This window comes from Butyrivibrio sp. DSM 10294, from assembly GCF_028539135.1.
Classification (GTDB): Bacteria; Bacillota; Clostridia; order Lachnospirales; family Lachnospiraceae; genus Butyrivibrio.
The window spans coordinates 173014-403699 of sequence record NZ_JANSWL010000087.1 but is presented as its reverse complement, the minus strand read 5'-3'; the positions used below and the strand labels follow the sequence as shown (position 1 = coordinate 403699).

General features: G+C 44.6%; 176 protein-coding genes, 8 tRNA genes and 1 riboswitch (2 of these 185 running past the window's edge). Of the genes, 147 read left to right on the top strand and 37 right to left on the bottom strand.

Annotation, left to right across the window (positions count from 1 at the left end; genetic code table 11):
- The 14 genes from NXH67_RS15630 to NXH67_RS15565 all read left to right on the top strand — a co-directional run.
- Positions 1 to 351: the final stretch of an enoyl-CoA hydratase-related protein gene (locus NXH67_RS15630; protein ID WP_022777655.1), read on the top strand. It extends 444 nt beyond the left edge of the window; only the last 351 of its 795 coding nucleotides appear in the window; the start codon falls outside the window, past its left edge; its stop codon occupies positions 349 to 351.
- Between the two features lie 83 nt (positions 352 to 434).
- Positions 435 to 1307, top strand: a complete 873-nt coding sequence (locus NXH67_RS15625; protein ID WP_022777654.1) for a 3-hydroxyacyl-CoA dehydrogenase family protein — start codon at positions 435 to 437, stop codon at positions 1305 to 1307.
- Positions 1308 to 1393: 86 nt separating this feature from the next.
- Entirely contained in the window at positions 1394 to 2554 is a 1161-nt protein-coding gene (locus NXH67_RS15620) for an acyl-CoA dehydrogenase (protein WP_022777653.1), read from the top strand.
- A gap of 51 nt (positions 2555 to 2605) precedes the next feature.
- Positions 2606 to 3397, top strand: coding sequence for an electron transfer flavoprotein subunit beta/FixA family protein (locus tag NXH67_RS15615; protein ID WP_022777652.1), 792 nt, complete (start codon positions 2606 to 2608; stop codon positions 3395 to 3397).
- 188 nt (positions 3398 to 3585) lie between these two features.
- Positions 3586 to 4635 carry an electron transfer flavoprotein subunit alpha/FixB family protein gene (locus NXH67_RS15610; protein WP_022777651.1) on the top strand — a complete coding sequence of 350 codons (1050 nt, stop codon included), beginning with the start codon at positions 3586 to 3588 and terminating at the stop codon, positions 4633 to 4635.
- Between the two features lie 609 nt (positions 4636 to 5244).
- Positions 5245 to 5442: a hypothetical protein gene (locus NXH67_RS15605; protein WP_022777649.1), complete on the top strand. Its 198-nt coding sequence runs from the start codon at positions 5245 to 5247 to the stop codon at positions 5440 to 5442.
- Positions 5443 to 5455: 13 nt separating this feature from the next.
- A complete protein-coding gene (locus NXH67_RS15600) occupies positions 5456 to 5704 on the top strand; it encodes a hypothetical protein (protein ID WP_272797977.1) in 249 nt (82 codons plus the stop codon).
- Between the two features lie 53 nt (positions 5705 to 5757).
- Entirely contained in the window at positions 5758 to 5940 is a 183-nt protein-coding gene (locus NXH67_RS15595) for an alpha-L-rhamnosidase C-terminal domain-containing protein (RefSeq protein WP_022777647.1), read from the top strand.
- Positions 5941 to 5983: 43 nt separating this feature from the next.
- Positions 5984 to 7078: an S-methyl-5-thioribose-1-phosphate isomerase gene (mtnA, locus tag NXH67_RS15590; RefSeq protein ID WP_272797976.1), complete on the top strand. Its 1095-nt coding sequence runs from the start codon at positions 5984 to 5986 to the stop codon at positions 7076 to 7078.
- 262 nt (positions 7079 to 7340) lie between these two features.
- Positions 7341 to 8360, top strand: a complete 1020-nt coding sequence (locus tag NXH67_RS15585; RefSeq protein ID WP_272797975.1) for an energy-coupling factor ABC transporter permease — start codon at positions 7341 to 7343, stop codon at positions 8358 to 8360.
- A gap of 25 nt (positions 8361 to 8385) precedes the next feature.
- Positions 8386 to 9183 carry a cobalt ECF transporter T component CbiQ gene (gene cbiQ, locus NXH67_RS15580; RefSeq protein WP_272797974.1) on the top strand — a complete coding sequence of 266 codons (798 nt, stop codon included), beginning with the start codon at positions 8386 to 8388 and terminating at the stop codon, positions 9181 to 9183.
- An 11-nt stretch (positions 9184 to 9194) separates the two neighbouring features.
- On the top strand, positions 9195 to 9971 hold the full coding sequence (locus NXH67_RS15575; protein ID WP_022777643.1) for an energy-coupling factor ABC transporter ATP-binding protein: 777 nt from the start codon (positions 9195 to 9197) through the stop codon (positions 9969 to 9971).
- Between the two features lie 127 nt (positions 9972 to 10098).
- The gene (locus tag NXH67_RS15570) at positions 10099 to 11280 is read left to right on the top strand and encodes an acetyl-CoA C-acetyltransferase (RefSeq protein WP_022777642.1); all 1182 of its coding nucleotides are present in this window, start codon (positions 10099 to 10101) and stop codon (positions 11278 to 11280) included.
- 20 nt (positions 11281 to 11300) lie between these two features.
- Positions 11301 to 12425 carry an HD domain-containing phosphohydrolase gene (locus NXH67_RS15565; protein ID WP_022777641.1) on the top strand — a complete coding sequence of 375 codons (1125 nt, stop codon included), beginning with the start codon at positions 11301 to 11303 and terminating at the stop codon, positions 12423 to 12425.
- A gap of 88 nt (positions 12426 to 12513) precedes the next feature.
- Here the strand turns inward: NXH67_RS15565 and NXH67_RS15560 are convergent, their stop codons facing one another.
- The 8 genes from NXH67_RS15560 to NXH67_RS15525 form a co-directional block, all read right to left on the bottom strand.
- Positions 12514 to 13533 carry a TRAP transporter substrate-binding protein gene (locus NXH67_RS15560; protein ID WP_272797973.1) on the bottom strand — a complete coding sequence of 340 codons (1020 nt, stop codon included), beginning with the start codon at positions 13531 to 13533 and terminating at the stop codon, positions 12514 to 12516.
- A complete protein-coding gene (locus tag NXH67_RS15555; RefSeq protein WP_022777639.1) occupies positions 13530 to 14336 on the bottom strand; it encodes a response regulator transcription factor in 807 nt (268 codons plus the stop codon). Before NXH67_RS15555 ends, NXH67_RS15560 begins: the two co-directional genes overlap by 4 nt.
- 1 nt (position 14337) lies before the next feature.
- A complete protein-coding gene (locus tag NXH67_RS15550; protein WP_022777638.1) occupies positions 14338 to 15846 on the bottom strand; it encodes a sensor histidine kinase in 1509 nt (502 codons plus the stop codon).
- A gap of 77 nt (positions 15847 to 15923) precedes the next feature.
- The gene (locus NXH67_RS15545) at positions 15924 to 16394 is read right to left on the bottom strand and encodes a YcxB family protein (protein ID WP_026668582.1); all 471 of its coding nucleotides are present in this window, start codon (positions 16392 to 16394) and stop codon (positions 15924 to 15926) included.
- A gap of 23 nt (positions 16395 to 16417) precedes the next feature.
- A complete protein-coding gene (locus tag NXH67_RS15540; RefSeq protein WP_022777636.1) occupies positions 16418 to 17713 on the bottom strand; it encodes a TRAP transporter large permease in 1296 nt (431 codons plus the stop codon).
- Complete coding sequence (locus NXH67_RS15535; protein WP_022777635.1) at positions 17710 to 18237, bottom strand: TRAP transporter small permease; 528 nt, start codon at positions 18235 to 18237, stop codon at positions 17710 to 17712. The genes NXH67_RS15540 and NXH67_RS15535 overlap by 4 nt, the downstream gene beginning before the upstream one ends.
- A gap of 42 nt (positions 18238 to 18279) precedes the next feature.
- Positions 18280 to 19401, bottom strand: a complete 1122-nt coding sequence (locus NXH67_RS15530) for a TRAP transporter substrate-binding protein (RefSeq protein ID WP_272797972.1) — start codon at positions 19399 to 19401, stop codon at positions 18280 to 18282.
- A 193-nt stretch (positions 19402 to 19594) separates the two neighbouring features.
- Positions 19595 to 19668, bottom strand: a tRNA-Arg gene (locus tag NXH67_RS15525).
- 388 nt (positions 19669 to 20056) lie between these two features.
- Here NXH67_RS15525 and NXH67_RS15520 point away from each other — a divergent pair.
- From NXH67_RS15520 to NXH67_RS15440, 17 genes are all read left to right on the top strand, one after another.
- On the top strand, positions 20057 to 29053 hold the full coding sequence (locus NXH67_RS15520) for a pectinesterase family protein (RefSeq protein WP_272797971.1): 8997 nt from the start codon (positions 20057 to 20059) through the stop codon (positions 29051 to 29053).
- Between the two features lie 113 nt (positions 29054 to 29166).
- Positions 29167 to 30333 carry a THUMP domain-containing class I SAM-dependent RNA methyltransferase gene (locus tag NXH67_RS15515; RefSeq protein WP_272797970.1) on the top strand — a complete coding sequence of 389 codons (1167 nt, stop codon included), beginning with the start codon at positions 29167 to 29169 and terminating at the stop codon, positions 30331 to 30333.
- Positions 30333 to 31382, top strand: coding sequence for an N-acetylmuramoyl-L-alanine amidase family protein (locus NXH67_RS15510; RefSeq protein ID WP_272797969.1), 1050 nt, complete (start codon positions 30333 to 30335; stop codon positions 31380 to 31382). The genes NXH67_RS15515 and NXH67_RS15510 overlap by 1 nt, the downstream gene beginning before the upstream one ends.
- The gene (gene rdgB, locus NXH67_RS15505) at positions 31379 to 31999 is read left to right on the top strand and encodes an RdgB/HAM1 family non-canonical purine NTP pyrophosphatase (protein WP_022777630.1); all 621 of its coding nucleotides are present in this window, start codon (positions 31379 to 31381) and stop codon (positions 31997 to 31999) included. Before NXH67_RS15510 ends, rdgB begins: the two co-directional genes overlap by 4 nt.
- Before the next feature lie 6 nt (positions 32000 to 32005).
- A complete protein-coding gene (locus NXH67_RS15500) occupies positions 32006 to 32512 on the top strand; it encodes a metallophosphoesterase (RefSeq protein ID WP_272797968.1) in 507 nt (168 codons plus the stop codon).
- A 96-nt stretch (positions 32513 to 32608) separates the two neighbouring features.
- Positions 32609 to 32683: transfer RNA gene (locus NXH67_RS15495), tRNA-Pro, on the top strand.
- Between the two features lie 27 nt (positions 32684 to 32710).
- Positions 32711 to 32781, top strand: a tRNA-Gly gene (locus tag NXH67_RS15490).
- A gap of 38 nt (positions 32782 to 32819) precedes the next feature.
- A tRNA-Arg gene (locus tag NXH67_RS15485) sits at positions 32820 to 32893 on the top strand.
- Positions 32894 to 32973: 80 nt separating this feature from the next.
- A tRNA-His gene (locus NXH67_RS15480) sits at positions 32974 to 33047 on the top strand.
- A 40-nt stretch (positions 33048 to 33087) separates the two neighbouring features.
- Positions 33088 to 33159, top strand: a tRNA-Gln gene (locus NXH67_RS15475).
- Positions 33160 to 33211: 52 nt separating this feature from the next.
- Positions 33212 to 33284, top strand: a tRNA-Lys gene (locus tag NXH67_RS15470).
- A gap of 428 nt (positions 33285 to 33712) precedes the next feature.
- Complete coding sequence (locus NXH67_RS15465) at positions 33713 to 34213, top strand: hypothetical protein (protein ID WP_155830744.1); 501 nt, start codon at positions 33713 to 33715, stop codon at positions 34211 to 34213.
- A 92-nt stretch (positions 34214 to 34305) separates the two neighbouring features.
- Positions 34306 to 34385 (top strand) — tRNA-Leu (locus NXH67_RS15460).
- 160 nt (positions 34386 to 34545) lie between these two features.
- Positions 34546 to 35223: a TIGR00266 family protein gene (locus NXH67_RS15455; protein WP_272797967.1), complete on the top strand. Its 678-nt coding sequence runs from the start codon at positions 34546 to 34548 to the stop codon at positions 35221 to 35223.
- A gap of 109 nt (positions 35224 to 35332) precedes the next feature.
- Positions 35333 to 36211: a mechanosensitive ion channel family protein gene (locus NXH67_RS15450; protein WP_272797966.1), complete on the top strand. Its 879-nt coding sequence runs from the start codon at positions 35333 to 35335 to the stop codon at positions 36209 to 36211.
- Positions 36212 to 36331: 120 nt separating this feature from the next.
- A complete protein-coding gene (locus NXH67_RS15445; RefSeq protein WP_272797965.1) occupies positions 36332 to 36733 on the top strand; it encodes a hypothetical protein in 402 nt (133 codons plus the stop codon).
- A gap of 27 nt (positions 36734 to 36760) precedes the next feature.
- Positions 36761 to 38137, top strand: coding sequence for an MATE family efflux transporter (locus NXH67_RS15440; RefSeq protein ID WP_272797964.1), 1377 nt, complete (start codon positions 36761 to 36763; stop codon positions 38135 to 38137).
- A gap of 174 nt (positions 38138 to 38311) precedes the next feature.
- On the opposite strand, the gene NXH67_RS15435 is transcribed toward NXH67_RS15440, so the two are convergent.
- Positions 38312 to 41083, bottom strand: coding sequence for a transglycosylase domain-containing protein (locus NXH67_RS15435; protein WP_272797963.1), 2772 nt, complete (start codon positions 41081 to 41083; stop codon positions 38312 to 38314).
- 315 nt (positions 41084 to 41398) lie between these two features.
- Here NXH67_RS15435 and NXH67_RS15430 point away from each other — a divergent pair, with 315 nt between their 5' ends.
- Positions 41399 to 42031: a YigZ family protein gene (locus tag NXH67_RS15430; protein ID WP_272797962.1), complete on the top strand. Its 633-nt coding sequence runs from the start codon at positions 41399 to 41401 to the stop codon at positions 42029 to 42031.
- Positions 42032 to 42460: 429 nt separating this feature from the next.
- On the opposite strand, the gene typA is transcribed toward NXH67_RS15430, so the two are convergent.
- Positions 42461 to 44299 (bottom strand): translational GTPase TypA, encoded by a 1839-nt coding sequence (typA, locus tag NXH67_RS15425; RefSeq protein ID WP_022777620.1) that lies wholly within the window; start codon positions 44297 to 44299, stop codon positions 42461 to 42463.
- Between the two features lie 174 nt (positions 44300 to 44473).
- Between typA and NXH67_RS15420 the strand changes: the two genes are divergently transcribed.
- The 9 genes from NXH67_RS15420 (at position 44474) to NXH67_RS15380 (ending at position 57870) form a co-directional block, all read left to right on the top strand.
- Complete coding sequence (locus NXH67_RS15420) at positions 44474 to 47497, top strand: TIR domain-containing protein (RefSeq protein WP_272797961.1); 3024 nt, start codon at positions 44474 to 44476, stop codon at positions 47495 to 47497.
- Between the two features lie 29 nt (positions 47498 to 47526).
- Positions 47527 to 50544, top strand: a complete 3018-nt coding sequence (locus tag NXH67_RS15415; protein ID WP_272797960.1) for a toll/interleukin-1 receptor domain-containing protein — start codon at positions 47527 to 47529, stop codon at positions 50542 to 50544.
- An 83-nt stretch (positions 50545 to 50627) separates the two neighbouring features.
- A complete protein-coding gene (locus NXH67_RS15410; protein WP_272797959.1) occupies positions 50628 to 52196 on the top strand; it encodes a hypothetical protein in 1569 nt (522 codons plus the stop codon).
- Between the two features lie 88 nt (positions 52197 to 52284).
- A riboswitch (Lysine riboswitch) is annotated at positions 52285 to 52460 on the top strand.
- Positions 52461 to 52565: 105 nt separating this feature from the next.
- A complete protein-coding gene (gene dapA, locus NXH67_RS15405; protein WP_272797958.1) occupies positions 52566 to 53450 on the top strand; it encodes a 4-hydroxy-tetrahydrodipicolinate synthase in 885 nt (294 codons plus the stop codon).
- Between the two features lie 49 nt (positions 53451 to 53499).
- Positions 53500 to 54255 (top strand): 4-hydroxy-tetrahydrodipicolinate reductase, encoded by a 756-nt coding sequence (gene dapB, locus NXH67_RS15400; RefSeq protein ID WP_272797957.1) that lies wholly within the window; start codon positions 53500 to 53502, stop codon positions 54253 to 54255.
- A gap of 156 nt (positions 54256 to 54411) precedes the next feature.
- On the top strand, positions 54412 to 55185 hold the full coding sequence (gene hisA, locus NXH67_RS15395; RefSeq protein ID WP_272797956.1) for a phosphoribosylformimino-5-aminoimidazole carboxamide ribotide isomerase: 774 nt from the start codon (positions 54412 to 54414) through the stop codon (positions 55183 to 55185).
- Between the two features lie 216 nt (positions 55186 to 55401).
- The gene (locus NXH67_RS15390; protein ID WP_272797955.1) at positions 55402 to 56184 is read left to right on the top strand and encodes a murein hydrolase activator EnvC family protein; all 783 of its coding nucleotides are present in this window, start codon (positions 55402 to 55404) and stop codon (positions 56182 to 56184) included.
- Between the two features lie 18 nt (positions 56185 to 56202).
- Entirely contained in the window at positions 56203 to 56709 is a 507-nt protein-coding gene (locus tag NXH67_RS15385; RefSeq protein WP_022777612.1) for a bactofilin family protein, read from the top strand.
- A 129-nt stretch (positions 56710 to 56838) separates the two neighbouring features.
- Positions 56839 to 57870, top strand: coding sequence for a CPBP family intramembrane glutamic endopeptidase (locus tag NXH67_RS15380; protein ID WP_272797954.1), 1032 nt, complete (start codon positions 56839 to 56841; stop codon positions 57868 to 57870).
- A 77-nt stretch (positions 57871 to 57947) separates the two neighbouring features.
- Here NXH67_RS15380 and NXH67_RS15375 read toward each other — a convergent pair whose 3' ends face one another.
- Positions 57948 to 58235 (bottom strand): YerC/YecD family TrpR-related protein, encoded by a 288-nt coding sequence (locus tag NXH67_RS15375; RefSeq protein WP_022777610.1) that lies wholly within the window; start codon positions 58233 to 58235, stop codon positions 57948 to 57950.
- Positions 58236 to 58506: 271 nt separating this feature from the next.
- On the opposite strand from NXH67_RS15375, the gene NXH67_RS15370 reads away from it, so the two are divergent.
- Together NXH67_RS15370 and NXH67_RS15365 are read left to right on the top strand one after the other, a co-directional pair.
- On the top strand, positions 58507 to 58707 hold the full coding sequence (locus NXH67_RS15370) for a cold-shock protein (RefSeq protein ID WP_013281837.1): 201 nt from the start codon (positions 58507 to 58509) through the stop codon (positions 58705 to 58707).
- A 259-nt stretch (positions 58708 to 58966) separates the two neighbouring features.
- Positions 58967 to 60061 (top strand): ribose-phosphate pyrophosphokinase, encoded by a 1095-nt coding sequence (locus tag NXH67_RS15365; protein WP_272797953.1) that lies wholly within the window; start codon positions 58967 to 58969, stop codon positions 60059 to 60061.
- A 200-nt stretch (positions 60062 to 60261) separates the two neighbouring features.
- On the opposite strand, the gene NXH67_RS15360 is transcribed toward NXH67_RS15365, so the two are convergent.
- A complete protein-coding gene (locus tag NXH67_RS15360; protein WP_272797952.1) occupies positions 60262 to 62706 on the bottom strand; it encodes a GH36-type glycosyl hydrolase domain-containing protein in 2445 nt (814 codons plus the stop codon).
- A gap of 412 nt (positions 62707 to 63118) precedes the next feature.
- On the opposite strand from NXH67_RS15360, the gene NXH67_RS15355 reads away from it, so the two are divergent.
- The 5 genes from NXH67_RS15355 to NXH67_RS15335 all read left to right on the top strand — a co-directional run bounded on the left by NXH67_RS15355 (position 63119) and on the right by NXH67_RS15335 (position 69165).
- Positions 63119 to 64132, top strand: coding sequence for a LacI family DNA-binding transcriptional regulator (locus NXH67_RS15355; RefSeq protein WP_272798052.1), 1014 nt, complete (start codon positions 63119 to 63121; stop codon positions 64130 to 64132).
- A gap of 117 nt (positions 64133 to 64249) precedes the next feature.
- Complete coding sequence (locus NXH67_RS15350) at positions 64250 to 65698, top strand: ABC transporter substrate-binding protein (RefSeq protein ID WP_022779152.1); 1449 nt, start codon at positions 64250 to 64252, stop codon at positions 65696 to 65698.
- A 138-nt stretch (positions 65699 to 65836) separates the two neighbouring features.
- The gene (locus NXH67_RS15345) at positions 65837 to 66754 is read left to right on the top strand and encodes a carbohydrate ABC transporter permease (protein WP_022779153.1); all 918 of its coding nucleotides are present in this window, start codon (positions 65837 to 65839) and stop codon (positions 66752 to 66754) included.
- A gap of 13 nt (positions 66755 to 66767) precedes the next feature.
- Positions 66768 to 67631: a carbohydrate ABC transporter permease gene (locus NXH67_RS15340; RefSeq protein WP_022779154.1), complete on the top strand. Its 864-nt coding sequence runs from the start codon at positions 66768 to 66770 to the stop codon at positions 67629 to 67631.
- 202 nt (positions 67632 to 67833) lie between these two features.
- Complete coding sequence (locus NXH67_RS15335; protein WP_272797951.1) at positions 67834 to 69165, top strand: LppM family (lipo)protein; 1332 nt, start codon at positions 67834 to 67836, stop codon at positions 69163 to 69165.
- Positions 69166 to 69247: 82 nt separating this feature from the next.
- Here the strand turns inward: NXH67_RS15335 and NXH67_RS15330 are convergent, their stop codons facing one another.
- Positions 69248 to 69757 carry a helix-turn-helix domain-containing protein gene (locus tag NXH67_RS15330; protein ID WP_022779156.1) on the bottom strand — a complete coding sequence of 170 codons (510 nt, stop codon included), beginning with the start codon at positions 69755 to 69757 and terminating at the stop codon, positions 69248 to 69250.
- A gap of 422 nt (positions 69758 to 70179) precedes the next feature.
- On the opposite strand from NXH67_RS15330, the gene NXH67_RS15325 reads away from it, so the two are divergent.
- From NXH67_RS15325 to NXH67_RS15315, 3 genes are all read left to right on the top strand, one after another.
- Positions 70180 to 70635, top strand: a complete 456-nt coding sequence (locus tag NXH67_RS15325; protein WP_022779157.1) for an ACT domain-containing protein — start codon at positions 70180 to 70182, stop codon at positions 70633 to 70635.
- 57 nt (positions 70636 to 70692) lie between these two features.
- On the top strand, positions 70693 to 71901 hold the full coding sequence (locus NXH67_RS15320; RefSeq protein WP_026668772.1) for a homoserine dehydrogenase: 1209 nt from the start codon (positions 70693 to 70695) through the stop codon (positions 71899 to 71901).
- A gap of 99 nt (positions 71902 to 72000) precedes the next feature.
- Positions 72001 to 73320 carry an aspartate kinase gene (locus NXH67_RS15315; RefSeq protein ID WP_272797950.1) on the top strand — a complete coding sequence of 440 codons (1320 nt, stop codon included), beginning with the start codon at positions 72001 to 72003 and terminating at the stop codon, positions 73318 to 73320.
- A 101-nt stretch (positions 73321 to 73421) separates the two neighbouring features.
- Here NXH67_RS15315 and NXH67_RS15310 read toward each other — a convergent pair whose 3' ends face one another.
- A complete protein-coding gene (locus NXH67_RS15310; RefSeq protein WP_272797949.1) occupies positions 73422 to 74231 on the bottom strand; it encodes a hypothetical protein in 810 nt (269 codons plus the stop codon).
- A gap of 354 nt (positions 74232 to 74585) precedes the next feature.
- Between NXH67_RS15310 and NXH67_RS15305 the strand changes: the two genes are divergently transcribed.
- From NXH67_RS15305 to NXH67_RS15285, 5 genes are all read left to right on the top strand, one after another.
- Positions 74586 to 75098, top strand: a complete 513-nt coding sequence (locus NXH67_RS15305; protein ID WP_022779161.1) for a DUF6106 family protein — start codon at positions 74586 to 74588, stop codon at positions 75096 to 75098.
- An 80-nt stretch (positions 75099 to 75178) separates the two neighbouring features.
- Positions 75179 to 76630, top strand: a complete 1452-nt coding sequence (guaB, locus tag NXH67_RS15300; RefSeq protein ID WP_022779162.1) for an IMP dehydrogenase — start codon at positions 75179 to 75181, stop codon at positions 76628 to 76630.
- 51 nt (positions 76631 to 76681) lie between these two features.
- Positions 76682 to 79411 carry a putative bifunctional diguanylate cyclase/phosphodiesterase gene (locus NXH67_RS15295; RefSeq protein ID WP_272797948.1) on the top strand — a complete coding sequence of 910 codons (2730 nt, stop codon included), beginning with the start codon at positions 76682 to 76684 and terminating at the stop codon, positions 79409 to 79411.
- 131 nt (positions 79412 to 79542) lie between these two features.
- Positions 79543 to 81249, top strand: coding sequence for a glutamine--tRNA ligase/YqeY domain fusion protein (locus NXH67_RS15290; protein ID WP_022779164.1), 1707 nt, complete (start codon positions 79543 to 79545; stop codon positions 81247 to 81249).
- A gap of 26 nt (positions 81250 to 81275) precedes the next feature.
- Positions 81276 to 82130 carry a DUF2225 domain-containing protein gene (locus NXH67_RS15285; protein WP_022779165.1) on the top strand — a complete coding sequence of 285 codons (855 nt, stop codon included), beginning with the start codon at positions 81276 to 81278 and terminating at the stop codon, positions 82128 to 82130.
- 80 nt (positions 82131 to 82210) lie between these two features.
- Here the strand turns inward: NXH67_RS15285 and NXH67_RS15280 are convergent, their stop codons facing one another.
- The 3 genes from NXH67_RS15280 to NXH67_RS15270 all read right to left on the bottom strand — a co-directional run bounded on the left by NXH67_RS15280 (position 82211) and on the right by NXH67_RS15270 (position 84238).
- Positions 82211 to 82546 carry a hypothetical protein gene (locus tag NXH67_RS15280; protein ID WP_022779166.1) on the bottom strand — a complete coding sequence of 112 codons (336 nt, stop codon included), beginning with the start codon at positions 82544 to 82546 and terminating at the stop codon, positions 82211 to 82213.
- A gap of 77 nt (positions 82547 to 82623) precedes the next feature.
- Entirely contained in the window at positions 82624 to 83559 is a 936-nt protein-coding gene (locus tag NXH67_RS15275) for a carbohydrate kinase family protein (protein WP_022779167.1), read from the bottom strand.
- Positions 83560 to 83590: 31 nt separating this feature from the next.
- The gene (locus NXH67_RS15270) at positions 83591 to 84238 is read right to left on the bottom strand and encodes a TetR/AcrR family transcriptional regulator (protein ID WP_022779168.1); all 648 of its coding nucleotides are present in this window, start codon (positions 84236 to 84238) and stop codon (positions 83591 to 83593) included.
- A gap of 187 nt (positions 84239 to 84425) precedes the next feature.
- On the opposite strand from NXH67_RS15270, the gene malQ reads away from it, so the two are divergent.
- From malQ to NXH67_RS15255, 3 genes are all read left to right on the top strand, one after another.
- Positions 84426 to 85940, top strand: a complete 1515-nt coding sequence (gene malQ, locus NXH67_RS15265; protein ID WP_272797947.1) for a 4-alpha-glucanotransferase — start codon at positions 84426 to 84428, stop codon at positions 85938 to 85940.
- A 39-nt stretch (positions 85941 to 85979) separates the two neighbouring features.
- Positions 85980 to 87008, top strand: a complete 1029-nt coding sequence (locus tag NXH67_RS15260; RefSeq protein WP_272797946.1) for a LacI family DNA-binding transcriptional regulator — start codon at positions 85980 to 85982, stop codon at positions 87006 to 87008.
- 208 nt (positions 87009 to 87216) lie between these two features.
- Positions 87217 to 89004: a sensor domain-containing diguanylate cyclase gene (locus NXH67_RS15255; RefSeq protein ID WP_272797945.1), complete on the top strand. Its 1788-nt coding sequence runs from the start codon at positions 87217 to 87219 to the stop codon at positions 89002 to 89004.
- Between the two features lie 20 nt (positions 89005 to 89024).
- Here the strand turns inward: NXH67_RS15255 and NXH67_RS15250 are convergent, their stop codons facing one another.
- On the bottom strand, positions 89025 to 95408 hold the full coding sequence (locus NXH67_RS15250) for a leucine-rich repeat protein (protein WP_272797944.1): 6384 nt from the start codon (positions 95406 to 95408) through the stop codon (positions 89025 to 89027).
- Between the two features lie 219 nt (positions 95409 to 95627).
- Between NXH67_RS15250 and NXH67_RS15245 the strand changes: the two genes are divergently transcribed.
- Genes NXH67_RS15245 through coaBC form a run of 3 tightly spaced genes read left to right on the top strand, consistent with a single transcriptional unit; the run spans position 95628 to position 98322 of the window.
- The gene (locus tag NXH67_RS15245; protein WP_272797943.1) at positions 95628 to 96335 is read left to right on the top strand and encodes an ECF transporter S component; all 708 of its coding nucleotides are present in this window, start codon (positions 95628 to 95630) and stop codon (positions 96333 to 96335) included.
- Positions 96336 to 96346: 11 nt separating this feature from the next.
- Positions 96347 to 97132, top strand: coding sequence for a type III pantothenate kinase (locus tag NXH67_RS15240; protein WP_272797942.1), 786 nt, complete (start codon positions 96347 to 96349; stop codon positions 97130 to 97132).
- Positions 97126 to 98322, top strand: a complete 1197-nt coding sequence (gene coaBC / locus NXH67_RS15235) for a bifunctional phosphopantothenoylcysteine decarboxylase/phosphopantothenate--cysteine ligase CoaBC (RefSeq protein ID WP_272797941.1) — start codon at positions 97126 to 97128, stop codon at positions 98320 to 98322. The genes NXH67_RS15240 and coaBC overlap by 7 nt, the downstream gene beginning before the upstream one ends.
- A gap of 98 nt (positions 98323 to 98420) precedes the next feature.
- Here coaBC and NXH67_RS15230 read toward each other — a convergent pair whose 3' ends face one another.
- A complete protein-coding gene (locus NXH67_RS15230; RefSeq protein ID WP_272797940.1) occupies positions 98421 to 98972 on the bottom strand; it encodes a DJ-1 family glyoxalase III in 552 nt (183 codons plus the stop codon).
- Between the two features lie 87 nt (positions 98973 to 99059).
- Here NXH67_RS15230 and NXH67_RS15225 point away from each other — a divergent pair, with 87 nt between their 5' ends.
- Positions 99060 to 99599: a CYTH domain-containing protein gene (locus NXH67_RS15225; RefSeq protein ID WP_022779178.1), complete on the top strand. Its 540-nt coding sequence runs from the start codon at positions 99060 to 99062 to the stop codon at positions 99597 to 99599.
- 86 nt (positions 99600 to 99685) lie between these two features.
- On the opposite strand, the gene NXH67_RS15220 is transcribed toward NXH67_RS15225, so the two are convergent.
- The gene (locus tag NXH67_RS15220) at positions 99686 to 101683 is read right to left on the bottom strand and encodes a methyl-accepting chemotaxis protein (RefSeq protein ID WP_272797939.1); all 1998 of its coding nucleotides are present in this window, start codon (positions 101681 to 101683) and stop codon (positions 99686 to 99688) included.
- A 364-nt stretch (positions 101684 to 102047) separates the two neighbouring features.
- Here NXH67_RS15220 and tig point away from each other — a divergent pair, with 364 nt between their 5' ends.
- Positions 102048 to 103514, top strand: coding sequence for a trigger factor (tig, locus tag NXH67_RS15215; protein WP_272797938.1), 1467 nt, complete (start codon positions 102048 to 102050; stop codon positions 103512 to 103514).
- Between the two features lie 86 nt (positions 103515 to 103600).
- Here tig and NXH67_RS15210 read toward each other — a convergent pair whose 3' ends face one another.
- On the bottom strand, positions 103601 to 104962 hold the full coding sequence (locus NXH67_RS15210; protein ID WP_272797937.1) for an anti-sigma factor domain-containing protein: 1362 nt from the start codon (positions 104960 to 104962) through the stop codon (positions 103601 to 103603).
- Between the two features lie 10 nt (positions 104963 to 104972).
- A complete protein-coding gene (locus tag NXH67_RS15205; protein WP_272797936.1) occupies positions 104973 to 105713 on the bottom strand; it encodes a sigma factor in 741 nt (246 codons plus the stop codon).
- A gap of 828 nt (positions 105714 to 106541) precedes the next feature.
- On the opposite strand from NXH67_RS15205, the gene clpP reads away from it, so the two are divergent.
- From clpP to clpB, 7 genes are all read left to right on the top strand, one after another.
- Entirely contained in the window at positions 106542 to 107144 is a 603-nt protein-coding gene (gene clpP / locus NXH67_RS15200) for an ATP-dependent Clp endopeptidase proteolytic subunit ClpP (protein ID WP_022779183.1), read from the top strand.
- Between the two features lie 19 nt (positions 107145 to 107163).
- A complete protein-coding gene (gene clpX / locus NXH67_RS15195) occupies positions 107164 to 108432 on the top strand; it encodes an ATP-dependent Clp protease ATP-binding subunit ClpX (RefSeq protein WP_022779184.1) in 1269 nt (422 codons plus the stop codon).
- Between the two features lie 87 nt (positions 108433 to 108519).
- Entirely contained in the window at positions 108520 to 109125 is a 606-nt protein-coding gene (gene yihA / locus NXH67_RS15190) for a ribosome biogenesis GTP-binding protein YihA/YsxC (protein WP_022779185.1), read from the top strand.
- A 26-nt stretch (positions 109126 to 109151) separates the two neighbouring features.
- A complete protein-coding gene (locus NXH67_RS15185; protein WP_022779186.1) occupies positions 109152 to 109799 on the top strand; it encodes an HdeD family acid-resistance protein in 648 nt (215 codons plus the stop codon).
- A gap of 14 nt (positions 109800 to 109813) precedes the next feature.
- Positions 109814 to 110983 (top strand): cob(I)yrinic acid a,c-diamide adenosyltransferase, encoded by a 1170-nt coding sequence (locus NXH67_RS15180; RefSeq protein ID WP_272797935.1) that lies wholly within the window; start codon positions 109814 to 109816, stop codon positions 110981 to 110983.
- A 91-nt stretch (positions 110984 to 111074) separates the two neighbouring features.
- Positions 111075 to 114869, top strand: a complete 3795-nt coding sequence (locus NXH67_RS15175; RefSeq protein ID WP_272797934.1) for a leucine-rich repeat domain-containing protein — start codon at positions 111075 to 111077, stop codon at positions 114867 to 114869.
- A 214-nt stretch (positions 114870 to 115083) separates the two neighbouring features.
- Entirely contained in the window at positions 115084 to 117675 is a 2592-nt protein-coding gene (gene clpB / locus NXH67_RS15170) for an ATP-dependent chaperone ClpB (RefSeq protein ID WP_022779190.1), read from the top strand.
- A gap of 374 nt (positions 117676 to 118049) precedes the next feature.
- Here clpB and NXH67_RS15165 read toward each other — a convergent pair whose 3' ends face one another.
- Both NXH67_RS15165 and NXH67_RS15160 read right to left on the bottom strand, forming a co-directional pair.
- Positions 118050 to 118232 (bottom strand): DUF4250 domain-containing protein, encoded by a 183-nt coding sequence (locus tag NXH67_RS15165; protein ID WP_022779667.1) that lies wholly within the window; start codon positions 118230 to 118232, stop codon positions 118050 to 118052.
- A 24-nt stretch (positions 118233 to 118256) separates the two neighbouring features.
- Positions 118257 to 118505, bottom strand: a complete 249-nt coding sequence (locus tag NXH67_RS15160; RefSeq protein ID WP_022779666.1) for a GlsB/YeaQ/YmgE family stress response membrane protein — start codon at positions 118503 to 118505, stop codon at positions 118257 to 118259.
- Between the two features lie 739 nt (positions 118506 to 119244).
- Here NXH67_RS15160 and NXH67_RS15155 point away from each other — a divergent pair.
- The 4 genes from NXH67_RS15155 (at position 119245) to NXH67_RS15140 (ending at position 123618) form a co-directional block, all read left to right on the top strand.
- Positions 119245 to 120573 carry a phage tail tip lysozyme gene (locus tag NXH67_RS15155; RefSeq protein WP_272797933.1) on the top strand — a complete coding sequence of 443 codons (1329 nt, stop codon included), beginning with the start codon at positions 119245 to 119247 and terminating at the stop codon, positions 120571 to 120573.
- Positions 120574 to 120588: 15 nt separating this feature from the next.
- The gene (locus tag NXH67_RS15150; RefSeq protein ID WP_272797932.1) at positions 120589 to 121179 is read left to right on the top strand and encodes a hypothetical protein; all 591 of its coding nucleotides are present in this window, start codon (positions 120589 to 120591) and stop codon (positions 121177 to 121179) included.
- Positions 121180 to 121561: 382 nt separating this feature from the next.
- Positions 121562 to 122944, top strand: coding sequence for a TrkH family potassium uptake protein (locus NXH67_RS15145; protein WP_272797931.1), 1383 nt, complete (start codon positions 121562 to 121564; stop codon positions 122942 to 122944).
- A 26-nt stretch (positions 122945 to 122970) separates the two neighbouring features.
- Complete coding sequence (locus tag NXH67_RS15140) at positions 122971 to 123618, top strand: potassium channel family protein (RefSeq protein WP_272797930.1); 648 nt, start codon at positions 122971 to 122973, stop codon at positions 123616 to 123618.
- Between the two features lie 36 nt (positions 123619 to 123654).
- Here NXH67_RS15140 and NXH67_RS15135 read toward each other — a convergent pair whose 3' ends face one another.
- A complete protein-coding gene (locus NXH67_RS15135) occupies positions 123655 to 124401 on the bottom strand; it encodes a hypothetical protein (RefSeq protein ID WP_272797929.1) in 747 nt (248 codons plus the stop codon).
- Positions 124398 to 125132 carry a queuosine precursor transporter gene (locus NXH67_RS15130; protein ID WP_272797928.1) on the bottom strand — a complete coding sequence of 245 codons (735 nt, stop codon included), beginning with the start codon at positions 125130 to 125132 and terminating at the stop codon, positions 124398 to 124400. Before NXH67_RS15130 ends, NXH67_RS15135 begins: the two co-directional genes overlap by 4 nt.
- Before the next feature lie 358 nt (positions 125133 to 125490).
- Between NXH67_RS15130 and NXH67_RS15125 the strand changes: the two genes are divergently transcribed.
- The 11 genes from NXH67_RS15125 (at position 125491) to NXH67_RS15075 (ending at position 134342) form a co-directional block, all read left to right on the top strand.
- On the top strand, positions 125491 to 125760 hold the full coding sequence (locus tag NXH67_RS15125) for a hypothetical protein (protein ID WP_272797927.1): 270 nt from the start codon (positions 125491 to 125493) through the stop codon (positions 125758 to 125760).
- A 205-nt stretch (positions 125761 to 125965) separates the two neighbouring features.
- Positions 125966 to 126691 carry a CpsB/CapC family capsule biosynthesis tyrosine phosphatase gene (locus NXH67_RS15120; RefSeq protein WP_272797926.1) on the top strand — a complete coding sequence of 242 codons (726 nt, stop codon included), beginning with the start codon at positions 125966 to 125968 and terminating at the stop codon, positions 126689 to 126691.
- 42 nt (positions 126692 to 126733) lie between these two features.
- Positions 126734 to 127459 (top strand): YveK family protein, encoded by a 726-nt coding sequence (locus NXH67_RS15115; protein WP_022779657.1) that lies wholly within the window; start codon positions 126734 to 126736, stop codon positions 127457 to 127459.
- Positions 127460 to 127470: 11 nt separating this feature from the next.
- On the top strand, positions 127471 to 128304 hold the full coding sequence (locus tag NXH67_RS15110) for a polysaccharide biosynthesis tyrosine autokinase (RefSeq protein WP_022779656.1): 834 nt from the start codon (positions 127471 to 127473) through the stop codon (positions 128302 to 128304).
- 14 nt (positions 128305 to 128318) lie between these two features.
- Positions 128319 to 128780 (top strand): hypothetical protein, encoded by a 462-nt coding sequence (locus tag NXH67_RS15105; RefSeq protein ID WP_022779655.1) that lies wholly within the window; start codon positions 128319 to 128321, stop codon positions 128778 to 128780.
- An 18-nt stretch (positions 128781 to 128798) separates the two neighbouring features.
- Positions 128799 to 129857: an LCP family protein gene (locus NXH67_RS15100; RefSeq protein ID WP_272797925.1), complete on the top strand. Its 1059-nt coding sequence runs from the start codon at positions 128799 to 128801 to the stop codon at positions 129855 to 129857.
- A 4-nt stretch (positions 129858 to 129861) separates the two neighbouring features.
- Complete coding sequence (locus NXH67_RS15095; RefSeq protein ID WP_272797924.1) at positions 129862 to 130656, top strand: class B sortase; 795 nt, start codon at positions 129862 to 129864, stop codon at positions 130654 to 130656.
- 94 nt (positions 130657 to 130750) lie between these two features.
- On the top strand, positions 130751 to 131410 hold the full coding sequence (locus NXH67_RS15090) for a hypothetical protein (protein WP_022779652.1): 660 nt from the start codon (positions 130751 to 130753) through the stop codon (positions 131408 to 131410).
- 540 nt (positions 131411 to 131950) lie between these two features.
- Positions 131951 to 133003, top strand: a complete 1053-nt coding sequence (hisC, locus tag NXH67_RS15085; RefSeq protein WP_272797923.1) for a histidinol-phosphate transaminase — start codon at positions 131951 to 131953, stop codon at positions 133001 to 133003.
- The gene (locus tag NXH67_RS15080) at positions 133003 to 133479 is read left to right on the top strand and encodes a COG2426 family protein (RefSeq protein ID WP_272797922.1); all 477 of its coding nucleotides are present in this window, start codon (positions 133003 to 133005) and stop codon (positions 133477 to 133479) included. The genes hisC and NXH67_RS15080 overlap by 1 nt, the downstream gene beginning before the upstream one ends.
- Before the next feature lie 20 nt (positions 133480 to 133499).
- Entirely contained in the window at positions 133500 to 134342 is an 843-nt protein-coding gene (locus NXH67_RS15075; RefSeq protein ID WP_272797921.1) for a class I SAM-dependent DNA methyltransferase, read from the top strand.
- Between the two features lie 164 nt (positions 134343 to 134506).
- On the opposite strand, the gene dapF is transcribed toward NXH67_RS15075, so the two are convergent.
- On the bottom strand, positions 134507 to 135400 hold the full coding sequence (dapF, locus tag NXH67_RS15070; RefSeq protein WP_272798051.1) for a diaminopimelate epimerase: 894 nt from the start codon (positions 135398 to 135400) through the stop codon (positions 134507 to 134509).
- Between the two features lie 334 nt (positions 135401 to 135734).
- Between dapF and NXH67_RS15065 the strand changes: the two genes are divergently transcribed.
- The 19 genes from NXH67_RS15065 (at position 135735) to NXH67_RS14975 (ending at position 158576) form a co-directional block, all read left to right on the top strand.
- Positions 135735 to 136961, top strand: a complete 1227-nt coding sequence (locus tag NXH67_RS15065) for an LL-diaminopimelate aminotransferase (protein ID WP_272797920.1) — start codon at positions 135735 to 135737, stop codon at positions 136959 to 136961.
- Between the two features lie 236 nt (positions 136962 to 137197).
- Entirely contained in the window at positions 137198 to 137668 is a 471-nt protein-coding gene (pssD, locus tag NXH67_RS15060) for a PssD/Cps14F family polysaccharide biosynthesis glycosyltransferase (protein WP_272797919.1), read from the top strand.
- Between the two features lie 53 nt (positions 137669 to 137721).
- Positions 137722 to 138198, top strand: coding sequence for a PssE/Cps14G family polysaccharide biosynthesis glycosyltransferase (pssE, locus tag NXH67_RS15055; RefSeq protein ID WP_272797918.1), 477 nt, complete (start codon positions 137722 to 137724; stop codon positions 138196 to 138198).
- 31 nt (positions 138199 to 138229) lie between these two features.
- A complete protein-coding gene (locus tag NXH67_RS15050) occupies positions 138230 to 139633 on the top strand; it encodes a sugar transferase (RefSeq protein ID WP_272797917.1) in 1404 nt (467 codons plus the stop codon).
- 8 nt (positions 139634 to 139641) lie between these two features.
- Complete coding sequence (locus NXH67_RS15045; protein WP_272797916.1) at positions 139642 to 139920, top strand: PqqD family peptide modification chaperone; 279 nt, start codon at positions 139642 to 139644, stop codon at positions 139918 to 139920.
- Positions 139921 to 139941: 21 nt separating this feature from the next.
- Positions 139942 to 141357 carry a polysaccharide biosynthesis tyrosine autokinase gene (locus NXH67_RS15040; RefSeq protein WP_272797915.1) on the top strand — a complete coding sequence of 472 codons (1416 nt, stop codon included), beginning with the start codon at positions 139942 to 139944 and terminating at the stop codon, positions 141355 to 141357.
- A complete protein-coding gene (locus NXH67_RS15035) occupies positions 141329 to 142327 on the top strand; it encodes a glycosyltransferase (RefSeq protein ID WP_272797914.1) in 999 nt (332 codons plus the stop codon). Before NXH67_RS15040 ends, NXH67_RS15035 begins: the two co-directional genes overlap by 29 nt.
- A complete protein-coding gene (locus NXH67_RS15030; protein WP_272797913.1) occupies positions 142324 to 143256 on the top strand; it encodes a glycosyltransferase in 933 nt (310 codons plus the stop codon). The genes NXH67_RS15035 and NXH67_RS15030 overlap by 4 nt, the downstream gene beginning before the upstream one ends.
- A 19-nt stretch (positions 143257 to 143275) precedes the next feature.
- Entirely contained in the window at positions 143276 to 144664 is a 1389-nt protein-coding gene (locus NXH67_RS15025) for a hypothetical protein (protein WP_272797912.1), read from the top strand.
- Positions 144648 to 145589, top strand: a complete 942-nt coding sequence (locus NXH67_RS15020; RefSeq protein WP_272797911.1) for a capsular polysaccharide synthesis protein — start codon at positions 144648 to 144650, stop codon at positions 145587 to 145589. The genes NXH67_RS15025 and NXH67_RS15020 overlap by 17 nt, the downstream gene beginning before the upstream one ends.
- On the top strand, positions 145564 to 146466 hold the full coding sequence (locus NXH67_RS15015; RefSeq protein ID WP_272797910.1) for a glycosyltransferase family 32 protein: 903 nt from the start codon (positions 145564 to 145566) through the stop codon (positions 146464 to 146466). Before NXH67_RS15020 ends, NXH67_RS15015 begins: the two co-directional genes overlap by 26 nt.
- A 2-nt stretch (positions 146467 to 146468) precedes the next feature.
- Entirely contained in the window at positions 146469 to 147059 is a 591-nt protein-coding gene (locus NXH67_RS15010) for a VanZ family protein (RefSeq protein WP_272797909.1), read from the top strand.
- Positions 147056 to 149827, top strand: coding sequence for a CotH kinase family protein (locus tag NXH67_RS15005; RefSeq protein WP_272797908.1), 2772 nt, complete (start codon positions 147056 to 147058; stop codon positions 149825 to 149827). The genes NXH67_RS15010 and NXH67_RS15005 overlap by 4 nt, the downstream gene beginning before the upstream one ends.
- Positions 149828 to 149891: 64 nt before the next feature.
- Positions 149892 to 150983: a nucleotidyltransferase domain-containing protein gene (locus tag NXH67_RS15000; protein ID WP_272797907.1), complete on the top strand. Its 1092-nt coding sequence runs from the start codon at positions 149892 to 149894 to the stop codon at positions 150981 to 150983.
- An 18-nt stretch (positions 150984 to 151001) separates the two neighbouring features.
- Complete coding sequence (locus tag NXH67_RS14995) at positions 151002 to 152525, top strand: hypothetical protein (protein ID WP_272797906.1); 1524 nt, start codon at positions 151002 to 151004, stop codon at positions 152523 to 152525.
- Positions 152525 to 154543, top strand: coding sequence for a glycosyltransferase (locus NXH67_RS14990; RefSeq protein WP_272797905.1), 2019 nt, complete (start codon positions 152525 to 152527; stop codon positions 154541 to 154543). Before NXH67_RS14995 ends, NXH67_RS14990 begins: the two co-directional genes overlap by 1 nt.
- 23 nt (positions 154544 to 154566) lie before the next feature.
- Positions 154567 to 155673: a CDP-glycerol glycerophosphotransferase family protein gene (locus NXH67_RS14985; protein WP_272797904.1), complete on the top strand. Its 1107-nt coding sequence runs from the start codon at positions 154567 to 154569 to the stop codon at positions 155671 to 155673.
- 8 nt (positions 155674 to 155681) lie between these two features.
- Positions 155682 to 156614: an HPr kinase/phosphorylase gene (locus tag NXH67_RS14980; protein WP_022779292.1), complete on the top strand. Its 933-nt coding sequence runs from the start codon at positions 155682 to 155684 to the stop codon at positions 156612 to 156614.
- A 3-nt stretch (positions 156615 to 156617) separates the two neighbouring features.
- Positions 156618 to 158576, top strand: a complete 1959-nt coding sequence (locus NXH67_RS14975) for an asparagine synthase-related protein (protein ID WP_022779293.1) — start codon at positions 156618 to 156620, stop codon at positions 158574 to 158576.
- Positions 158577 to 158606: 30 nt separating this feature from the next.
- Here NXH67_RS14975 and NXH67_RS14970 read toward each other — a convergent pair whose 3' ends face one another.
- Positions 158607 to 158789: a hypothetical protein gene (locus tag NXH67_RS14970; RefSeq protein WP_272797903.1), complete on the bottom strand. Its 183-nt coding sequence runs from the start codon at positions 158787 to 158789 to the stop codon at positions 158607 to 158609.
- Between the two features lie 161 nt (positions 158790 to 158950).
- Here NXH67_RS14970 and NXH67_RS14965 point away from each other — a divergent pair, with 161 nt between their 5' ends.
- From NXH67_RS14965 to NXH67_RS14880, 18 genes are all read left to right on the top strand, one after another.
- Positions 158951 to 159409: a lasso peptide biosynthesis B2 protein gene (locus NXH67_RS14965; protein ID WP_272797902.1), complete on the top strand. Its 459-nt coding sequence runs from the start codon at positions 158951 to 158953 to the stop codon at positions 159407 to 159409.
- A 1-nt stretch (position 159410) separates the two neighbouring features.
- Complete coding sequence (locus NXH67_RS14960) at positions 159411 to 161108, top strand: ABC transporter ATP-binding protein (protein ID WP_272797901.1); 1698 nt, start codon at positions 159411 to 159413, stop codon at positions 161106 to 161108.
- Positions 161109 to 161122: 14 nt separating this feature from the next.
- A complete protein-coding gene (locus NXH67_RS14955) occupies positions 161123 to 161818 on the top strand; it encodes a response regulator transcription factor (RefSeq protein ID WP_272797900.1) in 696 nt (231 codons plus the stop codon).
- 31 nt (positions 161819 to 161849) lie between these two features.
- Positions 161850 to 162668 (top strand): sensor histidine kinase, encoded by an 819-nt coding sequence (locus tag NXH67_RS14950; protein WP_272797899.1) that lies wholly within the window; start codon positions 161850 to 161852, stop codon positions 162666 to 162668.
- 12 nt (positions 162669 to 162680) lie between these two features.
- Positions 162681 to 163682 carry a glycosyltransferase gene (locus NXH67_RS14945; RefSeq protein ID WP_272797898.1) on the top strand — a complete coding sequence of 334 codons (1002 nt, stop codon included), beginning with the start codon at positions 162681 to 162683 and terminating at the stop codon, positions 163680 to 163682.
- An 8-nt stretch (positions 163683 to 163690) separates the two neighbouring features.
- Positions 163691 to 164386 (top strand): polyphosphate polymerase domain-containing protein, encoded by a 696-nt coding sequence (locus NXH67_RS14940; RefSeq protein WP_272797897.1) that lies wholly within the window; start codon positions 163691 to 163693, stop codon positions 164384 to 164386.
- 21 nt (positions 164387 to 164407) lie between these two features.
- On the top strand, positions 164408 to 165079 hold the full coding sequence (locus tag NXH67_RS14935; RefSeq protein WP_272797896.1) for a DUF4956 domain-containing protein: 672 nt from the start codon (positions 164408 to 164410) through the stop codon (positions 165077 to 165079).
- 4 nt (positions 165080 to 165083) lie between these two features.
- A complete protein-coding gene (locus tag NXH67_RS14930; protein ID WP_272797895.1) occupies positions 165084 to 167345 on the top strand; it encodes a CotH kinase family protein in 2262 nt (753 codons plus the stop codon).
- Between the two features lie 3 nt (positions 167346 to 167348).
- Positions 167349 to 167768, top strand: a complete 420-nt coding sequence (locus NXH67_RS14925; RefSeq protein ID WP_272797894.1) for a hypothetical protein — start codon at positions 167349 to 167351, stop codon at positions 167766 to 167768.
- A gap of 505 nt (positions 167769 to 168273) precedes the next feature.
- Entirely contained in the window at positions 168274 to 169095 is an 822-nt protein-coding gene (locus NXH67_RS14920; protein ID WP_272797893.1) for a CotH kinase family protein, read from the top strand.
- 19 nt (positions 169096 to 169114) lie between these two features.
- Positions 169115 to 170077, top strand: coding sequence for a glycosyltransferase family 2 protein (locus NXH67_RS14915; RefSeq protein ID WP_272797892.1), 963 nt, complete (start codon positions 169115 to 169117; stop codon positions 170075 to 170077).
- 18 nt (positions 170078 to 170095) lie between these two features.
- Positions 170096 to 171058: a glycosyltransferase family 2 protein gene (locus NXH67_RS14910; RefSeq protein ID WP_272797891.1), complete on the top strand. Its 963-nt coding sequence runs from the start codon at positions 170096 to 170098 to the stop codon at positions 171056 to 171058.
- Between the two features lie 17 nt (positions 171059 to 171075).
- Entirely contained in the window at positions 171076 to 172149 is a 1074-nt protein-coding gene (locus NXH67_RS14905) for a polysaccharide pyruvyl transferase family protein (protein ID WP_272797890.1), read from the top strand.
- An 18-nt stretch (positions 172150 to 172167) separates the two neighbouring features.
- The gene (locus NXH67_RS14900) at positions 172168 to 173316 is read left to right on the top strand and encodes a Coenzyme F420 hydrogenase/dehydrogenase, beta subunit C-terminal domain (protein ID WP_272797889.1); all 1149 of its coding nucleotides are present in this window, start codon (positions 172168 to 172170) and stop codon (positions 173314 to 173316) included.
- Between the two features lie 109 nt (positions 173317 to 173425).
- Positions 173426 to 173932: an SEC-C metal-binding domain-containing protein gene (locus NXH67_RS14895; RefSeq protein ID WP_022779308.1), complete on the top strand. Its 507-nt coding sequence runs from the start codon at positions 173426 to 173428 to the stop codon at positions 173930 to 173932.
- Positions 173933 to 174019: 87 nt separating this feature from the next.
- The gene (locus tag NXH67_RS14890) at positions 174020 to 175903 is read left to right on the top strand and encodes a threonine--tRNA ligase (protein WP_022779309.1); all 1884 of its coding nucleotides are present in this window, start codon (positions 174020 to 174022) and stop codon (positions 175901 to 175903) included.
- Positions 175904 to 175990: 87 nt separating this feature from the next.
- Positions 175991 to 176611 carry a hypothetical protein gene (locus NXH67_RS14885; protein WP_272797888.1) on the top strand — a complete coding sequence of 207 codons (621 nt, stop codon included), beginning with the start codon at positions 175991 to 175993 and terminating at the stop codon, positions 176609 to 176611.
- 49 nt (positions 176612 to 176660) lie between these two features.
- Positions 176661 to 177701: a Stealth CR1 domain-containing protein gene (locus tag NXH67_RS14880; RefSeq protein ID WP_272797887.1), complete on the top strand. Its 1041-nt coding sequence runs from the start codon at positions 176661 to 176663 to the stop codon at positions 177699 to 177701.
- A gap of 60 nt (positions 177702 to 177761) precedes the next feature.
- On the opposite strand, the gene NXH67_RS14875 is transcribed toward NXH67_RS14880, so the two are convergent.
- Positions 177762 to 178736, bottom strand: a complete 975-nt coding sequence (locus NXH67_RS14875; protein ID WP_272797886.1) for a glycosyltransferase family 2 protein — start codon at positions 178734 to 178736, stop codon at positions 177762 to 177764.
- Between the two features lie 291 nt (positions 178737 to 179027).
- Here NXH67_RS14875 and NXH67_RS14870 point away from each other — a divergent pair, with 291 nt between their 5' ends.
- The gene (locus NXH67_RS14870; RefSeq protein ID WP_272797885.1) at positions 179028 to 181814 is read left to right on the top strand and encodes a pectate lyase family protein; all 2787 of its coding nucleotides are present in this window, start codon (positions 179028 to 179030) and stop codon (positions 181812 to 181814) included.
- Positions 181815 to 181868: 54 nt separating this feature from the next.
- Here NXH67_RS14870 and bilS read toward each other — a convergent pair whose 3' ends face one another.
- A complete protein-coding gene (bilS, locus tag NXH67_RS14865; RefSeq protein ID WP_272797884.1) occupies positions 181869 to 182411 on the bottom strand; it encodes a flavodoxin family protein BilS in 543 nt (180 codons plus the stop codon).
- A gap of 506 nt (positions 182412 to 182917) precedes the next feature.
- Between bilS and trkA the strand changes: the two genes are divergently transcribed.
- The 3 genes from trkA (at position 182918) to NXH67_RS14850 (ending at position 186488) form a co-directional block, all read left to right on the top strand.
- A complete protein-coding gene (gene trkA / locus NXH67_RS14860; protein WP_272797883.1) occupies positions 182918 to 184282 on the top strand; it encodes a Trk system potassium transporter TrkA in 1365 nt (454 codons plus the stop codon).
- Positions 184283 to 185728 carry a TrkH family potassium uptake protein gene (locus NXH67_RS14855; protein ID WP_272797882.1) on the top strand — a complete coding sequence of 482 codons (1446 nt, stop codon included), beginning with the start codon at positions 184283 to 184285 and terminating at the stop codon, positions 185726 to 185728.
- Positions 185729 to 185900: 172 nt separating this feature from the next.
- Positions 185901 to 186488 carry a hypothetical protein gene (locus tag NXH67_RS14850; protein WP_022779319.1) on the top strand — a complete coding sequence of 196 codons (588 nt, stop codon included), beginning with the start codon at positions 185901 to 185903 and terminating at the stop codon, positions 186486 to 186488.
- Here the strand turns inward: NXH67_RS14850 and NXH67_RS14845 are convergent.
- Positions 186485 to 187342, bottom strand: coding sequence for a TraX family protein (locus NXH67_RS14845; protein ID WP_272797881.1), 858 nt, complete (start codon positions 187340 to 187342; stop codon positions 186485 to 186487). The two genes, NXH67_RS14850 and NXH67_RS14845, sit on opposite strands and share 4 nt — an antisense overlap.
- 111 nt (positions 187343 to 187453) lie before the next feature.
- Positions 187454 to 188617: a DUF3048 domain-containing protein gene (locus tag NXH67_RS14840; RefSeq protein WP_272797880.1), complete on the bottom strand. Its 1164-nt coding sequence runs from the start codon at positions 188615 to 188617 to the stop codon at positions 187454 to 187456.
- Between the two features lie 255 nt (positions 188618 to 188872).
- Here NXH67_RS14840 and NXH67_RS14835 point away from each other — a divergent pair, with 255 nt between their 5' ends.
- From NXH67_RS14835 to NXH67_RS14785, 11 genes are all read left to right on the top strand, one after another.
- Positions 188873 to 190273 (top strand): hypothetical protein, encoded by a 1401-nt coding sequence (locus NXH67_RS14835; RefSeq protein ID WP_272797879.1) that lies wholly within the window; start codon positions 188873 to 188875, stop codon positions 190271 to 190273.
- A 106-nt stretch (positions 190274 to 190379) separates the two neighbouring features.
- The gene (locus tag NXH67_RS14830; protein WP_272797878.1) at positions 190380 to 191984 is read left to right on the top strand and encodes an MBL fold metallo-hydrolase RNA specificity domain-containing protein; all 1605 of its coding nucleotides are present in this window, start codon (positions 190380 to 190382) and stop codon (positions 191982 to 191984) included.
- A 57-nt stretch (positions 191985 to 192041) separates the two neighbouring features.
- Positions 192042 to 192893 carry a thymidylate synthase gene (thyA, locus tag NXH67_RS14825; protein ID WP_022779324.1) on the top strand — a complete coding sequence of 284 codons (852 nt, stop codon included), beginning with the start codon at positions 192042 to 192044 and terminating at the stop codon, positions 192891 to 192893.
- A gap of 72 nt (positions 192894 to 192965) precedes the next feature.
- The gene (locus NXH67_RS14820; protein WP_272797877.1) at positions 192966 to 193454 is read left to right on the top strand and encodes a dihydrofolate reductase; all 489 of its coding nucleotides are present in this window, start codon (positions 192966 to 192968) and stop codon (positions 193452 to 193454) included.
- 11 nt (positions 193455 to 193465) lie between these two features.
- Complete coding sequence (locus tag NXH67_RS14815; RefSeq protein ID WP_272797876.1) at positions 193466 to 194380, top strand: diacylglycerol/lipid kinase family protein; 915 nt, start codon at positions 193466 to 193468, stop codon at positions 194378 to 194380.
- A 3-nt stretch (positions 194381 to 194383) separates the two neighbouring features.
- Positions 194384 to 195598 (top strand): DUF362 domain-containing protein, encoded by a 1215-nt coding sequence (locus NXH67_RS14810; RefSeq protein ID WP_022779327.1) that lies wholly within the window; start codon positions 194384 to 194386, stop codon positions 195596 to 195598.
- A 388-nt stretch (positions 195599 to 195986) separates the two neighbouring features.
- Positions 195987 to 196892: a leucine-rich repeat protein gene (locus NXH67_RS14805; protein WP_022780109.1), complete on the top strand. Its 906-nt coding sequence runs from the start codon at positions 195987 to 195989 to the stop codon at positions 196890 to 196892.
- Between the two features lie 109 nt (positions 196893 to 197001).
- Complete coding sequence (locus tag NXH67_RS14800; RefSeq protein ID WP_022780110.1) at positions 197002 to 198360, top strand: sodium-dependent transporter; 1359 nt, start codon at positions 197002 to 197004, stop codon at positions 198358 to 198360.
- A gap of 6 nt (positions 198361 to 198366) precedes the next feature.
- On the top strand, positions 198367 to 199776 hold the full coding sequence (locus NXH67_RS14795) for a vWA domain-containing protein (protein ID WP_272797875.1): 1410 nt from the start codon (positions 198367 to 198369) through the stop codon (positions 199774 to 199776).
- A 41-nt stretch (positions 199777 to 199817) separates the two neighbouring features.
- A complete protein-coding gene (locus NXH67_RS14790; RefSeq protein ID WP_272797874.1) occupies positions 199818 to 201359 on the top strand; it encodes an AAA family ATPase in 1542 nt (513 codons plus the stop codon).
- 271 nt (positions 201360 to 201630) lie between these two features.
- A complete protein-coding gene (locus NXH67_RS14785) occupies positions 201631 to 203649 on the top strand; it encodes a methyl-accepting chemotaxis protein (RefSeq protein ID WP_272797873.1) in 2019 nt (672 codons plus the stop codon).
- 137 nt (positions 203650 to 203786) lie between these two features.
- Here the strand turns inward: NXH67_RS14785 and NXH67_RS14780 are convergent, their stop codons facing one another.
- The gene (locus NXH67_RS14780; RefSeq protein WP_272797872.1) at positions 203787 to 205424 is read right to left on the bottom strand and encodes a glycoside hydrolase family 43 protein; all 1638 of its coding nucleotides are present in this window, start codon (positions 205422 to 205424) and stop codon (positions 203787 to 203789) included.
- Between the two features lie 228 nt (positions 205425 to 205652).
- On the opposite strand from NXH67_RS14780, the gene NXH67_RS14775 reads away from it, so the two are divergent.
- Together NXH67_RS14775 and NXH67_RS14770 are read left to right on the top strand one after the other, a co-directional pair.
- Entirely contained in the window at positions 205653 to 207647 is a 1995-nt protein-coding gene (locus NXH67_RS14775; RefSeq protein WP_272797871.1) for a 2-isopropylmalate synthase, read from the top strand.
- Between the two features lie 591 nt (positions 207648 to 208238).
- Positions 208239 to 208883: a L,D-transpeptidase gene (locus NXH67_RS14770; protein ID WP_022777913.1), complete on the top strand. Its 645-nt coding sequence runs from the start codon at positions 208239 to 208241 to the stop codon at positions 208881 to 208883.
- Between the two features lie 132 nt (positions 208884 to 209015).
- Here the strand turns inward: NXH67_RS14770 and NXH67_RS14765 are convergent, their stop codons facing one another.
- Genes NXH67_RS14765 through NXH67_RS14755 form a run of 3 tightly spaced genes read right to left on the bottom strand, consistent with a single transcriptional unit; the run spans position 209016 to position 210773 of the window.
- The gene (locus NXH67_RS14765; protein ID WP_272797870.1) at positions 209016 to 209873 is read right to left on the bottom strand and encodes a DUF4097 family beta strand repeat-containing protein; all 858 of its coding nucleotides are present in this window, start codon (positions 209871 to 209873) and stop codon (positions 209016 to 209018) included.
- Between the two features lie 2 nt (positions 209874 to 209875).
- Complete coding sequence (locus tag NXH67_RS14760; RefSeq protein WP_272797869.1) at positions 209876 to 210463, bottom strand: DUF1700 domain-containing protein; 588 nt, start codon at positions 210461 to 210463, stop codon at positions 209876 to 209878.
- Positions 210456 to 210773, bottom strand: a complete 318-nt coding sequence (locus NXH67_RS14755; protein ID WP_272797868.1) for a PadR family transcriptional regulator — start codon at positions 210771 to 210773, stop codon at positions 210456 to 210458. The genes NXH67_RS14760 and NXH67_RS14755 overlap by 8 nt, the downstream gene beginning before the upstream one ends.
- Before the next feature lie 280 nt (positions 210774 to 211053).
- Between NXH67_RS14755 and NXH67_RS14750 the strand changes: the two genes are divergently transcribed.
- Together NXH67_RS14750 and NXH67_RS14745 are read left to right on the top strand one after the other, a co-directional pair.
- A complete protein-coding gene (locus tag NXH67_RS14750; protein WP_272797867.1) occupies positions 211054 to 212457 on the top strand; it encodes an NAD(P)/FAD-dependent oxidoreductase in 1404 nt (467 codons plus the stop codon).
- Positions 212454 to 213542: a peptidylprolyl isomerase gene (locus tag NXH67_RS14745; RefSeq protein WP_022777911.1), complete on the top strand. Its 1089-nt coding sequence runs from the start codon at positions 212454 to 212456 to the stop codon at positions 213540 to 213542. The genes NXH67_RS14750 and NXH67_RS14745 overlap by 4 nt, the downstream gene beginning before the upstream one ends.
- Here the strand turns inward: NXH67_RS14745 and NXH67_RS14740 are convergent.
- On the bottom strand, positions 213532 to 214407 hold the full coding sequence (locus NXH67_RS14740; RefSeq protein ID WP_022777910.1) for a helix-turn-helix domain-containing protein: 876 nt from the start codon (positions 214405 to 214407) through the stop codon (positions 213532 to 213534). The two genes, NXH67_RS14745 and NXH67_RS14740, sit on opposite strands and share 11 nt — an antisense overlap.
- A 376-nt stretch (positions 214408 to 214783) precedes the next feature.
- Here NXH67_RS14740 and NXH67_RS14735 point away from each other — a divergent pair, with 376 nt between their 5' ends.
- The 5 genes from NXH67_RS14735 to NXH67_RS14710 form a co-directional block, all read left to right on the top strand.
- A complete protein-coding gene (locus NXH67_RS14735; protein ID WP_272797866.1) occupies positions 214784 to 218101 on the top strand; it encodes a S8 family peptidase in 3318 nt (1105 codons plus the stop codon).
- Between the two features lie 180 nt (positions 218102 to 218281).
- On the top strand, positions 218282 to 221596 hold the full coding sequence (locus NXH67_RS14730; RefSeq protein WP_272797865.1) for a S8 family peptidase: 3315 nt from the start codon (positions 218282 to 218284) through the stop codon (positions 221594 to 221596).
- A 407-nt stretch (positions 221597 to 222003) separates the two neighbouring features.
- Positions 222004 to 225291, top strand: coding sequence for an InlB B-repeat-containing protein (locus NXH67_RS14725; RefSeq protein ID WP_272797864.1), 3288 nt, complete (start codon positions 222004 to 222006; stop codon positions 225289 to 225291).
- 258 nt (positions 225292 to 225549) lie between these two features.
- Positions 225550 to 228981 (top strand): InlB B-repeat-containing protein, encoded by a 3432-nt coding sequence (locus NXH67_RS14720; RefSeq protein ID WP_272797863.1) that lies wholly within the window; start codon positions 225550 to 225552, stop codon positions 228979 to 228981.
- Positions 228982 to 229279: 298 nt separating this feature from the next.
- A protein-coding gene (locus NXH67_RS14710) for a glycoside hydrolase family 11 protein (RefSeq protein WP_330676726.1) crosses the window boundary here: on the top strand, positions 229280 to 230686 show its 5' portion. It continues 948 nt past the right edge of the window; the window shows 1407 of its 2355 coding nt (coding positions 1–1407); it begins with the start codon at positions 229280 to 229282; its stop codon lies beyond the right edge, outside the window.

Sequence of the window (230686 nt, the reverse complement as noted above, 5' to 3'; positions counted from 1 at the left end):
CTTATCGGTGCAGGAATGGCTAAGCAGCTTATTTATACTGCTAAGAACATCAAGGCTGACGAGGCTTACAGAATCGGTCTTGTTAATGCAGTATATCCTCAGGAGGAGCTTCTTGCAGCTGCTGAGAAGATGGCTAATCAGATTGCAGCTAACGCACCTATCGCAGTTCGTGCTTGCAAGAAGGCTATTAACGATGGACTTCAGGTTAACATCGACGATGCTCTCGTGATCGAGGAGAAGCTCTTTGGTTCATGCTTCGAGTCCTATGATCAGAGAGAAGGAATGGCTAACTTCCTTAGAAAGAAAGACGATCCGGCTAAGGTTAAGGTTGTAGATTTTAAAAATGCGTGATCAAGGGATTCAAAGTCGTGAAATGACTTGCTTGCAATAATCAGTTCACAATAAAAAATATTTTACATAGGAGGATTTTTATAATGAAGGTTGCTGTTATTGGCGCTGGTACAATGGGATCAGGAATTGCTCAGACATTTGCTCAGGCTGAGACTGTAGAGAAAGTATATCTTTGCGATATCAAGACTGAGTTTGCTGAGGGCGGCTTTGCCAAGATCAAGAAGGGTCTTGATAAGCAGGTTGCTAAGGGAAAGAAGACTCAGGAAGAGGCTGATAAGATCACAGCTAAGATTCAGACAGGTCTTAATGACATCTGTGCTGATGCTGATCTAGTAGTTGAGGCTGCTCTTGAGGTTATGGACATCAAGAAGAACCTTTTCAAGGAACTTCAGGACAACATCGTTAAGAATCCTGATTGCATCTTCGCATCTAATACATCATCTCTTTCAATCACAGAGATCGGTTCAGGACTTGCTAAGCCCATCATCGGTATGCACTTCTTCAATCCCGCTCCTGTTATGAAGCTGGTTGAGGTTATCCAGGGTGCTAACACTCCTGATGAGTATGTTGACAAGATCAAGAAGATCTCCGAGGATCTCGGCAAGACTCCTGTACAGGTTAACGAGGCAGCTGGTTTCGTAGTAAACAGAATCCTTGTTCCTATGATCAACGAAGGTATCTTCGTATATTCAGAAGGCGTTTCAGATATCGCCGGCATCGACACAGCTATGAAGCTTGGATGCAACCATCCTATGGGACCCCTTGAGCTGGGCGATTACATTGGACTTGATATCGTTCTTGCTATCATGGATGTTCTTTATTCAGAGACAGGCGATTCCAAGTATCGCGCTTGCCCTCTTCTTAGAAAGATGGTTCGCGGTAAGAAGCTCGGCGTTAAGACCGGAATCGGTTTCTACAACTACGCTGACGGAAACAAGGTTCCAACAGATAAGTAATCGCTTAGTTCGGGCGAGTGCTTTATACGAGAACCGAACTTCCTTATGAAAAAAATAGAAAATAGATTAAATTGGAGGAAATAATAATGGATTTTCAGCTTGATCAGCAACATGAAATGGCTAGATCTCTTTTCAGAGAATTTGCAGAAAAAGAAGTTAAGCCAAATGCAATAGAAGTTGATGAGACAGAGGTTTTCCCTATGGAAACCGTTAAGAAGATGCAGAAATACGGTTTCATGGGTATTCCGATTCCCAAGGAGTATGGCGGACAGGGCTGTGACCCTCTCACATACATCATGTGCGTAGAGGAGCTTGCTAAGGTATGTGGTACAACAGCAGTTATCGTATCAGCTCACACATCACTTTGCTGCGATCCTATCATGACTTACGGTACAGAGGAGCAGAAGCAGAAATACCTCGTACCTCTTGCAAAGGGCGAGAAGCTCGGTGCATTCGGTCTTACTGAGCCCATGGCAGGAACAGATGCTCAGGGTGTTCAGACCAAGGCTGTTCTTACAGAAGATGGCAAGGAGTGGGTTCTTAACGGATCCAAGTGCTTCATCACAAACGGTGAAGTTGCTGATGTATACATCATCATTGCTTACACAGATATCGTAGAAGACAAGAAGGGCAGAAAGCAGAAGAAGTTCTCAGCATTTATCGTTGAGAAGGGAACACCCGGATTCACCTTTGGAACAAAGGAGAACAAGATGGGTATCCGTGGATCATCTACTTACGAGCTTATTTTCCAGGATTGCCATATTCCTGCAGAGAACCTTCTTGGTGCAAGAGGAAAGGGCTTCCCTATCGCAATGCACACTCTGGATGGCGGACGTATCGGTATCGCTGCTCAGGCTCTTGGTATTGCAGAGGGCGCTCTTGACAGAACAGTTGAGTATGTTAAGGAGAGAAAGCAGTTCGGCAGAGCTATCGGCGCATTCCAGAACACACAGTTCCAGCTTGCTAACATGGCTACACAGTGCGAAGCTGCAAGACTCCTTGTATATCAGGCTGCTGATGCAAAGAAGAATAAGGACGTTTACTCAGTAGAAGCTGCTAAGGCTAAGCTTTTCGCAGCAGAGGTAGCAATGGATGTAACCACCAAGGCTGTACAGCTTCACGGTGGATACGGCTACATCAGAGAGTACGAAGTAGAGAGAATGATGCGTGATGCTAAGATCACAGAGATCTACGAGGGTACATCTGAGGTTCAGAGAATGGTTATTTCAGGTGCGCTTCTTAAGTAATCACCTGAGAACTTCCTTATTAACACGAAAATAATAAAAGGAGAAAATACGATGAAAGTAGTAGTTTGCGTTAAGCAGGTCCCTGATACAAAGGGCGGCGTTAAATTCAAACCAGACGGAACACTTGATAGAGGCGCAATGCTTGCTATCATGAATCCTGATGATAAAGCTGGCCTTGAGGCAGCACTTAGATTAAAAGATCAGTACGGAGCAGAAGTTACAGTAGTAACTATGGGTCTTCCCAAGGCTGAGGCAGTTCTTCGTGAGGCTATGGCTATGGGTGCTGACAAGGCAGTTCTTGTTACTGACAGAGTACTTGGCGGAGCTGATACATGGGCAACATCATCAACAATCGCCGGCGCACTCAGAAACCTTGAGTATGATCTCGTAATCACAGGCCGTCAGGCTATCGATGGAGATACAGCTCAGGTTGGTCCTCAGATCTCTGAGCACCTCGGACTTCCTGTAATCTCTTACGCAGAAGAGATCAAGGTTGACGAGAAGGCTAAGAAGGTTGTTGTTAAGCGTCAGTTCGAGGATCGTTACCACATGGTAGAGGCTAATATGCCTTGCCTTATCACAGCTCTTGCAGAGCTTGGCGAGCCCAGATACATGACTCCCGGCGGAATCTTTGATGCTTTTGAGAAGGAAGTTACAGTTTGGGGAAGAGCAGATCTTAAGGATGTTGACGATTCTAACCTTGGACTTAAGGGTTCACCTACACAGATTGCTAAGGCTTCTGACAAAGTTAAGAAGGGTCAGGGCGAGAAGGTTACTCCTGATTCAGCAGAAGAAGCAGTTGAGTATCTTGTAGGAAAGCTTACTGAAAAGCACGTAATCTGAGTGATATAGGGAATGAGTAAACACGGTGTAGTGCTTGCACTGTGCATCGTGTTTATGAAATGACCGAACAGACATGAGGAAGTAGCACTGTGGTGCGGATTCCGAATGTATGTAGGATTGCGAGAACGAAGTGAAGCAATCCGTATATCACGTAGTAAATTAAATTCAAAGTATAAAGGAGAAGAGTCATGTCTTTAGAAGAATATAAAGGTGTATTTATATTTGCTCAGCAGGTAGACAATGAGCTTTCAGGCATCGCATTGGAGCTTCTGGGCAAAGCAAAAGATCTTGCAAATGATCTTGATGAGAAAAAAGTTACAGCAGTTCTGCTGGGTGAGAAGGTTGGAAACCTTGTAGATACACTTGCTGAGTACGGTGCTGACAGAGTAATCGTAGTTGACGATCCTGCTCTTAAGGATTACAGAACTGAGCCTTACACACACGCTCTTTCATCTGTGATCAAGGAGTTCAAGCCTGAGATCCTTCTTGTTGGTGCAACAGCCATCGGTCGTGATCTTGGTCCTCGTGTATCATCCAGAGTACATACAGGTCTTACAGCTGACTGTACACAGCTTGATATCGGTGATTTCCCTCTTAACGCAGTTGAGGGACAGGAGCAGAAGCACAAACAGCTCCTTATGACACGTCCTGCATTCGGTGGTAACACAATCGCTACTATCGCTTGCCCTGACTTCCGTCCTCAGATGGCTACAGTACGTCCCGGCGTTATGCAGAAGATCACTCCTGTAAAGGGCGCTAAGGCTGAGGTAGTAGAATTCAATCCAGGATTTGAAGAGAATAGCTGCTACACAAAGATCCTTGAGATTGTTAAGGCAGTTTCAGAGGTTGAGGATATCCAGGAAGCTAAGATCCTTGTATCAGGCGGACGTGGTGTTGGATCACCTGAGAACTTCAAGATCCTTGAGGATCTTGCAAAGGTTCTTCACGGAACAGTATCCTGCTCACGTGCAGTTGTAGATTCAGGCTGGAAGCCTAAGGATCTCCAGGTAGGTCAGACAGGTAAGACTGTTCGTCCTAAGGTTTACTTCGCAATCGGTATCAGCGGAGCTATCCAGCACGTTGCAGGTATGGAAGAGTCAGATCTCATCATCGCTATCAACAAGGATGAGAATGCTCCTATCTTCGATGTAGCGGATTACGGTGTAGTAGGCGACCTTAACAAGATCGTTCCTGCACTTACAAAGAAGATTGAAGAAGCACTTGCAGCTAAGGGCTGATTTGAGACATACTAGATAATACGCGGCTCAGACCATTTTGGTCTGGGCCGTTTTTATGTTGTGGCGAAATGTAAAAATACCTGTTAAGGCCGAGGGCGTGTTGGCCTCCCGGAAGACCGCCGACTACCACCACTTCGTATTTTTACATTTCATCCACAGATAAACCGGTCCGGACTCAAAATGGTTCCTGAGCCGCTCACTTCCCTAGCTTCCCCTCAAATTCCCCATGTAATAAGTGCACAGATTTTCCTGCTTTTGTTATCTTCCCCCAAGCTCCAATTCCGTCAAGGAACCGTGGAATAACCGCAGCGCCACAACTTGACGTGAGGCCGGTATATGAAAAGCTGCGCGAGGATTTATGCCGCGAAAGTCCTTGACGGAACTGGAGCGGCACACACCCTTGTCTATCGGGATGGCACCTCTAGTGCCATCCCTAGACTAACAATGGGGAACTTCGCTTGCCACAGCGTATGCGGGGTGACGAAAAACAAGGATTTGTCTCTCGTTCTAGAAACACAATTAATCTAGCTCATTCCCGCCATATCATGTTATGATAGTTGCGCTGAAACTATGAATTACAAGCCAATAAAGAACGGAGTAAATATATAAATGGACAAGAAACAGAAATTATTAGACTTAATAGATAAAGCCGGCAAAGGCAGCATCGAGGCCGCCGAGGAGATCGCTGTAGGTTACTTCAAGGGTGACTTCGGTGAGAAGAACTTCGCCAAGGCCAGGAAATGGGCTTCCTATGCCGCAAAGCACGGCAGCGAAAGAGCAGCAGAAATACTGAAGGAAATGGAATAATTTGCCGTGAAAAATGGGGGATGCAAGAGGTGAGTACGGAAGGATATTATTATGTGAACTTAATGACGGAGCCGACAGTGCATCTTTTTCTGTAAAGGAAATGATAGGCGGTGAAATGGGAGAAGCTCTCACTGAGCCTGTGGAGGTTCCTCATAACGAAGACAATTTCTATCAGGTGGAGCTGCTTTCCATGCCTCTCATGGAGAAAAGCAACGAGCCCATAAGGGAGATCGAGACCCTTACAGCCATGTTCTTGGCATAAAGCCTGACGAAAATGCTCCGGGATATGAGCATTTTTATGTAAAACCCGTTATAATGGAAGGGCTGGACAGTGCTTCGGGAAGTATTGAGACAAAATTCGGAACTATCAGCGTTTCTTATGATAAAAACAGCGGAACCATGAAGGTAGCGGTTCCCAAAGGTACCACCTGTACACTGACACTCCCATCAGGGGAAGAGAGGGAGCTTGAGAGCGGAGAGCAGGAATTTAAGTTCTGAAAACAAGAGGGGTAAAAAGGGGAAATACGACAGGAGAATCGATATGAAAAGTATTTTAGATTATGAGACAGTTGCACTTATTGATGAAGATGATGCCATTGAGATCATCGACCAGACTTTGCTTCCCGGAACAACGAAGATCATAAGACTTCACACGGGGCAGGAGATATGGGATGCCATTTACCTTCTGCAGGTGAGAGGAGCGCCGGCTATTGGCGTATCCGCAGGCTTTGGCTTGTATCTTCTTATGAAGCACAGCAAGGCTGGTTCTTATGAGGAGTTCTGCGCAGAACTCAAGGAAAAAAGTGATTTTCTCAATTCTTCACGTCCTACTGCAGTTAACCTGTCATGGGCTTTGAAGCGCATGGAAAAGCACGCCGCTGACTTTTATGAGACAGAATTAAAGGCAGCAGGTTCTTTTGAAAAAGTACGAGAAAAGCTCATCGCCGAGATGAGAGCTGAGTGCGAGCGTATCAAGGCTGAGGATATTGAAGTCTGCAGGAAGATTGGAGAGTACGGCGTAACACTTGTAAAGGACGGCGACGGACTTCTTACCCACTGTAATGCCGGACAGCTCTGTGCCTGCAAGTACGGAACCGCCACAGCTCCCATGTATCTTGCCCATGAAAAGGGCATGAACATCAAGGTGTACTGTGATGAGACAAGACCTCTTTTGCAGGGAGCAAGACTCACCGCCTATGAGCTCCACTCTGCAGGTATCGACACCACCCTGCTTTGTGACAACATGTCCGCATCCCTTATGAGAACCGGCGCCATCAACGCCATCTTCGTGGGCTGTGACCGTGTTGCCGCCAACGGAGATGCCGCCAACAAGATCGGAACCAGCATGGTAGCCCTGGCCGCCAAACGCTACAACGTTCCTTTCTACGTTTGCGCCCCCACCTCCACCATTGACATCAACACCCCCACCGGCGCCGACATCAAAATCGAGCAGCGAAAACCCGAGGAAGTCACCGAAATGTGGTACAAAGAGCGCATGGCTCCTGAGGGCATAGGAGTCTACAACCCCGCCTTTGATGTTACAGATAACGAGCTGATTACCGGCATCGTAACAGAATATGGCATCCTAAGAGCTCCCTATGATGTTGCAATTAAAGAGCTCTTTAACAAAGAATAAGGAAACATATTTCGCTTGGCACCATGAGTGACGTTGTACATCCTGAAAATCGATCCTCCCATTGCGGACTTCCGGGAAACTATAACCCCCCAGGGGGCTTGTACACAGCATTTTCTCTGTCATATACTTTAGGTGTTGCCAAAGGTGTACAGGCGCAGTTCCCTGTGGTCCGACAGGTACTGTCTTGTACGCCCCTTTTTTTTAAGTAATCACCTGGCGAGGTGTACTATATAACAATTCATAAGAAAGTGGGGACAATCACATGCATATGGCAGACGCCCTTGTGGCACCGGCAGTGGCCGGAACAATGTACGTTTTATCTACGGGAGCAGCAACCGTTTCCGTCAAAAAAGTCAGGGAGGAGAACAATCCCAAGAAGATCCCTGTAATGGGTGTTATGGGTGCCTTTGTTTTCGCAACTCAGATGCTCAACTTCACCATTCCCGGAACAGGCTCATCGGGACATCTGTGTGGAGGCATGATGCTTTCAGCAATGCTGGGCCCTTATGCCGGCTTCCTTACAATGATAGGAGTGTTGCTGGTTCAGTGTCTTCTTTTCGCAGACGGAGGACTGTTGGCCCTGGGCTGTAATATATGGAATATGGCCTTTTACGGGTGCTTTATAGGAGCCCTACTAATATGGCGTCCCATGATGAAGAAGGGCGCCAGCAGAGTTAAGATAATCGCCGCATCAATAATCGGATGTGTGCTGACACTTCAGATGGGTGCCTTCTCCGTTACTCTTGAGACACTTATCTCCGGAATCACAGAGCTTCCTTTCTCTGTATTCGTAGCAACAATGCAGCCCATCCATCTTGCGATCGGCTTCGTTGAAGGACTTATCACAGCAGCTGTCCTTGTCTTCGTATACGAGGCAAGACCTGAGCTTCTCTGGGGCATCGGCGAGTCTGAGACAGTAGCCGGGAAGGAAGCCAAGCTTTCTCTTAAGAACACAATCGTAGTTATTGCAGTACTTGCAGCTCTTGCAGGCGGTATTGTATCATTATTTGCATCAGCATTCCCTGACGGACTTGAGTGGTCCATGGAGCAGGTAGCAGGAACAGCAGAGCTTGAGGCTGAAGGCGGCGCCTATGCAGCTGCCGAGGGTATCCAGGAAGCAACATCACTTCTTCCGGACTACGCCTTCAAGAACAGCGAATCTGCCATCGGAACCAGCTTTTCCGGAATCGTGGGAGCGCTGGTTGTAGTAGCAATCCTGGTTGGCGCCTGCTATGCCTTCAGATTCTTCAAGAGCAAGAAATCCGGAGTGACTGCAGCTTAAATATCCGCCCGGCTAATGGTAATATATGTCCAAGATAGAAAAAAACATTCGCGAACTGAATAAACTTCAGAACCTGCAGCAGCGATCCCACTGGATGAATGACCTTCATCCTCTGGGAAAGCTGCTTCTTAGCGTTATTTACATCTTTATCACAGTATCCTTCGGAAAATATTCCCTTGCGCCCCTTATCATCATGGCGATATATCCTATCTTTGGCTTCATAATAGGTGAGCTCTCCATCAAAGAGGGCCTGTACCGAATGCGGCTTATCCTGCCCCTGGTGGTATTTGTGGGCATCTTTAATCCATTTTTTGACAGACAGGTAATGTTTTATATCGGCGGCAGTGGCGGACAGACAGGAATCCCTGTGACAGGAGGCATCATCTCCATGGTGACACTGATGCTCAAGGGCTTCTATTCCGTCCTTAGTGCCTATATCCTTATCGCCACCACCTCCATCGACGATATCTGCTACGCGCTTCGCATCCTTCACGTGCCTAAGCAGATAGTCATAGTGATAATGCTGATCTACAGGTACTTTGGCGTCATGGCAGCGGAGGCAGATCGAATAACCACAGCTTACAAGCTGCGAGCTCCCAAGCAGAACGGCATCCATTACAAGGCATGGGGGACTCTTGTGGGCCAGTGGCTACTTCGCAGCATGGACAGGGCGGAGGACGTCTACGAGAGCATGCTCCTTAGAGGCTTTAAGGGCGATTTTATCATGAAAAAACAAAAGACCCGCCCAATAGACATCATCTATCCCCTTATCTGGACCATTGCATTCATTGTCATCAGACACGTTCTTATCAGGTTTTTATGAGGTAAAAGACTATGCATACCGGAGTTAACGGAGAAGTACTGAAAATAGAGAATCTTTCTTTTTCCTATGAGAAAAAAGATCAGGTCCTTAAGGACATCAATCTGACAGCCTATAGCGGTGAGAGCATCGGTGTTATCGGTGCCAACGGAATCGGAAAGACCACGCTGATGAAGCTCCTTGTGGGACTAAACACCGATTTCGAGGGTGTTCTTGAGGTGGCGGGGCATCCCATGAATCAGAAGAACATCGCCCATATCAGAGAGCATATCGGCTACGTGTTCCAGGACTCTGACAGCCAGCTCTTTTTGTCCACCATTGAGGACGATGTGGCTTTCGGTCCCCGTAACTACGGTCTGTCTGAAGAAGAGGTGGAGAAAAGAGTTGAGGAAGCTCTGGCCAAGGTCCATATCACCGAGCTTCGTCACAAGCAGACCTACAAGCTCTCCGGCGGAGAAAAGAAGCTGGCCTCCATCGCCACAATTCTTTCCATGAAGCCCGATATCATAATCATGGACGAGCCCTCTATTGCCCTGGATCCCAGGAACAGGAGGAACCTCATAGGGATTCTCAATGAGATTGATTCCCTTAAGATCATAACTTCCCACGATCTGGATTTTATCCTGGATACCTGTGAGCGCTGCGTTCTTTTGGACGAGGGTCGTATCATAGCCGATGGCAGGAGTGAGAAGATACTCATGGACAAGGAACTTCTTGAGGCCCATGGACTGGAACTTCCCTTGAGCGCAGGCTGTCGTTATAAACAAAATATCGATAATGTACAAGGATAATCCCAGTATCAAAGCGAACTTTTTTCAAGTGTAAAAATTATCTTAAATTCGTTGAGCGGTGCAGTTTTGTGTTAAAATAAATATGTACAACTACCTATAAATAATTGTTTTGTTGGAGGAAAAAAGAATGGCTAGAAAAGTAGTACTTGCAGGCGCTTGCAGAACAGCTATCGGAACCATGGGCGGAACACTGTCCACAACCCCGGCACCGGCTCTTGGAGCAATTGTTATCAAGGAAGCTCTCAAAAGAGCAGGCGTTAAGCCCGAACAGGTTGATGAAGTGTACATGGGCTGCGTAATCCAGGCAGGCCTTGGGCAGAATCCCGCAAGACAGTCTGCTATCAACGCAGGAATCCCCGTTGAGGTTCCCGCAACCACCATTAACGTACTGTGCGGCTCAGGTCTTCACTGTGTTAACCTGGCAGCCAAGCTCATCGGCATGGGCGATGCTGACATCATCGTAGCCGGCGGTATGGAGAACATGTCAATGGCTCCTTACCTTATGCAGCAGGGCAGATACGGATATCGTATGGGCTCAGGAGAACTGCAGGATGCCATGATCAAGGATGCTCTTACCGACGCTTTTGGCGGATATCACATGGGTATCACCGCAGAGAACATCGCAGAGCAGTGGCATCTCACAAGGCAGCAGCTGGACGAGTTTGCAGCCTGGAGCCAGAACAAGGCTGAGAAGGCCATCGCAGAAGGCAAATTCAAGGAAGAGATCGTTCCTGTTGAGATAAAGAAAAAGAAAGAGACCATCATTTTTGACACCGACGAAGGTCCTCGTAAGGGTGTTACCGTAGAGGGAATCTCAGGACTTAAGCCCGCCTTCAAGAAGGATGGCGGCGTTGTTACCGCAGCCAATTCTTCAGGAATCAACGATGCAGCTTCCGCAATCATCGTTATGAGCGAGGAGAAGGCTAAGGAACTGGGTGTGAAACCTCTCGGAACCTGGATTGCCGGTGAGCTTGCAGGCGTTGAGCCCAGCATCATGGGAATCGGACCTGTAGCAGCAACTCAGAAGGTTATGAAGAAGGCCGGATATTCAATCAGCGATTTTGATCTTATAGAAGCAAACGAAGCATTCGCAGCCCAGTCAGTGGCAGTTCAGCACGACCTTGGTTTCTCCAATGATGTACTGAATGTTAACGGCGGCGCCATCGCTCTGGGACATCCTGTAGGATGCTCAGGAAACAGAATCCTGGTATCACTCCTGTATGAGATGCAGAGAAGAGATGTTCACAAGGGACTTGCAACCCTCTGCGTAGGCGGCGGAATGGGATGCGCAGCTATAGTTGAGAGGTAAACAGATTATTGGAGGGATAAATGCCTGACCGTTCTATCCTGATCGTTGATGACAACGAGATCAACAGAGGCATTCTTGGAGAGATCTTCAAGGACAAATTTATGATCCTGGAAGCCGGCAACGGAATTGAGGCTATGCAGATCATTGAGAAGCAGAGCGACAAACTGTCCGCTATCCTGCTTGACATTGTCATGCCCGAAATGGATGGATACCAGGTTCTGGAAGCCATGGTCAAAAAAGGCAATCTCAACGAGACCATTCCCGTTCTTATGATAACTGCAGATACCTCCACAGAGGCTGAGCGAACCAGCTATCAGAAGGGCGCAGCGGACGTTATCCACAAGCCCTTTGACCCTGTTATTGTAGATAAACGTGTTGAGAGAACCGTTGAGCTATACAATCATAAGAAGCATCTGGAGACTCAGGTAGACGACCAGACCAGAGTCCTTAAGAAGCAGTTCCTGTATCTGAAAAAACAGGAGGAGCGCCTTAGGAACAGTAACGAGAAGGTCATAGATACCATAGCCTCCATCGTTGAGTTCAGAAATCTGGAGTCCAGCTACCACCTAAAGAGGATCAAAGGCTTTGTTCGCATCCTTGGTCTTACAGCTTTGAACAATTTTCCGGAGCTTGGCCTTACACCCCATATGCTGGACGTTATCACCCAGGCTTCGGCGATGCATGATATCGGCAAGATATCAGTTCCCGATTCCATACTTCTTAAGCCCGGGCGCCTTAACAACGAGGAATTTGAGCTTATGAAATCCCACACCACAAGAGGTTGTGAGATCATCGAGATGCTAAGGGACGTTCAGGACAAGGAATTCTATGAGATGTGCCTTGATATCTGCAGGCACCACCATGAGAGGTATGACGGCGGCGGATATCCCGACGGACTTAAGGGCGAAGAGAACTCCATCGGAGCTCAGCTCACAGCCATCGCCGATGTATACGATGCTCTTGTCAGCGACAGAGTATACAAATCCGCATATCCGTTAGATAAAGCTTTCGACATGATAAAAGACGGCGAGTGCGGCGTGTTCTCTAATAAGATTCTGGCCTGCCTCGAATTTGCAAGGCCCGATATGGAGAAGCTGGTGAATGATACCAAGGCCATGGAAGAGGCGGATAAACGCAAAGCCTAACTCAAAAAACAAGTAACTCCAAATAAAAACTCCAAATATCTCAGGATTGGTTGAGATATTTGGAGTTTTTGAAAAAACGGGGTGACGCTCAGTACTCCATGATCTGATTCAAAATATCCATATCCTCCCCGCAGTATTTGCTGTAGACACTGCTCATGGCCTCCCGGAAGCGCTGTTTCTCGGAAAGGGAGAGGTTGATGGTGGTAACTCCGGCGGCCTGGGCAATCTTGCGGGAGCTTTTTTCACGCTCTGACCAGAGCTGTCTTTCGTAGAGGGAGGATTCTTTGGCGCAGTCCATCAGAATCTGCCTGTCAGCTTCGGAGAGGGTATCCCAGATTACCTTGGAGGCCAGCTGCAGCTCAGGGACTCTGGTGTGCTCGTCCAGGGTGTAGTACTTGGCAACCTTGTAGTGGCCCATGGATTCGTAGGAGGGCCAGTTGTTTTCTGCGGCTTCGACTATACCCTGCTCTAATGCAGAGTACACTTCTGAATATACGATCTTGGCAGGATTGGCTCCCAGAGCGGAGATCATGTCTGCCATCACCTCTGATTCCTGGACACGGATATTCATTCCCTCCAGGTCTTCAAGTTTCTCAATGGGTTTGGTGCTGTAGAAGTTTCTTGCGCCGGCATCATACCAGGACATGCCCACAAGGCCGTAGCTCTCAGGCTTATTTCTGAAATCATCTCCGATCTCCCCATCAAGGACACGCCACATATGCTCCGAGCTGTCATAGAGATAGGGCATCTGCAGAACGTTCATCTCAGGCACATACTCCGCCAACTGTGATATGGATACTCTGGCAAAAGCGATACCGCCGTAGGACATCTGCTGCAGAACCTCGCTTTCGCTGCCAAGCTCCGCAGAGTGCTTCACCAGGATCTTGATGCGGCCCTGGGTTCTTTCATACGCAAGGTCGGCAAAATACTGCGCACCGAGAGTTGTGGGATAATCAGCAGCCTGGTTTTCCGCATAGAAAAAGATATACTCCGGGGCAGGAGCTTTAGATCTTACCTGCAGATATCTGCAGGCTGCGAAGGTTACTGCCAAAGTAGCAGTTAATGCCGTCAATATGCAAATGATAAGTATCCTTGTTTCCTTACTCATATTCCGCAGACTTTGCTCCTGTACTCGCTGGGGGTTGCGCCCTCCATTCTCTTAAATATCCTGGTAAAATAGTTGGCATCGCGAAAGCCTGCTTTTACGCTGACATCCTTAATGTTGATAATAGGATTGGCCAGCAGATTCTTAGCCTTCTCTATGCGATAGTTATTTAAATAAGATATGAAATTCATGCCAAAGCTCTGCTTAAACAGCTTGCAGAAATACACATCGGAGTAGCCGAAGATATCTGCAATGTCCTGCAATGCGATATCATCTCTGTAGTGCCCCTCAATATACTCTTTTACCTGCTGTACAAATGCTGCATCGGTCCTGCCGGTGCCCGGCTCCGCGTATTTCAAGGTGCCTGGCACTTCACCGATCATAGCATTCGTCACGGTGCTGTCCAGGTACGGCAGCTTCTCTGCCATATCCGTCAATCTGAAGGCCTCCTCCAAGACATTCACCAGATCCTCATCATTCCCGGGCTTTAGCAGATAATCCAGGGCCCTTACTTCGATTGCCTTCTTGGCATAGCTGAATTCGTCGAAGGCCGTCAGGAAGATGATGCAGGCGTTCCTATAATTTTTCCTTATGGAGGCAGCAGCTTCAAGGCCGTTCATTCCGGGCATTTCTATATCAAGAAGAGCAATGCGGCAGTCCTTTTGCGAATACTGCTCCACAGCCTGAAGGCCGTTTTCAGCCGTGACTATTTCCACGTCCTCCGGGAAAAAGCCCATTATCTTTTTCTGTATTACCTGTCTTTCGATAGGTTCGTCATCAGCTACAAGTATTCTGTATTTGTTCATTTTACTGCGCTCCCTGTAATGGAATGAGGATGCGGATGGTGGTGCCCACATCCTTCTTGCTGTCAATCTGCAGAGCTGCGTTGTCGTACATGGCTCTTAACCTTCTGTTGATGTTTCCAAGACCTATGCCCACCAGGTCCTTGTCGGTCTCGGGCGTTTCGCCGCAGCCAAGCTGCTGTCTTATCTTGCAAAGAGTGTCGTTATCCATGCCAACGCCGGTGTCGGACACTTCGATGGAAAGCCTGTTATCATCCGATTCGTCCCTTCCAACGGCTACGGAGACTTTTCCTCCCTCAACTTTTGGAGAGATGCCGTGAATTATGGCATTTTCCAACAGAGGCTGGAAGGTGAAGGTGGGAACGATAACGCTTCCTTCATCTACCTCGCACTTTACTTCATACTCAACCCTGGAGCCAAAGCGCATCTTCTGAAGATACATATAATCTCCGGAGATCTTCAGCTCCTGGGACAATAGTGACTCCTTTGTCTGGGTCTTGAGGTTGTATCTAAAGAGGGAGCTAAGGGCCTCTGTCATCCGCTCTGTGGTGGCGGCCCCCTCGAGATTGGCGGTTCCTGCAATTACATTCAGGGTGTTAAAAAGAAAATGTGGATTGATCTGACTCTTAAGAAGCTCCAAATTCATGGTCTCAAGCTGTTTCTCAATCTCAAGATTCTCCAGCTCCTGGGCATGGAGCTTGTCCAGGGCTTCACGGCGCTCTTCCATGGCTTTGATATATTCTCCCGTGGCGAATTTCATCTTGTTGAAGGCAGATACCATTTCGCCAAGTTCGTCCTTGTTATCGACTACCACATCATCGATGAAATAGTCATTGGCGGCGATTTTCCTGGAGGCATTGGCGAGCTTAAGAACCGGTGCAGTGACGCTTCTGTTTAGAAGCCTTGATATCTGGAGAATTACATAAAAAAGAATGACGCTGAGCCCGGCAGCAATAAAGGGAACCCGGAAAACCACAGGAAGGAGCTGTCTGTAACGGGCATTTCCCTCCTCCATGGTCATGTCCACCAGGCGCTGAGCGTAGAGCGAAAGGTATTTCTGCATTGTATAGACGTCATAGAGCTTTTTTACATAGACCTGTTCCGAATGATATTCAGAGATAACCTGATTGCGGTAGCTGCAGTATTTATCATAGGCAAAACGAAGGGCCTGGAGCTGGGCGTATCTGCCATCTCCGAGACTATTGTAGGTAAGGGGAATTCCATAGATCGCATCGTGGGTCTGCCTGGTGCAGCGGGTCCAGTCCTCGTCGCTGACAGAACCTGTACTTCTGACATATTCATCAAAGGCATCGGTCTCCCGATTAAGGGCAGCTACGATCTCGCCGCATTTGGAGTTGGCCTCCATAATGTCATTAAAATCCATGACAAATAGCCGCACTATCCATACATCAAACAAAAGTGCAGCGACAATGGCCACGAAAACGCTGGTGGTGAACATCCTTATTTTATTACTGATGGTGAGTTTTTCCCAAATTCTTCTGACTTTTTTCATGTCCCCAACATAAGAACTGCGCTATAACTATCCCTCAAGATAATTATAGCGCGGTTTAACGTTAATTGCTATGTTACTCAGGCTCTGATCTTGCTGCAAAGATAGTCAAAGAACGCATCTTTGTCCTGCCCCAGCTCTCTGTTTGTGATCATGTAGCCGTGGGTCTCATCGGAGAGGATCACTATCATGTTCTTCCTACGTATGGCGTTCTTAACCTTTTTCCAGGACAGGTCCTCAGTACTTTCGCCGGCCCGTACGTGAATCCCTCTGTCAGAAAAGGTGAGCTCCATATCTCTGGGCATGTCCTCCAACTGCTTTACACACATTCCGTAGGTGGCAAGGGGCTGGATCACAGGGAAAAGAGTGAGCCCAAAGAGGAGCAGGCCTTTTATGATAGCAGGGGATGAAGCCATGAATCTGAAGGACAGGGCTATCATAGCCAGGGTAAAAAGGATATTGACTACACCCACAGGGGATTTATAAGTTCTGAGCATTGCCATTTTCCAGAGGTCTGATGGTTTGACGTCGCATGAATATCTGTATTCCATAGTTTAGAGCCTTTCGCGTATTTTTACTTCATCAGTAGATTAGGCAGGAACATACTGATCTCCGGGATGAAGGTGAGAAGGAGGAGTACTACTATCATGCACAGGTAGAAGGGCAGTGTAGCCTTGACGACTCTCTCCATTTTCACCTTGCCCACTGCAGAGCCGATGAAAAGAACGGCGCCTACAGGCGGAGTCAGAAGTCCGATACCGCAGTTCAGTACTATCATTATTCCAAACTGGATCGGGTTGATCCCGATGGAGGTGGCGATGGGCAGAAGGATCGGCGTTGCGATTAGAATAATTGGCGCCATATCCATGATGCAGCCAAGAACCAGCAGGATCAGGTTAAGTAGCAGTGCGATAAGTACCGGATTTCTTGTAAGCCCGATGATGGCGCGGGCTGCCAGATCCGGAACGTGCAGGGTGGTCAGGCAGTATCCGAAGATACTGGAGGTGGCGATCAGGATCAGCACGATGGAAAGAGTGTCAACGCACTGTTCCAGTGTTTTCCATACGCCCTTAAGGTCCAGTCCCTTGTAGATAAATACGCTGACGATAAGGCTGTAGATAACAGCGATGGCCGCTGATTCCGTGGCGGTGAACATACCTCCGACTACACCTACAACCACTATGATAACCGCTGCCAGAGCCCAGAAGGAGGTACCCAGCTGCTTCAGGAATTTCTTGAAGCTGAATCTCTCACCTTTGGGGTAGTGGCGCTTCTTGGAAATGATATATGAGCCTGCCATCAGGGATACAGCCAGCAGCGCGCCGGGTATGTATCCCGCCAGGAAAAGGCTTCCCACCGACACTCCTCCGGCGCTCATAGCGTAGATGACCATGTTGTGACTGGGAGGAACAAGCAGGCCTTCACAGGAGGAGGTTATGGTAACTGCGGTGGAAAAATCATCGTCATATCCCTGTTCCACCATCATGGGAATAAGGATACTTCCGAGGGAGGCGGTATCAGCTGCGGCAGAACCTGAGATTCCGCCAAAAAAGTAGGAGGCTACGATGTTGACCATGGCCATTCCGCCGGTCATCCATCCCACACAGGCATCGGCCAGTGCGATCAGTTTTTCCGAAATGCCTCCCGAACCCATTATGCAGCCCATGGTTATGAAGAAGGGTACAGCCATAAGGCTGAAGGAGGATATTCCTTTTACCATCTGCTGACATACGGTGGTAAGCGGCAGTCCCTGATAGAGAAGACAGAAGATAGAGGACAGGGCAACCGCATAAGCAATCTGAAATCTTAGAAAGATCATTACGAGAAAGCTGATGAGCAATATCGCAATGGCAGTTGTGTTTGCAGTCATGTTTCAGCCTCCTCCTTTATGAAAAATTTTTTGATATGGTTGTAGATGGCTTCCAGTTCAAAGATGATCATGGCAAGCCCGGCAACCGGAATGGGAAAATACATCCAGAATCTTGAGAGCTTGGGAAGTGATACGTACACGCCCTTGCTGCCGATGGTCGATGCATATTTCCAGCCCACGATCAGCATTACAAAGGCAAGGATCATGATGAAGACATCAGCGACAAGATCGAGGATGTTTATTAGTGCTTTGGGCAGATATCTGTCAAAAGCGGTCATACGGATGTGAGCGCCGCGTCTTATGGCGAGAGCCGCAGACAATACGGCCATGTAGGACATGAGAGTAAGGACGACCTCCTCACTCCAGGAAGGATCCGGAACAAAGGAGACATATCTTCCGAGCACGCTCATGCTGGTGATCAGAATATCCGCCACCAGCAGGAGCTTGCATACAAACAGTATTATTTTGTAGGTCACATCGTATAAGGGCTTTATCTTATCTACCGCGTTAAAGAATGATCTCATATAGAATACGCTCCTTTTTGGCGGTGACAGAGTGATCTGTTATCACTTCATGTCTACGATCTTCTGATAGTAGTCCTCAAGACCCTTGATGTTCTCTTCGATAACAGGCTTAACTGCTTCCTGCCAAGGTGTGATGTCATCAACTTCGATGATGGTAACGCCGCTGTCCTTGAGCTCCTTTAGAACTTCCTGTTCCTTCTCTTCAGAGATTGAACGATTGTATTCGGAAGCAACCTTTCCTGCCTCAACGAGGATATCCTGCTGCTCAGGTGAGAGCTTATTCCAGGCTTCGTCTGTGATGATGACCTGAATAGCGCCGAGGGTGTGTCCGTCGAGGATCATGTAAGGAGCAACCTCAGGGAATGCGTTGGACTTGTAGTTGGCGATGGGCTGCTCTGCGCCGTCAACAACGCCGGTCTGAAGAGCTGAATAGAGTTCGCCGAAGGCTACAACTGTAGGAGATGCGCCAAGACCTTCAACAAGACCGTTCATGATAGGGTCGTTGGACACACGGATCTTTTTGCCCTTGAAGGAGTTAATGTCTTCGATTTCATAGGATGTGAAGAAATGACGGAAACCTTCTTCGCCGTAGAAGAGACCTCTTACGCCGCTGCCGTTTTCAGAGGGCTCCTGAAGGAATTCCTGTGCAAGATCTGAAGTTGCGAAATTCCAGAAGTGTTCACGGCTGGTGAAGATATATGGAAGAGACAGGAGCATTGACTTCTGTCCGCCGTAGCTGGTAAGAGCAAAAGCAGAGATACGAGAGATGTCGATGGTTCCGCCGCCGCCCAGCATTGTGTCAAGAACGTCGTTCTCTGAACCAAGTACACCGCTGGCCTGAAGGTCGATGATGATGGAACCGCCGGATCTTGCTTCAACTTCCTCTTTGAACTTCTGATCGGTCATGCCGACGATTGTATCAAGAGGGTTAACTTCTGCCATGACAAGTGTGATGGCGTCTGCTGCAGGTGTAGCTGCTTCCTCTGCTGCAGGAGCTTCAGTAGCAGGAGTCTCAGTAGCCGGAGCTTCAGCTGCAGGTGTTTCAGCTGCAGGTGTTTCAGCTGCAGGGGCTGCTTCAGGAACTTCAGGAGCTGAAACGCCGCAGGCTGTCATTGACAGAACTGTAACTGCTGTGAGAATTACCGATAATAACCTTTTCTTCATTGTAAAACCTCCCTTTTCTTAAGAAATCTAATGGTTACAGAAATGTACTGTCAGTTTATTACTGACAATTAAATTATAAATAAGGGAGGCTTTGACGATAAATCGGACATTTTTAGCATTGGGTAGGATTATTTTAACATTGTGAAACAAAAAAAGGACTGTGGAATGATTCCGCAGTCCTCTTACATATTAGTGTGCGTGACAGGATTCGAACCCACGACCTTCTGGTCCGTAGCCAGACGCTCTATCCAGCTGAGCTACACGCACATGTGCCGTATCGACAACAAATCTATTATATGCACGAGTTACATTAATGTCAATAATAAATTTCTAAATTTTTAAATTTATTTTTTCAGCATTTAGTGGTGTTTATGAAACCGCATACATGATTTTGTTTTATATAATCTGTCAATTCTGACAAATGTAAATATTATCAGTTTTTGTACAAAGTGCATAAATTTAGCACATGAAACTTTGTTGACTTTTAAGCGATATATATGAAAGAAACTTCCATTTTTCTCTTGTTTTCGTCGATGACGATATGCTAAGATAGAGGCACGTTTTACAAATGGATGTAAGCGGTTACATTATTAAATAAGTATAAACTTGCATCCGGAGTGAAAATTGTTTTGTTTTAATGGGAGGAACAACACACATGGTAAGGAAGAGGAATTGGAGGAACACTGTCGGCGCCAAGACTATGGCTACAGTGTTATCTGCAGCAATGGCGTTTTCCGGTATTTCCGCAGGCATGCCAGGTTCCACAGCTTTCGCTGAGGAAGACCCGGAACTGTTGGAACTTGACGAGGAAGTCATCGATCTTACCTCAGAAGATGATTCTGAGACAGATCTTGAGTTCCTGGATGAGGACGCAGTAACTGATGCTTCTACGGAAGAAACAACTGAGGATACAACACCGGATGATACTTCTGATGAGAAGAATGAAGCTGCTTCCCGCTCTTTTGACGAGTCCAAGACAGATGTCTGGGATCTCGGGGCAGAGAACCTGGGAGAGGCTTACAACAACAGACTTGATGTTGATACCATCAACGGCTTCTACGCTGTTGAGCCCGGAACCAAGGGCGTTAATCTGGCATCATTCTCAGTTGATGACGGAGATTTCGTATTTGAGGACGGCGGATACTCCACAACACACAGACTCAGAACAACTAATCTGAATCTTACTCACTATGATGAGAAGTCACTTAAGGATTCAGAGGGTAACGTTTACAGTGGTTACATCTATTCAAACAAGAGCTCAACAGATGCAGTTTATGTAGCTCTTGAGTGTCAGGCTGATGATATCATCACAGCTTATGTTTCCAGTAATGGAACTGATTCTCAGATCCATTTCAAGAACATGACTGATGCTACCGATGATTCTGTATTTGGTTATGTAGGTGGAAGCGGCGCTTCTAAGGCTGTTTTCTATCCTTCACAGACTGCCAAGTACAAGATCTACTCAGCTACCGAGAAGCTTTGCGTAGCAAGAGTATATCGTGAGCATGCTAAATACGCTACACTTACAGGTACAGTAGAAGGCTTCAAGGGCGTAGGCTCTTTTGACCTTGTATTTACCAATACAAAGAATGGCAACGTAGTTAAGGCAACTGTAGCTGATGGCAAGTTCACTGCCAAGCTTGCAGAGGGCTTTGATTATGAAGTGAGCCTTGCCGGTGCAGATGAGTATGTTATCAAGTCTGACAAGACTGTTAACCTCAGCGCAGATGCAGAGATGAATGTTGTAGTTGAAGGCATCACTCTTGTAACTGCTTCAGGTAAGGTTACAGGCATTGAGGACAAGGACGCAGCTGACTTCATGGCAGCTGCGGAATTCAAGTTCGTTCCTCAGGACGAAACTTCAGTATATGTACCTCAGATCCAGCTTGCAACAGGCACTGATGGCATCACCTATGAAGTTAAGCTTCAGAAGGATGTTAAGTACGATGTTCTTGTTGCTGATAAGGAAGACACAGTAACAGAGAGCTATGCTGCAGTTGAGGACTATGACCTTATTACAAAAGAGGTTTCAGTTTCCAAGGACTCAGAGGATCTCGCGATCGAGTTCCAGCATAAGCCTTTATATAATGTAACAATCCTTCCTAAGGGAGCTACAGCAGAGGATCTTGCCGAGGCTGTTTTCACATTCACAAGACTTGATGTGGAAAATGACTTCGTTGCAGACGGCTATGTTTATAAGTTCACAGGAACTAAGGACATCGCCCTCAGAGATGGTCAGTATGTAGTTGAGGTTTCAAACGCAGGTGCTTATGTTCAGAAGCTTACAAGTGACCTTGTAGTAAAGGGCGCTGATGTAACTAAGGAAATCGCATTCTCTTCTGATATTACAGAGTGGGATTTCAGTGATGCAGCATTTGCAGCTAAGTGTGCTGTTCAGGGCGAAGGTGCATACAACGGCCTTACATGGACCAATGCTAAATCACACCAGAATACATACCTCTTTAGCGGCGCGGGTAAGATTTCCGTTCCTGTTAAGGGCGATTGCCAGATTCAGGTAACAGCTAATTATCAGTATTCATACTATTTTGAAAATGAGAGTGAACCTTCTGTAAATGTTAAGACTGGTTCTACATCTCAGAACGATACTTTCACATACGATTACAAGGGCGACGCAGGAACTGTTGATATCACTGTACTTGGACAGTCCTATATCACCAGGATCGCAACTGTTTATCAGACAGAGTACAGGGCAGAGCTCCTTGTAGGTTCATCTGAGAAGGCAGAGTTCGCAACAATTAACGAAGCTCTTGCAGCTGTTCGCCTTATGAACAGAAAAGACGGCGAGAGAGTAACCATCAAGGTTGAGCCCGGCAACTACGAGGAGATGCTCGTTGTTGATGTTCCCAATGTAACACTTGAGAATGCCAGCGCTACACCTACAAACACACTTAAGAATAAGGGCGTTGACATTGATGAGAATGCAGTTCGTGTAACCTGGTACTATGGACATGGCTACACCTACTACAGCATGAACAACTCTTACAAGTATGATGAGGAAGTTCTTGCAACAAACAAGGCTAACGGTTATACAACCGTTATCAATCCCGGTTCAGGCACAGCTACTTACTGGAATGCTTCAGTAGTTATTGATGCTGCCGGTTTCGAAGCAAAGAACATTATCTTCGAGAACTCTTTTAACCAGTATATGTCACAGAAGGCTACAGAGGATGTTATCGTTCCTCAGAGCAGTGTTAAGGAAGGCACTGTTGCCAGAAACACTATGGCAGCCGGTGATACTAAGGTTCAGGATAAGAAATATGTAGAGAGAGCAGCAGCTCTTGCTCTTACAGGTTCTGCGACAGAGGCTTATTTTGAGGGGTGCCGTATAATCGGACGTCAGGACACTCTTTATGGCCATGAGAAAACCACAGCAGCTTTCTACAACTGTGCGGTTTACGGCGGAACAGACTATATCTTCGGTGCTATGACAGCAGTATTTGCTAAGTGCGATCTCGTACTTAACACAAGCGAAGATAAGAACGATGTAGCTTATATCACAGCTCCTCAGCAGAAGAGCAATTCTACTCGTGGATACCTTATGTACAACTGTACAGTTAAGTCCACAACTCCGGGAGTAGACACAGCATCTGCTTATACATCAAAGCCCGGTCAGTTCGGAAGACCTTGGCAGGCTAACACTTCTGAGGTTGTATTCTTCGACACCGTAGTCGAGGCAACAAGCTGGAAGGATGGCGCTTATGACGAGACAGCCAAGACATCACTTATTCAGCCTGTAGGCTGGAACACAACCCTTGGCGGAGAGTCAGCAAGAAACGTTGAGTACGGTACTTTCGAAGTATCAGGCGAGAACAACAGCGCAGCCCGTGCTGCATGGGTTCAGCAGCCTAAGGAAGCAGTTCTTGCAGATGGCAAGGCAATCACAGTTGCTGCATTCCTTGGCGATTGGGATCCTTTCACAGCAAACAATGCTGATATGAAGATCGTATTCCCTGATGGAAGCAGCCAGGAAGAGCCTGTAGTTGAAGAGCCCGAAGAGCCTACACCTGCAGAGCCTTCAGAGACAACAGAGTTCGTACTTGAGTCTTCAGCTCTTACAGCTTTTGCAGCAGGAGCTAAGGCTGACGGCGAGACAGAGAAGGCTGGAACAAACGACTACTTCACACTTATTTATTCAGCTAATTCCAAGATTGACGCAAGCGCAAAGACTTGGGAAGATGATTACGCATCACCTCAGAGAATCAACTTTGGCGGTGTTGCTTCACCTGAGAAAAATGCAATTAAGTTCACCACTTCAAACTCAGCAACAGTTAAGATCTGGTGGGTACAGGGCGGTGAGGATAGCCGTCAGATGGCGATCCTTGATGCCTCCGGAGCAATCCTTGCTCAGACAGAAGGAACATGGGTAAAGAATTCTCCTTACATTTCAACACTTAAGGTTGACGCAGCAGGTACATATTACCTTGGCGGAGCAACCAACAATAACAATATTTATAAGGTGGTTGTAACAGAGGATAAGGCTGCAGAACCTGTAGTATACACACTTGAGACTGCAGAGATGGAAACCTTCGCAGCAGGAGCTAAGGCTAACGGAGAAGCAGAGAAGGCCGGAACAGATGGCTTCTACACAATTCTCTACTCCGCTAAGTCCAAGGTAGATACAAGCTCCAAGACCTGGGAGGATGGATATGCTTCAGGCGTAAGACTTAACCTTGGCGGCAAGGCTTCTACAGAAATGAATGCCATCAAGTTCACCACCGCAGCAGACAATGCAACCGTTAAGGTATGGTGGGCACAGGGCGGTGATGACAGCCGTCAGGTAGCTATTCTTGACAGCACAGGTGCTGTTGCAGCTGTAACAGAAGGAACATGGGCAAAGAACACAGCTTATATCTCAACTCTTACACTTGAAAAAGCAGGAACTTATTTCCTTGGCGGCTATGAGAACAACAACTACTTCTTCAAGGTAGAAGTAACAGATGGCGCTGCTTCTGAAGAGATCAAGAGAGCAGATTGGGAGAGCGTTGCAGCTCCTGTTATCGCAGGCGTAGCTCTTGATGAGACCAACGCTAACAACGTAGTTGTTACAGTAACATCAGAGATCGGTGTAGACGGCGGCGACAAGCTTGATGTAACAATGTTTGACAGCGAGGGCAAGGAAGTTAAGACTCTTGGCTCAACAGCTACTAAGACAGAGTTCACATTTACATTCTCTCCTGCTAAGTCAGGAAAATACACATTCTCAGCTACTCTTTCAAGAGAAGATGAGGAGACAGTTAAGACAAGCGCAGTATCAGATGCATTTGAATTTGTACTTCCTCTTGTAACTCCCGAGTTTAAGAATGTAGTAAACCAGGGCAAGGGAAATGTTAAGGTTAACTTCTATTCAGTACCTGAAGCAACAGGATATGTTCTTACAGCTACTGACAAGACAGACTCCAAGAAGAAGCCTGTTGAGAAGAAATTCACACTTACGAATGCTGACGCAAATGATTCAACAGAATATACACACGTATTCAAGGGCCTTACAGCAGGACATACCTACGAAATCTCTCTTGTGGCAGTAAGAGGAGAAGAGACCACCAAGGCCAACACATTTGAAGTTAATGTAACAAAAGAATCTGAGACAGAGTGGGTATTCTCAGCATTCGGTACCGGCGTTACCAAGGGATCAAATGCAGGCTTTACAGCCAATGAGAACGGTTCCGTAACAGTTTGGAACACCGGCAACAAGGGTAAGCTTGTTCCTGCATCAACAGACGGACTTGCTTTCTACTACACAGCTGTTCCTGCCAACAAGAACTTCACTCTCACAGCGAAGGCAACCATTGATACCTGGACCTTCACTAACGGCCAGGAAGGCTTTGGTCTTATGGCAGCCGACAGAGTTGGCGTCAACGGTAATGCCGCTACATTCTGGAACAACTCTTACATGGCAACAGCTACCAAGGTTGAGTACTACTATGACAGAGCAAATCATGCTGTAACAAACGTTGATACAGCAGATAAGATTTCCATGAAGCTTGGTCTTGGATCTCAGGAAAAGATCGGTGTTACACCTTCTAACCTTGAGAGACTTGAGGCTAATGACTCTGCAGCAGTTAAGGAATTCTTCTCAAGCAAGATGACTCCTCTTGAGACAAGCTGCGGTGATATGGGCCCCGGAACCTACAACCTCTTTACTAAGGAAGCTTCAGGATCAGTTAAGGGAACAGTTGAGAATCCTCTCACAGAGGTAACTCTTCGTATCCAGAAGAACAACACAGGTTACTTCGTAAGCTATCTTGATAACGAAGGCAATGTTCTTAAGACTGTGAAGTACTACGATACCAAGGCTCTTAACAAGCTTGATTCCAAGTATGTATATGTTGGATTCTTTGCTGCAAGAACCTTCAAGGTAACCTTCAGCGATATCGAGCTCAAGGTTATCGATCCTTCCAAGGATGCTAAGGCTGAGCCCAAGGAGCCCACATATGTAGAGCCTAGCTACAAGGTTATTTCACCTGAGTATTCAAATACTGCAAAGTATGAGCTTAGCTACTCAGGAAATGCAGACGGCGTACTTACAATCACAGATGAGACAGGTTATGCTGTCGTTGACAGGCAGAAGGTTAAAGCCGGCGCTGTAAAGAAGGTAAATGTAAGACTTGAGAAGGGTGACAATAAGTTCACAGTAACCTTCACACCTAACAAGAACTTCAATCCCGGCGGCGATAAGTATCAGAAGCTTTCTAATTATGATACATTTACATTCGAACACAATGTTAAGTATCAGACAGTAAATGATTCAGACAAGATCTTTGTTGATCCCAATGGAGATGCAAAGGCAGAGGGAACTGCAGAAGCTCCTGTAGATATCTACACAGCATTAAAATTTGTACAGCCCGGTCAGACCATCGTACTGACACCCGGTACCTACAACCTTAAGTCAGGACTTGTTATTGAAAAAGGAATTGACGGAACCGCTGCAGAGCCTATAACAATGGTTGCTGAAGGCGGCAGAGCAGTACTTGATTTTGGCGGCCGCAATACCGACAAGGGTGGCGCCGGATTTGTTATCGCAGGTAACTACTGGAATATCAAGGGCATTGATGTTACTAAGACAGGAAATAGCGATAAGGGTATTCTTTTAGCCGGAAGCCATAATACACTTGAAGACATCCGCACCTATGAGAACGGCAACACCGGTATTCAGGTAAGCAGATATCTCAAATATGAGTGGCCTTCCTATGACCTGATCCTCAACTGTACATCCTTTAGCAATGCTGATGCAGGCTATGAGGATGCAGACGGATTTGCTGCTAAGCTTACCTGCGGCGACGGCATCGTATTTGACGGATGTATCTCTTATAACAATGCTGATGACGGATGGGATCTCTTCGCCAAGGTTGAGAACGGTTCAATCGGTCAGGTAACAATTCAGAACTGTGTTGCTTTCGCAAACGGCTACGGTGTAGACGGCAAGAGCGAAGGTAACGGTAACGGATTTAAGATGGGCGGCGAGAGCATGCCCGGTGCACACAAGCTCATCAATTCAGTAGCTTGGGGCAACAAGGCAAAGGGTATTGATTCCAACTCAGGCCCTGATATCCAGGTTTACAACTGCATGTCATTCAATAACGGCGCTAACAACGTAGCTCTTTATACAAATGACGCAGCTAACACAAATTATTTAGTAAATGGTGTTATCTCTTATCGTACAACCGGTAAGGAGACAAATGAGAACTTCAAGCTCAGAGGAACTCAGGATGAGTCCAGAGTATACGGCAAGAACAACTTCTTCTGGATGGACGGCGCTAGTAAGAACGCTGACGGCGTTACAATTACAGATGACTGGTTCGTATTTGACAAGAATAATAAGATTGATGCACTTGCAGCTCCTAAGGCTGATGTAAATGATCCTTATGCAGTGGCAGCAGCTATGAGAACTGAAGACGGACGTATCAATCTTGGCAACTTCCTCAAGCTTTCAGAGACAGGTATTAAGGCTCTTGAAGCAGCAGGAGTTGACACAGCTGTAGCAGCACTTGACGGCGCTTACACAGCAGTAGCTGATGAGAGACAGATCGAAGGTTCAGCTAACGATGCAGCTCAGAGCGTACCCGGATTTGAGCTTGAGAACTTCAGCACCAAGCTTAGCTACACAGGTAAGAAGCTTACTCAGGACTTCAGTGTATATTATGACGGCAAGCTCCTTGCAGAGGGTGTTGATTACTCAGTAGCATACAAGAACAATGTAAATGTAGGAACAGCAGTTGTAACCATTTCCGGCAAGGGAATCTACAAGGGCAAGACTGTTGAGACCTTCAGAATCGTACCTGCAGATATCGCTGAGGCAGCAGTTGCTGTCAAGGCTGTTAACGAGACAGGTAAGGAAGCAAACAAGAAGTATCCTAAGGTAACAGCAACAGTAGTTTACATGGGCAAGACTCTTAAGGCAGGCAAGGACTACCAGGTAGTTGTTAACTGGGATGAAGAGCCTAAGACCACAACAGTGAAGGATGCAAAGGGCAATGACATTACAGTTAAGCATTATCCTGTAAGCATCACAGGTCTTGGCAACTTCGACGGTGAGTACAAGAATGCAGACGTTCTTGTATTCGGCAAGGGCCAGAAGATCGTTAAGACAGCACTTGATCTGTTTAACATCAAGTCAGGATCTCTTGAGCTTGCAACAACAGCTTATGTATATGACGGAACAGCTAAGACTCCTGAAGTTACTGTTTACACAGGAAAGGGTGCTAAGAAGGGCGAGAAGCTCGATGCATCAAGATATACAGTTAAGTATTCAGGAAACGTTAATAAGGGTACAGCAACAGTTACCGTAACTGGTATCGAGTCTCAGAAGACAACAGGTACTCTTACTGCAAGCTTCACTATCGCAGCTGCTGATATTTCAGCCGCTACAGTAGCTCCTATCGAGCCTGTAGAGTATGTAAAGGGCGGCGTTAAGCCTGCACCTGTTGTTAAGCTCGGTGAGAATACACTTCGCGAGGGTGTTGATTACAAGCTTACCTATGCAGGAACAAACAAGATCGGACTTACAGGTAAGAAGGCTCCTAAGGTAACAATCACAGGTCTTAAGAACTTCAAGGGATCTGTAGTAAAGACCTTCGAGATCACAACTAAGGGCATTGATAAGGCAACTGTTATTACAACAGACAAGGCAATCAAGAAGAATGCCAAGGGCAAATACCTTGTTTCCAAGCCTGTAGTATATGATGAGAACGGCAAGGCTCTTAAGGAGAAGACAGATTATACACTTAAGTTCTTCTACGGCGAGAGTGAGATCACAAGCAAGACTGTTCTTACTGAGGGCAACAACGAAGTTAAGGTTGTTGTTACAGGAAAAGGCGCATACACAGGTGAGACTTCTGCTACATACCAGATCAGAACACTTAACAAGCTCTCACAGGTTAAGAGCGCTAAGATTTCTGCTCAGAAGTACACAGGAAGCGCTGTAAGACCAGATGACAAGATCAGGCTCTACACTGAGACCAGAACAGGTAAGACAGTAGCAACCAAGAATCTTGTAAGAGGCACAGATTATGAGATTGCTCTTTGCTACAACAATGTTAAGCAGGGAACAGCTACCTACGTTCTTAGAGGAATGGGCGAGTACACAGGATACAAGACCGTTACCTTCAAGATCACCAAGGCAGCAACCAAATAATCAAGTCAATAAATAAGTAGTTTTAAAGGCGGCTTGCTATCAACAAATTGATGGCGAGCCGTCTTTTTCTTTTGTCTGTAATTAAACAGTAGGTTATGCTATAATCGATAAATATGAGAAAGATGGAACTTATAGCTCCCTGCCATTTTGGTTTGGAAGCAGTATTAAAAAAAGAAATAATTGACCTCGGCTACGACATTACAGAGGCTGCAGACGGCCGCATTACCTTCGCTGGTGATGAGGACGCTGTTTGTCGTGCCAACATAGCCTTAAGAACAGCAGAGCGTATTCTTATCAAGGTGGGAAGTTTTCATGCCGAGACCTTCGAGGATCTTTTCCAGGGAACCAAAGCGCTCCCCTGGGAGGAATTCATCCCCGAGAACGGCAGATTCTGGGTGAAAAAAGCCTCCAGCGTTAAGAGCAAACTCTTTAGCCCCTCCGATATTCAGTCTATTATGAAAAAAGCCATGGTAGAGAGGATGAAACAGAGCTACCACACGGACTGGTTCAAGGAGGACGGACAGGACTTCCCTGTGAGGGTGTTCCTTATGAAGGATGAGGTTACCGTGGCCCTTGATACCACAGGAGACTCCCTTCACAAAAGAGGATATCGTAAGCTGGAGTCCAAGGCTCCCATAGCCGAGAACTTGGCGGCAGCTCTTTTGATGCTGACACCCTGGCATGCAGACAGAATCCTTGTGGACCCCTTCTGCGGCAGTGGTACCTTCCCTATAGAGGCAGCCATGATCGCAGCCAATATCGCGCCGGGCATGAACAGGCATTTTACAGCCGAGAGCTGGACACACATCATTACGCCCAAGAACTGGCAGGATGTGAGAGATGAGGCAAGAGACGAGATCAATACCGATATCGAGACAGATATCCAGGGCTATGACATTGACCCTGAGATGATCGAAATCGCCAGAATTAATGCCAGGAAGGCCGGAGTTGAGAACATGATCCACTTCCAGGCCAGGGACATTGCAGACTTAAGCCATAGGAAGAAATACGGCTTTATCATATCCAACCCGCCCTACGGTGAGAGAATCGGAGACTCCAAGGAGCTTCCCGCACTGTACAGGACCATAGGAGAGCGCTACAAGGCCCTTGACTCCTGGTCCATGTATCTTATCACCGGCTACGAGCAGGCTGAGAAATATATAGGCAGGAAGGCAGACAAGAACAGGAAGATCTACAACGGAATGCTCAAGACCTATTTTTACCAGTTTATGGGTCCCAAGCCTCCGAGACGAAACAGAGATGATGGGAAAACAGTCTGATGGATAACGCTTTGATGAAAAAAATGGTCATCAGGGCCTCTGTTTTTACTGTATTGTCCCTTGCTGTGTGCCTTCACCGTTCCGCGACCAAGCACATCATGATCACCGATGCCGCAGGTAACAGAGTGGACAGTGTGGATACTGCGAGGTCCTACGACCTATTGGTGGATAAGAATTTGGAGCCGGGCAAGGAAGGGGTTCTTACGATACCTCTTTCCAAGAATGTGGGCTCCGATGACATAGTGCTGGAAGACAGATATATAGACCATGAGCTTCGGATATACATTAAGGGCTGTAAGGGCGATTTTTACATGGATAAGCCCGTTGTTTCCGCCCTTGATTCTATCGAGGGCGCAACCTGTATCTGTGAGGATGATTCTAACGATGTGTGCCTTGATTTTAAGCTGGACGGGCTCTATGGTAACGAGAGCCTTCTGACGGATCAGGGAACCATTGAAGTTACCTTTTTTAATCCCAAGGAGCGCTATGACAGGGTTGTTGTGGTTGACCCTGTAGGAGGCGGATCTGAAGCCGGATATACCGCCTCGGATGTCAAGGAGAAGGATATCGCATTACTTGTTGCCAAGGAACTCAAGACCATTTCCGATAAGGATGTGGGAGTTCGGACCAAGATGTATTTTACCCGAATGGATGACAGCGATATAGAAGATAGTAGAAGAACGGATTTTTTGGAAGAGACAGATGCCGATATCTATATCAGGATAGGAGCCTGTACTTCTGAGGATCCCGGCATATGCGGCGTATGTACCGAATATAACGACACCTTTTTCTTAAGAGGTCTTAATAACGGGGAACTTGCGGATATTTTGGAAAAAAACTGTGTAGCACAGATGAACTGCAATGCGGCGGGATGTCATGTGACTTCCGACAATATCCTGGCCGGAGTCAGGATACCCTCAGCCAAGGTTAATCTTGGGTATGTGACCAATTCAGGGGACGCTGTCAACATGCAGCAGAGCGCCTATGCCAAAAAAGCCGCAGAAGGCATTTATATAGGAATTTTGGAAGCTTTTAAGGAGATGGAATGAAAATAGTATTTGCCACGGGAAATAAGAACAAAATGAAGGAAATAAGGGAGATACTGGGAAGCCTTGGAATGGACATCATATCCATGGCTGAGGCCGGTGTTTCCGATGATATAGTCGAGGATGGAACTACCTTCGAGGAAAATTCAATGATCAAGGCCAGGGGCGTTGCAGATGCCCTTAAGAAGGCAGATCCGGAACTTGCCGGAGAGGCTATCGTTATGGCCGATGATTCCGGTCTTGAGGTTGACTTCCTCAATAAAGAGCCCGGAGTATATTCGGCAAGATATATGGGGAAGGATACTTCCTATACAGAGAAAAACAACAACATTATCTCAAGGCTTGAGGGAGTTCCCGATGAGAAGAGAACTGCCAGGTTTGTATGCGCCATTTCTGCGGTTCTTCCTGACGGAAGGGACTATTGCGTGCGTGAGACAATGGAAGGGATTATAGGCTACGAGATCGCAGGCAGCAACGGATTTGGCTACGATCCCATCTTTTTCCTTCCTGAGTACGGCAAGACCAGCGCTGAGATCTCTCCCGAGGAAAAGAATGCCATCAGCCACAGAGGTAAGGCGCTAAGGGCTATGGAGAAGCTTCTTGGGGATGCTCTTAAGTAATTTTGTATGTATAGGACAGATGGGGAAGTAATGCACAAGTTTTTGGTTGTTAGCGATAATCACGGTAAAGAAGAGAATTTTTACGATCTACTGGACATAGAGGCGCCGCTTGACGGAATCATCCACTGCGGCGATTTCGAGGGCACAGAGGGGAAATTCGCAATAGCTGCGGATTGCCCCGTTTATTTCGTTGCCGGCAACAATGATTTTTTCTCGAGACTTAAGAGGGAGATTGAGTTTGAACTCTGCGGTCACAAGGCCTTTCTGACTCACGGACATCACTATATGGTTTCCATGGATCTGGAGAATATCAGATGTGAAGGTGTAGTCAGAGGAGCAGATATAATTTTCTTCGGACACACTCACAAACCTATTGCCAAAAAAATCGGAGATCAGTATATTTTTAATCCCGGGAGTTTGTCTTATCCGAGGCAGGAGGGACGAAGACCCAGTTATTTAGTGCTTTTCATCGAAGACGACGGTGAGATAAAATACGAAATTAAGTACTTATAAAAACGTGAAAAAATTTTTGAAAAGTGTGTTGACAACCATGGATTTTTCGTTATATAATATCTCTTGCGTTACGGCTTAAGGCTTTAGCAAACGCTTCGGGGTGTGGCTCAGCTTGGCTAGAGCACCTGCTTTGGGAGCAGGGGGTCGCAGGTTCGAATCCTGTCACCCCGACGAGAGTCGATAACGAGAATAGCATATGCGGGTGTAGTTCAATGGTAGAACACTAGCCTTCCAAGCTAGATACGTGGGTTCGATTCCCATCACCCGCTCTCGTCTGAGAATTATCTTTGACGTATTTATCTATCCTGTGTCCGTAGCTCAGCTGGATAGAGCAACGGCCTTCTAAGCCGTGGGTCGGGGGTTCGAATCCCTTCGGGCACATTTGAAATGGGGATGCACTTAAGAGGCATTTCAGTGCATGACCCATTTTTTATATGAGTGAAGTCTCTTCACGTAATGTGGTGGCTATAGCGTAGTTGGTTAACGCGCCAGATTGTGGTTCTGGAGACCGAGGGTTCGAGTCCCTCTAGCCACCCTTGATTTTTATCAATTTATTTATTACAGTAGTTATATAGTGGGCTATCGCCAAGCGGTAAGGCACAGCACTTTGACTGCTGCATACGACGGTTCGAATCCGGCTAGCCCAGTTTTGGTGTGACGGATAGAAGCACCGCAGATTTGTTATTATCATATTGTTATGGGATACTAGCTCAGTCGGTAGAGCACTTGACTTTTAATCAAGTTGTCGGGGGTTCGATTCCCCCGTGTCTCATTAAGAAGAATCGCTTAATCATATGATTGGGCGATTTTTTTTGCGTGCAAAAGATAAGGCGTTCTAACTTGCGCTTTTTTCTGACGAATGGCACTTGAAATCGGACGAATGACACTTTATGCCGGTATCTTCGGGTGATAGAATAACAAAGACTAATAAATCGGGGGTGTTATTGTGAGTTATTTTAGTATAAAACCTGACTCATTAAAGGGCAGTGTCAATAATTTTATTGAGACTGCTGAGAGCCTTAATACATTAGCAAAAGAAGTTCATGACTGTTGAAGAGATGATGGAAACGTTGAAGAAATATGATAAAAAATACAGGTGCACTATGTCAGGCGGCGGTCCAAGCGCAGGTGGTGAAGTTGACTGGGATACACAGCCGGCATAAGCTATAATAATTCCTGTATCTACCGGAGGAAGTCAAAGTGAAAAAAGGGTATATTATTGCTGCCGCCATATTGGCGTTATTGATTATTGTTGGAGGAATTACAGTTATGAACAGAGACAGGAGTGTTCCTGAGAGAAATCCGGATGCAGCCGGCGAGGAACTGATCGATTACTTTGAGACCTATAATGAGATTCAGATAAGGGATATAGCAGTATCTGCAGAGGGAAATGTCAAACCTCAGGATGATACGGAAGAGTATGCATATATCTGTATCGAAATCGACAAGAAGGATATCAAGGTGATGAAGCAGAGGTTCAAGGAAGCGGGCATCAGAGAATGTGAGTACGACGATGACGAAGAAAACGGAGTCTGGCTTCCTGCCGCTTTTACCCATGAACTGGCTGAGAGGATCCATGGCGAGAAGGTTGCGGCATGGTATCAGATTTTTCATTCCGGCCAAATTGCTATGACAAGGGATGTTCACTTCTATATTACCAAGGATTCTTCCGGCAGGGCCTATGTTTATATGTTTGGATGATGTTGTGAAAATTTTGATCTGACCCCGTGAGTATAGGTGACAAGAGGATTAAATTGATGTATAATCTACTCTTGTACTGAGCATATGCTCATGCGGGTGTGGCGGAATTGGCAGACGCGCTGGATTTAGGTTCCAGTGGGCGACCGTGCAGGTTCAAGTCCTGTCACCCGCAGTATTAAAAAGCTTTCCATGAATCAATTGGAAGGCTTTTTTATTTTGCACACATATGAACGAATTATTGTATAATAATGAGGAGGTTGTAGGCAATTTAAAAATTCAAGAAGTACAGATTTTTTTGTAACCCATAAACAATTTAATTAGGAGGGTAATATATGAATTGTGAAATCAAAGGCGGAAATTTCCCGGTAGCTATCTGTGATATGGCAGCAGGGGAAGCTCTCATGTGTGAAACAGGAGCAATGTCCTGGATGAACGGCGGGATTAAGATGGAGACCAGTACCGGCGGCGGACTTGGCAAGATGTTGGGACGTGCATTTTCAGGTGAGTCTCTTTTCATGAACCGCTATGTAGCTGAGAGCGCAGGAATACTTGCAATTGGCGCATGCTCACCCGGTGAGATCCGTAAGGTCGATATTACAGGAAAGCCCATCGTAGTTCAGAAGGGGTCATTTCTTGCAATGGATGAGGGAGTTAACCTTGATATCTTCTTCCAGAAGAAGATCGGTTCAGGTCTGTTTGGTGGTGAAGGCTTCATCATGAACAAACTTTCCGGAAACGGCTCTGTTCTTCTTGAAATCGACGGCGGAGCAGTTGAGTATGATCTTGCTGCAGGCGAGAAGATGACAATTGATACCGGATACCTTGTAATGATGGATGAGACCTGCTCAATCGACATCGTTATGATCAAGGGCGTTGGAAACATCCTCTTCGGCGGCGAAGGTCTCTTCAATACAGTAGTTACAGGCCCCGGTCATATTATCCTCCAGACACAGCCTCTTACACAGTTTGTATCCAGGCTTGCTGTGATGCTTCAGGCTGTTAAGAAGTGATACTAATTTAGCAGCATAGAAATGGGAGCGCAGACAATAATGAAATAGTTTATTCTGTGCTCCCTTCTTTTATCATTTGTAATCGTTACCTTTCGGGAAGGAGAGAATCATGAGTGACCCCTATATCATATTATTAGATGCGGTGAAGGATGTACTGGGAAACGTGGACTTAAATAAAGTGATATTGATCGGTATCATTGCTGGGGCTATACTGCTCATTTTGTACATAGGATTCTTTTTCCTGCTCCTTAAGATTAAGAAAATAGTATTTGCAACGCTGGAGAAGAAGAAAGGCAAAAGCCTGACTCTTCAGTTCATAGAAAAAACTCTTACATTTGCACTTATTGTTATCTTTGTTGTGCTGCCTCTTGGCGGTAAACAGATTGCCAGGTCTCTACTTGGCAGTACTGCAGTTGTGGCAGCGGTTGTTGGTTTTGCAGCCCAGGAAGCAGTAAAAAACATGTTTGCGGGACTTCAGATAAGTATCTACAAGCCCTTCGATGTGGGCTCCCGCGTAGAATTCGCTGACGGGACCACAGGAGTTATAGAGTCCCTGAATCTAAGGCACGTTGTGGTGAGCCTCTTAGACACCACCAAGGCCATAATCCCCAATAGCAGTGCCAATTCAATGAAAGTCATAAGCTACAGTTACGGCGAAGTTCCAAGGTCCGCAACCTTCAAATTCCCCGTCAGCTATGACTGCGACATTGACAAGGCAAAAGAGATAATCCGTAAGACTATCTGCGATTGTCCTCTTACCATTAATGAGGATAAGTACGATGAGAAGGTTCCCAACAGCAGATGTGTCTATTTCCTGTCCCTTGAGGACAGCGCCCTTATTATGGGAGCCACAGTTCGCTTCCCGTCATACGTCAGAAGCGAAGTAATTAAGGATGAGATCAATACCTCAGTGTTCAAGGCCCTTAAGGACGGCTGCATTGAGATTCCATATAACAAGATTGACGTAAATATCCAGGAAAAGAAGTAAAGGAAAAAAGCATAAGAACCTTCCACTGTCATACCCTTGTCATTCACCTGTGGTATGTTTATAATGTTAGTTGCTCACCTGTCTATTGTGGGCATCACATTATACAAGGAGTGTGTGAAAATGGGGAATTGGGGTGAAAATGTAGATTACGAGGCCAAGGGACTCAAGGAATACGAAGGCCGTTTTACATTGAATTTTAAGAAGATATACATGGACGTGGATGAGATATCCCAGAGAACACTGGAGGTTACCGACAAGCATCCCAAGGATTCGCTTATGAAGCTGTGGCTTGGAGCCATGATCGGGACTTTCTGCTTTGCGCTGTTTACCTATCAGGTTCTGGCGGTGGTTACTTTGCCTTTTATCTGCTTCTACTTCATGGCACTACTTAGAATTGGCAAGTGCTGGAAGGGCTTTAAGTACAACGTTGGAACTTACTGGGCCATGACCATTCCGGGACTGGCGGTTATGATTGTGGGAGGTCTTTTCCTGCAGCAGGTTCTTCTTAAGGTTATTCCGTAAACGTTCCTTTGAGATATAGAGGAAGCAATGTTTTTATCAAAGAGTAATACCAATGAAAATAGCATAACCGAGGGCGTCATCTGGAAGAGCATGCTCTCATATTTTGGAGCGCTCCTTCTGGGGGCGTTCTTTCAGCAGTTTTATAATACAGTGGATGCCGTTATCGTGGGAAGGGCTGTAGGAAGCGATGCGCTGGCCGCCGTTGGTGGATCTGCCGCCATGGTGACCAGTCTTTTTGTGGGCTTTTTTATGGGACTGTCTTCGGGAGCCACGGTGGTAATAGCCCAGTTCTTCGGGGCTAAGTCCCGGAAAGAAGTTAGCAAGGCGGTACACACTGCCATAGCAATTGCCCTTGCGGGAGGCGCTGTTATTACCCTTGTAGGCTTCCTGATTTCCTCCTGGATCATAGGGGTGATGAAAACCCCTGTTGAGACCGTGGAAGCCTCCACAATCTATCTTAAAATCTATTTTGCGGGCATGATTCCCAACCTTGTCTACAACATGGGTGCGGGTATCTTAAGGGCCGTGGGAGACTCCAAAAGGCCTCTGTACGTACTGATCGTCAGCTGCTTTGCAAATATCATTCTTGACGTATTTTTTGTCATCGTTCTAGGCATGGGCAAAATGGGCATTACTTACGGCGTTATCGGCGTTGCTGTTGCCACAGTGCTGTGTCAGCTCATCAGCGCGGTCATCATTATTGTGATGCTTATGCGAAGTACCGACTGCTACAAGTTTGAGTTTAAAAAACTTGGCTTTGACCCTTCAATGGTCTCAAGGATAATCAGAATCGGTCTTCCTGCGGGCATTCAGACCACCATGTACACTCTGTCCAATATCCTGATCCAGTCCTCAATAAATGAGTTTGGCAAGGATGCCGCAGCGGCCTGGGCTGCCTACGGTAAGATAGATGTTCTGTTCTGGATGACCATCAGCTCCCTTGGAACGTCAGTTACCACCTTTGTGGGACAGAACTTTGGCGCCGGCAAGTATGACAGAGTTCACAAGAGCACAAGGCAGGCGGCGCTGATTGCATTGATCATTACGATACCGCTCAGTGTTATTTTGTATTTTTATGGAAAAGGTTTCCTGTACATATTCGTGGACAATAAGAATGTTATAGATATCGGCGTTCAGATGATCAAGTATCTGGCACCATTCTATGTGACTTATATCGGAGTTGAGATCTTCTCCGGAACTCTAAGAGGCATGGGAACAGCTCTGGTGCCGATGTTTATTACGTTAAGTGGTATATGCCTTCTTCGTGTCAGCTGGATACTGATAGCATTTCCACTTAATCGCACGATCGAGACGGTGGAGGCGAGTTATCCGATCACGTGGATAACGACGTCGGTGCTGTTTGCTATTTATTATGTAATTTATACCCGGAAGCATAAGATTTGATGAGAGATAGGGGACGGGAGATGACAAGGGGACGGCTGTGAGTCAATGGGGACGGTTTTTATACCAATGGGGACGGTTCTGTTGGTATAAAAACCGTCCCCATTGACTCGCAACCGTCCAAAAAAAGAAGAGATGTCTATGAGGTGACATCTCTTCTTTTTAAGTTCGTCTAAATCAACCTCCCGGCGAAGGTGCAGGTGCCGGCTGTTCGGGCTGAGCCGGTGCAGGAGCTGCGGGCTGCTCGGTAGCTGCCGGTTGCTCTGCAGGTGCTGCCGGCTGTTCAGGTTGAGGAGCAGCTGCAGGCTGCTCTCCGTTTGCGGCAGCAGCGGCTGCCTTGGCTGCCTGTTCGCCCTGGATTATTCCTTCAATTCCGGGCTGTGACATGAATTCCGGTGTGTGGTGACACTGATTCAGAACCGTGGTCACATTGCCATTCTCATCGGTGACGGTGGTGTAAGCCGAGTTGGTTGGCGTATAGTTAACAAATCCTGACTGAAGCGCTGCCGGAACCTCCGGTGTCAGCTCAAAGACACCGCTGGTCTTGCAAGGGCAGTTCTCTGTTGCGGGGATGCCGTCTATCGCGCACATAACTCCGCCGTAGTGTACGTTACAGCTCTCTGTGGGAACGGTTCCCTCTTCGAAGTATTCCGAATAAAGTGTTCCGTCGCAAAGGCCTGCAATAGGCTGTTTGCCTGATCTTGAACATACTGTTGCGCTTACGATGCCGCTTGGCATTGTAAAGGATGAATAAGGAAGGTCGGCGTGAACCTGCTCCATAACCTTTCTCCAAAGGGTCTTGGCAAGATTCTTTTCCGCTGTGTCCTTCATGTTTACATTGTTGTCGTAGCCGGCCCAGGTTGTTGCTGTGTAATAGTTGGTGTAACCTGCGAACCATACATCGACGTAATCGGAGGTTGTACCTGTTTTACCAGCAATGGCTGTTGTTCCGAAGTTGACGGAAGCGCCGGTTCCTGAAGTTGCAACGTCCTGCATTGCACTTGTTAACAGGAATGCTGTGGTTTCCTTGAGTACTCGCTTACTCTCTGCTTCGGTGTTGTCCAGGATGACATTGCCGTCGTGGTCAACGATCTTGGTGTAGAGCTTGGGCTTGATGTAAACACCGCCGTTGGCGATAGAAGCGTAGGCTGCGTTAAGCTCATAGTTCTTAACACCCTTGGTCAGTCCGCCCAGAGCAGTTGACTGCTGGATATCTGAGAAGACTTTGCCGTTAATAACTTCATTTTCAACAAGGGTTGAGAAACCAAAGTTCTTGAGGTAGTCAAAGCCAAGCTGAGGATTGATAAGGGTAAGTGCCTCAACGGCAATTACGTTCATGGAATCCTTGATGGCTGTTCTTACATTGTTAAGTCCTCTGTACTCTGAGCCCCACCAGTTTCTAACCAGTGTGCCATCGGAGTAAGCAAAAGGAGCATCATTAAATACTGTCGCAAGTGTCAGACCTGCGCTGTCGATACCCGGCGCATAGGTTGACAGAATCTTAAAGGTTGAACCGGGCTGTCTGTAGGAATCTGTAGCTCTGTTCAGGGTTCTTGAAGCTGTCTTGGCACCTCTTCCACCTACCATGGCTACGATATAACCGGTGGACTGCTCCTCAACGGTGATGGAAACCTGAGGCTGCGGAAGGAGATTGATGGTCTCGCCTATAACAGTGTCGCCTTCGTTCATGACAACTGACTTGTACTCTTCGATAGCTTCATTAGCTGCATCGTGGGAGTCGAAGATCATGTTGAAGTTCTTCTGGCTCTGCTTGAAATAAGCTGTAAACATCTCGGAGCTGTGATTGGTCACGGTTCCGTCGGAAGCCTGTACCGAAAGCTTGTAATCAAGAAGATACTTGGTACTTGCAGGATAGTTGTCTTCGTTCTGATATACATCATCACAGATCTTCTGAATGCGGGGGTTCTGAGTTGAGTAGATCTTAAGACCGCCGCTGTAAAGAAGTGTGTAGGCCTGTGTCTCGTTGTAACCTGCTGAAATAAGGTCGTCAAGAACATCATTGGTAAGGGCATCAACAAAGTAGGAGTTGATGGTGTTGTCGCCACCTGTCTCCTGGTTAATGGTCTGGATACGGGAGTAAACATCATCAGCAACGGCCTTGTCATACTCAATCTGTGTGATGTAGTTATGCTTGAGCATGTTGCCGAGAACCTTGTTTCTTCTCTCCATATTCTTTTCCGGATGAGTGATCGGGTTGAAACGGCTGGGGTTCTGAGTGATAGCCGCGATTACCGCACATTCCGAAAGTGACAGGTCGCTGCAGGACTTGTTGAAATAACGAAGTGAAGCAGCCTGAACACCAAGGGTGTTGGAACCAAGGTTGATGGTGTTCATATAGTTAAGGAGAATGTCCTCCTTGCTCATGTTCTTCTCAAGCTGGATAGCCAGGTACTGCTCCTGGATCTTACGCTTAACACTCTGGAGCTTACTCTCGTTGGTCCATCCGGAAAAGACGTTGTTCTTAAGGAGCTGCTGTGTAATGGTACTGGCACCCTGTGAAAACTCACCGGAGGAAAGACCTACGAATCCGGCACGGATGATACCCTGAATATCGATACCGTTGTGCTCATAGAAACGCTCATCCTCGATGGCAACGAAGGCGTGGGACAGGTTCTCCGGGATCATATCCTTGGTAACAGGAATACGGTTGGAGTCTGTGGATACCAGCTTGGCGATCTGATTGCCGTCGGTGTCGTATACAAAGGTGGAGAAACCTGTAGGTGTTACGTTTATGTTAGTGATGTCAGGAGCTGTGTCTATGATGCCCTTAAATACACCAATTCCTGCACTGGAACCTATGATGACCAGTCCGATTATCGATGCCAGGACAAGGTAGAAACCGAAGAGACTCAGCTTCTTTCCCCATTTGTCGGTACCGGAATTCATGGCTCTTGCCTGCTTCACGATACCCCTTTTTCCATAGTTCATATATAAAACCTCGCTTTTAGTCCATTTTAACCTACCAATTATACCACATCCCCCGAGGTTGTGCCACCCGGGAGGTTTTTGCTGCCCGGAACATAAGAGGGTGAAGGAGGACGGGAGCCCCAGCGCAGACCGAAATGGACCGCAGTGATAAAAATTCCGCCATCAATTTCCTTTTATGTTAGGACAGAGCAAAGGCATTCGATGGTGACACAACATGGATGTGGTTCTTCTTTTTCAAGGGTGGCGTACGGTAGCCAATACAATTACCTCATGTTAAGATAGACCATATAAGAATTGATAAAAGGTGATTGAATAATGGGAAAATTGGAATCCTATAAAGTAATAACTAAAAACGGCAGCGGGGAGATAGTAGAGAAGAAGTCCCGCTTTATTGCTAACGTCTTCTCAGTGGAATCCCAGGAAGAGGCAGAGCAGAAGATTGCGGAGATATCCAAGAAATACTGGGATGCAAGACATAACTGCTATGCATTTGTGATCGGGGAAAACAGTGAGAACACCAGATGCAGTGATAACGGAGAACCTTCGGGAACCGCAGGCAAGCCTATATTGGAAGTGATCACCGGAGCAGGAATCACCAACGTCCTGGTAATCGTGACCAGATACTTTGGCGGCGTTCTCCTTGGAACCGGCGGACTTGTCAGAGCCTACACTCAGGCTGCTCAGGCAGGGCTTGCAGCCAGTGAAGTGGGAGAGAAGGTCTATTCTCAGAAGCTCACCCTTAAGGTAGGCTACAACATGATAAACAACGTCCAATATTATCTTAATCAGAACGAAATCCCCATCGCAGATTCCCGCTACGAAGCTGACGTAGAATTCGACATCTGCGTCCGTGAAGCAGACATCACCAGGATCACCGATGGCCTCACCCAGAAATGTGAAGGTCAGATTACCATTACCCAGGGTGATAAAGGATATTATCTGATCTGAATGTGAGGGAGATCATGTGCTGAGAACAGGACGCCAGAAATCATTCAAACAGAATATACGTGTATGCGTATCGGAGGTGCAGCACGCAGTAGTAAGCAGAAGCGCACCATGCGTGTTCGTTCAGCCTAAAACTTGACGGGATTGTGATACAATGGCACTTCTGGTAGAAGAATTTCTTTTCTCAAGTGCTCATAAGCTGTTTATTAAGATGATTTATACACGCCTGCTGGTATTTACTTGCAATATGCGTGCTTTTCGGGGCTTTTCCTATACCGATATTTTGATAATCATAGTATTTTTAGGGGAATTATTGAGGATTTCGAGGGAGTAGTATCTGTGACTGAAGTATCAATCGGAGAGTACACTGATACCGTAATAAAGGGAACAGCCCTAAGGCATTTGTCTGCCTTAGGGCGTCCGGGATAAATATTACTTTGCGTTATTTTTGAAATTAGCTCTCTTTCTGAGAGTAGGATCAAGAATTCTCTTACGGATTCTAAGTGATGTAGGTGTTACCTCAAGGAGCTCGTCGTTATCGATGAACTCGATGCACTGCTCCAGTGACATGATACGAGGTGGAACAAGACGAAGAGCTTCATCTGAGGAAGAAGTTCTCGTGTTGGTGAGGTGCTTGGTCTTGCAGACATTAACCTCAACGTCCTCGCTCTTTCCGCTGGTTCCGATAACCATTCCGGAGTAAACCTTGTCACCGGTCTTGATGAAGAGCTGTCCACGGTCCTGAGCATTGAAGAGGCCGTAAGCTGTAGCTTCGCCGCTCTCGAATGCGATTACGGAACCGGTCTTTCTATAGTTCATATCTCCCTTGTAAGGAGCATATCCGTCAAAAATAGTATTGATGATACCGTTACCCTTGGTATCTGTCATGAACTCACCTCTGTAACCGATAAGTCCACGGGAAGGAATGTTGAACTCGATACGTGTATAGCCGCCGTTACCTGCGCCCATGTTTACAAGCTCACCCTTTCTCTCACCAAGCTTCTGGATAACGCTTCCTGAGAATTCATCAGGAACATCGATGTAGCACTTCTCCATAGGCTCAAGCTTGTGGCCCTGCTCGTCTGTGTGGTAGATAACCTCAGCCTTACTTACTGCGAACTCAAAGCCCTCACGACGCATGGTCTCGATAAGAACTGACAGGTGAAGCTCACCACGTCCTGATACCTTGAAGGTCTCTGTTGTATCTGTATCCTCAACACGAAGAGAAACGTCGGTGTTAAGCTCTCTGTAGAGTCTGTCACGAAGGTGTCTTGATGTTACGTACTTACCTTCCTGACCTGCAAGAGGAGAGTCATTAACGATAAAGTTCATAGAAATTGTAGGCTCAGAGATCTTCTGGAAAGGAATAGCAACCTGATTGTCAACTGAGCAAAGTGTATCACCGATCTTAAGGTCCTCGATACCTGAAATAGCAACGATAGAACCGATCTTGGCCTCCTGAACCTCAACTCTTCCAAGTCCGTCGTACTCATAGAGCTTACCGATCTTGGTCTTGATGCGGCGCTCAGGCTCATGGTGGTTAACTACAATAACCTCCTGGTTAACCTTAACAACACCGTTGTCTACCTTACCTACACCGATACGTCCAACGTACTCGTTGTAGTCGATTGTGCTGATAAGTACCTGTGTGCTGGAATCAGGATCGCCTACAGGAGCAGGAATGTAGTTGATGATTGTATCAAGAAGGGGCTTCATATCTGTGCCCTGCTCATCAACGCTAAGTGAAGAAGTTCCTGCCTTGGCTGATGCAAATACGAAAGGACAATCAAGCTGGTTGTCATCTGCTCCAAGGTCCATAAGAAGCTCGAGAACTTCGTCGATAACTTCATTAGGTCTTGCCTCGGGTCTGTCGATCTTGTTAACGCATACGATAACGGGAAGACCAAGATCCATAGCCTTACCAAGAACGAACTTGGTCTGAGGCATGGGGCCTTCAAAAGCGTCAACAACAAGGATAACGCCGTTAACCATCTTCAGAACTCGCTCAACCTCTCCACCGAAATCTGCGTGGCCGGGAGTATCGATGATATTGATCTTGATATCCTTATATGTGATAGCAGTATTCTTGGACATGATAGTAATACCACGCTCACGCTCGATATCGCCGGAGTCCATTACACGCTCAACAACGTCCTGACCCTGACGGAAAACACCGCTCTGGCGAAGAAGTCCGTCAACGAGGGTAGTCTTACCATGGTCAACGTGGGCAATAATAGCAACGTTTCTTACATCATTTCTTGTCTGCTTCATAAATTATTTCTCCTATTAATATGTAAAAAAATCCATCTGTTTTCAAACTAATGTAGTATAGCACGCACTTTTTTATAGTTCAATAAAAAATCAGTAAAAGTATTGTAATAAAAGTTTACATTTTTGTGCAAATCTTATAAGATGGAGTCGCACTTTTGCATTGGGAGAAAAGGTATGAAATATGATGCATTTATAAGCTACAGACACCTTCCGAGGGATATGTATGTAGCCAAGGGGGTACACAAAGCGCTGGAGACTGCCAAAATTCCCAAAAAGATTCAGCAGCTTACAGGCAAAAAGAAGATTCAGAGAGTATTCAGAGACCAGGATGAGCTTCCCATCGGAAGCGACCTTGGTGAAAAAATAGAAGCGGCTCTTCGTGAGTCCGAGTATCTTATTGTTATCTGTACGCCACAGACCAAAGAGTCTGCCTGGGTCATGAAGGAGATAGATACCTTTATATCACTCAGGGGAAGAAATCATGTTCTGGCAGTTCTTGCAGAGGGGGAGCCGGAGGAGTCTTTTCCGCCGCAGCTTCTGTCCGATGCTCTAGGCAATCCCAGAGAACCTCTTGCCGCAGATGTCAGAGGTTATTCCAAAGGAGATATTGCAAATAAGATCAAAACCGAAAGCCTTCGCCTTGCGGCGTCAATCCTTGGCTGCGACTATGACGACTTAAGACAGCGCCACAAAGAGCGAGTTGTTAAAAGAAATATGAGAATCGCCGTGGCTGTAGCTGCTCTTGGTGTGGCTTTTGGCCTGTACAGTGCCTGGAACCTGGCCAGAATAAACGAGAATTACAGGGAGATGCTTATCGTGGAATCAGCGACACTCGCCGAAAAATCAACAAATATCCTTGAAAGCGGTGACAGAAAAACTGCAGCTAAGATAGCTATGGCAGGGCTTCCCGGATTCGGGGGTGACAGGCCCTATGTATCAACTGCGGCATATTCTCTTTCTATGGCCTTAGGAACCTATGATATTGGGGAAGAGCTCAGTTATGACAGAGTTCTTCAGCACGACGTGCAAGTCGAGGATTTTGACTACGATCCCGACACCGGTTATGTGGTCTCATATACGGAGACTGACGAGGTCTATATGTGGGATACCGCTAGCGGGGAGCTTTTGTGTCAGGTGAAGCCTGAGTTTGGAGATGGCTATGCGGAGATAATTCTTGATGTACGCAGCTACAATTCCACTGCTGTTGTGGTTACGGATTACAGTCTCTGTGCATATGACAAAGAAGGCAATAAGTTGTATGATGTTCCGCTTAATATGGGGACCATAGAAGGTATGTTTGCAGGGGTAGATTTTTCCCAGACCGGAGAAAGAGTAGTGGTAACTACCAGTGAGAGGCTGGCAGTCTATGATACCGCTACCGGTGAGCAGATAGATGCTTACGCACCTGTTGAAGAAGGGGATTATCAGAATCAGGTACTTTTATTTGGAAATGATATCGTCGCTGTGGTATGTAAAGATGATAATGATCATCGATGTGTTGCAATATTCCTTCTGGATATGGGCTATATGGTTGTTGAACCCAAATATGACTATATTCTTGCCATGAATTTTACTACAGACGGACAATTCTGGACCTGCAGTATGCCGGAGGAGGATTACAAAACTTATGTATCCAAACCCATGACTGTTGAGAAGTTTGATGTGGATACCTGTCAACAGATTTTTGAAAAAGAGTATATGTTTGACAATTCGACTAAGTACAGCATCGGGTGCAAGATCAATTCGAGGAAGTACACTGTTGACGGCAAGGAATACTCAGAAGTGATGCTGGTAGCCGGCAAGACCTTTTACCTTCTTGATCAGCAAAACGGTGAACTTATCGGCAAATATTCTCCCGACAGTGAGATCACCGGAGTTGTGTATGACAAGGACAGCAGCGATGTGGGTATCGGAACCCTGCTTGGAACTTACATTGTCTTGGATGGCAAAACCGGAATTGCTTATGACAAGAATATTACAGAGATAAAAGCCGGAATACTGGATCTGCGCTTCAGTGACGGCCTTTTGATAGTAAGAAGCTACAAGAACAGAAATCTGTTCCTGCTGACGCAGAGAGCCGGCAAGGATTCGCTTGTTTTGGAAAAAAATGAGGATCCCCGCGATGACTACAGCTCTTATATTTCTGAGAGCCCTGACGGAAAAAAGTTCTGTATATACTATCCTTCCGATGATATGGAGGAGATGTCCAATCCTGAGATTACCGTATATGATACGGAGAGCGGGGATAAACTGGCATCCTTCAAAGCTAAGGACTGCTATGGCAGTCAGGCATATTTTACAGATGACGATACCATAGTCGTTCCCGGTCAGGATGGAATCATAAGCTATTATTCCATAAGCAGTGACAAACATGAGCAAATACGAGCAATTCCTGATCCTGTCATGGAGGAATCATATTTTTCCAATAATGGACTCTATATGGCTGAGGTCGAGAAGTATGGTGGGCGTCTTGCTATTGTGGATGTCTGCAGCAAAAAGGTTGTGTCCGATCAGACAATTGCAGAATGGGACGAGTATGATAATGCACCGGGATTATATGCGGAATTTACCGGAGATGCTAAAAGCTTATTCTATATTTCCAACAATAACCGTTTTTGCAAAGCAAATGTGGAAAAGGGTACCGTGGAGGAAATTCTGCAGGATTTCGAAGTGAGATGCTTTTGGTTGAGCACTGATGATAAATATCTGCTGGTGGGATGCAAGGATGGGATGCTCAGGGTGTGCGATGCTGATACCTGTAAGGTCCTGGAGGTTGTTGATTGCGATATGGAGAGCGACTGCTTTGTCGATGTTTCCGAAGATGGATCCAAGCTCTATATGCAGGGAAGGGATCTGTATATTAAGATCTATGATCTGAAGACCCACGAATATGTTTATGAAGCGTATTCCGTATGTAAGGAGGTCAGGAAGTTCAAGGAGGATACAGAGAACAGACGACTGGTCTTTATCAATACGGATGGCATGATAATACTGGATATGGATTCATACAATTATTTCATTCAATGTGAACATGGAAAAGCTTACCTTCATAACGGCGAATACATAATTGCAAATACCAGAAGAATCCTGCGCAGATTCAAAGTCAGGTCAGTGGATGAACTGATACAGGATGCCAAAGAAGAGTATGGAGACTGCACCTTGACGGAGCGCGAAAAAAGGAGATACGGCGTTCGCTGATTTCCCTGAACCCGGAGAAGAGATTGAGTATGAAATATGATGCGTTTATAAGCTACAGACACCTTGAGAAGGACATGTTTGTGGCAAAGGGGATACACAGAGCTCTGGAGACCGCCGGAATTCCGAGAAAGATTCGGAAGCTTACGGGAAAAAAGAGAGTTCAGCGAGTGTTCAGAGACCAGGAGGAGCTTCCTATTGGGAGCGATCTTGGTGAAAATATTGAGGCAGCCCTCAGGGAGTCTGAGTTTCTGGTGGTTATCTGCACGCCGCAGACTAAAGAGTCTGCCTGGGTCATGAAGGAGATCGACACCTTCATCGCACTTCACGGCAGAGAAAATGTGCTGGCGGTTCTGGCAGAAGGAGAGCCCGAGGACTCTTTTCCCCATCAGATAATGACCGATGATTTCGGTAATCCGGTGGAGCCGCTGGCAGCAGACGTGAGGGGAGAGAACTACAGAGAGATAAGGCACAAGATTAAGAGCGAGAGCCTTCGCCTTGTGGCTGCAATTCTGGGAGTTGACTACGAGGACCTGAGACGGCGAAGAAGAGAGCGTGTGATGAGAAGGATGGTTTTGGCCGCCGCAGCCGTGGCACTGGCCGGAACAGCCTTTGGCGCCTACAATGCCTACAATCTCAACAGGATTAACGAGAACTACAGACAAAAGCTTATTAACGAGTCCAGGGTCCTTGCCAAGACTTCCGCAGAGGTTCTTGCGGAAGGAGACAGGAAGACTGCGGCACTGATAGCAATGGAGGGACTTCCCAAGGAGGACGATGACAGGCCCCTTGTGGCGGATGCTGAGGTTGCACTTGCCAATGCTCTGGACTGCTATAGCCTTGGACATGAACTGACTACCGACAGACTTCTTAAGCATAAAGCGACGGTTGTAAAGTGTGCGATTAACGCTGAAGGAACTTATATCGCCAGTTATGATGCGTATTACAATTATTATATCTGGGATGCCCGAACCGGAGAAAAGCTGGTAGAGGGTGCCATCATTGAAAAAACGGATGATAATAATAGTGACAGGCAGAAAATCCTTGGTGTTGGAATAAGGGGGAATACAGCCTATTTTGTGGCGGCAAACGAACTTCTTGCCATAGACGCAGATGGTAATGAAGTATATAAGGTTTCTTTTAGAAAAGAAAACTATAGGGCATGTTTTGACATAGCGTACAAATTGGTGGCTGTGAGCTCCTATGACATAATAAGTGTTTATGACACAAGCACAGGAATACTCGTTGGGGAAAAGGGTCGCGGAACCGGTAATTTTTTTGATTTTGAGATGGCGTTTTCAGAGGATTGCCGTCAGGTTGCCATAGTTTATCAGGATACTAACATGGTGGCCGAAATAGACATAGAGACCGACGAAAAAAGAGACCTTACAATCTGGGGCAACATGGTTGTGGCTATTGGTTATACCGATGACGGCGGACTTGTTGTTGCAAGTATCATGAAATCCTCTTATTACGATCAGGATCCTGCCCCCATGATGGTTCAGAGATTTGACGAGGATAGCAGCGAACCTGTTTTTGAAAAAGAGTATACCTTCTACAATGATAATTCATATGCCTGTGATTATTGGCGCATAGTATCAAGGAATTTTTCGGATGATGAAGGTACTCACGATCAGATCCTTATTGCGGCGGGCAAGTCCTTATATACGTTGGACCTTCACACGGGAGAGCTTATTAACAGATACACTGTTCCTGAGAGTTATATAACGAAAATGATGTACTTCCCTGAGAATGAGAATGCTTTTGTATGTACTTACAACGGAAATCTGTATTTGTTCAATGCGGAAACAGAGGCAACTTCAGAGGAAAATGCCGGGAACGTGGGAAAACGTATTGTTCAACTTGAAATTGCAGGTGGTCAATATGTTTCTACCAGTATTAATTCTCCAGATATCAGAATACTTAATATCAGAGCGGATAAGGCTATAGAAGATGTGGATAGTGTCAGAATCGGTTCTCTCAGTCTTGGGGCCAGTCCCGATGAGAGCACCTATTTATGCGCTGTGAGCTATAAGGAAGGGTTAGATGATGACAATAATCTCGTAGAAATTACTCTGTATGATTCCGAGACGGATAAAAAACTTGACAGTTTTACTGCGCATGGTGTTCGGCATGAAGATGTTTTTTATGCTGATGAAGATACGATTATGTTTACAGGAGCTTCCGGTGCTTTTGGCTGGTATACGATAAGCACAGGAGAACTTCATGAAACGAACCTGGATACAGATAATTATTATTGGGAAAATGCAGTTTCTCCCGGACATAAGTACCATTTTTTTTATGCCACATTTGATGGCGTCATGCTTGTTGACCTGTCAGAGAAAAAGAAACTGATTGAAGGAACAATGGTTTTGCCGGGGCGTATAAACGGTGCTGTGGTTTGCGATGATAAGAGAGTGTTTATCAGTACGATAAACGGGTGGCTGTACAGTTTGGATCCGGACACTCTTGAAACAACATTGCTGGAAAAAAATTTACATATTGGCGGAGTAGATAATAATATAAAACTAAGCAGTGATGAGAAATATCTCCTTCTCTGCTGCAGCGATGGAATGGTAAGACTGTATGATATAGAAAACAAAACTGTAGTTGAGGAAATAGAGTTTTATCCGGATAGCGTTTCGAGTTCTTTTGGTATTTCATCGGATGACTCCATGATATTTTTGTATGGAGATGATTCGTACTTCAGAATCTTTGACCGTAATACCCATGATTTCATGGTTGAAATGAGCGCGTCACGTGTGACCGAAACCGGTATGGAAGAATATACGCAGAAGAATGAACTTGCTTTTGGTTACTATAACGGCATGTATATCTTTGATCTTGACAACTATAGCTTGCTTGGAAAGTTCCCCGGTGGTGCAACCTATATTTCCAAGTACAATAAAGTGATCATCTATGAGTCGGGAGGAAAGCTTCGGAAAGTCAGGAGAAGGACCTATGAAGAATTGATCGAGGAAGCCAAAGAGCAGTTCGGCGAAGACGCAGCCCTTACCCCTGCCCAGAAGCGTAAGTACAATATCGGCTGATCTATGCTATTATTGTATCGTCGGGTTAATAGTTAAGACCGATCATAGAAATAACAGAAATGATATGACGTGTGGGAGTTTATATGACACAGATTAAAAAGAATACTATTTTAAGAGCGAATACCATAGTCCTGGCAGTTGCCGTTTTGGTGGCATTTCTTCAGGCTAATCCCGTAACCTCAGTGGCTGCGGGAGCGCCCATTCAGCCCCAGGTGGCTATGCTGATCCTTGTGGGAGTCCTTAGTATCAGCGCTGCAATATGGCAGATAAGCCGGAAGAAAACAGACAGCGAGGGTCTAATTCTCTGGAGCATATGGTTTGGAATGCTGATGAGGGCAGGATATGTTCTTTTCCATGACATTCATACACTGCAGAATGACGACGGAACCTATACCGGTTTTGGCACCGAAATGATAAATAACGGACATATCGGCTACATTGAATACATCTATAAGTTCTTCCATCTGCCGGATATGAACCCTTATGATCACTTCGGATACTATCATCCGCCGCTTCACCATATCATCGAGGCAATCTGGATGACGGTGCAGAGACTCCTTGGAGTAGATGAGGCTCTTGCTTTTGAAAACCTTCAGGTTCCGACGCTTATCTATTCAGGACTGTGCATGGTGGTTATGCTCTGCATTTTGCTGGAGAGCGGGATCAAGAAGGATTATCTGCCCCTGGGACTTGCGCTTTTTGCCTTCCATCCCAGAATGATGGTGCTGGGCGGCTCAGTCAATAACGATATCCTGGCGCTGCTTCTGCTCCTTGCGACAATATGGCGCACGCTCGTATGGATCCGCAACAAGACTTTCGGTAACATAATTCTGATCGCTCTTTCCCTGGGCTTTGGAATGATCAGTAAGCTCAATACTGCCATCTGCGCATTCTCGATAGCACTTATTTTCCTGATGCATTTCATCTCCCTGATCAGATCCGGGGACAAAAAAGCTGTGGGAAATGCCTTTTTACAGTACGTGGTATTCGGCGTTATCTCCATCCCGATAGGTCTTTCTTATATCGTGAGAAACCTGGTGCTCTTCGGAGAAAAGCCAGGAATCCCTTCACCGGCCCTGATTCCCAACGAATCAATCATGTACACCGGTGAATATTCAGTCTGGTCCATAATCGGAATTCCATCGATTGCTGAACTCCACGCAGAGTTTCCGTTCCATCCGCTCAGCGCTGCAGCGATCCACAATACTTGGGTTATTCTCTTCCAGACCGGCCTGTTCGCGGAAGGATATCCTATGGGAATCAGTAACAGCCTTCTGGCCTTTGCTCAGATAGCCTATGTGTCTTCCATCATAGCGGGAATCCTGGCAACAATAGTATTTATCACAGGTTATCTGAAAAAGCTGTTTGGTGAGATCAGGGAAAAGAAGCCCGTTCTTCGCACCACTTTTTTGACATTTACCTACATCTTCATGCTGCTTAGTTTCTGCCTGTATGTGTTCAAATATCCTTACACCTGCAGCAGCGACTTCAGATACATGACGGCGTCACTGGTATTTACGTCCCTGGGCATTGTCTATGCCTGTGATGAGATCAAGGGCAAGGTGGGCGCAGCACTTAAATATATCCTGTGCACTTCACTTGCAGCTACGATCGTAGGATCGCTGATTGTATACCTGTTCTGGGGAATATGATTGCAATTACTGTGAAGGTTAAAGGAAAATGTGCGGATGGCTTGACAGGTCCTTGACAAGCGTTGTACTATTTATAAAACTGAAAATAACAAGAGATAGAGGTTGCATATTTCAAAGAGTAATTTTGCTGATGCTGTAAGGAGCAGAAGACGCATTATGAAAGGTGAATATGCCGAAAGGTTCAGGAGCCTTAAGTCCTGAATGCTTGGGCATACAGTTAAGAGCTGTATGACTGTCATCGCAAGATGGGGCGCTATCGAAACAGTATTTTTATGCTGTAAATCGGATTACGATAGGCTCATCAGATATTTCTGCTGAGCCTTTTCTTATGGATATTCGAGGTGCCGAAGGCCAAATAAGGAGGAAAACATGGCTATTTTTAAAGGAGCGGGCGTAGCGATCGCCACACCATTTTTTGAGGACGGAAGTGTTAATTACGACGAGTTTGCAAGACTGATCGAGTTCCAGATTGAGAACGGAACAGATGCGATCATCGTCTGCGGAACCACAGGCGAAGCAGCAACCATGTCAGAGGAAGAGCACATGGAGGTTGTTAAGTTCTGTATCGATAAGGTTAACAAGAGAATACCTGTTATCGCAGGTACAGGATCCAACTGCACAGAGACAGCAGTTAAGCTGTCCAAGCAGGCCATGGAGTACGGCGCTGACGGACTTCTTCTTGTAACTCCATATTATAACAAGGCTACACAGGGCGGTCTTATCGCACATTTCGAGGCTGTTGCCAAGGAAGTTGATCTTCCTATCCTTCTGTACAATGTACCCAGCAGAACAGGGTGCAACATCCTTCCCGAGACAGCAGTTAAGCTCTGCCGCGACAACAAGAATATCGTTGGTATCAAGGACGCCACAGGCAATATCGCCCAGACCTCCAAGATGATGCAGCTGGCAGGCGGATGTATTGACCTGTATTCAGGCAATGATGACGAGATCGTTCCTATCATGTCAGTTGGCGGAATCGGAGTTATTTCCGTTCTTTCCAACGTAGCTCCCAGACAGACACATGATATCTGTGCTAAGTGCCTTGAGGGTGATTTCGCAGCTGCAAGAGAGCTTCAGTTCAAGGCGCTTCCCCTTGTAAGCGCACTTTTCTGCGAGGTTAATCCTATTCCTGTTAAGAGCGCACTTAAGATGATCGGCTTTGAGGCAGGTCCTCTTCGTCTTCCTCTTACAGAGATGGAACCCGCTCATCAGGAAGTTCTTAAGGGTGAGATGCAGAAGTACGGACTTATCTGATAGGTTTTTTACCGTTGTTACATAACTTACACAGACAGAGGTGAATATAATGACGAAGATGATAATGCACGGCTGCAACGGCCGTATGGGTCGTGTTATCTGCGACCTGGTTAAAGAGGATAATGATATAGAGGTGGTTGCCGGAGTTGACGCTTATGGCGAGAGCAGCTACAGCTTCCCTGTTTTCAAGAGTCTTGCCGAGTGCAATGTGGATGCGGATGTCATCGTTGATTTCTCCAATGCATCTGCTGTTGACGGACTTCTTGATTACTGCGCCGGCAAGAATATTCCTGTGGTTCTTTGCTCCACCGGACTGTCAGAGGCTCAGCTTGCCAAGGTAAAAGAGACTTCCTCCAAGGTTGCAATCCTTAAATCAGCTAACATGTCTGTTGGCGTTAACGCACTTCTTAAGGTGCTCAAGGAGGTATCTCCTTTGTTCGCAGCAGCAGGCTTTGACATCGAGATAGTTGAGAAGCACCACAATCAGAAGCTCGATGCTCCCAGCGGCACAGCCATTGCCCTTGCTGACAGCATCAACGAGTCTTTGAACAATGAGTATGAATACGTTTATGACAGAAGCACAAGAAGAGAGAAGAGACCTGTCAAGGAGATCGGAATCTCCGCAGTAAGAGGCGGAACCATCGTTGGTGACCACGACGTAATCTTCGCAGGACACGACGAAGTGGTAACTCTTTCTCACAGAGCTTATTCAAGAGCAATCTTTGGTAAAGGCGCCATCACAGCAGCCAAGTTCCTTGCAGGCAAGGGACCGGGCCTTTATGATATGAGCGACGTGCTGGCATAAATGACGCGATGACAAGGGATGAGATGACAAGGGGACGGGATGAGTCAATGGGGACGGTTCTTGCTGACTCACGAAGCGAGTCAGCGAGAACCGTCCCCATTGACTCATCCCGTCCCCTTGTCATCTCCAATCTTAACAACCATCTAGGAGCACAACATGAATTTCAGACCCTGTATCGATATCCACAAAGGAAAAGTAAAACAGATTGTTGGCAGCAGCCTCCGTGATGAAGGAGACACCGCCAAAGACAATTTCGTCTCCTCCAGGGACGCTGTTTTTTATGCCCGAATGTATAGAGAACACGGCCTGACCGGCGGCCACATCATTCTCCTTAACCCGGCGGACAGCCCCTACTATGAGGGCACCAGACGCCAGGCTATAGAGGCGCTGCAAGGAGCTCCCGGAATCCTTCAGATAGGCGGTGGAATAACTGCGGATAATGCGGTGGAGTTTTTAGAAGCCGGTGCCACACATGTAATTGTTACATCCTACGTTTTTAAGAACGGCAAGATCAACTATTCCAACTTAAAGAAACTGGTGGACGCCGTTGGCAAGGATCACATCGTTCTTGACCTCTCCTGCAAAGCCGCCGAGGATGGCTACTACATCGTCACCGACAGATGGCAGAAGATGACGGATGTCAGACTCTGCGAGGAAACCCTGGATGAACTGTCACAGTACTGCGACGAGTTCCTTGTCCACGCCGCTGACGTGGAAGGCAAACAGAACGGCATCGAAGAGAATGTCGCCAAGATTCTTGGCTCCTGGGGCAAGATCCCCATCACCTATGCCGGAGGAGTAAAAGATTTATCCGACATCGAGAAGCTTAAGAAGATTGGAAAAGGAAAAGTAGACGTCACCGTCGGAAGCGCCTTGGATATTTTCGGAGGCCCTCTTAAGATGGAAAATATTATATCGGCATGTCAATAAGTATTAGCTGCTGCGTCAATTCGCGGCAGCTTTTTTTATTTTTTTCAGAATTTTTGTAACCTTTTGTGAGCCCCATTTGTATTAACTATAGAAGGCCTCAAATGAGGTGTGCGGTGAATACATTCTTCTGCCGTAAACGCTACAAACCCAAAACCGGCTGAAATTTGCGTAAATACGGGTGTCTGTGTTAGAATAGGTAGTTAGGCGGAGGTGAATATGAGCGCAAATTCTAAGCCTAGGAAACACAGACACAAAAGACATTATACTTTTATGATAATATCCGGTGATTCGGATGGCTCAACCAGGAGCCTGCACCTTAATCATTTCAAGACACAGTTGATGGCCTACACACTTTTTATCATAGGTGTTGCGATTGTCTGCTACATAATATATTCGGCAATGACGATCAGCTCCTTAAGGCGCCTGCAGGCCGAGCAGAAGGTACAGATTGAGAAGCTTCAGCAGGAGAATACTAATTTAGAGGCTGCCAATTCACAGCTTCAGACAGAGACTCTGCAGCTTAGCGCAGCCATTAACAAGAGACTTGAGGATGAACAGCTCTCTGCGGAAGAAGCAGAGGGACTTGCCATTCCTTCCGGGTTTCCTCTGACAGGTACGGCCTCCATGGTTCCGGCTGCGGACGACCTCACCGCAACAGAGGTCACTGAGATCACCGATGAGAATAAGGATGAAGTATCGGGTAATCCTATTGTTGTTTTTACAGCTGCTGATGGCAGCAGTATCATAGCTTCGGGTACCGGCACTATCACTTCGGTTACCACAGATACCAAGTTTGGCAACTCCGTTACCATCGATCATGGCAATGGATATATATCAATTTATCGTAACGGAAGCGATCCTCTTGTGAGCGAGGGTGCTACCATCGACAAAGGCGATATTATTTTTGTTGTCACCAAGGACAACCTTAAATTGGGCTATCAGATCATGCAGGATGATAAGTTTATCAACCCTGAAGATCTAATTGAAATAGACGGCTAAAAACGGAGGTTACGAAAAATGTTTGGCAAGAAAGAGACAACATTTGATGCATCACTTGAGCAGGTAGGAACAATTATCGGCCAGGGAGCTGTATTGGACGGTCCTCTTACAACCAAAGACTCTACAAGGATTGACGGAACGGTTAAGGGAAATGTTACAATCAGCGGTGCTCTCATCGTGGGCCAGGAGGCCAAGATAGTTGGCACTGTATCAGCACAGAACGTGTACATTGCAGGAGAGGTCAACGGCAATATTTCCGCTCCTCAGGGCAAAATCGAGATTTCCGACACAGGCAAGGTGTATGGGGACGTTACCTGCAAGGGAATCATCATTGACGAGAATGCGGTTTTTGCAGGTAAATGCGATATGACCGGTCTCGACAAGACTTCGGCAGACATTGCCAAGGAGAGGGCAGCTGCAGACAAGGCAGCTTCTGCAGAGAGTAGCGCCGCAGATAACGCTGGTGCCGACACTTCAGACAAGAAGGATGGAGACAAGCACGATAAGAAGGGTAAGAACAAATAATCCCCGTGCAGCGCTTTTTACAAATTTGAAATAACTGTGAATTCAGAGACGTCGTGGTTTACTGCGGCGTCTTTTGTTGTATAATTTCCTTTGTCTTTATTTATATGTAAAAAGTATTTTGGAGGAAAAATGAAAGAATTAAATGCAAAAAAGACCTACTCACGTTTTGGTCTTACTTATTCTATCGGACAGCTTGTCTACACGGTCCTGGTAGTGATCTTATCTTTGGTATTAAAGAAAGTTAATCCGGAGATTTTCTCATCCATGGCAGCTAACATTCTGATCACTTATGCGGTGCTGGTTCTCATTACTTATCCGGGAATGTACCTTGCCATCAGAAATCTTGAGAAAACCGAGATTCCCAAAAAGAGTATGGGAATCGGTATGCTTATTGCATGTTTTCCCATCGCTTATACTCTCGGAGCTTTATCCAATTTAGTTGGCACAATTATCAATATCCGTATCGGAGCTGCTACGGGTAAAGGCGCAGTTAACCCTATACTGGATGTTATGACCGGAGTTCCTCCCGTTGTTATGTTTTTGGTTGCTGTAGTTCTTGCGCCTATTTGCGAAGAGCTTACATTCAGAAAATTCCTTGTGGACAGAACTGTAAGATTTGGCGAGAAAACAGCCGTGCTTATGTCCGGCCTTGTATTTGGTCTTTACCACGGTAACTTTTCGCAGTTTGTATACGCTTTTGTACTGGGAGCATTCTTTGCTTACGTATACCTTCGTACCGGCAAGATTATCTATACAATTCTTATGCATATGTTTGTCAATGGCATTTCAACTGTTCTGGCTCAGGTAGTCACGCAGGGATTGGACATCGAAGAGATGACAGGATATATCTACGGCGGTGATATGGAAGCATATATGAATTATTGCACTGAACATGCCGCTGCAATTGCCGCAGTTGGACTGATCGGACTCTTTATTATTCTTTTCCTTATCGCCGGAGTTGTGCTTATTGCAGTCAATGCAAAGAAGGTTAAGTTCGCCGCTGTTCCCGGAGAGCTGGAGAAGGGCAATATTTTTAAGAACGTTATCATCAATGTGGGAATGATCGTATTCATTCTGTACTGTCTGGCAAATATTGTAACAGCGCAGCTGGGACTGGAAAGAAGTTTAGTAAGGTTTATAACATCGCTTATTAGCGGCTGAGACTGATAAAATGGGAATAAAAAAGGCTTGCGAAGTATTAAGCTTCGCAAGCCTTTCGTTATGAATCATTATCCGGATTACTCCTGCATTCTCTCGAATACAAGCTCATAGCCGTCGTCACCATAGTTGAGTGAGCGGTTAACACGGCTGATGGTTGCTGTTGATGCTCCGGTCTTCTCAGCAATCTCAAGATAGGTCTTGTGGTCTCTGAGCATTGAAGCGACCTCAAATCTCTGAGAAAGTGATAAAAGTTCATTTACAGTACACAGATCCTCAAAAAAGCTGTAGCACTCCTCCTTGTTCTGCAGACAAAGAATGGCGTCGAATAAGTGATCAACTGAATCTGTTCTGATTTTTTTGTTCATTATGAAACCTCCGATATAATTATGAAACGCATAAGTGGTGCATATATGGTCAATAATCCGTTTATAACACTTTCATGCTTAAATATTTTATCACGCTAAAACTCTAAAGTAAAGGGGTGAGGGATAATTTAAAAAACAGGACACAAAGTTTTCACATTTTTTTCTCATATTGGCATAAATCGCTTTACTTTGGTACATAACTGTGATAATCTTAATATGTTGTCATAGACAACAGAACGATTATTTTTTTATTTTTAGTGGAGGTATTACGATGAACAAAGGTACTGTTAAGTGGTTCAACAACCAGAAGGGTTATGGCTTCATCTCAGACGAGGCTGGAAATGATGTATTCGTACATTATTCAGGACTCAACATGGAAGGCTTCAAGTCTCTCGAAGAGGGCGCTTCTGTAGAGTATGATGTAATCCAGGGCGAAAAGGGACCTCAGGCCGTAAACGTAAACAAGCTTTAATTCTAAGGGAATTGAGCGCATTAATCAGACTACAAAGTGCCTTATTCTAATATATAGATATATTTTGAATTCGCAAGATTGTAACAATGATTAATCAACGATGCCATCTGACTTCGGTCAGATGGCATTTTTGACGTGTGCGTAAATCTCCCTAACCGTGGTTTCTAAAATTTTAATTTGATATTGTGGGAGGGGGTTTGTAGAATTAAGGTGTAATAATTGACTTAATAGCGTGAATGAGGGCTATGGAGGTGTTTCCATGAGCGATAGACAATTAGGCATTATTGCATTGGAATCCTATGCTGATAGGGCAAAGAGGATCAATCAGATATTGTGCGGGTGGAGGAAAGAGGAGAATTTCCTTATTGAGGCGCAGTGTCCTAGGTTTGCCAGCGGTGAAGCTAAGGGTGTAATCGGACAGTCGGTGAGGGATAAGGATATCTATATTTTGGTGGATGTATGTAACAATTCGCTGAAGTACAAGATGGATGGTGAACTTAACAGGATGTCCCCGGATGATCATTACCAGGATCTGAAGAGGGTTATAGCGGCATGCAACGGTAAGGCTGAGAGGATTACTGTGGTTATGCCGTTTTTGTATGAGAGCAGGCAACACAGGAAGACGGGGAGAGAGTCTCTGGACTGTGCGGTAATGCTCAAAGAGCTGGAGTTTCTGGGTGTGGATAATATAGTAACCTTCGACGCTCACGACCCGCGAATGCAGAATGTTCTTCCTCTTAACGGAATCGAGAATATCTCGCCTGCCCTTCAGTTTACTCAGGCATTCCTGACAGAATATGAGGATATTCAAATAGATTCAGATCATCTTATGTTCATTGCTCCCGATGAAGGGGCGACGGAAAGAGTGGTATTTTTTGCTTCGATATTTGGCGTAAATCTAGGTATGTTTTATAAACGAAGAGATTATGCAAATATAGTAGACGGCACCAATCCCATCATCGCACATGATTTCTGCGGCGGAAGTCTTGAGGGAATGGATGCTGTAATTGTAGACGACATGATAGCTTCAGGTGGAAGCATCATAGATGTATGCAAGCAGATAAAGGAGCGAGGAGCAAGACGCATCTTTGTTTTTTCTACCTTTGGTCTTTTCTCCGGCGGATTTGCCAAGCTTGATAGGGCTTATGAAGAAGGCCTTTTTGACCGCATTTTCACCACCAATTTGGTATATCAGAAGCCTGAGCTGCTTGAGAAAGAATATTATTGCAGTGTCAGCATGAATCACTACATTGCGGCCATAATTGACACATTGAACAAAAGTAAATCAATGCAAAATCTTACCAAGCCTGCTGATCGTATGAAGGAAACTATTAATGCATATATGAGGAAATAAGCTGGTGAGGGATGTTTTTTATACCAATGGGGACTCATTAGTATTTCTGCGAGAAGATGATTCTCATGAAGAAAGAACTGAGGAAGCGGAGCTTGTATATGGCTCTGCTTCTTTTTGGATGAGCAAAAAAGAGCATGTCACCTAATTGAATAGCAGGAGACATGCTCTTAATTATTTGTATTGAACTGTTAATCTATAGATCAACCCATGATAGCTTCTACAGTGTATTCCTTAACAGAAGCATCGTAAGGAATTACATTGCCGCTAACTTCCTTGCCGTTAACAACGAGCTTGGAAATGCCCTTCTGAGCGCCGTTAGTCTTAACAGAGATCTTGTAGGTTGCACCACGATACTTACGTGTGAGCTCGAAGTCACCGAAGCCCTCAGGTACGCAAGGATTGATGGACAGGCCGTTGTGTGTAGGATATACACCCAGGATGTACTGGGAGATATTTACAAAGGTCCATGCAGCTGTACCTGTAAGCCAGCTGTTCTTGCCCTGTCCGTGGAACTTGGCGTCACGGCCGGCAACCATCTGTGAGTATACATAAGGCTCTGTGCAGTGGATATCACTGATCTCCTCTACATAAGCAGGGCAGGTCTTCTTGTAGATCTCGAAAGCTCTGTCGCCGTGTCCGAGAACGGTCTCAGCGATGGATACCCAAGGATTGTTGTGGCAGAAGATACCTGCGTTCTCCTTGTATCCCGGTGGATATGAGCTTACTTCACCAAGTTCAAGGTGATACTTGGTATAAGCGGGCTGAAGGATCATTACACCATACTTGGTATCAAGTCTCTCTTCAACACTCTTAAGAGCCTTCTCTGCAAGACCTTCCTTAACACCGATTCCGGCAAGTACACAGAAGCCCTGGGGCTCGATGTAGATCTGGCCTTCCTCGCACTCTTTTGAACCAACCTTGTGAGAATATGCATCGTATGCACGAACGAACCACTCGCCGTCCCAGCCTGCTGTGATGGCAGCGTCGTATACTTTCTGAACTTCTTCGCGGGCTCTCTTAGCCTCTGCGTCGTCTCCGAGGAGTTCAGCCAGCTGAGCGTACTCTTCGCCGTACTTAACAAACATGCCTGCGATAAATACTGACTCTGCAACAGGTCCCTCAGAAGGTCCGAAGGTCTGGAAGGACTCACCGGGATGCTCTGAGAAGCAGTTGAGGTTCAGACAGTCATTCCAGTCAGCACGTCCGATAAGAGGAAGACCGTGAGGTCCCTTGTGAGTAGCTGTGAAGTTGAAGGAGCACTTAAGGTGTTCCATAAGTGTCTTGGCAACACTCATATCATTATCGAAAGGAACGATCTCCTTAAGGATGGAAAGATCGCCTGTCTCTCTGATGTATGCGCTGGTTCCTGCGATGAGCCATAACGGATCGTCGTTGAAGCCTGAGCCGATGTCTGAGTTACCCTTCTTGGTAAGAGGCTGATACTGGTGATAAGCGCTACCATCCTGGAACTGTGTGGAAGCGATATCGATGATACGCTCTCTTGCTCTGTCTGGAATAAGATGTACGAATCCGAGAAGATCCTGGCAGGAATCTCTAAAGCCCATTCCACGGCCGATTCCGGACTCATAGTAGGAAGCAGAACGTGACATGTTGAATGTAACCATGCACTGATACTGGTTCCAGATATTAACCATACGATCAACCTTCTCATTGGAGGATGAAACGTGGTAGATGCTAAGAAGCTCTTTCCAATAGTCCTTGAGCTCTGTGAAGGCTTTCTCTACATCAGCATCTGTTTTGTATCTGTCAAGCATAGCAAAAGCAGGCTTCTTGTTGATGACGCTGGGAGCTTCCCACTTGTCATCCTCAGGATTCTCAACGTAACCCAGAACGAAGATGAAGGTCTTGGACTCGCCGGGATTGAGCTCTACGTTGATCTGGTGTGAAGCGATTGGTGACCAGCCGCTTGCAACTGAATCTGTAGCCTTGCCTGCAGCAACAACATCCGGGCTGTCTGGTCCGTTGTATGCGCCCAGGAATGCATCTCTGCTGGTATCGAAACCGTCCACCTTGGAGTTAACGGCATAAACTGCGTAGTGATTACGACGCTCTCTGTACTCGGTCTTGTGGAAGAGAACAGATCCGTTCTCTGAGATCTCAACCTCACCGGTGCTCAGGTTTCTCTGGAAGTTCTTCATATCGTCGTCTGCGTTCCAGAGACACCATTCTACATATGAGAAAAGAGAAAGGTCAGCTTTTGTTTCTTTATTATTAGTAAGAGTGATCTGTGAAACTTCACAGTTATCATTCATAGGAACGAAAGTAAGGACGCTTGCCTCTACCTTGTTCTTGGATGATGTGAATCTGCTGTAGCCAAGTCCGTGACGGCACTCATAGGAATCAAGAGTAGTCTTGACAGGCTGCCAGCCGGGATTCCAGATCACGTCATCTGTATTATCCTTAATATAGAAGTACTTACCGTTGTTATCGTAAGGAACATTGTTGTAACGATAACGTGTAAGTCTTAAGAGCTTGGCATCCTTATAAAAAGTATATCCGCCGCAGGTGTTGGATATCAGGGTAAAGAACTCCTTGTTGCCGAGGTAGTTGATCCAAGGAAGAGGAGTCTTCGGAGTGGTGATAACATACTCAAGGGCATTGTCATCAAAAAAGCCGTATTTCATTGTATAACCTCCCGTTCTCACTTAAACGTTTAAGATAATTTTCTAGGCACATTATATATGAGAATTGTACTAATTGCAACAAAAATTTTGACTACTCATTTTTGGCTCAACCATAGGAAAAATAAGGCAAAATTTGAAAGCGGTTTCAAATGAAAAACGAATAAACGAATACTACTTAACGAAACACAAATCAGCGAAAATGTGCGAAAACGTTTACTAAAAATATGAACAAAATATATACGGTAAGTTAATTATGTATGAAAAACAGATAACAAAATTGTTAAAATGCCACAAAAATATAAAACATGCACAAAAGAAATTAAAAACCTATTGATTTTGATGTCAATGTGTTGTATATTTAAATCACGAAAACGATTAAGTACGAAATTTAAAGGTTGCTATGAACAGGAGAATGGTTTCATTAAAAGATATCTCCAAGGCTTGCGGCGTATCGGTGGCAACGGTGTCCAAGGCACTGAACGACCATAGCGATATCGGTAAGGACACCAAGGAGAGAATAAGGGAGGTTGCCGAACAGCTTGGGTACAGACCCAACGCAGCCGCACAGGCGCTCAAGACCAACAGGAGTAACAACATCGGAGTCCTGTTTGTGGATGAAGCCAACAGCGGACTTACCCATGATTATTTCAATCATGTGTTGGACAGCTTCAAGAGAACTGCTGAGGAGAACGGCTTTGACATTACCTTTATTAATGGAGGTAAGGCCAGGATCAACAATATGTCATATCTCTCACATGCTATTTACAGAGGGTTTGACGGCGTGATGATCGCTTGTGTTGATTTTACCGATCCCGAGGTGGACGAGCTGGTCAGGAGCAATATCCCGGTAGTTACAATTGACCATTTCTTCTATAACAGAATAGCGGTTGTTTCGGACAACGTTTCCGGAATGAATGAGCTTGTCAGATATGTATATGAACAGGGACATCGCAAGATTGGTTATGTTCACGGTATGGAATCTTCCGTAACCCAGAACAGACTGAGTTCCTTTTACAAGACTTTACAGGATCTGGACGTTGAGATCCCTGATGAATACGTGATAGCTTCACCCTACAGAGATACGGATGCAGCCTTTGCAGCCACCAACAAGCTTCTCAATCTCAAGGATCCGCCGACAGTCATCTTTTATCCCGATGATGTGGCTTCCTTTGGAGGCATCAATGCTATCAGGCAGAGAGGACTTAGCATACCGGATGATGTTTCGGTGGTGGGATACGACGGAATTGAGCTGGTGGGCAGAATCAGTCCCAGGCTCACAACCTGCGTTCAGGATACCGAGAAGATCGGCAGGATGGCAGCCATCAAGCTTATAGATCTCATCAACAACCCCAAGGGAACTCTTATAGAGCAGGTGGTTGTAAGCGGCAAGCTTGAACCCGGTCAGACCGTCAAGAAGATCAATTGAATATTGACAACTTAATATAGAAGAAACTTTTTTAAACTTGATTTAAGACGGCATGAGCTGTTTTAAATAAATAACTTACTAATACCATATAAAAAGGGAGATGGAGGTAATTTGGTTATGAAGAAAAAGTTACTTGGTATGATCCTTTCCGCAACAATGGTAGCAGGAATGCTTACCGCTTGCGGCGAGACAGCAGCAACACCTGCAGCAGAGACACCTGCAGCAGAGACACCTGCAGCAGAGACACCCGCAGCAGAGACACCTGCAGCAGAGACACCTGCAGCAGAGACACCTGCAACTGAGGAAGCAGCAGCTCCTGCAGCTGATGAGGGTAAGGTTCTCAACATTTCAGCTTGGAACGAAGAGTTCAAGTCACGTCTGACAGATCACTATCCTGGATACGAGGTAGTTGATGGAACAACCGGTAAGATCGGTGACGTTACAGTTAATTGGCTTATTACTCCTAACGAGGAGAACGCTTATCAGAACAGACTTGATGAGCTCCTTCTTGCACAGGAATCAGCAGCAGCTGATGAGAAGGTTGACCTTTTCCTTGTAGAGGCTGACTACGCTGTTAAGTACACAGATACAGATTACACAATGCCTCTTGCAGATCTTGGCATCACAGCTGATGACCTCAAGGATCAGTATGCATATACTCAGGCAGTTGTAACAGATTCTAACGGAGTTCTTAAGGGATCTTCATGGCAGGGCTGCCCTGGTGTTATGATCTACAACAGAGCAATCGCTAAGGAAGTATTCGGAACTGACGAGCCTACTGAGATTCAGGCTAAGTTCTCTGATTGGGATAAGTTCTTTGAGTCAGCCGGTGAGCTTGACAAGGCTGGTTACGATGTTATCTCTTCAACAGCTGATACATTCCGTGTATACCAGAACAATGCTAAGCTTCCTTGGGTAGACGGAAACAAGATCCAGGTTGATGACAACCTCATTAAGTGGGTTGAGGATTCCAAGAAGCTTGCTGATGCCGGCTACTGCAACACATGGGGACAGTGGGGCGAAGATTGGAACAAGGGATTCTATCCTGAAGGAAAGGTATTCGCTTACTTTGGACCTGCATGGCTTATCGACTTCTGTATGGCAGCTGATGTAGAAGGTTCTGTTGCTCACGATGGCGGCTGGGCTGCTACAGAGGGACCTCAGGGCTTCTATTGGGGCGGTACATGGGTTTGCGCAGCAGCAGGCACAGACAACCCGACTCTTGTAGCTGACATCATCAGAAAGATGACATGCGATCCTGCAGTTATGAAGGACATCGTTCTTAAGGACAATGATTTCGTAAACAACAGACCTGTTATGGAAGAGCTTGCAAACGATACATCATACTCAAGTGCAGTTCTTGGTGGACAGAACGCTCTTAAGATGTTCTGCGCAGGCGCTGACAACATTGATATGGCTAACCTTACAGCTTATGACCAGGGTCTTCTTGGTGACTTCCAGACAGCTATGGGCGACTACATCAATGGCAACTATGCAACAATTGATGAGGCTATGGAGCAGTTCTACACACTCGCACTTCAGAGATATCCTGAGCTTACAAGATAATTTTGTATAGTATCACTACTCAGTGAACAAATTGCCTGCCGGTAATACTGCCGGCAGGCAATTCTTTAAAAAACGCTTGAAATTCTTAAAAATAAAAGAGTAAAGAGTGAAGAGTAAATATTCGCGGAGGTAGAGAGTATGGACAAGAAAAAGTCCACTTCTAACGTGGTTAAGTTTAACAGATGGGGATACATCTTTCTTATACCATTCTTTGTTACATATATCATTTTCAGCTTGATTCCGTTATGTTCAACAATCTATAACAGTTTCTTCGAAAATTATCGTTCCGGACTTAAGCAGATCGGACCTAATCCTGTTGGAATTCAGAACTATGTTAATCTGCTTTCATCACCGGAAATTTGGAAATACTTAGGAAATACGCTTATCATGTGGGTTGGTGGTTTTATCCCCCAGATCGTGATAGCGCTTTTGCTTGCTTACTGGTTCTCAGATCCTTCTCTTAGACTTAAGGGTCAGAGGTTCTTCAAGACAGTTATCTACATGCCTAACCTTATCATGGCATCAGCTTTTTCAATGTTATTCTTTGCACTGTTCTCAGACAGTGGCCCGGTTAACCAGATTCTTCTTAGCATCCATGTACTTAAGGAACCCTTCAAGTTCTTCCAGTACGTTGTAGCTTCAAGAATTCTTGTTATGCTTATGAACTTCCTTATGTGGTTTGGTAATACCACCATCCTTCTTATGGCAGGTATGCTTGGTATTGACTCATCACTTTATGAGGCAGCGCAGGTGGACGGCGCAACTTCTTCACAGGTATTCTTCAAAATTACAATGCCTATTCTTCGTCCCATCTTCGTATATGTGCTGATCACATCACTTATCGGTGGTCTGCAGATGTTCGATGTTCCTCAGATCCTGACAAACGGTCGTGGTAATCCGACAGATTCCCTGACCACAGTTATCATGTTGCTGAACCGTTACCTTACAAGTAAGGACGTTGGCCGTGGTGGTGCATTGTCAGTATTCATGTTTGTAGTAACTGGTATTCTGAGTCTTCTCGTATTCAGAATGAACAGTTCCAAAGAAAAGAATTGAGGAGGACAGTGGGATGAATAATGATACTAAAATGAAATCTCATGGCGTGCCAATTGGAGTCAGAAGAATCATTGCATATGTGGTTCTGGTTTTCTTCTCATTCCTTTGCCTTATTTGGTTTTATATTTTGCTTATTAACTCAACAAGATCACATTCAGAGATGACACTTGGATTTACAGTTTTACCAAGTACCCATCTGTTGGATAACTGGCACAGCCTTATTACCGGAACGATTCCTATCGCAAAAGGCTTCCTGAACAGTATTACTGTTTCAGTTTGTACAGCAGTTTTGTGTACTTATTTCTCAGCTATGACAGCCTATGCAATCTTTACTTACAGATTCAAGGGCAGACAGGCAATCGCGACCTTCATCCTGGCAATCATGATGATTCCCGGACAGGTTACAGCACTTGGTTTCCTGCAGTTGATCAACAAGATCGGACTTGATGATTCCATCATTCCTCTGATCATACCTGCAATTGCTTCTCCCGTTACTTACTTCTATCTGAAGCAGTACATGGAGAGTAACCTGCCTCTTTCTCTTGTTGAGGCTGCCAGAATCGACGGATCAGGCGAGTTCCGTACTTTTAACACAATTATTTTGCCGCTTATTAAGCCCGCTATCAGCGTACAGATGATCTTCAGTTTTGTAGGAAGCTGGAATAACTACTTCACACCTGCTCTGATCCTTCATACAGATGCTAAGAAGACACTTCCTGTTATGATCGCTCAGCTGCGTGGTGCTGACTGGCTTAGATTTGATATGGGACAGATTTATATCATGATAGCAGCATCTATTTTCCCTGTTATCGTTGTATATCTTATTCTTTCCAAGTATATAGTAGGTGGAGTATCAGCCGGAGCAGTTAAGGGTTGATTATTCTATAAACCTCCTATTTTACTCTTTCCTTTTATAAGCGCTTTTAGAAGAACCATGACGTTCCCCGACGCCATGGTTTTTCGCTGTTTAGACACCGTTTTTTCACTTTTTTGGGTATAGTAAATCACTGTAATTTGTGTTATTGTTTTGGAGGTTGGGAAAAAGGATCACCAAGATCCCGGAGTTTTTAGGAGGAAGTATGAGACGAATCAAATGTATTCTAGTGATGATTATGGCGATCATCTGTCTTGTGGGATGTGGAAAATACGAAGCCGCCATGCAGGTTAACGAAGATGGAACAGGATCAATTGCAGTCCTGTATGCTATTAACCCTGACAAGATGCGGGAAAATGGTATGGATCCCAGTAAGTACAATATGGATTCAATTACAGAAGAGCTTGAGGACAGAGGTTTTACAGTAGAAGATTATAATGAGGACGGCTGTGAAGGTTTTGTTGTAAGTGCAGCCAATGTTGACCTCAATCAGGCGTTTAACAATATGTGTGTTGAAGGCTCGGGAATGGAACTGGTAGGATTTAATCCGGGCAATTTCCAGTTCAATCGTAGCGGCAATGAGTGTACCATCGACTGGTATTTCTATAATACTGATTCCACCAGTACAGAGAAAATTGAAGTAATGCGACAGAGCATCGAAGGTGCCGGCGGAACAGCGAGGGTTACAATGTATTTCCCTTCTGAACCGATAGAACATGATGCACCAATGACATCTGACGGTGGAACAGTTCTTCAGTGGAATATTCTTGATCTTGGTTCCGATCAGTCATTACATGTAAGATATAGAACAGACGGATCTTCATCTGCGGCACCCCAAGGACAGGGCGGTGGTCAGGGTGGCAGCCAGGGCGGTGGCCAGGGCGGCACAGGATCATCCGGTTCACAGGGTAACCAGGGAGGTGGTACTATTATCAGTTTAGGTTTAATTCTTCAGATTTTGGGCGCTGCAGCAGTAGCGGGAACAGGCTTTTATCTCTACTTCACTTATAGAAAGAGAGAGAAGATTGCCGAGATGTATGAAGATTACAACGGAGGAATTGTCAATCCTCTTAATATGAATAAAATGGGCATTCAGCCCCAGCAGTTTTCCAATGGCCCTCAGATGCCTGGAATGGGACAGAAGCAAACAGGCTTTGGCGGACCCGCTGGTATGAACGGAATGAATAATACAATGAATAACGGTATGCCGGGAATGAATGGACAGATGGGTGGAATGAATGCTTCATCACCTATGGGAATGAATGCCGGAATGGGTAATAATGCAGGAATGCAGAATAGTCAGTGGAGTCCCAGAATGAATCAGCAGACTTCCATGGGCGGTATGAACCAGCAGAATCCAATGAATGGCATGAACCAGATGAATGGTATGAATCAGAATCAGTCCACAGGAGCTGCGTGGACACCTCAGGGTGCTCAGCCTATGCAGCAGATGCCCGGTATGCAGGCTCAGGCTACTGATTTTGCACAGAGTGCTCCTTCAGTTACCTCAACTCCCGATTGGGGTGTTAACAATTAAATAATAGCCTATAAGGACATAAAAAAGGCCGTTGCAGATATGATAACTGCAACGGCCTTAATAATTTTATTTACCAAAAGAATTATTTCTTCATAAGCTGGTCGAGCTTATCCTTATCAAGCTTGCCCTGAGCGATGGTATTGGCTACCCAGATCTTCAGAGATTCAACGGTTGAATCGATCTGATCGAGATTCTTCTGGATATCGGCAAAGTCTGAAAGTTCGTCATCGGATACTATTCCGTCTGCTGTGATGTCAATAAGACGGTTCTTCTGATTCTCGAGAGAATTCAGTGATGAGAGCATACCAAGAACGATCTCTGAAAGAGATGAGAGCCTGGCCTCAGGAACTGAAGTACGTCCGATAGCGCACTCGTGAGTACAATAGTAGTTACAAAGCTCCGGTTTCTTGTAGGCCTTAGCCATTGAAACAACATCCTCCGGATAGATGCTGGTCTTACCTGTTTCCATTTTTTCAAGAGAACTGTCGCTTATTCCTCCGAGGAGTTCGCTGGCCTGGGCTCTTGTAAGTCCTGCCTGTTCCCTGCTCTCAAAAAAGATATTCTTATCTTCTCTGATTGATCTTTTCCCCATGATACACCTCCTAAAACACATAAATACTTGTATAACGAAATAATACTGATAAATCCCCTCTAATGGAAAAATAAATACGCTTTATTCGCCAACGTACTTATTTAAACATATAAAGACAAAACTTACAATATTATTATCAAAAGAAACGCAAACAATACAAAAACTCTCCTTATTCTCTCTCTGTCTACGGTTTCTTTTGATAGCCAGTATATGTGGTGTTCCATATTTTATAATGTAAAAAAGCTGTATGCCGCAACCGCCATACAGTTTTTTTCGTTGCAGAAAAAAGTATTCTTGGCAATGTTACCAAAGGGATTTGAAAAAGGACTTCAATATTTATAGAAATTACCGCTTGCCTTCATGACTTTAGTGTGTTAAACTCTTTCAGGTGAACACAAATGTCCGTGGAGGAAAAACATTAAATGCAACAGGACTCAGGTTACTATGTAATCAGAAAACAGGCGGTGCCGGAGGTACTTCTCAAGGTCGTTGAGGCTAAGAAGCTTCTGGAGTCCGGGAAAGTCAAGACGGTCAATGATGCCGTGGCATTCCTTGGAATCAGCCGCAGTTCTTTTTATAAATACAGAGATGATATCTATGAGTTCCACGACAGTCTTCAGGGGACGACCCTTACTCTTACATTCCAGATGAATGATGAGGTGGGACTTCTTTCATTTGTACTTAATCTTATAGCAGAGTTCGGTGCTAATATTCTTACGATTCATCAGTCAATTCCACTGAACGGGGTGGCATCAATATCCATTACGATACAGGTACTTCCCACCACCAGGGATATCATGGACATGATAACTCTCATGGAGGCCAAGGAAGGTGTACACAAGGTTCACATTACGGGACGAAGCGCATCGATTTCGTAATGCGGACAATAAGTTATGAATTATGTTTTAATTATATTATAAAAGTTGGAGGTCATGATGGCAAAGATAGCGGTTTTGGGATACGGAACAGTTGGAAGCGGAGTGGTTAACGTGCTTGATACCAACGCAGAGGATGTGAAGCTCAGCGCAGGTGAAGCAGTTGAAGTTAAATACATTCTGGACCTTAGGGATTTCCCCGGGGACAAGCATGAGGCACAGGTTGTACATGATATCGAGATTATCTTAAATGACCCTGAGGTAGAGGTTATCTGTGAGACTATGGGTGGTCTTGAGCCTGCCTTCACTTTTGAGAAGAGAGCCCTTGAGAAGGGTAAGAGCGTATGTACCTCCAACAAGGAGCTGGTGGCAGCCCACGGCCCTGAGCTGGTGGAGCTTGCAAGACAGCATGGTGTCAGCTACCTGTTTGAAGCCAGCGTAGGCGGCGGAATACCGGTTCTTCGCAGCATCAACGATTCTCTTAAGCATGAGAAGATCGATGCAATCACAGGTATCCTTAACGGAACAACCAACTATATCTTAACCAAGATGGACAAAGAGGGCGCCGACTTTGATACAGTCCTTAAGGACGCTCAGGATAAGGGATATGCAGAGAGAAATCCCGAGGCTGATGTTGAAGGCTATGATGCCTGCAGGAAGATCGCGATCCTGGCCAGCCTTATGAGTGGCAAGCACGTTCAGTACGAGGATATTTATACCGAGGGTATTTCCAAGATAAACACAGCAGATTTTGCTTATGCAAGAAGCCTTAATATGGCTATCAAGCTCCTTGGAATGTGCAAGAAGAATTCAACCGGTTTCTACACAATGGTTGCACCTTTCCTTATTCCGATGGAGAATTCTCTTGCCAATGTAAACGGCGTATTCAATGCAATCAATGTTCATGGCAATATGCTGGGCGATGTAATGTTCTACGGCAAGGGAGCAGGCAAGAATGCCACAGCAAGTGCAGTAGTAGCTGACGTGATTGATATTCTCAAACACAGAGGAAGACATATCGCAGTTAACATGAATGCAGAGAAGGCAGATCTTGCTCCCAAGGACAGCGCAGTTCGTCAGTTCTTCGTAAGAGTTCCCGAGAATGAGAAGGACAAGCTCTTTGACATCTTCGGACCTGAGATCGATATCGTGAAGGCTCCCGAGGTTCAGGGTGAGGTTGCGGTTATTACGGACCTTATTTCCGAGAAAGACTTCGAAGAGAAGCTTAAGAAACTTGATGAGGTCAAGGGATACTTAAGGCTTTTTTGACAGACAGATTACATTGAGGCTCGATTATAGAGGCTTAGTTACAGAGATTTAGTTATAGAGGTTTAGTTAATAAAAAAGAAGAAAAAGGAAAAATAGGCGATGAAAAAGGTAGTTAAATTTGGTGGCAGTTCACTGGCAAGCGCAGAGCAGTTCATGAAGGTTGGCGATATCATAAGATCCGATCCAGACCGCAACTATGTAGTACCTTCAGCTCCCGGAAAGAGAAATTCCAAGGATACCAAGGTTACAGACATGTTGTACAAGACCTATGCATTTGCAGAGGCAGGCAAGGATTTCTCCAAGCAGTTATCTGATATCAAGGCAAGATATGATGAGATCATCAAGGGACTGTCTCTTAAGCTGAATCTGTCAGATGAATTCAAGACCATTGAGAAGAACTTCAAGGCCAAGGCAGGAAACGATTACGCAGCAAGCCGCGGAGAGTACCTTAACGGTATTATCATGGCTGCTTATCTTGGATATGAGTTCATCGACTCAGCTACTGTGGTTGCTTTTGACAAGAACGGCGAATTTGATGCGGAGAAGACCAACAAGCTTATGGCCAAGAAGCTTGAGAAGACTCCCAAGGCTGTTATCCCGGGATTCTACGGAGCATATCCCGACGGAAGCATCAAGACCTTTTCAAGAGGTGGTTCTGATATAACAGGCTCCATCGTATCAAGAGCCGTGAAGGCTGATGTATATGAGAACTGGACAGATGTTTCAGGATTCCTTGTGGCAGATCCCAGGATCATCGACAGACCGCCTCACATTGAGACCATCACCTATACAGAGCTTCGAGAGCTTGCTTACATGGGCGCGGGCGTTCTCCATGAGGATGCTATTTTCCCTGTAAGAAAAGAAGGAATTCCGATCAATATCAGAAATACCAACAAGCCTGAGGATCCCGGAACCTGGATTGTTGAGTCAACAGCAAGAAAGTCCAAATATGTTATCACCGGTATAGCAGGTAAGAAGGGCTTCTGCTGCGTGAACGTTCTCAAGGATCAGATGAACTCAGAGGTTGGATTCGTAAGAAGAGTACTGCAGGCCTTTGAGGATCAGGACATCTCAATCGAGCATGTTCCTTCCGGAATCGACACCATGACAGTCTTCGTTACTCAGGATGAGTTCATTGACAAGGAGCAGGCTGTAGTTTCCGAGATTCACAGACTGGCTCATCCCGACAAGCTTGATATCGAAACAGATCTTGCACTTATCGCTGTAGTGGGAAGAGGTATGAAGTCCACAAGAGGAACAGCGGGAAGAATATTCTCAGCACTTGCTCACGCCAGCGTCAACGTCAGAATGATCGACCAGGGCTCCTCAGAGCTTAACATAATCATCGGTGTAGAGAACCGCGACTTCGAAAAAGCCATCAGAGCCATTTACGACATCTTCGTTACAACACAGATGTGATGACAAAGGGATAAAGTAAAAGAAGCATATCATGCTCGCATGATATGCTTCTTTTATTTTATCCCTTTGTCATCACATGTTTCTACCGATGTCACAATTTCTCATTTTAAAAGATAATCTATATACTTCATATCCACATCCGTATGCTGCGAATTAATAACAACCGCCACAGCACACTCCTGACCATAGTACAGACCGTACTTGTCAACAACCTGTGATCCTGTCAGCTTGATGGCAATCGGAACCGGCTGCTCCATTGTGTCCGGAGACTGCTCATCATAGCTAAGCGTCTTGTTGTAGTTATCTGCCATTACAGCAAACTTGTTGTTCTTGTCGAACTCGCCGGTTGATATATAGGTCTGATATTCCTCAGAGGCAAGATAATCAAGATATGCCTGATCAACATAGATGAGTCTGTCACTCAAGGACTGAAGCTCCTCTTCGGAATAAACGGTCCTAAGATCAAGGAAGGTCTCCTGGTTAGCATAGAAGAGCATTGTGGGAATATCTGCAGCTATCACATCCAGCTCCTTGGCTGACATGACTGCCATGATCTTCTGACTGGTGGCTACTGTGAGCTCGTCAAAGGTCTGTGTGTGGAAGCTGGAAGTGGTATCTATCAGGCAATCGTAGGTGGTTGTATCGATGCCTGCAATTGGTGCAAATTCATCTTCCATTGCGGTCTGTGCCTCTGAGGCTCCGCAGTTGAGCATCATGGCGTAGAAACCGTAGGGCTTGTTATTTCTGATATCTCTTATTAGGATTGCCAGAAGTATGATGGCAAATATCGCCACGATCGTATGAATCTTATAATAGTCCCAAAAGTACTCAAGGTTAGCCTTAAGTCCTTTGCCTTTCAGCTTTTTTCTTTCCGCTCTTATTTCGTCGTGTACTGACTGTCCGCTTGCCATATTTATCCTTCTTTCTATAATTATTTACTCTATTGTTTAATGCGTTGTTTCCTGTGCTTTTTCTATATCTTTAACTTTGAGTTAACACAAAAGTAATTTTATTTTGATGTTAAAACATATATAATTGTAATAGGGCGTTTATGCACTTAGTCATGATTATAATTCCTAAGACAAAGGTGTCAATTGAAAATTGAAAATAAAATAGGATTTTGGTTAAAAAACATCTTGAAAGATTATCACAGATAATATAGGATATTCGTTAAATGTTGATATTTTTCACAGAGTTCTTCGAATACTTAACATGGACTTTATTCTATGGTCCGTATCTTTCATTATCAGGAGGTAATTTCAGGCATGGTTAACGACAACAGTTATGTTGAATGCCTAGTGGAGAGTAAGGCATCACCCCTTATGGTGGTACTTAAGTATCTTACTCTTTTTCTGGCAGTTCTATTTTTTATTGCATTTATCATCACACCTTTGGGAATAATTGCTCTTATATTAGGTATAGCCGCAGCTGTAGGATATTATTTTATATCCCTCAACGCCAGCATCGAGTTTGAGTATCAGTATTGCGACAGAGAGATCACAGTTGACAAGGTGCTTAACAAGTCCAGAAGAAAAAATGTAGGTAAATATGAAGTTGAACGTATCGAGATAATGGCTCCTTCACGTTCCTATCACCTTGATGAGTACAGAAACAAGACTTACAAGGTGCTGGATTACTCCGCAAGGGAGAAGAACCCTCAACCGGATCCAACATATACTATCATCTATGATGGCAAGGAAAAACTTATCCTTGAACCGAGCGGCGAATTCGTTGCCGCCGTTAAGAGCGTAGCACCAAGAAAAGTATTTACAGATTAATTGTTAATAAGTATTTAGGGGTAAGGTTACAGTAACTGCTGACAAGATTATAGTTTTTGGGAAGAACGGAGAGAGACAAGATGGGACAGATTATCGGTGAAGGAATTACCTTTGATGACGTACTTTTGGTGCCTGCTTATTCGCAGGTTATACCTAATCAGGTGGATGTTAGTACTTACCTGACCAAGAAGATCAAGCTTAACATTCCGATGATGAGTGCGGGAATGGACACAGTTACCGAGCACAGAATGGCCATCGCCATGGCAAGACAGGGCGGTATCGGCATCATTCACAAGAACATGTCTATAGAGGCACAGGCCGATGAGGTAGACAAGGTTAAGAGATCAGAGAACGGAGTTATTACAGATCCATTTTCACTTTCACCGGAGCACACACTGGCTGACGCAGATTCACTTATGGCCAAGTTCCGTATTTCAGGTGTACCTATCACAGAGGGTAAGAAGCTGGTAGGTATCATAACTAACCGTGATCTTAAGTTTGAGAAGGATTTCTCACAGAAGATAAAAGAGGTTATGACTTCCGAGAACCTCGTTACAGCCAAGGAAGGTATCACCCTTGAGGAGGCCAAGAGCATTCTGGCCAAGTCCAAGAAGGAGAAGCTTCCTATTGTAGATGACAACTACAATCTTGTAGGTCTTATCACTATCAAGGATATTGAGAAAACTATTAAATATCCTCTTTCAGCCAAGGATGATCAGGGAAGACTTCTCTGCGGCGCAGGTGTTGGTATTTCAGCTAACTGCCTTGACCGTGTTGCAGCCCTTGTTGATGCAAAGGTTGATGCTATCGTTCTTGATTCCGCTCACGGACATTCAGAGAACGTTCTTAAGTGCCTTAGAATGATCAAGGAGAAATTCCCGGATCTTCAGGTAATTGCAGGTAACGTGGCAACAGGCGCAGCTACCAAGGCTCTTATTGAGGCAGGTGCTGATGCTGTCAAGGTTGGTATCGGACCCGGTTCCATCTGTACAACCCGTGTGGTTGCAGGTATCGGTGTTCCTCAGATCACTGCTATCATGGACTGCTACGCAGTTGCAAGGGAGTATGGTGTACCGATCATCGCTGATGGTGGTATCAAGTATTCCGGAGATATTACCAAGGCTATCGCCGCAGGCGGTAATATCGTAATGATGGGTTCAATGTTTGCCGGATGTGATGAGGCTCCCGGTGAGTTCGAGTTATATCAGGGCAGAAAATACAAGGTATATCGTGGCATGGGTTCAATCGCAGCCATGGAGAACGGTTCAAAGGATCGCTATTTCCAGGAAGATGCCAAGAAGCTTGTTCCCGAGGGCGTTGAGGGGCGCGTAGCATACAAGGGAACAGTTGAGGACACAGTATTCCAGCTTATGGGCGGTCTTCGTTCAGGTATGGGTTACTGCGGATGTGCAACAATTGACGAGCTCAAGGAGAATGGCAGATTTATCAAGATGTCTGCAGCAGCCCTTAGAGAGTCACATCCTCACGATATCCAGATCACCAAGGAGGCGCCTAACTACAGCGCACTGTGATTGACTAACAATTTAAGATAAGCATACTAGCATATTTCTTGAGGGGGAAAAGTGCAGGATACGGTATCTTTAGAGGAACTTGAGAAGACCGCAAAAATGGGCTCCGAAGAGACTACAATGGGAGTCCTTGGGAGTTTTGCGCTCAAAAATGCCAAAGAGATACAGTCCTGGCAGGACCACTTCTGCGAGCTGGCCGGAGTATATGCTCTGTGCCTTGATGAGGATGGAGCTCCCATCAGCCACTTTTCCGGTAACCCTTCGGATGTGGAAGTAATAAGAAAATATGTAACGGATGTACGCATCCACAATATCTACAAACGCGTGTCAGAGAGCGAGCTGGAGGATCAGGCGGTGGAGATCACCGAAGTGCCTAATCTTCGGCTTGCGGCTGTGGCAGTGCGACATAACGGCATTGCCGCCGCTGTCTGGATTGTCTGCGGAGTTTTTCCTGAAGCAGACTATGAAAAAGAGTTCTTTCACTTACCGCCCATAGAATCTTTTGGGTATCAGATTTCCGAGATGAAATTTTATAAGGTTTTGGATCTGCTCCGGGAGACCCTTAATGCCCTTATTGGCGTTGAGACCTCCAGGTCTATTGCTGTTGCCAAGAGCAAGGAGTCAAGGCAGCAGGAGCTGGAGATGACCACCTCTTTCCACAGAGCTGAGACCATGACCGAGATCGTATCCCTCCTTGACAGCGATGAGACCATAGAGAACATTATGGCCACAGTACTGTCCAAGCTCTGTTCCTATCTGCAGATCAGTAACGGTTTTACCTGCAAAATTGGAACCCGAGGCCTTATGGACATAATAGTTCAGTGGACAGCTCCGGGTGTAAAAAAGATGTTCACTGATACCACGGACCAGGAAGTATGCTGGTTTCTTGGCAATGAGAAGGCTGTTGTCATATCCTCCGATACCCAGATGAATGCAGGAGAAAGAGAGCAGCTGGATCAGTTCGGAATTAGGGCGCTTGTTTCAATGCCCATTATCATCAATGGTGCTCCAAGGTTCTACGCCTGCTTATCTGAGACCAAGGAAAACCGCATCTGGTCCATCGATGATATCAAGTTCATCAATGACACCATAAGGATCCTTCAGAGTATCATAACCAAGAGAATACAGACCAATTCCCTGGCCAGCTCTTTTGCCTCACTGGAAGCGGTACTTGATAATGTAGGAAGCTCCATTTATGTAAGAGATATCGGCACGGGAGTTCTTCTTTTTGCCAACAGGAGCTTCAAAAAGAACTTTAGTAAGGAACTTGCGGAGAACAGACTAATTGAGCTGTTTGAATCAAATATTCCCTCCAGAAGCCATTCCGGCAACTACGAGGTGCATCACAAGCAGAGAGAGAAATGGTACGACGTATATTACACCAGAATTAAATGGGTGGACGGTCGTCCCGTGTCTTTGTGCGCTATTTACGATATTACAGAGAAAAAACTCTATCAGAGAAGAATAGAGCAGCAGGCCTACACAGACTTCCTGACAGGCCTCTATAACAGGATGTGCTGCGAAAAGGATCTGGCCAGATATGTGGATGAGGCAAGACAGAACGGAACCACAGGTGCACTGATGTATCTGGATCTGGATGACTTCAAGCATATCAATGACAGCCTGGGGCACCAGTACGGTGACATCCTTCTTCAGGATATCTCCAAGGCTGTGGGACGCATTGAGGGTATCAGTAACTCCTGCTACCGTATGGGCGGCGATGAGTTCGTAATCATAGTTCCTCCTGAGAGCTATTACAGAATGGATAAGATCATGGAGGAAATCAAGAATGCGTTTGCTACGCCCTGGTATCTCAAGGACAGCGATTATTACTGCACCATGAGTATGGGCGTTGTTAAGTTCCCGGAGCATGGCGATAATGTTTCTGAACTTATCAGAAAATCTGACGTTGCCATGTATGAAGCCAAGAAGTCCGGTAAGAACAGGATTGCGGAATATTCAGATAACATCGATTCCTCATCAATACACAGACTGGACCTTGAGAAAAATATGTATGATGCCATCGGTAAGAGCTGCAACGAGTTTGAGGTATACTTCCAGCCCATCATCAGCGGAGCGGCAATCGGAAACGGTGAGAAGGATGAGGAGAAGCATATTGCAGCAGAGGCCCTTGTTCGCTGGAACAGCACAAGGCTGGGCTTCCTTAATCCCGATGAATTCGTGCCTCTTGCGGAATATCTGGGGCTTATTACTCCTATCGGTAATCATGTGCTCAAAAAGGCCTGTGAATGCTGCAGACAGTGGAATGAAGCCGGCAAGGGGGACTACGCTGTCAGCGTAAATCTTTCTGTTGTTCAGATAATGCAGAACGATATAGTTGATGTTATCAGACAGTGTATAGAAGATAATCATATCAATCCCAATAACCTTATCCTGGAGCTGACGGAGCGCCTTGCCATCAACGATCTGGCAAGAACCAAGCAGACTCTTCTGGATATCAAGGATCTGGGAGTAAGGCTTGCCCTTGATGACTTCGGAACGGGATATACGGCTATTAGCAGTATCAGGGCACTTCCCTTTGATATCATCAAGATTGACAAGGATTTTGTTAAGGATGTAGCCACCAGTGAATACTCAAGGGCCTTCATCAAGATGATGGCTGAGTTGGGGCAGACCATCGGAGCTGAGATCTGCGTTGAAGGAATTGAGACGGCAGAGCAGCTGGAAGCTATCAAGGGAATGGGAGTTAAATATATTCAGGGCTTCTATTTTGACAAACCTATAAGAAGGGCTGCTTTTGAAGAGAAGTATGTATATGACTAAAGATTTTTGGTGACCCTGTGAATAGAATTTGACAATCGTTCTATGTTATAATATGGTGATATGGTTTATACCGATAAGTCTGTTTACTTATCAGTAAACCCAAAATAAGTAGAAAGTTGGTTTTATCAGCAATGGCAGAAGAAGTAATCAAGAATTTAGGCGAGAATGCCGAGGGTGATAATACACCTTCAAGACATTTCATTGAACAGGCAATTGACAAGGACCTGGCAGAGGGAGTTTACGATCACGTTCACACACGTTTCCCTCCCGAGCCCAACGGTTTTTTACATATTGGACATGCTAAGAGTATCCTTCTTAACTATGGCATGGCCAAGGAGTACGGCGGCAAATTCAACATGAGATTCGATGATACCAATCCTACCAAGGAGAAGCAGGAATTCATGGATTCCATCATCGAGGATGTTAAGTGGCTGGGAGCAGATTATGAGGACAGACTCTTCCACGCTTCCGATTATTTTGACGAGATGTATGAGGACGCCGTTAAGCTCATCAAGAAGGGCAAGGCTTATGTTTCCGAGCTGACCGCCGAGGAGATGAGAGAGTACAGAGGAACCCTCACAGAGCCCGGTAAGGATGATCCCAACAGAGACAGAAGCGTAGAGGAGAACTTAAGACTCTTCGAAGATATGAAGAACGGCAAGTTCGAGGACGGCACAGTAACTCTTCGTGCCAAGATCGATATGGCTTCACCTAACATCAACATGAGAGATCCTATCATCTATCGTGTTGCTCATATGACACATGCAAGAACAGGCGACAAGTGGTGCATCTATCCTATGTATGACTTTGCTCATCCTATTGAGGACGCCATCGAGGGAATCACTCATTCACTCTGTACCCTGGAGTTTGAGGATCACAGACCTCTCTATGACTGGGTAAAAAATGAGTGTGAGTACAAGAACCCTCCTCGTCAGATCGAGTTCGCCAAGCTCTACCTCAACAACGTTGTTACAGGTAAGAGATATATCAAGCGCCTTGTAGAGGACGGTATCGTTGACGGATGGGATGATCCCAGACTTGTAACCATCGCATCCCTTAGAAGACGCGGGTTTACTCCCGAGTCCATCAAGATGTTCGTTGATATGTGCGGTATCAGTAAGGCCAACTCAACAGCTGAGTATGCAATGCTTGAGTACTGCATCAGAGAGGATCTTAAGCTCAAAGCTAAGAGAATGTGCGCTATTCTTGATCCTGTTAAACTCATTATCGACAACTATCCTGAGGGCGAGACTGAGTACCTTGACATCGAGAACAACAAGGAAGTTCCCGAGATGGGCAAGCGTCAGATTCCTTTCGGCAAAGAGCTGTGGATCGAGAGAGAAGACTTTATGGAGGAGCCTCCAAAGAAGTACTTCCGTCTGTTCCCCGGCAACGAAGTAAGACTTATGAATGCTTACTTTGTGACCTGCACAGGCTTTGAGAAGGATGAGAACGGCGTTGTGACAGAGATTCACTGCACCTACGACCCTGCAACCAAGGGCGGCGACAGCCCAGACGGAAGGAAGGTCAAGGGAACCATTCACTGGGTTGCCGCAAAAGAGGCAGTTACAGCAGAGGTTCGTCTGTATGAGAATATAATTGATGAGGAGAAGGGCGTATATAACGAGGATGGATCACTTAATCTCAATCCCAATTCCATCACCGTTATCAAAGAAGCTAAGCTGGAGCCTGAACTTGGTAAGGCAGTAGCTTACGATAAATTCCAGTTTGTAAGAAACGGATTCTTCTGCGTAGACAGCAAGGATTCCAAACCTGGAGCTCCTGTATTTAACAGGATAGTATCACTTAAGAGTTCTTTTGTATTACCTAAAAACTGATCAGCTTAAGAAAAGAGGTATAGGTTATGGGTATTTTTTCCGGACTTGAGAAACTTGGACTTGGTGGCATCGGCAAAGGGGAACTTTTTGAGGATCCTAAGAAGAAACAGACAACGGTTAAGAAGGAAGAAGCTCCTGTTAAGAAGTTGTCTCTTGTAAATGAAGAGGATTATCTATTCGACAAAAAATACAAATGTCCTGTCTGCGAAACTGATTTCGAGGTCAAGACTGTAAGAACCGGTAAGGTCAGAATGAAAAATGTTGATATCGACCTTCGCCCGGACTACGATGAGCTTGATCAGAACAAGTATGATGTTATCGCATGCCCTGACTGCGGCTATGCAGCCCTTGGCAGGTATTTTACTACCTTGAACAAATACCAGATCGATGATATCAGAAAACAGATCAGTATGAACTATAAGAGGATGGAAAATGAAGGCCCGACCTATTCCTATGATTATGCCAGGAGCCTGTATCAGCTGGCCCTTGCCAATGCAATGGTCAAGAAGGCCAAGAACAGTGAGAAGGCCTATATCTGCCTTAAGACTGCCTGGGTTATAAGAGGCGAGACCCAGCGCCTTGATCCTTCGGAAGAGGGCTATGAGAAGAAGAAGGAAGAGAACGATGCACAGGAGAAGGAGCTTCTTAAGAACGCTCTGGACGGCTTCGTTATGGCAAGACAATCGGAGGAATTCCCCATTGCCGGAATGGATTCCTCTACCCTTGATTATCTGGTGGCTGCCCTTGCGGTGGAGACAGATCAGAGGGATATCGCCAGCAAGATGATAGGAGAGATCCTTATCTCCCGTGTGGCCAATTCCCGTATCAAGGACAAGGCCCGTTACCTCAAGGAGATGCTGGCAGAGAAGGACGACGAGTAAGATCAGATATTAAGACAATAAAAAAGCGGTATGGTCCATCGGATCATACCGCTGTATTTGTATTGTAAGAAATTCAGAAATTACTTCTCGTCGTCGAAGAACTCTTCTGACTCATCGGGCTCATCACTGTCTTTCTTATCATCTGAAGAAGCCTGTTTAGCCGGTTCTGTCTTGTCTGATTCTTCTGCTTCATCACCGGATGTGATATCTACATATTTTCTGGAGCCGAACTTGAAATCTGAGGTAGTGTCGAAGTCGTCATCCTCAAAGTCATCGAAATCATCGAAGTCGTCATCATCGAAGCCCTCGGCAATACGCTCATCTCTCTTGGTCAGATAATAGTAAATTCCTGCGAAAGCGGCCCCCACAGCAGCACAGAACAAAAGGAATTTGCCAAACCCGTTATTTTTAGACATAATGATATCCTCCTCTTTTGAAAACACTAAAGTCATTTTAATACAAAAATCGGGCAAATGAAAGAGGTTTTGAGAAGTTAATCATTAGTCCACTCATTTTTCTTGATGCCCCAGATCAGATTACGCCACTGTTCAAGCTGCTCCGTGGTCATGAAACCATTGGAAGTGCCCATGTAGCCTATCTTGTAGGAGGCAAACAAAAGTGCATTCTTGATGGCATTAACGCTGTCGCCGGTCTCCATGTAATAGTGAAGGAAGCAGGCAAACAGGGCGTTTCCGGCACCTATTGTATTAACAACCTCGTTGGTCTTAACTGTTTTGTAATGAACTCTCACGTCCTTGGTCTTGTCAAAGAGGATAAGACCTTCACGGCCCTGTCCCAGAATAATGATCTCTGTTCCGTAGGTGGCGGCCATTCTGTCTATGAATTCGTAAGGATCTTCATGGAGTGTGTCGTCGCTGAAGTAGAGAACCTTGGCGGGCTCAAGGAAGTCAGTGTTGTATTTTTCCTTTTCAGGGTTGTAGTTTCTGATATTTACGGCGATGGGTTTATTATGCTCAACGGCTGCCTTGGCAAAGGGACGGCAGAAGTTGGCATTGGCAAGGATCATCATATCGCAGCTCTCAGCTATGGGAGTCACCATTGACATGTCATATACGTTGTCACGAAGATCCTTGATATCCTCAAAAATCTGCTGCTTCCTGTCTCTGTCATAGAGAACCACCTCAGTGGGGGTCTCTTTCATCTGAGGAATGATATAATCGGTGGACAGGGTTATCTTTCTGTCCGGAGGATTGATGATGCTAAGGTCCTGATTTCTGCCAACGATGGACATAAAGGTAACATCATCTCCAAGCCACTTAAGTGCCAGGGACTCATTGTAAGCATCTCCGCCCACAGCTGTAAAAATGGAATCATTCACGCTGGTAAGCGGTGCATAGCTAACGGGAATCTTGTCCACCCTGACGATGGTCTCAATCTGTGTAACGCCTGCAACTAAGAACTTACTCATGTCAGCCTCCTTGTTTTGCAGATGTCCTGTTTTAGCCTTGTTCCTTTTCATAGGACATTTGCTTAATCATATCTATATATTCCTCTGCTTCCTCAAGAAACAGGTCAGATCTGAAGTTTTCGCTCTTTACATTCTTAAGAAGAATTCCTTCAATGGTATAATCCAGAATCTCTCCGATCTTAGCGTAGTCAACGCCGGGGGCAAAGCCGGTGATATCAGCTCTCTCCTTAAGAGCCACCATGATCCTTCTGTATTTGTCCCTTCTCTCGGTTATCTCCGCAACAGCTTCAGGGTGGGTCTCCTCATCGGCTCTGTCAAGGAAGATGAAGATATAAGGATACTGGGACATGGCAGCAGCCTTGGCGGAGGTTATCTGATTATAGAGTTCAAAATAACGATCCTCATTTTTTTCCACATTCTGAGTAAGCTCTAAGGTCACGAATCTTGTGGCATAGTCGTACAAGAAGGCGTAGAGCCCGATCTTACTTACAAAATAATGGAAAAGAAGTCCCTTGCTGATGCCCGCATGCTTAACAATCTCGTCGGTGCTGGCGTGATAGTAGCCATACTGGGCAAAGACGTAGAGAGCAGCATTGATCATGCGATCCTGTTTTTCTTTTTTTAATTCAAAGAATTTTTCATTCATAATTTCGGTCCTGTCTTCAAGCCTGTTGACCATGTTGGTCTAGTTTAAATATAGCACGGGTTGCCGCTTTCTTCAAATGAATTACCGCTTTTTTAACAATTTTAATATGTTTTTTAGCGTCTCTTGAAATCATTGCCAAAAACTGATACCATAGATTTATGGAAACGTTACCGGGAACGTGCATTATTTCCGGAAATTTTTTTCTCAGAAAGGGGTTATTATGGCTAAAAAGAAGGGTAGTAGGGCCTGCGGAGTGCTTCTTCCCATATTCTCGCTGCCGTCGGAATACGGAATCGGCACTTTCTCAAAGGAGGCTTATAAGTTTGTGGACTTTCTTAAGGAGGCCGGACAAAGTTACTGGCAGCTTCTGCCGCTGGGACAGACCAGCTATGGTGATTCACCGTATCAGTCATTTTCGACTTTTGCGGGAAACCCTTATTTTATTGACATAAACACACTTATCGAAGAGGGGCTTTTGACCAAAGCTGAGGCTGATAAGTGTGATTTTGGCGGCTCTGAGGAATACATCGACTACGAGAAGATGTACAGAGCCCGTTTCAAGCTACTTATGAAGGCCTATGAGAACAGAGATAAGGCCAAGGACGCAGCAACCATCAAAAAAGAATTTGAAGCCTTCAAGAAGGATAAAGACAATGACTGGCTCTTTGATTATGCTCTTTTCATGGCTCTTAAGAATGCCTACGACGGAAGGGCATGGAATACCTGGGATGAGGGTGTAAGACTCAGAAAGACAGCGGCGATCAAGGAAGCAACAGCCAAATATGCCAAGGAGATCGATTTCTACAGTTTCCTTCAGTATCTGTTTGCCAAGCAGTGGTCACAGCTTAAGAGCTATGCCAATGAGAAGGGAATAGATATTATCGGTGATATTCCGATCTATGTTGCCTTTGACAGCGCAGATACCTGGGCCAATCCGGAGCTGTTTTTGCTGGATAAGAACAATACACCGATTGATGTTGCAGGATGTCCTCCGGATGCCTTCAGCGCAACAGGTCAGCTCTGGGGCAATCCTTTGTACCGCTGGGACTATCACAAGAAGACCGGCTATAAGTGGTGGATGAAGAGAATCGCCCAGTGCTACAAGCTCTACGATGTGGTCAGGATCGACCATTTCAGGGGCTTTGATGAGTACTATGCAATCCCCTTTGGCAATTCCACTGCGGAGATCGGAGAATGGAGAAAGGGACCGGGCTACGATCTGTTCGACACCATGAAGAAGGAACTTGGTGAGAGGAGAGTTATCGCAGAGGATCTTGGTTTCCTTACACCATCTGTTATAAAGCTTGTTCAAAAGACAGGCTTCCCCGGAATGAAGATACTTCAGTTTGCCTTTGATTCCAGGGAGGAGAGTGATTACCTTCCTCACAATTACACCAGGAACTGCATAGTTTATACAGGAACCCATGACAATGAGACCACCAGGGGCTGGTTTGATCAGCTTCCAAGGGCGGACAAGAAATTCTGCAAGGAATATCTGGGGATCCACTATGCCAAGGATGCGGTATGGGAGTGCATAAGAGCGGCATTTGCCAGCGTCTCCGACACTGTCATCATTCCGATGCAGGACTATCTGGAACTTCCTGCCTACGCCCGCATCAATACACCTTCTACTCTTGGCGGCAACTGGGTGTGGAGAATGAAGAAGGACGCCCTTACAAAAGAGCTTTGTCAGAAGATGCACGATTATGCTAGAATATACCGCAGGCTGAAGTGATTTTGCAGCTTCCTATACCAAATATGTGAGAGTACAGATATGGCAGAAATAACGATCGTAGAAATAGCAAAAAGATGCGGCGTTGGCGTCAGTACCGTATCCAGAGCTATCAATAATCACTCGGATATCAATCCTGAGACCAAGAAAAAGATAATGGCTGTGATCAAGGAGACCGGCTACATACCCAATAACAGCGCCAGGAACCTTAAGAGAACCGATGCCAAGTGCATCGCCGTGCTGGTTAAGGGTATCACCAATCCCTTTTTCTCACCTATGATCGAGGTGGTGGAGCATGAGACCGAGAAGAGGGGCTACGCACTGGTTCTTAGGCATGTTGAGGCCTATGAGGATGAGGTGGATGTCGCTCTGGAGCTTGAGAAGGAGAAGAGGCTCAGGGGCATCATCTTCATGGGAGGCAGCACCAAGCATGCGTCAGACAAGGTCAAGCAGTTAAATGTCCCTGTGGTATTTGCTACCATAGGTTCCGATATCTCGGATGATCTTAACAGAAATGCCTATTCTACAGTATCCGTTGACGATGCCTTTGAGAGTAAGAAGATCACCGAGTATCTCATCAGCCTTGGTCACAAAAAGATTGCGATCATGGCTGAGGGAAGCGATACTCCTTCAATTGTCAGGCTACGTCTGGAAGGCTATCTGGAGGCGCTTAAAGATAACAATATCGAAGTTAACAATAACCTTATCAGATACGTTGATAAAAGAATCTACACCATGCAGAACGGTTATGATACCGCCAAGGCACTTATTGATTCCGGAGAGGAATTCACTGCTTTGTACTGTGTATCCGACGTTCTTGCAATTGGTGCGCTGAGGGCCTTTGCCGATGCAGGAGTAAGAGTTCCCGAAGATGTTTCTCTTGCAGGCTTTGACGGACAGGAACTGGCAGCCTACTGTGTTCCCAGACTTACGACCATCCGCCAACCCATGGGAGATATCTCCAAGGAGACCATGAAGCTTTTGTTTGACATTATTGACGGAGAGAGCAGACATAAGCATATAGTATTTCCGGGAGAACTCATCGAGGGAGAGTCCACAAGAAAGATCTGAAAATAATATTTATACTTAATTCAGTTAATATTTAATCTTTTTTATGATTACGAAACCTCTACAAAAGTTATAATATAATCGTGGGTATTTGAGAAAGAATATTATGAAACGATTATTGGGATTACCGACAAACTTAAAGAAGATAAGGTTTCTAAACATTCTACCGTTCATTGTATGGCCGCTTTTATTTTTTGCGGCCTTTTTTATTATGTATTTCAGGTTTGTGAATCTGTATGAGAATAACCTCATATGCAAGTGCGAAAATGCGTCATATCAGGTGGAGGGGACCTTTGACTTGTATCTGACCCAGATTGACAATGTGCTTAAGGGATCCACGGCGACGCTTGAATATATGCTGGACACAGATGCTTCTGAGGAGACTATGCTGCAATTTATTACCTATGAGTCTGAGAGACTGGGAATTGTATCTTCCACAGGAGCGCGCGGAATATTCGGCGTATTTGACGGCAAGTTCCTTCACGGCCTTGGCTGGAACCCTGAGAACTACGATCCCACAGAGCGAGTATGGTATCAGGAAGCTATTAAGGCCAATGGGCAGTATGTCCTTGTAGGACCGTATTTTAACAAAAGAACCGATGAGTATGTTATTACAGCGGTCAAGATGCTTAAGGATGGAGAGAGTGTTATTGCTTTTGCAATAGATTACGAAACCTTCAAGAAGATGACAACCAGCGGAGTTACGGCAGATGAAAGCCATATGGTTCTTGCCATGAACGGAGCGGGTATTGTTCTGGCCAATTCCAATGATGATGAGATGGGAGTGGACTATTCCGTATCTCAGGATCCTTTTAAGAAGGCAATTTACAATGCCATTATGACAAACGGAGGAAAGAGCACTTTTACACTTCGGACAGGAAACGACACAAAAGACAGATACATCATCTCGAGACGGCATATCCTGTATAATCTCTATGTTGTTACCATCACCAATGAGGATGCGGAGCTGGATGATCTCAAAAAGTCGGCAATCTTGTTTGGAGGCATGCTTTTCCTTGGTATTGTAATTATTCTTGTCTTAAATATTATCGCTCTTTTCCGTGATCTTAAGGCAAGGCAGCGTGCAGAGAATCTTAATGCCATTGCAAATATTTATTCCACTGTACTCAGGATCGACATGAAGCAGGACACCTATGAGAAAATCGCAGTTGCGGAGTACAGGACCTTGAAGTTCTTTGAAGGAGCAGGTTACAAGGCCTCTGTTATGATGAAAGAGGCTGCGGCAGTTGTGGCGGATGACCGTTCCAAGGCGGATCTTCTTACCTTTACGGATCTGTCCACTTTAAGTGACAGGATGAAGGGAAGAGATACTATAGCCCAGGAGTTCCTAAGCTTTGAGCATCTATGGCAGAGAGCCAGATTCATCGTTGTGGAAAGGGATAAAGACGGGAATGTGGAGGACGTCATCTTTGCATCTGAGATAATTGATGATGAAAAGAGAGCCCGTGACAAGCTCCAATACCTCGCTGAGATCGATCAACTGACGGGAATTAACAGAAGAGGAATCGGAGAGAATAAGATAAGGGATCTTCTTAAGAAAAATGTTGGCGGAATGCTCATTTTGTTCGATGTGGACAAATTCAAGTATGTAAATGATCATTTCGGACATGAAGTCGGCGACAAGGTTCTGGTGGCAGTTGGTGAAGCCATGCTCAAGACCTTCAGAGAAAAGGATATTATAATGCGCCTTGGCGGTGATGAGTTTGCAGCCTATGTTCCCGGGGTATATACAGAGAATGGCGGTAATCAGATCATTGAAAGATTGATAGAGCACATAGATGAAATGGATATTCCGGAGCTTGGGGAACACAAGATAAGTATCAGTATCGGAGCTGCTTTCTTTTATCCTACAGATACCTTTGGATTTGAGGAGCTGTATAACCGGGCAGATTCCGGAACCTATGACAGCAAGAAGGTGGAGGGTTCGGAAGTTACCTTCTACAAGAGAATGGACAGTGGATACAATGAGGGCGAGTAAAATACTCGCCCTCCTATTTTTTACCATATCCACTTCATCCATTTGGGAAGAATCCTGAATTCAAGAGTCTTTGAGCCGTAGTAGCCTTTTTCGGGATTGCCGGTTATGGTTACTTTGCCGGTTCCGACAGAAGTATTGTTGTCGTAAGTTATGAACACGCTGTCGGAGATATCCTTGCCCTCAGAATCTGTAATGACTATTTTTGGAGTGATCTGTTCACCGGTAAAATAGATTTTGTTACTGTCAGCAAGTTTTATGCTGACTTTTTTTGTGGCCGTGATAGCGGTCAGATCGCCGGGGAGCAGGACGGTGCGGGTGCCTGTATAGTTCTTACCTTTGGCGGTAATGGTGAGGCTGTACTGATTACTTTCAGCCGCGCACAGAGCATAACTATATTCCGACGCGGGGATGACTTTTTCGTCCTGCGTAAGTTTTACGGAGACAGAGCTTGGCTTTCCGGCTTTCATGGAACATTTGGCCAGATTGACGTAGATTCCTTTGTCACCAATATTCTTTTGAGTGACGGAATAATTTAAGTCTCCTGTTTTACCGTTACCTGATACTGTGCCGGCAAAATTACCCCGGCCTGTAATCTTTATATAGGCGTATTTGCCGCTTGTAACCTTTTTGTTGTTACAGTATGTGACTTTGTAGTCTTTTCCCTCTGTAAGAGGCTTGGAATCGTATAATACACTTACTTTTGGTATGCCGCCTATAGGAGAATATGCTGCGCTGTTATCGACGGATACCTTCAGCTTGTTTGCGGCAAAAGCGCTTGCAAGGTCTGCCTTGGTGATTGAGTAGGGAAGTGTCACTTTGCCTTTGTATCTGTTAATTCCTGTAATGACTATGCTGTACTTGCCGGCATCTACGACCTGATCTGCAGTTATGGCTTCCTTACCACGCATATAAGAAACGGTATAATCCTGATCAGGGATCAGCCTTGTGGTGATGGTGGGAAGAGCGCGTCTGCCTGTGTATTTGGATACCCCTGTGCAGTCAAACATTGATGAGGACAATGATGCTTTACCCTTAACCGTAGCATTTTTGCCGATGCAGGTAATGGTGTAAATCTTGGATTTGCCCTGATAGTCACCGGTGTACAGGCCGTTTTGGCTGTTGGCCTCAAGCTGCAGGTAATAGGTCCCTTCTAAGGTGATTCCGGGGACTTTTTCTGTTAAGTCTTCGTCCACATAGTAGCTGACGGTATAGAGGTTCTTTTTAACTGTAGAGGGACCGTTTTTAACTGTGACAGCGGCATATTGGAGCTTGTTTTTGCCCTTGACGCGCACATATTCGGGAACGGTTATGTCCATGGCAGCCATGTCAGCCTTGTGGATACTAAAGGCAGCTATCAGCGGTGTGCTGTTCTTGTAATCACCCATGCCTTTGACAATGACCTGGGGAACACGGGGGGCATTTGCTGCGACCTCTGACAGTTCGCAGGGCTTAACGTTATTCTTGCAGGTCAGCTTGTAATCTGTGCCTGCGTTAAGGACTTTACTTCCGTCTCTTACAATTATCGAAGGAGTAACAGCTTTGCCTGTATAGTAATAGCTTTCGGGCCTTAGGATCTCGATGCTTATGCCGGTATCAGCTCCGTTTTTGTCCACATGGGTTTGGGCCCATTTTGCAAAAAGAGTGATATCTTTTACAACAGCGTCTTTTTCAAAATCCCATTCATCAGAGAATTGTTCATCCTTGAACCAGCCGCAGAAGACATAGCCGCTTCTCTTGGGATCGGAGGGCTTTGTTATGGTGCTGCCCACATCGGTGGTCACAGGGCTGATAACTGTTTTGGTTCCTGTATTAAAGGAAACGGTTCTGCTTAAGTTTTTCTGTGTAGACCAGCCTGCATAAAGTGTCGTATCTGCTTCAACCACATCCTTGGCAAAATTCCAGCGAAGGCTGCAGGCTTCGTCTTTGAACCAGCCTGCGAAGTAAAGATCATACTTTTTGGGGGACGTGGGAGCCTTGATGGTTTCGCCGGATCTGACATTCATAAGGGTGTCCACTACGGAGCCTCCCTGAGAATTGAAAATGACGCAGTATCCGTAATCTTTTGAATCGACCGGTTTGTTATCAGAGCTTATCACTGCGCAGCTGCCATCATTCTCCTTAAGGTCAATTCCGCCTTCGGGAATGGTGAGAGCATCAAAGGTAGTCTTGTTGATGTCGCCTTCAACGGTGATTTCGGCTGTTTTGCCGGGAGTAGCGGTGGATACATGGAATCTGTCGCTGTAGTTCTCAGTGGACACGCCCTTGTCTGTTGCTGTTACATACAGGCTGTACCAGGGCATTGACACGGCATTGCTTGTGACGAACAGTTGTTGCTTGGTGTCCTCGTCGAAGGAGGTTTCCACATTGCCGCCACATTTGATGGTTATTTTGCCGGGGAGCTGTGCCTTTACTGAGGAGTGGAACCCTGCTGCGCCGAAGCTGTAGTGGAGCGTTGTTATATACAGATCCGGAGAGACGCCGTCAGGAGATATGGTATAGCTCTTATTTTCTGCGAGCTTAGGCAGTTCAAACTCATATTCCGGATTTTCTCCCCATTGGTTGACAGTGCCTTTGCAGCTTATCTTGAGTTTGCCTGCGGTCTTTTTGCCATACCGTATTGTTGCTGAGTCTTTGCCGCTGCTGATGGTAAATGAAGAGTAGCTCGTGTTTAATCTGTAGGTAGCGGCGGCTGTCTTATCTGATTCTTTTACTCCGTAGGGATCGATGGTTCCCGGAGAAGTAAGGCCTGCGGAACTGGTTAGTATCTCTTCTGCGGTGGTTACAGAACCGAAAAAAATGTCAGCGGAGCTTCCGTATTCCTTCTCCAGTTCGCTGAAGTCGCATGTAAAGTACCCGTCGGAATCCTTTGAGATAACGGCTAAGTAGGGTTTCTCATTATAATTGCAGTCATATATGGACAGGTTATATGTGTCCGGGGATACTTCCTGCAGATCGTAGGCCACGATGGCATGAGCAGCACGGTTTTCGTCACTGCCTCCATTGTAAATCAGTACACACAGAACTACAGGCTCATAATTCTGTTTCATTTTTTGAAGAGCTGCTTCGATATTTGAGGCTTCGGCAGCTTTTGTATGCTCGGCGCTTGCGTTGTTGATGATGTCACGAAGAGTGCGGTTCCATTTAAGAATCTGATAGTAATTGATCAGACTTTCAAACTTGCCTGTCAGTTTATAAGGCATATCATCCTTGATTGATACGCTGCGGGGATTCGGGCGGTTCTTTTTAAAGGATTCTGTATCAATAACATTCTGACTGCACAAAACAGCGGTGGCAGACATTCCAAAGCAGGATCCTGTCCATCTTTCATCCCTGGCTTCCTTAAATGCAGCTTTATCTGCGTTGTTGTTATTAGCAAGAAGGATCTTAAAATCTTCATTGAGGATGTCATATTTATAGAGGTATCCGAAGGGATTAGCTCCATCAATAATATAATCCAGTTCGTAGGGTGAACAAAAAGCAGTGGAAGAATTGGTAAATCCCCAGGTATGGGTATCAAAATCAAAACCGGTTTTCTCCCAGGCTGCATAGAGTGTGATGTCATCCTCAATGTAATATCTCTTTGCCTTGTTTTTCTCATGGAAGAAATCCTGCTTGGTAGTGGGTTTTTCCATATCATACCAGCCTGCGAACTTATATCCGCCTCTTATGGGTGTAACCGCATCGTACTTGAAATCTTCCCAGGGCTTAACGAGCTGCGTATATACTACCGTGTCGGTGCCGTCGTTTTTTTTGTAGGTTACTCTGAAGGCATCGGTGATTGCCATTTTGAGGTCAAGGGTTTCAAGTACATTCCCCTTGGAATCGAGGAGGCTAATGTATATGCCCTTATTGCTGTTAATGGTGTTCTTTTCCCGGTTATAGTTCTCTTTGAAAAGTTTGCCGGGGATTATGGAAAAGGTTCTGTTTGTGTCCTCAAAGAGGTTTGATCTGTAACCATGTTGCCCTACAACATACTTTGCGACACTACCCAGTTCCTTAGAGGGGGTGACTCTGATCGCAATTACTTCTTCGGAACCTGTCACATATTTGGCAGTGGTGTTAAGTCCGTCGTACCAGGGGGTTCCTCTGTGGATCTCGACCTTGGTGGGTTCTGTTTCCGGATCATCGGGGGCAGGAGTTACCTCAATGTCCTTTCTGAAAACAGCAATCAGCGGAAGGAGGTATGAGGCGTTAAAATATCTGTCTTCACTGCCGGCGATGGTTTCCAGGGTTTCTTTCCTTGTTTTGCCTTCTGTGGTACCGGTAACATCGATGCCAACTGTATATATCCCGTATTTTGTTCTGAGTTTATCTGCCTGCTCATATATGCTCTTTTTGTTATCGTCAGGAGATCCCTGGCTGAACATTACAATGTACTTATTCTTGCAGGAGCTCTTTGAAAGCACTTTATCGGCACTTTGAAGGGCGGATAGGAAGTTGCTCTTGCCACCTGCTACCTGCATATTGATGCGCCTGTCGGGAACGCTTTTCAAAAAAGTTCCTTCCTCGGCAATATATGAATCGTCAGAGCAGGTTACCACAGATATCCTGGTGTTATACTCGGGGCCGCAGACGTAGTCGGTGAATTCGGTTGCGGCTTTTTTGAGGGCGTTCATGCGCTTTTGAGACATTTTGGAGGATGTATCCAGGACAAGAACGATTTCGGTTCCGCCATTGGAATCATCGTATTTAATGAATTTACCGGTTCTTTTGCTTGCGCTTTGCCACTCTGATGTATCATATCCCTTGCCGGATCTGGGGTAGTAAATGGTGCAGTCGTCAAGCCATGGATAATATGTTAATTCAATTTTCGGAGCAGTTTTCCCGGTAAAAATCATTTCATCAGGTAATGAAAAAGGATGATTGCCGGAACATTCTTGCAAAGCAGATGATAACTCAATTGACTTCGAAGAACTAATCCATGCATTAGCTTCCACATATTGAACAGATCCTGTCATTACTACATCTTTAAGCTTCTCAAAACCGGAAAAAGAACCCGTTCCAATCTTGTTTACATCACCTTTTATAGTTATTTGTGATATAAAAGGAGCTGCGGACTGCCAGGGAGCGGGAGAGGTGCTTGAGTAGCCGGGAATGCTTCCTGTTCCTGTGATTATAAGGTTGTGGAATGATGGCGCTTCCACTTCCCAGGTAAGACCATCAATTGTACCCTTATAAGTTATCCCGTCAAAGTCGGTCTTGGTCATTCGGAAGTTTTCACCGATATGTAATCCCTTGAAACTGCCGCATCCCTTGAAGGTATTTCCCTTGAGAGTAACATTGTCAAGTATGGTGACATAATCCAGTGTGGGGCAGTCACTGAAGGCGCCGGTGTCCACAACTGCGCCGGCTGGGATTTTGATGTTATTGTATCCTGTGCACTTGGCAAATGCGTTTTTCCCAATGTAGGTCACTGTTTGGGGTAAATAAGGCATAAAGATCTTCTCACAGCCATAGAAACAATTTTCTCCGATGCGCTGCACTTTTTGTCCGCCATTAATATGGGTTACACCGCTGCAGCCATAGAAAGCATTGTCTCCTATTTCGATAACTGAATTTGGTATGTTCAATTCAGGTAAGGAAGTACAGCCATAGAAGGCATTTTCGCCTATGTATTCCAGCTCCGTACAGTTTGATGTCTGTAAGCTTCTCAATTTACTGCATCCCTTGCAACAGTTATCGGGAATTGTTTTTAGGTTGTTTAAATATAAAATTCTGAGGTCAGGGAAAGCGTTTTTTCCGACTGTTTCAATGTTTTCATACAAGGTGAGCTGATTAAGTTCAGGACAATTATCGAAACAGTGATCGCCGATGGATTTAAGACCTTGGGAAAGCCATATATCACCCAGTGAGGTGCAGGATGCAAATGCATACTCACCAAAAGACTCTAATGTCTGAGACATTCGGATCGTCGTTACTTTATCGTTGCCAAAAAACGCCTTGTCTCCAATGGCTGTAACGGTATATCCACCAAGAGTCTCAGGGATAGTTACGAAATCTTTACTACCGGTATATTTAGTGATAACGGCTTTACCACTGCTTACTGTGTATTTAAAATCTCCGGAGGTGAGAACTTGTTCGGTAAGTTCTGCTTCCTCAATTGGAGTAACTTCTTCGGAGTCTTCTTTTTCAGAGTCTTCCTCTGTGAGTTCTTCCTCTATTGGTTCCAACTCTGTGAGTTCTTCTGATGCAGTGATTGTCTCATCTGCGTCAATAACTTCATCGGAAGTGGTGACCTCATCTGTCGGATCTAATGTGTCCTCATCGATAATTACATCTTCATCATTTACAAATTGGGAAATATCAGCCTGATCACCGGCATAAGACAAAATATGGTTTGTAGAAATCCCCATGGAAAATGCCAGTAGAAATGCTAATCCCCTTCGCACTACTGCTTTTTTCATTACACTATTACCCTCCACGCTGTAAAATATGCTTTACGCAGCGCCATTTTATCATCGCTAAATGTTGATGTATAGTGGTTTTGTGCAGAGTTCAGCCTTTGTTCACAATCTTTGGCGGGATATCGGCAATTTCTCCTTGCAAAAATATGGGCTACATAGGATAATACACTTGCATTGTATCCGGAGAGACCGGAATGATAGCAAAGGAGGAAACAGAATATGGCTAATACCCAAACTGCCGCAGCCGGCGGCGAACTTGGCGCGCAGCTCAATGAGAGAAACGCGACCGGGCTTCAGAACATGACTGTTCTGGCGTTCTTTACGGCAATCATTTTACTTATGAGCTACACACCACTGGGGCTCATCGACCTGCCACTTATCAAGGCAACAATCCTTCATGTACCGGTTATTATCGGTACCGTTATCCTGGGACCTAAGAAAGGTGCATTTCTTGGCTTCGTCTTTGGTTTTGTATCACTTATCAAAAACAGCATGGCTCCCAGTCTTCTGTCTTTTGCCTTCACACCCCTTGTTCCCGTGCCCGGCACAGGCCACGGCAGCCCCTGGGCAGTTGTGATCGCACTCGTACCAAGAATGCTGGTTGGCGTAACACCTTATCTTGTTTATGCAGGTATCAGGAAGCTTGCAGCAGGTAAGTTTAATCTTGGCGTCAAGACCATCGCCCTTACAATCGCAGGAGTAGTAGGTGCTCTTACCAACACAGCTCTTGTTATGGGGCTTATCTTCGTTCTTTTCAAAGAGGCTTTTGCAACAGCCAAGGACATTCCTGTTGATGCTGTAAGAGACGTTATCCTTGGAATCGTAGCAGCCAACGGAATCCCTGAGGCAATCTGTGCTGCAGTTATTGTTCCTTTGGTAGTTACAGCTCTTTTGAAGGTAGACATGGTTCGCAGAATGGCCAAATAAGGTAGAGTTACATGATTCTTACTTTTGATGTAGGTAATACAACCATCGCAGTCTGCGGTGTATATGAGGGAAATATCCTGTTTAAGGAAGGCTTTGCCACTTCGCTTCACGGCTTGGAGGAAGGGTATCTGCCGTCGCTTAAGCAGGTTTTGGACAAAAATATATCAAACCCAAATGATATTTCGGGCACAATCATCTCATCGGTTGTGCCCGATGCAAATATTATGCTGAAAAATGCAGTTCTTTCTCTGACCGGGAAGGAACCTCACTTTGTAGATCCGGCCGATGATACCGGCCTTATGATAAAAGATTATGACGAAAGCTGCCTTGGCATCGACAGACTTATAGACTGCGCTGCAGCGGCCCAATACTACGGAGCCCCTGTCTGTGTGTATGATCTTGGAACCGCCAGCACCTTGTCGGTTGTTGATAAGGAAGGATGTTTCAGAGGCGGAGCCATATCGGCAGGAGTTCAGCTAAGCCTTGATACTCTTGATGATCGCTGCGCAAGGCTCCCGCTTTTTTACGCAAAAGATGCTAAGATAGAGGCAGTTATAGGAACAGATGTTAAGACCTGCATGGAGATAGGTGCTGTTGTCGGATGCGCGGCTATGATAGACGGGATGGCAGCAAGGGTATCCGGGGAACTTGGATGTGACAGGGGAGAACTAAAGGTGGTTCTCACCGGCGGAAATGCGCCTTTTGTCTTACCGCATATTATGTACGAAAATGTTGTTTATGATCCGGACCTTATACACAAGGGAATGGAAATTGTATGGAGGAACAGCTCATGTTAAAGGGAAAACACATACTTCTTGGAATATCGGGAGGAATCGCAGCCTACAAGGCAGCATCGCTGGCGTCAAGTCTTGTGAAACAGCATGCTGACGTACATGTCGTTATGACAGAGAATGCCACCAAGCTGATATCACCTGTGGTATTTGATTCTCTGACCGGGAATAAAACAAGTATTGATACCTTTGACAGAAACTATGAGCACAAGGTGGAGCACATCGCTCTGGCCACGCTGGCAGATCTGGTTATTGTGGCTCCTGCCACTGCCAACGTCATTGCCAAATTTGCCAACGGCCTTGCTGATGATATGCTCACAACCACGGTTCTGGCCTGCAGATGCCCCAAGATATGCGCGCCTGCAATGAATACCGGCATGTATGACAATCCTGTCACTCAGGATAATATAGATAAACTCCGGCACTACGGATGGGAAATAGTTGAGCCTGCCGATGGGTATCTTGCCTGCGGAACTTCCGGCAAGGGCAGAATGCCTGAAGCAGATCAGCTCCTGGAGGTATGTCTCCATGCTCTTCGCCATGAGCATGACATGGAGGGAATGAAGGTCCTGGTTACTGCCGGACCCACCAGAGAGGCCATTGATCCGGTGCGTTTTCTTACCAATCATTCCACCGGCAAAATGGGATATGAGGTTGCCAAGGCAGCAACCGCAAGGGGAGCCGAGGTGACATTGGTGTCAGGGCCGGTTGAGCTCACACCTCCGCCTTATATGGATGTTGTTAATGTAATGAGTGCAAGGGATATGTTCGAGGAAGTAACTTCAAGAGCAGGAGAGCAGGATATCATTATCAAGGCAGCAGCGGTGGCAGACTACCGACCTGCTGATGTAGCCTCCGATAAGATTAAGAAGTCGGGAAATGATGACGACCTCACCTTACAGCTCGAGCGCACAGATGACATACTTGCATATCTTGGAGTACACAAAAAAGACGGACAGATCCTCTGCGGCTTCTCAATGGAAACCAAAGATCTGCTTGAGAATTCAAGAAAGAAACTTGAGAAAAAGAATCTTGATATTATCGCTGCCAACAGCCTCACCACTGAAGGAGCGGGATTTGGCGTTAATACCAATGTTCTTACGCTGATCACTAAGGATGGCCAGGAAGAGCTGCCGCTGATGTCTAAAGCTGAGGCAGCGGACAGATTGCTGGATGAGATATTGAAGTTGAGATGAGAAGGGGACGGTTGTGAGTCAATGGGGACGGTTCTTGCTGACTCACGGAGCGAGTCAGCAAGAACCGTCCCCATTGACTCGCAACCGTCCCCGTGCCATTAGTGCAGGTACACAATCTTCTTAGCCATCTCACTTGCAGCCTCCGCACCCTGGAAATGCTCAATTATCGCAAGTCCGAAAGGAATCGCAGTTCCCATGCCGCGGCTGGTGATGAAATTGCCGTCCTTGACTGTATCTGTGGTCTGTACATCAGCACCAAGAAGGTCAGGTTCTCTTCCCGGGAAGCAGGTGGCTTTTTTGCCATTTAGAAGTCCCATCTTGCCATAAACTGTGGGAGCGGCGCAGATTGCTGCCAGCATCTTGCCGGCTTCATTGAATCTGGTGATCTGCTCTTTTAACGGAACGCAGTTGTCAAGGTTGGTGGTTCCGGGCATTCCGCCGGGAAGAATCAGCATATCTGTGCTGTCAAAATCTATCTCATCAAAAAGAGCATCGGATTCTACTGTGATGTTGTGGGAGCCGGTGACATTTTTTCTTCCCATGATGGAAGCTGTTGTTATGTCTATTCCCGCTCTTCTTAAGAGGTCCACAACGGTAAGAGCTTCGATTTCTTCAAAACCGTCTGCAAGAAAAATAACTGTTTTTGCCATATATCATTCTCCCTTTCTTCTAAACTATAGTAAAATCATTATAACAAAGAATTTTGCCAAGGGAAAAGAAAGGTATAAATATTCAAAATGGGAATTGAAATAGAAAAGAAATTCACTGTGAAAAGTCTTCCAGAGGATCTTACGAAATATCCTTACCATGAGATAGAGCAGGGGTATCTCAACGTCCATCCCGCTATCAGAGTGCGCAGGCAGGACGACATATATTACATGACCTACAAATCATCTGCAATCTCCGAGAATACAGATAACATCGGACAGACAGAGTACAATATGCCTCTTGATGAACAGTCCTATGAGCATCTGGCGCAGAAGGCAGATGGCAATGTCATCAGGAAAACAAGATATTTGATCCCGCTTAACGAAGATGCATATTCGGAGGCGTATCTTAGTGATACTCCCGAGCTTGATAAGCTAATTAAGGATGGGAAGATGGTCATTGAGCTGGACGTGTTCAAGGCGCCCTTCGACGGGACAATTGTGGCAGAGGTAGAGTTTCCTTCGGAGGAGGCAGCAGCTGCATACAAGCCTGCGCCCTGGTTTGATAAGGATGTGACATCAGATCCCAAGTACAGAAATTCCTACATGAGTTCTCTAAAACTTGGTTGAGATACTATATGATCTAAAGCAAACATTACAAAAAATCGGCGGACATGCGTATGTTGCATGTCCGCCGTTATTATGTGCAATATAGATTATTTGAAGAATTCCATCTCCTGATTGAGCTTCTCGGCAACTTCCTTGAGGCCGTTGGCACTGCTTGCAAGGGTTGTAACCGTAGCGGAGAGTTCTTCCATGGAGGCGCCTGTCTCCTCTGATGAAGCTGCGTTCTCTTCGGAGATTGCGGACAGGGCACTCATGGTATCAACAACAGCATTCTTGGAGCTCTCGCAGGTATCTGCCCCCTGGGAGATGAGCTGTACGCCGCCTACGGTGCTTCCGATATCTCCAAGCATTCCGTTTACTGCATCCAGTGTCTCGCCAAGAGCAAGCTGCTGGTCCATATTTCCCTGTTTTACGTCTTCAGCAGCAGTAACGGCAGCCTTGGACTGTTCGAGAAGGATATCCATCTCTTTTCTGATATCGTCAGCCATTGCCTTGGAATCATCGGCAAGCTTACCAATCTCTTCGGCAACAACCGCAAATCCTTTACCTGCCTCACCGGCTCTTGCAGCCTCGATGGAGGCATTGAGGGACAGGAGGTTGGTCTGGGTTGCGATGGATGAGATACCCTCAACCTTGTCATTGATATTGGAAACGGCTTCCTGGGTAGCTGCGATGGTTCTTGAAATATCGTCGATCTTGGTTGTCATCTCTGTGGAAGAATTCTGAAGGGATGCCAGTGAATTGCTGGATATCTCGGAGGCTTCCTTCATCTTGTTTGCCAGATTTGACAGATTGTCTGTGGAATTCTGTACATCTCCCACAGCATCACCGATACGTCCGACATTTTCGGAGGCCTGCTGGATCTCATCAGCTTGCTGAGTGGCTCCTGATGCGATTTCCTGTACGGCATTGGATACGTCCTCTGCGGTTTGGGAGATCTGGTTAGCCATATCTGACAGTTCTTCGGAGGAGGAAGCAACGCTGAAGGCAGATTCTTTTATGCTCTGAACAATGTCCTCAAGCTTATCGATAACGGAATTGGTACTGTTTACCATGGTGCCGAATTCGTCTTTCTGAGAAGTGAATTTATTAATTTTGGCAAAATGTCCGTCGGCAAGTTTGGCAAGGGAGTCGTTAACAGCCTTGACGGGATCGGTGAAGCTCTTGGCCATCATAAAGGAAATAACGGAAGCTATTAGCAACATTACGACACCAACGATGATGGTGAATATAGCAGATTTCTGAGCAGCATTCATAGCCTTGTTATAGTCAGTAGATACTACAACCTTGTAGCCGGTAACCTCATCTGTGCACCAGGACATGATCAGTGGTGTTTCATAGGATACCTTATCAATTATGGTTCCCTGGTCAGACAAAGTGTAGGGAGCTCCTGTAAGATCATATACATCGTCTACGCCAAGGGACATCTTTGCGTGGGCTGCCATTATATTATCTCTGGCTATCACAAAGGCATCCTCTGTTTCCTGCTCAAGGAAAAGATGCAGAGCCTCAAGATTGTAGTTTCTCTGAACTTCACCAAGTACAGTTCCTGAAGGATCTTTAATGGGAACTGCCATTGTTATCTGACGAAGTCCTGAGGAGGCACTAACGATGACATTTGATATGAAGATATTGCCCTTCATGGCTTCCTGGAAGTACTCCCTTTCGTGAACATCAACGCATTTGCCGGTGGATCTTATGATCTGCATACCGGTGGTATCTGCGATGGCCATGGAGTTGCCGTCGTTTAAGATATTATCGCCTGAAGTCAACATATCGATCATTACCTGATCTTCGATTCCTGCTGTTCCCTGCATGTAAACGAGTGTTGTAGGGTTACCGGCAATACTCTCAAGGATCATAAGATTCTTGTTAATGATATCGGCATAATCGGCGGCAATATATTTTGCCTGCCATCCAAGGGCAGTTTTAGCATCTTCGAGAGCTTTATTGGTTGAAGATACGTAGCTGATAATAAGTGATACAATGAGCGGAATAGACACTAACAGCAAAATAATGGCAATTAGCCTTGTTTTTATGCTGTTTTTTGCACTGATTTCATTTTTTTTCTTCACTGAATCTGCCATAATAAGCCTCCGTGAAATTTATTTGTAAAAACATAAAGATACGATATAACGTACACAAATTATACAACTAATACGGTGGAATGTGGCATCATTTGGGGATTTTTAATACTTTTTTAATTCTTGAAATTATTAATTAATAGATAAAGGTTATTGATAAAAATTATCAATTGGCAAACTTTTTGTGTATATTGAATAATTATTCTTTTCACCGGTAAAAAGGTTTTATTATAAAAAAATGTGGATATTCAAATTGTATTGTGATATAATCTGAAAGCGATTGTGCCTAAATGCGGGCAAAAGGGCTGTAAACCACAATATGACAGCTCTTTATATAAATATTTATCTAGGAGGAAATACAAATAAAATGAGCGTAACAGTAGAGAAGCTTGAGAACAGCATGGCTAAGCTTAAGATCGAAGTATCTGCAGAGCAGCTTGAGAAGGCCCTTCAGAAGGCTTATGAGAAGAATAAGAACAAGATCCAGCTTAATGGATTCCGCAAGGGTAAGGCTCCTCGTAAGATGATCGAGAAGATTTACGGCAAGGAGATCTTCTATGAGGATGCAGCCAACGAACTTATCGAGGAAGAGTATCCCAAGGCAGTAGAAGAGTGTGGTGAGGACATTGTTTCTTCTCCCAAGATCGATGTTGAGCAGCTTGAGGCAGGCAAGGACTTCATCTTCACAGCTGAAGTAGCACTTAAGCCTCCGGTTAAGCTTGGTAAATATAAGGGAATCGAAGTAGAGAAGATGGACCTTGACGTTACAGACGAAGAGGTTGATGCTGAGATCGACAAGCAGAGAAATACCAACGCAAGAACTGTTGAAGTTACAGACAGAGCAGTTGCTATGAACGATATCGTAACCCTTGATTTCGAGGGATTTGTTGACGGTGTTGCATTCCAGGGCGGTAAGGGAACAGATTATCCTCTTACAATCGGCTCAGGTGCATTCATTCCCGGCTTCGAGGAGCAGCTTGTAGGCTTCGAGATCGGCAAGGAAGGCGAAGTTAACGTAACATTCCCTGAGGAGTATCAGGCAGAGGAGCTTGCAGGTAAGGATGCTACCTTCAAGTGCACAGTTAAGGCTATTAAGGCTAAGGAGCTTCCTGAGCTTAATGATGAGTTCGCCAGCGACGTTTCTGAGTTCGACACCCTTGACGAGTACAAAGAGGATGTAAAGAAGAAGCTTGCTGAGAAGAAAGAGAACGAAGAGAAGGCTAAGAGAGAGGATGTTGTAGTTAAGGCTGTTATCGATGATTCAGAGATCGAGCTTCCTGAGGCTATGGTTGAGACTCAGCAGAGACAGATCGTTAACGATTTTGCTCAGAGACTTCAGATGCAGGGCATGAACATGGACCAGTATCTTCAGTACACAGGCAGCAGCGTAGACAAGATGCTTGAGCAGGTTAAGCCTCAGGCTATCGAGAGAATCAAGGCAAGACTTGTACTTGAAGAGGTTGCTAAGAAGGAGAACATCACAATCAGTGATGAGGAGTTCGAGGCTGAGCTTCAGAAGATGGCTGACCAGTACAAGATGGAAGTTGCTAAGCTCAAGGAGCTTATGCCTGAGTCAGAGTTCAAGACAATGAGAGAGGACCTTGCAGTACAGAAGGCCGCTGATTTCCTTGTAGAGAACGTTAAGGAAGGCGCTAAGAAGGCAGCTAAGAAGACAACAGCCAAGAAGGCTGCTGACAAGGACGAGACAGAGGAGAAGCCTGCTAAGAAGACTGCAGCTAAGAAGACAACAACCAAGAAGGCTGCTGACAAGGACGAGACAGAGGAAAAGCCCAAGAGAGCAACAAGAAAGAAAAAGACTGAGGAAGAGGCTTGATCCTTAATATCCTATAGGCTTTGAATATCATATGATAAATAATAAGAGGCTGAGCGCTTAATGTGCTCAGCCTCTTGGGTTATATGTCATGTACTTATATCCTGAGAAGAACTGTCGGAAAATCCCGGCTGGTCGGGAACAGGCGTTGTATCTGCTTCGCCGGAGTCAGGTCCCGGATCGGGAAGCTCAGGAAGAGTCGGTTCATCGGATGGAGCAGGCTCTTCAGGCGCAGGCTCGGGATCTGCAGGTGCGGGATCGGGAGCAGGAGTAGGTGCAGGTGCGGGATCCGGTGCAGGTGCAGGTGTTTCGCCGCTGTCACCGTTACCCGGTTCTTCGGGTGTTGGATTCTCTGCGGGAGTTGTGGGCTCTGTGGGAGCGGCCGGTTCTGTATTCGATGCTCCATCGGAAGGTGCGTCCGTATTCTCTGTGGGAGTAGTGGATGCCTCTCCTGAATTCTCTTTGCTTGCCTCAGCGCTGGTTGCGGCTGCTGATGCAACTTCGTTGCCTTCTTCTATGATGCTGGCTGAAGCAACCGCTGTGTCAGCAGGAGTAGATGATGCTTCTGGAGCTTTCTTCTTTTTCTTCTTGGTAGGATTAACTGCCGGAGCAGAAGGTTCGCTGGTCTGTGACGGCGGTGTGTAGGCCGGTGTGTTGGCTGCATCGCTGGTTGTATCCTGATAGGAATACGGCGTCTGAGACATAGCGATCTGCTTTCTGGCAGTATTTGCTGCAGAGGATGCAACAGTTCCAAGACTGGAAGCTGTGCCGGTGTTTGTGGTAGCTGTTGTAGCTGCGGAAGTTGATCTGCCGTCCTTGATAACCTTGAACTGGCCGGTACTTATGCCGGAGCCCTTGGCGGAGGCACGGTCTTCCTTGTCGGACTTAAGGAGAGACAGGCTTAAGGATGAATCGGAGCCTGCTGCACTCTTTTCTACCTGTTTGGACAGTTTCTCGGAGCGGGAGTCGCTCTCAGAAACCACGTCTATAATAATTTCATTTGTGTCATTCGTCAGATAATCATTGGCTCTTAGAACCTCCACCGTCATATCGATCGCATCACTGATGGAGTTATATTTTACACCCTGATGAGTAAGTGTCTCGATGATCGGTTGTGCTTCCTCATTCAGAGCCTCGATTTTGATTACCTTGTCCAAACGGTTCAAAGTATATTCAATGGAGGGTGTTGCATCCAGTGTTACGTAGGAACAGGCAACTGAGGTCTCGTAATAACCAACGCCCATGGTAAGGACTGCCGCTGCTGCGATACCCGACAGAATGGGGAGTGATTTCCTTAAGGTTGTGGAACAGGACTCTGCTGTTATAAAGTCCGAGCTCTTAACCTCAATGGTGTCGCCCACTTTGTGGACTCCCCTGATCTTACGGAAGGTTCCGTCTTCACACAGGACTACGCATATTTTCTTTTTTCCTTCCATTACAACTGCTTTCATGTTGTAGTCCTCATACTTCCTTAACAAATTTCATGTATTCCGAGAGAAGCGGATAATCTCCGGAAATGATCTCGACTGCTGCTATAATGTATCTCCTGTGGCGGTCAAGAATCTTCCTTGATATATTGGCCATACTGGACAGGTCTTTCATTGGCAGTGTTCTGGTTTTTCTAAAACTGCTCATAAGTTCATCGGAGCCGATAAGGGTTTTGATGGCAATCGCACAGGCTGTCTTGGTTTTCTGTGCTGTGGGAGAACACTCAACAAGATCGGAGAAGCCAAAGCCATAGGGCTCTAATGCCTGGGACAGGGCTTCAATCTCGTCCCTGATGGTAACGTCTGCACTTACAGAGGTGCTTTTCTCTGCGGACAGGGTCGCTGTTCTCTCCTTTAGCTCGAAGGCAATGGGATTGTTCTCGTCCTCATTTAATTCGCCTTCCATCATGTAGGGTTCGACACTTATCTCTGCTTTGTGGCGGTACTCTTTCTCCATATGATCAAGAAGTCGTCTTTTGATGACAATTTGAGCAAAAGTTGAGAAAGCCCCCTTCGTTTCATCAAAGGAGCGGACTGCTTCATGGAATGCACTCAGAGCGACAGCATATTCATCATCGCTGTCAGACACATATTTATGAACAGATTTATAAGCACATTGCTTGATAAATTTACTGTTGTTTTTAATGAAAGCATTCAGCCTCTGGGAATCTTCTCGAACTGCGAGAGCTTCCGTACCAAACACATCTTCTTTCATTAAAAGTCTCCTGTGTCATGTTATATTAATTCGATTATAACTTATCTAAAAGTGGGGTACGAAGAAATAAAAATAAATAAAAATAAACATTTTATAAAACAAAATTCTAAACCCCAATTTTTGATTTTTGACCCCCGAATCTTTTTAATAACCGAACAAGAAAGTCGGTTTTACGTTAACCGCAGCATCAGTTTTACTTAATTTCTGATGATGAGAGAGGCGGATAGCATTCACTGGAATGAAAGCCGCCCGGAGGCACCAACAGGCGACCGGCAATTACAGCCGCCCTGATGCAAGGATAAACAGCCGGATCCTTGGGATGGCCAGCACCCCGATAACCGGCACACAAAAATTGTCGTCCGAAAGCCCCAACCTTTAAGGGAAGTCACGGAGGATGCGCCCTAAAGCTTCGCAACCGGAGCTGCTTGAAAAAACGATCTGATGATCCACGTCCCAGGTCATACCGGATTGTAAGAGTAAAACAGATCTCCAAAAGTATTTTTTATCATCCGGATAAGAAAATATGGCGGACTATAAGGATTGGAGCACAACGGATCCATGAACCGAAACGAAATAATCGAAAGTGTTTTCGATAGGGAAGACTTCAGAAGGAAGACTTCAAAATGCAGATTTCGTATTTTCGAGATGGAAGAAAGCCCTGCAGAAGTCTTGGGACTTCTGACGAGATTGAGGCTTTTTTGGACGATCAATCACTATTGGCAGTTGGCAAAAAGTCAAACTAGCCGTATAATATAGTGTGGTTGTATATAGTTTTTCGAGAGTAAAGACTATATACCACCGCACTATTTTTTTCGAGAGGAGTAAAAAATGAGCTTAATTCCATACGTCATTGAACAGACCAGCCGTGGAGAGAGATCCTATGACATCTACTCCAGACTTTTAAAAGAGAGAATTGTATTTTTGGGTGAGGAGGTTAACGCAACTTCCGCAAGTATCGTGGTTGCTCAGTTGCTTTTCCTTGAAGCAGAAGATCCCAACAAGGATATTCATATGTACATCAACAGCCCCGGAGGAGAGATCACATCCGGAATGGCAATATATGACACAATGCATTACATCAAGTGCGATGTCAGCACAATCTGTATCGGCATGGCAGCCAGCATGGGAGCATTCCTTCTTGCAGGCGGTGCTAAGGGTAAGCGTATGGCACTTCCCAATGCAGAGGTTATGATCCACCAGCCTCTTGGCGGAACTCAGGGCCAGGCTACAGAGATTGAGATCGCTGCCAAGCACATCCTCCGCACCAAGGAGAAACTCAACAGAATGCTGGCAGAGAACACAGGCAAGCCCTATGAGCAGATCGCAGCAGACACCGAGCGTGATAACTGGATGAGCGCCCAGGAAGCTCTTGATTATGGTCTTATTGATTCCATCATCGAGAATCGTCCCAGCGAGAAGGACAATAAATAATTAAGCCAAAGGAGATATGATGGCAGGAAAGAATTCAGGAGAGATCAGGTGCTCTTTTTGTAATAAGACACAGGATCAGGTAAAAAAACTTATAGCAGGACCCGCAGGTGTTTATATCTGCGATGAGTGCGTTGATATCTGTGCCGATATCATTGAGGAAGAATTTGAGGATGAGCCTGTATCCGGCAAGGCCCAGCAGATCAATCTGCTCAAGCCCGTTGAGATCAGGAATTTCCTTGACGAATATGTAATCGGACAGGAGGAGGCCAAGAAGGTCCTCGCCGTATCCGTTTACAATCATTACAAGCGTGTTCTTGCTCCCAAGACTGATGACAAGAACGAGGTTGAGCTTCAGAAGAGCAATATTATCATGATCGGACCTACAGGTTCAGGTAAGACCTATCTTGCCCAGACCCTGGCCAAGATCATCAATGTTCCTTTTGCAATTGCAGATGCCACCACACTTACCGAGGCAGGTTATGTAGGTGAGGACGTTGAGAATATTCTGCTCAAGCTCATTCAGAATGCAGATTACGATATTGAGAGAGCTCAGTACGGAATCGTATACATCGACGAGATAGACAAGATCACCAAGAAGAGTGAGAACGTTTCAATAACAAGAGACGTATCCGGTGAAGGTGTTCAGCAGGCACTTCTTAAGATCGTGGAAGGTACCGTTGCTTCTGTTCCACCTCAGGGCGGCAGAAAGCATCCTCATCAGGAACTTATACAGATCGATACCAGCAACATCCTCTTTATCTGCGGAGGAGCTTTTGACGGACTGGACAAGATTGTTGAGGCAAGACTTGACCGCAATTCCATCGGATTCAATGCTGAGATAGCAGACAAGACAGAGCGTGAGATCGGTGAGGTTCTCAAGGAGGTTACACCTCAGGACCTCGTTAAGTTCGGACTTATCCCCGAGTTTGTAGGCCGTGTGCCTATCACTGTAACCCTGGAAGGACTGTCCAAGGAGGCTCTTGTAAGGATTCTTACAGAGCCCAGAAATGCGCTGGTTAAGCAGTATCAGAAGCTATTTGATTTCGACGATGTTAAGCTTACCTTTGAGGATGAGGCAGTTAAGAGAATTGCCGAGATGGCTTACGAGAGAGAGACCGGTGCCAGAGGACTTCGTTCTATCATGGAGAAGTCCATGATGGATGTTATGTATGAGATTCCTTCGGATGATACCATCACAGAGTGCGTCATTACAGATGCATCCGTAGACGGAACCAGTCAGCCGCTCATCGTGCACAAGGATTCCAAGAGGCTTAAGCCCGCGAAGTAAATTGTATATGGACGCTGCCACAAAAGCCCTTTGTGGCAGCGTTTTTTAAACACCACGAGATCACGACAGGGCAATAAGGAGTTATTTATGGTTATAAAGAATGTAAATCTGGAGACCGTATGCGGTATCACCAGCACTCTTCCCGAGAATGAGCACCCTGAGTTTGCTTTTGCCGGCAAGAGTAATGTGGGAAAGAGTTCTCTTATAAACGGTCTTATGAACCGCAAGAACTATGCAAGAACCTCCCAGGAACCGGGGAAGACCCAGACCATCAACTATTACAATATCAACAATGAGTTCTACCTTGTGGATCTTCCGGGCTACGGTTTTGCGAGGGTTTCCCAGAAGACCAAGGAGCAGTGGGGCAGGATGATAGAGAATTATCTTCATACCTCCAAGCAGCTCATGAGAGTATTTCTTTTGATCGATATAAGGCACGAGCCCTCCGCCAATGACGTTCAGATGTATCAGTGGGTTGTTCATCAGGGCTTCCAGCCTGTGATAATTGCCACCAAGGCAGATAAGATCAAGAAATCCCAGCACGAAAAGCACCTCAATATGCTAAGAAGCGGTCTGGGACTTCCCGATGATGTGAGAATCTTCCCCTATTCGGCCCTTAGCAAGGAAGGCAGACAGGAGATATATGATTTCATGGATGAGCTTCTTGCAGAGGCGGCAGGAGACGCTGAATAAATAATATACCGGGGGCATAAGCAATCATGGAAAAGGCAAAAAAGTACAAACTTCACAATATAGTTCAGGCTCTTATTACTATTGCCATAGGACTTGTACTGGCGGTATGGCCGGGAGCCAGTGTAAATTTTGTAACTAAGGCATTGGCAGTTTTGCTGCTTCTTATCGGAGTGGTTTTTGTTATCGCATATTTTGTGCGAAAGGAGAAGAGTTTTGTCTCCTCCGGCGAATTTGTTGTGGGAATACTTGTGGCTGTTATAGGCGCCTGGATATTTGTTAATCCGGGCCAGTTCACGGATCTTATCCCCAAGCTGTTCGGAGTGTTTATCATTGTCAGTGGACTTGGCAATCTGGGACAGACTTTTTCCCTTATCAAGGCCAAATTCAGCAAGTGGTGGACATCGCTCCTGATAGCTGTTCTTACGGTGGGACTTGGAGCTTTCCTTCTCTTTAATCCAACTTCAGCCAAGGAAATTGCGATAACACTTATCGGAGCATTTCTTATTATCGACGGTGTGACCAATCTTTTGACCTATATTATGGTCATGATAGCCCAGAAGAACAAGGAGAAGGATGAGGAAGCTCTGGTGACGGATGCCGAGGTGGTTGAGGAAACAGTGGAGTCCACAGATATTGAAGTAGTTGACAGTTCTGATTCAGACAGTGAGGAATAATGAATTTTATACCTTTGAAAGTATCGCTTGATGAAGCCTGCCTAAGGGAATTTGTCAGGCGATATCATTTTAATGACACGGATAAAAACGAAATAATAAGGCTCTACAGACAGCTTTCACCCAGAGTGCATGCGGAGTTTCACTATGTATTGGAGGGCGGGAACGCTGTAGTTGTCATGACTTTGGGTAATGCCTTTGACGAGCTGCAGGACAGTTACATCCAAAAAGGTGATATCAACAGAGCCTATATGGTGGATTGTCTGGGACTTGAGATTATGTCTCAGGCCTACGACAGGATAGATGAGAAGCTCCATGAGCTCACAGGCAAATATGCCGGAGGGTATATTTTTACCGGAGTGGAAGAGCTGCCTTTGTCGGAGGCCCCTAGGCTTATGGCACTGTTAGGGCAGAAGGTTGTGACCTATAATGAGGCCTTTGTTCTGATGCCCAAAAAGAGCGTCCTTTTTATTGCGCCTTTGTTTGATGAGAAGATAGAAAAGCATGATAAATGCGCATATTGCAGCGCGGCAAATTGCCAGCTAAGGAAAGCGGAGTATATCGGTGGCAGCAGCTCCTATAAAGAAGATAAGTCCGGTGATGATGCCGGGAGTGATTCAGGTTTAGGAGATTCTCAGGATATGACTTCTGTAGTGGAGAGACACCCCGGTCTTATTCATTTGTACACAGGAGAGGGCAAGGGCAAGACTACAGCAGCTATCGGATTGTCCGTAAGAGCTGCCGGAGCAGGCAAAAAGGTTGTGTTCGCCCAGTTTATGAAGGGTAGAGATACCTCAGAGCTTGGCATCCTTAAGAGTATTCCGAATATCAGGGTGGTTCGTAGCAGTAAGAATCTTGGCTGGTTTAAAAAAGATGATCCGGATTCCGTTGCTGCTTTTACTGAGCTTCACAACGGTCTTTTGGATGAGATTGAAGGTTATGTTTACGGCGGGGACTGTGATCTTCTTGTTATGGATGAGGTGACCTATCCCGTAAGCTACGGCATTATCGATGAAGACCGCATCGAGAGGCTGTTGAATTCCAAGCCCGCCTATATGGAGCTGGTTCTCACCGGCCGAAATGCCCCGGAGCTTTTTAACGACAAAGCAGACTACATTACTGAGATGCGCAAGGAAAAACATCCCTATGACAAGGGAATTCAGGCAAGACGGGGAATAGAATATTAAATGCATATTGTTGTTGGTACATTTCCATATTATGATAAATATATATGACCTGAAGTCAAAAAATGTATGAAAAAGGAGATGTGGGGCAACAATGGGGAACGAAATTAAGCAGTACTTTAAAAAAATCGCACTTTCTTTTTTGTGTGCAACTGTAGTGTTTGAAGGAGTAGCCGCATCATCATTGCCGGTATTGGCCTATGATGACGAGACTACTCTTTTTGATGCGGAAGAATATGAGTACGATTCTGAAGAGGTACTCGTAGAGGATCAAAGTGATTTTTCTGCGGAAGAGTATTGTGACTATAATGATGAAGATGCTGAGATTCTGATTGAAGGAACAGAAGGATCAGATTATTCTGCGCGTGTATGCAGTACTGGTAAATGCGGAGATGATGTTAAGTGGAAATTTGATCCTATGACAGGTGAGCTTTATGTGTATGGTAATGGAGCTATTAATGATTATGAGTCATCAGCTAAAACTCCATGGCAGGATTATAGAGCAGCGGTACAGAAGATTGTTATAGAAGATGGCATAACATATGTAGGTAATAACGCTTTTTCAAATATGGAAAATGCAACGGAGTTAGTTATATCAGATACTGTCAAGGCTATTGGACACCATTCTTTTTCAGGTATTGATCTTGATCATGCTGATGAGTATGTGATTCCTGATGGTATAGAAGCATTAGGAAGTCGCGCATTCTATGGAACGTACCTTGCTGATGAGGTTGTTGTACCGGCAAATGTGAAAGTAGTAGAAGAAAAGGCTTTGAGTTTGGATGCAAGAACTTGTAAGCTGACTTTTTTAGGGGATATGCCGGAATTTGGAAAGACACCGTTTTGGGGAAGTGTGTATACGGTATATTATCCTGGGAATAATGTAACTTGGAAAAGTGAAGAGGTTAAGAGATTAGATGGAGAGAATGAAGTTTCTTTTAAGGCCATAGATTCTGAAGATATAGTCCAGGGTAAATGTGGTGATGAAATATTTTGGGAAATTACCGGAGATGAAGAGAAGACACTCAGGCTCTATGGAAGTGGAGCTATGTATGATTACTCTAAAACCAGCAGAGCACCATGGTCGTATTACTTATATAAGAAAATATCGAAGCTTGTGATAGATCCGGGAATTACATCGGTTGGGGCATATGCTTTTTATGGATTGGATTTCTGCAAAACAAATGATGAAAGAAATAAGATAGACTTGCCGGATACTATAAAAAGCGTTGGAGATTATGCTTTCTATTCTGTGGATGACAGATACATCAAGCTCTCCGACAATATTGAAATAATAGGGGACAGTGCATTTGAGAATGCAAAATTGGATTCTTTAGGGTGCATGATGCCTCGAAAGCTAAAAACCATTGGAAATGCTGCTTTCCGAAAAACTAATCTGCCTTCAACTATTTGGATGCCTGACTCGCTTGAGGCAATTGGTGATGAGGCTTTAAATTGCTATGACAAAGTAAGAACTGTTTATTTCGCGGGCGACTTGCCGGCATTGGGAAGCAATATTTTTGCCAGTGGAAAGTTTATTCATGTTTACTTCCCGGAAGACAATCAGACCTGGAAAAATGCATCATTAGTATGGAAAGGTCCCTTTGAAAACAGCGACGTATCTTGTTCCGGAATTGGATATTTTAATGTTACTTTTGTAGATCCATATGGGAATGAGATTGTAAAAAAATATGTTAAGGGAACGAAGTTTGAAGCACCTTCTATTTCATTAAATGAAGGCGATGAGATAATGGGATGGTATTCAGAGAATACTGAAAATCCCGGTTATCAAACAAGTTCTTGCAGATACTCTTTTTCTGCAAGACGTACTTCAGATATAAAGCTTTCCGCAAGATTAAAAGGAGCTGATTGCAAAGTAAGATTTGTTACATATTGTGATACTACAATTCCTGATCAAGTGCTGAAGGCGGGTGAAAAAATAGTTTGTCCTGAGACGCCATATCGTGAAAATGCTACCTTCCGTGGGTGGAGTTATGACTTTGACAAGGAAGTGACAGAGGATTGTGTGGTATATGCATATTGGGATAGCATAGTATCTTTTGGGGTGGGTGAAAAGGATGTATCTTATACAGGCAAACCTCTTTATCCTGTAATGGAGGTGTACGCTAATAACTGTAAATTATTGGAGGGAAGAGATTATACAATAAAATATTCCAATAATATCAGGGCCGGTAAAGGAAAATACAAGATAACCTTTAAAGGAAATTACAAGGGTACCTTGGAAAATGATTTTAAAATTTCGCCGGCATCTTTATCTGAAGAAAACTTTGATGTTGGGGAGAATAGGATATATTATCCTTATGATGGAAAACGTCATTTTCCTAATCCTGTAATTAAATCAAATATATCCGGTAAGACTGTGACACTAAAAAAAGGTGTTGACTATACATGTGACTATTATGTTGATCCTACTGATGATGACGACGATTATATATTCAGAAGTCCAGGTGTGTACTATTACACTATTGAGGGAAAAGGAAATTATCAGGGATCTGTTTGGGGGTCAGTAGTTATTGGCGATTATGATGATATACCGATTACATCAGCGAAAGTATCTAAGCCGGGAAAATTTGCTTATACAGGAGAGGAAGTAAGACCTGTTGTTTCTGTAAAGTATAAGGGAAAACTTCTTGAAGAAGGCAAAGACTATACTGTAGCTTATGAAAACAATATAAATCCCGGAACGGCATATATTATCATAAAAGCTGTTACCGATACTGAATATGTTGGTATTAAAAAGATTCCTTTTACCATAAAGGGAATGGATATTGCTAAGGCTAAAGTATCAGGAATTGAGGACCAGACATATGATGGAATGGCTAAGTGCTTAGAGAAGCTTAAACTTACAATTAAAGCGAAAAACAGTTCTGATATTGAGCTTAAAGGCATGGATGAAGAACAGTATCTTTCGATAAAAGATACGGATGCCGCAAGGAAAATTGACTATATTTTCAGGTATGAAAACAATGTTAATGCGGGAAAAGCCGGATTGATCATTACCGGAGTAAACGGATATTCCGGCATTTGTACAAAAACATACAAAATTAATCCGACGCCGGTTAATAGTAATTTGACAACTACTATTGCTGAGAAGGCAGCTTATGACAAAACCGGGGCAATACCCGAAATCACTGTAGCATTTAGTGTAAACGGAGAGGAACGCATACTTACTCCCGGTACGGATTATATGGTGAGCTTAAAGGGAAATAAAAAGCTTGGTAAGGCTTCTGCAAATATTACATTTAAAGGAAACTTCAAAGGAACAGTCACTAAGACTTTTGAAGTAGTCAGGTCCGATTTCGAAGAAGCTGATGTAGATGCGTCAGATGTCGTTTTTAGAGATGATGCAGGAATCAATTCGCCTGAAATTATAATAACTGATAAGAATGGATTAAAGCTTGAAGCCGGTAAGGACTATAGTAATTCTTTCGTATACAGATATGCAGAAAATACCGAAGTTATCAGTTCTAAAGATAAATCAAAGATTATGAGAAATAAAGGCGACGAGGTGTCTTCTGAGGATATTGTTCCTTGCGACACTACACTTTACGCAGAGGTAAGTGGAATCGGCAATTATGAAGGAGTTGCTTTGTCTAAAGAATTCAGGGTCTGCAAGACTTTGATTTCATCTGCAAAAGTAACTATTGTTTCTCAACGATTCAATACAAGGGGACCGGTTACTCTTCACAAGAAAGCTATAAAAGTAACAGTAAATGATAAAGAGCTTACTGCCGATGATTATGATATTGTGGGTTATGAAAACAATGACAAGGCAGGAAAGGCTGTTGTAATTTTGAAGGGAAAAGGTAGTTATGGCGGAGTTAAAAGAGCTACATTTATCATCAAAAACTATAGCTTTGGAAAATAATATGTTATAAGTGTCGAAAGGTAAAAGGCTGGTTCGTTATTGAACCAGCCTTTTTAATGTCTTGAATATCATATCAGGCTCCAGGGGATGGGCACAAAAGCAAAAAATGTGAATGATAACAACCTCTGTGGTATTGACATGGGAAATAGATGTGTTATAGTTGTAATAGAACAACAATAACAAGTGGAAGCAGACGCTGGAATAGGAGGCGCTTATGAATATACAGAAGTTTACGCAAAAGTCCATAGAAGCGGTAAATGGCTGCGAGAAGGTTGCCATAGAGTATGGCAATCAGGAGATTGAGCAGGAGCATTTGCTATATGCTCTTATGACCATTGAGGATAGCCTTATTGCCAAGCTTGTGGAGAAAATGGGCGTTGATACAAGGGCATTTTTGGACAGGATAGAGCAGGGCATCAAGAAGAGACCCAAGGTTCAGGGCGGTCACCCCTTTGTGGGTTCTGACCTTAACAAGGCGCTTCTTTCTGCAGAGGATGAGGCTAAGGCTCTGGGAGATGAGTATGTATCTGTAGAGCATCTGTTTATGGCTGTACTTAAGAAGCCCAACAGAGAGGTCAAGGACATCATCCAGAGCTTTGGCATCGACAGGAACAGATTCCTACAGGCTTTGTCAGAGGTTAGAGGCAACAGGAACGTTACAACGGACAATCCGGAGGCGACCTATGACACCCTGAACAAGTACGGAACAGAGCTGGTTGAGAAGGCACGAAAGCAGAAGCTTGATCCGGTTATCGGCAGAGATACCGAGATCAGAAATGTCATCAGGATCCTTTCCAGAAAGACCAAGAATAATCCGGTTCTGATCGGTGAGCCCGGCGTTGGTAAAACAGCTGTTGTTGAGGCACTTGCCCAGAGAATAGCAGGGGGCGATGTTCCCACTGCCCTTAAGGACAAGAAGATCTTTTCCCTTGATATGGGCGCTCTGGTGGCCGGAGCTAAATACAGAGGCGAGTTTGAGGAGAGACTCAAGGCGGTTCTTGAGGATGTTAAGCAGTCAGACGGAGAGATCATTCTTTTTATCGATGAGCTTCATCTGATTGTTGGAGCTGGCAAGACAGACGGTGCCATGGACGCCGGTAATATGTTAAAACCCATGCTGGCCAGAGGCGAGCTCCATTGTATCGGAGCCACAACGCTGAATGAGTACAGACAGTACATCGAAAAGGATGCGGCTCTTGAGAGACGTTTCCAGCCGGTAATGGTTGAGGAGCCCACTGTTGAGGACACCATCAGTATTCTTCGAGGACTTAAGGAGAGATATGAGGTTTTCCACGGCGTCAAGATCATGGATTCAGCCCTGGTGAGCGCTGCAGTTCTTTCTAACAGATATATTTCCGACAGGTTCCTTCCTGACAAGGCCATTGACCTGGTGGATGAGGCCTGCGCCCTTATCAAGACCGAGATGGATTCCATGCCTGCGGAACTGGATGAGCTGAACCGTAAGATAATGCAGATGCAGATCGAGGAAGCTGCCCTTAAGAAGGAGGATGATTCCCTTAGCATCGAGAGGCTTAAGAATCTGCAGAAGGAACTGGCTGAGCTCAAGGAGGAATTCGATTCCCAGAAGGCTCAGTGGACCAATGAAAAAGAGGCTGTGGACAAGCTGGCAGCCATGCGTGAGCAGATAGATACCATCAACTCAGAGATTGCCATCGCCCAGAGAAACGGTGATTATGAGAAGGCCGGAGAGCTTCAGTACGGCAAACTTCCTGCCCTCAAGAAGCAGCTGGAGGAGGCTGAGGAAGCTGCAAGGGAAAAAGAGAACGACACAACCCTTGTACATGAGAGAGTTTCTGAGGATGAGATTGCGGGAATCATCAGCAGGTGGACCGGAATTCCTGTAAATAAGCTGACTGAGAGTGAAAGAAACAAGACACTTCATCTGGCAGATGAGCTGCATCTTCGTGTCATTGGACAGGATGATGCGGTTACCAAGGTTTCTGAGGCTATCATGAGATCCAAGGCAGGAATCAAGGACCCCAGTAAGCCCATTGGCTCATTCCTGTTCCTTGGCCCCACCGGTGTAGGTAAGACAGAGCTAGCAAAAAGTCTTGCTCAGGCGCTTTTTGACGATGAGAACAACATGGTCAGAATTGACATGAGTGAGTATATGGAAAAATACAGCGTGTCAAGGCTCATCGGTGCACCTCCCGGATATGTAGGCTATGAGGAGGGCGGGCAGCTTACAGAGGCTGTGAGAAGAAAGCCCTATGCTGTGGTTCTTTTTGATGAAATAGAGAAGGCTCATCCCGATGTTTTCAATATTCTTCTGCAGGTTCTTGATGACGGAAGAATTACTGATTCACAGGGTAGAACCGTTGATTTCAAGAATACGATACTGATCATGACTTCCAATATAGGAGCGCAGTATCTGCTGGACGGAATAAGAGATGACGGAACCATTAGTGAGGAAGCTGAGAATGATACCATGGAGGACTTAAGGGACCACTTCAGACCGGAGTTCCTTAACAGACTGGATGAGATTATTATGTTCAAGCCCCTGACCAAGGGCAATATCGGCGGAATCGTGGATCTTGTTATCGATGATCTTAACAGACGTCTGTCTGACAGGGAGATCAATATCCGTCTGACTCCTGCGGCAAAGGACTATGTTATTGACAATGCTTATGATCCGATCTACGGAGCAAGACCGCTTAAGCGTTATATACAGAAATATGTGGAGACGCTGTCGGCGAAGCTGATACTGGAAGATGCGGTTCATCCGCACCAAACCATAGAATTCGACGTATCCGGGGACAATCTTACCGCCAGAGCAACCTCGTAACACGCAGGTAAAATGCTGAATATCCGGCGAGCCATCGCCACATAAAAGCCCGGCCTGCGAAAGTTCTGAAAAAAATACTTGTTTACGTGCGCCTCCTGATTCTCATAGACTCGATGTCAAAGGAATGACTCCTACTCATGCCTATTCGTGGACAGTCGTCATTCCTTCGCCCTCTCGTCTTGATAATCATGTCGTCGTACATGAACTGCGCATTTTTCCATCACTTTCGCAGGCCGGGCTTTTCTGCGGCGATGGCTCGCCTTGCCTACTGTATTATTTTCCCTGTGCATAAACTGATGCAGGTTTGTTGATGCCGGAGTAAGTAAGATTTCCTCCGGTAGTCACTGGTTTTTAATAAAAGAAAGTTCAACAAATCAATTGAATTGATTTGTTTCAGGGTTGTAGGTGTATCCTAGGCTGTTTAGGCGGTCTAGGATTTCTTTTTGTTCATTGGGTGAGACATCAAGGTCATCGAAGAGTGCTTCTAACGATGAGTAGTTGTCTCGAAGTTTCATATTCATATAGCTTAGTAGCATGACCGGATCTTTTGGAATCATAATTACCTCCATATCAGCGGGCGTTTATTTTATCAGTTTTCTTCCTGCGAAGATTATGATGCAGGCTCCGATAACTGCAACAATAAGGTTACCGATGAGTCCTGATCCGTGAATGCCCACAAAGCCAAGGACGAGATTACCTACAAAACCTCCCACAAGTCCAAGGATAATGTTAGTAAGAAGACTTCCGTCATTGTCCATGAATTTTCCGGCAATCCAACCGGCAAGTGCACCAATGATAAGGCCTGTTATTAAACCCATTCCATTAATCATATCTTTTTCCCCTTTCAATAACTTTTTTAATATGTAGTATAGCACAAATTCCGGATTTATGAGGTTTGTCAAAAGACCGAGGAGTATCTGTCCACGGCTCGTTGTCTGACGCCCGGCCATAGCCTTTCAGGGTAACCATATTAACTTACCACGGGAGGAGTTAAGGAGATTGAAGCAAAGCGCCGCAGGCATTTTTATGACTGCTTGCAGGTGATGGGCAGAAGGGCTATAGGAATAATTTTGTGGGAGTAGGTCTCAAGGAGGAGGGGAGTAAGGGGGCGCAGAAGGATAACAGAAATGCGAGCCTGCGAAGGAGCGTAAGGATTTATGAGGTTTGTCAAAAGACCGAGGAGTATCTGTCCACGGCTCGTTGTCTGACGCCCGGCCATAACCTTCCGGGTAATCATAATAACATACTCCGGGCGGAGTTTAGAGCCGTAGATACGATGCGGGATTTTGGGAAAGCCATAAATCCAAGCGAAAGAGCGGTGAGCATTTCTGTTATCCTTCTACGCCACCCTACTCACCTCACCTTGAGACCGCCAACAAATATTCCTAAGACCTTCGTCCGAGGAACCCAAAAAAGTCATAAAAAATTAAAAAAAGTGTCATTCGTCCGATTTCGATGTCGTTTCGTCAGAAAATGACCATTTGCTTAAAAAAGTATGATAGTATGCTCAGTAGAAAAAAACAGAGAGGCGTTGTGCATAAGAACGCCTCATACGAAAGGTAATATGACATGAGTACATTTAGAGTTAAACCAGACACTCTCAAATCACAGGCAACAGTTTATCAGAATGTTTCAGCAGAGCTTGATAATTTATCATCACAGACACAAGAAATAGCCGACAGTCTTGATATGTCTCTTGCAATGGTTAAGCCGGCAGTTGAACAACTTGTTGAGCAGATAAAGATTAGATCTGTGAAGGCAGAGGCGTTTGGTGCAGCACTTACTCAGATAGCTAATGAGTATACGAATACCGAGGACGAGGTCAAGGGAAATATCAAGGCTCCCGGAAATTATAATGTTGATCCGTCAGACCCCGGCAACGGTGGCGGAAATGGCAACGGCGGCGGAAACGGCAACGGCGGCGGAAACGGTAACGGCGGTGGAAACGGTAACGGCGGTGGAAACGGTAACGGCGGTGGAAATGGAAACGGTAGCGGCAACGGAAGCGGAAATGGTAACGGCAGTGGAAATGGCAATGGAGGAAGCGGCACCGGCGGAAGCGGTAACGGCGGAAGTGGAAGTGGAAGCGGCACCGGCAAGCAGAATACAGTTCCTCCTGTAGTACCTGTTGTTCCCCCTGTCGGCAACGAAGGCGAAGAAGGCGGCTCCGGTTCAGGAAATGGCAACGGTAACGGAAATGGTAACGAAAACGGTAGCGGCCAGAAGGAAGAAAAAGGTGGAAGCGGCAGCGATAACGGCGGCGGTGCATCACAGGGTGGACAGTCCGGTGAGACAGGCCCTGCTACCAGATTCGGAACAATGAGAAATGTTCCGATCAATGATAACTACGTAACATCAGGTGATAGAGCTGCAGCTGATAAGATTTATCAGGCACTTATCGACGCAGGATATTCACCTGAGGCAGCAGCTGCTATCCTTGGTAACCTTGAGGCAGAGCACGGCTTCCTTACATCCTGGGTAGGAGATCAGGGATCTGTTGGTCTTGCTCAGTGGAGAGGAGACAGAAAGCAGGCGCTTCTTGAGTTTGCACAGTCTCTTGGCAAGGATCCCACAGACCTGGATGTTCAGATTCAGTTCCTTATCCAGAAGGATATGTACACAAGACTTGGCGCTGATGGCGTAGAGAAGCTTAAGGGTATGACAGACTTTGTTGATGCAACTGACTATATTTGTCACAATTATGAGTCACCTGCAAGATACGCCAGCAAGGCAGCTTACGAAGCAAGTAAGTATGGTCAGCCCGGCAAGAACCACATCAAGTGGGAGAGATTTGTATGGTCAGAGGAGACCGGCAACTATGAGCTTGATCTTCAGAAGAGAAGAGATGCAGCCAACTACTGGTATAAAGAGCACATGTTTGGCATGAAGCTTGATTAATTTGAGGAAGGTATTATGAGAAAATTTATTAGATTTAAAAAGATTGTTGGTATTACTTTATTATCAACCCTGCTGCTGGCAGGTTGTGGCAAAAAGAACACTGTAGCCGTTCAGGAACAGGATGTCCAGACTGTGTCATCCGATTACACTCTGGATGAGAGCAACTCCGGCGCATCGGTTTCAAGCGAGTATGGTGAACTGATCGGTACAGCAGAAGGCGGCGAAACAGGTGTTACTTTAACAGCTGCCAATCCCACCGAGTTTCTTAATGCACTTATCGGTGTCTACAAGTATGAAAAATGCAGCCTTGACGGTCAGGACGGCTTCATCGTTATCGAGAACGATCCTGAAGCAGGCGGAATCGCCATCGGCGACTATTTCGATGCTGAAAAGCAGTTCTATCGTTTTGTAGGATATGATTTCTATTGCACCAAAATGGAAGGCAACCGCATCTACATGGAATACCCCGAGACTGTTTATGACGATGACACAGCGGTTTATTCCTACTATATCTTTGAGGCAACCAACGAAGGTATTTCCGTATACTTCAGCTATGATTCCTTTGATGCAGCACAACTGATCTATACAGCCAGAAAAGCTAACTAATCCTTCATTATTCGTTTAGTATATTCTTTAGGATGTGTCGGGAATATATTCCCGGCCATTCCTACAACCTGTGTGATGGCGGGGGCAGATGGGATTATCGACGAGTCTCTCTCCTGTTCGAACAACAATATCTGTTTCTTGTCCACACTCAGGCTGTAGGAATGGCCAGGAAGGTTACGACGCAGGCGAATGGTGATTATAATCCTGATAATGAGCCGCTTCTCCAATCTGTACCGATTGAGAGGCGGTATTTTACTGCATTGGATAAACGCTTTTCGGTACTCAGGTACCTCAGGGCAAAGATATACATTCGTATCTATAAGCTGTATAATCTTTAAGGCATGTCTGTTAAATGACATGATCTGATCAAAGTGAGGTACAAATGAAGTTATTTAAGAAAATAAGAGAAATCAAGCTGTCTCCGGTTCAGATCATACCGGCAAGCTTCCTGCTAACCATAATTGTGGGAACACTTATACTTATGCTGCCGATCTGCTCTGCAAAGGGAGAAACCACAGCGCTTCTGACAGCCCTTTTTACGGCGACGACGTCGGTGTGTGTTACAGGGCTGGTGGTTGTGGATACCTACATGCACTGGAGTTTTGCGGGGCAGCTTGTTATTTTGATACTGGTGCAGATAGGTGGTCTTGGAATGATTGCTGTGGCTTCAATGCTGATGAGGCTTACCGGCAGAAAGTTTTCCCTGACTGACAGAATGCTCCTTAGAGATGCTTTTAACCTTAATACGGATTCCAAGCTTTTGTCATTTCTTGGAGAGGTGCTGAAGGGGACGTTTATTGTAGAGGGAATCGGAGCTATTCTGTATGCGACGGTATTTATTCCGGAATTCGGAGTGAGGAAGGGGCTGTGGAGAGCGATATTTAATTCAGTGTCAGCCTTTTGCAATGCCGGAATGGATGTGATCGGTCCTAACAGTATGGGAGATTACAAAGATAACCCGATTGTCATGACAGTTACGATGCTCCTTATAATCCTTGGCGGTATCGGATTTGTTGTATGGTTTGATGTGATTGACAAGGCCGGGGAGGGAATAAGAAAAAGATTTACTCCCAAAATGGTGATTGGAAGGCTGTCGGAGCATACCAAGCTGGTGCTTAGTTTTTCAATGGCACTTATATTTGGCGGAATGCTGTTGTTTCTTGGGCTTGAGTATAACAATCCGGAAACCATCGGAAATATGAGCATCGGCGGCAAGCTGGTCAACAGCCTTTTTGAATCTGTGACATTAAGGACTGCAGGATTTACTACTTTTTCCCAGTCGGGGTTATCACCTGCGTCATGTCTTGCAGCCTATGTTCTTATGTTCATTGGAGGATCACCCATCGGAACTGCAGGCGGTGTCAAGACAGTTACAATGTTCCTTCTTATCATGAATGTCAGGACCTACGTTGCGCATCAGGACGAAAAGGTTATCTTTAAACGAAGAGTATCGGAGGAGTCCATGAGAAAGGCTTCTGCGGTGGTATTCGTGGGAGTCGTGGCAGTTTTTGTTTTGACTATCGCTTTGTCGGTGGTTAATCCCGTGCCCATGGAGGATGCATTATTTGAGGTTGTAAGTGCCTGCGGAACGGTGGGACTATCCAGAGGACTGACACCTTCGCTTGGAAGAGCGGGAAAAATTGTAGTAATAATCGCAATGTACCTTGGAAGAATCGGCCCTATTTCGTTGGTGGCACTTTTTTCGAGGAACAGATCGGGAAATAACAGAATCAACTACTCTGAAGGAAACTTCTATGTAGGATAACAGAATCAAATTGGAGTACGGATAATATGACTAAGAAATCAATAGCTGTTTTAGGCTTGGGAAAATACGGAAGGAGTCTTGCGGAGGCTCTGTACAGCATGGGAGAGGACGTTCTTGTGGCGGATATGAACGAGACGGTCATCAGAGATATTTCCTCCAAGGTGACTTCGGCGGTCTGCGTCAATCTGGACAATGAGGATGAGGTATCGGCCCTTGGACTTCAGAACATGGACATAGTTATAACCTGTATGGGAAGCAATCTCTCAGCAAGCATTCTCTGCGTTTCCATTGCCAAAGAGCAGGGCGTTCCTGTCGTGATAGCCAAATCATCATCGGATAGAATGCGTAAGATCTTAAAAAGAGTAGGAGTTGATAAGATCATCTGCCCTGAGGAAGAGGGAGGAATGCGCTCCGCAAGGATTCTTACATCCCAGTATATTCGCGACTACTTTGAGATTGACGACAATCTGTGCATGATAGAGCTGCCGCCCAAGAAGTCATGGCTTGGTAAGGACCTGATAGAACTTAATCTCAGAAGGAAATATAATATGAACGTAGCTGCCATCAAGAATGTAGGCGGCAAATGGACTTATGTGGATCCAAACCACAAGCTTGATAATGACGATTTGCTGATGGTTATTATAGAAAAAGACAGCATCAATAAATGGAGATAAATATATTCAAAGGAAAAGGGCACGAGCCCCTGTTAGTCAGGGGATATCGTGCCCTACGTTATGGTCGTTATTTTCATCCCACTCATCGAAGATATCGATACGGGGATTCTTTTTTAATTCTCTGTAAAGATCACTGTTGTAAAAAGTGCTGATGGCTTCATCGTCACGGCCCGGCCCATTTGGAATACTGGTGTAGATACTTAAGTTGATCCTTTTAAAGTGCTCAAGGCCGATCTCAATATCTTTTTGCAGCTGCTCAAAGCTCTGACAATCCATTCCGTACATAATGTTGATCCAGTCGAAATACTTTGCCAGCTCCGTTGGAGTTACGCCGGGAAGACCCTTGCGAAGAAGCCCTTCTCTAATGTTCTCATCAAAGGTCTCAACACCGCATCTGAAGATGACATTGATGTCATGACTTCCAAAGAAGTCGGTAAAATAGCGATTACTGTCTCTGTAGATGTAGTGGCCCTCAAGAATTACAGTCCCTATTCCCTTGGCGATGCAGGTCTCTCTGATGTAATTCATTGTCGTGAAGGGAAGCTCTGTATAGGAGGCTGAGCAGGTGACATCCAGGCAGGAAGCTCCTGTTTCTGTTCCGCGGACCTGTGATAAGACTTTTTTGTTAACTGTATCGCAGGCAAGAACAGAGGAGGATTTGTCATCCTGATAGTCACAGAAAGCACATTTTCCCCAGGAGCAGCCAAGTGAAACAAGGAGCACGTTTTCCCTTGGAAGAGAGCTCTTATTGTCGAACTGATATCTTACAAGATCGTGGATCATGCGATGACCTCTGCGTTTTCTTCGGCTTCGCCATCGCTGCCTTTTTCCAGAAGGATGCCGGACTTTTTGTTAAGAGCCTTGGCGAGATACAGAAAAGGGGTGTCGCAGAGAGCTATAAGCATCTCGATAAGTGAACCTGCAACTGAAACTGTGAGGCAGTATACAACGGGATAGGTTCCTGCAAAAGCAAGGATGGCAAAAGCAAAGTTCTCAAGGCAGTTGCAGATGATGGTTGAAAGGTTGTTTCTAAACCACATGTACTTGCCACCGGTCTTTAGCTTGAGCTTCTGATAGATGATAACGTCGCACCAGTTAGCCAGGATGAACATAAGACCTGAAGCTGTGGTGATCCTGACTGACATTGCAAAAAGAGTCTTCATGCTTCCGTCAACTGCGTCGAAGGAATTGGGAATGAAGGCCAGTGAGAACTGGGCAAAAACGATATAGGCGATAAGAGCGCCGGCTGCGATCTTAACAGCATTTTTACTGGACTTGTCGCCATATTTTTCGTTGAGGATATCTGTAGCAAGATAGGTGGATGCAAACATTACATTACCAAGAGCGGTGGAGATACCTGCGATATCAACCTGCTTGGCAACCTGGATATTTGCAAAGATAACGGCAAGGGCCATCCATGTGTAAAGGCCGTACTTGCCAAAGAGCTTGTCCATCACAAGGACACCTGAGAAACATACTACAAGTTCAAGAATACCTAAAAACAAATTCATCATTACTTCTAACCTCTTTTTCTATAATACTTAAAAACGAGAGCAGGTCAGAAATAGTGAACACACAAAATAAAAAAGCTCTACGAAAGGATCGCAGAGCAGTCAAAATGCATAGTACATCTGATCAGCCCTGGTTTTGTTTAACGACAGGATGGTGCAAACGAACTGTCGGCGTCAATGGTTTCATTGATTAAGCTTGTACATATTACTACGTAAATTCTTATGTGTCAACGCATAAATTACTATAGTAAATGTGGCTTTAGTGTGAATTCTGCTGCAGATTATAGAAGGCAGCTGCGTCAAAATGGTACCATAAAGCGGTGCGAAGGCTTTCGCAAGTATGGGGAAAAGAGGTGTTGGTATGAATGAGGATTTGAAAAAAGATTATGACAGATCGGTAGAGTTTTGGGACAAGAACTATCTGTCACCTGAAATTGCGAAATCCAAGGACTATACTGTAAAGGAGGACAGATACCTTTTTGTTGACAAAATCCTGCGCCTTGTCCTTATGTCTGATGAGGAGTGGACATCTCTTTTATCAGAGTACTTCACCGTCACCAAACTTGACCACTTCTCCTGGCCCGGCGAAGAGACCGAAACCAGACGCCTCTTCTTCTTACAAAATGAGTGATTATAGGAAATATATCGCATTCAGATCAGGAAAAATCTATATCTTGATTAAAAATCTATAAAGTCCTACACAATGTTGAAAGGCGTCAAAAACAGGGTGTATAATTAATATGATATATCATATATATTTGTGCGCCTTTACAAAGATGTGGCGGCGACAAACTCAGTAAAGATCGTGTTTTCAAAAATTACAATAGGAGTAAGTAATGCTTGAATCCATTGATATTCACTGTCATATCATGCCGGGGGTGGATGACGGTTCCCCGGACATCGATACCAGTCTTCAGATGCTGAAGATTGCCGAGAAAAACGGCATAACCCGGGTGATACTTACACCTCACCATAAACCTATGCATCATAACGTCAGCCCGCAGCACAACGTAGTATACAGGGACAGACTCCAGAAAATGGCTGACGATAACGGAATAAATATAAAGCTATATTCAGGAAATGAAATATATTACAGCGATGAGACCCAGGCAGATCTTGAAAACGGCAGGATCTGCTCACTTGCAGACTCTGATTATGTCCTGGTTGAGTTTCATCCGACGAACCCGTACAAAGCTATACACAATGCCCTTTATCAGGTTCAGGGCGCCGGCTTCATACCGATAGTTGCCCATGTGGAGCGCTACAGTGATGTGGTATCGCACCCTGCATATGTGGATGATCTGATAGACATGGGATGCCTCATTCAGGTCAATGCAAACAGTGTGATGGGCAAATACGGCTTTGGAATAAGCCATTTTACCAAGAAACTGATCAAGAACGGCCTGGTGCATTTTGTGGCCACCGATGCCCACGACACGGGAAGACGAGCTCCGGAGCTTCTTGAGTGCAGAAAGTATGTGGAGCGCAAGTTCGGCAAAGGCTGCGCCGACAGGCTTTTTTATGACAATCCGATGTCAGTAATCAGCAATGAAATCATATAGACGCATAATTTAACTCAGTGTAGACAAAAGCAGGGGTAGTTAATGGGGAAAAAAGACGACATCATTGAAATCAATCTTGGAGAACTGTTTGCGGTACTGCTTGCAAGGGCTTTTCTTATCATCAGTTCGGGCATCTTCTTTGCTCTTGCGGGACTATTCCTAAGTAAGTTCGTGATTCATCCGGTGTATGAATCTACCACCAAGATCTATATTCTGAACAAAGAGGAGAATCAGACCGTTACATATTCCGACGTGCAGATATCCACTCAGCTGACTCAGGACTATGCGGAGCTGATCAAAAGCAGGTACGTTCTGGAGGAGGTAATCCAGAGGCTTAATCTGATAGATACCACCTATGACGACCTGTCTGAGGTGCTGAGGGTTGATACCCCTTCGGACACCAGAATTGTGGCGATAACTGCCAAGGATGAGGATCCACTTATGGCAATGAAGATCGCCAACTGTATCAGGGAAGTTGCCAGTGAGCACATCACCAACGTTATGGATATCGATGCCATCAACGTGGCAGAAACAGCCAATGTGCCCATGGAGAAATCAAGTCCAAGCGTTGGCAGATGGACGGTGATCGCAGGATTCCTTGGGGCGGTGCTGGTGGCGTTTTTCGTTGTACTGGAGTATCTGCTGGATGATACGATCAAGAGTAACGACGATGTGGAGAGATATCTTGGAATGAGCACTCTGGCGCTGATTCCGCTGACCACAGAGGAAATGGACAAAAAGAAATCAAAGAAGAGTAAACACAAGTAACGGGGGAAAATATGCAAAGTGCCAAGCTTCATTTCAGCCAGTCCGAGAATAATTATCAGATAAAAGAGGCTTACAAGACTCTGCGAAGCAATGTTGAGTTCTCAGGTCAGAATGTGAGAGTTATATCGGTGACCAGCTGCACTCCCGGCGAAGGTAAGACAACAGTGGCCATGGCTCTTGCAAGAGCCTTTGCAGAGGCAGGCAAAAAGACCGTTCTGGTGGACGCCGACATGAGAAAATCCGTACTTGTGGGCAGATATAAAACGGGAAGTGTCCGCCTGGGCCTTACCCATTGCCTTGTTGGAAGAGAGAGACTTTCAAGCGTTATCTGTGAGACGGATACGCCCAATCTCTATGTTATTTTCAGCGGCCCTGTGCCTCCGAATCCCAGTGAGCTTCTGGGCGGAAGGATATTTGGCAAGGCCCTGGAAAATATGAAACAGGTTTTTGATTACATTATTATAGATACACCTCCTCTGGGAAGCGTTATCGACGCAGCGGTTGTGGCCAAGCAGTGCGACGGAACCATAATGGTGGTTGAGAGTAATTCCATCAGCTACAGGTTTGCCCAGAGAGTTAAAGACCAGCTTGACAAGGCAGGAGCCAAGATGCTGGGCGTAGTCCTTAATAAGGTGGATATTACAGGCAAAGGTTATTATGGCCACTATGGCAATTATTACGGCAAATACTACGGCAAGTACTATGGCAAGTATTACGGCAGGTATGGAGAGGACAATCAGAATGTAGCTACAACGCCAAGAACCAGATCTGCGCCTGAACCTGCACCGGATGAGGATGACCTTGATGAGCTTAATTATCTGGCAGGTGTAACCCGTAAAGATTAAGGCTGGAGGAAAAAGTGAGAAGCAATATACTGGGGGTATTTTTTACAATTTTAAGCGGAGTGCTGATCGCACTTATTGTCATTGCCTACGGAAGAAGTGACAGGATAGCTCCTGAGTTCAGATTCTCAGCAGTGGATCTTATCTATGATTCCGAAACAAAGGATGATGATCTTAAGATTGGTATAAACGCCTATGATGCCAAGGACGGAGATCTTACTTCAAGAATAGTTGTGGAGAAGGTGGTCCTTAACAAAGAGGCAGAGACGGCGGTGGTTTACTATGCTGTTGCCGATCACAGCGGAAATGTGACCAAACAGTCAAGAGTATTTCCGGCTGATATCGAGGATATCGAAGATAACGGCGACTCTTCCGACATTATTGAGGATGAAGAATACCCTGCGCTTACTTTCGGAAATGATGTGGCACAGGAAGCATCTACGGAGGCTTCATCGGAGGAAGAGACCGGGGAAGACTAAGCTTTTTGTGAGGTGCCTATGGGCGGAAAAGGCAGAGCTTTCCTCATTGTATGGGCAGTCCTTATGACCTTCGTGGCAGGAGCCCTTGTTGGAATTGAGGCAATGAGGTATCTGGGAAAATCGAATCTTGATGCCAAGTCTGCTACGACTGCGCCGATAATGGTTCAGTCGGAGGCCGCTGATGCTGCGCCCGAAGGAGCCAGCTGGGAATCTGATTGGATCAGGTACAACGGCGAGGTGTACGACTACAACGAAGATATCAAGACTTTTTTGATAATGGGAATCGACAAAAATGACGAGACTGTCACCGAGGTTGCCGAGGGAACAGACGGAGGACAGGCTGACGGACTTTTTTTACTGGTTCTTAATCCCCATGACAAATCCATCAAAATTATCGGGATAAACAGAAACAGCATGACGGACGTGGATGTGTATGACGAGTACGGAAGGTATCGAACCACCGTTATAGCCCAGATCGCGACCCAGCACGGCTTTGGAAACGGTATGGAGGAATCCTGCGAATACCAGGTGAAGGCTGTGTCCAACATGTTTTACCAGCTCCCGATACATGGATATGCAGCCATCAACATGAGTGCTATCCCTATAATCAATGACCAGGTAGGGGGCGTTGATGTGACGGTTCTGGAGGATCTTACAAAGTGGGACAAGTCCCTGAAAAAGGGAGAACAGGTCCATCTTGAAGGCATGACAGCCTTTCATTATGTGAAATCCAGGGATCTAAATAAGTTTGGTTCAAATGACAGGCGACTGGAGAGACAGCGCCAGTATCTGAACGGCTTTATAAAGGCAGCAAGAGCCGCCGCTGAAGAAAACAATAATGCGGCAGTGGAGCTTTTTACTGCTATTTCAAACAAGATGGTGACCAATATTTCCATCGATGAGATCGGTTATCTGGCGCCGGAGATCAGGGATTACAATTTTGATGCAACGGATTTTATGATGATCGACGGCGAAACCGAGAAGACCGGCGAATTTGAGGAGTTCCATGTGGATCAGGATGACCTCTATAGGACCATAATCGAAGTATTTTATGAAAAAGTTGAAAATATGGACTAAATAAATGGAGATTAAGTGCCGATATAAATACATAGATAGGATAACTGTCAGATATATTCTTGTAACTGTGCTGGTGGCAGCGCTTTTATCGGGATGTGGGGGAATAGGATTTTTGCAAAAGGCAGATGCAAATGAGGCTGAGAATGCGGTTCTCACTGAGTCTGCTGCGGATTCCTATGTGAGTTTCCCAAAGCTGACAGAAGAAAACGGTGATATCTTCGGCTGGATATATGTGCCGGGGACAGGGATAGATTATCCTGTTCTGCAAAACAGTGACGGGGATGATTCTTTTTATAAAACACATAATGCTCTTAAGGGCGAGGACCCTGCCGGAGCGATATACATAGAGGCCGCCAACCGAAAGGATATGTGCGATTTTAATGAGGTTCTTCACGGCAAGACACTTTCGGACGGGACCATGTTTTCTGATCTGAATCAGTTTTTGGACAGGACTTTTTTTGAGGATCATCAGTATATATATATTTACACCGAGGATACGGTGCTGGTGTATGTGGTTATGGCAGCGTTCCAAAGACGAAACACGAGGCTTATTGAGGAATATGATTTTTCCTATGCTTCGGGATGCCGGGAGTTTATCGATGAGATCTATTCCGGCAGGAGCATGGGCAAGAATATAAGGCAGGGCTGGGAAGAAGGCCTTGAGCCGGAGAATTTCATCATTACTTTATCCACCATTGATGAGGTGGGAACAGGGAAGCAGACAGTCGTTATCGGATGTCTTGCGGCGGATATGAACGGCACGGTGGACAGAGTCGTTGATTATTCGGATCCCGAGTGAGCAGGGACATGGGGTCAAAAGAAAGGCCGTAAGAGCTTTTGACCATGGAACATAGATAGCTGAGATAGAATGAAAAAGTATGGAGGCAAAAGAAATGAAGAGAATTCTTGCGTTACTGATTGCTTGTGTGATGTTCGCTTCGACAACACTATGTACTTATGCGGCCGGCTCTGATCAGCAGGAAGGATCAAAGAGTGTAACGGCAGAGGATATAAAGAAGATGGAGGAAGAGATCGCGAGACTTACCAAGCAGATCAAGAGCCTCCAGAATACCATTAAGGCAAGCCAGCAGTCCGGCAAGCCCGCTGCAAAGAGCAGCGGCGGTGGCGGCGGAGCTTATCAGCAGCCTGATGTTTATACAAAGAATAATGCCGTAAACTATGGCGGGAATGTTATAGCCCAGGGCGGACATGTTGAGATCAACGGCGGAAGAAGCAATGTGACCTTCAAGATTGCCGGCGCCAATCCGGGGCTGTTAACCCAGGCCAATTCTCTTGCTGCTTCTCTTGGAGGAAGCCTCATTAACTGTGTGACAACAAGTTCACCGGGAGCAAGCTTCTCCAATGCGAAGGTTAATTTCTATTGCAGCGGCGTACAAGCCGGCGACAATATCGCAGTTTATCAGATTCAGGGCAAGAACTGGGTTCAGCTTCCAACAGCTGAGATCCGTAAGGACCATGTTGTTGTAAATATGACAAAGCATGGCACGATCGCATTTATTCGAGTTCCCGTACTTGCATCAGTTACAGGATGACATCACAACCATACTTCTGAATATATGAATGAAAAAAATCCGGCGGAGACGCCGGATTTTTTTATGGAGGGAGGACGCTCAGGGTGGTGGGGAGGTTTGAACTCCCCGAAGTCTGTGCCGTTTTCCACATCAGAACGATAGAAATATTCGCCCCTCGTTCGCTTAGATTCATGGTCCTCTCCAAAGGTCCCTCTTGATCTATGGCTCAAAACTCCGCCCGGGATAAATTATTATGGTTCCCCGGAAAAGTCTTGGCCGGGCGTCAGACATTGAGCCATGAACAGATCCTTCGGGACCTTTGAAGAGAACTCATGAATCTATGCGCTCTCTCAGAGGCTCATATTTCTATCGTTCTGATGCGGAAGCCGGCACAGACTTTCGGGGAGAAGCGGGGTATAGGGGAACCCTGAGCTGTGTGTAAATTAAGCCTTGAGATGTGCAGTAGTGAGCTACAATAGTATGCTTGATTTTATGGCATTAGATTTATATAATTAAGGAGATTTTGCTTGGAAACGTTGATTATATTCTAAGGAGAGAAAAATGAGCTGGGAAGAGAATGTCAGGAAAGTTGTACCTTATACACCCGGTGAGCAGCCTAAGATTAAGAATATCATTAAGCTGAATACCAATGAGAATCCTTATCCGCCGGCACCTTCGGTTTACAAGGCCTATGAGGAGACGGAGCTTGATGATTACAGGAAATATCCGGATCCTACCTGCAGCATTTTGGTGGATTCCATTGCTTCTTTTTATGGTGTGAAAAAAGAGAATGTATTCGTCGGAGTTGGTTCTGACGATGTTCTTTCCATGGCCTTTCTTACTTTCTTTAATTCGGATAAAACGATTTTGTTCCCGGATATAACTTATTCATTTTATGATGTTTGGGCTGATCTGTATCGAATTCCGTACAAGCAGATTCCTTTGAATGAGGACTTTACTATTGATCCTGCGGATTATCATGCGGAAAACGGCGGTGTCGTTATAGCCAATCCCAATGCGCCCACAGGTGTTACGCTTGGTCTTGAGGCGATTGAGGACATTATTAAGAGTAATCCCGATGTGGTGGTGATCGTTGACGAGGCGTATGTTGATTTCGGAGCAGAGACGGCGCTTCCTCTTATAGATAAGTACGACAATCTTCTTGTTGTAAGAACTTATTCCAAGTCAAGGTCTCTGGCGGGACTTCGTATAGGCTATGCCTTTGGCTGTGAGAAGCTGATAAAATATCTGTCTGATGCAAAGTTTTCTTTTAACTCCTATACCATGAACATGCCGTCTCTTACTCTTGGAGCAGCAGCGATGAAGGACAAGGAGTATTTCGAGGAGACAACTGCCAAGGTTGTGGCCACAAGGGAGAGAGTCAAGATTCAGCTTAAGGAACTGGGCTTTGAATTTGGAGATTCTGCGACCAACTTCATTTTTGCCCGTCACCCCAAGATGGCCGGCAAAGAGATATTTGATTATCTTCGTGCACATGATATAATAGTGCGTCGTTTTAATAAGCCTGAAAGAATAAGTGAGTATCTTAGAATTTCCATCGGAACCGATGAGGAGATGGATACGCTTATCAGCGTTTTGAAGGAGATTGTTTAATGTTAAAGGAATATCTTATAGTATTTTTTATTTCCATGGTTCCGCTTGTTGAGCTTCGTGGAGCGGTACCCTATGCGGTGGCTCATAACCTTCCGCTGCTTCAGAGCTATATCATTGCCATCATAGGAAATATGCTTCCTATGCCCTTTATCTTTTTCTTTGCAAGAAAGGTTCTTGAGTGGGGCAAGGATAAGCCTGTTATCGGTAAGTTTTTTACCTTCTGTCTTGAAAAGGGGCACAATGGCGGAGAAAAGCTTAAGGAGAAGGCAGGAAAAGGCCTCTACTGGGCACTGTTTTTGTTTGTAGGAATACCACTTCCCGGAACAGGAGCCTGGACCGGAACCCTGGCTGCATCAATCCTTGATATGGATTTTAAAAAGAGTGTAAGAGCTGTTGTTTGCGGTGTTATCCTTGCCGGTATTATAATGGGAACAGGTACCAAACTGGTAATGCTTATTGCAGGATTATTTGGTTAAGTTTTCAAAAAGAGGTAGGAATGGAAGCATACAGCGATTTTGCAAGTGTATATGATACTTTCATGGATGAAACCCCATACGATGTATGGGGTGATTTTGTTGCGGGATTAATTGAGAAATACGGCGTGTCAAAGCCCTATGCAGAGGGCGAAAAGCCCGGAGCAAATGGTGATGGCATCGAGGCAGAGGATACGGAGGCGGCTCTTAATGAGGAACGTAATCTCATAGTGGAGCTGGGCTGTGGTACCGGCAGTTTTACAGAGATTCTTGCTAAAAAAGGATATGACATAATCGGAACTGACATCTCTTCTGATATGCTCAATATTGCTAGAAACAAGGCCATGGAGCAGGGACTTAACATAATGTACCTGGAGCAGGACATGAGAGAGCTGGATCTGTACTGCACCGCCGGAACAATTGTCAGTGTCTGCGACAGTGTGAACTATGTGCTGGAGGATGAGGAGCTTATCGAGACCTTCAAGCTGGTGAACAATTTCCTTTTCCCTAAGGGAGTGTTTATCTTTGACTTTAATACCCTTCACAAGTACAGGGATGTTATAGGCGATGCTACTATTGCAGAGAACAGAGAGGATTGCAGCTTCATTTGGGAGAACTACTACCATGAGGAAGAGCATGTCAACGAGTATGACCTGACTATATTTGTGAAGTTATCCAAGGATGAAGAGATCTTCAGGAAATTTACTGAGACGCATTACCAGAGGGGATATACTCTGGAAGAGATGAAGGGCTTCGTTGCGGCAGCAGGACTTGAGTTTGTGACGGCTATTGATGCTGATAGCCACAAGGAGCCGGATGAAGAGAGTGAGAGAATATATATTGTTGCCAGAGAGCAGGGGAAGTGAGATAGTTAGGACAGTCGTGAGTCCTTGGGGCGATTTTTATACCAGTGGGGACGGTTCTCTTTGGTATATTTTGTGCATGTGAAGATATGTACAAAATATACCAAAGAGAACCGTCCCCACTGGTATAAAAATCGCCCCATTAAATAGCAACCGTCGCATAATGTTTAGTATATTTCAATAATACCTTCAAATACTGTAGTAGCCGGGCCTTCCATTATAACCGGAGAATCTTTTTCTCCATTCCAGCTGCATGTAATGTCTCCTCCGAGTACATGGACGGTGACTTTTTTGTCTGTAAGGCCGTTTAAAATACAGGCAGTTACCGTAGCGCAGCACCCTGTTCCGCAGGCTAGGGTCTCGCCGGTTCCACGCTCCCAGACTCTCATATGGACATTGTTTCTGTCATCAATCTTAACGAACTCGGTATTTATACGTCTTGGGAAATACTCATGGTTTTCAAACAGGGGACCGAAATGCTCAAGGTCAAAGGTCTCCAGATCCATATCTTCGGGTAGGAAGACAACTGCGTGGGGATTACCCATTGACACACATGTCATGTTCCAGGTTATTCCTGCAACTTCAATTGGAGCATCTATTACGTGATTACCATAAGCTTCCGAGGCTGTTATACAGGAATCCGGGACTGCCACGGGAACTTCCGCAGCTTCCAGGATCGGAGCACCCATATCAACCTTTACTGAGGATACCAGGTTGTTTTCATCAACTGTAAGATCGATGTATTTATTTTTGCCGGCACTTACTATGGTAAGCTTTTTCTTATCTGTAAGACCTTTGTCGTATACGAATTTCGCTACGCATCTGATGCCGTTACCGCACATCTCAGAGCGGGAACCGTCTGCGTTATACATCTCCATTTCAAAATCAACATCAGGATCTTCCACGGGATTTATGAAAATAAGTCCGTCGGAGCCGATACCGAAGTGCCTGTCGGATACTCTAATTGCCAACTCGGATTTTTGATCCTGAGAAATTTTCTCACTACCACCGTCTATATAAACATAATCATTGCCACAGCCCTGCATCTTGGTAAAGTTGATCTTCATGCTTTTCCCTCCGTATATGCATCAAACAATTTAATTTTGAACTATCATAACATATTCAGAATAAAAACTATAGCTACTTGAATAAAGACTCAAGAACCCATGCAAAAATAGGATATTCGTATCATATTCTCACAAAACCCGCAGTAAATGCGTGTTTCTGAAATTTTATCCAATGATGTATACATTTATACAAACTTGATGTAAAATCTTTTTAACTGTCGTTCACAATGGGGTGAACGTCAAAGGACTTTTTCCGGCTGCATGATGCGGAAAGAGCTTTTTGACGTTCGCCTTTTTTGTTATTAGTTACCACAAGAAGGAGAAGAAAATGTTCAAACCAAATGAAGATTATTTGAAACTTCCCGGAAGCTATCTCTTTAGCACCATAGCCAAGAAGGTCAATGCCTTTCAGCAGGCCAACCCCGAGAAGAACATCATAAGACTTGGAATAGGCGATGTGACACAGCCCCTTCCGCCAGCAGTAATCAAGGCTCTTCACAAGGCAGTGGATGAGCAGGCTGATCCCGCTACCTTCAGAGGATATGCCCCGGACCTTGGCTATGAGTTCCTAAGACATGCCATGGCAGAGAATGATTTCAGAAAAAGAGGCTGTGATATAGCTGATGATGAGATATTCATCTCGGACGGTGCCAAATCCGATTCCGGCAACATCCAGGAAATCTTTTCAAGGGATTCCAAGATTGCGGTATGCGACCCGGTTTATCCCGTGTATGTGGATTCCAACGTTATGTCGGGAAGATGCGGTGACTACGACAAGGAGACCGGCATCTGGAGCAACGTAATATACATGCCAAGCACAGCTGAGAACAATTTCTCACCGGAGCTTCCCAAGGAAGTTCCTGACATAATCTATCTGTGTTTCCCAAATAACCCTACAGGTACTGCCATCACCAAGGACAGACTTCAGGATTGGGTTGACTACGCCAACAAAAACGGGTCCGTCATCATATTTGATGCAGCTTACGAAGCATATATTTCGGAAGATAATGTTCCTCACTCAATCTTTGAGTGTGAAGGTGCCAGAACCTGTGCTATAGAACTTAGGTCCTTCTCCAAGAATGCCGGCTTTACAGGACTGCGTCTGGCTGCCACAATAATTCCTCACGATCTCAAGGTTAAGTATCAGGGCAGTGAAGTGGAAATGCACAGTCTCTGGGCAAGACGCCACGGAACCAAATATAATGGAGCTCCCTATATTGTGCAGAGAGCAGGAGAAGCCTGCTACAGCAGTGAAGGTCAGGCTCAGATAAAGGAAATGGTTGTCGGATATATGAAAAACGCATCATATATCCTGGAGGGTCTTAAAGAAGCGGGGTATACTGTTTACGGCGGTGTTAATTCACCCTACGTTTGGCTTAAAACCAAAGACAATATGACAAGCTGGGAATTCTTTGATTATCTTCTTGAAAATGCAGGGGTTGTAGGTACTCCGGGATCGGGCTTTGGCCCCAGCGGAGAACACTACTTCAGACTCACCGCATTCGGAAGTTATGAAAGTAGCGTGGAAGCTCTTAACAGGATCAAAAAACTTTAAGATTATCTTAATAATGCAGCCAGTAGCCATGCGGGTTCTGGCTGCATTTTACTATTGTCGTAACAATCAAGAAAATGGTCGAATTTGCATAGAAAATGCAAACAATTTATCGAATTTAAAAACTTTTTCACTCCTCTTCAAAATTTCTAACAAATATGATAGATTTTATGATTAGCAAGAGTGTAAATTATTATGTGTTAACATTTCGCAAAAGTTGGGGAAAAGGGGAAAAGTTTATGGGGAAGAATAAAAAGGTCGCATTTGTCGCATCTTCAGGCGGTCATCTTGAGGAAATCTCAAGGCTCAAGGGGATTGAGGGAAAATATGACTCGTTTCTTGTCACTGAAAAAAGTGATTTCGAGATCAAGAATTTCTGCTCAGATAAGAGATATTACCTGCCACAGATGAATCGAAGACAGATCACGTTCATGCCTAAATTCATTTGGCTGTTCTTTAGAACGCTCATTATTCTTCTTAAGGAAAAACCCGATTTTATAATAACGACAGGCGCACTTATAGCTTATCCTTTCTGCGTGGTAGGTAAGCTTCTGGGGATAAAAGTGGTTTATGTCGAGTCCTTTGCGAGGGTAACAGAACCTTCCATGACCGGCAAGCTTGTCTATAATATGTCAGATCTTTTCATGGTGCAGTGGGAGGATATGCTGGAGCAGTATCCCAAATCCATGCTGGGCGGTGGAATATTCTAATCTGACAAACAAGCCGTAATGTGGGATTACGGCCTAAGATGGGAGGAATTTTCGTGATTTTCGTCACGCTGGGAACGCAGAAATTTCAAATGAACAGACTTATCAAGGCTGTTGATGAAATGGCGTCGGGGTATAGCGAGGAGTTCTTTGTGCAGACCGGGAGTTCTAATTACACACCGAGGAACTGCAGTTACAAGGACTTCATGGATGCAGAAACGTATAATAAAAAAATAGCAGAGTGCAGCGTTCTGGTAACACATGCAGGCGTAGGAACGATCATAAGCGGAATAAGCTTGGGGAAGCCCGTGGTTGTTGTTCCGAGAGCCAGTGAATTTGGGGAACATGTGGATGATCATCAGAGCCAGATTGCAGATGCTTTTTCGTCTAAGGGGCTGGTCCTTTGTTGTAAGGATGTCTCGAAACTAGGGGAATATATCGAGAAAGCAAGAAGCTATGACTTTAAGCCGTATGAGCTAAAGGGGGGCAATATTGAGGAGACAATCATGAGGTTCATCGATATTTTCGATTGAGCCGTAAGTTTTGTGGGATGGGATTTGAGTAATGAACAGGAGCAACAGAGGAGCTAATACAAACATAATACAGATGATGGTAGATGCCTTTGTTCTGCTCATCGTGTTTTTTATAGAACGTGTAATATTCGATGGAATAATACTAAGAGAAACATATCCAAAATGCTTTGCATTAATTGTCATTTTTGGATTTATCTATATTTTATCCAATAAGGAAGCCAGAATATACAATGTCACATTGTTTTTTTACATGGACAGGTTCTGGCGTATCTTATCCAAGTCTTGGTTACTTGCAGCTGCTGTGACCACTTCTATTATGTATGTCTATAATCCTCATCAGAGTATAAGAGAATTCCACATAATGTTTTTGGTGCTGTCCTATGTGGCTATCTGCGTCAACATGGTTATCAGCAGATTTCTGCAGATGACTTTCACGACTTACAGGGCACCTAGAGCAGCTTTTGTTGGAAATTTCGATGAATATGAGAAATTCAACTACTTTTTGAACAAAACCAGTGTGAAGGTGGAAGAAATCGGCTATATCCTTGAAGGTGACATGCCGGCAAACAGGATATTCAACGTTCTGGGTACCTTGGCAGGTCTTGAGGATATCATTAAGAATTATGAGATTGATCAGGTGTTCTTCATAATCCACAGTGATGACAATATAGAACGGATTCAGGAATACATTGATATCTGCCTGGAGATGGGAGTTACAGTCAAGGTTGTTATGGATGTTGCCTATTCCAGAAGGATGAACAGGTCCGACAGTTATGTCAGTTCCGTTGGAACGTATCCGCTTATAACTTATCACACCATCGCACTTAACAGCTATGAGCAGGTACTGAAAAGAGGTATGGACCTGGTGGTAAGCATAACAGCGGCCATAGTGCTTCTGCCGCTAATGCTGATAACCTGCCTGGCTATTAAACTCGATTCTCCGGGACCTGTGATATTCAAGCAAAAGAGAGTCGGTCAGAACGGAAGAATGTTTGAGATATTCAAATTCAGATCCATGTGCGAGGATGCAGAGAGTCTGAAACATGAGCTGGAATCCCAAAATGAAATGGAGGGACTCATGTTTAAGATAAAGGACGACCCGAGAATCACCAGGGTCGGGAAATTCATCAGGAAAACCAGTATTGATGAGCTTCCGCAGCTGTTTAACGTAATTCGAGGCGAGATGAGCCTTGTAGGAACAAGGCCGCCTACAACCGAGGAGGTTTCCGGATACAAGCGAAGCCAGTGGCGAAGGATCAGCATCAAGCCCGGCATCACCGGCCTGTGGCAGATAAGCGGAAGGAATGACATCAAGAGCTTCGATGAAGTCGTAGAGCTGGATCTTAAGTATATCGATAACTGGACGATATGGTCAGACTTGAAAATACTGTTTAAGACAGTTGGGGTTTTAATTAAAAGAAAGGGCGCATACTAAGGCGCATTATGGAGGTAATGAAGGTGAACGTAAGTGAAAAGATTAAGCTTAAAAAGAATTTGAATGTGACAGATCTTTCCGGGGAAAAAGTAATGATAGACTTTGAATCCGGCAAGTACTTTATGATCAAGGGAAGCGGTAACGACATCTGGGATCTCATCCAGGAGGAAATTACCTTTGGAGAGATAGTTGATAAGCTTCTTTCTGAATATGATGTTTCCAGAGAAGAGTGCGAGGCATCTGTAGAGGAGTTTTTGGGGAAACTTAAGGAACTTGATTTTATCTAATACATAATAAGGGGAACAGAAGTGTTAAAGACAATTATAAACAACTTTCATTTAGAAAAACTTATCTGGATTATAAAAACTAAGCTCAAGTACATGATCCTCATCGGAATAATATTCGGAGCACTGGCAGGAGGGGTTGCCTTTATTACGAGGAGCGATCTCTATGCAGCAACAATTTCGTTCTATGTTTATTCAAATCCGGATTATATCAACGACAACGGAATCAACCTTTCTACAGGTGAGATCAATCAGGCAAGCGCATTGCTTAACAGTTATTCACAGATTCTTAAAAGTGATGGATTCCTGAAATCCGTTATTGAGGAAGCAGAACTTAATCCTATGTATTATTCAGTTCCAAGGCTCAGAAGTTACATTTCAACTCAGGCAGTAGGGGGAACTGCCGTATTCAAGGTTACTGTTCGAGATCCTGATCCATATATGGCAATGACCATAGCCAACACTATTGGAGCACTGGCACCGGAGAAGATCGTAAGTATAGTTAAGTCCGGAGGTATTGAGATTCTTGATGAAGCAGTGCTTCCCACAACTCCATACAAATCAACCAGTATATCTATGATGATTGCATTAGGCGTTGCGGCCGGCGGAGTCCTTTCAGCCCTTTTCTTCATCTACAAGGGACTTATGAACACCACCGACAGAAGGACCTATGAGGTTGAGGATATGTTCAATATTCCAATCCTTGGTATGGTTCCTCTTATCAGGGACAAAAAGGAAAATGGTGAGCCCAATGTCCTTCTTGATGAGAATAGCGAGTTCATATTGAGAGAGGCCTATAACGATATCAGGACTAATCTTCTTTTTCTTGGTAAAGGAGAGAGATGCCCTGTATTTGCAATAACAGGTGCTGACTACGATGAGGGTAAGACCACCAATTCCATTAACGTTGCCAGGAGCTTTGCTCTTATGGGCAAGAAGACACTGCTGGTGGATGCTGACCTTCGTAACGGCAATATCGCCGAAGAGTTTGGAATGGAAGCAGGACAGGGACTTAGTGAATATCTTGCCGGTATCTGTTCAGAAGTGGTTATTCATGAAAACATCGCTGAGAACCTTGATTTCATTTCGACAGGCGCATTTCCGCCAAACCCTACAGACCTTCTTATCAGTGAGAAGTGGAAGGAACTGATCTCAGATAAAAAAGAGGATTATGATTATATAATTATCGATACTCCTTCAATCGGTGTAGTAGCCGATGGCGTGGAGGTTGTAAATGTAGCCACCGCCTTTGTTGTTGTTATCAGGGAAGCAGTAACAAGGTTTGAGAGAGAAGAGCTGATAATCAGAAGACTTGAAGCGGTTGATGCCAACATCTGCGGATTTATTTACAACGGCATTTCCGTTATGTCAGAGGACTACAATCACAAGGAATACATAAACGGTGGGGAGTATGGTAAGCGTAGTAATTCCCGTGTATAACACGGAAAAGTATTTAAGAAGATGCATGGATGCGCTGCTGTCCCAGACTTTGGACAAGAGTAAGATGGAACTTATCATTGTCAATGACGGCTCCACGGATTTATCGCCTCAGATAATTGAGGAATACAGGCAGCGTTACCCCGATCTTATCAAGGTCTATAACAAGACCAACGGTGGACAGGCCACTGCAAGAAACCTTGGTATATCCAAGGCAACAGGAGATTATATAGGCTTTGCCGATTCCGATGACTATGTGGATCCCGAGCTTTTTAAGAAGTTATATGACAGGGCTGTTAAAGAGAACGCAGACCTCTGTGAATGTCATTATCACAGCATGTTGGAACTTGGTGAGACAGGTCCGGATGGACTTCCTCTTTATAAGGAAATAGGAACACGAGGAACTATCTGTGCTCATGAGAATGTTAAGGAGCTGTTTCTCAATCCCCAGGTTTCTCCCTGGAACAAGTTGTATAGGAGAGAGATTCTTATAGAGAATAATATAACCTTCCCGGAAGGAATGATCTACGAGGATACGGCCTTTTATATCAAGACCCTTCCCTTTGTCAGGAAACATGCCTATGTGGATGAGAAACTGGTGTATTACTGTGTCAGGGGTAACTCAACCATGACAGGTAATTTGGGGAGGAGAGTCGGAGACATATTCAACGTCTTTGATGACATAATCGAGTTCTTCCAAAGAAACGGTATTTATGGAAAGTACAAGGATGAGCTCGAATATTTTTGTGTTAAGACGGCTTTTTGCAGCAATATCAGCAGAATAGGCCGTGTGGATTCGGATTTTATGCGAAGAGAGCTATACAACAAGACCTTTGGTTTTGTGATCAAGCATTTTCCGGATTATAGGAAAAACAAGTATTTCAAGGGAAAAATCGGCATGTACATAAAGACAGTGAATAGGGTAACCTGTCCTATCTACGGCAAAGTACTTGCCAGGGTAATGGTTGGATGAGCGGAAAGATCTCGGTGGCGATGGCTGCCTATAACGGTGAAAAGTTCATAGAAGAGCAGCTTGAGTCAATTCTTGATCAGACTCTGCCTGTGGATGAAGTTATCATCTGCGATGACAGATCTTCTGACAGAACAGCTGAGGTGGTAAGGAATTTTATTGAGAAGCATGACCTTCAGGATAGGTTTTTCTTTTCTGTAAATGAGAAGAATCTGGGATACGCCTCCAACTTTGTTAATGCTCTCAGGAAGACCACAGGCGATTACATTCTATTTTGTGATCAGGATGATATCTGGGTTTCTGACAGAGTTGAGAAGATGGTAGGTGTCCTTAGAGATAATCCGGCAGCAGAACTTATTGGCTCCGAATTCGAGCCCTTCAAGTGCTCTGAGGATGCACCGGATCCTCAGAAGTGGGAGCTGGCGACCTTCAGAAACGATGAGTCTCTTCAAAAGATGGAGTTTAACTCCGCCAATATCTTCATAGGCTGTCAGGGCTGTACCATGGCTATGAGAAGAAGCTTTCTCGATGAAGTAGACAGCTTTTGGTATGAAGGATGGGCCCATGATGAGTTCGTATGGAAGCTTGCTCTTGCAAGAGAGAGCCTTTATTTTTACCACAAGGTTACTTTAAAGAGGCGCCTTCATTCCTCCAATGTTACTCTTCACAAGGAACATCAGAACGATAAGAGACTTAAGTATCTTAAGGACCTTAAAAAGAGCCATGAGCAGACAAGACAGTACTGCCTTATGCATGGCACAGATATTGGTAAGATCAGACTTTTGGATAAGCATATCAGAGCTACCCAGAAGAGAATTGACCTTATAGAGAGCAGGAAGCTTATGAATTTCTTCAAGCTTTTTGCATATACGGACTGTTATCATAAAAGGCGTTCCATTCCGGTGGAACTGATGATGGCTCTCAGAGCCTGAGGCAAAGAGATTATAAACTATGGAAAATACTGCGGTTTTTGTTCCGGGAGAAAAAAGTAAATATTTAAGAAACGACAAGGAACTAAATGCCTTTAAAAAAATTGCGGTAGGCTATGTTTTTGCATTATATGTGCTTCCTCAGTACTTTGGTCTTCCGAATCCGATATTTGACCTTACAGCTGTAAGAATTATGATCATTCTGGTTCTTGCGATGGTGATTGCAGATTACCAGCGAACTCAGGATTTTAAGAATATTCTTTTTACGGAGAAAATAGGGCTTGTACTTATTCCGTATATTATTGTTATTGGCTATACCATGGTCCTTCGAGCGGATCTTAATGCTTTCCTGAATCCATTTATCGAGTTTTTGGAGATGTATATTCTCATTTATCTTATCAAACATACTTTTGGGGTGGAGGAATTTACAGAGCTGATTTTGACTTTAGTATATACCTTGACATTTCTTGGAATGCTGGAGATAGCCATGGGAACTTCTCCGTTTTCGTACCTTACGACTATTGATGGTATTTATACCGGAAGGTTTATAAGAGGTGGCCATTATAGAATTATGAGCTCCGCCAACCACTCACTTGGCTATGGTCTTATGCTTGTGACAATGTTGCCGGTTTCAGCATATGATGTAAAAACGAAGGAATTCAATGTGTTCAGAAGACCGGTTCTTTTAATACTTCTTATGGTCAATGTTTTTCAGACCGGATCAAGATCAACTCTTGGTGTGGCTTTTGCTGAAATTGCTCTTATGTTTGTATTGTCAGATTTGAAGTATTTCAAAGCTAATTGTATTTATCTTGCGACAGGTCTGGTAATGTTTGGGTTTATTTTGGCAGCAGCTTTTAAGACTTCATTCGGAAACTATATTATGTTACAGCTGACAAGTGTATATGACTCTGTTTTTGATACAACATATTCTGCAGCTTATGGTGCTGATGTAACGCAGCTACGTCAGAGTAAAGCATATAGAGATCTTTTGGAAGAAATATTCCATGTTGATTGGGTTAATCCAATTTTGGGACTGGGAAGAAAGAGAGGTTTTAGGTCACTGGTTAATGGAAGGAAAGTAGAATCCATTGATAATTTCTATATAGCTGAATTTGTCCGCTATGCTTATCCCGGAATGTATTCATTTATGCTTTACGCTTTTAGCCTTACAGCATCAATGGCGAAAGACATTATTAAGACCAGATCGGGTATAATTCGAATGTGTTTTGTCGGTGCTTCAATGTATCTTCTTAATATCAAGGTTGTTGACTCGCTTCAAACGCTAAAGTATTTATATGTGCTTTTTGCAATATATATTTGTGCAGATAAGTCACCATATGTGCCAAAAGAAAAAAAGAAGAGCAAGTACGTTAAAAAGGAGAAATTCTATTTTGCCAGAATCAAGTAAGCTGAAGAACAGAATAAAAGAGAGAATGCTTCTTGGTACCATCTATGACAAGGCTATGGAAAAGTTTCGCTACAACGACGAGAAGACGTCCTTCCTGTACAGTGTGATGGCTGGGCAAAAGCACAGAATGATCTTTTACAGAAGATACAAGAAAAGATATCTGGAACGATGCACCGCTGTTCGTCCATGGGAGGATAGGGAAAAGCATAGTAACTCTGATGTTATCTGGTCCATGTGGCTTCAGGGTATAGATCAGGCTCCTGAAATCGTAAAGAAGTGCTATGAGAGTCAGAAGAAATGCCTTCCCGATAAGAAGTTTGTGGTCTTGGATGAGCAGAATGTCTATGACTATATTGATCTACCAGATTTTATCAAAAGAAAAAGACAGGAAGGTAAGATCGGAGATGCACATTTTTCAGATCTTGTAAGAAATGAGCTTCTCATAAAATATGGCGGTTATTGGCTTGATTCAACGGTTTTTATGACTGATGGAAGTCTATTTGAAGATATCGATAAGACGCAGCTTTTCATGATCAGTTATTACTACTTTGGTTTTAACCCTGAGATCATGGAGCTTAACAACTGGTTTATTCACAGTACCACCAACAACAATATGCTTTGCCTTCTCCAGGAGCTTCTGTTTGCTTATTGGAAGGATCATGATTATGCAGAGAACTACTTTTTGTATCACATTATGGAGAGCATAGTCAACGATTTTTATCAGGAAGACTTCAAGGCAATGCCTATTGTCAGCCAGGCTCAGGCTCATGTTCTGGCGACCTATATATACGATGACTATGATGCAAATAAATGGGAAATGTTAAAAAAGACAACGGGGATTCACAAGCTAAGCACCAGATTTGACAAGGAGCTGCTTGAAAAAAAGGGGAACTTCTACAATGTCGTTATTAAAGAAAACATCTGATCCGGAAGAATTAAAAACAATAAAGCCTGAAGCTGGGGACAGGATTCCCAAGATAATTCATTACTGCTGGTTCGGAGGAAAACCACTTCCGCCGGATCTTCAGAAATGTCTTGATTCCTGGGAGAAGCTTGAGGGATACACCGTTATGAGATGGGATGAATCCAACTGCAGCTTCGATGAAAATGATTTTGTCAGAAAGACTTATGCAGACAGGCAGCTTGGTTTTATCGGAGATTATTACAGACTCAAGGCTGTGTATGAATACGGCGGTATATATCTGGATACGGATGTAAAGATAAATAAAAGCTTCGATCCGCTGCTTAAGCATACTGCTTTTTTGAATTTCATTTTTGATTGTTCAGTGGGAACTGCCATTATCGGAAGTGAAAAGGGGAATTCTTATATTAAGGGGCTTCTTGATATGTATGACAGATCCGTGATCGTATCCAGGGAAAAGGCAAGAGGGGGAAAGGTTTTCACAGAAGGCGAAAACGGAGAACTCTTAGTCAGGGGATATGCCACCAGCAATTATTATCATACCTACTACATTCTGAAGCATTATCCGGAATTCAAACTTGGAAACAAGTATCAGGATATGGGAGATTTTGTTATCTACCCTAAGGAGTTTTTTGAGATTGGCAAGCTCCTTGGCAATCACTACGCAGTGCATCTGTGTGCAGGTGAATGGCAGATCAAGGTAGATAGATCCAAGACCCTGAAGGGCAGGATCAAGTCATTGCTCTCCGGAAATCAGTGGATCTTTGACAAGGTCCAGATTATGGTAAGGAAGAACAGATACAAGAAGTTAAATCAGGGTATTCCTTTTTACGGGTGTCTGATTGCACAACAGAGAGGGGAAAAGCTTCCTGAGCTGTAAAAATGAGTGTAAACGATTATTATAGCATGATGGTTAATTTAATATCCGAGCAGATTCGTGGAATCTATTTCAGCGATATCATCCTTTTGATCTTGGTGGCACTGTTGTGCCTTGTGATCGCCAAGGCAGTCCTTATGAAAACGGGACAGAAAGCGACTAAGGGTCAAATGATACTGACTTTTTGTACTATCTGCTATGCCGGTGTGATTCTGATGATAACTCTGTTTAGACGAGAGGGCGGATCAAGATCCGGAAATATATCCATTCATTTGAACCTGGGGTCTATAAGGGGCGGATGGTATATGGTGAAGCAGGCGGTATACAGTATCCTGAATGTGATTCTTTTTGTGCCCTGGGGATTTTTGCTGAGACTTAAAAGACCCGGTGATAAACAGATCAAAGCTTTTTTGATGGTTACCATCACCGGATTTCTTACAAGCTTTACAATTGAATTCTTTCAGCTTGTGACCAAAAGAGGAATATTTGAGATAACCGATTTAGTGACTAATGTTTCCGGTACGATGATCGGAGCGGTAATAGCTTCCATTGTTATGGCGATACTGGGCATAATAAGACGGGATAGAGAGAAATGAGTAAGAATAAGAAAAAATACGTAGCAAAAGCACAGAGAAATCAGGAACAGGCGAATAAGGTTCAAACTCCGGTTGCAGAGACTAAGGTAGAAGAACTCAAGGTAGAAGAACCCAAGGTAGAAGAATCCAAGGTAGAAGAACCCAAGGTAGAAGAATCCAAGGCAGAAGAACTCAAGGTAGAAGAACTCAAGGTAGAAGAATCCAAGGTAGAAGAATCCAAGGTAGAAGAACTCAAGGTAGAAGAATCCAAGGTAGAAGAACCCAAGGTAGAAGAATCCAAGGTAGAAGAATCCAGGAAGGAAGAGCCAAAGAAGGGAGAACCAAAGAAGGAAGCTACGGTTAAGACCGCAACCGCTAAGAGTGCCAAGGAACTCAAAGAAGAAAAAAAAGCAGCGAAAAAGGCCGAGAAGGAAGCAAAACTTGAGGCCAGACAGATTGCCAGAGATATCAAGAAGTCTAGGCAAGAGGCTGAGCAAATGAATCCTGAGGCAAAGAAAAAAGCTACAATGAAGGATTGGGTTATCATATGCCTTAGTGTTTTGTCACTGATTCTTTTGATATTTATAGTGTATACAACCAGAACCCATGACAAACAGATATCGGAAAGGCTTATTAACGACAGTAAAAAGGACAATCTGACTGTTGTGTCCGAAAAAGCTGCCATTGATTCAGTAAGGATAAGCGAAGTAAATGCCGACGGCTGGATTGAGCTATATAATGAGGGCTCAGATATTGCTGATATTTCCGGTGCGATGATGTATATTTCCGGCAAAAAGGCGGCTGTTATCGCAGATGAAACCACTATAGCTGCAACGGGATATCTTGTGTTTAATATTGGTAAGAATCCTGGCGCCTCGGATTATAATGTTATGAGCCTCACAGACAAGGAGGGGAAGCTTCTTGATTCAATGATCATTCCAAAGCTCTCCGGTTCATCAAGCTATGGTGTTACCAATAATGTGAATTACAATATCGGATATATGGAAGCCACCAAGGGTACTGATAATGTAGAAGAACTCACAGAAGAAGAATACTCTTATGTTGAAGGAATTGGTTTTTCTACTCCCGGAGGTTTCTATGACAGTGCATTTTCTCTTTCGCTTTCAGCAAAAAGCGGAGAGAAGATTTATTACACAACCGATGGAACCGAGCCGACTACAGAGTCAACAGAATATACAGGTGCTTTTACTATCAGCAACAAGAGCGGAAGAAAATACGTATATTCCAGACTTGGTTTTGGATATCTTAATAAGACAGGTTATAATCCTTATACCGTTGATGCAGGAATGATTGTAAGAGCCATAACTGTAGATGGTTCAGGTAAGGTTACCGGATCTGCGATTCAGGAGTATTTTATTGGATTTGCAAATGATTCCGCTTATGCAGATATTCCGGTAATATCATTGACAGCCAACCCCGAGGATCTGTTTGATTATTTCAACGGAATTTACGTTCCGGGAAGAGCCAGAGAAGATGCAATCATCAGCGGTGAGGATAGTCCAAACTCCTATGCAAATTATTTAAATGGATGGGAAAGGAACGGGCAGGTGGCATTCTATGAGACAACTAAGGATAAGACTCTGGTAAAGAATGGAACCGTTAAGATTTATTCTGATGTTGAAATTGGGTCAAGGCAGAAGGGGTTAGAACTGAATGTGGGAGACCCTTCCGAATTTGCCGGTTCCTCGATTATGGACTATATAGGAAAAGATGGATCGCTGATCCTACAGACTTATATAGATGACCAGACATTAAAAGCAAAGGACCTTTTTGTTAGCAGGATTCTTAAGGATTCAAAGGTTGGAACTCTGGATATGTCACCTTGCTATTTGTTCATTGACGGCGAGTTTTGGGGAGTATACCTTATGAAGGCTCCACTTAATGCCAATTATTTCGTCAGAAATTATGATGTAAAAGGCGATGTTATAGTAAGACAGAAGGCAGCATATCAGGCCAACTTCCTGGAGATGTTCAGATTTATCACTGAAAATGACATGAGCGTTGATGAGAATTACAACAAAGCAAAAACGATGATGGATATGGACAATTATATAGAATATGTCTGTGCACGTGTCTATATAGGATATACCGGCCCCGGAACTACTAAAGGTACTATGTGGAGAACTGTTGATTCCGGAGGAACCGGCTACAATGACGGTCGCTGGAGATGGATAATGAATTATCCAATAGGCAATTCTATGGGAAATGCCAGTAACAGAACGGCATCCATTGATACACTTATGCATGGGCCTCTCAGAATGGACAAGCTGTTTCAGTCACTTCTCATGAACAAGGAATTCTGCAAACAGCTTGAAGACACCATGAACAGTATGGCGACTGAGAGATTCTCAACAGAGAATGTCAATACAGTTTTGGATGAAGTATCTGAGCTTATGAGGAAACCTGCCGTGGAAACCTATATGAGGTTTACTGGAAGCTACAAAGATTCTCAGTACAAAGAAGATATCGATTCAATCAAGAGCTATTTTGAAAATAGACCTGATTATATAACCTTCTATGCCAAGGAACTTGCCGAAAAGGGCGGGGACCTGGAGTATATCAGAGAAATGGAGCTGCTTGGGGCAACCGATGATGCTGATGACGAAGAGCAGGAAGAATCGGAAGAGGAAGGCGAAGAGACTTTGGAGGATTCCGGAGAAGACGCAGATAACACAGATACAGACTCTATGACAGGGGATGCTGCTCAAAATGTGGGCGAGCAGGTAAGTACAGAGCAACAAGGTGTGGAAACCAATGATGGACAGTAATTATTCAATCATACGAACATATACAAGTGAATTAATAAGGGCATGCTTTGAAAAAAGAAAACCCTTGGATATACCTAAGGAGCTGACAGCAAAGCAGCTTCTTGATATAGCAGTAACCGGACAGATGCAATATCCGATAGCAAGTTCGCTGCTTAAACTTGAGCTTGATGAAGAGACTGCTCAGAGGGCAAAGGATTATCTTAAGCTAAGTACCTTTAAGACCTTTACACAGATGATGTCTGCAAATAGGATAACCGCAGAATTTGAGAAGGAAGGCATTCGGCATCAACTTCTTAAGGGAGCTGTTACTAAGAGCCTCTATCCGTCTCCTGAGATGAGAGAGATGAGTGATATAGACCTGGTTGTCTATGATGAGAGTCTTGATAAGGCAGCTGCTGTAATGGAAAAACTGGGCTACACAAATCATGGCCTTATCAAGCATCATATGATCTTTACTGATCCTAGTAAGGTTTATGTGGAGGTTCACTGGTGCCTGTTTGATGAAAATGCAGATCACAAGCAGCATGTGTATTTCAAGGACAATTTTAAGGCTAAGCTTAAGGAAGGCACTGAGTATACTTATGAGTTTAGCCCTGAGGATTTCTATATCTACATGATCTCTCATATGTCCAAGCACTTCTTCGAGACAGGATGCGGTGTAAGAAATCTTCTGGATATATATGTATACAGAAATAAGCTTGGAGATAAGATGGACAATGCTTATCTTGTTGGTGAGCTTGAAAAGCTTGGAATTAAGGACTTCGAAGAGCATATGAGGGAGCTTGCCTATATCTGGATGGATAATAAGGAGTGCCCTGAGTTCTTCGAGAGCCTTTTTGCGTACATGATTGACAGCGGAATCTACGGCAAGAACGAGAATGGTGTATGGAGCCAGCTTGCCAAGGAGGTATCACAGGAGGGACAGAGCATTAAGCTTCACTACTATTTCCCTTCTCTTAAGTTCATGCAGGAGAAATATCCCTGCCTTAAGAAAATGCCCTTTCTTCTTCCGGGAGCCTGGATTGTAAGAGCCTTAACAGCTGCCTGCAGCAAGGAATCAAGAAATCACAGAAAAGAGCTTGAGGGAGCAGACAAAAAGGAAGTTGATCGCATGCTGGACATGTATCACCGCCTTAATCTGAATTTCAGAAAATAATGATCATTGGGGAGTAAAATGAGCGCAAGCAGATCTAAACGTACAGTCCAGAATATGAGTATGGGCTTTATATATCAGTTTACAAGCATGCTTCTTAGCTTTGTTTCAAGAACTGTATTTATCAGGACTTTGGGTGATGAGTATCTTGGTCTTAACGGTATTTTCGGGGATGTACTGACACTTCTGTCCATGGCGGATCTTGGATTTTCGACAGCTATGGCATATAGCTTTTACAAGCCTTTGGCGGAGCATGATGAGGACAAGATCAGATCACTGGTGACGTTCTACAAAAAGATATACAATACCATTGCCTTAGCGGTTCTTGGGTTGGGGCTATGTTGTATACCATTTTTGCGATTCATTGTTAATACAGAGAAGGACATTGATCATCTTGAGATTTATTATCTCTTTTCTCTTGCGGGAGTTGTCACATCTTATCTTTTTGTATACAAGACGACGCTTCTTACGGCGGATCAGAAGAATTACAAAGTTACCAATATCCGAATGGTTACCAATTTTGTTAAGGTGGTTCTTCAGATTCTTGTACTTTATTTTTTCAGGAATTATATATTGTATCTTGCCATAGGTACCGGAATGGGGATTATCAACAATCTCATCGCATCCAAAAAAGCCGAGAGTGAGTATCCCTATATCAGGAACCTTAAGGTACAACGAGGAGTGGACAAGCAGCTTAAGGACAGTATTGTAGACAACATGAAATCTGTGTTTATCTACAAGGTTTCTACAACAGTCTTTTCCGCGACTGATAATATCATCATCTCGATGGTTATCAGTACCGCTATGGTTGGATTGTATTCTAACTATCTGATGCTGAGCCATAAGCTTCTTCTTATTGAACAGATCATATTCTCTGCCATGACTGCCAGTATAGGTAATGTCATTGCCAGTGAGAAGTCGGAGAAGAGATATCAGGTATTTCAGAGTATACAGTCCATGAGCTTTATCTTCTGCGGTATCATCACCACCTGTTACTGTATTATGGCAGATGACCTTGTCAGAATATGGCTGGGCGACAGCCACAGACTGCCGATGCTACTGGTAATTGCTGTGTCACTGAACACATTCCTTGCCTGCGCTCTTCAGCCCCTGTGGAGCTACAGAGATGCATCGGGACTGTATAGGAAGACTAAATACATTATGTTGGTAGCCACCATTGAGAATATAGTTTTATCTGTTGTATTGGGCAAACTAATAGGTGTTGCAGGAGTTATCTTTGCATCAGCTATAGCAAGACTTACTACCTATTTCTGGTATGAGCCAAAGCTCTTATTCAGGGAATATTTTGAGAGAAGTGCCAGATCGTACTTCCTGGATATGCTGAAAAACTTACTTCTGTCAGTGGCAGTAGTGGGAACAGTATATTTTGTTTCATCGAAGTTTTATGTTGATAACTGGTTTACCCTTTTTGTTAAGGGCGCAATTGTAGGAGTAATATGCACCATGATCTTTGTTTCTGTTTATTACAAGACTGAGGGTGCGCAGAATATTATACGTAAGGTTAAGGGATACATAAGAAAATAATGCAGGATCTGATAACGGTTATAATACCGGTTTATAAGGTTGAAAACTACATAGACAAGTGCATGGAATCTGTGCTTACCCAAAGTTATAAGAATCTGGAGATACTCCTTGTTGACGATGGATCACCGGATAGGTGCGGAGTTATCTGCGACGAATATGCCAAAAGGGATGACAGAATCAGGGTTATCCATAAGCCTAACGGAGGGTTATCAAGTGCGAGAAATGCAGCTCTTGATGTGATGCAAGGAAAATGGGTTGTCTGTATTGACAGTGATGACTATGTTCACAGGGATTATGTGCAGAAACTATACGATGCAGTAATCAGAACAGGAGCCGATATTTCGGTTTGTTCCAATTATCAGGAGAAGAAAGATAAACTGTCTATAGTTGACATAATCTGTGATGAAGAGATTGTTTATAACAGCGCGGATGCATTGTTAAAACTGGTTGAAGATAATGAGATCAAGAGTTATGCATGGGGCAAACTATATCGATCGGAACTGTTTGACGGTGTAAGATATCCGGATGGAAGAAATTATGAAGATATAGCGACTACCTATCTGCTTTTTGATAAAGCAAGTAAAATAGTCAAGATACCATATTATCTTTATTACTATCTTATAAGGGATGACAGTATCTCTTTTAACAAATCAAAGCAAATGTGGCATAAAGGCTGTCATGCTTCATGTTTGGGTCAGATAGAGCGTTGTTCGTATTTTAAGGAAAAAGGGTATGACGACTTGTATCTTAAGGCACAGGCGAGGCTCCTTCCATATCTTTTTTCGAATATCACAAGCGGATATAGTGATGACTCGTTAGCAGATGTGAAGGCAACACAGGAATATATAGAGCGGAATAAAGAGGAATTCCTCAGTAATCCATATATTTCTGAAAAAGATAAGAAACTTATATTTGTCTATTTACGAAATGAAACATATTATAAGTTTTATTCTTCTGTGAAAAAGTATATTAATTCAATATTTACTGTTAAGCGCAAGATAAGGAAACGAATAAGTTTTATTCTTGAAAATAAAGGGTATGAACTCTCTAACGGAGCTTCAAAACGAATTGTGTATTTTGAACTGCCCTGCTTTGATAATCTTGGTGATCATGCAATTGCTTATGTGGCTGAACAAATTTTGGAGGATTTTTGCAAGGAACACAAGGACTACCAGTTTTTTGCAACTGATCAGTGGAATATAGACAGGCCCATCAGCGCATTGAAGAAGCACCTTGGCCCGGATGATGTTTTTATTTGCCAAGGGGGCGGTAATTTTGGCAATCTGTATAAATTCGCGCAGGTTTACAGAGGAAAAGTATATTCCGGATTTAAGAAGAACAAGATCATTGTAATGCCTCAGACATGCTTTTTTGCTGATACTGAAGAAGGAAAAAAAGCATTGGTAAAAGACAGGCAGATGATATCTCGTTGCAAAGACATAACGTTATTTGCCAGAGACAAAAAATCCTATGATTTTATGCGGGATAACTTTGATGTAAATGTTCAGCTTATTCATGATACAGTATCATTTTTTGATGCAACGCAGTTTGCTTCCGATAATAGAAAAGGCATAGTGGCATGTCTTCGTTCCGATAAGGAAGGAACACTGTCGTCAGGGCAGAAGAAGTTCATAATTGATATATGCGAAAAAAAGGATGATGTATTTGTTACTGACACCTGCACAAACAGAAATATCCGTAAATCTGACAGAAAAGCTGTTCTGGAGAGTAAGTGGAGATTGTGGGGGCGCTCAAGACTGGTTGTTACGGACAGGCTGCATGGAATGATATTTGCACTTATTACAAAGACTCCTTGTATTGTTATAGGCAATAACCATTTCAAAGTGTATGAAGCATTTAAGACTTTTGAGGATTCGGGATATTTATTCTTTTTAGAAAACCTCGGTGGTCTGGAGGAAGCTGTTAATGACATGCTTGCAAGAGATTATTCCGTTTGTGACTTTCATGGATACGAAAATGACATTCAGTTTCTGAAGCAAACCATATTTAATGATTAAATGTAAGAAAAGAAGGAATTGCAATGGGGGGCATAGGACTTAAGGCAAAACAGACTGTATTTAAGCTGATAAGGAATGTATTGAGGCCTTTTTATGGCAGGAACATTTGGCTTATCAGTGACAGAAGAGTATCTGCAGGGGATAACGGAGAGGCTTTCTTTAAGTACCTTCAGGACAAAAGGGTTAATGCTGTTTTTGCGTTAGGTAAGGAAAGTAAAGATTATGACAGGCTGATGCAGATAGGGAAAGTGATACAATATGATTCATTTTTATATAAGCTGCTTCTATGTGTTGCAGATTGCCATTGCAGTTCTCAGCTGATCCATATGGAGAGTCACAGGGAGACACCGCAGATTTTTTTGCAGCATGGTGTTGCAGCAAATGATATATCCAGAATGATCAATCCTGCATCTCACGAGAATTTTTATATGATAACTTCTTCAAGACAGGAAAGAGATTATATGCTGAGAGACGATTTTGTGATTGACGAGGATCATCTGTGGCTTACCGGACTTACAAGATTTGATTATTTGAATAATGATCCTAAGAAAATTATAGTTGTAGAATTTACCTGGAGAGCATATCTTTCAGCTTTATCTGACGAGGAATTTATGGATTCCAAGTATTACAAAACAATTAAATCGATAATGGAAGATAAAAGACTCAGTGATGAATTGGCAAAAAGAGGTTATAAGCTGTGTCTGAGACTTCATCCTGAAATAGAATGGCGAAGAGACTTATTTCCGGATAACGCTTGCTGCAGCTTTTATACCGATTCGTATAACAAGATGTATTCTGAAGCTGAACTAATAGTAACGGATTATTCTTCTGCGATTTTTGATTTTGCTTATCTTAGAAAGAGCATAATATATTATCAGTTTGATGGTGATGAGTATTACAAAAACAATCCATTTACCAAGAAGGGCTTCTTTGATTATGAGAAGGATGGCTTTGGTCCGGTAGTAAAAGACTATAGCATCTTGGCCAATATGCTTATCGAAATGGCTGATAAAGGATGCGCTTCAGATGAAGTATACAAAGATCGCATGGACAGAATCTTTGCATTCAACGACAAGAACAGCTGTGAGAGAACATATAAAAAGATAGTTGAACTGCTTTCAAATAAGTAAGAGGTATTATGTATTATTATCAGGTGTATGGATTAGTAGCACAATCGAATATTGAATTCCCACAGCTTCTGCCGGTAGAGCCTTTTCCGGAAGAAAACACAGAAATTGAGATCTATGTGGAAAATAGTGATGCTTTATCAAGATCTTTCGAGGAAATCAAAGCTTCCGGGAAGTACTTTGACCTTACAGAAAACGGTATATGGTTTGATAACAGCGCAGGACATTTTGAGATAGAAACTCAAAATGGGAAAACAGTCATGAAATGTGTCAAATGTTCGGATATTAAGTATCAGGAAGCTCAGTCTTATTTACTTGGCAACAGTCTTGCTATTGCTATGACTCAGAGGAAAAAAATCGCTATCCACGGGAGTACACTTGCTGTTGGAAATAAGGCGATTATCATATGTGGTGGCAGCGGCTCCGGTAAGTCGACGACAGCCATGGGGGTAATAGATAGAGGAGCAAAGCTTCTGGCGGATGACATTTCTGTTATTGATATTGATAAGGTTACCGGTAAAACATTGGCCTATCCGGGGTTTCCTGAGCAAAAGCTTTGCAGAGATGCTGCTTTAGAGAAGGGGCTGAATTTAGATACCCTCAGGTATATTGACGAAGAAAAGGATAAGTTTGCTCTTGACAGAAATAGTATTTTTGTAAAAGAGGGTATGGAAGTATCAGATATCTATATGATTGCTCCTTATATGGGAGAAACTTTGGAAATTGAGGATATCACAGGGGAAGATTCCTTAAAGGCTATTATTGATAACCTATTTTTAAAGGAATTGTATGAGGGATTATTTCGACTTGAACCATCAGATGTCTTTAAATGCGTAAAATTGGCTTCTGAGGCAAAGATACACAAAATTTTCCGACCACTTGAAAAGAATACTAAAGATGAGATTGTAGATTATATTATTATTTCCGTTACAAGAGAGGAATAGAGTATGTCAGCAATTTGGGGAATGATCGATCTTAACGGATCTTATGAAGGTGAAAAAGAAAATAATGAATTCGCTACTAAAATGAAAAGTACTTATGAAAAGTATGCCATTGACAGATATGACGAGTGCTGCTTTGATAGAGGCTTTTTTGCTTGTGGCCTTCAATATTATGGCAGCAGAGCAGAAAAGGAAGTACTGCCTATCAGGGACAATGATAAAGGCTATATTTTTACAGCGGATATAGTTCTAAGTGGACGAAAAAAGCTTCTGAAAGAACTTTCTGAAAGTGGCATAGCCTCTATGGAAGCACTGGAAAAAGAACCGGATGGCAATCTTGCTTATCTTTCATGGCTTATCTGGAATAAAGAATTTGTTAACCATATTATCGGTGCTTTTGCAATTGCTGTTTTTGATGTGAAAAAGAATGAGTTCTTTCTTTTTGCAGATCATATGGGAAGCAGATGTATTAATTATTTTTGCTGTGATGGAAGAATTATCTTCTCAACTCTTACATCGCCTATTGTTGATGTTTTATCCAATCAGTATCGTGAAATAAATGATAGATGGATCGTGGCCTGTGAGGCAGATGATTCACCTCAGTTGTGCTATTATCCCGGGGAAACGCCTTATAAAAATATACAACAGGTAACTCAGGGAAGCTTTGTGCATATAAAGCATAAAGAGTCAGGAGAACTATATTCAAAAGAGGAATGCTATTGGTATCCTGAAAAACTTCCTAAGTTAAAATTAAAGCCTGATGAATATAGGAAACTTTTTAGAGATACATTCTTTGAGTGTGTTAGGGATGCTGTGGATACAGATGTTCCACTTGCTGCCACAATCAGTAGCGGACTTGATTCAACTTCTGTTTCGGGAGTTGCTGCAAATATCCTCAAAGAAGATGGAAGAAAGCTTTACGGCTTTACTTCAGTTCCGCTTTCTGATTTTAACAGCAAATATGATTGGACTGTGGTGACTGACGAAACAAAGGGAGTAAAAACCTTTCTTGAACAGTATAGTAATATACAGCATGAATTTGACCACTATGAAGGAAAAAGCGGACTGACAGAGCTTCACAGAATTGTGGATTTTATGGAAGTACCTGTTAAGGCGATGCGAAATGCAGTCTGGATAGATGATATCTTGGAGAAGGCGAAGGGCAAGGGGTGTAAAGTGCTTCTTCTTGGCCAGGGAGGAAATACGACCATATCACGTGGCCATGTGCTTTCCAGAGTTTATTATGAACTTAGGCATCTTCGATTTATGGAGGCAAAGAGGCAATTGGCAGCTTTTGGTTTCGTTCATGGAATTTCCAGAAAGGAACTTTTTAATGTTACATTAGCCGAATTGTCAGGCAGATTATTTCAGGATATTGGCATAAAAAAAGATTACCTGGATTATATGGATTCAGAATATATTAAAGGAGAAATGCTCCGCAAACATGGAATGAACCGGCTCTTTAAAAAGCATGGAAAGCGTTTTGGATATCATTTTATTGTGAATGATAAGGAAATCAAGCGAAGCATTACAGATAAAGGAACCACCCAAAACAAGAGTATTTTTAATACTAAGATAGGATTATTTCACGGAATAATTTTAAAGGACCCGACAATTGATAAAAGGCTTGTTGAATTGGTTATGAGAATGCCTGAATCGGAGTTTTGCGATAATGGATTGGACAGGCGACTGGTGAGAGGTTATCTGGATGATATTATTCCGGATAAAGTAAGACTTGAGTTTAAAAAGAGAGGACTTCAGGGCGCTGATGCCACATATAGGATAAACCAATTTGGAAAAGAATATTTGAACAAGGAATTGGTGGATGTTTTATGGAAATATCTTAACAAGGATAAGGTATTGCAGCTTCTTTCGAAGAAATCATTTGAAGAAGATGATGTCGACAATTTGTTAAGAATTTTGACTCTTAATGAGTTTCTGACCAAAGAAAAAAGTCGCATGTAAAACATGCGACTTGAAAACCTAATACCTGAATTATGGCTCGTCTACAGGCTCACGATTCTCTCTGTGATCAACATTATAATCAGTTCCGCTGTGGCTCTGGAATACGTTGCCCCACTGATCCTTGAACTCCCAATCCATATGGCCGTGTCCGTGACCAGCTTCTGTGCTGCTGAGAGTAAGTTCTTTAATTTCAGGTGCGTTCCAATTTTTCATATTAGCTTCCTCCTTTAGAATTTATAAGTAAAGGATAATGCGTATTTTTTTTATAGTAAAGAAATCTATCAAAACTGTAATTTTTTTATAAATTTTTAATAAATCGATTATAATTTGTGATGAGGTTCCTGACATGGGACAGGATTGAAAGGTAAAGATATATGGGAATCATAGGTAGAACGTACCGGTTCATCAGGTACAATGAACACAAGGCAATAACCCTGAAAGCCTGGGTATTATCTGCAAGATACAGATTTCAGATGTTATATGCGGACACCAAAAAGCTTAATAAAAAGTGGGGAATAGAGGGGGAAGAATCCTCCTATGAAGCCACTCCGGAGGAATACCGTTTTTGCAGGAAAGTTTCCTATGCAGTGAACCAGGTCTGCAGTAAAACCAGGTGGGAGAGCAAGTGTCTTGTAAGGGCCCTTACAGCCCAGAAACTTCTGGCTGAAAAGGGCGTAGAATCCACTCTTTATCTGGGGTGCAAGCTGGATGAAAACAAGAAGATGGTGGCCCATGCCTGGATACGTGTGGGTAAGGTTTATGTCACCGGAGGTAACGGCGCTGCAGACGGATATGCTATAGTAGACAGATTTAGAGCGAGGGTTAAAAAGTAAGATGGGTAAGATTGAAAAGATAAAGCATTATTGGAACAGAAGAGATGATGCTGGTAGATATTTTGTATGGGTCATGAAGTATACCAGGCCATACATTCCGCAGTTGTCATTACTTCTTTTCTTTGACCTAATAGCAACTTTTACTTCCGTCGGAATGGCGGTTATAGGTAAACAGCTGATAGATAAGGCTTCCGGTGGTAAGATATCTGAGCTGTGGTCAATAATTGCACTGTATGTGATCATTATCCTGGCCAGTCAGGCTCTTTCCGTTGTCAGTGAACTGATTGCCGTAGTTGTATATGAGAAGTTTGGCTTTGGTATCAGGAAAAAGGTATATAGAAGGATGCTGGATACCAGCTGGCTTGATATTTCCAAGTATCATACCGGAGACCTTATGACAAGACTTACCAGTGACGTGGGAGCTGTGTCGGACGGTATTTCCAGAACAATACCAACTATTATAAAGCTGTTTGTTGAACTGGTTGTTACCTTCTTCACTCTGGCATACTATGACCTTCGACTTGCACTTTTCGCATTGTTGGTTGCACCGGTTGCAATGCTTGCAAGCGTTTGGCTTGGAAGAAAGCTCAAGTATCTTACGATCAAAGTTCAGCAGACAGAGTCCAAGTACAGATCCTTTATGCAGGAGTCACTGGCCAATATTCTTATTGAGAAGAGTTTTTGCCTGGAGGATTATTCAGAGGAGCGACTTACCCAGCTTCGTGATGAGAGAATCTATTGGGTACTTAAGAAGAACAGGACAAACCTGTTTGCGTCTACGGTAATGGGACTTTCCTTCCAATTCGGATATATTGTTGCTTTTGCCTGGGGAGCTGTCTGCATAGCAAGAGGAAGCATCACATACGGTACAATGACTGTTTTTCTTACTCTGGTAAACAGAATCCAATCTCCGGTGCTTGGACTTGCACAGCTGGTGCCAAGGATCATCGGAATGCTGGCCTCAGCAGGGCGTATTATTGAGCTCCAGGCTCTTCCAAAGGAGGAATATCTTGGAAGAAGCATTTATCCGGAGTCGGTGGGTGTCAAGGTGTCCAAGGTGTCCTTTGGATATACTGATGAGCTGGTATTTGAGGATGCCGACATTGAGTTCAGACCAGGCGAATTTACAGCAATTGTAGGCAGATCCGGAATTGGAAAGACTACTTTGGTAAGGCTGATAATGGCCTTTACTCAGAAGTTCAAGGGTAATATCACCTTTTATAACCAAAAGGGAGAGGAGATGCCCGCAAGTCCCGATGCCCGTAACTTTATCTCCTATGTGCCCCAGGGCAATACACTCTTTTCAGGAACGATTAAGGACAATATCCTTATGGGCAATAAGAACGCCAGCGATGAAGAGGTAATTGTCGCACTTAAGAGTGCATCTGCCTATGACTTTGTCATGGAGCTTCCTGATGGGGTAGATACTGTAATAGGAGAGAAGGGTGTTGGTATTTCCGAGGGACAGGCCCAGAGAATTGCCATCGCAAGGGCACTTGTAAGGCGTGCACCGTTCCTTATACTGGATGAGGCAACTTCTTCTCTTGATGAGAGTACGGAGCTCAGTGTTCTTGAGGGAATCAGGAAATGGAATCCTTCACCAACATGTCTTCTTATTACACATAGAAGGTCCGTTCTCCAGTACTGTGACAGGGAGATTCAGATTGTTGATAAGAAAATGAGTGATGTGGCTGTTTGATAACCGGAGGGGTTATGATTAAGATTCTTATGATCGATGATGATCTTGAAGTTTTAGAGGTTAATAAGAGATTCTTTGAGGAAAAGGACTGCAAAGTGGAAGTTTGCAGCGATGCCATGGCAGCACTGGGACTGGTAAAGAGATTCAAGCCTCAGTGCATTTTCCTTGATGTTATGATGCCTGACATTGATGGCTTTTCACTGTGCAGACAGATAAGAGAGGTTACAGATGTACCTGTTCTGTTCCTGTCAGGAAAGGTTTCCGAAGACGACAAGGTTGAGGGGTTCGAGGCAGGCGGCGATGACTACATAGAAAAACCCTACAGCCTTAGAGAACTGTATGTCAGGATGAACTCTCATGTTCGAAAGAGCATGGCCTCTGCTAAAAAAGAAAAATCCAGCGTAATGATAGATTTAAATCCCTTTTATATTGATAAAGAGAGACACAAGCTTTTCTATGAAGGGGAAGAGATTCCAATTTCCAACAAGGAATATGATCTCCTCCTGTTTCTTGCCAAGAACGTAGGTAAAGAGATCACCTTTGAGGAAATCGGAACGCAGCTGTGGGGCAGTTATATCGAGACCGACAGGCGTAATGTGATGGTTAATGTTTCAAGGCTCAGGAAAAAGATTGAGAACCAGACCGGTGTTGATAATTTTATCGAGACGGTATGGTCCAAGGGCTACAAGCTGGTGAAGCTTAGAAAGTAAATATCAAGTAAGCATAAGATTCGGGGAGATTATGAGTACTAAAAAGAAATTCGAGCAGCCCTCTGTCGCAAGTGATACAGTGGCAGAGCTTTCTGCCAAGTTATTGGAGGCAAACAGAAAGCTCAAGGAAGCTGAGCATGAGAGAACTCTTATGATAGAGAACATTTCCCATGATCTCAGAGCACCTCTTACCGCTATCAGAAGCACAGTGGACTATATGAGAGAAAAGAGTAAAGACGGTCAGTGCGATATGCCTTCCGAGGACAGAAAGGCTATGCTAAGCCTTTTGGATGTAAGGTTAAGGACCTTGGAGGTATTGGTAAACGATCTGTACTACATGACCTGCATAGAAAGTGGCAGAGAAGAGTTTGACCTTCAGGTTGTTCCTCTTGTACAGTTTCTGGAGGAATATTTTTTTGCCTTGGAAGTAGATGAGAAATATGCGGCCTATGATCTAAGGCTGGAGGTTCCTGAAGATTTGGAGGCTACGGTCAATATAGATGTTTCCAAGTTCTGTAGAGTGCTGGATAACCTTTTTACCAATGCAAGAAAATATACCGAGGAGGGAAGTACCATAACCCTTGGAGCGGGAATGGAAGGGAACGAGGCTTTCTTCTATGTGAAGGACAATGGGCAGGGGATTCCAAAGGAGTCTCTTCCATATATATTTGACAGAACTTACAGAGTTTCGGGAGCAAGGACTCCTTCCGGCGAGTCAGGAAGCGGCCTTGGGCTGTCAATTGTAAAGAGTATAGTTACACAGCATGGAGGCGAGGTATGGTGTGATTCGGACCTTGGCAGGGGCAGCACTTTTACCGTGAAGATTCCCGTGGCAGGCGGGAAGTTATAATGGGGAGATTTCATGAGTGTTAAGGTAAGTATAGTAGTTCCGGTTTATAACGGAGAGAAATACATAGATTCCTGTGTGAAGAACCTGAAGGCACAAACATATGACAATCTGGAATTTGTGCTGGTGGATGACGGAAGTAGTGACGGTACCGCCGCAATGTGCGACAAGGCTTCCGCGGAAGATGACAGATTTGTGGTTATCCATCAAAAGAACGCAGGTCTTAGTGCCGCCAGAAACGCAGGTACGAAAAGGGCTTCAGGTGACTATGTCGTATATGTTGATGTTGATGATGATATCACAGAGGATCTTGTTGCCGATAATATCAGGATAGCACTTGAATCTGATGCTGACGTTGTTATGTATAACTTCTGGTATTACAACGTGGACACAGATGATAAGAAGGAAAATGCCTACGAAGGGGATTTTGTGGGCTCAGGGGAGGAGTTTTTCCACAAGTATTTGGGGAAGACCATCAAGCATGAGATTTTCAATGCGCCCTGGAACAAGCTCTATAAGCTTGAATTTCTAAGGGAAAACAAGCTGGAATTTCTTCCGGAATATCCGATCTACGAGGACATAATTTTTGCTTCCAGAATGTTGCAGCATGCTAAGACAATTGCCGTGAACAGTAAGAGATATTACGTATATTATGTCAGAAGCTCAGGAAGTCTTATAACCAAATATGTGGACGGATATTTTGATTCTGTCACATGCTTTTATGAAAATGCGCTTAAGTACTGCGATAAATATGATGACAATGAAAAGCAGAAAAAGAGTTTTTCAGAATTGTATGTAAAGCTTGTATCCACTAACCTTAAACAGATAAGTAATAAGGCAGATATGGATAAGTCCAGGAAACTGGCTTTGATCCGGGAAATCTGTAACAATGAAAAGCTTCGAAGTGCGCTTAGGATTGCAGAGCTTGAGTCAAGAAGACTTTTTGCCAAGCACTTCATCCTGACGAGGAATGCAGTGGCAATCTACCATATGTACAGATTCCTTGGAAGAAGGTAGAGGTGTCCATGAGCGAGAATGTTTTAAAGGTATATCGTAGCGAGTGGAAATTCTACATTAGTCTTGGGGAGTATCATTATTTAAAGGGACTGCTTTCCGGAATCATGACTCCGGACCCTCATATGGAGGATAAGGGGGAGTATTACATACGAAGTTTGTATTTTGATTCCGCTGACAATAACGATTACGTAACCAAGGTGGCCGGAATCGAGATGAGAAAGAAAATCCGTATCAGAATCTATAATACCAAGGCGGATGCGGCCAAGCTTGAGATCAAAAATCGTTATAATCAATATATGCTGAAGGAATCTCTGACTATCGACAGAGATGTTGCGGAACGGTTGATTGCAGGAGACTATGAGACCCTGGATAATTATTCAGACACTGTTGCACGCAAGGCTAAGAATATCATGGAAACGGGAATCTATACACCCAAAACAATTGTGGATTACGAGAGGGAAGCATATGTCTATCCGGAGCACAATGTGAGAGTTACCTTCGATAAGAATATCAGGGCAGCAGCTTCGGACAGGATTTACGACAGCGATCTTCCAATGACACCCCTTCTAAGGGAGCCTGTTATGGTGCTGGAGGTAAAATACGATCAGGTGCTTCCGCAGTTTATCAAGGATGCGATCAGCACCGCAAGACTACTAAATTCTTCCGTCAGCAAGTATTGCATGGCAAGAGAATTGGTGGGATGAGGGAAAAAGAGGGAGAGCTTAATGAGTAAGAAAGAACTTTTGTATTATTTGTTGGAGAACAACACTAACATTTCTGTTGCCGAGGTGGCAATCGGCCTTATAATGTCAGTTCTGCTGGCATTCTTTATCTATTTTGTCTACAAGAAGACTTACACGGGAGTTATGTATTCCAAGAACTTCAATGTGACACTTCTTCTTATCACTGTGATAACCACCATGGTAATGATGATAATCGGCAGTAATCTTGCCTTATCACTTGGTATGGTGGGCGCACTTTCAATTATCAGATTCAGAACTGCAGTTAAGGATACCAAGGATTCGGCTTATATTTTCTGGGCCATTGCCGTTGGTATTTCCTGCGGATCCGGAATCTATTCTATTGCAATCCTTGGCAGTATTGTAATAGCTATTATTTTGTTCTTTATCAGCAAGGATATTCTTGATGACAGTACTTATCTTGTTATCGTGCATGGTACAGAGGGACTTGATGAGCAGAAGGTTACCGAGACTGTAAGGAAACACTGCAAGAAAGTGAATCTTAAGATGAAGAACATTACTTCTGTAAGCAGTGACATTACTTATGAAGTTTCTTTGGCTGCAGATAAGGATAATGAACTATCAGGGGAGCTTAAATCACTGGAAGGCGTTAACGGAATCAACATTGTAACCTATAATGGTGAAATTGCGGGGTAATCTTTTGAAAAGCAGGGCAAAATACAGGATCCTCGCAGGTGCCGCGTTTGTAGCATCGCTTTTTCTTATGTGTGATTGTATCAGTTATGATGTCAAGGACAGATACGATTATCCGGAGAATTCTACAGACATTACGCTATGCATCAATGAAGTTCTATATTCAAATCTTGGATATATCAAAGATGAAGACGGGGATCGCAGCGACTACATAGAAATATACAATTACGGTGACAAAAGAGTTAATCTTAAGGGAATATCTCTTGCAGATCACAGAGGAACTAAGGGAAGATGGTACTTCCCGGAAACTGATATCGAGGCAGGAGACTATCTTGTGGTATGGGCTTCAGGTAAAGACAAGGTCACGGCAAACGGCGAGATTCACACTGATTTTATGGTTAATAATTCCGATACCATAACACTCTATGACTCAGATAATGAGTGTATAGACGAATTCTACTTTGATGGTACTGTAGATACCGGAGTTTCTGTTGGAAGGGTAGAGAAGCACCCGGCGGAGCTTGCACTTTTTGCAGCTAATACTCCCGGGGCGCCCAATAATGCTCAGAAAATATCTCTGATCACCCGAATTGATGACAGCTTGGGGGTTCCGGAGTTCTCCAGACAGGCAGGAATCTATGACGAGGAATTTGAACTTATCTTAAGTGCAGGGGAAGGAGAGAAGATTCTATATACTTTGGATGGCTCAGAGCCTACTTACGGATCCAAAGTTTACGAAGGACCAATCCAGATTAAGGACAGAAGCGCAGAACCTAATACCATAGGAAATATTAAGACTACCATTAATTATTCAATGTATTATACCTGGGAGAATGACTATACCTATAAAGGTACTGTCGTAAAAGCCAGGATAATGAAAGACGGAGTTCTTTCAGATGAGACTGCGACAGCGTCATACTTTATTTCACCGGACACAAGCTTTAACATAATTTCGCTATCTGTAGATCCCGATAAAATGTTTGATGAGTGGGAGGGTCTCTATGTGCCAGGTGAGACTTATTATGTGTGGAAGAAGTACAACAGAGAAAACTTCTGGAGTTTTTCACCCGGGAATTATAACAGTGATGAAAAGCTTAAGGCACATATTGAGATATTTGGAAGTGATGGCAATCTAAGGGCTGACAACAATGTGGAAATCTCCATGATGGGCGCAGCTTCAAGGAAGTCTGCTGCCAAGGGCATTAAGGTGGATATGGATGAGACCAGGTCAAGTTTTTCCGGTAGAATGTTTGAACTTCTTCCCGTAAGTGACGGAATATCACGTGTTGGAATGGATGCGATTGCGCTAAGGGCTGCGGGAACAGAGTTTAACTGGACAATGTTCGCTGATATATTGGCCCAGTCCTTGGTAGCTGATAAGTATGAGGTGACAACTCAGGCGGCTCAGCAGGCAGTTCTTTTTATCAACGGTGAGTTTTGGGGGATACATAATATAAGAGAGACCTATAATGCAGATTATTTTTTCAGGCATTATGGCATAGAGGAAAAGAATCTTGCGCTTATCAAGCTAAATCTAGGAGTTTCTGATCATGAGCCGGAGATTACGATTGGCATAGAGCAGGATCTTCAGGATTATCTGGACCTTATAGATTACGTACAAAGTCATGATCTTAATGACCCCGATTGCTATAAATATGTCTGTGACAGAATAGATGTGGATGCATTCATAGATTATTATGTGGTGCAGATGTATCTTGGAAATGATGACTGGCCGGGAAACAATTACCGCATCTACAGAGCAGATCAGACCGGATTTGATAAGGGAGATAACAGGTGGAGGCCGGTACTGTTTGATTTGGACAATTCTTTTAGATATATTGATTTCAACACCATAGATTATGTTCTTAACGAGGAATATGATGAGGAAAGTGTCAAATCCATTGCGCATTTTCATGACATGAACAGAGAACTGATTCAGGCTCTTATACAGAATGAGGAATTTAAGAATAAGTTTTTTGACCGGTTTGAAAAGAGTCTTGACACTGTTTTTAGTAGTGATAATGTACTTGAGAAAATAGATAGATTTGCGGACCTCTATCGCCCGGAGATGGATGATCAGTACACCAGATGGCACACCAAGACCGGTTGGTTTAATAAGATAAAATTACTGTTTCACAAAGGGAGCAGTGAGGAGGGACGTTATAGCGTTGAGACCTGGGAGGACAAAGTGGAAGGCTTCAGGACCTTTGCTAAGGAAAGGCCGGATAAGTTAAGAGACTATATCACTCAGTATCTTGATGAGAACTGATATATGAGAACTAAAACAGCTCTTATTGTTGCTCCTTTCATGATCTATTTTGCAGTCAAGGGGGCAACCTATGATTTCTGGTATGGCACACTTTTATATAATATAGCCTATGCCACTAACTCAAAGGGTGGCATCATGACTGTTATAAAAGGTGCAGCCGGACAGATCGGAAGCTATGCTATCATGGCGGCAGGTATTATCTGCATTATCAGAAAGAAGTACTTCGACAGAGCACTGTATTTTTCACTGGGCGCAGCTACAGAAGTGCTTCTTATGAATATTATGAACTATGGTCACTACTCAATGATTACTTTTGCATATCTGCCTTGGATTTATTATGGATTCTTGGTTCTTTGCCTCCTCAATTACATTGTGGATTACTATATATTTTGTGACAGCATATTTCCAGCTGTATTTACATGATTGGTCGGATAAAGCTGGGAATAATATCAGCTTGTTACTGATTGGATTATTTGCCCATATCAGTATAGTTATGGCGATGAATTTCTCAGGGCTTATAGTTCAGAGATTTAGTGATAATGTTTTAAAACATGCAATGAATCCTAATCCGTTTCTTTTGGCTGTCTCAATTGCATTGTTTAATCTTTTTAGAAAAATGAGATTCAAGAGTAGGATAATAAATTATATTTCCGGCCTTTCCTTGCTTACTTACATAATTCATGAAAATATCCTTCTTCGTTGTTATTACAGGCCGGCAATATGGAATTATGTTTATCAAAACTTTGGATATTCTCATGTGCTATTCTGGGTATTTGTGATAGCCTTTATTATCCTGGTATTAAGCACTGCTGTTGCGGCACTATATGATATAACACTACGAAAGGTAGTGAGAAATGCATCATATGGCTTATATTCTTTTTTTGAAAAGTGCTTATCTGAAGTTGGAAGAGAAGTTGATATCTTATACTTGATATATGAGAAGGCGAATGGAAAGTTAAAGGAGCGATCAGAATTTCCCGTCAGCAGCAACGCCTCGGTTGAAGGCCTTGAGAGCGTGACCTTAAGAGCCGGAGGAACGGATTTCAATAGAAGCATGTTCGCGGACGCCCTGGCTCAGTCACTGATTGCCGATGAAATGGAGGTGACAACTCTTGCAGATGAGAGCAATTATGAATATGTCTGTGACAGGAGCGACCTTGACAGTTATATAGATTATTATGTGGCAGAGATATATTTCGGAAACAATGACTGGCCCGGCAACAACTACAGGATATGGAGAGCTGACCAGAAGGATTCTGAGTATGGTGACAACAAGTGGAGACCTGTTCTTTTTGATGTGGACGAGGCCTTCAGGTTCACGGCCTTTAACAGTGTGGAATATATCCTTACAGAGGACTACGACAAGGATAAACTTGATGATGATTATTCCCGTGGCTTTGACGACAACAGGGAAATAATCGATGCACTTATGAAGAATCCTGAGTTTATGGAGAGATTTTTTGACAGATTTGAAGAATGTCTTAACACTGTTTTCTCTGAAGACAATGTTCTTGCGGCCATAGAGAGATATGAAGACCTATACGGGCCTGAGATGGAAGAGCAGTTTGCCAGATGGCACACAACCGATGGATGGCTTACCAAGGTGAAGATCAAACTTGGCAAGGGTTATACCGAGAAAGGCAGGTACTCCGTTGACACATGGGAAAAGACAGTGGAGGGTTTCAAGACCTTCGCAAAGGAAAGACCAACTAATATCAGAAGATATATAGCACAGTACAAAGAGAATTGAAACGAAAGCGGATTGAACTATGGAAGAACTTATAAGCGTCATTATTCCGGCTTACAATGCACAGAAACATCTGGATAAATGCCTTAAGTCCCTTTATGAGCAGACCTATAAGAATCTTGAGATCATTATCATTGATGACAATTCTACAGACAGAACTCCTGAAATAATCAGGGACTGGAGCAGTAAGGATGATAGGATTGTTGTAATTCATAATGATAAGAATTTAGGGCATGCTCTGGTGAGAAATCCCGGCCTTGATATGGCCAGGGGGAAGTACATTGGCTTTGTGGATTCCGATGACTATATCCATCCAGAGTTTTTTGCCAGAATGAAGTTTCTTATTGATGAGTATAATACTGATATTTCATTATGCTATGAGATACCCTTCAAGGAGGGAGAGACGGAGCCGGTATTTAACAAGAAACCAAATGGGAAGATCAAACTGGAAAACCATGAACAGTATATAGAGCATTTCATGGATAATTTTACCGGATTTATAGGCTGGAGCTGGAATAAGCTGTTTAAGGCAGAGTATCTTAGGCAGATAAAATACAGGGACTATATGTACGAGGATATAGTGATGAATGCAGAGTATGCCCGCTATGTGACACGGGCAGTATGGACCTCTGACAGGATGTATGCCTACAGAATCAGTGAGGAGAGCACCACAGCTGCGGGTAAGAAGAATCAGGCCCTGCCTGCAGCACAGTCTTTTCTTGCTACCGAAGAATATCTTTCTGACAACTCTGAAGAATATAAGAGAAGATATCATATGTATGTTCTTGGCAAGGTTGCCAATCTCTATGCCAACTGCAGAAAACAGTTTGGAAAAACGGGAGCTACCGGTGTATATGAAGCTTATGTGGAGGAGTACAAAAAAAGCACTGTTAAGCTCAATAATTTCAAGGATAAGTTAAAGCTTTGGCTTGCACGCTATATGCCAGGGGTGTATTACCTTATGGCCACCAAGGACGAGTACTAAGCTTTTGGGGAATGTATTATGAAAAAAATCTCAGTTATCATACCGGTTTATAATGATGAAAGCGGCATAAGGCGCTGTATTGACAGTGTCCTTACGCAAAAGATTGTAGAGACGGAAATTCTCCTTATCGATGACGGCAGCACAGATAATAGTCCTCAGATACTGGATGAATATGCAGCTTCTCATGAAAATATCCGCTGTATCCATAAACAGAACGGCGGAGCAGCTTCAGCCAGGAACCTTGGGCTTGATGAGGCCTGTGGGGATTACATATTTTTCCTTGACGGAGACGATTTTATCGAAGAGGATGCTCTGTCAGCTCTTTTAACTGCTTCAGATGAATACGATGCGGATATGGTCATAGGAAATTTCTGCACCAGAAAAAACGACGGGACTCTTATAAAGAATTTTACAATCCCGGAATATGCCAGAAACAAGGTTATCTCCGAATACGACTACTGGAGGCTTAACGCAGAGAGCAGTACCTATGTGACTACTGTGGTCTGGACAAGACTCTTTAAAAAAGAGGTCCTTCAGGGCGTGCGTTTTAAAGAGGGTGTTATCCATGAGGATGAATTTATCCAGATTGACTTTGCCGGCAGGGCGAAGAGAATCTATGTACTTGATAAGATAATAACCAGTCAGTGTATGAGCTCTGACAGTGTGATGAGAAGGCCCTTTAACATTAAGAACCTTGCATTTGTACAGGCTCGCAGGGAGAGAGTGGATTACCTTATTGGCAAGGGCTATTATGACATGGCGTTGTATAACTTTGGCTTTGGCAGCAGGTCTTTGATTATTGCCCACAAGAAGCTTAAGGACGGAGAGGCCCAAAAAGAGATAAAGAGATTGTACAGGGAATATAAGGCGTTGGCTACAAGACTTTCAACCTGCGTCAGCACCAAGGATAAAATAAGATTGACACTGTTTAGAATAAATCTTGATCTTTATGATATTGTAAGAAATGCACTTAGAAGTTGAGGGGAATCGAGGTAGATATGAAGAAGATTTTACTTGTGACAATTCAGGGGGACAACGTAGGCAACCGCCTTCAGAACTATGCTCTGTTGGAGACGCTGAAGGCTGAGGGTTGTGAGGTTTACAGTCCTTGTCTTGTCAATAATTCCAGTTTTACCAAGAATATCAAGAATGATGTGAAGATATTTTTGTATCGCCTGGGAGTTAAGAAATTCGAGGATAAATATATCTGGAAGGCAAGGGCTAAGAAATTCGCCAAATTCAGCAGGGATCATATTGATAATCTTTTTAGAGTAAAATACAAAAGGATCAATCCAAAGGATTTTGATAAATACGATTATGCAATTACCGGCAGCGATCAGGTGTGGCACAACTGGTCCGGAGAAGCAGACGAGCTTCGCTATTACTACCTGGATTTTATGCCTGAGGAGAAGAGAATTGCTTATGCTCCGAGCTTCGGCTTTGATGAGATCCCGGATCAGTACAGAGATATCCATCTTGCAGGCATTAAAGGCATGAACAGAATTTCCTGCCGCGAGCAAAGCGGCGTGGAGCTAATAGAAAGGGAGACAGGAAGAAAAGCAGAGCTGGTAGTTGATCCAACACTTCTTCTTGATAAGGATAAGTGGCTTAAGCTCAAGAAGCAGTCTCCTTTATACAATGGAAGACCCTTTGTGCTGATCTATTTCCTTGGTAATAAGGTGGAGAGCTACAGAAAAGCAGTATCTGAGATTTCCGTCAAAGAGAACCTTGATGTTATTGATATTTACAATATGTCTTATGATTCTCTTTTGACCACTCCCGATGAGTTTATTTGGCTTATCGAGAATGCATCCTATGTTTGCACTGATTCTTTCCACGCCACAGTATTCTCAATCCTGTTTGGCAAAAAGTTCATGTCATTCAGGAGATCGCAGAAAGGAAATGAGAATATGTTTAACAGAATTGAGACTCTGTTAAACATGTATGGCCTTACGGACCGAATTTTTGAGGGCGACAATATTTCAAAGATTTACGAGAATTATAGCCCTGCAAGTATCGACGATATCAGAGAAGCTTCTTTTAAGTATCTGAGAGAAGCTATAGGAAAGTGATTTTTCAGGGGGATTAAAATGATTTCTTTAGCAAAAAAGGATTGCTGTGGATGCGAGACCTGTGCTCAGGTCTGCCCCAGAAACTGCATCGAAATGGTGGCAGACAAAGAGGGGTTCAAGTATCCGGTAATAGATAAAAAGAAGTGTGTAGACTGCCATTTATGTGAAAAATGCTGCCCTTCTTTAAATAAGATGAATAAAGTTGACGCAGAGGAGGATACTTCCAAAACAGATTGTTATGTTGCAAGAAACCAAAGCACCGAGCGTCTTAACAGCTCTTCAGGAGGAATATTTGTACTTCTTGCCAAGAAGATTCTTTCCGAAGGCGGTGTGGTTTTCGGTGCTGCCTTTGACAGCAATTGGAGAGTTCAGCAGACTGAGTGCATCGATATTTCAGACCTGGATAAACTCATGAGGAGCAAATACGTTCAGAGTGCCAATAATGACTCTTATAAAAAGGCTAAAGAGTATCTTCAGGCGGGAAGGAAGGTTTTATACACCGGAACAGCCTGCCAGATTGAAGGCTTAAAGGCGTTTCTCGGAAGAGAGTATGACAATCTTTTTACCGCTGATGTTCTTTGCCATGGTGTTCCATCGCCAAAGGTATGGGACTTGTATGTAAAAGAGCTTATGGCAGGCCACAGTTCAAAGATAAGTTCAATCAATTTCAGGGATAAGAGTCTTGGATGGCATGATTATTCCTTCAAAGCAACCTTTGAGGATGGAAGCGAATTATCTCGGGAATACTTCAGAGATCCCTATATGCTTCTTTTCATCCAGAATGTTATCCTGAGACCATCCTGTCATTTCTGTAAATTTAAAGGATTTCCCAGATGCTCTGACATCACACTGGGGGATGCCTGGGGAATAGAGAAAAAGAAGCCTGAAATGGATGATGATAAGGGAACATCGGTGATCATTTGCAATAGCGACAAGGGAATGAATCTTTTGGAGGAGATAGAAGATGGCCTGGAGATTCACAAGGGAGAACTGGATGTCTATCTTCCCAAGACTGCTCATTCCAGGATACCTGTGCCTATCGCAAAGGAGAGAAGAATCTGCTTTATATATCTAACGCACGGGGGAGATATGGCCAAGCTCAGATCTACCATGAATTCCACTTTTAAGAGTAAGGTTTTGCGCAATCTTCTTAAAAGTAACCTGTAGTTTACATCCAATCAGAAATAAGTTAAAATATTGAATGATATTCTCATAAATGACCGATATTCATGAGAGATATATAATTTTGTGTAAAAAAGAAATGGAGTAATTAGTTATGGCATTATTAAAAGAGTGGCGTGACAAAGCTTATTCTGAGACAGCCAACAAGGGCGATCTTCAGAGATTATGGACAGATTATTTTCAGAAGGAAAAGGACGTATATGCAGAGCTTCTCAAGAACCCTGACGAGGTAGTTAAGGGAACAGTTAAGGAGCTTGCTGACAAGTTTGGTCTTGATATCATGACAATGACAGGATTTCTTGACGGTATCAACGACAGCTTGAAGGAGCCCAACCCTATCGACGATATGACAGAGGATACTGAGGTTAACCTTGGCTTTGACAAGGAGCTTCTTTACAAGAACATGGTCAACGCAGGTGCTGATTGGCTCTATAACCTTGAGGAGTGGAACGACATCTTTGATGAGGACAAGAGAAAGGCTCTCTACAAAGAGGAGAAGGCTTCTCACACCGTAAGAAAAGAGAACAAGGTATATCCCAACGATCCCTGCCCTTGCGGAAGCGGCAAGAAGTACAAGAAGTGCCACGGCAAAAATGCATAATTAATTTGAATATAGGCCAATAACGGCTTATAGAAATATATTTTTATATTGCTCTACCCGGTAGGTATTGCAAAGAAAGGATAAGAAATGACAAAAGAAGAATTTTTAGAGGTTTATCGTCATTCAATGGCGCATATCCTCGCAAAGGCAGTGATCGAGCTGTACGGTAAGGAAGTACAGTATGCCATCGGACCACAGATCGATGATGGATGCTACTACGATTTCGTACTTCCTAAGGCAGTAACTCAGGATGATTTCAAGACCATTGAAGACAAGATGCGCGAGATCATCAAGAGAAGAGAGGATTGGACACGTAAAGAGGTTTCAAAGTCGGAAGCACTTGAAATGTTCAAGGATCAGAAGTTCAAGACTGAGCTTATCAATGATCTTCCCGAGAATGAGACTATCACTGTTTACTACACAGGTGATGATTATGTTGATCTCTGCAGAGGCCCTCACGTTGAGAACTCTCAGGAGCTTATGAATGTATCTTACCAGGTAAGAAGCATTTCCGGAGCTTATTGGAGAGGTGATGAGAAGAGAGATCAGCTTTCAAGAATTTATCTCTATGCTTTCCCCAGCAAGGATGAGCTCAAGCAGCACATCAAGATGATCCAGGAAGCATTGGAGAGAGACCACAAGAAGATTGGTGCTGCTCTGGACCTGTTCATGTTTGACGAGACAGCTCCCGGAATGCCTTACTGGCTTCCAAGAGGCTGGAAGATGTATCAGGCTCTTCTTAAGTACTCAAGAGAGGTACAGGAGAGACACGGCTATACAGAGATCGCAGCTCCTCTTGTTAACAACAAGAAGCTCTGGCTTATCAGTGGCCACTGGGCACACTATGTAAACAACATGTTCATGGTTCCCGGCATTTCAGGCTGGGTTAAGGCTGATGCTGAGATCCCCGGTGTCCTTGAGAATATCAATGATGCCACAGAGGTTCCTACAAACGTTAAGATCCAGGCAGGCTCCGTTATCTACAACCGTGAGCTTGACGATACAATGGCTGCTAAGCCTATGAACTGTCCTAACGCTATGATGACCTATAAGAGAACCAATCACTCTTATAAGGAACTTCCTATCCGTTACAGTGAGTACGATGTACTTCATCGTAAGGAGAAGTCAGGACAGATGAATGGTCTTTTCCGTGTTCAGGAGTTCAGACAGGACGATGACCACACCTTCGTAATGGAGTCACAGATCAAGGAAGAGATTGCCGATGTAATCGCAATCGCTGATGAGATCTATTCAACCTTTGGTGTAACCTACAGAGCTGAGTTCTCAACAAGACCTGAGGACTTCATGGGTGATATTGAGGTTTGGAACAGAGCTGAGGCTGCTCTCAAGGAGATCCTTGATGAGAAGTACGGCGAGGGCGGATATGAGATCAATGAAGGCGACGGAGCTTTCTACGGTCCCAAGATCGACCTTCAGATCAAGGATGCCCTTGGAAGAGAATGGCAGTGCGGAACAGTACAGCTTGACTTCCAGCTTCCTCATAACTTCGGCCTTACATACCAGGCTCAGGATGGTTCAATGCAGATGCCTGTAGTTATTCACAGAGCTATCTACGGATCACTTGAGAGATTTATCGGTATCATCATCGAGAACTTCAAGGGTGTATTCCCATTCTGGCTCAGCCCTTATCAGGTAGGTATCGTTCCTATCCGTGTTGAGCACAATGAGTATGCCAAGAAGGTTGAGAAGGCTCTTATGGATGCCGGCGTTCGTGTTGAGGCAGATTACTCTGACAACAACATGAAGGAGAAGATCAAGAAGTACAAGAACTACAAGGATCCTTATATCCTTGTTATCGGTGATAAGGAAGCTGCAGAGGGAACTGTTTCTATCAATGTTCGCGGTTCCAACAAGCAGATCCAGAACGTTCCTCTTGAAGGCCTTGTTGCAATGTGCAAGAAGATGAACGAGGAGCATAGCTTAGAGCTTATAGACAGCTACGAGGCATAATTTTCAAACAGTGTAGGCACAGTGCCTTTGGTACTGTGCCTATTTCTAAGTAATTATTTCTAACTATTTGTAGGTCCCGGAGGAAGTATGAGTAAGATCAGTAAGTTGGGGAAAATCAGATTTTTCGTAGTGGCTTTGGCAGTGGTGATTCTGGCCTTTTTTTCATCTCTAAGTTTCCAGGAAGTAATCAGAGCCAATGCGGAGACTGAGCTCAAAACTGCAACATCCTGCAGCTTTATTGTGCCCGGAGAATTTGTTCCGGGTTCAGAAAAGGGACTATTTATCAATAAGAATTATCCCATGGAATCTTCTTCCATAAAATTCAGTTATTATGACAATGAAAAAGACAAGATTCTGACCAACAGAGAAAAGGCAGCGGTTATTGCTTCCGGCGAGATGGAGATCATTGACGAATCTCTTAATCTTACCAAGGAGATATACCAGGAAACCATGTCTGCAGCCTATGATAATGAATATCAGCAGAAGGTTGGTTTTGAAGTGGAATCTTTTGAAAAGATAAAAGTAGACGGTTATCCCGGATTTAAGATTGTTTCAAGCTATCAGTCAGCTGATGAAGAGGTGATTCACCAGACGGTGTACATGCTGATTTCGAAGTATCGTATGTTCACTGTGACATATCAGAGAGCTGAAGATGATGATTGTGAGGAGAGTTTCGCTGAAAGCGCTGAGACTATACATGTACGTTGAGAATAGGCATAAGTATTGTTGGTGAATACCGATTTAAGGATGATCGATTATGAACAATAACAACGGACCAATAGACATTGTTATAACCTGGGTTGACGGCAGCGATGCTGCGTGGCTTGAAGAAAAAAGAAAATATGACATGACCTGCGTGGACGATAGCAGTAATAGTGTGAATTCTGCTCAACGTTTCAGAGACTGGGGATTGATGCGGTATTGGTTCAGAGGTGTGGAAAAATACATGCCGTGGGTTAATAAAATATTCTTTGTTACCTGGGGACATGTTCCTGAATGGCTGAATACCGACAATGAGAAACTTGTTATTGTTAATCATAAGGATTATTTACCTGATGAGTATTTGCCAACCTATAATTCCAGCGTCATAGAGCTGAATTTTCATAGGATAAAAGATCTGTCTGAGAATTTCATACTTTTCAACGATGATTTCTTTGTGATTGCGCCTGCCAAGGAAGAAATGTTTTTCAAAAATGATCTTCCCTGCGACATGCTTCTTAGTGAAATAATGTATAACTATGATGTATCAAGTGTGTTTCGGCATGTGGTATTTAATAATCTTGGAATTATCAATAAGCATTTTGGAATGAAGCATCGTGAGATGAGGAATTTCATCAAGTGGGTTAACCCTGTCTATGGATGCAGGAATATGCTGACTAATCTGAACAAACTCTATTTTAAGCGTATCGTAGGCTTTAAAGATCAGCACCTTCCAGTCTCCCATAAAAAGAGTGTCTTCAAAAAGCTGTGGGAGTTGGAAGGAGAAAATCTGGATAGGGCATGCCATAACAGATTTAGGACTCCTATGGACTTTAATCATTGGCTTATAAGATATTGGAATCTGGTCACAGGAGAATTTGAGCCAATAAACACCAATGATTTAGGCGTATATACGCAGTTTGATGATTCGCATTCTGTTGATTTGATTTGTGATAGGATAAAAAATCAGGAAAAGCCCTTGCTGGTAATCAACGATACTATAGACAGCACTGATGAAGATTGTTTTTTGGAATGTCAAAAGAAAATTATTATGGCATTTGAAGCCATTCTTCCGGATAAGTGTTCTTATGAAAAATGAGTACATGCATAAAATAATCCAGATAGTTGCTGATGACGAGAGCAATTATCTGGATTTGTTTTATTGTTTCTTTGCCATAAGGTCTCTTATGTAACCGTATAGTGTCAGGTTAAGCCTAAAGAGCAATAGCCTGATTCGGTTCTTTTTGCCGGTGTAAGGAGCAAGTCTTTTGGCTACTATACAGTATCCTCTATACTGCTTGCGGATTTCTTTTTTTGCTTCCTTTGTATGAAGTTGCCTCTTGGCAGATATTAGTCTTCTGGTTCCGTCGCCAAATCTGAATAGGGCTACATCATATTTGCCGAGAGAAATAATATAGTCCATGGAAGAGAGCCTGGTCTTTGATGCGTTTAAGAGATTCGCTGATGGGTCGCTGCGAACCAGACTAATGCTGGAGCGCGTCTGCTGATAGATGATTTTGTCAAGCACAAAAGCCTTTTGGGTATTCTTTAGAATTGTTGGTAGCAGATAATCATCTTCAGATGTTTTCATGTCTTCAGGGAAACGAAGTTTTTTCCATATGTCCATCTTGTATAATTTGAGTGTAATATTTATGACCATTGGCGCAAAACCTTCAGTCATCAGGTCAAGAAGGTCATAGGAGTTGATGACTTTGTTGGCAAATTTTGAAGGTACGGATACTTGTCTGACAAGCTCATAATTGTCGGAATACATCTCAAAACCGCCAATGACAAAATCTACGTGATTTTCTTCAAGTGATTTCTGAAGCTCAGCCAAGGCACCGGGGGCAAATCTATCATCACTGTCTAGGAACATCACATAATCACCAGTTGCTACATCCAAGCCCCTGTTTCTTGCATAGCTCACCCCATGGTTATCATAGTGAAGAACTACAATATTGTCATGCTCTGCGGCGTATCTGTTGCAGATATCGAGAGAGCTGTCGCTGCTTCCGTCATCAACCAGGATTATTTCAGTCATGACATCTTTCTGGTCAAGGACGCTCTGAATGCATTTATCAAGGTATTTTTCTCTGTTATAGATGGGAATAATCACGGATATTACATCATTCATGTTATGTCCTCACATTGAATATATATGTAGCAACCGGGCTGCTTTTGATATATTACCATAGCGTGATGCATGGCGCAATTGAGGGCAAATACTGATTGTAACCACTTCCAAAACTAAATTGTCAAAAATCACCAAATTTACTTCAGCATTTTCTCTGTAAACGCTTTCATTTATTCGTTGTAATTCCCCGCTGAAACTTTTATTATAGTATATGCTTACAATTCTGAATTAATTTATCAGAACCGGATAAGCATTATCTTAAAATTTTTAACATCAAAGGGAGGAAAAAAGTTGGGGAAGAAATTTAATATCGGAATGGGTTTAGTGATGGCCGGATTTATGGCTACCACAACATTTTTTGCAGCACCTTCTGTAGAGGTTAGTGCTGCCAAGGCTCAGACTGTTATCACCGAATGCGGTGGATGGATGGAGTCAGCTTACGTAGAGTGGGCAGTAGGCAACGCCGATGGCTATAATGTCTACGTTAACGGAGGATCCGGAGACGTTCAGCTTGACGATGAGCTTATAAGATTATACTCCGATGGCAAGGGCGGCAAGTATTACAGAGCCGATGCTCTCGGACTTAAGGCAGGAAATTATACATTTACCGTTGTGCCTGTAGAAAATGGCAAGGCTCAGACAGGAGCTAAATCATCACAGGTTCAGGTTAGCAGCCATGACCGCAGCGGCTTTGGCTTTGTGAATGGCACCAGCAGCGGAGCCTATAATAACGATGGAACACTTAAGAGCAATGCAGTTGTTCTCTATATCACAGAGGAGACCAAGGACAGTGTATCTCTTGATGTTGTTACAAACGCCAAGGGAGCTACAACCAATGCCAAGGGACTTCAGAACATTCTGAATAATTATAAAAAGGGCTATGACTCACGTCCTCTTGATGTGAGATTTGTTGGACAGATCACTGATTTCGCTACTTCGGAAGGTGGCGATATCTGCATCAGCGGAAGCGGCGACAGTAAGAGACTTTCCTGCGGTATTACCTTCGAGGGCGTTGGAGAGGATGCCACAGCTGATGGCTGGGGACTTAGAATTAAGAATGCTTCAAATGTTGAAGTCAGAAACCTCGGATTTATGAACTGCAACAGCAAGGAGGGTGATGATATTGGACTTCAGCAGAGCAATGATCACGTTTGGGTTCATAACTGCGATCTCTTCTACGGACTTGCAGGCGGTGATGCTGATCAGGCTAAGGGTGACGGAGCTCTTGATACCAAGACTTCAACCTTCGTAACACATTCCTACAATCATTTCTATGATACAGGTAAGAGCAATCTTCAGGGAATGAAGAGCGAGTCTACTACTAACTACATCACTTACCACCACAACTGGTATGATCACTCAGATTCAAGACATCCTCGTATCAGAACCTGCTCTGTTCATATTTACAATAACTTCTATGACGGCAATGCCAAGTATGGTGCAGGCGTAACCATGGGTGCATCTGCATTTGTTGAGGGTAACTACTTCAGAAACTGCAAATATCCTATGCTTATCTCCATGCAGGGTTCCGATGTCATCGCTGACTGGGCGACTCTTAAGAGAGATGAGAAGAATATGGGAACCTTCTCAAGCGAGGATGGCGGTATCATCAAGAGCTATAACAACTACATTACAGGTGCCAAGAGCTATGTTACTTATCAGCAGAATAAGACTGAGTTCGATGCATATGAAGTAACAAGTGCGACTGCCAAGGTACCTGCAGAAGTTAAGGCATACAAGGGCGGTTCAAGCTATAACAACTTCGATACATCCAACATCATGTACTCATATAAGGCTGATTCACCTCAGGCAGCAAAAGAGAAGGTTGAGAAATTAGCCGGAAGAGAAAACGGCGGCGACTTCAAGTGGGAGTTCAATGATTCCGTTGACGATGCAGACTACGGCGTAAACAAGGCTCTCAAGGATAAACTTAACTCCTACAAGACAAATCTCATTTCTGTAGGCGGCAAGGGCGTAAAGAGCGATGACTCAGGAAGTGAAGCATCTTCCGGTGGTTCCGGCGATTCTTCAGGAGATGCATCAACCAGCGACAGCGGAAGTGACGCTTCCAGTGAGGCTTCTTCAGAAGAAGTGATAGAAGTACCTTCCGATACAACAGGCAAATATGTTCACAACTTTACAGCAACAGGTCTTAAGGATGATTTCTTTACTATAACAGGAAGCCTTGCAACCAATAAGGGAAGTGTTAAATATGATGGCAAGAACCTCACACAGTGCCTTAAGATTGAGTCCAAGACCCAAATTAAGTTCACAGCTCCTGCAGAAGGAAAACTTACACTTGTATTTGGTGACAAGGATTCTTCAATCAAGCTTGACGGCAAGGACTTCAAGGATACAAGTAGTGTAATGGTACTTGATATCACCAAGGGAGCACATGAGCTTACCAAGAAGGATGTCGAGAATCTCTTCTATATGGTATTTGAGACAGCTTCAGCAAACGGCAACACGGGAGATGATGATGACAAGCCCGGTGAGGGCAGCTCTGAGGCATCCTCAGAAGCTTCTTCAGAAGCAGCAGGTGAGGCATCTTCCGAGGCAGCATCAGAAGCTTCCTCAGAGTCCGGATCAGAGGCTTCATCTGAGGCATCTTCAGAAGAGGTAGTTCCTACACCTGAACCTGTTTCAGGTCAGTGGAAGACCAAATGGGGTGCAAGATACTATGTTTACGCAGACGGAACCTATGCAAAGGGGCTGGTAAATATTGACGGCAAGTACTATTTCTTCAGAGAGAGCAACAACCTGGCAGTAGCTTCATTTGAATACTTCCCTGAGGGCATTAGATATTTTGACGGCACAGGAGCAATGGTTACAGGCTTCTTTAACAAGTATTCTGCAACTTTCTATGCCAAGGAAGACGGACTTCTTGCAACAGGCAAGACCACTATTGATGGTAAGACCTACTTCTTTGATGTATCAGGAAGAATGGTTAAGTCCAACTGGCAGGAAATCGATGGCAATAAGTACTTCTTCAAGGCAGACGGAACTATGGCTACCGGTAAGATCAAAATCTGGGGCTGGACCTATGAATTTGATGAGAACGGAGTACTTCAGAATTAAGATATAATAATGCAAAAGATAATGAGCCGTGGCTGTGATCTTCACAGCTGCGGCTCATGCATATTCAAGAGAATTTTCTTTAGCTTTTTCCACTACCTTTTCTACAAACATATGGGCATGCATAAAATCCTGTCTGTCGGGATGTGATGCGGCCTCATCGAAATATCCGAGAATCTGGTCTATTCGGGCGTCATCACATTTTCCCTTGTAGGATTCATATTTTTGCCTTATCTCAATTGGCATTTTACCCTGACAGAAGAAGGAACCAAGGAATCGGTTACTGTCAGGGAGCCATACTCTGGTGTTTTGCTCCAGGGACTCATAGTAGCGGCTACCGGCTCCCATTCCGCAGGTCCCAAACAGAGCCACATTTCTGCAGTACAGGGAGGACAGAAGGTCTATGATCTCGAGAGAGCAGGATCCGCGGTTGGCCCAGAACCCCACAATGTAGGTCTCAGCATCGGTATCTCCGTGCCAGGAGCGGACATCCACCAGCTTTTTTTCCTTGGAGGATACAGGCAGGGAATTATAGATTTCTTCTGCCAGCATCCGCGTATTTCCGGTCTGACTGGCATATATTACAAGGTATTTCAGCATATGTGTCCTCAGCGTTTTTTGAAGAGTCCCGTGATCTTTCTTCTTATACTCAGATACCGTTCGTTTTCCTTATAACGTCTTGTGATATTTTTGGAAAAAAGTCGGAAGTAACAGTAGATGAGCAGTACTATCGCAATATAATAAAAAAAACTAAGCGGCGCGGCAATGACAGACAAAAGGAAACATAAAAAAGCTCCAAAAAGTAAAAATCTCGTCAGCATATCGGTACCGTAGGAACCGTAGCGCCCTTGGAATAACCTGATAAAAAACTGTCTCATAGCCATCTCCTATAGGCAGAATCGGGATGTTGCCATCTACCGACATGATAATTGTAGATTTCATGGGCATAAAATGCAATGAAGTTGCAATAAACTATAATTAAAAAACCGTGAAGGTTGATAAAATATTGCAATGTAAATATAATGTAATGTGGATTTACAGGCAGAGAAATCGCCTGTCAGACAAATAATTTTTCGATACTTTTTACAGGTATCCCGGAGGAATGTATGCATATTATTATTGTGGGCTGCGGAAATGTGGGGCAGGCTCTTACACAGCAGCTTAGCAAGGAAGGCCATAACATCACTGTAATTGAGGAAAAGAGCAGTGTTGTTCAGAATGTGGTTAACAGTTATGACGTAATGGGCATCGTTGGCAACGGCGCCAGCTATTCCATTATGAATGATGCAGGGATCGAGAAAGCTGATCTTATGATAGCCGTTACCGATTCCGATGAGCTCAATCTTCTTTGCTGTCTTATTGCCAAGAAAGCCGGTAACTGCCACACTATTGCCAGAGTTCGCAATCCCATATATAAGAAAGAAATCAACTTCATCAAGGAGGAGCTTGGTCTTTCCATGGTAATCAACCCTGAAGAGGCTGCTGCGTCTGAAGCAGAGCGCCTTCTGAAATTCCCTTCCGCCACCAAGATTGAGACCTTTGCAAGAGGAAGGGCGGAGCTTGTCAAAGTTATCATTGATGCCAAGTCAAGGCTCTGCGATCTGGCGCTTAAGGATTTTCCCGCAGATCTCAAAAAACAGGTCATTGTTGCGGCAGTTTCAAGAGGTAACGAGGACTATATCCCCGATGGTAACTTTATATTAAGGGATCAGGACGAGATCACTATCCTGGGTTCAAGTAAGAATACACTGGGATTTTTCAAGAAGCTGGGACTTCCCACCGCCAAGGTTCATTCCACAATCATCATCGGAGGCGGAGAGACAGCCTACTACCTTGCCAAGCAGCTGCTTAACTTCGGTATCAAGGTTACTATTTTCGATAAGGACGCGACAAGGTGCAAAGAGCTGTCAGAGCTCCTTCCACAGGCCCTTATCATCAACGGAGACGGAACAGACAAGGATATGCTCCTGGAAGAAGGCGTGACCAGTGTCGAGTCCTTTGTTTCCCTCACAAACCTTGATGAGGAGAACATCATGCTCTCAATGTATGTTAAGAGCATCAACCCCAAGGCTAAGCTTATTACCAAGGTTCACAGGGTTAATTACGGCGACATTATAGGCTCTCTTGGAATCGGTAGTATTATCTATCCCAAGAACATCACCGCTGACAGAATTGTCCAGTTCGTAAGAGGAATGTCAGCTTCAGCGGACAGCAATATCGAGACTCTCTACAAGCTAAATGACGGAAGAGTCGAAGCTCTTGAATTTATAGTTAAGGCGGGAAGCCCTGTTATAGGTGTTCCCTTAAGTCAGTTGTCACTTAGAAAAGGCATTCTTATTGCCTGCATCAGCCACTACGGCGAGATCATATCCCCCAGTGGTGAGAGCATCATAAGAGCCGGAGATTCTGTAATCGTAGTAACAATGCTTACGGGCCTTAAAGACATAAATGATATACTGGAGAACCGATAAATGAATTACTCAATGATAAGATACGTACTATTCAGACTGCTGCGTACTTTGGGACTGCTATTGGCGCTGCCCTTTGCGGTTGCCCTTATTTACGGTGAGTATGACAGTGCCAAGGCCTTTTTTGTACTTATTCTGAGCTGTCTGGTAATAGGATATGTGGGATCTGTAAAAAAGCCTTCCAATACCGTTATTTATGCTAAAGAAGGTTTTGCCATTACAGCCGTTGCCTGGATCGGAATAAGTGTGCTTGGAGCTGTTCCGTTCGTAATGACAGGGGTTATTCCCAATTTCATAGATGCCATGTTTGAGACGGTATCAGGCTTTACCACGACGGGAGGAAGTATTCTTACTTCTGTGGACGGAATGGAGAAGAGCGTTCAGTTCTGGAGAACCTTCACTCACTGGGTAGGAGGTATGGGAGTTCTGGTATTCCTTCTTGCCGTAGTGCCCATGGCAGACGGCTACAGCATGCACCTTATGAGGGCGGAGAGCCCGGGGCCGGTTGTTGGTAAGATTGTTCCCAAGGTTAAGGACACAGCCAAGATTCTCTATCTGATTTACTTTGGCATTACCATCCTTGAGATCACCTGCTTATTCATCTCGGGACTTCCTTTATATGATGCGATAACAATTACTTTTTCAACGGTTGGAACCGGAGGATTTGCCGTTACCAATTCCGGAATAGGTGGATATCCGATTGTCAGCCAGGCCATAATAATTGTGTTTATGGCTATGTGCGGTGTCAATTTTACCGTGTACTATTTCCTTCTTAACAGAAAGCCCAAGGAAGCCTTTTCAATCGATGAGGTCAAGTACTACTTTGGCACAATGTTTGTAGCGGCTCTTCTCATAGCTATAAATATATACAGAGCGGGAGTTCTGCAAAATGCAGGATTATCTTTCCATCATGCGCTGTTTGCGGTGACATCGGTTATGACCACGACAGGTTTTGGAACCCTGGATTTTGATAAGTGGCCGACTTTTTCCAAGATGATACTGTGCATCCTGTCTCTGGTCGGTGCCTGCGCAGGCTCCACCGGCGGTGGGTTCAAGTTCTCAAGAGCTCTTATCGTGATCAGAAATGCCAGAAATGAGCTGAACTTTATAGTTCATCCCAAGGCCATCAAGAGAGTATATATGGACGGACATACTGTTGAGGGCACCACGGTCAAGTCAGTTTCCGCATACCTTGGCATCTACGTTATTACATTCATAGTATCAACCCTTGTTGTGGCACTTGATAACTTTGATTTTCAGACTACGGTAACTTCGGTTGCCGCAACCTTGAACAACATAGGACCCGGTCTTGGTATGGTTGGTCCAATGGGGAATTACTCAGAGTTCTCCTACCTTTCCAAGCTTGTCCTAATGTTTGATATGCTGGCAGGAAGACTTGAGCTGTTACCTATTTTAATCGTAATTAAGCCTAAGACTTGGAGAAAATAAAAAATAATTCCATTGCATACAATTATAAAAAAAGTATAAACATTTATAAAATTTTATAAACTTTTTTTAAAAAACCCATTGAAAATTGTGTCCAAATTGTGATAAACTTGTTTCAGTTTTGTGAAAGACTTGCATTTTTACTTCAAAATACAGTTTAGGTGGGTTTGATATTATGACAAAGACAAGAGTGTACAAGATATCGCTCTTTGTCGCTGTGATCCTGATGTGTACCTGCTTTACGGCAGCCCTCTTCAAGTTCGGATACATGGAGGGAGGAGTCGGTGCAGCTCAGGACGTTCCGGAGGAGAATGGAAACTCCCTGGCAAGTTTTGTTGTTTCTACAGATGACGATCCTATAGCCGGAGGCGAACAGACACTCAATGAGGAAGGCATTTTGAATGAAAGGGGAAGGCTTACTCAGAGAGTTACGATCTATGATGAGAGCGGTACCTTACCGATCAGTGGCACAGTGACTAAGTCCCAGGATGCATTTTATCCCGGAACATATGAGCTTACATTCAGCAGAAATGCTATTTTGAACGACAAGGCAACAGTCCAGGTCAAGATGGACGTGGAGGAAGGCCAGCCGGTATATATTCTTACCGGCAACAAGGAGAAGGGATACAGAGAGGTGGCTGTGACCACAGCTGACAGCAACAAGTGCGTATCCTTCGAGACTCAGCTCCTTCAGAACTACACATTGTCAACGACCGATATTTCCGGCGCCCAGGAGGCAATGGCAAGACACAGAGAGAGCTAAGCTAAACCGAATAACAGACAACGTATCAGATGTATAACAAGAAGATGAACGGGGTAAAAGAAGTAGAAGCAGTATTTGAGTCTGCCAAGCCTTTTACCTCGTTTTTTGTTGTAGAAAAGCAGCAGTATAAAGGCCGGAAATGAAAGATATTCCGTGCCCAGATTGCTTATAAACAGATAGCCCCCAAGTAGTGAGAGAACACCGAAATCCCTAAGAAGGTAAAAAATGACAATCAGCGTAACTCCCCACCAGCGGTAGTCGGTGTGTAAACGCTGCGCCAGATATGCGCATCCAGCGGCAAGCGCTCCTGAGAGAATAAGGCTTATGAAATTGATGTTGCCGTCAACCGTTGCAAGGTTCATGTCCATGGGATCAGATAAGGGCAGTATACGGCCGAATCGGGTCTGTATCGTTTCGATGCCCCATATTACAAGTAATCCTATAAGAAGGGTAAAATAGACGTTCTGGTGCGAAATAAGTATATCAGAGTTGGCTGTAAGGACTTTAATTATGTTGAAATCGTATTTGTCTGCCTTGGAGTAGAGAGTCAGGTCAAAAAAAGGCTCCGATATTATTCCAAACAGCAGAAGGTTCAAGGCGTATTTAAGCCTGCTTTTGGTGTGAAAAAAGCCTTCCACAATAAGGAAACAGAAGATGGGGAAAGCGGTTCTGCCGATTCCCCTAAGAATCTTGTAGATGAGATTAAGCTTGTGATTTGTAAGACCACCCGCGTACAGGCCGTCCCTTATCATTGGCAGCATAATGCCTGCGGTTGCGTGGTCTATCAGCATTGTAAAGCATGCTATCAGTTTCAGGAGATTGCCGTTTAGTTTCTTTGGAATGGAAATAGGCATGGTAACGATCTTCCTTTACGGATTATTTTGGTAGATAAAGCCAAAAGAAAAGGCCATGACAGAAATGATAACTGTCATGACCTATTTTAAACTATTTTAGATGGTAATGCATTATTCAAAGATGATGTTTTCCCAAGAGTCTTCGGGGATAAGTGAGATGTAAGTCTTACCTGTGTTGATGGCAAGCTCCTCACCGTTCTCGTCGTAGTACTTGGTAACGCCTGTCTCGCTGCTCTTAACCCAGGTGATATCCTTGGCAATACCGCCAGTGAGATACCATGCATTTTTGCCTGAATCGATGCAGTTGTAAATAAGATATCCGTTCTCATCAAGCTGGTTGAAAGAACACTTCTGAAGGATTACATTCTTGAAAGCAAGAGGTGCGCCGTCCTCGGCATCCTCGTGACGCTCGCCGTACTCATAATATTCATATAAGCCTGTCTCAGTGTTGTATACAAGCTGTGAGCCGTTGTGAGAGAAAGGAAGTATTGCCTTGTAAGCCTGATAATATCTTGAGTACTTCTCATCGAGCTTGACCTCTGTACCGTAAGGAACGAAGTTAAAGTGGCTGCCTTCGTTGGCATATTCTGTGTAAGTAGCGGAGATACCGAATCTGTCGATGCAGGATTCCATATCACCCTTTAAGATATACTCTGTAAACTCTCTTGCCTTGCCGTTGTTAACTCTTGAGAAGTAACCTGAGATGTGATCCTTGGCCCAAGGGTTGGCAAAGTATGCATCGTTGTGATAAGGGCCACCGTCATGGCAAAGGATCGCGTTCCACTCTGAAGCAAGAAGGATGTTGGTGGGACGTGTTGATCTGATACTTCCGAGCTGCTCGATGCTGCCCCAGTCCTTAACAACACACATAAGTCTTGTGATGCGGTCGTTCTTGGTGCTGTTCATAAGCTCATATACAACGTCTGCCTCTGATGTTCCGTAGTGAGGAAGAGCTGTGATCTCATTATCAACCATTGCTGCGATGGGACGCTGGTCCTTGAGCTCCTCGCTGATAGGCTCGCCTGTAAGCTCTGAGAAGTACATTCCCTCGGGAAGTACATAGGCCTCTGCCTCTTCGGCAGCGGGCTCCTCAGTGGTCGCCTCAGCAGTAGCCTCTGTTGTATTCTGTGGATCAATCTGCTCAAAAGATACACCTACCGCACCGGTATCCTCTCCGGCATTTTCGCCCTCGGAACCGCAAGCTGCAACAGATAATAATGTAATGGAACACATTGCGATAGCAATAGCTTTCTTTGCATATTTTCTAATATACATTTTCATAATCTCCTTTAAAATAAATCATTATTACCATTCTAACAGAGTTGGGATGATAATGCCATAAAAATTATGAATAATGGTTTTTGGAACCCCAAAAGTGTCATTCGTCCGATTTCGAGTGTCATTCGTCAGAAAATCAACATTTTAAGAGGATTATGTGTTAGGATGTTGCCCATAAGAAAAGAGGATCTGTTTTGAAGCGTGGGAGTAAGTATAGACAGATCTAAACAACGAAAGGTAAACGGAAAAAGTATGAGTGAGTTTAGTATCAAACCTGATTCAGTTAAACAGCAGGCTCAGACACTGGCTGATGCTGCTGCAACAGTTCAGTCACAGGCTGATATTCTTCAGGAGATTTTAAATGTCCCTTTTTTGGCAGGACCTGCTTACGAGATCGTGCGTAGGACGCTGGAAGCAATCCTTGAGGATATTGTGAAGCATCATTCCAAGCTGGAGCAATTCAGTGAAGTATTGAAACAGATTGTTGAATTCTATATTACAACCGAACAGGAAGTAATCGAGCAGTTCAAGTCCCAGAGGGGAATATATAATCCACAGTATGACGGTAATCATAACTGGACTCCCGGAGAACCGTGGGAGCCCGGCAGAAATATAGGCACAGGTGACTGGGGCATGCCCGGTGGAAGACCCGGAGACTCAGGTGCCGGAGAAGCAGGCGGCTACGGCGGTTACGGTGAAGAGTCAGGCAGAGCCGGTGGCGATTATGAAGGAAGAAGCGCGGGCGATCCCAGCGATGGAGTACCCGGCGGCAATAGCGGCGCAGGCACAGGCGGAGCCGGAGGAAGATCAGGTGGCTCAGGCAGTTACGGCGGTGGAAACGCAGGCGGTGGAAACCCCGGTAGTGCAGGCGGCTACGGCGGCGGAAGCGGCTCAGGCGGCAACAGCGGCTCAGCCGGTGCACAGGCTGGCGGTGGCGCATCAGCAGGCAATCCCGGTAACGCAGGCGGCTATGGCGGCGGAAGCGCAGGTGGCTATGGCGGTGGAAGCGCAGGTGGCTATGGCGGCGGAGAAGCAGGCGGCTACGGCGGAAGCGGCTCAGGTAGCGCAAGCGGATCCGGTAGCGCAAGTGGCTCAGGTAGCGCAGAAGAAGTGAGGGCCGAAATGGGATATATTGACATCGGCAACCCAGCTATAACAGTTGAGCCTTTACCTTATATGCCAATTGATGCGGGCATTCCGATCGATCATATCATGCCGGTTGATCCGGAAACAGGTATTCCGATTGAGAGATTCCCCGGAATACAGCCTATTCCTATGCCGGAACCTCTTATCCCCGGAGTAGAGCCTATTCCTATGCCCACACCCGGAGTAGAGCCTATTCCTATGCCCACACCCGGAGTGAATCCTATCCCTATGCCCACACCCGGAGTGAATCCTATCCCTATGCCTTCACCCGGATTTGAGCCTATTTATCCAGGTGGATCAGGCGGTCCTGTACCTATGCCTGTAATAGATCCTATTCCCGGATTGGACCCTATTCCTATGCCGACACCGGCTATTCCCGGAGTAGAGCCTATTCCCATGCCGGAACCTTTCAGACCCGGAGTAAGACCTGTACCCATGCCGGATCCCGGTCGTTATTTTGATCCTCGTTTCCTGGGGCCCGAGATATTCCCGGATGTTGAACTGTAATAACGAGATTTTTACTAAGCGGTTTACTTATGTTTTTTGCCTAAGTAGACCGCTTTTTGTGGTATACTAAAACATTATAAGAAGCGCTACGGGAGTAAATAATTCTATGAAATTGACATTTGTAGGCGCAGATCATGAGGTGACCGGAAGCTGTCATTTCATCGAATGCGCGGGTAAAAATATCCTGGTGGACTACGGTATGGAGCAGGGCAGGGACTATTTTGAGAACGTTCCCCTTCCCGTATCCGCTCCGGAGATCGACTATGTACTTCTGACCCATGCACATGTGGATCATTCCGGTAATCTGCCGCTTTTGTATGCCAAGGGCTTTCGCGGCAAGATCTATTCCACCGATGCCACTGCGGAGCTGTGCAACATCATGCTGCGTGACTGTGCACACATTCAGATGCAGGAAGCAGAGTGGAGAAACAGGAAGGCCAAGAGAAGCAAAGATATTAACAAAATGGAGCCTTCCTATACTATGGAGGATGCTGACAAGGCTATCAAGTGTTTTGTTCCCTGCCCCTACGGCAAGGAGATAGAGGTCTGTGAAGGTGTTAAGATAAGGTTCACAGACATCGGACATCTGCTTGGCAGTGCCAGCATAGAAGTGTGGCTCACGGAAAAAAATGTGACCAAGAAGATAGTCTTTTCCGGTGATATAGGTAATACCGACCAGCCTCTTATCAAGGATCCCCAGTACACCTCAGAAGCAGATTATGTTGTAATGGAGTCAACCTACGGTGACAGACTTCATGCCGAGGAGAAGCCCGATTATGTGGCTGAGCTGGCGGAGATTCTCGACAGAACCTTTGCAAGAGGCGGTAATGTGGTCATTCCATCCTTCGCGGTGGGAAGAACCCAGGAGATGCTCTATTTTATAAGGAAGATCAAGAAGGATGGGCTGGTTAAGTCTTATCCTAATTTCCCGGTATTTGTGGACAGTCCCCTTGCCGTTGAAGCAACCGAGATATTTGAGAACAACCAGTTTGAGTGCTACGATGAGGAAGCTCTTGAACTGATCAGAAAGAGGATCAATCCAATAACTTTCCCGGGAATTAATCTTGCTATTACTATGGAAGAATCCAGGGCGATAAATGAAGATCCGGAGCCCAAGGTAATTATCTCTGCCTCCGGAATGTGCGATGCGGGAAGAATAAGACATCACCTTAAGCACAATTTGTGGAGACCTGAGTGTACTATTTTGTTCGTGGGATATCAGTCCGTTGGAACAACGGGTAGGGCCATCATCGACGGAGCTACACAGGTGAGACTCTTTGGCGAGACCATTGACGTGAAGGCAGAGGTGTGCAAGCTCGAGGGATTGTCCGGTCATGCTGATAAGAACGGACTTATCAAGTGGCTTAAGGGCTTTGATATCAAGAGACCCAAGCGCGTATTTATCGTGCATGGTGAAGACAGTGTATGTATGTCTTTTGCCAAGTGCCTTGAAGAGGAATACGGCTATGATACCTATGCACCTTATTCCGGAACTGAGTTCGACATCATATCCGGAATGATAACCAAAGAAGGTATTCCGATTCCTATCAAGAAGAAGGAGTACACGCTTGTTTCGGATGTATATGCCCGTCTTAAGGCTGCAGGTGCGCGCCTTATGGGTATTATTGCCAGATCGGAAGGTATATCCAACAAGGACAAGGCCAAATTTGCGGATCAGATCAATTCACTATGTGACAAATGGAGCAGATAAGTGGAGCCATGTGTTTATCTGCGATGTAAATAGGATGAAAAAAGAGGGGAGAAGAGTATGTCAAGAGCAGATGAGATTTTTATTGATATGTGCAGAGATATCTTAGAGAACGGTACATCAACGGAGGGGGAGAAGGTACGTCCTCACTGGCCTGACGGAACATCAGCCTACACGATCAAGAAATTCGGCGTGGTGAACAGGTACGATCTGTCCAAGGAATTTCCCATAATGACCCTTAGAAAGACTGCCCTTAAGAGTGCGACGGATGAGATTCTCTGGATCTATCAGAAAAAGAGCAACAATATTCACGACCTTAACAGCCACATCTGGGATGAGTGGGCCGACGAGACCGGTTCCATCGGCAAGGCCTACGGCTATCAGATTGGGCAAAAGAGTATCTACAAAGAGGGTGAGTTTGACCAGATCGACAGGGTTATCTACGACCTTAAGAACAACCCCTTCAGCAGAAGGATTATGACCAACACCTACGTGTTCTCAGATCTTCATGAGATGAATCTGTACCCCTGCGCTTACAGCGTTACCTATAACGTAACTCAGAAGAAGGGAGAGGACAGGCTTACTCTTAACGCTGTCCTTAATCAGAGATCCCAGGATGTTCTTGCAGCCAACAACTGGAATGTTGTTCAGTACGCAGTTCTTGTTCATATGCTGGCTCAGGTCTGTGACATGAATGTGGGAGAGCTGGTGCACGTTATCGCAGATGCACATATCTATGACAGACATGTACCGCTCATCAAGGAGCTTATTGAGAGAAAGCCTCTTCCTGCACCTAAGTTCCACTTAAATCCTGACGTCAAGGATTTCTATGAATTTACAAGAAACGATGTATCCCTCGAGGGCTACGAAGTAGCCGGGGAGCAGATCAAGGATATTCCCATTGCGATTTGAGCGTAAGCGGAGCAATCCGTATATCGTTCATAAAGTAGTGGGTATCATACAACAAGTCAAACGGAGGAGTTTATGAAAGCAATCGTAGCAGTAGACAGTAACTGGGCCATCGGCAACAAGGGCAAGCTCCTTGTCAGCATTCCCGCCGATCAGAAGAATTTCAGAAACATTACCATGGGGAACACAATAGTATATGGAAGAAAGACCCTTGAGACTTTTCCCCAGCAGGTGGTTCTTCCCGGAAGAGACAATATTATTTTATCAACCAGAGAGGACTATGGGGTTAAAAATGCCAGGGTAGCCCACAGCAAGGAAGAGCTTCTTGATATGGTTGGAGGCCTTAATAGCGATGAGGTATTTATCATCGGAGGCTCCAGTGTCTACAATGAGTTTATTGATGAGTGCGACACTGCCATCGTGACCTTTATCGATAAGGAATATCAGGCAGATTCCTATTTCCCCAATCTGGACGAAGACCAGAACTGGGAGATGGTGGATGAGAGCGATGAGCAGGTATATTTTGACATAACCTATACTTACAGAACCTATAAGAGAAAGTAACGGTGGGTATTATGGCTGACAGGAAGAAAGCGTTAGTTCTGATTAATAGAAAGGCCGGAATGGGTAAGGCCGGCAATGAAGTCATGCAGTTTGTGGAAAAGCTCGGGGCAAAGGGCTATGAGCCTATTGTTTATCCGATTATTCCGGGAACCGAATTAACTTCTGAGAAACTTGTGGCCGAATATGACACGGAGGCCGAGCTTATTGTGTGCAGTGGCGGCGACGGAACTTTGAACCACGTTATGAATGCCATGATGAACATGGAAAAGAGACCGCTTCTGGCCTATATTCCCGCAGGAAGTACCAATGATTTTGCCAGAGGGCTTGGGATTCCGTCCGGTCACCTGGCTGCCGCCGAGATTGCGGTTGAGGGCGAGCCTTTTTCCTATGATGTGGGAAAAATGAACGATCACTATTTTAACTATGTAGCTGCCTTCGGAGCTTTTTCCAAGGTAAGTTATGCTACGGATCAGGAGCTGAAGAACGTTCTGGGCTACGCAGCCTACGTAATCAGTGCCATTGCGGAGCTCCCTCAGAATATTGGTTATAACTGTCATATGAAGATAGTGACCGAGGATCTTACGGAGGAAGGGGACTATATCTTCGGAGCTGTGTGCAATTCAGCCTCCGTTGGCGGAATGAAGCTTCTTGAGAATGCAGATGTTCAGCAGGATGACGGCAAGATGGAGCTGATCCTTATTCGCGCACCAAAGAATATCGGAGAGATAAATCTGATACTGACAGCTCTGGCGGTGGGAGATGTTAACAGTAATTTCATCACCTTCAGACAGGTTAACAAAGTTACTTTTTATTCCGATGAGAACACCAGCTGGACCATAGATGGAGAGTACGGCGGAGACGCAAGAACCACTGAGATAGAAGTAATAGACAAGGCCATAACCATTATGACAGGCAAGAAAGGATAATCAATGTTTGATCCCGTATCCGTCGCTAAGTGCGACAGCTACAGTATAGAGGATGTAAGGCCCGCCCTTAAGGAAGTTCTGGACAATATCGGCGGGCTTGAATTTGTTAAGCCGGGGATGAAGGTTGGAATTAAGGCCAATCTTATTACGGCGCTGGAACCGGGGAAGGCAGGGACTACTCATCCGGCTCTTTTGAGGGAGCTGAGTATTCTTTTGACAGACCTTGGGGCAGAGGTGGTAATAGGAGACAGCCCCGGGGAGCTGTACAATCAGGCTGTTCTTGACAGAGTTTACAGAGTATGCGGCCTCACAGACATGGTAAAAGAGCTGTCGGGGGAACGCAAGGTCAGGCTAAATGACGATTTTTCCATAAGTAATGCGGTATTTCCCGAGGCAGAGTCCATCAAGACCTTTATCTACACGGGGTGGCTGGACAAAGTGGATGCCATCATAGATTTCTGCAAGCTCAAGACCCATGCAATGATGGGATTTAGCTGTGCGGTCAAGAATATGTTCGGAACGGTGCCCGGTACCACCAAGCCGGAGTATCATATGAGATTTCCGGAGGAGAGAGCCTTTGCCAATATGATGGTGGATCTCAATGAGTATTTTAAGCCGGTGCTGTATGTGGTGGATGCCGTAGACGGAATGGAAGGAAACGGACCGACCATGGGAGATAAGAGGCATGTAGGTGCGCTTCTTGCATCCAAGAGACCCTATGCTCTTGATATGGCCTGCGCTGATATTATAGGAATGGGGCTGTCTGACTGTGCTATTTTGGGAGCTGCCTATGAGAGAGGTTTGGGACCGAAGACTGTAGCTGAGGTTGATATAGTGGGAAGGGTTTCCCTAAGTGATGTGAAGATACCTGATTTTCACAGGGCCACCAGCCATCAGAGTATTACCTTTGAGGGTGAGGGCATAGGCTGGAAGATTGCGGCCTGGGCGGTGAAGACAGTGTTTAATGCAAGGCCTCAGGTCAAGGCGGCGGAGTGTATCAGCTGCAAGAAGTGTTATGAGACCTGTCCGGCCAAGGCTATTACGATGGTGCCTTATACCAAGAAGGTTAATGGGACGGAGAAGGAGATCACGATTCCGTCGATTGACAGGAGCAAATGTATCAAGTGCTTTTGCTGCCAGGAGTACTGCCTGGTGGGAGCAATGAAAGTGCAGGAAAATCCCATTGGCAAATTCATCAAAGGATTGCAGAAGAGCTAAATTGGGAGACTATAGGACGCTCATTGCCCGGCGAGCCTTGCTTGTATAGATAAATAAACCTCATGGTGCTGAACACTGCGAAGAGCCCATAAACGCTGTATCGCGGCGTGCATAAGGCACTTGCGATACAATGGTCTCTTCTTCGTAGCACCAAAATCGGTTTATTTATCTATACAAGCAAGGCTCGCCGGGCAATGAGCTGTATATGGCAAGCCAAGGTTATTTAGCGGACTTTCGTGGGGGTGCGGCAATCAGGAGCTGGTGGCAGGCTAAGTGCAATGAGCTGTATATGGCAAGCCAAGGTTATTTAGCGGACTTTCGTGGGGGTGCGGCAATCAGGAGCTGGTGGCAGGCCAAGGTAATTAAGAGAAAGATGTTTTAGATATAGATGGTTATATACGAGAAGAAGATTCATAAAGACGGACATGAGTATATTGAGATAACGGGCTATGAGGGGCAGGTTCAGGAGCTGGTGGTTCCGGGAGAGATAGAGGGGCTGCCAGTGGAGGCGATAGGGAATCATGCTTTTTCGGGGAGGCAGGATATTAGGACGGTGGTGCTTCCTGAGAGCATTAAGACGCTGTATGGATTTGCTTTTCATAATTGTAAGAGTCTTAGGAAGATCACGTTATTTGACAGTCTCGATGATTATTACGACGGTGTCTGCAGGCAGTGCGATGCGCTGGAAGAAATCGAGATTACGGTGAACAAGAGCTGGTTCGAGGTTGTAAGGAACTTTTTGGCAGACAGTGACAAGACGCTTAGGTTTATGATGCATATTAAGGATGAAGGGGATGTTTGCCTTACTTTTCCGGAGTATGTTTACGACTTCAATGAGAATACAATGGCCAGGACGATTCAGTTCTCTATTGCCGGTTCTGGTTATGCTTACAGGGAGTGCGTGGACCGAAGGAGCATTAACTACAGTGAATACGACAAGCTCTTTGAGAAGGCAGTTATTGACGGCAATGAGATCTCTGAGAACATTGCTATCGGAAGGCTCCTGTATCCCTATGGACTTTTAATGGGATACCGCGAGAAATATGAGCAGTTTGTCAGGAAAAATGATAAGAGCATCATGATAAGGCTCGTGGGCCGCTATGAAACACAGCGCTCAGATGAGCTTCTTGATATGATTTCAAAACTGACGGCTTATCAGGAAAAAGTCATTTCCGAGGAGGCGATAGATGCTGCTCTTAAGTTGTCCACAGCCAAGCAGCTGACGAGACTAAACGCTGTTCTTATGGGCCGACAGAAGCCACAAGCTGCAATAGAGGATGAGTTTGTATTCTAAAGCTACGGCGAAAAAACTGATCACTGGTAAAACAGACCGATTTATGATAAACTGTTAATTTGCTGAAATGCTTTAAAGCTTTAAATTTTTAAATCGGGTAGGTAATGAAATGAACGAACGTGGTAGTTTTCAGTCAAGACTTGGCTTTATTTTAGTGAGCGCCGGATGCGCCATCGGTATAGGAAATGTGTGGAAATTTCCTTATGTCGCCGGTGAAAACGGCGGCTCTGTTTTTGTATTATTTTATCTGATATTTTTGATACTTATGGGAATTCCGGTTCTTACCATGGAGCTTGCGATGGGGCGAGCTTCAGGCAAGACTCTTGTTAACGGCTACAAGGCCCTTGAAAAGGAAGGAAACAAGTGGCACATTCACGGCTGGGTCTGCATGATAGGTAACTATCTTCTTATGATGTACTACACCACCGTGTCAGGCTGGATGGTCAACTATTTCTTCAAGTTTGCAACAGGACGATTTGAGAACCTCACAGAAGGCGGCACTGCAAGCGTGTTTGAGGAGATGCTGGGAGACCCTACACAGCTGGCAATCTTTACAATTATCACAGTGCTCCTTGGATTCGGAGTACTTAGCTTTGGTGTACAGAACGGTCTTGAGAAGGTTAACAAGGTAATGATGATCCTTCTTCTGTGCCTTATTGTAATACTGGCGATTCACAGTATTACGCTGGAAGGAGCCTCCGAAGGAATTAAGTTTTATCTTTTGCCTGACATGGGCAAGGCAAAGAGCGTTGGTATCGGCAAGGTAATCACTTCAGCTATGAGTCAGGCCTTCTTTACCTTAAGTGTAGGTATGGGCTCCATCGAGATCTTCGGAAGCTATATGCCCAAGGATTATGCCCTCACAGGTGAAGCAATCAGGATCTGTGCCCTTGATACCTTCGTTGCTATAATTTCGGGACTTATTATTTTCCCCGCCTGCTTTAGCTATAACATCAAGCCCGACGCAGGCCCGTCACTTATTTTCATCACTCTTCCCGATGTATTTATCAACATGGCTGGGGGAAGAATCTGGGGAACTTTGTTCTTCCTGTTTATGACGTTTGCAAGCTTCTCTACCGTTACAGCGGTGTTTGAAAATCTCGTAGCCTGCACCAATGATAACTTTGGCTGGAGCAGAGGTAAGTCGATTGCGGTAAACTGTATTTTCATGCTGATCGCCAGCCTTCCCTGCGTATTTGGCTTTAACATCTGGAGTGATGTCAATCTTATCGGAGCAAGAGGAATTCTTGATTCCGAAGACTTCCTTGTAAGTAATCTGATCCTTCCCGCAGGATCGCTGATTTTCCTGCTGTTCTGTGTGACCAGGCTCGGATGGGGTTTTGACAATTATATTGCGGAAGTTAATACCGGCGATGGCATGAAGCTTCCGGGGGCCCTTAAGTGGTACCTCAAACTGGTGCTTCCTGTGTTGATTCTGATAATCTTTATTCAGGGACTTATGGTGTAAGTATACATGAAAAAAATTGAACTGGAGGCCGCCGGACGGGAAGTTCTGGCGGCTTCAAGGACAGAACTATATATTGATATGCGCTTTTTCGGCGCTGCCCTAAACAGCCTTGGCTACGAGATGGACCTTTCCACAACTACAGTGGGAACGGATGCCGTCAACATCAGGTTTAATCCTGCTTTCGTGGCAAGGCTTTTTGTGGAGGAGCCGGGGAAGCTGAACAGGACCTATCTGCATATGCTGCTTCACTGCATATTCAGGCATATGTACACTTCGGCAAAATATGAGGACACAAGGTTATACGACCTGTGCGCCGACATCGTCACCGAATCGGTTCTGGATGGGTTCGACTATCAGTGCATCTACAGAGTCAGCTCCGATTATCGCGACCGCTGGATCAGCCTTTTGGAAAAAGAGGTTAAGGTCCTGACCGTGGAGCGCCTATACAGATTTTTTACCGAGAGAGAAAATGAACTTGATATCTTCGAAATGGAGAAACTGGAGCGGGAATTTGCCCTGGATGATCACAGCTTCTGGCTAAGGCTTGAGGATAATGAGGACAATTCCGAAGATAGCAACAAGGACAAGGATAAAGAGGAGCCTCCGATAGATGAGGACTACAATTCTCCCTTTGATAACAAGGATGGGAAAAAGACTGAGAAGTACATAAATCCACGTCGCCTTCAGAAAATCCGGCATAACGAAAAGAACTGGGAGAAGGAGGCCAAGCGCCTTCAGACCGAGATCGAGACAATAGGAAAACAATCCAGTGACAGACTGGGGAAGCTCGCCTGGATCCTCAAAATTGAGAACACCTCAAGGACAGATTATCGGGAATTTCTCCGGAAATTCAAGATACTAAGGGAAGAGGGGGGCATTGACCTTGACAGCTTCGACTACGGAATGTATTCCTTTGGACTTGAGTTCTACGGGGACATGCCACTTATCGAAGAGAATGAATTCCGTGAGGTCAAAAAGATTCAGGAGCTGGTCATTGCCATTGATACTTCCGCTTCCTGCAAGGATGAGCTGGTTCAGAGGTTCCTTAATGAGACTGCAGCCATGCTCCTTACAGAAGAAAATTTTTTCCGGAAGATAAATATACGTATAATAGAGTGTGACGATCAGGTGCAGCGGGAAGAGATCATAACTTCCGTCGATGACATGAAGAAGTTTGCGAAGGGCATCCACGTGGAGGGCGGCTACGGAACGGATTTCAGGCCTGTGTTTACAAGGGTTTCAAAGCTCATTGACAGTCATGAGTTTGAGAACCTGAAAGGACTTATATACTTCACTGACGGCTTTGGCATCTACCCGGATAAGCCCACGAGCTACGATACAGCCTTCGTTTTTCCACAGGATGAGGAATACGATGACGAGAAGGTTCCCGACTGGGCGCTGAAGCTCTACATCTGAACTTACATAAGAGAATACACAGTTAAAACAGGAGAACAGCAATGAACATAGATCAGGCAAAAGAGGAAGTAAAAAACGCAGTAACGGCCTATCTTGAAAAGGACGAATTTGGCCGCTACGAGATCCCTACTGAAAAGCAAAGGCCCATCCTTCTCATGGGACCTCCCGGAATCGGCAAGACCGCCATAATGGAGCAGATCGCACAGGACTTAGGGATCGGACTTGTTTCTTATACAATTACCCATCACACCAGACAGAGCGCCATCGGACTTCCCAAGATAAGCGAGAAGGAATTCGGTGGCAAAAAATTCTCCGTTACCGAATATACCATGAGCGAGATCATCGGTGCTGTTTATGAGCAGATTGAAAAGACAGGGATTGAGGAAGGCATTCTTTTCCTGGATGAGATCAACTGCGTCTCCGAGACACTGGCGCCTACAATGCTGCAGTTTCTGCAGTACAAGACCTTCGGAAGTCACAAGCTTCCTTCGGGTTACATTATCGTGACCGCCGGCAATCCGCCTCAGTACAACAAGTCTGTAAGGGAGTTCGACATTGTAACCCTGGACAGAGTAAGGCAGATCAATATCGAGGAGGACTTCGATTCCTGGAAGATTTATGCTTACAAGGCAGCAGTACACGGCGCAATTTTGTCATATCTTGAGATAAAAAAGGACAATTTCTACAGCATCAAAACCGATGTTGACGGCAGGACCTTCGTCACCGCCAGGGGCTGGGAGGATCTGTCGAGAGTTATGAAGGTTCATGAGAAGCTTGGTCTTCCCGTGGATGAGAATCTGGTGGTTCAGTATATTCAGAACAAGGAGATCGCCAGAGATTTTGCTGATTACTATGAGCTGTATCATCGCTATAATGAACTTTATAAGATCCCGGATATCCTTAAGGGCAATTTCCCGGAGAATATGAAGGCTCTTCGAGAGGGCTCTTTTGACGAGAAACTCAGTATTATTGGACTTCTATCAGATAAACTGATGGATGAGTTCAGAGACTATGCAAGGGATCAGGGAGTTCAGAAGATCCTGTTCGAGACCATCAAGGAGTTCGGGAGATTCTCAGATGCAGAGGGCGAGGATGCTGTGGACGGCGCCGAGTGGTTCAGGGACAGAGCAGGAATCATGCAGTACAAGCTGGATAACGACAAAGAGGCGGGGCTGGTAAGCCGTGAGGAGGAGAGAATTAGGACTATTGCCATAAGCCGGCTCAATGACTGCGTTTCCTATATTACAACTGCAGCCGGCACGGAGCAGGATCTCTCAGGTTCCTTCATTCTTGCAAAGAACTGGTTTACCAAAAGGGAGAACAGTCGTAAGGCAGGGATCAAGGAGACTGACGGGCATCTCACCAACAGCTTTAGGTTTATTGAGGAGGCCTTTGGAGATAAGGAATCTCTTTCCGGAAGCCAGGAGATGGTTATCTTCATCACAGAGCTGTCCAATGCCTATTACAGTCTTAAGTTTGTAAAAGAGGTTGGGAACGAGGCATATTATAACTACAACAAGCTTCTTCTTTTGAACGATCGCAGGCAGGAGCTGAAGAATCAGATATTGGAGATGGATTTCTAAAAACTTCTCATAGTTGTAAAGTGATATCTGAATATTTTATTAATTATCGGTATAACGTACATTTAGTTGCGAGAATAATGATAGTATTGTAAGTGGGGATGTGACTAATCCCCGCTTTTTTTGTAGCACAAGACCGGCAAGCGAATGGATGCTTGCATACAAATTCATTTGCCGGTCGTAAGAACATGGAGCATGAAATGCGGAATGTTCGTGTGCGAAATCGAGTAGGAGTCAGCCTACTCGATTCACTAATTATCGCAGGAGGTATGTTATGGCCAAAAATTCGTCGGGAAAAGGTTTTTCACTGCAAAGTGTGAGCACCAAGCTTATTTCTGTGATGCTCTTAATCTGTATTGTGCCTTTGGCAATTTCCATTACCGTTAACTATCTGAACAGCATGAATAAGTCCCTTAATGATGCTAAATCCATCAATGCCCAGAAGGCAGCGGTAGTTGAGAAGACCTTCATGGAAGAAGTGGAGAGGATGATGGAGGCCCTAAGGACCGTTGCTTCCAGTCCCGAAATACGTAACTACATAGAGGCTCCTCCCGAGGAGAGGGATGAAGAAGCTATGGTGGCATGGCTTGCCGGAATTGAAGAGTCCCTTGGCGGCGGTAACTCCATAGTTGTTACCGGAACCGATGGCGAACAGATTGTTCGTTCCTCCGGTAATCTGCAGAACATCTGGGATAGAGACTATTACCAGACAGCTCTTTCAGGAAAAGAGTACATCTCTGATGTTATTGCGTCCAAATCGGACGGATCTGCTACTATTTTCCCTATCATGCCCATTTACAATGAGAGTGGCGCCATAATCGGAACAATCCAGAGAAGCTATAAGCTGGTAACTCTCAATGAGCTGTTGGCGGAGTCCGTTAATGCAGCTAACAAAGAAGAGGCTATGATCCTGGACAGACAAGGCCATATGATCGGACATAACGAGAGATCCATCGATGCCAATAACCTTGAGGATATGAGTAATCTCCAGGCGTATAAGGATTCCCAATCCGCTGAGAGAGGAAGCTATTTAGGCAAATCCGGTGGCAGCAAGCTTTTGATGTCCTTTGAGAGAAACGAGGAGACCGGTTGGGTAGTTGTTATGGTTTCCGATTACAACGTTGTTATGAAGGAATCGATCACCGCAGCGATCTTTATTATAATTATGGGCGTTATCATGCTGATTATTGCTGTTATTATTTCGCTGGTAATGTCAAGATCCTTTACACAGCCTCTCAAAGAGGTCAATGAATCTGTCACCAAGCTTGCAGATGGCCGCTTTGAGCACATTACAAAGTTTACCTCAAGAAAAGACGAATTTGGCGATATTATAAATAATACAAACACTGTTATAGATAAGCTTGCTTCAATCGTACAGAGTATTAAGGATTCCACCGTTGCGGTGAATGAATCCTCTGAAGAGTTGGCGGATACTGCCAATCAGATATCTCAGACCGCGGATGATGTATCCAATGCGGTGCAGGAGATTGCATCAGGTGCTACCCAGCAGGCTGACGAGATCCAGAGCGTATCCGAGAGCGTTGGAAATATCGGAGAGGCAACGGGGCATGTTCAGCATAGTACCGATGACCTGTCCAATCTGGCAGACAGAATGCAGAATGTCAGCACAGAATCAGCCCAGAGTCTTGCTGACCTGCAGCAGAGCAGCCAGAGTATGAGCAGCAGTATCGCAGGTATCGCTGAGAAGATCAGTGCCACCAGCAAAGCCGTTGAAAGTATCAATGAAAAGGTTGAGGGAATTGCCTCCATCGCAACCCAGACCAACCTTCTGTCCCTTAATGCATCAATCGAGGCAGCAAGAGCCGGCGAAGCAGGAAGAGGTTTCTCCGTTGTTGCTGAAGAGATCGGTAAGCTTGCGGATGATTCAAGAAATATGGCTGATGAGATCAGAAAAGAGATGGATGTTCTTCTTGAAGAGTCTCAGGCAGCAGTTACCATGGCTTCCGAAGTTGAGCGCGAGAACCATGAACAGTCGGAGGTTCTTGGTGCTACAGTTCAGAGCGTAAATGCTATGATCCAGGATATAGCTGCTACTGTTGAGAGTGTAAAGAGTATCGAAGTCGATGCCAATACCTGCGTAAGTGCCAAGAATGTGGTTGCGGATGCTATGGATTCACTGTCTGCTATAAGTGAAGAGAATGCCGCATCCTCAGAAGAGACAGGAGCTTCCATGGAAGAGCTGTCTGCGACGGTTACAACGCTTGCTTCATCTGCTGATAATTTGAAGAGTATTGCTACTCAGCTCAATGAAGAGATGGCATTTTTCAAATAAACTTTTTGAATGATATAGGAGATAACAAGGGGGCGTTTTTATACCAATGGGGACGGTTCTGTTTGGTATAGTTTTGCGCGCAAAACTGTACCAAACAGAACCGTCCCCATTGGTATAAAAACCGTCCCCGTGTCATCTTAATTATATTGGAAGTTCATAAACTTCGCTGCTCCGCCAAAGGTCTTGGTGCTATATGCAAACAGTCCAAATCGCGCACCGGTGAAGTGATCCAGCTTGAAATACAGTTTTTTCTCGGGGCCAAGAGCTGTGAAGGTATCTGATCCGACCGCTGCGTAGCTGAAGCGAACTGTGTCTTTCATGTCAGTGAAATCAACGTCTGCTCTTAAACGAATAGAGGAAGCACCGGGAGATACTTCATCAAGGGCAATTGAGGCCAGTTCATTGGGAGCCTCATCGTCTTTTCTTTCACCCCAGATTCCTGGGACATTTATTTCTCTTGAACACATAACTATATAGAGCCTGCCGGATTCTTTTTTGAGGCCAATGAAGCCGTAGGAGCTCTGAAGAAGGCTAAGTCCTGCGTAGTCGCCGTCATTTAATGAGGAACCGTCGAGGATGACTTTACCGGAGCAGCAGGGCATAAGGGTGCGCTGGCTCAGGGTGTTCCGGGCCTGTACCAGATTGGAGGAGATCTTGCCGGTTGTGATCTTCAAAAAGCCCTCTTCAGTATCATGCTCTACCAGGCTAAGCTCAGGCTCGTGGTTAAACTGCCAGAAGCTCTTAAAGCCAAAGGAAGCTTTGTTCTCTGACTCCTTGAAGTCATCGGAGCCATAGAGAGGAGCATAGCTATAGCCCGGCTTAAGGTCTTCAATCTCGAAGTCTTCAGGCAGGTATGCACCAATGGTGGAAACAGTGTTTTTGGAGGTTTCAGAAACGCCGTATACAGGGAAAACGTCTCTGAATTCCACGGGAATAAGATAGGGAATCCTTCCCACCGCGCCGCTGTCCTGAAAGAGGATGGAGTACCATTTTCCTGAGGGCGTATCTACGATGCCGCCCTGAGCAATGCCGCTGTTGTGATAGCCATTGTCGTCGTCAAAAACATCTTTTCCCACAAATTCACCTTCTAAGGAGTCGGCCACAAAACAGCTCTCGGTGCGTCTTCCGGTGGACTTCAATATATGAATGAAGAAAATATAGTATTTGCCGTTTATCTTGTAAATGTGAGAACCCTCGTAGCCAAGGTAGTTCTCGTCAATATCCTTTACCACAAGCCTATGGAGGCCGCCCTCCTTGGGGCCTGTCAGGTTCTCATCCAGCTCGGTCAGATAGATTTCTCTGTTGCCGTAGACAATATAGACTCTGCCGTCGTCATCAAATAATAGGGAATTGTCGTGATAAAAGCCCTTGATCTCGCTCTTTTTCCAGGGACCGGTCACAGAGTCTGCGGTATACAGATAGGTCTTGTGGGTGTCGTTGGCGACAAATACCACGTAGAATCTGCCGTTATGATAGCGAAGGCTGGCTGCCCACATTCCCTGGCCGTAGGCATTTTCTTTCCCTGCAAGCCTCTGGGCATCGGTGGAGTCAAGTCTGTCATATACATAGGCGCAGTGCTCCCAATTCACCAGGTCGTGGGATCTTAAGATCTCGCAGCCCGGAAAAAAGTACATTGTAGTGCTGACGAGATAGTAGGTGTCGCCCACGCGGATAACGTCAGGATCAGGGTAGTCCATTCTTGTAAGCGGGTTGATGGTAGGATGATTGGCCATTGTGATATCTCCGTATTTGCTGTGATTAAGGTTTTTATTCATTATATAGTCGGGATTTGGCTGCGTTCTACGTAGATATTGCTATAATAAAAAATATCAATCAAAATGATTAATATTACCATGATGTAATTGCATAAAAATGTGGTAACATAATTATTATCAACAAAAAAGAGCAAATTTAACATTTCTATCTATAAATTTGTCAATAAAATCGACCGATATTAATATTGCAGTTTAAAAAAAATCAAGAAAACAAAGGGGAGCAGCATTATGGAAAATTACAAGAAGTACCAGCGTCAGTATTTTATGCCACCTAAGTCTACCTACGATTGGGTTAAAAAAGACTACATCGACCATCCGCCCATCTGGTGCAGTGTTGACCTTCGTGACGGCAACCAGGCCCTTATCGAGCCCATGAGCCTTGATGAGAAGCTGGAGTTTTTTACAATGCTGGTTAAGCTTGGTTTCAAGGAGATTGAGATTGGCTTCCCCGCAGCTTCAGAGACGGAGTTTGAATTTGCCAGAACTCTTATAGAGAAGAACATGATTCCCGATGACGTTACGGTTCAGGTTCTTACCCAGGCCAGAGAGCACATCATCAAGAGAACCTTTGAGGCTGTCAAGGGAGCTCCTAAGGCCATCATTCATCTGTACAATTCAACTTCTGTAGCTCAGCGTGAGCAGGTGTTCAAAAAGAGCAAGGAAGAGGTTAAGAAGATCGCTGTTGACGGTGCCAAGCTCCTTGATAAGCTGGCAAAAGAGACAAATGGCAACTTCTCCTTTGAATATTCCCCGGAGAGTTTCCCGGGAACCGAGGTGGACTATGCTGTGGAAGTCTGCAATGCGGTTCTTGATGTGTGGAAGCCTACCAAGGACAACAAGGTTGTCATCAATATTCCTACAACAGTTGAGATTGCTATGCCTCACGTTTTTGCAACTCAGGTTGAATATATCAGCAAGAATCTTAAGTACCGCGAGGCCGTAACTCTTTCTCTGCATCCTCACAACGACAGAGGCACGGGCGTATCAGACGCTGAGCTTGGCTGTCTTGCAGGTGCTGACAGAATTGAGGGAACACTTTTTGGAAACGGTGAGAGAACAGGTAACGTTGATATTGTTACCCTTGCTGTTAACATGTACTCCCACGGAGTTGATCCGGGACTTGATTTCTCGCATATCACAGAGGTGGGAGAGACCTACGAGAGACTTACCAGAATGCGTATCTATGAGAGACAGCCCTATGCAGGCCAGCTGGTATTTACCGCATTTTCAGGATCTCATCAGGATGCTATCTCCAAGGGCTTTGCCTGGCATGATCAGAAGAAGGACAAGGGCATCTGGTCCGTTCCTTATCTTCCCATCGATCCCAAGGACCTTGGCAGAGAGTACGATGGAGACGTTATCAGAATCAACAGCCAGTCCGGCAAGGGCGGCGTAAGCTACATCCTCAAGACCAACTATGGCATGATGGTTCCCAAGGAAATGCAGGCAGATGTATCCTATACCATCAAGGATATCTCCGACAGAGAGCATGCAGAGCTGTCACCTGCAAGAATCTATCAGATCTTCGAGGACAAGTACGTTCACAACGACAATATATTCAGGATTCCTGCATGTCATTTCAAGCAGATTGACGGTATTCTTGCAGAAGTAACCATTGCCCATGCGGACAAGGAGCACAAGATTGAGGCCAACGGTAACGGTCGCCTCGACGCTGTAAGTAACGCCATCAAGCAGTACTTCAATGTCAGCTACGAGCTCTCTGTATATGAGGAGCACGCCCTTTCAAGAGGTTCGTCCTCCAAGGCCTGCACCTATGTTGGTATCACCTTTAATGGCAAGAAGTTCTGGGGCGTTGGTATCGACGAGGATATCATCAAGTCCTCCATCAATGCGCTTGTTATCGCCGTTAACCAGATAGATGATGTAAAAGAGAGCGCCGGCGGCAAGGATGAGAGGATCAACTCCATCATCAACTATATCCAGGAGAATTACCTGACGGTAACGCTGGATGATCTGTCAAGCCAGTTCTATCTTTCCAAGCCGTATCTTTCCAAGTATATTAAGGAGAAGTCGGGAATGACGTTTGGGGAGAATGTGAAGAGGATCAGGCTTAATAAGGCTAGTACGCTGCTGAGGAATGGAAATATGAAGGTGGAGAAGGTGGCGGAGGCTGCCGGCTATCAGAATGTGGAGCACTTCAACCGCCTCTTCAAGAAAAAATATGGGATGACTCCTGTACAGTACCGCAGCAGCACCAGGTGATTGGGTGTTCCAACCCGGACGCCGTCCCTCCCCGGAGCCTTCTTCGGGCCAGAATAACAGAAATATTCGCCGCTCTTTCGCTTGAATTTGTGGCATTCCATAAAGACCCTGCCGGGTCTGCAACTCAAAACTCCGTCCGGATTATAGTGACATGGCTTCCCGTAAGGGACATGGCCGGACGTCAGACATTGAGCTGCGAACAGACCTGGCAGGGTCTTTCTGCAATGCTCACAAATTCTGACGCTCCCTCACAGGCTCACATTTCTGTTATTCTGGCCCGAAAGAAGGCTCCGGGGAGGGACGGCTGCGTGTTGGCAACATGATCTGGTACTACTTAAAGGTACATGTACAGGGGACATTAAGGGGCTGCAATCAGGGGGGAGGAGAGAGTCGGTTTTGTACTCCGTGGGCAATCTAATTGGAGTTTGTAAGTGAAATTATAAGGATACGCAGGAGAGGGGGGATTGCGATAGTTGGGGTGTGAACATTTGGAGGGATGCAGTTCTGAGAGCTGGATTGTGAAGTGGGAGTTTCGGATGTTTTAAGGCTTTTTTTAGAAATGGGGAGAACGGTAAGAAGTATAATTAATGTATGAAAAAACATACATTAAAGCGTGTAAAAAAATATGATAGAGCAAAAGCGGTTAAGGCTGTTATGGCTGTAGCTGTGGGCTTTTTTATGATGCTCTCTGTATCAATCACAAGCCGTGCTAGTGGCTTTGATCCGGAGTATTATGCCAGGAAGTATCCGGATGTAGTGAATGCGGTGGGAAGTAGTACTTCGGCACTGGTAAATCACTATATCAATTTTGGAATCTATGAAGGAAGATTTCAGAATGAAGAGGAAGAAAAGGCCGGAACACCGCTTAATACCTATGTTGACGTGGACATAGAGAATCAGACGGTGACCTTTGTTCAGGATGGAGTGCCTATCTTGTCGACTCCCTGTGTGACTGGAGATCTATCGCAGAATCGTGGTACGCCTACAGGAATATATGCTGTGTATGGGCATGTTCGAGGGAAGTGGCTTACAGGGCCCACATGGCACAGCTGGGTAGAGTATTGGATGCCTTTTACCAAGGGCGGCTGCGGACTTCACGATGCCAACTGGCGTAGCAAATTCGGAGGTGAGATATACAAGACTGCAGGATCCCATGGCTGTGTGAATCTGCCGCCGGAAATAGCGGCCCAGTTCTTTGAGTTGGCCCAGATCGGAACTGTAGTAAAAGTACATTGATAAATAAAAGTGCCTGTTACTTCATCAAACGAAAGTGCCTGTCACTTCAATATGCTAAAGTATCCTTTGAGACACTTTAGCATATTGAAGTGACAGGCACTTTCGTTTGATGAAGTGACAGGCACCTATTAATTAATCGCCGCGGACAGTTATTTCAATATCGCCTGAGCCGGTCTTGATGGTGCAGGTACCATTTCCCTCAGTGCTGGCGGGAACAGAAACATCACCTGATCCGGCTTTGGCTGTGAAGACCTTGCCGGTACGGAGAGTTCCGCGGATAGAACCGCTTCCGGAGCTCATGCTAAGGGACTGACCGTCGCAGTTATCAAGGCTGATCCTGCCTGAGCCGGTCTTAAGTTCTACTGTCTCACCAACGCAGTTTGTAAGTTCGATGCGTCCGCTTCCGGTTTTTGCTTCAAAGGAGCCGCCGGAAGTTACATCAGCAACAGTTATCCTGCCGCTGGAGGTGGTGATTTCAAATTTGTTTTTGCACTGTGCATTATTAACTATGATATCACCGCTGCCAATCTTGAGTGACAGTTCGTCGAAGTTGAAGGCTTCATCAATGGTGATGTCACCGCTTCCAAGTGTTCCTGTAACCTTTTCATAAGTGTCCTTGGGAAGATACAGAATGTTAGAAGGACAGTTGTTAAAACTCGCAAGATCAATGATGGTCTTGTTCTTTTTCTCTTTTATTACCAAGGTATCGTTCTTAACATCTACGCTATAGCTGATCTTGTCTGTTTCAGCGCAGGTAAAATAGGCTTTTTTGTTTGCGGATTTTTGGAAAATAATGTCATTCATGCCGACACCGATCTCAATATTCTCAAAATCCTCAGTGATATCGTAGGTCTTTACCTCATATTCATCGGTTCTGATAAGCTCTGTGAAATTGGTTCTGGCACTGGCTGCGGATACAGTCATCATGCCTGTTCCAAGAGCCATAAGAGCTGCGGCAATGATAATAGCAACTTTCTTTTCAGTTCTCATATTCATCTACCTCCTACAAAGGCTTTTTTGATACCAAGTCCAATGTGCTTACTTAAGAAAAGCATACCTTTGGATACCTGATTAAAGCCAAAGAACAACAATACTGACAATCCAAGAAGAAACAGTCCTGCTCCAATAAAGAACATAGCGGCCATAAACCCGTTACTTGCAAAAAATGCACCTGCGATTGCCGCAAAACCTGATACAAATACTGAGAGATCTACCACATAAAGTGACATGATGATTACCCAGAAAACCAGGTAAAGAGCAAGGCCAACGATTATGAAGGCCAAAAGGAGCGGAAGCCATATCGGAGCTCCCAGCACCAGGAGTACAATTTCTCCCGCCTTGAAATCTCTCTTGGGGGTGATCTTCTCTTTTACGATTCTGGCCATCGGAACATCCTCCAGAATCTTGGAGCGGATCTCCTCAATAGTACCGACAGCGGCAACCGCATCCTCCTCGGCCATACCATCTTCGATTCGGTCATCTATCATCTCTGTGTAATAATCCAAGGATTTTTTGATATCGTCTTCATGGAGCCCTGAAAGGCTGTCTGTTAACTGAAATAAAAATTCCTGTTTAGTCATTTTTAACCTCCCTTGTTACAAATTCATAAATCTGCTTGAGTTCTCGCCATTCTTCTTCGAAGGCGGCCAGCCTTGCCAGTCCGGCTTCCGTGATGTGGTAGTACTTACGGAGCCTTCCGTTGTGCTCAGCGGTCCGGACGGTGAGCAGCATCTGATTCTCAAGGCGCCTTAGAATGGGGTAGAGGGTGGACTCTGATATTTCCACATAAGAACTCATATCCTTTATGATCTGGTAACCGTAGGAGTCTTCACTCTTGATGGCTGCAAGGACGCAGACCTCAAGGAGTCCTCTTTTCATTTGGTTCTCCATCTCAATACCTCCTGTTACACAATACTATATGACGCATAGTATTATGCGTCAAGAGGTATTATGTAAATTTTTTATCGGTCGATTGTTATAGGTGCCTGTCACTTCATCCCCCTAAAGTGCCTGTCACTTCAACACCCTAAAGTGTCCAAAAGGATACTTTAGGGTGTTGAAGTGACAGGCACTTTAGGAGGATGAAGTGACAGGCACCTATAGGTTGGAATCGAGCTCATTTCATGATATAATATGCTGCTATGATTTTGTGTTATATAGGAGGTTATTTATGGCAAAAAACGTAGATGTCATCATTATCGGCGCAGGCCCCGGCGGCATTTTCTGCGCATATGAACTTATGGAGAAGAGACCTGATCTCAAGGTCCTTATGATAGAAAAGGGACGTTCCATCGAAAAGAGAAACTGCCCCAAGCGTGTAACCAAGACCTGCGCAGGCTGCCAGCCCTGCTCAATCACAACGGGCTTTGCAGGCGCGGGAGCTTTTTCAGACGGTAAGCTGTCTCTTTCACCGGATGTGGGAGGCAATCTTCCCGAGATTCTGGGATATGACAAGGCTACTGAGCTGATTCATGAGTCCGACGAGATTTATCTTAAGTTCGGAGCGGACAAGAGCGTATACGGTGTGGACAAGGAGAATGAGATTCGCGAGATCAGAAGGAAGGCCATCAACGCCAACCTTAAGCTCGTTGAGTGCCCCATCAGACACCTTGGTACCGAAGAGGGCTACAAGATCTACAGTAAGCTCCAGGAGCACGTTCTGTCCAAGGGCGTTGAGATAGAATTTAATACCATGGTGACAGATATCATTGTGGAAGATGGAACCGCTGTCGGCGTTAAGACCGACAAGGGCGAGGAATACAGAGCAAAAGAGATCGTCAGCGCCGTTGGACGTGAAGGCGCCGACTGGTTTAAGGATAAATGCGAAGAGATCGGCATTGAGACCAAGCCCGGAACAGTTGACGTTGGTGTCAGAGTTGAGGTTAGAGATGAGGTTATGCAGTTCCTTAATGAGAATCTCTATGAGGCCAAGCTCATTTATCACACACCAACCTTCGATGATAAGGTAAGAACCTTCTGTACCAATCCTTCCGGAGAGGTTGCGACTGAGTACTACGAGGGCGGACTTGCAGTTGTTAACGGACATGCTTATAAGGGAAAAGAGTTTAAGACCAACAACACCAATTTTGCCCTTCTGGTATCCAAGAACTTCACCAAGCCCTTCAAGACACCTATTGAATACGGCAAGAAGATCGCTGAGCTCTCCAACATGCTCTGCGGCGGCAAGATCCTGGTTCAGACCTACGGTGATTTCAGAAGAGGCAGAAGGACCACAGAGGAGAGACTGTGCAGGAACAACCTGATTCCCACCCTTAAGGATGCGGTGCCGGGCGATCTGTCCCTTGTTTTCCCTCACAGAATCATGGTGGATCTGGATGAGATGATCCAGGCTCTTGACAAGGTAACACCGGGAATTGCTTCTGACGAGACACTTCTCTATGGTGTTGAAGTTAAGTTCTATTCCAATAAGGTTATCGTCAACAAGGATTTTGAGACCAGTATCAAGGGACTTCGCGCCATCGGCGACGGAGCAGGTGTAACCAGAGGACTTCAGCAGGCCAGCGCCAACGGACTGTCCGTTGCCCGCAGCATCATTAAGACATTGGAAGCATGAGTAAAAGGCGTGATAACTCCAAAACAAACATGATCACAAGGAAGGCTCTTGCCCTGGTGGGAGCCTTCGTTCTTGCGTCTTCATCTCTTGCGGGATGTGCTGCTCCGGAGCGTAAGATCGTCTTTACCACGGGATTTTCAGACGATGAGGTGTTCAGAATAGAGGACAGTGTCTGCAGTATTCAGGAGGCCTTCGTCTATCTTGTTAATACACAGGTTGGTTATGAGAATTCCTTTGGCAGCGATATCTGGAAAAAAGAGACCGACAGCGGCAGCGTGGAGGAGAGGCTCAAGGAGTCGGTTCTTGCCAAGCTTGCCCAGATCAAGGCAATGAATCTTCTTGCCAAGGACAACGGCATAGAACTGGACGAGGAAGAGGAGAGCAAGGCCCTCGCCGCTGCTGAGGAGTATTATTCCTCTCTGTCACCTGCGGATATAGAAGCCATGAAGGGCGTTACTATGGATGATATCCTTCAGATAATGAGGGAGCAGGCCATTGCGGACAAGCTCTATGAATATATCATTAGGGATATCAATCCTGAGATCAGCGACGACGAAGCAAGAACCATCACAGTGGAGCAGATACTGATAAGGACCTACGAGCTTGACGGCGAGGGAGAGAAAATCCCTCTTTCCGAGTCTGACAAAAAGAATGCCTACCTTAAGATAAGGGAAGCAGCTGCAGCCCTCAGGGACGGCGAAACAAGTTTTGAAGAGGTATCCGCAACCTATAATGAAGCTGACGATTCTGTCCTTTCTTTTGGTAAGGGCGAAATGGAATCGATATACGAAGAAACAGCCTTCAATCTGGGAACGGAAGAAGTCAGTGACATCATCGAAACCAGTGAAGGCTATTGTCTGATTAAATGTATTAGTACGTTTAACCGTGAAGAAACAGAAGCAAATAAAGTTAAGATTGTTGCCAAGAGGAAAAGAGAAGTCTTCGGTCAGCAATATGACGCCTTTGTCGCAACTCTCACCAAGGAACTGAACGAACCGCTATGGAATTCGGTCAAACTGGTTTCTGACGAGAATGTCACAACTTCTGATTTCCTTACAGTCTACAAAAAGTATTTTAATTCTTAACATCACCTTTCCAGTACATGTTTTTGAACTCCGTGGGGGTACAGCCCTTATGGAGTTTGAACATGCGGATGAAGGATGATATCGACGAATATCCGCAGCTGACCGCCACATCGGTGACGCTGCTTCTTGGCTCAACAAGCAGTTCCTGAGCCTTGGCAATCCTCTTTTGATTAACATATTTATAGAAGCTCATACCGGTGAAGCGCTTGAAGAGTCTCTCGAAATAGAACTTGCTAAAGCCGCTGAGACTTGCAAGCTCATCCAGCTTGAGATCATCACAGCAGTGCGTGTTGATATAATCGCAGATCTCCGTGAGCTTGACTGCGATCTCATCCTGACTGCGGAGCTTCTCATCAACGGATCTGGCAGCGGTTTCTGCCTTGTTCCTGCCAATAAGTACCAGCATCTCCAGGAGCATGCAGTAGATATTGATCTCCGAGCAGGTGGTGCTGTGGAGATATTCTTTTTTGATGGAAAGAAGAAGATCCCTTACTTTGCCGTGAATTTCAGGGTAATCCTCCGGTGTGATGACAATATAAGGATAGATTGCGGACATAAGATCCTCAATCTCAGTCATAAATCGAAGATGGGAAGTGTTGGGCTGGAAGATGATTCTGCGACCGGTTTCGGGAGCAATGATCGCATGAATGCAGCCCGGACAGATCAGAACGATGTCATATTCTCTGAGTCTTACGAGCTTGTTGTTGAAATTCAGTGTATAGTAATTTTCCAAAGGCATAATGATCTCAATGGCAGAGTGCCAGTGAGACGGATAGTCTTCGTACTCGTTGTTGTCATAGAGCTTAAGGGTAGTACTGGTCTTGCAATTGACGGTCTCAATAAAGCCATTCAAAGTCTCTATCATATTCAGTTCCTCCCATAATACTTTTCATACCTTTCCCCGTGTTAATTGTTGCTTTTTTTCAGCAAAAAATCAAGAGAAAAAAGCAATATATTTTATACTTTTTTTAGAAAATAGGATGAGTTTTGTTAGATGTTCCTAAACTATTTTAAAGATAACGAAAAAATTAGTGAAATGCTACATGAATTCGGCTTTTGCGGAGGGCAAGAATTAGTAACCGGTCAACAACAATTTTGATATGTGAATTTCCTGTGAAACATCGCAGGATTTTATTGTATTCTCCATCGCAAAATGTTAACTTTTTTGTAATTGTTTTTTTCAGATCGCAGGTTCAATGCGATTTTTTTATGGGGAGAAATGAAAAAAATCGGAGGAAGTAATGTATAAGAAGTCAAAAGTATTTGTTGCTGCTTGTCTTACTGTCAACATGTTGGGGAACAGTTCAGTGGCAGTTCTTGCGCAGGATTTCCCTGCAGATTCAGAAGAAGTTTTATTAGAAGATGACATCCTTGAGGAAGAGGCGGAAATATCCGAAGAAATCCCGGAAGATATCGAGGTTGAAAGCGAGGATGCAGCGGAGATTGAGGAGACTTACGAAGAAGAGGTTCAGGCCGAGGTAGTGCCTGAGGAAATGTCGGAAGAGGTTTCGGATGCAGGTATGACCCTCACATCCGCGCAGAAGTCCATCAAGGGTAGACTTAGAGAGCACGCAGTGCAGCTTAACGTGGAGTCTCTTGATGAGGGCAAAGATTATGTATCAGACGAAGTTATTACTCTTGCAGATTCATTGGAGCAGGCACAGCTCATAGCGAAGGCTTACGGGGGAGAACTGGAGAGCTTTATGGGCGGTGTTGCCACCATCAGTCTTGCAGGCTCTGACTTAAGCGTTGCCACAGCCTATGAGCTTGGCATGGATGCAAACAGTGATCTTCCTGCTGTAGTTCCCAACTACATCACTGCTTTGGAGCAGCCCATAGCAGACGTCTACGGTGAAAGTGCTGATTTTACCGAATATTACGGCAATGGCTGGGACAGAAGCTATTATGAATTCGGATATAACGATCCGTATCTCAATCCCAATTCAGCTTATGACAAATATCAGTGGTTCCATGATGCCATCCATTCCTATTCAGCCTGGGGTCTTACCACAGGTAATCCTGATATAACAGTAGCGGTAATTGATACCGGAATACTTGCGACTCATGAGGACCTTAGCGGCAGGCTCATTCTTCCTGTGGATTTTAAGATCAATCTGGACAACGGCACAGACAAGGTTGGTCGAGGAACAGCCGTTGCAGGAATCATCGCCGCCAACGCAGGTAACAAAGCAGGAGGAGCGGGTGTTGCTCCCGGTGTAAGTGTTATGGCGATCAATGCTTCATCTTATGATGAGCAGAGCAAAGATTATGTCATCAAGGACAGTGACCTTATAACTGCCATCAATTATGTGGCAGGAACCGATAAAAGTGAGGTTTCTCCAAAGAAAAGAGCGAATATTATCAATATAAGCTTCGCTTCTTCTTATTATGATCCCTTTGTGGAGCAGGCTGTTAAAAAAGCCCATGACGCAGGTGTTACCATAGTGGCTTCCATGGGAGATTCAGCATCCAATGACTGCCGCTATCCTGCATGTTATGACGGAGTTATCGCTGTAGGAGCAACGAATGAGGGCGGAGAGAGAGCTTATTTTTCTTCCTATGGTGCATCCTGTGATATAGCAGCACCGGGACAGAATATTACATCAACCGACAGTTCTTCCAAGAACTCTTATAAGACAATGTCAGAAACTGCCATGGCAGTGCCTGTGGTTTCCGGAGCCTGCGCTCTCTACATGAGTGTATACGGACATCAGGATCCTGATACCATGGAGAAGGTTCTTAAAACTTCAGCAAGTAAGATCTCTGCCAAGGGATTGGGTGCAGGAATGGTGGATCTGGCCAAAATGTTCGGCGCAAATGTGACACCACCCACAGTAACTCTTTCCAAATATGTTAAGGGGTCAAAAGAGATAGTGGCCAAAGCTTCCGGCAACTCCGTTACTGCAAAAGGAACCCTCGACCCGGACCTTCGCGTTGAATTCGATTCAGACTACCTTGGCGGCGATGAAAAACTTAACAAAGAGACCAAGATCATATATACCGTCAACGGCCAGAACCCTGCGGTTAAAAACGGCGTTGTTACAACCGGTGAGGTTCTTGATTATGACATGTGGCATGACGCAATGCCTTCAATACCTGCAACTACAGCACTTAAGCTGTTCTTCTATGATTACAGTAAGCCCCTTACCGTTACTCTCAAGGCTGCATTCCTCTCAGGTACCGGTATTATGAGTAAGGTGACCACCGTTAAGTTTACAATTGTGGATGAATCCATAGTTGATGCCCAGAACAGACAGCAGATTGAAATAACAGGTCAGGATGCTATTGTTCCCGGAACAAGTGCTTCCTTCAAAACAGTTTTTTATGAGAATTACACACATACCAAAACAGTTAAGGCAAGACCTGTGGACTGGCAACTTGATAATGCGGCAGAGGCTGCAGGCGCTGTGATTGCACCAAACGGCAAACTCACCGTTCCTGCAGGATTCAAGCCAAAGAGCATTGAAGTAAGAGCGGTTTGCAAGGACAATATCACACTTGTAGGTTACAAGTCCATAACAGTGATGAAAGAGAAGGCAGACAGCGTTAAGATAGATGTTACTTCTCCCGGTGAGTTTAACGACGTTAAAAGAAATCCCAAGACTAATTCGGTAACCAAAGTGACGCTCTTTAGCTCAAACATCGACGGCACCGGCTTTGCAGGCGATGAGACCGAGCTTGTGGTTAGGCCTGAGGTCTACACCAAGGCCGGCATCAGAATGGCAATAGATATGAAGACCTCCTATTTTACCTGCACTTCAAGTAACAAGAACGTTGTCAGGATAGATAGGGATTCAGATACAGGCGCATTTGTAGCTAAGGGAGTATCCGCAGGAACCTCAACGGTAACCTTTACAGCAGGAGATGGCAGCAAAAAGAAAGCAGCCGTCAAAGTAACCGTTATAAATCCCGCTTCCGGAGTGGCTCTGTCGATTGCAGGCAATCAGGTTCATAATATCGCCTACGGCAAGAGCGCTACAGTCAAGGCTAATCTCGGAGATACCTATGGTAAGCCTTCTGTTAAAAAGGTTGACTGGTCCTACAGAATCGGATTTTATAACAGCGATCTTAAGGAAACTTTCGTATCCGATGCAGATGCGGCAGCACTGATTAAGCTCAAGGCCTTCACCTTCTCCAAGGGCAAGATAACAGCCGGCAAACAGGCAGTACTTACCAATGCTATCGCACAGTATTCACCTTACAGCGCAGCTGATACCAAGGGGCTTCTTTTTGTGGTAACAGCGGGGACCACGGATGGAACAGGCTATAAGGCGACAGACAAGTTCTACGTGGATTCACCCAGAACAAGGCTGGTGATCAGCGCAGGTGCATCATATGAGATATCTGAGGCCGATGCCGAGAAGATCATGGAGTTTACCATAGATTCCGACGGTGTCCATGCCTATGAAGTAATCAGCAGCAATCCTACCATTGTATCCGGATATACCGGCGGGCATATTTTGTATGTCGTGGCATATAAGAAGGGTTCTGCCACCTTGACCGTCAAGGCACTTGACGGCTCCGGCAAGACCGCCAAATTAAAGGTTAAAGTAAACTAATATCGTATTATTCCATGCAGGGCGCTGAATTTGGCGCCCTGCAATTTTGTTGCGAAAACTATCATCTTTTTTTAATGAAAATTTTAGTGACTTTCGAACCGTAGTGACATATAGTTATGGAAAAGCGTGCAAAGCTTATCATTATTGAAACTCGCAGTCTTAAAAATAAGGAGGTTTTTAATGATTAAGAGATCAAAAGTGTGGATGGCCGCATTACTTGCAGCTAACATGGTAGTTAGCCAGCCGGCCCTGGTTCTTGCGCAGGATGTCCCTGCAGATTCTGAAGAAATTTTCCTTGAAACTGATGATGAAGAGTATTTTAGCACAGATGAAGATGTGACCGAAGAGGCCGATTTCGAATTCGATATGGATTTGGAAGAGGAGGCCTTGGAGGAAGCCGAGCTTGCAGAAGAGGAAGGCGTGGAAGAAGAGGCAGTGCTGGAGGAAATCGGCACAGGCTCCGGTGGTTTTGCCCTAAGCGCAGAGCAGATGACTTTCAAAAACAATGTTATCTCACATGCAGACGAGAGAAACATTTCTACCTTAAAAGAAGGTAAAGACTATGCAGCAGGTGAAGTAATCACTTTGGCATTCTCAAGAGAGAATGCTGAGGCAATTGCAGCAGCATATAACGGAAAGCTTAAGGATTTTGGTTACGGTGTTGCTACGATTAGCCTTGAAGACAGTGATTATACCGTTGCCGAGGCTTATTATGCAGGAATCAGTAAGAGTGAACTTCCTGCAGTTGAACCCAATTATTATTATGTGATTCCAGATCCTGTAAATGATAAGGATGGAACGGAGTTTGAGTCAAAAAGCGCATTTGCTCCGGCTGACTGGGACAGAATATATAATGACTGGGGATATGATGATCCTGCGCTTAATCCTGCCAATAACAATGTTGATGGAATTACATATCAGTGGTTCCATGACATGATAAATACGTATTCTGCGTGGGCAGTATCCACCGGTGACCCTAATGTTATAGTGGCTGTAATAGATTCCGGTGTCAGAGATACCCATGAAGAGCTTAGCGGTAAGGTTATTATTCCAAGTGACCTGTCCCTTCACTTTGCCCATAATGACGATAGGTTGGAGCATGGCACACATGTCGCCTCAATTATTGCCGGCAAATTAGATAACGGTAAAGGCGGAGCAGGTATTGCTCCGGAATGTAAAATTCTTGGCATTAATGCTACTTATTATGAACCATCTATGGATGACTATGTTTTCGCAGCAGAAGATGAAGCAAAATCCATTTTATATGTGGCGGGTTATAATGAGAGCGGTACAAAACAACCAGAACGAAGAGCTGAAATTATCAATATGAGTCTTGGCGGTATGGGATATAGCGCTGTAGTCGATGACGCATGTAAAAAAGCTGCAGAAGCAGAGATTACGATTCTTGCGGCTATGGGTAATGAGTATGCCAATGCCATTGACTATCCTGCAGGATATGATGATGTGATTGCTGTTGGAGCTGTTAATCAATTAGGTGAAAAAACAATTTTCTCCAATTATGGAAGTTGGTGCGATATAGCTGCTCCCGGTCAAGAAATATACTCCGCAATATCTGCGGACGATTCTGCTTATGAAGCATTGGATGGAACATCAATGGCAACTCCTGTTGTGGCAGGAGCCTGCGCTCTTTATATGAGTGTCAATGGTGGTCATGTTTCTCCTACAGATATGAAAGATGCATTGATTAAGCATGCTTCAAAGACTTCTTCCAAGCAAATTGGCGCAGGAATTGTTGACCTTGCCAAGATGCTGGGCGGCGATGTAAATGCGCCTACAGTAACGGTGACAGATAAAGAGGGAAATTCCCTTGGAACTGCAAAGGGCGATACTTTAACTGTTCAGGGAGTTCAGAGCCTCGAAACCTTGATTTCACTTGATTCAAATAATTTCGGTGGTGATGAAGAACTCAACCAGAATACAAAGTTTGTATTTACAACAAACGGTAAGGATCCGGTTCTCAAAAACGGAAAACTATCAAACGGCTCTTGGGCAAATTATTCCTATTGGCACAAATATTCGTATTCTCTTGCAACTTATTTGGGAAGATCAGAAAAGCAGAGAGATGTTACGCTGAAATTCGCAACTGTAAGCGGAATGGGAGTTATCAGTAAGATTTCCACGGTTAAGATAAAAGTGGAGGGAACAACGGTAGGCTCATATTTCTACATTACCGGACAAGGTGCGATACCAAAAGGGACTTCAGCTACATATAAAGTCGTATTTTATGGGAAAGCCGTAAAGAATAAGAAAGTAACTTGGGATCTTGATACTGAAGCAAAAGAAAACGGAGCTTCTGTTAAAAACGGTAAAGTAACTATACCTGCTACATATCCGGATTCTTCTATTACTATATATGCTACCGGAGAGCTTGGGACAGAGAGCCTGACTGTTAACACACCTGATCAGAAGGTTAATTCTGTAGTGATCACAGTTAGTGGAGAACAGGATTTTAACAAGGTTGTTAAGAATAAAAAGACAGGTTCAGCTACGTCTGCAACTCTTTACAATGTGAACATTGACAGTGAGGCATTCCCGACTGATGAAAGCAAGCTGTATGTGAGTGCGAACTATCTTGACAAGGATGGTAAGGGTGTAACCGGAAGTAGTTTCTCTTATTCATCCAGTAACTCTAGTGTGGCCTATGTTTACTACGATGAAATAACAGGACGTGATTATATTAAGGCATTTTCACCCGGAACAGCCAAGATCACCTTTACTGCACGGGATGGTTCTAATAAAAAAGCAACTATCAAGGTTAATGTTATTACACCTGCATCCCACATGACCGTTCTTGGCAAGAATGATCAAACTCGATATCTTGCACAGGGAAAGAGCGTTACAATACGTGCAATACCGGGTGATGTATACGGAAAACCCACGAATTCCAAAGTAAAATGGTCTTATAAGATATATCTTGCTCCGTATGATGAAGAAAAACAGGATTATGTTCCTGTCAAGGAGCCATTTGATGAGAGCACAGCAAAGGCAATTATGAAGGACAAGATATTCAGCTTCTCAAACGGTAAGCTTAAGGTAGGAAGTGTTGCTAACTTCAAAAAGTCCTACAGCACATACACTGGCGGAATGAATGCTCTTATGGTATTTGAAGCTATAGCTACCACGGCAGACGGAACAAACTGCAGTGATTCTGCTAAATATATGTGCGTTCCTGCAACAACTAAAATAGAAGCTTACGGATATGATCAGAATGGTGCTGTGGTTGAAAAACACCAGACAAATTGGAGGATTCCTGTCACACAAGAAGAAGGAACTATAGTAATTAAGTCAAACGGCATACCGATGTTCGAAGTGACAAGCAGCGATCCCGAAATTATTTCAGCCTCAGTGAATAGTAAAAGCATTCTGCAGGTTGTACCGCATAAAACTGGCACTGCTTCTGTGAAAATAAGAGCAATGGATGGCACTAATAAATCAATAACACTTAAGATTACGGTTTATGATCCGGAATCCTAAGAGTAATTATCTGATTGCTCCATAATACCTAAGAGGGGCTGCAACACTACAATGATAGTGCTGCAGCCCCTCGCTCTTTGGTTTGAAAAATTTAGGATATTTTAGCTTATTTCGCTATACGTCCCTCTTTTTTACCATAATCATTATAATGCTTAAGAAGTGCATCGCCGTTAGCGCCGATAGCAGTTTGAAGATCTACATTGTTCACGTAATAAGCGTAAGCATTGAATTCCTTGGTATTTCCCTTATAAGTCTTAAGGGCTTCAACAGCCTTGTCATTTTTTTAATCAAATGCAGATATAATGTGGATTTCACGTCATGTATTTGTGATACAATAATCTTGTGCGCATTGTGCGCGGTTTTAGGGGTGTTTGATTGAAAAAATATATGTGTGAAAGGAGAACTGTATGAAGAGAAGGTTGATTGGTAAGATGCTTAGCATTACCCTTTCAGCTGCAATGGCGGTGTCCATGTTATCGGTACCTGCCTATGCTGCGGAGACAGAGCCTGAGGAGGCTGTTTTCGAGGAATCAGCAGAAGAGATCCTGGAGGTGGAAGATTCGGAAGAGGACACCGAAGAGTACACTGAGGATGAGTATTATGATGAGGACGGATCCGAAGAAGCCCCCGAAGAAGGCATCGCAGATGAAGAAGATGCTGAAGCCGGAGAGTTCTATACCGGCGAAGAACCTGCCGAAGATGTAACGGTAGAAGAAGTTTACGAAGATGTTGAGAACTTAACTGAGTTTGAAGAGATTCTTCCTGAAGAGGTTGAATCCGTCGAAGCAGAAGATGAAACAGAGACTATTAATGTGAAATCACCCGGTCCTTCACAGGGCACCTACAATGTAACATTCAGGCTTGGTAAACCTGCAGGCTGTCTCCAGGAACATCAGTGGGGATATATTGATGGCTACACCATGCAGGTTGAGCTGGGTGAGCCTGTCGTTCTGTACGGCGATGAGATGCAGATTCCGGGTTATGAACTGGTTGGTTGGACCTACAAGGACGCGGCAGGCAAGACAGGCAAAGTAAATACTGCCGCTGCCAAGCTTCCCTGCCTTGCAACCAAGGAGGGGGAGTATGCAGAAGTTACGCCTATCTGGAAACTTGGCACCTATACACTTACCTATAATTTCAACGGCGGAACATCCAAGAGTAAGACCAAAGTAACCTACAAGCTTGACAGTAAAACCGTCAACAGACAGCCGCTTCTTAATTATGTTGCTGACCCTTCTGAAGAAGATGGCTTCTCTATCAATACTGTCAATCCGGAAGTTACAATGCCCGGCTACACCTTTACCGGATGGAGCAGTTATTATTACGATGAGAGATATTACGGTGATGATGTATTCCGCGATATGGAGCTTAGAGCTCAGTGGCAGGCAATCCGCTATGAACTTGTACTTGATTTTGAAGATGCTTCACTGAAAGTTGGTGACATTTGGCACGATGATACTTATTCCTTCAAAAACTATACTATTTACGGCTGGATCAGAAATTACAGACCTGTAAAAGAAGGTTATACCTTCAAAGGATGGGCTGCTAAGGTAAAGGGAAAAGATAAGCTCTTCAAACCCGCAGATAAGATTGTACTTAATACTTTTGATATTGACACTGATGGCAAATACAGGATCAAGGCTGTATGGACACCTGATACCAATAAGCTGACCTATGAACTTACCGGCGGAAAAATCAGCAAGGCACCTAAGACCTTCAAGACAGGCGACGGAACAGCTATTCCTAATCCCTCAATGCCCGGATACAAGTTTAATGGATGGAAAGTCTGGGCACCCATCGATGAGTACGATAACATGGACCTAGTTGATGCCGTGGAAGCCGGTTACATCAAGGACGGCAAGTTAACAGAACTGGCTACGGATGATCTGCTATTGGTGGCAGATTGGAAAGCACTTCATTACGTCATTACAATCAAGAACAATGATGGTTCCGATCTTGTGGACGCTGACGGAAATGTTTTGGAAATGCCATGGCGCGACGACGTAGTCTATGATGAAAACCTTGATTTTACAAGTGCTGCATATTTCGTAGAGAATTACGGTGCTCTTGGAGAAGGCAAGAGTGTAGCAGGCTTTGCTACCGCACCCGGCGCCAAGAAAGCTACTTATAAGCTCAACACCGTTTATTCCAAGTTCCTTCCTAAGACAGCAGAGGGTAACAGCCTTGAAGTGCCTGTAACTCTTTATGTTGTTCCTCAGGATAAGGTATATCGTATTTCATATTATGCCGGAGGAAACGTAAGCAAAGCTACATATACATTTACTGCCAAGAACGTGACCAAGGATCTTCCGATTAAAGCAGTTGCAACCTCTAAGGGCTGGAAATTCTTAGGCTGGAAAGCAGCTCCCGGATCAGAAGAATATGTGGTTACCAATGTTAACGGATATGTAACTGCAATCAAGGCAGATACTTTGGCCAATGTTTATCTTGAGGCTGATTTCGGTAACGAGAATACCTATACCATCACTCTTTTGCCCGGTGCATCCGATGTTAAGAATGCAGAGGGTAAAACAGTTGATCCCAAAAAGGGAGAGCTGTATAAGGTTGACGGTGTGACAAACTTTACCTATGAAACTTATGATTACTACATCGAAAATCCCGGCTGGACAAGAGACGGATATGAGTTTGGGGGATTTTATACTGATTCCAAATTGACTAAGGCAGCAGTATACACAACCAAGCTCGGAAGCGGCAAGGATACTAATATCAAAATCTATACCCGCTGGATGCCTACAGAGCATTACATCACCACCTCAGATACAGCAGTTGTAATTAGGGGAACAGACCGCACAGAGGTAAGTCAGAGCTACATTGGTACCTCTTATTACTTCTGGCAGAGGGTTTCATATGGCACTAAGGATGTAACTCCTAAGGCTGTTAAGGCAACAGGTTTTGTATTCAAGGGCTGGACGATTGCAAATGATCTTACTGATGTCTCAGCTATCGAATATACCGATACTACCAAGACTTATGTTAAGAAGATCAAAAAGACCAACAAGCAGGATGTTGTGCTGATGCCTGTTTTTGAAGAAATATCCTATAAGGTATATGTAAATCCCAATGGTGGTACCTATAAGGGCAGCACAGCAAAGACTCTGGTAGCTGACAAAGTATACTACAAAGATACACTGGAAAACGTATATAACGAAGTATCCCCTTATGCAAAGAGAAGCGGTTATAACGTTAATACACTTTCAACCACAAAGGATTATAAGGGAAGCATTTACGCTACCTATATAATAAATGAAAACAACATCACAAGGTATGAAAAACGCTTCTATAGCGGCTTTGGTACCAAGCAGGATGCCTCTGTTGTACTCAATGTTATCTGGTATGCTGTTTCACCCGGGGTACCTAAACTGTATGTTTATGGCGATGATGTCAACGGTGATGAGCTTACTCTTCATAGCGACTATATTCCAAGTAATGGATATAGCAGAATCGTGTTTGAGTATTCAACAACCTCTGATTTCTCTGCTGATGTTCAGACAATTATATGGGATAAGGCAGTGAGAGACAGTGGCGATAATTACAATTATCCAAAGGTGAAGCTTACTTATGGCAAGAACTATTACATCCGCTTAAGACAGGAAGTAATTGATTCCACTGGTGATTACTTCGCAGGACAGTGGAGTAAGACCAAGATGGTTCACCTGACTAAACCAGAATATTAATGAGGCTATGACAATCTAAAACAGGCCCGGTACTTTTCGGAAAAAGCGCAAAGTACCGGGCTTTTTCTATGCCCTGATATAAAGGACGATGAAACTATATTTATGTCCATCAGTCAGATGATTGAAATTACATTGATAAAATGCCGTGATTTTATACTTTTTTAATTAAATACCAAAAATCACACTGCTAAAATAAATCTTGCGTTCGGGACAACGCAAATATGAATGAAAAGTGTATATGTGTGAAAGGAGAAACACATGAAAAGTAAGTTGATTGGAAAACTGCTTAGTTTTACACTGTCAGCTGCATTGGCAGTAACAGCATTTTCAACACCTGCATATGCTGCAGAGACGGATCTCGGGCAGGCAGAGGAAATCGCATTCGAAGAAGTTGTTGAAGAAGAGAGTCTCGAGGATGCGGTTGATAATACGGACGAGACTTTTGGAGAGACTACTGAGGCAGAGGAGACTGAGGAAGTTTCTTTTGAGGAAGAGTTAGTAGAAGATATTGACGAAGTAGAAGAGCAGGCAGAAGAAGCAACTACCGAAGCTGAAGAAGTATTTGCAGTAGAGGAAGAGGACGCTGACTTTGAAGCTGTTTCAAGTAACAATTCAAATACAATCACTGTTATTTTCCATTCCAATTATCGTGGAAATGATACAACAGTTAAGAGATTTTTTGACAAGACCAATCTTGATGAGAATCCCATTAACTACACATCACTGTTTACTGTAGGCTACGATAAGCTGTTCATCGGCTGGGAGCTGAACGGAGAGTTCAAGGAAACCGTTACTGAGAAAGAAGTAGTTGATTACGCGGTTGCCAATGCACTTAAGACAGTTGATATTTATGCTCAGTGGGAGTCTTTTGGAACCTATAATGTAACATTCAATCTGGGTGAGCCTGACGGTTGCCTCCAGAAAAATCATTACGGATATGGCGACGGAGAGATTGTAGCATTAGAGATCGGTGAGCCCATTATCCTTAGCGGCGATGAGTTCCTGCTTCCAGGTTATGAGCTTGTAGGTTGGACTATCAAGGATTCAACAGGCAATACAGTTAAGACTCTTAAAAAGGCTTCCGGCACTATCCCCAGTCTTTATGAGAAATATGGTGATTCCTTCACGTTCACTCCTGTTTGGAAACTTGGAACCTATACCATTACCTATGATTTCAATGGTGGTACATCCAAGAGCAAGAACAAGGTTACATACAAGCTTGACAGCACAACAGTAAATGCGCAGCCTCTTCTTAACTATGTGGCTGATGCTGACGACGAGTACGGATTTGTGATCAATAATACTGCTACTGCTGAAGTTACAAGAGACGGATATACTTTTACCGGATGGAATGGCGGATATACTAGATCTTACGGTGGAAACAGTTTCAATAATTTGACTTTGAAAGCTAACTGGACAGCTAATAAATACACAGTTAACTGGGATGCTAACGGCGGTTATCTCTTCGGAGAGAGCGTATATTCATCTAATTATAGTTTTAGTACATCATTCAATAACTATAAGCCCTATAGAGACGGCTATACTTTTAAGGGCTGGAAGACCAAGGTTAAGGGTAAAGATAAGACCTTCAAGGCTACAGATAAGATCGCACTTAAGGATATTGACAGAGGTACAGATGGCACTTATTCACTGACAGCTGTATGGGAAGCAGAGAAGAACAAGATAGCATATTACCTCGCCGGAGGAACAATCAAGAAAGCACCTAAGACCTACAAGAGCGGTGAAGAAACAGTCATTCCCAATCCTACCATGGACGGATATAAGTTTAACGGTTGGGTTGTTGAAGAGTACGATTATGAAGCAGAGGAGTATATCTACATTGACGCAGAAGAAGCCGGAATAATCAAGGACGGCAAACTTACAGCAACTAATACAGGATATATTTACTTAGAGGCTTCATGGTCACCACTTTATTATGATATTACTTTCAAGAACAATGATGGCACAGATCTTACAGATACAGAAGGCAATCCTGTTACCGTATCAGGCTTTACCGGTGTTTATTACAATCAGACACTTGATTTTGCCAGGGCAGCTACACAGATCGAGGCTACAGGAGCTCTTGGAGATAAGGGTATCGCAGGCTTTGCTGTTAAGGCCAATGCCAAGAAGCCTACATACAAGCTTAATGTAAATTATTACAAGTTCCTCCAGAAGTCCTATAACGGAGAGGGAACCACAGTTCCTGTAACACTCTATGTAGTAACTCAGGAAAAGGTAAATCGTATTGCCTACAACCTTAATGGCGGTAAAATCAAGAATGCCACATATACTTTCACAGCCAAGAATGTAGCAAAGGATCTTGCTATCAAGGCAACTGCAGCTAAGACAGGCTGGAAGTTCGTAGGCTGGACAGCAGACGAAGAATATGATGCATATGTAGTAAAGAATACAAATGGCTATGTAACTGCAGTTAAGGCTGGTACAGCAGCTAATATCGTTCTTGATGCAGTTTATGCTGATCAGAACAAATATACCATCACTCTTATGCCCGGAGCAGCAGATGTTAAGAATGCAGCAGGACAGGTTGTTGACAGCAAGAAGGGTGAGCAGTTCACTGACGGAGAGACCACTGAATTTGGCTATACGGATTACACACATCATCTTGATAGTGTCGTATGGACCAGAGAGGGATATTACTTCAGCGGCTTCTACACAGACAGCAAATTCAAAAAGTACGCTTATTACACAGCAGGACTCGGCAACGGCAAGAGCACCAATGTTAAGGTATATGCAAAATGGAATCCTATCCAGGTAGAAGTAGAAATTGACGATAATGCACTGGTATATAGAGGAACAGAACCACGCACTGTATATGAGAGCTATTTGAATGCTCGGTTCTCAGGTTATAATTTCGTTAAATACGGAACTAAGGATCTGACTCTTAAGGCAGTTAAGGCTGACGGATACATCTTCAAGGGATACAAGATCATCAACGAGATCACAGATGATTCCGGCATCGAGTATACAGATACTACCAAGACCTACGTAAAGAAGATCAAGAAGACCAACAAGGTAGATATCATTCTCAGACCTGTATTTGAGGAGATTACCTACAAGGTAATGGTTAACCCTAACGGCGGTAAGTACAACGACAGCACAGCTAAGGCTCTTGTAGCTGAGAAGGTATACTATACACAGACTCTTGATGAAGTATATGCTGATATCACAGCAAAGGCCAAGAGAAGCGGATATACAATAGGCTATGTATCAACAACTAAGGACTATAAGGGCAATATCAGACAGACCGGTATCAACAGTGACGAAAGCCGCTTTACATATTTCAAGGCCAGACTTGCAACCAAGCAGGATGCAACAGTTGTACTCAATGTTCTCTGGAATGCGGTAAGTACTGATGCGCCTGTTATAAAAGCACAGAATACCGGTGCAGATGGAGATACAATCTCTCTTTATTCCAGCGCCAGCCCAACTGAGAACTACCGCAGAGTAGTATTTGAGTATTCAACAAGTGCAGACTTCTCAAATAATGTTAAGTCTTATACATGGGATAAGCTCAACTATACTGAGGAGGGCATATATGTATATCCTACAGTAACCGTTACTCCCGGCAAGAACTATTATGTTCGCGTAAGACAGGAAATCATTGATTCCACAGGCGAGTATTTCGTAGGCAAGTGGAGCAATACAGTAATGGTAGCAGGCAGGTAATTTTAAATTATAATAATGGTGACAGGCACTTTCGTCCGCGAAAGTGCCTGTCACTTTTTTGCACTAAAGTGCCTGTCACCGAATAATTACTCAATAACATGCGCTAATATACACCATCTGCGGGGATTTGTCTTGGCATTTTCCCGGCTGATATGAAATTATTGCTAAAATGTGTCAACTTTTGTAAAAAAGTTGTCTAGTTTCTCTTGAAAGATAGATACATCTTTGGACACTCGCTATAATAGGGTTAAATAAAACGTCAACTTTGTTGTGGAGAGAAAAGAGAGGAGGTAATTGGGTGAAGAAAGGCAAAATTAAGGCATTGCTTCTTGCAATGCTGGTGGGTGTTTCCATGCTTACACCTTCAATCAAGGCACAGGCAGGAGCAACCTACTACGACAACAAGACCGGACAAGAGGACGGTTACGACTTTGAGCTGTGGAAAGACTACGGCAACACCAGCATGACACTGAACGGCGGGGGAACCTTCAGCTGTCAGTGGAGCAACATCGGCAACGTTCTGTTCAGAAAGGGCAGAAAGTTCGGTGGCAACCAGTCATATCAGCAGGTGGGAAATATCTCCTTTGACTATGGCTGCGATTATAGACCAAACGGCAATTCATATCTCTGCGTCTATGGTTGGACAACAAGTCCTCTTATCGAGTATTACATCGTAGACAGCTGGGGATCATGGCGTCCACCCGGGGGATCACCTAAGGGTCAGATCACCGTTGACGGAGGAACCTATGACGTATATGAGACAACACGTGTAAATCAGCCTTCAATCCAGGGTAACACCACATTCCAGCAGTACTTCAGTGTTCGTACTTCCAAGAGAACCGAAGGAACCATCAACGTAACCGAGCACTTCAAGGCTTGGGAAAAAATGGGCATGAGAGTTGGTAACCTCTACGAGGCAGCTCTTAATGTAGAAGGCTATCAGAGCAGCGGATCAGCCAATGTTTACAAGAACAACATGACCATCGGCGGATCAGGCAGCAGCCAGGGCGGCAACCAGGGTGGAAACCAGGGTGGCAATCAGGGCGGCAATCAGGGTGGCAACACCGGCAGCCAGACTTCAGGCAATGAGACCATCGTTCAGTGTGAGTCAATGACCAAGGCAGGTCAGTACACAGGAAATGTTAACAATCCTTTCGGCGGCGTAGCACTTTATGCCAATAACGACAGAGTTTCCTATACTCAGTACTTCGCTAGCGGAACCCATGATTTTACACTTCGCGGCTGTTCCAACAATGACAACATGGCAAGAGTTGATCTTAAGATCGGCGGACAGACCAAGGGAACCTTCTATTACGGCGGCTCTTACCCGGCAGAATACACCATCAAGAATGTAAGCCACGGAACCGGTAATCAGACCATCGAACTTGTAGTGACAGCAGACAACGGACAGTGGGACGCATACATTGACTACTTCAAGATCGGCGGAGCCGGCGTTGGCGGCAATGAAGTCGGCAATCAGGGCGGTAGCGAAGGTGGCAACCAGGGTGAAACTACACAGCCTGACCCTCAGCCCGAGCCAACACCTGAACCCGAGCCTGAATCTGAGCCGGAACCGGCACCACAGCCTGAGAGCAGTGAGACTTTAGTTCAGTGCGAATCAATGACCAAGGCAGGTCAGTACACAGGAAACGTTAATAGTCCCTTTGGCGGCGTAGCACTTTATGCAAACAACGACAGAGTTTCC

What these genes read in the sequence shown, in the direction of transcription:
- NXH67_RS15625 (WP_022777654.1), top strand. Translation starts at nt 435, where the DNA reads ATGAAGGTTGCTGTTATTGGCGCTGGTACAATGGGATCAGGAATTGCT.
- NXH67_RS15620 (WP_022777653.1), top strand. Translation starts at nt 1,394, where the DNA reads ATGGATTTTCAGCTTGATCAGCAACATGAAATGGCTAGATCTCTTTTC.
- NXH67_RS15615 (WP_022777652.1), top strand. Translation starts at nt 2,606, where the DNA reads ATGAAAGTAGTAGTTTGCGTTAAGCAGGTCCCTGATACAAAGGGCGGC.
- NXH67_RS15610 (WP_022777651.1), top strand. Translation starts at nt 3,586, where the DNA reads ATGTCTTTAGAAGAATATAAAGGTGTATTTATATTTGCTCAGCAGGTA.
- NXH67_RS15605 (WP_022777649.1), top strand. Translation starts at nt 5,245, where the DNA reads ATGGACAAGAAACAGAAATTATTAGACTTAATAGATAAAGCCGGCAAA.
- NXH67_RS15600 (WP_272797977.1), top strand. Translation starts at nt 5,456, where the DNA reads ATGGGGGATGCAAGAGGTGAGTACGGAAGGATATTATTATGTGAACTT.
- NXH67_RS15595 (WP_022777647.1), top strand. Translation starts at nt 5,758, where the DNA reads ATGGAAGGGCTGGACAGTGCTTCGGGAAGTATTGAGACAAAATTCGGA.
- mtnA (WP_272797976.1), top strand. Translation starts at nt 5,984, where the DNA reads ATGAAAAGTATTTTAGATTATGAGACAGTTGCACTTATTGATGAAGAT.
- NXH67_RS15585 (WP_272797975.1), top strand. Translation starts at nt 7,341, where the DNA reads ATGCATATGGCAGACGCCCTTGTGGCACCGGCAGTGGCCGGAACAATG.
- cbiQ (WP_272797974.1), top strand. Translation starts at nt 8,386, where the DNA reads ATGTCCAAGATAGAAAAAAACATTCGCGAACTGAATAAACTTCAGAAC.
- NXH67_RS15575 (WP_022777643.1), top strand. Translation starts at nt 9,195, where the DNA reads ATGCATACCGGAGTTAACGGAGAAGTACTGAAAATAGAGAATCTTTCT.
- NXH67_RS15570 (WP_022777642.1), top strand. Translation starts at nt 10,099, where the DNA reads ATGGCTAGAAAAGTAGTACTTGCAGGCGCTTGCAGAACAGCTATCGGA.
- NXH67_RS15565 (WP_022777641.1), top strand. Translation starts at nt 11,301, where the DNA reads ATGCCTGACCGTTCTATCCTGATCGTTGATGACAACGAGATCAACAGA.
- NXH67_RS15560 (WP_272797973.1), bottom strand. Translation starts at nt 13,533, where the DNA reads ATGAGTAAGGAAACAAGGATACTTATCATTTGCATATTGACGGCATTA.
- NXH67_RS15555 (WP_022777639.1), bottom strand. Translation starts at nt 14,336, where the DNA reads ATGAACAAATACAGAATACTTGTAGCTGATGACGAACCTATCGAAAGA.
- NXH67_RS15550 (WP_022777638.1), bottom strand. Translation starts at nt 15,846, where the DNA reads ATGAAAAAAGTCAGAAGAATTTGGGAAAAACTCACCATCAGTAATAAA.
- NXH67_RS15545 (WP_026668582.1), bottom strand. Translation starts at nt 16,394, where the DNA reads ATGGAATACAGATATTCATGCGACGTCAAACCATCAGACCTCTGGAAA.
- NXH67_RS15540 (WP_022777636.1), bottom strand. Translation starts at nt 17,713, where the DNA reads ATGACTGCAAACACAACTGCCATTGCGATATTGCTCATCAGCTTTCTC.
- NXH67_RS15535 (WP_022777635.1), bottom strand. Translation starts at nt 18,237, where the DNA reads ATGAGATCATTCTTTAACGCGGTAGATAAGATAAAGCCCTTATACGAT.
- NXH67_RS15530 (WP_272797972.1), bottom strand. Translation starts at nt 19,401, where the DNA reads ATGAAGAAAAGGTTATTATCGGTAATTCTCACAGCAGTTACAGTTCTG.
- NXH67_RS15520 (WP_272797971.1), top strand. Translation starts at nt 20,057, where the DNA reads ATGGTAAGGAAGAGGAATTGGAGGAACACTGTCGGCGCCAAGACTATG.
- NXH67_RS15515 (WP_272797970.1), top strand. Translation starts at nt 29,167, where the DNA reads ATGAGAAAGATGGAACTTATAGCTCCCTGCCATTTTGGTTTGGAAGCA.
- NXH67_RS15510 (WP_272797969.1), top strand. Translation starts at nt 30,333, where the DNA reads ATGGATAACGCTTTGATGAAAAAAATGGTCATCAGGGCCTCTGTTTTT.
- rdgB (WP_022777630.1), top strand. Translation starts at nt 31,379, where the DNA reads ATGAAAATAGTATTTGCCACGGGAAATAAGAACAAAATGAAGGAAATA.
- NXH67_RS15500 (WP_272797968.1), top strand. Translation starts at nt 32,006, where the DNA reads ATGTATAGGACAGATGGGGAAGTAATGCACAAGTTTTTGGTTGTTAGC.
- NXH67_RS15455 (WP_272797967.1), top strand. Translation starts at nt 34,546, where the DNA reads ATGAATTGTGAAATCAAAGGCGGAAATTTCCCGGTAGCTATCTGTGAT.
- NXH67_RS15450 (WP_272797966.1), top strand. Translation starts at nt 35,333, where the DNA reads ATGAGTGACCCCTATATCATATTATTAGATGCGGTGAAGGATGTACTG.
- NXH67_RS15445 (WP_272797965.1), top strand. Translation starts at nt 36,332, where the DNA reads ATGGGGAATTGGGGTGAAAATGTAGATTACGAGGCCAAGGGACTCAAG.
- NXH67_RS15440 (WP_272797964.1), top strand. Translation starts at nt 36,761, where the DNA reads ATGTTTTTATCAAAGAGTAATACCAATGAAAATAGCATAACCGAGGGC.
- NXH67_RS15435 (WP_272797963.1), bottom strand. Translation starts at nt 41,083, where the DNA reads ATGAACTATGGAAAAAGGGGTATCGTGAAGCAGGCAAGAGCCATGAAT.
- NXH67_RS15430 (WP_272797962.1), top strand. Translation starts at nt 41,399, where the DNA reads ATGGGAAAATTGGAATCCTATAAAGTAATAACTAAAAACGGCAGCGGG.
- typA (WP_022777620.1), bottom strand. Translation starts at nt 44,299, where the DNA reads ATGAAGCAGACAAGAAATGATGTAAGAAACGTTGCTATTATTGCCCAC.
- NXH67_RS15420 (WP_272797961.1), top strand. Translation starts at nt 44,474, where the DNA reads ATGAAATATGATGCATTTATAAGCTACAGACACCTTCCGAGGGATATG.
- NXH67_RS15415 (WP_272797960.1), top strand. Translation starts at nt 47,527, where the DNA reads ATGAAATATGATGCGTTTATAAGCTACAGACACCTTGAGAAGGACATG.
- NXH67_RS15410 (WP_272797959.1), top strand. Translation starts at nt 50,628, where the DNA reads ATGACACAGATTAAAAAGAATACTATTTTAAGAGCGAATACCATAGTC.
- dapA (WP_272797958.1), top strand. Translation starts at nt 52,566, where the DNA reads ATGGCTATTTTTAAAGGAGCGGGCGTAGCGATCGCCACACCATTTTTT.
- dapB (WP_272797957.1), top strand. Translation starts at nt 53,500, where the DNA reads ATGACGAAGATGATAATGCACGGCTGCAACGGCCGTATGGGTCGTGTT.
- hisA (WP_272797956.1), top strand. Translation starts at nt 54,412, where the DNA reads ATGAATTTCAGACCCTGTATCGATATCCACAAAGGAAAAGTAAAACAG.
- NXH67_RS15390 (WP_272797955.1), top strand. Translation starts at nt 55,402, where the DNA reads ATGAGCGCAAATTCTAAGCCTAGGAAACACAGACACAAAAGACATTAT.
- NXH67_RS15385 (WP_022777612.1), top strand. Translation starts at nt 56,203, where the DNA reads ATGTTTGGCAAGAAAGAGACAACATTTGATGCATCACTTGAGCAGGTA.
- NXH67_RS15380 (WP_272797954.1), top strand. Translation starts at nt 56,839, where the DNA reads ATGAAAGAATTAAATGCAAAAAAGACCTACTCACGTTTTGGTCTTACT.
- NXH67_RS15375 (WP_022777610.1), bottom strand. Translation starts at nt 58,235, where the DNA reads ATGAACAAAAAAATCAGAACAGATTCAGTTGATCACTTATTCGACGCC.
- NXH67_RS15370 (WP_013281837.1), top strand. Translation starts at nt 58,507, where the DNA reads ATGAACAAAGGTACTGTTAAGTGGTTCAACAACCAGAAGGGTTATGGC.
- NXH67_RS15365 (WP_272797953.1), top strand. Translation starts at nt 58,967, where the DNA reads ATGAGCGATAGACAATTAGGCATTATTGCATTGGAATCCTATGCTGAT.
- NXH67_RS15360 (WP_272797952.1), bottom strand. Translation starts at nt 62,706, where the DNA reads ATGAAATACGGCTTTTTTGATGACAATGCCCTTGAGTATGTTATCACC.
- NXH67_RS15355 (WP_272798052.1), top strand. Translation starts at nt 63,119, where the DNA reads ATGGTTTCATTAAAAGATATCTCCAAGGCTTGCGGCGTATCGGTGGCA.
- NXH67_RS15350 (WP_022779152.1), top strand. Translation starts at nt 64,250, where the DNA reads ATGAAGAAAAAGTTACTTGGTATGATCCTTTCCGCAACAATGGTAGCA.
- NXH67_RS15345 (WP_022779153.1), top strand. Translation starts at nt 65,837, where the DNA reads ATGGACAAGAAAAAGTCCACTTCTAACGTGGTTAAGTTTAACAGATGG.
- NXH67_RS15340 (WP_022779154.1), top strand. Translation starts at nt 66,768, where the DNA reads ATGAATAATGATACTAAAATGAAATCTCATGGCGTGCCAATTGGAGTC.
- NXH67_RS15335 (WP_272797951.1), top strand. Translation starts at nt 67,834, where the DNA reads ATGAGACGAATCAAATGTATTCTAGTGATGATTATGGCGATCATCTGT.
- NXH67_RS15330 (WP_022779156.1), bottom strand. Translation starts at nt 69,757, where the DNA reads ATGGGGAAAAGATCAATCAGAGAAGATAAGAATATCTTTTTTGAGAGC.
- NXH67_RS15325 (WP_022779157.1), top strand. Translation starts at nt 70,180, where the DNA reads ATGCAACAGGACTCAGGTTACTATGTAATCAGAAAACAGGCGGTGCCG.
- NXH67_RS15320 (WP_026668772.1), top strand. Translation starts at nt 70,693, where the DNA reads ATGGCAAAGATAGCGGTTTTGGGATACGGAACAGTTGGAAGCGGAGTG.
- NXH67_RS15315 (WP_272797950.1), top strand. Translation starts at nt 72,001, where the DNA reads ATGAAAAAGGTAGTTAAATTTGGTGGCAGTTCACTGGCAAGCGCAGAG.
- NXH67_RS15310 (WP_272797949.1), bottom strand. Translation starts at nt 74,231, where the DNA reads ATGGCAAGCGGACAGTCAGTACACGACGAAATAAGAGCGGAAAGAAAA.
- NXH67_RS15305 (WP_022779161.1), top strand. Translation starts at nt 74,586, where the DNA reads ATGGTTAACGACAACAGTTATGTTGAATGCCTAGTGGAGAGTAAGGCA.
- guaB (WP_022779162.1), top strand. Translation starts at nt 75,179, where the DNA reads ATGGGACAGATTATCGGTGAAGGAATTACCTTTGATGACGTACTTTTG.
- NXH67_RS15290 (WP_022779164.1), top strand. Translation starts at nt 79,543, where the DNA reads ATGGCAGAAGAAGTAATCAAGAATTTAGGCGAGAATGCCGAGGGTGAT.
- NXH67_RS15285 (WP_022779165.1), top strand. Translation starts at nt 81,276, where the DNA reads ATGGGTATTTTTTCCGGACTTGAGAAACTTGGACTTGGTGGCATCGGC.
- NXH67_RS15280 (WP_022779166.1), bottom strand. Translation starts at nt 82,546, where the DNA reads ATGTCTAAAAATAACGGGTTTGGCAAATTCCTTTTGTTCTGTGCTGCT.
- NXH67_RS15275 (WP_022779167.1), bottom strand. Translation starts at nt 83,559, where the DNA reads ATGAGTAAGTTCTTAGTTGCAGGCGTTACACAGATTGAGACCATCGTC.
- NXH67_RS15270 (WP_022779168.1), bottom strand. Translation starts at nt 84,238, where the DNA reads ATGGTCAACAGGCTTGAAGACAGGACCGAAATTATGAATGAAAAATTC.
- malQ (WP_272797947.1), top strand. Translation starts at nt 84,426, where the DNA reads ATGGCTAAAAAGAAGGGTAGTAGGGCCTGCGGAGTGCTTCTTCCCATA.
- NXH67_RS15260 (WP_272797946.1), top strand. Translation starts at nt 85,980, where the DNA reads ATGGCAGAAATAACGATCGTAGAAATAGCAAAAAGATGCGGCGTTGGC.
- NXH67_RS15255 (WP_272797945.1), top strand. Translation starts at nt 87,217, where the DNA reads ATGTATTTCAGGTTTGTGAATCTGTATGAGAATAACCTCATATGCAAG.
- NXH67_RS15250 (WP_272797944.1), bottom strand. Translation starts at nt 95,408, where the DNA reads ATGAAAAAAGCAGTAGTGCGAAGGGGATTAGCATTTCTACTGGCATTT.
- NXH67_RS15245 (WP_272797943.1), top strand. Translation starts at nt 95,628, where the DNA reads ATGGCTAATACCCAAACTGCCGCAGCCGGCGGCGAACTTGGCGCGCAG.
- NXH67_RS15240 (WP_272797942.1), top strand. Translation starts at nt 96,347, where the DNA reads ATGATTCTTACTTTTGATGTAGGTAATACAACCATCGCAGTCTGCGGT.
- coaBC (WP_272797941.1), top strand. Translation starts at nt 97,126, where the DNA reads ATGTTAAAGGGAAAACACATACTTCTTGGAATATCGGGAGGAATCGCA.
- NXH67_RS15230 (WP_272797940.1), bottom strand. Translation starts at nt 98,972, where the DNA reads ATGGCAAAAACAGTTATTTTTCTTGCAGACGGTTTTGAAGAAATCGAA.
- NXH67_RS15225 (WP_022779178.1), top strand. Translation starts at nt 99,060, where the DNA reads ATGGGAATTGAAATAGAAAAGAAATTCACTGTGAAAAGTCTTCCAGAG.
- NXH67_RS15220 (WP_272797939.1), bottom strand. Translation starts at nt 101,683, where the DNA reads ATGGCAGATTCAGTGAAGAAAAAAAATGAAATCAGTGCAAAAAACAGC.
- tig (WP_272797938.1), top strand. Translation starts at nt 102,048, where the DNA reads ATGAGCGTAACAGTAGAGAAGCTTGAGAACAGCATGGCTAAGCTTAAG.
- NXH67_RS15210 (WP_272797937.1), bottom strand. Translation starts at nt 104,962, where the DNA reads ATGAAAGCAGTTGTAATGGAAGGAAAAAAGAAAATATGCGTAGTCCTG.
- NXH67_RS15205 (WP_272797936.1), bottom strand. Translation starts at nt 105,713, where the DNA reads ATGAAAGAAGATGTGTTTGGTACGGAAGCTCTCGCAGTTCGAGAAGAT.
- clpP (WP_022779183.1), top strand. Translation starts at nt 106,542, where the DNA reads ATGAGCTTAATTCCATACGTCATTGAACAGACCAGCCGTGGAGAGAGA.
- clpX (WP_022779184.1), top strand. Translation starts at nt 107,164, where the DNA reads ATGGCAGGAAAGAATTCAGGAGAGATCAGGTGCTCTTTTTGTAATAAG.
- yihA (WP_022779185.1), top strand. Translation starts at nt 108,520, where the DNA reads ATGGTTATAAAGAATGTAAATCTGGAGACCGTATGCGGTATCACCAGC.
- NXH67_RS15185 (WP_022779186.1), top strand. Translation starts at nt 109,152, where the DNA reads ATGGAAAAGGCAAAAAAGTACAAACTTCACAATATAGTTCAGGCTCTT.
- NXH67_RS15175 (WP_272797934.1), top strand. Translation starts at nt 111,075, where the DNA reads ATGGGGAACGAAATTAAGCAGTACTTTAAAAAAATCGCACTTTCTTTT.
- clpB (WP_022779190.1), top strand. Translation starts at nt 115,084, where the DNA reads ATGAATATACAGAAGTTTACGCAAAAGTCCATAGAAGCGGTAAATGGC.
- NXH67_RS15165 (WP_022779667.1), bottom strand. Translation starts at nt 118,232, where the DNA reads ATGATTCCAAAAGATCCGGTCATGCTACTAAGCTATATGAATATGAAA.
- NXH67_RS15160 (WP_022779666.1), bottom strand. Translation starts at nt 118,505, where the DNA reads ATGATTAATGGAATGGGTTTAATAACAGGCCTTATCATTGGTGCACTT.
- NXH67_RS15155 (WP_272797933.1), top strand. Translation starts at nt 119,245, where the DNA reads ATGAGTACATTTAGAGTTAAACCAGACACTCTCAAATCACAGGCAACA.
- NXH67_RS15150 (WP_272797932.1), top strand. Translation starts at nt 120,589, where the DNA reads ATGAGAAAATTTATTAGATTTAAAAAGATTGTTGGTATTACTTTATTA.
- NXH67_RS15145 (WP_272797931.1), top strand. Translation starts at nt 121,562, where the DNA reads ATGAAGTTATTTAAGAAAATAAGAGAAATCAAGCTGTCTCCGGTTCAG.
- NXH67_RS15140 (WP_272797930.1), top strand. Translation starts at nt 122,971, where the DNA reads ATGACTAAGAAATCAATAGCTGTTTTAGGCTTGGGAAAATACGGAAGG.
- NXH67_RS15135 (WP_272797929.1), bottom strand. Translation starts at nt 124,401, where the DNA reads ATGATCCACGATCTTGTAAGATATCAGTTCGACAATAAGAGCTCTCTT.
- NXH67_RS15130 (WP_272797928.1), bottom strand. Translation starts at nt 125,132, where the DNA reads ATGATGAATTTGTTTTTAGGTATTCTTGAACTTGTAGTATGTTTCTCA.
- NXH67_RS15125 (WP_272797927.1), top strand. Translation starts at nt 125,491, where the DNA reads ATGAATGAGGATTTGAAAAAAGATTATGACAGATCGGTAGAGTTTTGG.
- NXH67_RS15120 (WP_272797926.1), top strand. Translation starts at nt 125,966, where the DNA reads ATGCTTGAATCCATTGATATTCACTGTCATATCATGCCGGGGGTGGAT.
- NXH67_RS15115 (WP_022779657.1), top strand. Translation starts at nt 126,734, where the DNA reads ATGGGGAAAAAAGACGACATCATTGAAATCAATCTTGGAGAACTGTTT.
- NXH67_RS15110 (WP_022779656.1), top strand. Translation starts at nt 127,471, where the DNA reads ATGCAAAGTGCCAAGCTTCATTTCAGCCAGTCCGAGAATAATTATCAG.
- NXH67_RS15100 (WP_272797925.1), top strand. Translation starts at nt 128,799, where the DNA reads ATGGGCGGAAAAGGCAGAGCTTTCCTCATTGTATGGGCAGTCCTTATG.
- NXH67_RS15095 (WP_272797924.1), top strand. Translation starts at nt 129,862, where the DNA reads ATGGAGATTAAGTGCCGATATAAATACATAGATAGGATAACTGTCAGA.
- NXH67_RS15090 (WP_022779652.1), top strand. Translation starts at nt 130,751, where the DNA reads ATGAAGAGAATTCTTGCGTTACTGATTGCTTGTGTGATGTTCGCTTCG.
- hisC (WP_272797923.1), top strand. Translation starts at nt 131,951, where the DNA reads ATGAGCTGGGAAGAGAATGTCAGGAAAGTTGTACCTTATACACCCGGT.
- NXH67_RS15080 (WP_272797922.1), top strand. Translation starts at nt 133,003, where the DNA reads ATGTTAAAGGAATATCTTATAGTATTTTTTATTTCCATGGTTCCGCTT.
- NXH67_RS15075 (WP_272797921.1), top strand. Translation starts at nt 133,500, where the DNA reads ATGGAAGCATACAGCGATTTTGCAAGTGTATATGATACTTTCATGGAT.
- NXH67_RS15065 (WP_272797920.1), top strand. Translation starts at nt 135,735, where the DNA reads ATGTTCAAACCAAATGAAGATTATTTGAAACTTCCCGGAAGCTATCTC.
- pssD (WP_272797919.1), top strand. Translation starts at nt 137,198, where the DNA reads ATGGGGAAGAATAAAAAGGTCGCATTTGTCGCATCTTCAGGCGGTCAT.
- NXH67_RS15050 (WP_272797917.1), top strand. Translation starts at nt 138,230, where the DNA reads ATGAACAGGAGCAACAGAGGAGCTAATACAAACATAATACAGATGATG.
- NXH67_RS15045 (WP_272797916.1), top strand. Translation starts at nt 139,642, where the DNA reads ATGGAGGTAATGAAGGTGAACGTAAGTGAAAAGATTAAGCTTAAAAAG.
- NXH67_RS15035 (WP_272797914.1), top strand. Translation starts at nt 141,329, where the DNA reads ATGGTAAGCGTAGTAATTCCCGTGTATAACACGGAAAAGTATTTAAGA.
- NXH67_RS15030 (WP_272797913.1), top strand. Translation starts at nt 142,324, where the DNA reads ATGAGCGGAAAGATCTCGGTGGCGATGGCTGCCTATAACGGTGAAAAG.
- NXH67_RS15025 (WP_272797912.1), top strand. Translation starts at nt 143,276, where the DNA reads ATGGAAAATACTGCGGTTTTTGTTCCGGGAGAAAAAAGTAAATATTTA.
- NXH67_RS15015 (WP_272797910.1), top strand. Translation starts at nt 145,564, where the DNA reads ATGTCGTTATTAAAGAAAACATCTGATCCGGAAGAATTAAAAACAATA.
- NXH67_RS15010 (WP_272797909.1), top strand. Translation starts at nt 146,469, where the DNA reads ATGAGTGTAAACGATTATTATAGCATGATGGTTAATTTAATATCCGAG.
- NXH67_RS15005 (WP_272797908.1), top strand. Translation starts at nt 147,056, where the DNA reads ATGAGTAAGAATAAGAAAAAATACGTAGCAAAAGCACAGAGAAATCAG.
- NXH67_RS14995 (WP_272797906.1), top strand. Translation starts at nt 151,002, where the DNA reads ATGAGCGCAAGCAGATCTAAACGTACAGTCCAGAATATGAGTATGGGC.
- NXH67_RS14990 (WP_272797905.1), top strand. Translation starts at nt 152,525, where the DNA reads ATGCAGGATCTGATAACGGTTATAATACCGGTTTATAAGGTTGAAAAC.
- NXH67_RS14985 (WP_272797904.1), top strand. Translation starts at nt 154,567, where the DNA reads ATGGGGGGCATAGGACTTAAGGCAAAACAGACTGTATTTAAGCTGATA.
- NXH67_RS14980 (WP_022779292.1), top strand. Translation starts at nt 155,682, where the DNA reads ATGTATTATTATCAGGTGTATGGATTAGTAGCACAATCGAATATTGAA.
- NXH67_RS14975 (WP_022779293.1), top strand. Translation starts at nt 156,618, where the DNA reads ATGTCAGCAATTTGGGGAATGATCGATCTTAACGGATCTTATGAAGGT.
- NXH67_RS14970 (WP_272797903.1), bottom strand. Translation starts at nt 158,789, where the DNA reads ATGAAAAATTGGAACGCACCTGAAATTAAAGAACTTACTCTCAGCAGC.
- NXH67_RS14965 (WP_272797902.1), top strand. Translation starts at nt 158,951, where the DNA reads ATGGGAATCATAGGTAGAACGTACCGGTTCATCAGGTACAATGAACAC.
- NXH67_RS14960 (WP_272797901.1), top strand. Translation starts at nt 159,411, where the DNA reads ATGGGTAAGATTGAAAAGATAAAGCATTATTGGAACAGAAGAGATGAT.
- NXH67_RS14955 (WP_272797900.1), top strand. Translation starts at nt 161,123, where the DNA reads ATGATTAAGATTCTTATGATCGATGATGATCTTGAAGTTTTAGAGGTT.
- NXH67_RS14950 (WP_272797899.1), top strand. Translation starts at nt 161,850, where the DNA reads ATGAGTACTAAAAAGAAATTCGAGCAGCCCTCTGTCGCAAGTGATACA.
- NXH67_RS14945 (WP_272797898.1), top strand. Translation starts at nt 162,681, where the DNA reads ATGAGTGTTAAGGTAAGTATAGTAGTTCCGGTTTATAACGGAGAGAAA.
- NXH67_RS14940 (WP_272797897.1), top strand. Translation starts at nt 163,691, where the DNA reads ATGAGCGAGAATGTTTTAAAGGTATATCGTAGCGAGTGGAAATTCTAC.
- NXH67_RS14935 (WP_272797896.1), top strand. Translation starts at nt 164,408, where the DNA reads ATGAGTAAGAAAGAACTTTTGTATTATTTGTTGGAGAACAACACTAAC.
- NXH67_RS14925 (WP_272797894.1), top strand. Translation starts at nt 167,349, where the DNA reads ATGAGAACTAAAACAGCTCTTATTGTTGCTCCTTTCATGATCTATTTT.
- NXH67_RS14915 (WP_272797892.1), top strand. Translation starts at nt 169,115, where the DNA reads ATGGAAGAACTTATAAGCGTCATTATTCCGGCTTACAATGCACAGAAA.
- NXH67_RS14910 (WP_272797891.1), top strand. Translation starts at nt 170,096, where the DNA reads ATGAAAAAAATCTCAGTTATCATACCGGTTTATAATGATGAAAGCGGC.
- NXH67_RS14905 (WP_272797890.1), top strand. Translation starts at nt 171,076, where the DNA reads ATGAAGAAGATTTTACTTGTGACAATTCAGGGGGACAACGTAGGCAAC.
- NXH67_RS14900 (WP_272797889.1), top strand. Translation starts at nt 172,168, where the DNA reads ATGATTTCTTTAGCAAAAAAGGATTGCTGTGGATGCGAGACCTGTGCT.
- NXH67_RS14895 (WP_022779308.1), top strand. Translation starts at nt 173,426, where the DNA reads ATGGCATTATTAAAAGAGTGGCGTGACAAAGCTTATTCTGAGACAGCC.
- NXH67_RS14890 (WP_022779309.1), top strand. Translation starts at nt 174,020, where the DNA reads ATGACAAAAGAAGAATTTTTAGAGGTTTATCGTCATTCAATGGCGCAT.
- NXH67_RS14885 (WP_272797888.1), top strand. Translation starts at nt 175,991, where the DNA reads ATGAGTAAGATCAGTAAGTTGGGGAAAATCAGATTTTTCGTAGTGGCT.
- NXH67_RS14880 (WP_272797887.1), top strand. Translation starts at nt 176,661, where the DNA reads ATGAACAATAACAACGGACCAATAGACATTGTTATAACCTGGGTTGAC.
- NXH67_RS14875 (WP_272797886.1), bottom strand. Translation starts at nt 178,736, where the DNA reads ATGAATGATGTAATATCCGTGATTATTCCCATCTATAACAGAGAAAAA.
- bilS (WP_272797884.1), bottom strand. Translation starts at nt 182,411, where the DNA reads ATGCTGAAATACCTTGTAATATATGCCAGTCAGACCGGAAATACGCGG.
- trkA (WP_272797883.1), top strand. Translation starts at nt 182,918, where the DNA reads ATGCATATTATTATTGTGGGCTGCGGAAATGTGGGGCAGGCTCTTACA.
- NXH67_RS14855 (WP_272797882.1), top strand. Translation starts at nt 184,283, where the DNA reads ATGAATTACTCAATGATAAGATACGTACTATTCAGACTGCTGCGTACT.
- NXH67_RS14850 (WP_022779319.1), top strand. Translation starts at nt 185,901, where the DNA reads ATGACAAAGACAAGAGTGTACAAGATATCGCTCTTTGTCGCTGTGATC.
- NXH67_RS14845 (WP_272797881.1), bottom strand. Translation starts at nt 187,342, where the DNA reads ATGCCTATTTCCATTCCAAAGAAACTAAACGGCAATCTCCTGAAACTG.
- NXH67_RS14840 (WP_272797880.1), bottom strand. Translation starts at nt 188,617, where the DNA reads ATGTATATTAGAAAATATGCAAAGAAAGCTATTGCTATCGCAATGTGT.
- NXH67_RS14835 (WP_272797879.1), top strand. Translation starts at nt 188,873, where the DNA reads ATGAGTGAGTTTAGTATCAAACCTGATTCAGTTAAACAGCAGGCTCAG.
- NXH67_RS14830 (WP_272797878.1), top strand. Translation starts at nt 190,380, where the DNA reads ATGAAATTGACATTTGTAGGCGCAGATCATGAGGTGACCGGAAGCTGT.
- thyA (WP_022779324.1), top strand. Translation starts at nt 192,042, where the DNA reads ATGTCAAGAGCAGATGAGATTTTTATTGATATGTGCAGAGATATCTTA.
- NXH67_RS14820 (WP_272797877.1), top strand. Translation starts at nt 192,966, where the DNA reads ATGAAAGCAATCGTAGCAGTAGACAGTAACTGGGCCATCGGCAACAAG.
- NXH67_RS14815 (WP_272797876.1), top strand. Translation starts at nt 193,466, where the DNA reads ATGGCTGACAGGAAGAAAGCGTTAGTTCTGATTAATAGAAAGGCCGGA.
- NXH67_RS14810 (WP_022779327.1), top strand. Translation starts at nt 194,384, where the DNA reads ATGTTTGATCCCGTATCCGTCGCTAAGTGCGACAGCTACAGTATAGAG.
- NXH67_RS14805 (WP_022780109.1), top strand. Translation starts at nt 195,987, where the DNA reads ATGGTTATATACGAGAAGAAGATTCATAAAGACGGACATGAGTATATT.
- NXH67_RS14800 (WP_022780110.1), top strand. Translation starts at nt 197,002, where the DNA reads ATGAACGAACGTGGTAGTTTTCAGTCAAGACTTGGCTTTATTTTAGTG.
- NXH67_RS14795 (WP_272797875.1), top strand. Translation starts at nt 198,367, where the DNA reads ATGAAAAAAATTGAACTGGAGGCCGCCGGACGGGAAGTTCTGGCGGCT.
- NXH67_RS14790 (WP_272797874.1), top strand. Translation starts at nt 199,818, where the DNA reads ATGAACATAGATCAGGCAAAAGAGGAAGTAAAAAACGCAGTAACGGCC.
- NXH67_RS14785 (WP_272797873.1), top strand. Translation starts at nt 201,631, where the DNA reads ATGGCCAAAAATTCGTCGGGAAAAGGTTTTTCACTGCAAAGTGTGAGC.
- NXH67_RS14780 (WP_272797872.1), bottom strand. Translation starts at nt 205,424, where the DNA reads ATGAATAAAAACCTTAATCACAGCAAATACGGAGATATCACAATGGCC.
- NXH67_RS14775 (WP_272797871.1), top strand. Translation starts at nt 205,653, where the DNA reads ATGGAAAATTACAAGAAGTACCAGCGTCAGTATTTTATGCCACCTAAG.
- NXH67_RS14770 (WP_022777913.1), top strand. Translation starts at nt 208,239, where the DNA reads ATGAAAAAACATACATTAAAGCGTGTAAAAAAATATGATAGAGCAAAA.
- NXH67_RS14765 (WP_272797870.1), bottom strand. Translation starts at nt 209,873, where the DNA reads ATGAGAACTGAAAAGAAAGTTGCTATTATCATTGCCGCAGCTCTTATG.
- NXH67_RS14760 (WP_272797869.1), bottom strand. Translation starts at nt 210,463, where the DNA reads ATGACTAAACAGGAATTTTTATTTCAGTTAACAGACAGCCTTTCAGGG.
- NXH67_RS14755 (WP_272797868.1), bottom strand. Translation starts at nt 210,773, where the DNA reads ATGGAGAACCAAATGAAAAGAGGACTCCTTGAGGTCTGCGTCCTTGCA.
- NXH67_RS14750 (WP_272797867.1), top strand. Translation starts at nt 211,054, where the DNA reads ATGGCAAAAAACGTAGATGTCATCATTATCGGCGCAGGCCCCGGCGGC.
- NXH67_RS14745 (WP_022777911.1), top strand. Translation starts at nt 212,454, where the DNA reads ATGAGTAAAAGGCGTGATAACTCCAAAACAAACATGATCACAAGGAAG.
- NXH67_RS14740 (WP_022777910.1), bottom strand. Translation starts at nt 214,407, where the DNA reads ATGATAGAGACTTTGAATGGCTTTATTGAGACCGTCAATTGCAAGACC.
- NXH67_RS14735 (WP_272797866.1), top strand. Translation starts at nt 214,784, where the DNA reads ATGTATAAGAAGTCAAAAGTATTTGTTGCTGCTTGTCTTACTGTCAAC.
- NXH67_RS14730 (WP_272797865.1), top strand. Translation starts at nt 218,282, where the DNA reads ATGATTAAGAGATCAAAAGTGTGGATGGCCGCATTACTTGCAGCTAAC.
- NXH67_RS14725 (WP_272797864.1), top strand. Translation starts at nt 222,004, where the DNA reads ATGAAGAGAAGGTTGATTGGTAAGATGCTTAGCATTACCCTTTCAGCT.
- NXH67_RS14720 (WP_272797863.1), top strand. Translation starts at nt 225,550, where the DNA reads ATGAAAAGTAAGTTGATTGGAAAACTGCTTAGTTTTACACTGTCAGCT.